The sequence below is a fragment of the Allostigmatella hybrida genome, from assembly GCF_020103775.1.
Classification (GTDB): domain Bacteria; phylum Myxococcota; class Myxococcia; order Myxococcales; family Myxococcaceae; genus Hyalangium; species Hyalangium aurantiaca.
Window position 1 is genome coordinate 687,246 of record NZ_JAHXBH010000001.1, and the last position, 230,686, is coordinate 917,931.

The 230,686-nt window shown below is 69.9% G+C and carries 181 protein-coding genes and 2 pseudogenes (2 of these 183 only partly in view); 101 read left to right on the plus strand and 82 right to left on the minus strand.

Annotated features, from left to right (window positions below; all coding sequences use genetic code 11):
* Positions 1–6, plus strand: the final stretch of a protein-coding gene (locus KY661_RS02690) for a Gfo/Idh/MocA family protein (protein WP_225408684.1). 1,107 nt of this gene lie to the left of the window's left edge; only the last 6 of its 1,113 coding nucleotides appear in the window; its start codon lies beyond the left edge, outside the window; its stop codon occupies positions 4–6.
* 49 nt (positions 7–55) lie between these two features.
* Here KY661_RS02690 and KY661_RS02695 read toward each other — a convergent pair whose 3' ends face one another.
* The 6 genes from KY661_RS02695 to KY661_RS02720 all read right to left on the minus strand — a co-directional run bounded on the left by KY661_RS02695 (position 56) and on the right by KY661_RS02720 (position 8,559).
* Positions 56–1,504 (minus strand): hypothetical protein, encoded by a 1,449-nt coding sequence (locus tag KY661_RS02695; RefSeq protein WP_225408685.1) that lies wholly within the window; start codon positions 1,502–1,504, stop codon positions 56–58.
* 105 nt (positions 1,505–1,609) lie between these two features.
* The gene (locus KY661_RS02700; protein ID WP_225408686.1) at positions 1,610–2,050 is read right to left on the minus strand and encodes a hypothetical protein; all 441 of its coding nucleotides are present in this window, start codon (positions 2,048–2,050) and stop codon (positions 1,610–1,612) included.
* On the minus strand, positions 2,047–3,255 hold the full coding sequence (locus KY661_RS02705) for a metallophosphoesterase (protein WP_225408687.1): 1,209 nt from the start codon (positions 3,253–3,255) through the stop codon (positions 2,047–2,049). Before KY661_RS02705 ends, KY661_RS02700 begins: the two co-directional genes overlap by 4 nt.
* Positions 3,256–3,367: 112 nt before the next feature.
* Positions 3,368–6,991, minus strand: a complete 3,624-nt coding sequence (locus KY661_RS02710) for a two-component regulator propeller domain-containing protein (protein ID WP_225408688.1) — start codon at positions 6,989–6,991, stop codon at positions 3,368–3,370.
* Between the two features lie 114 nt (positions 6,992–7,105).
* Positions 7,106–8,011 (minus strand): TIGR01777 family oxidoreductase, encoded by a 906-nt coding sequence (locus tag KY661_RS02715; protein WP_225408689.1) that lies wholly within the window; start codon positions 8,009–8,011, stop codon positions 7,106–7,108.
* Positions 8,008–8,559: a peroxiredoxin family protein gene (locus KY661_RS02720; RefSeq protein ID WP_075010212.1), complete on the minus strand. Its 552-nt coding sequence runs from the start codon at positions 8,557–8,559 to the stop codon at positions 8,008–8,010. Before KY661_RS02720 ends, KY661_RS02715 begins: the two co-directional genes overlap by 4 nt.
* A 115-nt stretch (positions 8,560–8,674) precedes the next feature.
* Here KY661_RS02720 and KY661_RS02725 point away from each other — a divergent pair, with 115 nt between their 5' ends.
* The 13 genes from KY661_RS02725 to KY661_RS02785 all read left to right on the plus strand — a co-directional run bounded on the left by KY661_RS02725 (position 8,675) and on the right by KY661_RS02785 (position 21,850).
* Positions 8,675–9,775 carry a polyprenyl synthetase family protein gene (locus KY661_RS02725; RefSeq protein WP_225408690.1) on the plus strand — a complete coding sequence of 367 codons (1,101 nt, stop codon included), beginning with the start codon at positions 8,675–8,677 and terminating at the stop codon, positions 9,773–9,775.
* Between the two features lie 10 nt (positions 9,776–9,785).
* Positions 9,786–11,342, plus strand: coding sequence for a phytoene desaturase family protein (locus KY661_RS02730; protein WP_225408691.1), 1,557 nt, complete (start codon positions 9,786–9,788; stop codon positions 11,340–11,342).
* Complete coding sequence (locus tag KY661_RS02735; RefSeq protein ID WP_225408692.1) at positions 11,339–12,355, plus strand: phytoene/squalene synthase family protein; 1,017 nt, start codon at positions 11,339–11,341, stop codon at positions 12,353–12,355. Before KY661_RS02730 ends, KY661_RS02735 begins: the two co-directional genes overlap by 4 nt.
* Positions 12,352–13,677 carry a hydroxymethylglutaryl-CoA reductase, degradative gene (locus KY661_RS02740; RefSeq protein WP_225408693.1) on the plus strand — a complete coding sequence of 442 codons (1,326 nt, stop codon included), beginning with the start codon at positions 12,352–12,354 and terminating at the stop codon, positions 13,675–13,677. Before KY661_RS02735 ends, KY661_RS02740 begins: the two co-directional genes overlap by 4 nt.
* Positions 13,674–15,134 carry a phytoene desaturase family protein gene (locus KY661_RS02745; RefSeq protein WP_225408694.1) on the plus strand — a complete coding sequence of 487 codons (1,461 nt, stop codon included), beginning with the start codon at positions 13,674–13,676 and terminating at the stop codon, positions 15,132–15,134. Before KY661_RS02740 ends, KY661_RS02745 begins: the two co-directional genes overlap by 4 nt.
* On the plus strand, positions 15,131–16,054 hold the full coding sequence (locus KY661_RS02750; protein WP_225408695.1) for a carotenoid 1,2-hydratase: 924 nt from the start codon (positions 15,131–15,133) through the stop codon (positions 16,052–16,054). The genes KY661_RS02745 and KY661_RS02750 overlap by 4 nt, the downstream gene beginning before the upstream one ends.
* Positions 16,051–17,187: a glycosyltransferase gene (locus KY661_RS02755; RefSeq protein ID WP_225408696.1), complete on the plus strand. Its 1,137-nt coding sequence runs from the start codon at positions 16,051–16,053 to the stop codon at positions 17,185–17,187. Before KY661_RS02750 ends, KY661_RS02755 begins: the two co-directional genes overlap by 4 nt.
* Entirely contained in the window at positions 17,184–17,597 is a 414-nt protein-coding gene (locus KY661_RS02760; RefSeq protein ID WP_225408697.1) for a lycopene cyclase domain-containing protein, read from the plus strand. The genes KY661_RS02755 and KY661_RS02760 overlap by 4 nt, the downstream gene beginning before the upstream one ends.
* Positions 17,598–17,602: 5 nt before the next feature.
* Positions 17,603–17,950 carry a lycopene cyclase domain-containing protein gene (locus KY661_RS02765; protein WP_075010278.1) on the plus strand — a complete coding sequence of 116 codons (348 nt, stop codon included), beginning with the start codon at positions 17,603–17,605 and terminating at the stop codon, positions 17,948–17,950.
* Positions 17,947–18,624 (plus strand): lysophospholipid acyltransferase family protein, encoded by a 678-nt coding sequence (locus KY661_RS02770; RefSeq protein ID WP_225408699.1) that lies wholly within the window; start codon positions 17,947–17,949, stop codon positions 18,622–18,624. Before KY661_RS02765 ends, KY661_RS02770 begins: the two co-directional genes overlap by 4 nt.
* Positions 18,621–19,484: a MerR family transcriptional regulator gene (locus KY661_RS02775; RefSeq protein ID WP_225408700.1), complete on the plus strand. Its 864-nt coding sequence runs from the start codon at positions 18,621–18,623 to the stop codon at positions 19,482–19,484. Before KY661_RS02770 ends, KY661_RS02775 begins: the two co-directional genes overlap by 4 nt.
* Before the next feature lie 127 nt (positions 19,485–19,611).
* On the plus strand, positions 19,612–20,505 hold the full coding sequence (locus tag KY661_RS02780) for a MerR family transcriptional regulator (RefSeq protein WP_225408701.1): 894 nt from the start codon (positions 19,612–19,614) through the stop codon (positions 20,503–20,505).
* A 166-nt stretch (positions 20,506–20,671) separates the two neighbouring features.
* Positions 20,672–21,850, plus strand: a complete 1,179-nt coding sequence (locus tag KY661_RS02785; protein ID WP_225408702.1) for a S8 family peptidase — start codon at positions 20,672–20,674, stop codon at positions 21,848–21,850.
* A gap of 111 nt (positions 21,851–21,961) precedes the next feature.
* On the opposite strand, the gene KY661_RS02790 is transcribed toward KY661_RS02785, so the two are convergent.
* Complete coding sequence (locus KY661_RS02790) at positions 21,962–22,762, minus strand: tetratricopeptide repeat protein (RefSeq protein ID WP_225408703.1); 801 nt, start codon at positions 22,760–22,762, stop codon at positions 21,962–21,964.
* Positions 22,763–22,874: 112 nt separating this feature from the next.
* Here KY661_RS02790 and KY661_RS02795 point away from each other — a divergent pair, with 112 nt between their 5' ends.
* Positions 22,875–23,582: a 2OG-Fe(II) oxygenase gene (locus tag KY661_RS02795; protein ID WP_075010199.1), complete on the plus strand. Its 708-nt coding sequence runs from the start codon at positions 22,875–22,877 to the stop codon at positions 23,580–23,582.
* 11 nt (positions 23,583–23,593) lie between these two features.
* Entirely contained in the window at positions 23,594–24,325 is a 732-nt protein-coding gene (locus tag KY661_RS02800) for a YqjF family protein (protein ID WP_225408704.1), read from the plus strand.
* A 16-nt stretch (positions 24,326–24,341) separates the two neighbouring features.
* Here the strand turns inward: KY661_RS02800 and KY661_RS02805 are convergent, their stop codons facing one another.
* From KY661_RS02805 to KY661_RS02825, 5 genes are all read right to left on the minus strand, one after another.
* Positions 24,342–25,574 carry an MFS transporter gene (locus KY661_RS02805; RefSeq protein WP_225408705.1) on the minus strand — a complete coding sequence of 411 codons (1,233 nt, stop codon included), beginning with the start codon at positions 25,572–25,574 and terminating at the stop codon, positions 24,342–24,344.
* A gap of 79 nt (positions 25,575–25,653) precedes the next feature.
* A complete protein-coding gene (locus tag KY661_RS02810) occupies positions 25,654–26,628 on the minus strand; it encodes a hypothetical protein (RefSeq protein ID WP_225408706.1) in 975 nt (324 codons plus the stop codon).
* 211 nt (positions 26,629–26,839) lie between these two features.
* Positions 26,840–27,820 carry a hypothetical protein gene (locus KY661_RS02815; protein ID WP_225408707.1) on the minus strand — a complete coding sequence of 327 codons (981 nt, stop codon included), beginning with the start codon at positions 27,818–27,820 and terminating at the stop codon, positions 26,840–26,842.
* Between the two features lie 199 nt (positions 27,821–28,019).
* Positions 28,020–28,997, minus strand: a complete 978-nt coding sequence (locus KY661_RS02820; RefSeq protein ID WP_398577128.1) for a hypothetical protein — start codon at positions 28,995–28,997, stop codon at positions 28,020–28,022.
* 262 nt (positions 28,998–29,259) lie between these two features.
* Positions 29,260–30,663, minus strand: coding sequence for a serine/threonine-protein kinase (locus KY661_RS02825; protein WP_225408709.1), 1,404 nt, complete (start codon positions 30,661–30,663; stop codon positions 29,260–29,262).
* 204 nt (positions 30,664–30,867) lie between these two features.
* On the opposite strand from KY661_RS02825, the gene KY661_RS02830 reads away from it, so the two are divergent.
* Together KY661_RS02830 and KY661_RS02835 are read left to right on the plus strand one after the other, a co-directional pair.
* Positions 30,868–33,147 carry a PAS domain S-box protein gene (locus KY661_RS02830; protein WP_225408710.1) on the plus strand — a complete coding sequence of 760 codons (2,280 nt, stop codon included), beginning with the start codon at positions 30,868–30,870 and terminating at the stop codon, positions 33,145–33,147.
* Entirely contained in the window at positions 33,144–34,943 is a 1,800-nt protein-coding gene (locus KY661_RS02835) for an OPT/YSL family transporter (protein ID WP_225408711.1), read from the plus strand. The genes KY661_RS02830 and KY661_RS02835 overlap by 4 nt, the downstream gene beginning before the upstream one ends.
* On the opposite strand, the gene KY661_RS02840 is transcribed toward KY661_RS02835, so the two are convergent.
* The 3 genes from KY661_RS02840 to KY661_RS02850 form a co-directional block, all read right to left on the minus strand.
* A complete protein-coding gene (locus KY661_RS02840) occupies positions 34,903–38,862 on the minus strand; it encodes a serine/threonine-protein kinase (protein WP_225408712.1) in 3,960 nt (1,319 codons plus the stop codon). The genes KY661_RS02835 and KY661_RS02840 overlap by 41 nt on opposite strands.
* Before the next feature lie 191 nt (positions 38,863–39,053).
* Positions 39,054–39,587 carry a metal-dependent hydrolase gene (locus tag KY661_RS02845; RefSeq protein ID WP_225408713.1) on the minus strand — a complete coding sequence of 178 codons (534 nt, stop codon included), beginning with the start codon at positions 39,585–39,587 and terminating at the stop codon, positions 39,054–39,056.
* A 64-nt stretch (positions 39,588–39,651) separates the two neighbouring features.
* A complete protein-coding gene (locus KY661_RS02850) occupies positions 39,652–40,680 on the minus strand; it encodes a polysaccharide lyase (RefSeq protein WP_225408714.1) in 1,029 nt (342 codons plus the stop codon).
* A 398-nt stretch (positions 40,681–41,078) separates the two neighbouring features.
* Here KY661_RS02850 and KY661_RS02855 point away from each other — a divergent pair, with 398 nt between their 5' ends.
* Positions 41,079–42,710, plus strand: coding sequence for an acyl-CoA synthetase (locus KY661_RS02855; protein ID WP_225408715.1), 1,632 nt, complete (start codon positions 41,079–41,081; stop codon positions 42,708–42,710).
* A 14-nt stretch (positions 42,711–42,724) separates the two neighbouring features.
* Here the strand turns inward: KY661_RS02855 and KY661_RS02860 are convergent, their stop codons facing one another.
* Positions 42,725–43,270 carry a dihydrofolate reductase family protein gene (locus tag KY661_RS02860; RefSeq protein ID WP_225408716.1) on the minus strand — a complete coding sequence of 182 codons (546 nt, stop codon included), beginning with the start codon at positions 43,268–43,270 and terminating at the stop codon, positions 42,725–42,727.
* 66 nt (positions 43,271–43,336) lie between these two features.
* Here KY661_RS02860 and KY661_RS02865 point away from each other — a divergent pair, with 66 nt between their 5' ends.
* Positions 43,337–44,314, plus strand: a complete 978-nt coding sequence (locus KY661_RS02865; RefSeq protein ID WP_225408717.1) for a helix-turn-helix transcriptional regulator — start codon at positions 43,337–43,339, stop codon at positions 44,312–44,314.
* Positions 44,315–44,675: 361 nt separating this feature from the next.
* On the opposite strand, the gene KY661_RS02870 is transcribed toward KY661_RS02865, so the two are convergent.
* A complete protein-coding gene (locus tag KY661_RS02870) occupies positions 44,676–44,843 on the minus strand; it encodes a helix-turn-helix domain-containing protein (RefSeq protein ID WP_317987212.1) in 168 nt (55 codons plus the stop codon).
* Between the two features lie 122 nt (positions 44,844–44,965).
* Between KY661_RS02870 and KY661_RS02875 the strand changes: the two genes are divergently transcribed.
* The 3 genes from KY661_RS02875 to KY661_RS02885 all read left to right on the plus strand — a co-directional run bounded on the left by KY661_RS02875 (position 44,966) and on the right by KY661_RS02885 (position 47,764).
* Positions 44,966–45,259: a hypothetical protein gene (locus tag KY661_RS02875; RefSeq protein ID WP_225408718.1), complete on the plus strand. Its 294-nt coding sequence runs from the start codon at positions 44,966–44,968 to the stop codon at positions 45,257–45,259.
* 316 nt (positions 45,260–45,575) lie between these two features.
* Complete coding sequence (locus KY661_RS02880) at positions 45,576–47,171, plus strand: M14 family metallopeptidase (protein ID WP_225408719.1); 1,596 nt, start codon at positions 45,576–45,578, stop codon at positions 47,169–47,171.
* 167 nt (positions 47,172–47,338) lie between these two features.
* Positions 47,339–47,764: a hypothetical protein gene (locus tag KY661_RS02885; RefSeq protein ID WP_225408720.1), complete on the plus strand. Its 426-nt coding sequence runs from the start codon at positions 47,339–47,341 to the stop codon at positions 47,762–47,764.
* A 75-nt stretch (positions 47,765–47,839) separates the two neighbouring features.
* Here the strand turns inward: KY661_RS02885 and KY661_RS02890 are convergent, their stop codons facing one another.
* A complete protein-coding gene (locus KY661_RS02890) occupies positions 47,840–48,538 on the minus strand; it encodes a phospholipase D-like domain-containing protein (protein ID WP_225408721.1) in 699 nt (232 codons plus the stop codon).
* Positions 48,539–48,795: 257 nt separating this feature from the next.
* Here KY661_RS02890 and KY661_RS02895 point away from each other — a divergent pair, with 257 nt between their 5' ends.
* A complete protein-coding gene (locus tag KY661_RS02895) occupies positions 48,796–49,605 on the plus strand; it encodes a carboxypeptidase regulatory-like domain-containing protein (protein ID WP_225408722.1) in 810 nt (269 codons plus the stop codon).
* A gap of 78 nt (positions 49,606–49,683) precedes the next feature.
* On the opposite strand, the gene KY661_RS02900 is transcribed toward KY661_RS02895, so the two are convergent.
* Entirely contained in the window at positions 49,684–50,076 is a 393-nt protein-coding gene (locus KY661_RS02900) for an ester cyclase (protein WP_225408723.1), read from the minus strand.
* A gap of 3 nt (positions 50,077–50,079) precedes the next feature.
* Complete coding sequence (locus tag KY661_RS02905) at positions 50,080–51,348, minus strand: serine/threonine-protein kinase (RefSeq protein WP_225408724.1); 1,269 nt, start codon at positions 51,346–51,348, stop codon at positions 50,080–50,082.
* 215 nt (positions 51,349–51,563) lie between these two features.
* Here KY661_RS02905 and KY661_RS02910 point away from each other — a divergent pair, with 215 nt between their 5' ends.
* Positions 51,564–52,304: a hypothetical protein gene (locus KY661_RS02910; RefSeq protein WP_225408725.1), complete on the plus strand. Its 741-nt coding sequence runs from the start codon at positions 51,564–51,566 to the stop codon at positions 52,302–52,304.
* Between the two features lie 165 nt (positions 52,305–52,469).
* Here the strand turns inward: KY661_RS02910 and gndA are convergent, their stop codons facing one another.
* From gndA to zwf, 3 genes are read right to left on the minus strand one after another with little or no spacing between them, the layout of a single operon-like run.
* Positions 52,470–53,891, minus strand: coding sequence for an NADP-dependent phosphogluconate dehydrogenase (gndA, locus tag KY661_RS02915; protein WP_225408726.1), 1,422 nt, complete (start codon positions 53,889–53,891; stop codon positions 52,470–52,472).
* Positions 53,888–54,574, minus strand: a complete 687-nt coding sequence (gene pgl, locus KY661_RS02920; RefSeq protein ID WP_225408727.1) for a 6-phosphogluconolactonase — start codon at positions 54,572–54,574, stop codon at positions 53,888–53,890. Before pgl ends, gndA begins: the two co-directional genes overlap by 4 nt.
* Positions 54,571–56,112 (minus strand): glucose-6-phosphate dehydrogenase, encoded by a 1,542-nt coding sequence (gene zwf / locus KY661_RS02925; protein ID WP_225408728.1) that lies wholly within the window; start codon positions 56,110–56,112, stop codon positions 54,571–54,573. The genes pgl and zwf overlap by 4 nt, the downstream gene beginning before the upstream one ends.
* 182 nt (positions 56,113–56,294) lie before the next feature.
* On the opposite strand from zwf, the gene KY661_RS02930 reads away from it, so the two are divergent.
* The 4 genes from KY661_RS02930 to KY661_RS02945 all read left to right on the plus strand — a co-directional run bounded on the left by KY661_RS02930 (position 56,295) and on the right by KY661_RS02945 (position 63,587).
* Complete coding sequence (locus KY661_RS02930) at positions 56,295–57,086, plus strand: SDR family NAD(P)-dependent oxidoreductase (RefSeq protein WP_075010175.1); 792 nt, start codon at positions 56,295–56,297, stop codon at positions 57,084–57,086.
* A 129-nt stretch (positions 57,087–57,215) separates the two neighbouring features.
* Positions 57,216–57,983, plus strand: a complete 768-nt coding sequence (locus KY661_RS02935; RefSeq protein ID WP_225408729.1) for a lysophospholipid acyltransferase family protein — start codon at positions 57,216–57,218, stop codon at positions 57,981–57,983.
* A 580-nt stretch (positions 57,984–58,563) separates the two neighbouring features.
* Positions 58,564–59,805, plus strand: a complete 1,242-nt coding sequence (locus KY661_RS02940) for an exonuclease SbcCD subunit D C-terminal domain-containing protein (RefSeq protein WP_225408730.1) — start codon at positions 58,564–58,566, stop codon at positions 59,803–59,805.
* Positions 59,802–63,587 (plus strand): AAA family ATPase, encoded by a 3,786-nt coding sequence (locus KY661_RS02945; RefSeq protein ID WP_225408731.1) that lies wholly within the window; start codon positions 59,802–59,804, stop codon positions 63,585–63,587. The genes KY661_RS02940 and KY661_RS02945 overlap by 4 nt, the downstream gene beginning before the upstream one ends.
* Before the next feature lie 13 nt (positions 63,588–63,600).
* Here KY661_RS02945 and KY661_RS02950 read toward each other — a convergent pair whose 3' ends face one another.
* The 3 genes from KY661_RS02950 to KY661_RS02960 form a co-directional block, all read right to left on the minus strand.
* The gene (locus KY661_RS02950) at positions 63,601–64,641 is read right to left on the minus strand and encodes a TIGR02266 family protein (protein WP_225408732.1); all 1,041 of its coding nucleotides are present in this window, start codon (positions 64,639–64,641) and stop codon (positions 63,601–63,603) included.
* 135 nt (positions 64,642–64,776) lie between these two features.
* Complete coding sequence (locus tag KY661_RS02955; RefSeq protein ID WP_225408733.1) at positions 64,777–66,534, minus strand: M14 family zinc carboxypeptidase; 1,758 nt, start codon at positions 66,532–66,534, stop codon at positions 64,777–64,779.
* Between the two features lie 34 nt (positions 66,535–66,568).
* Positions 66,569–67,504, minus strand: a complete 936-nt coding sequence (locus tag KY661_RS02960; protein WP_225408734.1) for an MBL fold metallo-hydrolase — start codon at positions 67,502–67,504, stop codon at positions 66,569–66,571.
* 232 nt (positions 67,505–67,736) lie between these two features.
* Between KY661_RS02960 and KY661_RS02965 the strand changes: the two genes are divergently transcribed.
* Together KY661_RS02965 and KY661_RS02970 are read left to right on the plus strand one after the other, a co-directional pair.
* Complete coding sequence (locus KY661_RS02965; protein WP_225408735.1) at positions 67,737–68,363, plus strand: DUF47 domain-containing protein; 627 nt, start codon at positions 67,737–67,739, stop codon at positions 68,361–68,363.
* A gap of 1 nt (position 68,364) precedes the next feature.
* The gene (locus KY661_RS02970) at positions 68,365–69,390 is read left to right on the plus strand and encodes an inorganic phosphate transporter (protein WP_225408736.1); all 1,026 of its coding nucleotides are present in this window, start codon (positions 68,365–68,367) and stop codon (positions 69,388–69,390) included.
* A 1-nt stretch (position 69,391) separates the two neighbouring features.
* Here the strand turns inward: KY661_RS02970 and KY661_RS02975 are convergent, their stop codons facing one another.
* Positions 69,392–70,036, minus strand: a complete 645-nt coding sequence (locus tag KY661_RS02975) for a hypothetical protein (protein ID WP_225408737.1) — start codon at positions 70,034–70,036, stop codon at positions 69,392–69,394.
* Between the two features lie 207 nt (positions 70,037–70,243).
* Between KY661_RS02975 and KY661_RS02980 the strand changes: the two genes are divergently transcribed.
* Positions 70,244–70,483, plus strand: a complete 240-nt coding sequence (locus tag KY661_RS02980) for a hypothetical protein (RefSeq protein ID WP_225408738.1) — start codon at positions 70,244–70,246, stop codon at positions 70,481–70,483.
* Positions 70,484–70,834: 351 nt separating this feature from the next.
* On the opposite strand, the gene KY661_RS02985 is transcribed toward KY661_RS02980, so the two are convergent.
* Positions 70,835–71,491 carry a hydrolase gene (locus tag KY661_RS02985; protein WP_093524074.1) on the minus strand — a complete coding sequence of 219 codons (657 nt, stop codon included), beginning with the start codon at positions 71,489–71,491 and terminating at the stop codon, positions 70,835–70,837.
* Between the two features lie 135 nt (positions 71,492–71,626).
* On the opposite strand from KY661_RS02985, the gene KY661_RS02990 reads away from it, so the two are divergent.
* The 5 genes from KY661_RS02990 to KY661_RS03010 all read left to right on the plus strand — a co-directional run bounded on the left by KY661_RS02990 (position 71,627) and on the right by KY661_RS03010 (position 74,952).
* Positions 71,627–72,550: a LysR family transcriptional regulator gene (locus KY661_RS02990; RefSeq protein WP_225408739.1), complete on the plus strand. Its 924-nt coding sequence runs from the start codon at positions 71,627–71,629 to the stop codon at positions 72,548–72,550.
* Between the two features lie 199 nt (positions 72,551–72,749).
* Positions 72,750–73,160: a hypothetical protein gene (locus KY661_RS02995; RefSeq protein WP_225408740.1), complete on the plus strand. Its 411-nt coding sequence runs from the start codon at positions 72,750–72,752 to the stop codon at positions 73,158–73,160.
* Positions 73,157–73,534, plus strand: coding sequence for a DUSAM domain-containing protein (locus KY661_RS03000; protein WP_225408741.1), 378 nt, complete (start codon positions 73,157–73,159; stop codon positions 73,532–73,534). Before KY661_RS02995 ends, KY661_RS03000 begins: the two co-directional genes overlap by 4 nt.
* Positions 73,535–73,699: 165 nt before the next feature.
* Positions 73,700–74,215 (plus strand): hypothetical protein, encoded by a 516-nt coding sequence (locus tag KY661_RS03005; RefSeq protein ID WP_225408742.1) that lies wholly within the window; start codon positions 73,700–73,702, stop codon positions 74,213–74,215.
* Positions 74,216–74,394: 179 nt separating this feature from the next.
* The gene (locus KY661_RS03010) at positions 74,395–74,952 is read left to right on the plus strand and encodes a hypothetical protein (RefSeq protein ID WP_317987205.1); all 558 of its coding nucleotides are present in this window, start codon (positions 74,395–74,397) and stop codon (positions 74,950–74,952) included.
* 11 nt (positions 74,953–74,963) lie between these two features.
* Here KY661_RS03010 and KY661_RS03015 read toward each other — a convergent pair whose 3' ends face one another.
* A complete protein-coding gene (locus tag KY661_RS03015; protein ID WP_225408744.1) occupies positions 74,964–75,377 on the minus strand; it encodes a VOC family protein in 414 nt (137 codons plus the stop codon).
* 35 nt (positions 75,378–75,412) lie between these two features.
* Here KY661_RS03015 and KY661_RS03020 point away from each other — a divergent pair, with 35 nt between their 5' ends.
* From KY661_RS03020 to KY661_RS03030, 3 genes are all read left to right on the plus strand, one after another.
* Positions 75,413–77,752: a heavy metal translocating P-type ATPase gene (locus KY661_RS03020; RefSeq protein ID WP_225408745.1), complete on the plus strand. Its 2,340-nt coding sequence runs from the start codon at positions 75,413–75,415 to the stop codon at positions 77,750–77,752.
* A gap of 30 nt (positions 77,753–77,782) precedes the next feature.
* Positions 77,783–79,414, plus strand: coding sequence for a M14 family metallopeptidase (locus KY661_RS03025; RefSeq protein ID WP_225408746.1), 1,632 nt, complete (start codon positions 77,783–77,785; stop codon positions 79,412–79,414).
* Positions 79,415–79,516: 102 nt separating this feature from the next.
* Positions 79,517–82,828: a hybrid sensor histidine kinase/response regulator gene (locus KY661_RS03030; RefSeq protein WP_225408747.1), complete on the plus strand. Its 3,312-nt coding sequence runs from the start codon at positions 79,517–79,519 to the stop codon at positions 82,826–82,828.
* A 13-nt stretch (positions 82,829–82,841) separates the two neighbouring features.
* On the opposite strand, the gene KY661_RS03035 is transcribed toward KY661_RS03030, so the two are convergent.
* The gene (locus KY661_RS03035; RefSeq protein ID WP_225408748.1) at positions 82,842–84,347 is read right to left on the minus strand and encodes an endo-1,4-beta-xylanase; all 1,506 of its coding nucleotides are present in this window, start codon (positions 84,345–84,347) and stop codon (positions 82,842–82,844) included.
* A 136-nt stretch (positions 84,348–84,483) separates the two neighbouring features.
* Here KY661_RS03035 and KY661_RS03040 point away from each other — a divergent pair, with 136 nt between their 5' ends.
* The gene (locus KY661_RS03040; protein ID WP_225408749.1) at positions 84,484–85,572 is read left to right on the plus strand and encodes an aromatic ring-hydroxylating dioxygenase subunit alpha; all 1,089 of its coding nucleotides are present in this window, start codon (positions 84,484–84,486) and stop codon (positions 85,570–85,572) included.
* A 7-nt stretch (positions 85,573–85,579) separates the two neighbouring features.
* On the opposite strand, the gene KY661_RS03045 is transcribed toward KY661_RS03040, so the two are convergent.
* Complete coding sequence (locus KY661_RS03045; protein WP_225408750.1) at positions 85,580–86,536, minus strand: PLP-dependent cysteine synthase family protein; 957 nt, start codon at positions 86,534–86,536, stop codon at positions 85,580–85,582.
* Positions 86,537–86,648: 112 nt separating this feature from the next.
* On the opposite strand from KY661_RS03045, the gene KY661_RS03050 reads away from it, so the two are divergent.
* The 7 genes from KY661_RS03050 (at position 86,649) to KY661_RS03080 (ending at position 98,917) form a co-directional block, all read left to right on the plus strand.
* The gene (locus KY661_RS03050; RefSeq protein WP_225408751.1) at positions 86,649–87,239 is read left to right on the plus strand and encodes a DUF2378 family protein; all 591 of its coding nucleotides are present in this window, start codon (positions 86,649–86,651) and stop codon (positions 87,237–87,239) included.
* 125 nt (positions 87,240–87,364) lie between these two features.
* Positions 87,365–91,705, plus strand: coding sequence for a DEAD/DEAH box helicase (locus tag KY661_RS03055; RefSeq protein WP_225408752.1), 4,341 nt, complete (start codon positions 87,365–87,367; stop codon positions 91,703–91,705).
* Positions 91,706–91,783: 78 nt separating this feature from the next.
* Positions 91,784–94,300, plus strand: coding sequence for a S8 family serine peptidase (locus KY661_RS03060; protein WP_225408753.1), 2,517 nt, complete (start codon positions 91,784–91,786; stop codon positions 94,298–94,300).
* A 100-nt stretch (positions 94,301–94,400) separates the two neighbouring features.
* Entirely contained in the window at positions 94,401–95,069 is a 669-nt protein-coding gene (locus KY661_RS03065; RefSeq protein ID WP_225408754.1) for a biliverdin-producing heme oxygenase, read from the plus strand.
* Positions 95,050–97,293: an ATP-binding protein gene (locus KY661_RS03070; protein ID WP_225408755.1), complete on the plus strand. Its 2,244-nt coding sequence runs from the start codon at positions 95,050–95,052 to the stop codon at positions 97,291–97,293. Before KY661_RS03065 ends, KY661_RS03070 begins: the two co-directional genes overlap by 20 nt.
* Complete coding sequence (locus KY661_RS03075; protein ID WP_225408756.1) at positions 97,293–97,733, plus strand: response regulator; 441 nt, start codon at positions 97,293–97,295, stop codon at positions 97,731–97,733. The genes KY661_RS03070 and KY661_RS03075 overlap by 1 nt, the downstream gene beginning before the upstream one ends.
* On the plus strand, positions 97,730–98,917 hold the full coding sequence (locus KY661_RS03080; RefSeq protein WP_225408757.1) for an ATP-binding response regulator: 1,188 nt from the start codon (positions 97,730–97,732) through the stop codon (positions 98,915–98,917). The genes KY661_RS03075 and KY661_RS03080 overlap by 4 nt, the downstream gene beginning before the upstream one ends.
* A 7-nt stretch (positions 98,918–98,924) precedes the next feature.
* Here KY661_RS03080 and KY661_RS03085 read toward each other — a convergent pair whose 3' ends face one another.
* Positions 98,925–99,488: a DUF420 domain-containing protein gene (locus KY661_RS03085; protein ID WP_225408758.1), complete on the minus strand. Its 564-nt coding sequence runs from the start codon at positions 99,486–99,488 to the stop codon at positions 98,925–98,927.
* 154 nt (positions 99,489–99,642) lie between these two features.
* Here KY661_RS03085 and KY661_RS03090 point away from each other — a divergent pair, with 154 nt between their 5' ends.
* From KY661_RS03090 to KY661_RS03110, 5 genes are read left to right on the plus strand one after another with little or no spacing between them, the layout of a single operon-like run.
* Positions 99,643–101,655, plus strand: a complete 2,013-nt coding sequence (locus KY661_RS03090; protein WP_317987206.1) for a DUF1585 domain-containing protein — start codon at positions 99,643–99,645, stop codon at positions 101,653–101,655.
* Positions 101,655–102,338, plus strand: a complete 684-nt coding sequence (locus KY661_RS03095) for a hypothetical protein (protein ID WP_225408759.1) — start codon at positions 101,655–101,657, stop codon at positions 102,336–102,338. Before KY661_RS03090 ends, KY661_RS03095 begins: the two co-directional genes overlap by 1 nt.
* 18 nt (positions 102,339–102,356) lie before the next feature.
* Positions 102,357–103,739: a DUF1501 domain-containing protein gene (locus tag KY661_RS03100; protein WP_225408760.1), complete on the plus strand. Its 1,383-nt coding sequence runs from the start codon at positions 102,357–102,359 to the stop codon at positions 103,737–103,739.
* Between the two features lie 10 nt (positions 103,740–103,749).
* On the plus strand, positions 103,750–105,303 hold the full coding sequence (locus tag KY661_RS03105) for a hypothetical protein (RefSeq protein WP_398577129.1): 1,554 nt from the start codon (positions 103,750–103,752) through the stop codon (positions 105,301–105,303).
* Between the two features lie 17 nt (positions 105,304–105,320).
* Positions 105,321–109,058 carry an FG-GAP-like repeat-containing protein gene (locus KY661_RS03110; protein ID WP_225408762.1) on the plus strand — a complete coding sequence of 1,246 codons (3,738 nt, stop codon included), beginning with the start codon at positions 105,321–105,323 and terminating at the stop codon, positions 109,056–109,058.
* A 12-nt stretch (positions 109,059–109,070) separates the two neighbouring features.
* On the opposite strand, the gene ligD is transcribed toward KY661_RS03110, so the two are convergent.
* Complete coding sequence (gene ligD, locus KY661_RS03115) at positions 109,071–111,566, minus strand: DNA ligase D (protein WP_225408763.1); 2,496 nt, start codon at positions 111,564–111,566, stop codon at positions 109,071–109,073.
* 81 nt (positions 111,567–111,647) lie between these two features.
* The gene (locus KY661_RS03120) at positions 111,648–111,956 is read right to left on the minus strand and encodes a hypothetical protein (RefSeq protein ID WP_075009687.1); all 309 of its coding nucleotides are present in this window, start codon (positions 111,954–111,956) and stop codon (positions 111,648–111,650) included.
* Between the two features lie 187 nt (positions 111,957–112,143).
* On the opposite strand from KY661_RS03120, the gene KY661_RS03125 reads away from it, so the two are divergent.
* The 3 genes from KY661_RS03125 to argE all read left to right on the plus strand — a co-directional run bounded on the left by KY661_RS03125 (position 112,144) and on the right by argE (position 115,295).
* Entirely contained in the window at positions 112,144–112,629 is a 486-nt protein-coding gene (locus tag KY661_RS03125) for a ferritin-like domain-containing protein (protein WP_225408764.1), read from the plus strand.
* Between the two features lie 141 nt (positions 112,630–112,770).
* Positions 112,771–114,159, plus strand: coding sequence for a formimidoylglutamate deiminase (locus tag KY661_RS03130; protein ID WP_225408765.1), 1,389 nt, complete (start codon positions 112,771–112,773; stop codon positions 114,157–114,159).
* On the plus strand, positions 114,156–115,295 hold the full coding sequence (argE, locus tag KY661_RS03135; RefSeq protein WP_225408766.1) for an acetylornithine deacetylase: 1,140 nt from the start codon (positions 114,156–114,158) through the stop codon (positions 115,293–115,295). Before KY661_RS03130 ends, argE begins: the two co-directional genes overlap by 4 nt.
* A gap of 9 nt (positions 115,296–115,304) precedes the next feature.
* On the opposite strand, the gene KY661_RS03140 is transcribed toward argE, so the two are convergent.
* Positions 115,305–115,976 (minus strand): DUF5011 domain-containing protein, encoded by a 672-nt coding sequence (locus KY661_RS03140; RefSeq protein ID WP_225408767.1) that lies wholly within the window; start codon positions 115,974–115,976, stop codon positions 115,305–115,307.
* Between the two features lie 143 nt (positions 115,977–116,119).
* Here KY661_RS03140 and KY661_RS03145 point away from each other — a divergent pair, with 143 nt between their 5' ends.
* The 3 genes from KY661_RS03145 to KY661_RS03155 all read left to right on the plus strand — a co-directional run bounded on the left by KY661_RS03145 (position 116,120) and on the right by KY661_RS03155 (position 123,221).
* A complete protein-coding gene (locus KY661_RS03145; protein WP_225408768.1) occupies positions 116,120–117,130 on the plus strand; it encodes a peptidyl-prolyl cis-trans isomerase in 1,011 nt (336 codons plus the stop codon).
* Positions 117,131–117,275: 145 nt separating this feature from the next.
* Positions 117,276–122,681 (plus strand): myxosortase-dependent M36 family metallopeptidase, encoded by a 5,406-nt coding sequence (locus KY661_RS03150; RefSeq protein ID WP_225408769.1) that lies wholly within the window; start codon positions 117,276–117,278, stop codon positions 122,679–122,681.
* Positions 122,682–122,768: 87 nt separating this feature from the next.
* Positions 122,769–123,221 (plus strand): DUF6896 domain-containing protein, encoded by a 453-nt coding sequence (locus KY661_RS03155; protein WP_075009694.1) that lies wholly within the window; start codon positions 122,769–122,771, stop codon positions 123,219–123,221.
* Position 123,222: 1 nt separating this feature from the next.
* Here KY661_RS03155 and mfd read toward each other — a convergent pair whose 3' ends face one another.
* Entirely contained in the window at positions 123,223–126,807 is a 3,585-nt protein-coding gene (gene mfd / locus KY661_RS03160; RefSeq protein WP_225408770.1) for a transcription-repair coupling factor, read from the minus strand.
* Between the two features lie 209 nt (positions 126,808–127,016).
* On the opposite strand from mfd, the gene KY661_RS03165 reads away from it, so the two are divergent.
* Positions 127,017–128,345 (plus strand): sensor histidine kinase, encoded by a 1,329-nt coding sequence (locus tag KY661_RS03165; protein WP_225408771.1) that lies wholly within the window; start codon positions 127,017–127,019, stop codon positions 128,343–128,345.
* 31 nt (positions 128,346–128,376) lie between these two features.
* Here KY661_RS03165 and KY661_RS03170 read toward each other — a convergent pair whose 3' ends face one another.
* From KY661_RS03170 to KY661_RS03180, 3 genes are all read right to left on the minus strand, one after another.
* A complete protein-coding gene (locus KY661_RS03170) occupies positions 128,377–129,969 on the minus strand; it encodes an adenylate/guanylate cyclase domain-containing protein (RefSeq protein ID WP_225408772.1) in 1,593 nt (530 codons plus the stop codon).
* A 73-nt stretch (positions 129,970–130,042) separates the two neighbouring features.
* Positions 130,043–130,315, minus strand: coding sequence for a hypothetical protein (locus KY661_RS03175; RefSeq protein ID WP_225408773.1), 273 nt, complete (start codon positions 130,313–130,315; stop codon positions 130,043–130,045).
* Positions 130,316–130,379: 64 nt separating this feature from the next.
* Positions 130,380–130,697: a c-type cytochrome gene (locus tag KY661_RS03180; protein ID WP_225408774.1), complete on the minus strand. Its 318-nt coding sequence runs from the start codon at positions 130,695–130,697 to the stop codon at positions 130,380–130,382.
* 335 nt (positions 130,698–131,032) lie between these two features.
* Here KY661_RS03180 and cglD point away from each other — a divergent pair, with 335 nt between their 5' ends.
* Positions 131,033–133,819 (plus strand): adventurous gliding motility lipoprotein CglD, encoded by a 2,787-nt coding sequence (gene cglD / locus KY661_RS03185; RefSeq protein WP_225408775.1) that lies wholly within the window; start codon positions 131,033–131,035, stop codon positions 133,817–133,819.
* A gap of 119 nt (positions 133,820–133,938) precedes the next feature.
* Here the strand turns inward: cglD and KY661_RS03190 are convergent, their stop codons facing one another.
* On the minus strand, positions 133,939–136,794 hold the full coding sequence (locus tag KY661_RS03190; RefSeq protein WP_225408776.1) for an HYR domain-containing protein: 2,856 nt from the start codon (positions 136,792–136,794) through the stop codon (positions 133,939–133,941).
* Positions 136,795–137,191: 397 nt separating this feature from the next.
* Between KY661_RS03190 and KY661_RS03195 the strand changes: the two genes are divergently transcribed.
* Positions 137,192–137,974, plus strand: a complete 783-nt coding sequence (locus tag KY661_RS03195) for a class I SAM-dependent methyltransferase (protein WP_225408777.1) — start codon at positions 137,192–137,194, stop codon at positions 137,972–137,974.
* Between the two features lie 20 nt (positions 137,975–137,994).
* Here KY661_RS03195 and KY661_RS03200 read toward each other — a convergent pair whose 3' ends face one another.
* On the minus strand, positions 137,995–138,870 hold the full coding sequence (locus KY661_RS03200; protein ID WP_225408778.1) for an alpha-ketoglutarate-dependent dioxygenase AlkB: 876 nt from the start codon (positions 138,868–138,870) through the stop codon (positions 137,995–137,997).
* Positions 138,871–138,875: 5 nt separating this feature from the next.
* Here KY661_RS03200 and KY661_RS03205 point away from each other — a divergent pair, with 5 nt between their 5' ends.
* Positions 138,876–139,712: a lysophospholipid acyltransferase family protein gene (locus KY661_RS03205; protein WP_398577130.1), complete on the plus strand. Its 837-nt coding sequence runs from the start codon at positions 138,876–138,878 to the stop codon at positions 139,710–139,712.
* Here the strand turns inward: KY661_RS03205 and KY661_RS03210 are convergent, their stop codons facing one another.
* A complete protein-coding gene (locus KY661_RS03210) occupies positions 139,713–141,359 on the minus strand; it encodes a hypothetical protein (protein WP_225408779.1) in 1,647 nt (548 codons plus the stop codon).
* 4 nt (positions 141,360–141,363) lie between these two features.
* Entirely contained in the window at positions 141,364–142,710 is a 1,347-nt protein-coding gene (locus tag KY661_RS03215; RefSeq protein WP_225408780.1) for a methyltransferase domain-containing protein, read from the minus strand.
* A 242-nt stretch (positions 142,711–142,952) separates the two neighbouring features.
* Between KY661_RS03215 and KY661_RS03220 the strand changes: the two genes are divergently transcribed.
* From KY661_RS03220 to KY661_RS03240, 5 genes are all read left to right on the plus strand, one after another.
* On the plus strand, positions 142,953–145,109 hold the full coding sequence (locus KY661_RS03220; RefSeq protein WP_225408781.1) for a GumC family protein: 2,157 nt from the start codon (positions 142,953–142,955) through the stop codon (positions 145,107–145,109).
* Between the two features lie 65 nt (positions 145,110–145,174).
* Positions 145,175–146,341, plus strand: coding sequence for a glycosyltransferase (locus KY661_RS03225; protein WP_225409178.1), 1,167 nt, complete (start codon positions 145,175–145,177; stop codon positions 146,339–146,341).
* Positions 146,338–147,501 (plus strand): glycosyltransferase, encoded by a 1,164-nt coding sequence (locus KY661_RS03230; protein ID WP_225408782.1) that lies wholly within the window; start codon positions 146,338–146,340, stop codon positions 147,499–147,501. Before KY661_RS03225 ends, KY661_RS03230 begins: the two co-directional genes overlap by 4 nt.
* The gene (locus KY661_RS03235) at positions 147,498–149,003 is read left to right on the plus strand and encodes an O-antigen ligase family protein (RefSeq protein WP_225408783.1); all 1,506 of its coding nucleotides are present in this window, start codon (positions 147,498–147,500) and stop codon (positions 149,001–149,003) included. Before KY661_RS03230 ends, KY661_RS03235 begins: the two co-directional genes overlap by 4 nt.
* A complete protein-coding gene (locus KY661_RS03240) occupies positions 148,975–150,120 on the plus strand; it encodes a glycosyltransferase family 4 protein (protein ID WP_225408784.1) in 1,146 nt (381 codons plus the stop codon). The genes KY661_RS03235 and KY661_RS03240 overlap by 29 nt, the downstream gene beginning before the upstream one ends.
* A 3-nt stretch (positions 150,121–150,123) precedes the next feature.
* Here the strand turns inward: KY661_RS03240 and KY661_RS03245 are convergent, their stop codons facing one another.
* The 12 genes and pseudogenes from KY661_RS03245 to KY661_RS03295 all read right to left on the minus strand — a co-directional run bounded on the left by KY661_RS03245 (position 150,124) and on the right by KY661_RS03295 (position 163,434).
* Positions 150,124–151,266, minus strand: a complete 1,143-nt coding sequence (locus tag KY661_RS03245) for a glycosyltransferase family 4 protein (RefSeq protein ID WP_225408785.1) — start codon at positions 151,264–151,266, stop codon at positions 150,124–150,126.
* Positions 151,263–152,498, minus strand: a complete 1,236-nt coding sequence (locus KY661_RS03250) for a glycosyltransferase family 4 protein (protein WP_225408786.1) — start codon at positions 152,496–152,498, stop codon at positions 151,263–151,265. The genes KY661_RS03245 and KY661_RS03250 overlap by 4 nt, the downstream gene beginning before the upstream one ends.
* Positions 152,499–152,576: 78 nt before the next feature.
* Positions 152,577–153,119, minus strand: coding sequence for a pilin (locus tag KY661_RS03255; RefSeq protein WP_398577140.1), 543 nt, complete (start codon positions 153,117–153,119; stop codon positions 152,577–152,579).
* A gap of 2 nt (positions 153,120–153,121) precedes the next feature.
* Positions 153,122–153,212, minus strand: a pseudogene (locus tag KY661_RS37670) (type IV pilin protein); the annotation flags it as partial.
* Positions 153,213–153,462: 250 nt separating this feature from the next.
* Positions 153,463–154,647, minus strand: a complete 1,185-nt coding sequence (locus KY661_RS03260) for a glycosyltransferase family 4 protein (protein WP_225408788.1) — start codon at positions 154,645–154,647, stop codon at positions 153,463–153,465.
* Positions 154,644–155,813: a glycosyltransferase family 4 protein gene (locus KY661_RS03265; protein ID WP_225408789.1), complete on the minus strand. Its 1,170-nt coding sequence runs from the start codon at positions 155,811–155,813 to the stop codon at positions 154,644–154,646. Before KY661_RS03265 ends, KY661_RS03260 begins: the two co-directional genes overlap by 4 nt.
* 11 nt (positions 155,814–155,824) lie before the next feature.
* Complete coding sequence (locus KY661_RS03270; RefSeq protein ID WP_225408790.1) at positions 155,825–159,691, minus strand: ATP-binding protein; 3,867 nt, start codon at positions 159,689–159,691, stop codon at positions 155,825–155,827.
* A gap of 11 nt (positions 159,692–159,702) precedes the next feature.
* On the minus strand, positions 159,703–160,398 hold the full coding sequence (locus KY661_RS03275) for a glutamine amidotransferase-related protein (RefSeq protein WP_225408791.1): 696 nt from the start codon (positions 160,396–160,398) through the stop codon (positions 159,703–159,705).
* A 19-nt stretch (positions 160,399–160,417) separates the two neighbouring features.
* Entirely contained in the window at positions 160,418–160,975 is a 558-nt protein-coding gene (locus tag KY661_RS03280) for a peroxiredoxin family protein (RefSeq protein ID WP_225408792.1), read from the minus strand.
* Between the two features lie 13 nt (positions 160,976–160,988).
* The gene (locus KY661_RS03285; RefSeq protein WP_225408793.1) at positions 160,989–161,531 is read right to left on the minus strand and encodes a glutathione peroxidase; all 543 of its coding nucleotides are present in this window, start codon (positions 161,529–161,531) and stop codon (positions 160,989–160,991) included.
* Positions 161,532–161,533: 2 nt separating this feature from the next.
* Positions 161,534–162,538, minus strand: coding sequence for an isocitrate dehydrogenase (NAD(+)) (locus KY661_RS03290; protein ID WP_225408794.1), 1,005 nt, complete (start codon positions 162,536–162,538; stop codon positions 161,534–161,536).
* Between the two features lie 119 nt (positions 162,539–162,657).
* Complete coding sequence (locus KY661_RS03295; RefSeq protein WP_398577131.1) at positions 162,658–163,434, minus strand: DUF2270 domain-containing protein; 777 nt, start codon at positions 163,432–163,434, stop codon at positions 162,658–162,660.
* A 61-nt stretch (positions 163,435–163,495) separates the two neighbouring features.
* Between KY661_RS03295 and KY661_RS03300 the strand changes: the two genes are divergently transcribed.
* Together KY661_RS03300 and KY661_RS03305 are read left to right on the plus strand one after the other, a co-directional pair.
* Entirely contained in the window at positions 163,496–165,601 is a 2,106-nt protein-coding gene (locus KY661_RS03300) for a hybrid sensor histidine kinase/response regulator (protein ID WP_398577132.1), read from the plus strand.
* A 9-nt stretch (positions 165,602–165,610) separates the two neighbouring features.
* Positions 165,611–166,861, plus strand: a complete 1,251-nt coding sequence (locus tag KY661_RS03305; protein ID WP_225408795.1) for a tetratricopeptide repeat protein — start codon at positions 165,611–165,613, stop codon at positions 166,859–166,861.
* On the opposite strand, the gene KY661_RS03310 is transcribed toward KY661_RS03305, so the two are convergent.
* A complete protein-coding gene (locus KY661_RS03310) occupies positions 166,858–167,472 on the minus strand; it encodes a DUF4230 domain-containing protein (RefSeq protein WP_225408796.1) in 615 nt (204 codons plus the stop codon). The two genes, KY661_RS03305 and KY661_RS03310, sit on opposite strands and share 4 nt — an antisense overlap.
* Before the next feature lie 59 nt (positions 167,473–167,531).
* On the opposite strand from KY661_RS03310, the gene KY661_RS03315 reads away from it, so the two are divergent.
* Both KY661_RS03315 and KY661_RS03320 read left to right on the plus strand, forming a co-directional pair.
* Positions 167,532–168,131 carry a 2OG-Fe(II) oxygenase gene (locus KY661_RS03315; protein ID WP_225408797.1) on the plus strand — a complete coding sequence of 200 codons (600 nt, stop codon included), beginning with the start codon at positions 167,532–167,534 and terminating at the stop codon, positions 168,129–168,131.
* Positions 168,132–168,143: 12 nt separating this feature from the next.
* Positions 168,144–168,992 carry an ATP adenylyltransferase family protein gene (locus KY661_RS03320; protein ID WP_225408798.1) on the plus strand — a complete coding sequence of 283 codons (849 nt, stop codon included), beginning with the start codon at positions 168,144–168,146 and terminating at the stop codon, positions 168,990–168,992.
* On the opposite strand, the gene KY661_RS03325 is transcribed toward KY661_RS03320, so the two are convergent.
* Together KY661_RS03325 and KY661_RS03330 are read right to left on the minus strand one after the other, a co-directional pair.
* Complete coding sequence (locus KY661_RS03325; protein WP_225408799.1) at positions 168,985–170,205, minus strand: zinc-dependent alcohol dehydrogenase; 1,221 nt, start codon at positions 170,203–170,205, stop codon at positions 168,985–168,987. The genes KY661_RS03320 and KY661_RS03325 overlap by 8 nt on opposite strands.
* A 118-nt stretch (positions 170,206–170,323) precedes the next feature.
* Entirely contained in the window at positions 170,324–171,829 is a 1,506-nt protein-coding gene (locus KY661_RS03330; RefSeq protein ID WP_225408800.1) for a Ppx/GppA phosphatase family protein, read from the minus strand.
* A gap of 119 nt (positions 171,830–171,948) precedes the next feature.
* On the opposite strand from KY661_RS03330, the gene ppk1 reads away from it, so the two are divergent.
* The 5 genes from ppk1 (at position 171,949) to KY661_RS03355 (ending at position 177,361) form a co-directional block, all read left to right on the plus strand.
* Positions 171,949–174,138, plus strand: coding sequence for a polyphosphate kinase 1 (gene ppk1, locus KY661_RS03335; protein WP_225408801.1), 2,190 nt, complete (start codon positions 171,949–171,951; stop codon positions 174,136–174,138).
* A gap of 450 nt (positions 174,139–174,588) precedes the next feature.
* Positions 174,589–175,167 carry a hypothetical protein gene (locus KY661_RS03340; RefSeq protein WP_225408802.1) on the plus strand — a complete coding sequence of 193 codons (579 nt, stop codon included), beginning with the start codon at positions 174,589–174,591 and terminating at the stop codon, positions 175,165–175,167.
* Positions 175,168–175,410: 243 nt separating this feature from the next.
* Positions 175,411–176,217 carry a hypothetical protein gene (locus KY661_RS03345; RefSeq protein ID WP_225408803.1) on the plus strand — a complete coding sequence of 269 codons (807 nt, stop codon included), beginning with the start codon at positions 175,411–175,413 and terminating at the stop codon, positions 176,215–176,217.
* A gap of 327 nt (positions 176,218–176,544) precedes the next feature.
* Positions 176,545–176,754 carry a hypothetical protein gene (locus tag KY661_RS03350; RefSeq protein WP_225408804.1) on the plus strand — a complete coding sequence of 70 codons (210 nt, stop codon included), beginning with the start codon at positions 176,545–176,547 and terminating at the stop codon, positions 176,752–176,754.
* Between the two features lie 7 nt (positions 176,755–176,761).
* Positions 176,762–177,361 (plus strand): hypothetical protein, encoded by a 600-nt coding sequence (locus KY661_RS03355; RefSeq protein WP_225408805.1) that lies wholly within the window; start codon positions 176,762–176,764, stop codon positions 177,359–177,361.
* 249 nt (positions 177,362–177,610) lie between these two features.
* On the opposite strand, the gene KY661_RS03360 is transcribed toward KY661_RS03355, so the two are convergent.
* Together KY661_RS03360 and KY661_RS03365 are read right to left on the minus strand one after the other, a co-directional pair.
* Positions 177,611–177,997, minus strand: a complete 387-nt coding sequence (locus KY661_RS03360) for a hypothetical protein (protein WP_225408806.1) — start codon at positions 177,995–177,997, stop codon at positions 177,611–177,613.
* 343 nt (positions 177,998–178,340) lie between these two features.
* Entirely contained in the window at positions 178,341–179,057 is a 717-nt protein-coding gene (locus KY661_RS03365) for a hypothetical protein (protein WP_225408807.1), read from the minus strand.
* 191 nt (positions 179,058–179,248) lie between these two features.
* Between KY661_RS03365 and KY661_RS03370 the strand changes: the two genes are divergently transcribed.
* From KY661_RS03370 to KY661_RS03385, 4 genes are all read left to right on the plus strand, one after another.
* Positions 179,249–180,133 carry a bestrophin family protein gene (locus KY661_RS03370; protein ID WP_225408808.1) on the plus strand — a complete coding sequence of 295 codons (885 nt, stop codon included), beginning with the start codon at positions 179,249–179,251 and terminating at the stop codon, positions 180,131–180,133.
* 126 nt (positions 180,134–180,259) lie between these two features.
* A complete protein-coding gene (locus KY661_RS03375; RefSeq protein ID WP_225408809.1) occupies positions 180,260–181,108 on the plus strand; it encodes an FAD binding domain-containing protein in 849 nt (282 codons plus the stop codon).
* Positions 181,101–181,604 (plus strand): (2Fe-2S)-binding protein, encoded by a 504-nt coding sequence (locus KY661_RS03380; protein ID WP_225408810.1) that lies wholly within the window; start codon positions 181,101–181,103, stop codon positions 181,602–181,604. Before KY661_RS03375 ends, KY661_RS03380 begins: the two co-directional genes overlap by 8 nt.
* Positions 181,597–183,972 carry a xanthine dehydrogenase family protein molybdopterin-binding subunit gene (locus tag KY661_RS03385; protein WP_225408811.1) on the plus strand — a complete coding sequence of 792 codons (2,376 nt, stop codon included), beginning with the start codon at positions 181,597–181,599 and terminating at the stop codon, positions 183,970–183,972. Before KY661_RS03380 ends, KY661_RS03385 begins: the two co-directional genes overlap by 8 nt.
* Before the next feature lie 183 nt (positions 183,973–184,155).
* Here KY661_RS03385 and KY661_RS03390 read toward each other — a convergent pair whose 3' ends face one another.
* The 7 genes from KY661_RS03390 to KY661_RS03415 all read right to left on the minus strand — a co-directional run bounded on the left by KY661_RS03390 (position 184,156) and on the right by KY661_RS03415 (position 191,066).
* Positions 184,156–184,311 carry a hypothetical protein gene (locus tag KY661_RS03390; protein WP_225408812.1) on the minus strand — a complete coding sequence of 52 codons (156 nt, stop codon included), beginning with the start codon at positions 184,309–184,311 and terminating at the stop codon, positions 184,156–184,158.
* 68 nt (positions 184,312–184,379) lie between these two features.
* Positions 184,380–185,912 carry a cytochrome c family protein gene (locus tag KY661_RS03395; protein WP_225408813.1) on the minus strand — a complete coding sequence of 511 codons (1,533 nt, stop codon included), beginning with the start codon at positions 185,910–185,912 and terminating at the stop codon, positions 184,380–184,382.
* Positions 185,913–186,033: 121 nt separating this feature from the next.
* On the minus strand, positions 186,034–187,752 hold the full coding sequence (locus tag KY661_RS03400) for a hypothetical protein (protein WP_225408814.1): 1,719 nt from the start codon (positions 187,750–187,752) through the stop codon (positions 186,034–186,036).
* A complete protein-coding gene (locus KY661_RS03405; RefSeq protein ID WP_225408815.1) occupies positions 187,665–188,345 on the minus strand; it encodes an alpha/beta fold hydrolase in 681 nt (226 codons plus the stop codon). Before KY661_RS03405 ends, KY661_RS03400 begins: the two co-directional genes overlap by 88 nt.
* Before the next feature lie 291 nt (positions 188,346–188,636).
* Positions 188,637–188,765, minus strand: coding sequence for a hypothetical protein (locus tag KY661_RS37150; protein ID WP_263436614.1), 129 nt, complete (start codon positions 188,763–188,765; stop codon positions 188,637–188,639).
* A gap of 144 nt (positions 188,766–188,909) precedes the next feature.
* Positions 188,910–190,334, minus strand: a complete 1,425-nt coding sequence (locus tag KY661_RS03410) for a hypothetical protein (protein ID WP_225408816.1) — start codon at positions 190,332–190,334, stop codon at positions 188,910–188,912.
* A 75-nt stretch (positions 190,335–190,409) separates the two neighbouring features.
* Positions 190,410–191,066, minus strand: coding sequence for a 2-hydroxychromene-2-carboxylate isomerase (locus tag KY661_RS03415; protein WP_225408817.1), 657 nt, complete (start codon positions 191,064–191,066; stop codon positions 190,410–190,412).
* Between the two features lie 168 nt (positions 191,067–191,234).
* On the opposite strand from KY661_RS03415, the gene KY661_RS03420 reads away from it, so the two are divergent.
* The 4 genes and pseudogenes from KY661_RS03420 to KY661_RS03435 all read left to right on the plus strand — a co-directional run bounded on the left by KY661_RS03420 (position 191,235) and on the right by KY661_RS03435 (position 197,221).
* Positions 191,235–193,595 carry a hypothetical protein gene (locus tag KY661_RS03420; protein ID WP_225408818.1) on the plus strand — a complete coding sequence of 787 codons (2,361 nt, stop codon included), beginning with the start codon at positions 191,235–191,237 and terminating at the stop codon, positions 193,593–193,595.
* Between the two features lie 8 nt (positions 193,596–193,603).
* Positions 193,604–193,726: pseudogene (locus tag KY661_RS37675) on the plus strand (YHYH domain-containing protein); the annotation flags it as partial.
* Between the two features lie 36 nt (positions 193,727–193,762).
* Complete coding sequence (locus KY661_RS03430; protein WP_225409193.1) at positions 193,763–193,978, plus strand: PEGA domain-containing protein; 216 nt, start codon at positions 193,763–193,765, stop codon at positions 193,976–193,978.
* Positions 193,979–194,299: 321 nt separating this feature from the next.
* The gene (locus tag KY661_RS03435; protein WP_225408819.1) at positions 194,300–197,221 is read left to right on the plus strand and encodes a CHAT domain-containing tetratricopeptide repeat protein; all 2,922 of its coding nucleotides are present in this window, start codon (positions 194,300–194,302) and stop codon (positions 197,219–197,221) included.
* A gap of 40 nt (positions 197,222–197,261) precedes the next feature.
* On the opposite strand, the gene KY661_RS03440 is transcribed toward KY661_RS03435, so the two are convergent.
* From KY661_RS03440 to KY661_RS03465, 6 genes are all read right to left on the minus strand, one after another.
* Positions 197,262–198,071 (minus strand): SDR family oxidoreductase, encoded by an 810-nt coding sequence (locus tag KY661_RS03440; protein WP_225408820.1) that lies wholly within the window; start codon positions 198,069–198,071, stop codon positions 197,262–197,264.
* Between the two features lie 28 nt (positions 198,072–198,099).
* Positions 198,100–199,485 carry a serine/threonine protein kinase gene (locus tag KY661_RS03445; RefSeq protein ID WP_225408821.1) on the minus strand — a complete coding sequence of 462 codons (1,386 nt, stop codon included), beginning with the start codon at positions 199,483–199,485 and terminating at the stop codon, positions 198,100–198,102.
* Positions 199,486–199,573: 88 nt separating this feature from the next.
* Positions 199,574–200,626: a GNAT family N-acetyltransferase gene (locus KY661_RS03450; protein ID WP_225408822.1), complete on the minus strand. Its 1,053-nt coding sequence runs from the start codon at positions 200,624–200,626 to the stop codon at positions 199,574–199,576.
* Entirely contained in the window at positions 200,619–201,341 is a 723-nt protein-coding gene (locus KY661_RS03455; protein ID WP_225408823.1) for a hypothetical protein, read from the minus strand. The genes KY661_RS03450 and KY661_RS03455 overlap by 8 nt, the downstream gene beginning before the upstream one ends.
* 279 nt (positions 201,342–201,620) lie before the next feature.
* Positions 201,621–202,613, minus strand: coding sequence for a cyclase family protein (locus KY661_RS03460; protein WP_225408824.1), 993 nt, complete (start codon positions 202,611–202,613; stop codon positions 201,621–201,623).
* Positions 202,614–202,647: 34 nt separating this feature from the next.
* A complete protein-coding gene (locus KY661_RS03465) occupies positions 202,648–203,271 on the minus strand; it encodes an FMN-binding negative transcriptional regulator (RefSeq protein ID WP_225408825.1) in 624 nt (207 codons plus the stop codon).
* Between the two features lie 47 nt (positions 203,272–203,318).
* Here KY661_RS03465 and KY661_RS03470 point away from each other — a divergent pair, with 47 nt between their 5' ends.
* Positions 203,319–203,792 carry a hypothetical protein gene (locus KY661_RS03470; protein ID WP_225408826.1) on the plus strand — a complete coding sequence of 158 codons (474 nt, stop codon included), beginning with the start codon at positions 203,319–203,321 and terminating at the stop codon, positions 203,790–203,792.
* Positions 203,793–203,803: 11 nt separating this feature from the next.
* Here KY661_RS03470 and KY661_RS03475 read toward each other — a convergent pair whose 3' ends face one another.
* Positions 203,804–205,285 carry an adenylate/guanylate cyclase domain-containing protein gene (locus KY661_RS03475; RefSeq protein ID WP_225408827.1) on the minus strand — a complete coding sequence of 494 codons (1,482 nt, stop codon included), beginning with the start codon at positions 205,283–205,285 and terminating at the stop codon, positions 203,804–203,806.
* A 337-nt stretch (positions 205,286–205,622) separates the two neighbouring features.
* Here KY661_RS03475 and KY661_RS03480 point away from each other — a divergent pair, with 337 nt between their 5' ends.
* Both KY661_RS03480 and truB read left to right on the plus strand, forming a co-directional pair.
* Positions 205,623–206,642: a serine/threonine-protein kinase gene (locus KY661_RS03480; protein WP_398577141.1), complete on the plus strand. Its 1,020-nt coding sequence runs from the start codon at positions 205,623–205,625 to the stop codon at positions 206,640–206,642.
* Positions 206,639–207,553 (plus strand): tRNA pseudouridine(55) synthase TruB, encoded by a 915-nt coding sequence (truB, locus tag KY661_RS03485; protein WP_225408829.1) that lies wholly within the window; start codon positions 206,639–206,641, stop codon positions 207,551–207,553. The genes KY661_RS03480 and truB overlap by 4 nt, the downstream gene beginning before the upstream one ends.
* On the opposite strand, the gene queF is transcribed toward truB, so the two are convergent.
* Positions 207,550–207,912 (minus strand): preQ(1) synthase, encoded by a 363-nt coding sequence (gene queF / locus KY661_RS03490; RefSeq protein ID WP_075009752.1) that lies wholly within the window; start codon positions 207,910–207,912, stop codon positions 207,550–207,552. The two genes, truB and queF, sit on opposite strands and share 4 nt — an antisense overlap.
* 212 nt (positions 207,913–208,124) lie before the next feature.
* Between queF and KY661_RS03495 the strand changes: the two genes are divergently transcribed.
* The gene (locus KY661_RS03495) at positions 208,125–210,023 is read left to right on the plus strand and encodes an ATP-binding protein (RefSeq protein ID WP_225408830.1); all 1,899 of its coding nucleotides are present in this window, start codon (positions 208,125–208,127) and stop codon (positions 210,021–210,023) included.
* A gap of 10 nt (positions 210,024–210,033) precedes the next feature.
* On the opposite strand, the gene KY661_RS03500 is transcribed toward KY661_RS03495, so the two are convergent.
* Complete coding sequence (locus KY661_RS03500) at positions 210,034–212,010, minus strand: serine/threonine-protein kinase (protein ID WP_225409181.1); 1,977 nt, start codon at positions 212,008–212,010, stop codon at positions 210,034–210,036.
* 191 nt (positions 212,011–212,201) lie between these two features.
* On the opposite strand from KY661_RS03500, the gene KY661_RS03505 reads away from it, so the two are divergent.
* Both KY661_RS03505 and KY661_RS03510 read left to right on the plus strand, forming a co-directional pair.
* Complete coding sequence (locus tag KY661_RS03505; RefSeq protein ID WP_225408831.1) at positions 212,202–213,485, plus strand: amidohydrolase family protein; 1,284 nt, start codon at positions 212,202–212,204, stop codon at positions 213,483–213,485.
* Positions 213,486–213,494: 9 nt separating this feature from the next.
* Positions 213,495–214,019 carry a peroxiredoxin gene (locus KY661_RS03510; protein WP_225408832.1) on the plus strand — a complete coding sequence of 175 codons (525 nt, stop codon included), beginning with the start codon at positions 213,495–213,497 and terminating at the stop codon, positions 214,017–214,019.
* 19 nt (positions 214,020–214,038) lie between these two features.
* Here the strand turns inward: KY661_RS03510 and KY661_RS03515 are convergent, their stop codons facing one another.
* Positions 214,039–214,581, minus strand: a complete 543-nt coding sequence (locus KY661_RS03515; RefSeq protein ID WP_225408833.1) for a hypothetical protein — start codon at positions 214,579–214,581, stop codon at positions 214,039–214,041.
* Positions 214,582–214,784: 203 nt separating this feature from the next.
* Between KY661_RS03515 and KY661_RS03520 the strand changes: the two genes are divergently transcribed.
* Both KY661_RS03520 and KY661_RS03525 read left to right on the plus strand, forming a co-directional pair.
* Positions 214,785–215,552: an alpha/beta fold hydrolase gene (locus KY661_RS03520; RefSeq protein WP_225408834.1), complete on the plus strand. Its 768-nt coding sequence runs from the start codon at positions 214,785–214,787 to the stop codon at positions 215,550–215,552.
* A 70-nt stretch (positions 215,553–215,622) separates the two neighbouring features.
* Positions 215,623–216,642: a pirin family protein gene (locus tag KY661_RS03525; RefSeq protein ID WP_225408835.1), complete on the plus strand. Its 1,020-nt coding sequence runs from the start codon at positions 215,623–215,625 to the stop codon at positions 216,640–216,642.
* Between the two features lie 21 nt (positions 216,643–216,663).
* Here KY661_RS03525 and KY661_RS03530 read toward each other — a convergent pair whose 3' ends face one another.
* Together KY661_RS03530 and KY661_RS03535 are read right to left on the minus strand one after the other, a co-directional pair.
* Positions 216,664–217,044 carry a cupredoxin domain-containing protein gene (locus KY661_RS03530; RefSeq protein WP_225408836.1) on the minus strand — a complete coding sequence of 127 codons (381 nt, stop codon included), beginning with the start codon at positions 217,042–217,044 and terminating at the stop codon, positions 216,664–216,666.
* 12 nt (positions 217,045–217,056) lie between these two features.
* Positions 217,057–219,342 (minus strand): heavy metal translocating P-type ATPase, encoded by a 2,286-nt coding sequence (locus KY661_RS03535; protein ID WP_225408837.1) that lies wholly within the window; start codon positions 219,340–219,342, stop codon positions 217,057–217,059.
* Between the two features lie 198 nt (positions 219,343–219,540).
* On the opposite strand from KY661_RS03535, the gene KY661_RS03540 reads away from it, so the two are divergent.
* From KY661_RS03540 to KY661_RS03560, 5 genes are read left to right on the plus strand one after another with little or no spacing between them, the layout of a single operon-like run.
* Positions 219,541–219,816, plus strand: a complete 276-nt coding sequence (locus KY661_RS03540; RefSeq protein WP_225408838.1) for a hypothetical protein — start codon at positions 219,541–219,543, stop codon at positions 219,814–219,816.
* Positions 219,806–221,239: a TolC family protein gene (locus KY661_RS03545; RefSeq protein ID WP_225408839.1), complete on the plus strand. Its 1,434-nt coding sequence runs from the start codon at positions 219,806–219,808 to the stop codon at positions 221,237–221,239. The genes KY661_RS03540 and KY661_RS03545 overlap by 11 nt, the downstream gene beginning before the upstream one ends.
* A gap of 4 nt (positions 221,240–221,243) precedes the next feature.
* Positions 221,244–222,554: a copper oxidase gene (locus tag KY661_RS03550; protein WP_225408840.1), complete on the plus strand. Its 1,311-nt coding sequence runs from the start codon at positions 221,244–221,246 to the stop codon at positions 222,552–222,554.
* Positions 222,535–223,140, plus strand: a complete 606-nt coding sequence (locus KY661_RS03555) for an RNA polymerase sigma factor (protein ID WP_225408841.1) — start codon at positions 222,535–222,537, stop codon at positions 223,138–223,140. The genes KY661_RS03550 and KY661_RS03555 overlap by 20 nt, the downstream gene beginning before the upstream one ends.
* Positions 223,141–223,179: 39 nt before the next feature.
* Complete coding sequence (locus tag KY661_RS03560) at positions 223,180–223,617, plus strand: peroxiredoxin (protein WP_225408842.1); 438 nt, start codon at positions 223,180–223,182, stop codon at positions 223,615–223,617.
* A gap of 59 nt (positions 223,618–223,676) precedes the next feature.
* Here the strand turns inward: KY661_RS03560 and KY661_RS03565 are convergent, their stop codons facing one another.
* The gene (locus tag KY661_RS03565; RefSeq protein WP_225408843.1) at positions 223,677–224,684 is read right to left on the minus strand and encodes an acyl-CoA desaturase; all 1,008 of its coding nucleotides are present in this window, start codon (positions 224,682–224,684) and stop codon (positions 223,677–223,679) included.
* Positions 224,685–224,764: 80 nt separating this feature from the next.
* Positions 224,765–226,189 (minus strand): site-2 protease family protein, encoded by a 1,425-nt coding sequence (locus KY661_RS03570; protein WP_075009765.1) that lies wholly within the window; start codon positions 226,187–226,189, stop codon positions 224,765–224,767.
* A 92-nt stretch (positions 226,190–226,281) separates the two neighbouring features.
* Here KY661_RS03570 and dusB point away from each other — a divergent pair, with 92 nt between their 5' ends.
* On the plus strand, positions 226,282–227,295 hold the full coding sequence (gene dusB, locus KY661_RS03575) for a tRNA dihydrouridine synthase DusB (RefSeq protein WP_225408844.1): 1,014 nt from the start codon (positions 226,282–226,284) through the stop codon (positions 227,293–227,295).
* On the opposite strand, the gene KY661_RS03580 is transcribed toward dusB, so the two are convergent.
* On the minus strand, positions 227,274–228,593 hold the full coding sequence (locus tag KY661_RS03580) for a glycoside hydrolase family 1 protein (RefSeq protein WP_225408845.1): 1,320 nt from the start codon (positions 228,591–228,593) through the stop codon (positions 227,274–227,276). The two genes, dusB and KY661_RS03580, sit on opposite strands and share 22 nt — an antisense overlap.
* Positions 228,594–228,975: 382 nt before the next feature.
* Here KY661_RS03580 and KY661_RS03585 point away from each other — a divergent pair, with 382 nt between their 5' ends.
* Together KY661_RS03585 and KY661_RS03590 are read left to right on the plus strand one after the other, a co-directional pair.
* Complete coding sequence (locus KY661_RS03585) at positions 228,976–229,152, plus strand: hypothetical protein (protein ID WP_225408846.1); 177 nt, start codon at positions 228,976–228,978, stop codon at positions 229,150–229,152.
* A gap of 104 nt (positions 229,153–229,256) precedes the next feature.
* On the plus strand, positions 229,257–230,686 hold the 5' portion of the coding sequence (locus KY661_RS03590) for an NFACT RNA binding domain-containing protein (protein ID WP_225408847.1). The gene runs 31 nt beyond the window's last position; the window shows 1,430 of its 1,461 coding nt (coding positions 1–1,430); it begins with the start codon at positions 229,257–229,259; its stop codon lies off the right edge, out of view.

The following is a 230,686-nucleotide window of genomic DNA, read 5'->3' on the forward strand; positions in this document are numbered from 1 at the left end:
GAATGAGGTCCCCGTGACGGGAGGGGGGCGGGAGACGCCCCTCCGGGGGCAGTGGCTATGACGTGGTGCTCTGCTTCTTGAGCAGCTCCGCGCCGCTGTGGGTCGACTCCAGCCACTTCGTGGCGTTGGGGGCGTCCCAGGCGGAGACCAGCTTCTCTTCCGTCTGGGTGCTGGGGTCCGCGGGGATGTAGAAGGCCGCGGACACGGCCCCTCCAGGCTGGATGTAGACCAGCGGCTCCCCCGACGGGGGCGAGTGCGCGCCCATGATCTTCGCCTTGATGGCCTCGTGGGACTTCTCCTGGGGCTGCCAGTTCCAGATGCCGCCGTGCTGGGCCTGGAACGTGTCCGCCTCCTGGAGCGCCTTCTGGACGTCCCGCAGCTGCGGGGTGTTGTCGAGCGTCAGCTTGCCGAACCCTCCGGTGGTGAAGGCGAAGAGATCGTGATCGCCATACATGTGCTCACCGGGCCGCTCCTTGAGGTGGATGAAGGGGCCCTGGAGGCTCACGTGCTTCGCGTAGGGGCCGCCCTCGCGGTAGTGCGAGTCCTCGTCACGGAATTCGGCGAGGCGGGACTCGAACTGGCCCTTGAGCTGCGCCCACTGCTTCTCGTCGCTGGGAGCAGAGACCTTGCCCTTGCTGGTGAGGCCTTCGAGCTGGGGGATGCGGTTCTGCTCGATGTGCGCGCGCTTGGCGCTCCAGGCGGTGTCCACGAACTGCTGCCACTCCTGCTTGGGCTCGCGGCCGGGGATGGGCGGGAGCGAGGCGTCCTTCGCGGTGCCGGTCGTGCGCGGGTCGTAATGCACCACCGCGCCCACGTCGCCGAAGGTCATCGCGTCACACAGCCAGAGGTCCGTTTCCTTGGAGGTCTTGTTCTTGAACTCCTGGGCCTTGGTGGGGCTGCCGGACTCGATGCCCATGTGGGCCAGGAGCCCGGTGCCGCGCACGGCGATGCCGACTCCGGTCTTGTTGGCGATCTGGGCGGCCTCGTGCAGGGCGCCCTTGGGCATGTTGGCCAGCAGGTACTCCTGCTCGGCGTTGCGCTCGGGCGAGCCCACCGGGTGGCGGTGGTCGCCCAGCTTCTCGAAGAACTCGCGCTGAGACCACCCGATGGAGTCGGCCGGGGTGGCCGACTTGTAGATGACGGTGTGGATGTTCTCGTTCTCGGAGCCGTCCTTGTAGAACTTGTTCTCGCGGTGCTGGCTCGTCTCCTTCGCCGGGGCGTAGATGGGCTTCCGGGGGTTGCTCTGGAGCTGCTCGTGGGCCCGCTGGGTGTCCTTGGGATTCGTGGAAGGGGCGCCCAGGAGCGGCGTGCTCTCGGTGACACCGGTCTTCTTGCCGAAGGCGTCCTTCTGGGACGGGGTGGAGGACGAGGGCGTGGGCACCTGGGTCTGCGAAGAGGGGGCAGACGTTCCGGGCTGGGACGTTCCGGGAGTCCCTTGCGTCCGTGACGTCTGGGACGTGGGCTGAGAAGGGCTGGAGCCATTCGTCTTCTTGAAAATCGTCATCGTTGCTCCCGTGGCAGCGGTCAGACGGATTCTGGAAAGCCCAGGAGCGTAGCGTAGCCTCTGTGCCTTCAACAACGAGCCCAACCCCAGGCTTTTCCTCAAGGTTTACTGCTTGGCGAGAATGCGGCCTTGGCCATCAATGGCATACTCTGCTCCCGCGTCGAAAACGACGAATCCGGGACCACATTGAGAGAGGTCGGGAGCAAAGAGAACGAAGAAAAGATCCTCGCGAGCCTGGAGGACCGTGGTGTTGATGTACTTCCACTGGGCAAGACATTGCCCTTCGGGCGTCTTCTGTTTTTCAGGGATGAGGCCAGGGGGTCTGTAATCGTCCATGGCCACCTTCAATGCAGCCATCATGGAGCCTGTGAGGCGTGTTCCTCTTTCCAGTGAGGGAGGAAACCGGATCTGGGCGCTTTCTTCAGGAGGTGCCCAGACAGGCTTTGGCTGCTTGTAATAGCCAAAGTGGGAGCAACCCGGCAGGAACCCTGTACACCAGAGGAGAGCAAGAAGGTGATGCGCTGGAAAACCTGGAGCGCGGTTCATGACGCCAGGAGCGTCACCTGGACGATCTCGGGCGGCGCGGCCACGCGCACCGGCGGGCCCCAGAACCCCGTGCCCCGGCTCACGTAGAGGTGGCGGCCGTTTTCCTCGTAGTGGCCCGCGTCGTGTTCCCAGATCGCCGCCACCGCCAGCGTGAAGGGGAAGAACTGGCCTCCGTGCGTGTGGCCGGAGAGCTGCAACCCGATGCCCTTCTGGGCCGCCACGCGCCAGTTGGCGGGCTGGTGCGCGAGCAGCACCGAGGCTCGCTCGGGGGCGCGGCCTTCCAGCGCCCGGTCCAGGTCGTACCTCCGTGAAGAGCCCGTGCGCTGCGCGGCCCAGTCATCCACCCCCACTATGTCGAAGGACGCCCCCGGCTCTCCCACGGACACGTGCCGGTTGCGCAGCACGGTGATGCCCATGCGCTCCAGCGCCTCGGCCCACTCCTCGTCCCCGGAGTAGTACTCATGGTTGCCGGTGACGAAGTACTGGCCAAACCGGGTGCGGATGTTGGAGAGCGCGGCCACCGACGGGCCCAGGGCCTGCACGCTGCCGTCCACCAGATCTCCCGTGATGCACACCGCGTCGGGTTTGAGCGCGTTGCACTGCTCCACCATCGCGTCCATGAAGCGGCGCTGAATCAGCGGCCCCACGTGGATGTCGGTGAGCTGCACCAGCCTGAATCCATCCAGCGCCTTGGGCAGGCCCGGCAGCCGTAAGGCGATCTGGTTGACGACGGGGCGATGGAAGGAGCGCCACGTGCCGTAACCCACGAAGCCCCCGGTGACGAGCAGGGCTCCGCCCGCCGCCGAGCGCGCGAGGAACTGGCGCCGCTCCTCGGAGGCCGCGGCCTGGGGAGAAGCTGCTTCCGGAGCCGGCGCCTTGGAACGCCCTCGCGAGGCGAGGCGCGCCAGAAGGAGCCCCCCGCCCAGCAGCAACAGGGTCAGCAGCAGGTAGGCCGCGGCGGCCATCCACGCCCAACCCAGGAAAAAGAGCGGACGCAGGCCGCTGGGCGGCAGCAGCCGCGCCGTCACCGCCGAGCCCAGCATCAGCGCGCCCAGTCCCCACACGATTCCGCCCGCCACGCGCCGCCACCGCTTGCTGGCAGAGGTGTCCCGGACGAGCCGCCGGTAGAGGTAGAGGTGGCCCAGCACCGTCAGCAGGCTCAGGACGGAGAGGAAGACGAGGGGAAGCAGCCGGGAGGCGGACATGGTGGCCCGTATCCTGACGGGCTCCCGCCCCCGTGTCGCGGGTTAGCGGCGGAGCGCCACGGCGACGGCGTCCGCCTGGAGGCCCGCGAGCGCCAGAAGGCCCGGTGAGCCGTCAGGCGGCGGCGGAGGGCGAGGAGGGGGGCTGCGAGAGCAGCGCCCGGAGGCGGGTGCGCAGCAGCTCCGGCTCGAAGGGCTTTTCCAGGCACGGCCTTCGAGTGGAGTCCAGGAACGCGCGCGCCGCGTCGGTGAAGGCGCCGCCGGTGATGAACACCATGCGCTCGGCCACGTCCGGCGCCTCGCGCCCCAGCGTCTCGTACAGCTCCATGCCCGTCATGTCCGGCATCATCAGATCACAGAGGATGAGGTGGTAGTGCTCGCCCTGGCGCAGCCGGTCGAGCGCGTCGCGGGCGGAGCTGAAGGGCACGATGTCATGCTCGGAGGACAGGGTGCGGGCCAGGGCCGAGGCGAGCAGTGGCTCGTCATCGACGACCATCAGCCGGCTGCGCCAGGCCGGAAAGCGGCCCGAGGGGGCGCTGGGCGGCGGAGGCTCCTGGCTCGGCGCTGGCGCCGGGGGCAGCGTCACCTCGAACGTGGTGCCCTTGCCCGGCGTGCTGCGCACCCGGATGTCGCCGCCCAGCGCCTGGACGTAGCCATGGCAGATGGACAGCCCCAGGCCGGTGCCCACCCCCACCGGTTTGGTGGTGAAGAAGGGGTCGAAGATGCGCGGCAGCACCTCGGGCGCGATGCCCGTGCCGGTGTCGCTCACCTCCACCACCGCCCGGCCCCGCGCATCCTGGCGCGTGGTGATGCGAATCTCGTGCTGGTCCGCGTGGCCCTCGGGGATGGCCTGGGCGGCGTTGATGATGAGGTTGAGGAGCACCTGCCCCAGCCGCGTCTCGTCCCCGAACACCGCGGGCACCGGGCCGAGGTGCTTCACCACGCGGGCCCGGTGGCGCACCTCCGCATCCGCGAAGGACAGGGCCAGGTCCAGCACCGCGTGCAGGTCCACCCGCTGGGGGTGCTCGGGCTGCACGCGTGAGAAGGTCTTCAGGTCCTGGACGATGCGCCGCACGCGGTCGGCGCCCAGCAGCGCCTCGGCGAGCGCCTGCTCCACCTCCGCCCAGCGCTCCGGCTCGCCGTCCTGCTGGGCCGCGCTCTTCAGCTCCGTGCTCGCGTAGTGGAGGTTGGAGATGATGAAGGCCAGGGGGTTGTTGATTTCATGGCCCACGCCCGCGGCGAGCGTTCCCACGGCCGCCATCTTCTCGGCGTGGACGAGCCGCTCGCGCGTGGACTGGAGCTCCTGGAGCCGGTTGCTCAGGTCGGCGTTGAGCGTGGCCAGCTCCGCGGTGCGCTGATCTACGTGGGCCTGCAGCTCCCGCTCGCGCTGCCGGGACTGGCACAGGCGCAGCCACATGCCGCCCGCCACCAGCAGCAGGGCGGCCAGGGCACATGCCCCTCGGAACAGCAGCGTCTGGTGGAAGCGCGGCTTGAGGTGCAGCGTCAGCTCCGCCAGGGGCGCCACCCGGCCCTCGTCCAGCTCCCGGGCCTCCACGAGGAAGCGGTAACGGCCCGGCGGGAGGTTCGTGTAGTAGGCCACGCTGCGCGAGCCGGCCTCCACCCAGTCCGGATCGAACCCTTCGAGCTGGTAGCGGAAGCGCAGCTGCTGGGACGCGTAGAGGCTGGGGGTGGTGTACTGAATCTCCACGTTCCCCTCGCCCACGGGGATGGCCTCCGCGCCGGGGGGCACCGGCTGCCGGTCCACCCGGAGCTCCTCGATGCGCATCGGCGCCAGCGGGGCGGGCGTCCGCTCGTGCACGGGCGTGTACACGACGGCGCCGCGCACGGTGGGGAACCACAGCCGCCCATCCCGGGCGCGGATGCCCGGCGGGCCGCCCACGCCGTTGCACTCCGCGGCGCGCATGCCGTCCTCCTCGCCGTAGGCGCGGGAGGTGACGCGCGTGCGGCGGCCCTCGGCCACGGCCTCCAGCTCCGCCTGGCGGACGCGGAACAGGCCCTTGTTGCAGCTCATCCACAGGTAGCCGTGCCCATCCGGGAGGATCTGGAAGATGCGGTCGTTGAAGAGCCCCTCGGCCTGGGAGAAGCGGGTGAAGTGCCCGCCCTTCGCGTGGAAGAGCCCCTCGTCGGTGCCGAGCCACAGGGTGCCATCGGCCTCCTCGTACAGCGAGGACAGCTCGCTGAACATCGGGTAGCCCTCGCTGGCCACGGAGGTGAAGTGCCCGCCGGAATAGAAGGCGAGCCCGCCGCCGCTGGTGCCCACCCAGAAGCCCCCCGCGCCGCGGGGCTTCAGCAGGGTAATCTTGTCCCCCGGCAGCCCGTCCTTCCGGGTGTGCAGCTCGAAGCGCTCGCCATTCCACCGGGCCAGCCCCCCCTGAGTGCCCGCCCACAGGATGTTGTCCGCGTCCACGTGCACGGTGCGCACCGGGCCCGGGGGCAGGCCGTGGGCGTGGCCCAGCGTGGTGGTGAACGCGCCGTCCTGCCAGCGGCTGAGCCCCAGCTGGGTGCTGAACCAGAGGCCGCCGTGTTGATCCTCGGCGATGGAGCGGACGCGGTCATGGATGAGCCCGTGGTGCGTGTTCCACGTCGTCATCTTGCCGGCGAACCAGCGGGTGACGCCCCCGCCCAGGCTGGCGAACCACAGGCTCCCGTCGCGCGCCTCGTGGATGGAGGCAATCACGTCGTGCGGCAGGCCCTCGGGGCGGCCGTAGGGCGTCAGCGGCGCATCCTTGAGCCGGTGCAGCCCCGCCTCCTCGGTGCCGATCCAGATGCTGCCCTCGGCGTCCTCGAGCAGCGCGGCGATGGCCTCGTCCTCCAGCCCCTGCGCGCCATCCATCACCGAGCGGTGGCCGTGGGCCAGCCGCAGCAGCCCCCCGCCGGTGCTCCCCACCCACAGGCTGCCGGCCCGGTCCACCAGCAGCGCCGAGATGGGGTGGCCGGGGATGCTCGCCAGCGGCTCGCGCCGCAGGTGCCCCTCCTGCTGCCGGTACACCATTCCGCTCTCGGTGCCCACCCAGAGGTGGCCCTCCGCGTCCACCGCGAGCGCGCGCACCGAGGGCTCCGCGTCCTGAGGTACGAAGGCGGGGCCGGGCTGGAGCGCCTGGCCATCCCACCGTTGCAGGCCCCGGGAGGTGCCCACCCACACAGAGCCGTCCGGCGCCTCGGCGAGCGCCGCCACATAATCGTCCAGCAGGCCCGTGCGGGTGGTCCATGCCTGGAAGGTTCCGTCCTTGTAGCGCAGCAGCCCGTAGCCGAGCGTGGCGATCCACAGGCCGCCGTCCCGGGTGGGCAGCAGGGTGCGCAGGTCCTTCAACGTCACGTCCGGGGGGGCGTGCACCGGGAAGAAGGTGCCGCCGCGCATGCCCGTGAGGCCCGCCTCGGTGCTCAGCCACAGCGTGCCGTCCTGGGTGGTGGCCAGGCCCCGGATGGAGCGGGCCTGGAGCGCGGGCGTGGTGTGGCTCTCGAAGATCGTGAAGCGCGCCCCGTCGAAGCGCGCCACCCCCTCCCAGGTGCCCGCCCACAGGTAGCCATCCGGCGTCTGCGCCAGGGTCAGGATGGCGCTCTGCGGCAGCCCCGACGAGCGCTGCCAGGTGTTGTGGGGGAATTGCGCCAGCGACTTGCCCGGCTCCAGCGCCCACGCCGTCCCTCCCGTGCTGACGAGCAACGCCAGCACCGCGATTCGCAGGGAGAGGAGCATTGGGGTGCCAGGGGGGATGCGCATGCGGAGGCCTCGACGGCGTCCACCGTAGCGAGGCCGCACGCCCCGGGCAAAGCCACCCCCCGGTGGACGATGGCTCATCAACACAAGGGGGGCGCAAGAGGGGGGCCTCCCGGCTCAGGCGAGTAGATCTTTCAGGGCCCCCTCCAGGCGGGGGTGGCGGAAGGAGAAGCCCGCCTCGGTGAGGCGCTGGGGCAGCACCCGCTGGCCGTGGAGCATGAGCACGGCGCCCTCGCCCACTGCCGCCTTCAGGACGAAGGCAGGGACGGTCATCACCGAGGGGCGCCCCAGCACGTGGGCCAGTGTGTGGGCGAACTCGGCGTTGGTGACGGGCTCCGGCGCGGCGATGTTGTAGGGCCCCTCCAGCTCTGGGTGCTCCAGCAGGAACCGGAGCGCGGCCACTTGATCCGCGCGGTGCACCCAGCTCACGTACTGCTTGCCCGAGCCCACCCGGCCCCCCGCGCCCAGGCGGAAGGGGGGCAGGAGGGCGTGCAGGGCGCCCCCTTCCGGGTGCAGCACCATGCCGATCCGTGCCAGCGCCGTGGAGATGCCCGCCTCGCGCGCCCGCAGCGCCTGGGCCTCCCACTCCACGCACACCTGGGCCAGGAAGTCGTCGCCCGGGGGGCTGTCCTCCGTGAGCGTCGCGGAGGACAGGCCGGTGCCGTAGTGGCCCACCGCCGAGCCGCACACGAAGCGCTTCACCGTGCCCGCCGCGCGCAGGGCCTCCACCAGGTGGCGGGTGCCCTGCGTGCGGCTGTTCCGGATGCGCTGCTTGCTCTCCTCGTTCCAGCGCTGGAGCAGCGAGGCACCCGCCAGGTAGACCACCGCCTCCGCGCCCGCGAGGGCCTCGGGGGGCAGCGGGGTCTCGGCGTGGAACGGGGCCCCCGTCACCCCCGGCGGCAGCCGGGCGAGGCTCTGTTCAACGTTTCGCACCAGAACGTGGACGGTGTGCCCATGTTCCAACAAACCTTGAACAAGCGCGGTGCCCAGAAACCCGTTGGCGCCGGTGATGGCCACCTTCATGGGTGGGCCTCCTCCGTTCCCAGGTTCACACCGACCAGCCGCGCCAGCAGCGCGAGGAACAGCTCCATGTCCTTGTCCGCCATGCGGCCCGAGTACCGGTAGAGGACGGTGCCCTCCGCATCCAAGAGCAGGACGTTGGAGGTTTTCATGGGCAGCTTCCAGGGGTCCGCGCCCAGGGTGCCCTCGAGATCCACCAGGATGGGCACCCCGGTCTTCTTCTCCTCATCCTTCACGTAGGACAGGGCGATCTGCCGGGCGGGAAAGAAGTTGAACTTCTCCAGGTTCGCCACCGCCACCACCCAGGCCGCCTCCCGGAGCCCCCGCTCGCTTGCCAGCGCGAAGAGCCGCTCCTTGAGCGGGGCATTGAGGCGCACCGAGTCCTTGTCCTCGTAGAACAGGATGACGGGCTTTCCCCGCCAGTGCGACAGCCGTACGGGCTCCCCGTCCGAGCGTCTCAACGTCGCATCCACTGCACCGGAAGGCTGCTGGGCACGCGCGCCTCCCGTGACCAGGGTCACCGCCAACGCTGTCGTGAGCCACGTCTTCATGGGAGCTCCTTTGAACAAAGGTGCCACAAACCTTGAACATAGTCTTGACAAGACGTGTGTGCAAACATTACCTCTGAGGCGAAACGCTCCCACACAGGGGGTGGAGGATGGCGCCATGGCTCACCCTTTCCCGTCGGTGGCTGCTCCCGTGGTGGCGCCCGCTCAGGGGCTGGCGCGGCCAGACCTGACCTGGCTCCAGCTCGTCCAAGGGAAGATCGAAGCGTCGCTGGCCGAGCTGTTCGAGCTGCCGGATGAGGCGGGGTTGGACCCGCGGTGGACGCAGGCCATGGCGCGCACGCGCGACTACGCCTTGCGGCCGGCCAAGCGCTTGCGCCCTGTGTTGGTGGTGGCGGGCTACAGCCTGGCGCGGGGCACCACGGGCGTGCCCGCGGGGCTGTGGCAGTTCGCGGCCGGGTTGGAGCTGCTGCATACCTTCCTCCTCGTTCATGACGATGTGGCCGACCGGGCCGACTTGCGCCGGGGGGGCGCGGCGCTGCACCACCTGCTGGCCCCCGGCCGGGCGGGCGAGGACCTGGCGGTGGTGGTGGGCGACCACCTCTTCGCCCGCTCCATGGAGGCCATGCTGGGCTCGGGCCTCAAGGGGGCCGCGAAGGCCTGCCAGTACTACCTGGCGGTCTGCCGGCACACCGCGGCCGGGCAGTACCTGGATCTGGACCTGTCGCGGGCGGCGCTGGCGGACGTGGGGCTCTTCCAGGCGCTGCGCGTGGCCCACCTGAAGACGGCGCGCTACGGCTTCTGCGCCCCGCTGGTGTGCGGGGCGATGCTGGCGGAGGCCGGGGAGGAGCTGTGCCAGGGGCTGGAGCGGGTGGGGCGCTACGGGGGCCTGGCCTACCAGCTCCGGGACGATGTGCTCGGCCTGTTCGGGGACGCGCGCATGTCGGGCAAGGCCGGCGACAGTGACTTCTGCCAGGGCAAGCGCACCTTCCCGGTGCTGGCCGCGTACGCGCGCGCCAACGCCGAGGCGCGCGCGGAGCTGGAGCGGTTGTGGGCGCTGCCGGCCGGGGAGAAGGACGAGGCGGCGCTGGCGCGGGCCCGGGAGCTGGTGGAGCGGTGGGGTGGCCGTGCCGCGTGCGAGCGGATGGTGGATCGCTCCTCGCGCGCGGCGCGCGGGGCCCTGCGGACGCTGCCCGAAGGCGGCGGGATGCGCGAGCTGCTGGACAACCTCATCACCCGGCTGGCGCACCGTGCCGCTTAAGGAACACACCATGGGCATCGGGCAAGGGGGCAGGCCTACGGCGGTGGTGGTGGGCGCCGGCGTGGGAGGGCTCGCCGCCGCGGCCCGGCTCGCGCGCCAGGGGTTCGACGTTCAGCTCTTCGAGAAGACGGATGGGCCCGGGGGCCGCTGCGCCCAGCTCAAGGTGGACGGCTTCACGTGGGACATGGGCCCCACCATCGTGCTGATGCCGGAAGTGTTCGAGGAGACGTTCCGGGCGCTGGGCCGGCGCATCGAGGACTACCTGACGCTGATGCGGTGCAAGACGAACTACCGCATCCACTTCCGGGACGGCTCGGACGTCACCTTCACCTCCGAGCTGTGCGCCATGGGCCAGGAGCTGGAGCGGCTCGAGCCGGGCAGCTTCCAGCGCTACCTGGCCTTCATGGCCCAGGGGCGCGTGCAGTACCGGACCAGCCTGGACCACCTGGTGGGGCGCAACTACGCGGGCATCGCCGACTACTTCTCGCCCGGGGTGCTGGCGAAGATTTTCAAGGTCCGCGCCCACCGCCGCATGTACGCGGACGTCAGCCGCTACTTCCAGGACGACCGGCTGCGCGCGGCGATGACGTTCCAGACGATGTACCTGGGCGTCTCGCCGTTCGCCTCGCCGGCGGTGTACGGGCTGCTGCCCTTCACGGAGCTGGGCGTGGGCATCTGGTTCCCCAAGGGGGGCCTGTACGCCATTCCCCTGGCGCTGGAGCGCGTGGCGCGCGAGGAGGGCGTGCGGCTGCACTATGGCGCCCCCGTGCGGCGCATCCTCACCGAGGGCGCGCGCGCCACGGGCGTGGAGCTGGAGGGGGGCCGCGGGGTGCGGGCCGACGTGGTGCTGTGCAACGCGGACCTGCCCTACGTGTACGAGAAGCTCCTGGAGGGGGCGCCCACCTCGCTCCGGCGCAAGGACTCGCTGCGCTACACCTCCAGCGGCTACATGCTCTACCTGGGGCTGAAGAAGCGCTACGAGGGGTTGGATCAGCACACGGTGGTGTTCGGCCGGGACTACCGCGGCTCCTTCGATGACATCTTCGAGCGCTTCCGCGTGCCGGCCGACCCGAGCTTCTACCTCAACATCCCCTCGCGCCTGGACCCCAGCCTGGCACCGCCGGGCAAGGACGGGGTGTACGTGCTGGTGCCGGTGCCGCGCCAGCACCCCAGCGTGGACTGGAAGGTGGAGGGGCCGCGGGTGCGGGCGCAGGTGTTCCAGCGCCTCGCGGAGCTGGGCTACCCGGAGCTCGAGCGGGACGTGGAGGTGGAGCGCGTCTTCACGCCGGATGACTGGGCCTCCTCCTTCAACCTGATGCACGGCAGTGCGTTCGGGCTGGCGCAGAACTTTTTCCAGATCGGCCCCTTCCGGCCCTCGAACCAGGACGCGCGCGTGAAGAACCTCTTCTTCGTCGGGGCCTCCACGCAGCCGGGCACGGGCCTGCCCACGGTGCTCATCTCCGCGCGGCTGGTGGTGGAGCGCATGCTGGCGTGGGCCCAGCAGAGCCGGCTGTCCCTCGCCCCGCGGCCGCCCGCCTCCCCGGCGGCGGTGGAGCTGGCGTCATGAACTCGCACGAGAATGCGCGCCTCGTCTCCCAGGGCTACCGTCTGGCGCGCTCGGTGACGCGCCACCACGCCAAGAGCTTCTACTTCGCCTCGTACCTGCTGTTCGGCGAGCGGCGCAGGGCGGCGTTCGCCCTGTACGCCTTCTGCCGGCGGCTGGACGACATGGTGGACGAGGGCGGCGAGGGCGTGGCGCCGGTGGACCTGAAGGCCCGGCTGGAGCGGGCGCGGCAGCGCGTGGCGGAGGTGTACCTGCCCATGCCGGAGCTGGCGGCGCCCGGGCTGGAGTCCCCCGCGCAGCGGCTGATGAGCGCCCAGGAGCAGTGCCCCTGGGACGAGGGCGAGTTCGCCGCCCTCAAGCACTGCATCCACCGCTTCCGCATTCCCGAGCAGCCCTTTCAGGATCTCATCTCCGGCATGGAGATGGACCTGACGAAGAGCCGCTACGCCACCTTCGAGGAGCTGGACCTGTACTGTTACCGCGTCGCCGGCGTGGTGGGGCTGATGCTCACCCCGGTGCTGGGGTGCATCGACGAGCGCGCCGCGGCCCACGCGGCGGACCTGGGCCGGGGCATGCAGCTCACCAACATCCTGCGCGACGTGCGCGAGGACCTGGAGCGCGGCCGGGTCTACCTGCCCAGCGCGGAGCTGGCCTCCTTCGGGCTGTCCGAGGCGGACCTGTGGGCGGGCAAGAGCGATGCGCGGTGGCGCGACTTCATGCGCTTCCAGATTCACCGGGCGCGCGGCTACTACGCGAGCGCGGCCGCCGGGGTGCCCTACCTGACGGGCCTGGGCAGCCGCCGCATGGTGCGGCTGATGGGCGGCATCTACGGGGACATCCTGCGCGTCATCGAGGCGCGGGACTACGACGTGTTCAGCGGGCGCGCGTATGTGCCGGGCCGCCGCAAGCTGGCGCTGGCGCTGGCGGCCTTCTCCCGGCCGGAGACGGTCCTGCCCACCCCGTTACCGGTGGAGAAGGTGCCCGCGCCGCTGCTTCCCACGAGGAGCCAGGGATGAGCGACGACAGCGTGAAGCCGCTGGAGATTCCGCGCACCTCGCGCCTGTCGGGCTTCTACCGCGAGCCGATGGAGCGGCGCCGGTCCCGGCTGGTGGAGGCCCGCTGGCTGACGGCCCTGGAGGCCCGGGAGCTGGAGGGGCTGGGGGGCTTCGACGAGGCGTGCGCGGACGCGATGGTGGAGAACGTCATCGGCCTGCATGGCCTGCCGCTGGGCGTGGCGCTCAACTTCGTGGTGGATGGCCAGGCGCGGCTGGTGCCCATGGTGGTGGAGGAGCCCTCCATCATCGCCGCGGCCAGCTACGCGGCCCGGCTGTGCGCCGAAGGGGGCGGCTTCACGGTGTCCGCGGATGCGCCCATCACCACCGCGCAGGTGCAGCTCCTGGACGTGCCCCGCCTGGAGGCGGCCATGGCCACGCTGCGCAAGGAGGCCCCCGCGCTGCTGGATCGTGCCGATGCGCTGATGCCCGCCATGTGCCAGCGCGGCGGCGGGGCGCGGGAGCTGGAGGTGCGCGTGCTGGATGCCACCACGCTGGTGGTGCACCTGCACGTGGACACGCGCGATGCGATGGGCGCCAACCTCGTCAACGGCCTGGCGGAGGCGCTGGCGCCCTGGCTGGGCGCGCTCACCGGGGCCCGGGTGGGGCTGAAGATCCTCACCAACCTGGCGGACCGGCGCAAGGTGCGCGTGTGCGCGCGCGTGCCGCTGGCGGCGCTGGCCTCGGAGGGCTTCACGGACGGGGAGCAGGTGCTGGAGGGCATCCTCGCGGCGCAGCGCTTCGCGGAGCTGGACGTGTACCGCGCTGTCACCCACAACAAGGGGGTGATGAACGGCGTGGACGCGGTGCTGGTGGCGTGCGGCAATGACTGGCGCGCGGTGGAAGCGGGCGCCCACGCCTATGCGGCGCGCTCGGGCCGCTACCAGCCGCTCACGTCCTGGTGGCGCGAGCCGGACGGGGCGCTGGGCGGCGCGCTGGAGATGCCGCTGGCCACCTCCACCGTGGGGGGCGCGGCCCGCACGCACGCGGGGGTGCGCCGGGCGCTGAAGCTGGCGGGGACCTCGCGCGCGGTGGAGCTGGCGGGGCTGGCGGCCGCGGCGGGGCTGGCCACGAACCTGGCGGCGCTCAAGGCGCTGTCCACCGAGGGCATCCAGCGGGGCCACATGTCGCTGCACGCGCGGCGCGTGGCGGTGGAGGCCGGCGCGCGCGGCGAGCTGGTGGACATCGTCTCCGAGCGGCTGTCGCGCGAGCACGTGTACCGGCCGGAGCGGGCGCGGGAGCTGCTCGATGGGGAGCTGGCACCGCGCATGGGAGAGCAAGGATGAGGCGCCGCGCCGCCGTGATGGGCGGGGGCATCGGGGGCCTGACGGCCGCCGGACTGCTGGCCCAGGAGGGCCACGCGGTGACGCTCTTCGAGCGCGGACCCCGGCTGGGGGGGAAGGCCCAGGGCGTCACCCTGGAGGGCATCGCCCTGGACACGGGCCCCACGCTGCTGACGCTGCCGGCGCTGGTGCGCGGCACCTTCGAGGCGCTGGGGGCGTTGGACTTGCTGCCCCCCTTCCTGGAGCTGGATCCGCAGTGCGTGTACCGCTTCGGGGACGGGTGCGTCTTCACGGCTTACAAGGACCTGGAGCGCATGGCGGACAGCGCCGGGGAGCTGCGGCCCAGCGAGCGGCACGGGGTGCTCTCCTTCTATAAGGATGCGGAGGCCATCTACCAGGCCGCGGGCGAGCCCTACCTGGAGGCGCCCTACGAGGGGATGACGGGCTTCATGGCGCGGGTGGCGCGGCGGGGCCTGGGCGCGGTGCGGGCCGGGATGCGGCTGTCCACCCTGCACGAGCTGGCGGAGAAGCACTTCAAGACGGACCACCTGCAGCAGTTCGTGGGCCGCTTCGCCACGTACACGGGCGCCTCTCCTTATGAGGCGAGCGCGGCCTTCGCGCTCATTCCCCACATCGAGCGGGCCTACGGCACGCACCACGTGCGCGGCGGCATTGGCGCGTTGGTGGAGGCGCTGGGGGAGGCGGTGCGGCGGCTGGGGGTGGACATCCGGCTCAACGCCCCGGCGCGCTACGAGCGCGAGGCGAATGGCACCTGGCGGGTGGGGCCCGTGGGCGAGGCCGAGGTGTACGACACCGTGGTGGTGAACGCGGATCCGCTCGCGCCCCTGCACCGGGAGGACGAGCCCCTGGCGCTCTCGGGGGTGGTGATGTTGCTGGAGGTGGCGGGCCACCCGGCGGTGCCCCACCACACGGTGCTCTTCGGCAGGGACTACCGGCGCGAGTTCAGCGAGCTGTTCTCCGGGCACCTGGCCACGGACCCCACGGTGTACGTGTGCAACCCGGGCGCCACGGATGACTCCATGGCGCCCGCCGGGCGCACGGGGCTGTTCGTCATGGTGAACGCCCCCGCGCTGCCCACGGGGCGGGTGCAGGCCGAGGCGGCGGCGGAGGCGTGGACGGGGCATGCCGAGCGGGTGCGCCAGCAGATGTTCGAGAAGCTGTACGCGCACTTCCCGGAGCTGAAGGGGCGCGTGCGGGTGCTGGGGCAGCGCACGCCGGTGGACTGGGCGGCGCAAGGGGCGCCCGGCGGCTCCATCTACGGCTTTCTGCCGCACGGCCGGTTTGGCCCGTTCCGCCGGCCGCGCATCCGCGGCGCGGCGCCCGGCCTGTTCTTCGCGGGAGGCGGAACGCACCCGGGCGGCGGGGTGCCGCTCGTCATGCTGTCGGGACGCTTCGCCGCGGAGCTGGCCTCGAAACACCTGAAAGGAGGGGACGCATGAGTTCCTCGCCCGCATTGCCTTCACTTCCCTCCGGCCCGGGAACCTACCGCTGGTACTACGCGGACGTGACCGCGGGGGAGTACAGCGCCGTGTTCATCTTCATGGTGGGCTCGCTCTTCTCCCCGCGCTACTCGGTGGCGGCGCGCCAGGGCGGACTGCCCTGGGAGCATGCCGCGGTGAACTTCGCCCTGTACCGCCAGGGCGTGCGCCTGTGCTGGGTGCTCAGCGAGTACCCGGCGCTGGCGCTGGAGTCCCCGTGGCACCTGCGCATTGGCCGCTCCACGCTCGCCTACGAGGGCAACCGGGTGCGCATGGAGGTGGACGAGCGCACGGCGCCCTGGGGGCGCCCGGTGCGCGCGAACCTGACGCTGGAGCCGCTCACGCCGCTGGGCACGGAAGTCCAGTTGGTGCCGGACCTGCCGCACTGGTGGCAGCCCATGGCGCCGCGGGCGCATGCCCGGCTGGAGCTGGTGACCGAGGGGCTCGCGCTGGAGGGGATGGGCTACCACGACACCAACCACGGCGGGGAGCAGCTCGGCGCGCGGCTTCCCGGCTGGCGCTGGGCGCGCACGCACGGAGGCCAGGAGACGGTGGTGGACTACGTGCTGCCCGGCGGCGTGACGCCCGTGCGCGTGAAGGCCGGCGAGCAGGGCGTCCAGTGCGAGCGCGAGTCCCAGGGGCTGGCGGTGCCGCGCATGGGGCGCACCGGCTGGGGGCTCCAGGTGCCACGGCAATTGCACGCGGGCGCCCTCGAGGTGGGGGAGGCCCGGCTGCTGGAGTCCTCTCCCTTCTACGCGCGCGTGGAGGCCCGGAAGCAGGGGCTGGACACGCTGGGCGAGGTGGCGGACTTCCGGCGCTTCCACTCGCCCTACATCCGCTGGATGGCGCACTTCCGCACGCGCCTGGAGCGTGCTTCATGAGCGCGGCGGTGCTCGTGGGCCTGGCCTGGGCGGTGCTCGCCACGGGCTTCAGCGCGGTGGCGCTCTCGCGGCTGTTGCGCATGAAGCGGGGCACGGGCGTGGCCACGCGGGTGCCGGTGCTGCTGCTGCGTCCGGTGGACGAGCCCACGCCGCGGGAGCTGGAGAACCTCGCCCGGCCGGTGGACTACGCGGGGCCGCTGGAGCAGGTGGTGGTGTCCCCGTACCGGCCGCGGCTGGCGCCGGGCGTGCGCTGGCTGCCGAGCGACCCCACGGCTCCCAACCGCAAGGTGGGCCACCTGCTGTACGCCCTGGCGGTGCTGGAGGTGGGCGAGCGGGTGGTGGTGGCGGTGGACGCGGACGTGGCGGTGACGGGCGCGCTGGTGGAGGGGCTCGCGGGGCCGGTGGCGGCGGGCGCGGCGCTGAGCACGGCGGCCCCCACGCCCGTGGGGGTGAGCGGCGCGGTAGGCTGGGCCGTGGCGGGGCTCCTGCGCCACACCCACCACAGCTTCCGCGTCCTGCATGCGATGAGCGCCGGGGCCAAGGCGGTGTGTGGCAAGGCGCTGGGGCTGTCGCCCGTGGCGGTTCAGGAGCTGCGCGGCCTGGCGGACCACATTGGCGAGGACCTGGAGCTGTCGCGGCGGCTGTACGCGCGGGGACTGGATGTGGCGCTGGCGGAGGCGCCCGCGCTGGTGCCGATGGCGCCCCTCGCCTCCTGGCGCCCGGCGGTGGAGCGCTTCACCCGGTGGATGCAGGTGCTGGCCAGCCACCGGCCGGGGCTGTACCCGACGGTGCCGCTGCTGTTCACGCCGACCCTGCCGCTCGCGGTGCTGAGCGCCGTACTGGGCTCGGGCGTGCTGGCGGCGGCCACGGGCGTGCTGGTGGGGGTGCGCACGTTGCTGTCCTGGCGCCTGGCGGTGCTGACGGCGCCCCCGGCGGGGACGGAGGCAGAGACCGCGCCGGCCGGGGCGGGGGTGGTGCTCGGCGCCTGGGTGCTGGGCGAGGCGCTGTTGCTGGTGGCGTTCATGCGCTCGCTGGGCCAGGCCCGGGTGACGTGGCGCGGCCGGACCTATGCGTTGCGGCGGGGGGGGCGGATGGCGCCGGTGTGGCCCGAGTTCAGCGGAGGACAGGGATGACGTACGCACGGTTCCTGGGAGTGTTCGTGGTGCTGCCCATCCTCTTCCTGGTGGTGCGCTACCGGAAGACGTTCACGGCGCGGAGCCTGGCGCCGATGGGGCTCTTGCTCATCGTCGTGTACGCGGCGACGTCGCCCTGGGACAACCTGGCGGTGAAGTGGGGCCTGTGGGGGTTCGATCCCGAGCGCATCTGGGGCATCAAGCTGGGGTACCTGCCGCTGGAGGAGTACCTCTTCTTCGGCCTGCAGACGCTGCTGGTGGGGCTCTGGGCCCGGGCGCGGCTCATGCGCGTGCTGGCCCGCGAGCCGCAGCCGCGCACGGCCCCGCCCTCCCGGGCGGAGCGGGCGGACGTGCCGGTGGCCTCCACCCAGGCGGGCACGGCCCTGAAGCCGCGCGAGGTGTCCCCATGAGCGGGCTGATGGAGGGCCGCTGGGCGTACCTCATCCACCTGCTGGGCTGGGGCCTGCCCGTCATCCTGATGCAGCTCGGGGTGCTGTTCTTCCACTACCGGGAGCGCTCCTGGGCGGTGCTGCGGGCGGTGCTGCCCCCGGCCTTCATCATCGGCGTGTACCTGTCGGTGGCGGACCACCTGGCCATCGCCGCGGGCATCTGGAACTTCGGCGAGGGCAAGCACCTCGGCGTGTACGTGGGCATGGTGCCCCTGGAAGAGGTGCTCTTCTTCCTGATGACCAGCGTGCTGGTCTCCCTGGGGCTGTCCCTGTTCACGGCGCTGGTGAACCGGCGGGAGGCCCGGGTGCCTTGATCCACGCGCGGAAGGGAGGGCCACTCGGCTGGGCGCTGGACCGGTACGTGGGCTGGAAGTTCCGGTCCATGTTCCGGGGCCTGTGGGTGCGGGGCACGCTGCCCGCGGGCCCCGAGGCCCGCCTCGTCTACATGAACCACTCGAACTGGTGGGATGGCTTCGTGCTCCACCAGCTCGGGCAGGTGGCCGGGTGGGACGCGTACTGCCTGATGGAGGAGAAGAACCTGCGGCGCTACCGCTTCCTGGCGCGCATCGGGGCCTTCAGCATCCGTCCGGGCGAGGCCGCCTCCGCGATGGAGTCCCTGCGCTACGCGCGCGAGCTGATGCGCAAGCCCCGGGCCGCCATCGGCGTCTTCCCCGAGGGGGAGCACCGGCCCTTCGGCGTGCTGCCGCTGCGGCTCGAGCGGGGGGTGGAGCTGCTGGCGCGGGCAGGCCGGGTGGAGTGCCTGCCGGTGGCGTTCCGCTACGCCTTCTTCGAGCACGAGCGGCCCGAGGTGCTGGTGGAGGTGGGCCCCCCGCACGGCCCCGGGCCCCTGCCGCTGTTCCAGTCCTCGCTGGAGGCGGTGGTGCGGCGGGTGGCCTCGGCGGTGAGCCCGGAGGGCTTCACCCTGAAGGTGTCGGGGGGCAGCGGGGTGGCGGAGCGGTGGGACACGGTGCGGGGAATGCGGGCATGAGCCTGCTGCGCATCCGCACCATTGCCCGGCTGACCGGCATCCGCGAGGCCACGCTGCGCGCGTGGGAGCGGCGCTACGGCTTTCCGCGCCCGCACCGCAGCGAGAACAACTACCGCGCCTACACGCGCGAGGAGGTGGAGAACATCCGCCGGGTGGCGAGGTTCATCGAGGAGGGGCTCTCGGTGAGCGAGGCCATCTCCCAGGTGAAGGCCTTGCCCGCGCGCGAGCTGCCTCTGGAGGGGACGCTCCCGGAGCGCTTCTGGGCCGCGGCCAAGCGCATGGACACGGACGAGGCGCTGCGCGTGCTGGACGAGGGCCAGGCCGCCATGGACGTGGACACGTACTGCGAGGGCCTGCTGCTGCCCCTGCTCCGGGAGATGGGGGAGCGGGTGGACATCGCCCGGGAGCACCTGGCCTCGGCGTTGATCCGCCAGCGGCTGAGCGCGCTCCTCGCCGCGGAGGGCGCGCGCCAGGAGGGCCCCCGGGCGGTGCTCGCGTGCCCGGCGCGGGACCACCACGAGGGGGGGCTCCTGGCGCTGGGGCTGTTCCTCAAGCGCCGGGGCTGGCGGGTGACGGTGCTGGGCGCGGACACGCCCGCCGAGGCGCTGCACAGCGCGTGCGCGCAGGTGGCCCCGGACCTGGTGGCGCTCTCCTTCGTGCGCCGCCGGGAGCCGGAGGAGATGGTGCAGGTGCTGCGCGAGGCGGTGCAGGCCTGTGCCCCCGTGCTGGTGGTGGCGGGGGGGCCGGGGGCGCGCGAGCACCTCAAGGCCATCTTCTCGTGTGGGGCGCAGTATGCCGAGACGGCCAGCGAGCTGATGGCGCTGTGGCAGCAGGCCCGGGGCGCGCCCAACGGCACCTGAGCGGGAGGCCTGCGCCGGAGCCCCCGGGCCTGCCCGGTTGCGTTACGCGAGGGCCGCCGGTATGCGGAGGGCCTCCCGTCCGTGGATCCGCGGCGCGAGGGACTCGAACCGGAAACCCCCTGCCCGCATGGCCGAGCGCACCTATCGCATCCACACCGCCGCGGAGCTGTCGGGGGTCAGCGCGGAGCTGATCCGCGCCTGGGAGCGCCGCTACGGCGTGCCCCGCCCCCAGCGCACGCCCGCGGGCTACCGCGTCTACACCGGGCAGGACGTCGCGCTGCTGCGGCGGATGAAGCAGCTCACCGGGGAGGGCATGTCCATCCGGGAGGCCGCCGCGTGGGCCTCGCGCGAGGCGGCCCGGGGCCCCGAGCCTCTGCCCGGGCGGGACGGAGGCGATGGCCCGCGCCCGGAGGCCTGGCGCGAGGCGGTGCTGGCGGCGGCGGAGCGCTATGACCAGGTGGCCGTCTCCCAGGTGCTGGACGAGGTGCTGGCGGCGCTGCCGCCGCTCAAGGCCTTCGACGAGGTGCTGGCGCCGCTGCAGCGCGCGGTGGGGGACCGCTGGCACGCGGGCACGTTGACGGTGGCCCAGGAGCACCTGGTGTCCCAGGTGGTGCGGGCGCGGCTGGTGGGCCTGCTGCACGCGGCGCCGCAGAACGCGGGGCACCGGCACGCGGTGCTCGGGTGTTTTCCGGACGAGGAGCACGAGGTGGGGCTCCTGGGGACCGCCCTGCGGCTGCGGCACGCGGGCCTCCAGGTGAGCCTGCTGGGCCCGCGCGTGCCCGTGAAGGAGCTGGGGCTCATGGTGGCGCAGCTCCGCCCCCACCTCGTGGGGCTGTCCGCGGTGGCGGACCCGGGCGCGGCCGCCTTCGAGCAGACCCTCGGCCCGCTCATGGCCGCGCTGCCCCCGGGCGTGCCCGTGTGGGTGGGCGGCCCCGCGGCCCTGCGCCATGCCTCGCTGTGCGAGCGGCACGGGGCCCGGGTGTTCCGGCCCGGGGACGACTGGACCGCCCTGTGGGCCTGAGCCCGGAAAGAGGCGTGTCCAGGCCAGGCCGGCAATTCACGGTATCAGCGTAAAAAATTGCTAAGAGCGAAGACTCGTTTTCTCGTAGTTCGGACTTGAGTAAGAAATTCTTCTTCTGTACTTTGCGCGCGCTTCACCCAATCCCCCGATGTTTCAGGAGTTCCCTATGAAGACCGTGCGCAATACGCTTTTCCTTGGTACTGCTCTGGCCCTGGCCGCTTGCGGTGGTGAGCTGAACGACGCCGAGATGATGGACGGCTCGGACATCAGCCAGACCGAGGCCCCCCTGATGCTGGCCCCCGCCGGCACGGCCATTCCGGGCTCCTACATCGTCGTGACGAAGCAGGAGGGCGGCCTGCGCCGCGCCGCGCTCGCCTCGCGCATCAACACGCGCCACAACTACAGCGTCATCAACGGCTTTGCCGCCGACCTGACCGCGGAGCAGCTGGCCGAGGTCCGCAAGGACGCCAACGTCCTGTTCGTCGAGGAGGACGCGGTGGTGAAGCTCGAGGTCACCCAGTCCCCCGCCACGTGGGGCATTGACCGCATCGACCAGGTGAGCCTGCCCCTGAGCAACAGCTACACCTACACCACCACCGCCTCCAACGTGACGGCCTACGTCATCGACACGGGCATCCAGATCAACCACTCGCAGTTCGGTGGCCGCGCGGCGGTGGGCTACGACGCGATCGGCGACGGCCAGAACGGCAATGACTGCCAGGGCCACGGCACGCACGTGGCGGGCACCATCGGCAGCGCCACCTACGGCGTGGCCAAGGGCGTCAAGCTGCGCGCGGTGCGCGTGCTGAACTGCTCGGGCTCCGGCTCCAACTCGGGCGTCATCGCCGGCATCAACTGGGTGACGACCAACCACGTGAAGCCCGCGGTGGCCAACATGAGCCTCGGCGGCAGCGCCTCCTCGGCGGTGAACACGGCGGTCACCAACCTGTCCAACGCGGGCGTGTTCGTCGCGGTGGCCGCGGGCAACAGCAACGCCAACGCCAGCGGCTTCTCGCCGGCGAGCGCCCCGGCCGTCACCACGGTGGGCGCCTCCACGAAGACCGACGCGCGCGCCTCGTACTCCAACTACGGCAGCCTGATCGACATCTTCGCGCCGGGCACCGACATCACCTCCACCTGGATCAACAGCGGCACCAACACCATCAGCGGCACCTCGATGGCCTCGCCGCACGTGGCGGGCGTGGGCGCGCTCTACAAGGGCACCTACGGCGACGCGTCCTCGGCCACCGTCGACAGCTGGATCAAGACCAACGCCAGCATCGGCAAGATCACCGGCGCCCCGTCGGGCACCACGACCAACCTGCTGAACAAGAAGGCGCTGTAATCACTCAGCGGCTTTCTCTGTGAAGGCTCCCGGGGATCGTGGCTTCGTGCCGCGGTCCCCGGTGTCTTTGCGGGGTGCTCCCGCCCCGGGGCCAGTGCCTGGCGCGGGACTTCAGGGCGCCGGGGCGGCGGGCGGGCGCTCGGGCAGGGTGTGCTGGAGATCCTTCGCCAGCCCGGTGACGCTCGGCGGGAGCTGAGGGTCCTCCGCGAGCGCGCGCAGCCGCTTCTGGCCCTCCTCCTCCTGGCCCTCGCGGCGCAGGAGCGTGGCCTGGTGCACGAGCAGCAGGCCCCGCGTCTCCTCATCCGGCTTCAGGGCCAGCGTCTTCTCCACGAGCGTGCGGGCCTTGGCGATGTTCTCCTCGGCCATGGCCAGCTCCTGCCAGGCGGGGACGAACTGGGGCGCGCGCTGGGTGAGGGCCACCAGCTTCTGGTGGGCCTGCTTCGGGTCCCTCAGCTGCCGCAGGGCCAGGAAGTCCCGGAGGGTGCCGGGCGGGACGGTGCCCGCCTTCTCGCGGCGCAGGCTGTCGAGGAACTTCTTGCTCTCGGAGAAGCCCCGTGGGGCGCGCGCGTCCAGTTGCTCGAAGGTGGCCAAGGCCTGGGCGGTGTCGCCCAGGAGCACGTACGTGTAGCCCGTGTCGTAGAGGGGGATGAGCCAGTCCGGGGCCGCCGCCTGGGCCTGCTGGAAGAGCTGGAGCGCCTCGGGGAACTGGCCCTCCTGGCCCCGGGCGCGGCCCTGCATGTGCAGCGCCATGGCCTCGGGCGGAATGGGCGGCGCGGTAGGAAGGGCGGGGGCGGAGAGGGCGGGCGCTGGGGCGGTGGCCACCGGGGGCGCGGGGGGCGGGCGGGGCTTGTCCTGGCACGAGCAACCCCCGGTGCAGGCAAGGGTGGCGAGCAGGGCGAGGAAGCGGCGCATGGTGGGAGATCCTCCGGAGGCGCGCGACTATAGCAGCCGCGTTCCCCGCCTCGGTGGCCCCCTGGGGGGGCGCCGTTTATAATCGAGGCACAGGCGCGCGGCCTCCCTCCCCATGACCGACTTCATCGAGATTCACGACGGTGTGCTGGACCCCAAGCTGTGCCAGGACATCATCGACCGGTTCAACCGGAGCTCCCACGTGCAGCGGGGCCGCATCGGCCACGGCGTGGATACCACCAAGAAGGACAGCTACGACCTGTGCATGAACCTCACGCCGGAGTGGGAGGACCTGGTCCGCGTGCTGATGGACCGCACCTTCCCGCCGCTGCGAAGCTACCTGCGCAAGTACCTGTACACCCTGATTGGCGCCGTCTCCCCGGCGGTGATGGACCCCAAGACGGGCAAGCGCGTGGCGCTGACGGAGGAGAACTTCGCCGCCCTGGGAGACCCGCTGCTGGATCAGCTCGTGGGCTACTTCTACCGCTACGGCTACCTCAACGTGCAGAAGTACATCCGGGGCTCGGGCGGCTACCCGCACTGGCACTCGGAAGTCTATCCGAAGGATGCGAGCTGTGATCCGCTGCACCGCGTGCTGGCGTTCCAGTACTACCTGAACGACGTGAGCCAGGGCGGCGAGACGGAGTTCTACTACCAGCAGCGCAAGGTCGAGTCGAAGGCGGGGCGGCTGCTCATCTTCCCCGCGGGCTTCACCCACACCCACCGGGGCAACGTGCCGGAGTCCGGCGACAAGTACATCATCACCTCGTGGGTGCTCTTCCAGCGCGCCGAGACGATGTACGGCAACAACCCGCCCACGTGAGCGCCCCCGCCATGGACCGCCTCGCCCCCACCCGCAGGCCTGACGCGCGCGTGGTGATGTACCAGCGCTGGCGCAAGCTGCTCTTCCTGCACTGGGAGCTGCCCGCGGAGGTGCTCGCGCGCGCCCTGCCCCCGGGGCTCTCGCTGGACACGTACGAGGGGCGGGCGTTCATCGGGCTGGTGCCCTTCACCATGCAGGGCGTGCGCCCGGCGCTGCTGCCCCCCTTCCCCCCGCTGTCGAACTTCCACGAGACGAACGTGCGCACGTACGTGCACCGCGAGGGGAAGGACCCGGGGGTGTTCTTCTTCAGCCTGGATGCGGCCAACGGCATCGCCGTGCGGCTGGCGCGGGCCTGGTACAAGCTGCCGTACTTCTACTCGCGGATGACGCTGGCGGACGGCACGGCGGGCGGCTGGCGAACGTACCGCTCCGAGCGCCACTGGCCCGCCCCCGTGCCCGCCACGCTCTCCGTGCGCGGCCTGGCCGAGGGCCCCGCCGCGGCCTCCACCCCCGGGACGCTTCAGCACTTCCTGATGGAGCGCTACTTCCTCTACACCGCGCACGGCGGGGCGCTCCTGCGCGGCCAGGTGCACCACACGCCCTACCCGGTGCGCGGCGCGAGGGTGGAGGGGCTGGAGGAGAGCCTGCTGGAGGCGGCGGGCTTCCACCGTCCCCCGGCCGCCCCGCTGGTGCACGCCTCGGACGGGGTGGACGTGGAGGTGTTCGCGCTCCAGCGCGTCTGAGGCCCGCGCCGGGGGCTCACCGCTCCTGCGGGCCCTCCTCGTAGTCGAGATCCCGGTGGAACGTCTCCTCGATGCGCGTGAGCGCCAGCAGCGCGAGGCCGAAGCAGATGCTCCCCACGAGCAGCGCGGCGCTCGCCACCGGCATCTGCCCCTTGAGCACCGCGAAGCCGCTGGCCGCCAGCGTCGCCGAGCCGCGCACGAAGTTGGGCACCGTGGTGGCCACCGTGGCGCGGATGTTGGTGCCGAACTGCTCGGCCGCCATGGTGACGAGCACCGCCCAGTAGCCCACGGTGATGCCGATGAGGAAGCTCAGCACGTAGACGGCGGTGCTGGTGAGCCCCGAGGCGAGGCCGTACACGAGCATCAGCCCGAAGCCCGCCACCAGGTTGAGCGCCACCGCGCGCTTGCGGCTCTTGAGCCACTGGCTGAACAGGCCCGAGAGCAGGTCCCCCAGCGTCAGCCCGATGGAGCCGTACAGGATGGCGTTGCCGGCCGTCACCGGGCCCTGGACGTTCAGCCCCGCGGTGAGCTCCGGGGCGAAGGTGAACAGGATGCCGGTGGTGAAGTAGATGGGCACCCCGATGAGGATGCAGCAGATGTACTTGAGGAACCGCCCGCCGCGCAGCAGCAAGAGCGGGTTGGCGCGCGACGGGTCCGTCTTCTTGGTGAACAGCTCGGACTCGGACACCTTGAAGCGCGCGAACAGCAGCGCCAGCCCCATCACCCCGCCCGTGAGGTAGGCCGTCTTCCAGTACAGGTGCTGGCCGATGAGCGCCGCGGCGACGATGCCCAGCATGCCCAGGGTGGCCACCACCGTGGTGCCCAGGCCGCGCTTGTCCTTGGGCAGGGACTCGGCCACCAGGGTGATGGCGGCGCCCAGCTCGCCCGCCAGGCCCAGGCCGCCCAGGAAGCGGCAGACCGCGTAGCTCGTCGCGTCCCAGGCGAACGCGTTGGCGATGTTGGCGAACGAGTAGAGCAGGATGGAGCCGAACATCACCGAGAGCCGGCCCCGCTTGTCGGCGAGGATGCCCCAGACGAGGCCTCCCACCATCATGCCGATCATCTGGCTGTTGTAGATGAGCAGGCCCTTCTCGAGGATCTGCGCCGGATCCGTGATGCCGATGTCCTTGAGCGAGGCCACACGCACCACCCCGAACAGGGTGATGTCGAACAGGTCCACGAAGTAGCCCAGGCCGGCGACGAGGACCGTCAGATTCAGTACGGAGCGAAGTTCACGCAGGAATTTCATGTTGAGCGGGCAGGGAAGCGGGGCGGACGCATCCTGAAGCATCCCCCCGCTTTCACAAAGCCCGTCCGCTGCGGGGATTTCAAGCGCACGGCCCGCAGTCGGCCGCGCAGCTGTTGAAGGTCTTCCCGGTTCCGCAGCTCTCGGAGGCCTGGCACACCCCGTCCCCGCATTGGTGGATGTCCGGGCGCTGCATCCGCGTGGTGAGCGCCGGGTAGCTCACGCCGTTGCGGCTGCACTCGGTATAGGCGCCCAGCGCCTTGTCCCAGGTGCAGGCGTTCTTGCAGGAGCCCACGTGGCGGATGGGCGCGCACGAGGGGGTGAAGTCCCGGGGCGCCAGGCCGCAGGTGCGCAGGCTGCTCTCCACGTTCTTCAGCTGGGTGCTGCCGTGGGCCGCGAAGGTGCCCTCGTCCGTGAAGAGGTTGCCGAAGAAGCACGCCTCCTCCTCGGTGTACGTGGCCAGCTCCTCGGGCGTGGAGGCGATGGCCTCCCCCTGGGCGGTCCGCCCCTGCACGGAGAGGGGGACGTGCTTGCCATACGCGTTCACGTGCGCCGCGAGGCACGCGGAGATGATCTGCTGCTCGGCCACCGTGGGCAGGCCGCCCGAGGCCCAGCCCGGGGCGAGCCCGAGCACGCCGTGCCAGGTGTGGGTGATGCCCGTCACGGGGTTGGTGAAGGTGCGCGTCTGGCCGCCCGGCACCGCGCACTGGATGAGGTAGTGCATGGTGACGTCCCGGACGGACGGCTCCCCGTTGAACCAGTCCTGGAACGCGGCGGTCTCCAACCCATCGACGTTCAGCCCGTTGACGGTGAGGCCGTTGACGTTCAGCCCATTGACGGTGAGGCCGTTGACGGACAGGCCCAGCGAGGTGTGGAGCCCTGCCGCCTGGGTGCCTTGCGGGGGCTCGGCGCCCCACCCGGCCTCCCCGGGAGACACAGGGCCGCAGCCCACCGTGTGCAGCACCACCAGGCCCAAGAACAGTCCCCCGCTGAACGCGGAGCGGACTTCACGCATGACGCGGCGGCTCGGCCGAGTCCCGGCTTGCATCGTCTTCATGTTTTTAACCCCCCCCAAGGCCGCCGTGGAGACCACGGTGGCCAGTGCGCCTTCTCAGGGTTCCCCGGAGAGAACCGCCAAAGACGGCGCTGTAAAGGAATACGGGGCTCGGCGCGAGGTGGTCAACGGTGCGGCCACTTGTCCGATGGGTCTTGGGGTACCTAGAACAGTCCGCAATCCGGGTTAGGTAGGAATGAACGGAGAGTGGCCCTCAAGCACAGGGGCCGCAGTCGGCGGCGCAACTGTCATAGGTGGTGCCCGTGCCGCAGCGCTCGGTGAACTGGCACGTGCCATCGCCACACCGGTAGATGTCCGAGGGCAGGATGCGCGTGGTGAGCGGTTGGTAGGGCACCCCGTTGTAGGTGCACTGCGTGTAGAAGAGCCCAGAGGCATCCCGGGTGCAGTGGTCCGCGCAGAAGCCCACGTGGGCCATGGGCGCGCACTCGGTGGTGCCGTGCTGCGAGGACAGGCCGCAGGCCCGGGTGGTGCTCTCCGCGGCGTTCAGCGTGGGGCGGTCGGTCGCCGCGAAGATGCCGCCGGAGGAGGCGAAGAGGTTGCCGAAGAAGCAGGCCTCCTGGGCGGAGTGCGAGGCCAGCTCCTCCGGGGTGGTGGGGATGGGCACGCCCAGGGCTGTCTTTCCCAGCACGGAGATGGAGACGGCCAGGCCGTACTTGTTCGTATGGGCCGCCAGGCACGCGGAGACCACCTGCTGCTCGGCCACCGTGGCCGGCGTGCCCCCCGCCCAGCCCGGGGCGAGCCCCAGCTGCCCCGGCCAGCGGTAGGTGACGCCCGTGGTGGGGTGGGTGAAGGCGCGCTCCTGGCCCGCGGGCACCGCGCACCGGACCACGTAGCGCATGACGGTGTCCCGCACGGTGGGGTCCGCGAGGAACCAATCGCGGAACGCCGTGCTGGACAGGCCGTTGACGGACAGGCCGTTGACGGACAGGCCGTTGACGGACAGGCCGTTGACGGACAGGCCGTTGACGGACAGCCCGTTGGTGGAGCGGATCTGCGGGCCGCCCAGCGCTTCTTCCTGAAGGCCCCAGGCGTCCCCTTCCTCCCCGGGAACGACGGGGCCGCAGCCCTGCGCGGACAAGACAAGCGTTTGCAACAAGAGCCCTGCGGCGAAAGAACGAAGGACTGCCCGCACGGCGCGACGGTTCTGCCGGATCCCAGCCAGCTTGCTGATCATGTTTTTCCCCCCCCAAGGCCGCCGTGGAAGCCACGGCCGCCAAGGCGCCAGTTCCAGCGTTCCTGGAGAGAACCGCTAAAACCGGCGCCACAGAGGAGTACGGACGACACAGTCGGCTGGTTAATCCTGCGGCCAGTTGTCCGAGGGTCGCTGCTTACCCGGAAAAAATAGCAAGCTTTGCTAGAACGGTAATTCGACCTTAGTCCAAGTCCTTCGGGCAGGCGCCGCAGTCGGTGGCGCAGCTGTCGAAGGTGTTGCCCGTGCCGCAGCTCTCGGTGTGCTGGCACACGCCGTCACCGCACCGGTAGATGTCCGTGGGGAGAATGCGCGTGGTGAGCGGCCGGTACGTCACGCCGTTGAGGGTGCAGTGGGTGTAGTACGTCCGCGTCGAATCCAGGGTGCAGAAGTCGGCGCACGCGCCCTCGTGGGCGATGGGCGCGCAGCCGGAGCCCTCGCTGCGCGAGGACAGGCCGCAGGCGCGCGAGGTGCTCTCGCTGTCGTGCAGCTCGGGCCGGTCGTTCGCCGCGTGGATGCCCTCGTCCGTGAAGAGGTTGCCGAAGAAGCACGCCTCGCGCTCGGAGTACGTGGCGAGCTCCCGGCCGGTGTAGGGGATGGGCAGCCCCAGCGCGTCGCGGCCCAGCACGGAGATGGGGATGTGCAGGCCGAACTTGTTCGCGTGCGCCGCCAGGCACGCGGTGATGGCCTGCTGCTCACTGAGGCTCGGCGGCAGCCCCGCGCTCCAGCCCGGCGCCAGCGCCAGCTGCCCCTGCCAGGTGTGGTGCCCGCCCGTGTGCGGGTTGCTCCACGAGAGGCTCTCCGACTCGGCCATCGCGCAGCGCACCACGTAGCGCATGGTGACTTCGTTGAGCGATGGATTCAGGTTGAACCAATTGCGGAAGGCCTGCGTGGACAGGCCGTTGACGGACAGGCCGTTGACGGACAAGCCGTTGACGGACAAGCCGTTGACGGACAAGCCGTTGACGGACAGGCCGTTGGGAGACTGCAGGCTCTCGGCGCTCTGGCGCGTGGCGCGGACCGGCGCGGCGCGCTCGTCCTCGGGCTCACACCCTGCCGCGGCCCCCAGCAGGCAGGCCAGGGTCAACCCCCGTCTTGCCCACGGCATTGGACGCCGGTTTGAGACATTGCTGCCTTGCTTCGTGTTCGGCACTTGCTGCATGGCGGTCCCCCCCAGGGTTGAAACCGGCCGTGACACACACGGCCGCCAGGAACGCCGCTGCAGTAGGCTCGAAGAAAAACGCTGTCAGCGGCGCCCTGTCTGGGATTACGGGCCTGCGCGCAGCTCAGCACGCACGGGGGCCACCGGCCCGGTGCGAGGGGTCGGAATCTGGACGGGTGCCATCAGGCGCCACGGGATTACAAGCACCTACACCGTCGAGGGACGGACAACCCCGTGAAATGCCAGGAAATGTCTCGAAAAATCAGGCCCCGAATTCGAGAATTTGAGCGGCGCCCGGGGTGAGGTGGAGTCCGTCCGGGGCTTGAATGACCCAGGTGGACAGCTCGGTGACGGGGCCTCCCAGGACTTCCAGGTCGTCCCCCTCGCCGCGCACCTCCACCATGCCCACATGGGCGCACAGGTGGAAGGCCAGGCCCAGGCGGCGGGTCTGCTCGCGCATGTCGCGGCCCACGCGCTCCAGGGCCTCGCGCAGGGCGAGGGCCTCGGTGGGGGGCAGGGGGCGGGTGGGCTCCAGCAGCCGGATGCCGAGCTGCGCGGTGCCCACCTGGAGGGCGAGGAGGAAGCCCAGCTGGCGCACCTCGCGCTCGAGCCGGTCGAGCACGTCGGCGAGCGCCGCGTGGAAGACTTCATCGTCGTGGGTGCCCTCGGCGAGCTCCACCTCCGCGTGTATGGCCAGGGCCCGGCAGGCGCGCCCGTCCGAGGCGGCCAGGCCCTGCGTGTCCACCGCCTGCCGGAGCGCGGTGAGGAAGGCGGCGGTATGGGGAAAGCGCCGCTCGGCCTCCTTCTCCAGGCAGCGCAGCACCACCGCGTCCACCGCCAGGGACACCGGCGCGCAGGCGCTGGGGCGCGGGGGCGGGGCCTCCAGGTGCAGCCGCTCCAGCTCCATCCGGTCCTTGGACTGGAAGGGGTAGCGCCCGGTGAGCAGCTGGAAGAGCAGCACCCCCAGCGCGTACACGTCCGTGTTGGGGTTGATGGGGCCGCCTCTCAGCTGCTCGGGGGCCATGGCGTAGGCGGTGCCCAGCCGCTGCCCGGCGAGCGTGAGCCCCTCCTGGCCGCCGGCGGGCTGGAGCAGCTTGGCAATACCAAAGTCCAAGAGCTTCACCTGGGGGGCGGGCCCATCTTCCACCACCAGCACGTTGCTGGCCTTCAAGTCCCGGTGGACGATGCCCGCCTGGTGCGCGGCGCCCAGCGCCATGCACACCGGCTCCAGGTACGCGAGCGCGCGCTCGGCGGACATGCGGCCGCGCTCCTGCACGAGCTGGCTGAGCGTGCGGCCCTCGAGCAGCTCCATCACATAATAGGGGCTGCCATCCGGCATCATCCCGAAGTCGTGGATGTCCACCACGTTGGGGTGGCGGATCTGATTGACGATGCGCGCCTCGCGCACGAAGCGCTGGAGCATCTCGCCCTGGTCCGCCAGGTGCGGGTGGAGCACCTTCACTGCCACGCGCCGGCCGAGGATGCGGTGCTCCGCCTCGTACACGCTGCCGTGGCCGCCCGAGGCCAGCAGCCGCTTGAGGAGGTATTCGCCCGCGAGCGAGTACGGGAGGTCTCCGTTCCCTTCACTGGCGGGCTCGGTCCTCCACGGCACGGGCGTGGTGACCTTGCGGCCTTGAATACGGAACGTGCTCTCGGAATCCCCCATGGGCCCGCACCTTAGCCCAGTGCCAGGGGTGCACTGGGCCTGGGGCCCGGAACAGGGGTAGACTGTCGGACACCGTGCACCCAGGCCTCCGGGCCGGCGCGCGGCGTGTCCAGTGGCGGATGCTCCCTGGGAACGCGGCGGTGGCCGGGTTGGAGGTGGGGGGGGGACACTGTTGGGATTTGCGGCGTTCCAAGGGGGGAACCGATGCCCATGACGACGACACTGGATGATTTGACGACCTGTGCGGGCCTGCCGCTGGCGCCACAGGCCGCCGGAGCGTGCCTCATCCTCATCAGCTCCACGGCGCCCGCGGGCATCGGCAAGGCGTTCCGCGTGCAGCCAGGCGAGCATGTGCTTGGCCGTGGCTCGGAGGTGGAGTTCCGCATCGACGACCATGGCGTCTCCCGCCGGCACGCGCGGATTGTCCGCACGCCGGAGGGCACCTGTCATGTCACGGACCTGGGCTCCACCAACGGCACCTATGTCAACGGCGTGGCCATCACCTCGGCGGAGCTGCGCGAGGGGGACCGGCTGCAGATTGGCACCGTCACCGTCTTCCGCTTCTCCAACCGCGAGCAGCTGGAGCCGCGCGAGGAGCAGCTGCGCCAGGCGCTGTCCGCCGCGCGCGTGGGCATCTGGGACTGGAACGCCGCGGCGGGCACGGTGACGTGGTCCGAGCACGTGGACCGGCTGCTGGGGCTGCCGGTGGGCACGCTGTCGGGCCGCGCCATGGATCCGCGCGAGGTGGTCCACCCGGCGGACCTGCCCCGGGTGCGCGAGGTGCTGGCGCAGGCGCTGGAGCGGCGCTCCCACGTGGAGATGGAGTACCGCATCGAGCCGTCGGGCGGCGGGTGCCGGTGGCTGTCCTGCAAGGGGGATGTGCTGTGCGACGGGGCGGGGGTGCCCAACCGCATCACCGGCACGGTGATGGACATCACCGCGCGCAAGACGGCCGAGCAGGAGCTGCGCCGCCAGGCGCTCATCTTCGAGAGCCTCTATGACGGTGTCGTCATCACCGACCTGCGCGGGCACATCATCGACTGGAACCCGAGCGCGGAGCGCATGTTCGGGCGCGGCAAGGCGCAGGCGGTGGGGCAGACGCTCTTCTCGGTGCTGCACCCGGGCGAGCCGGATCCGCTCACCCTGCCCATGCTCCACGCGCTGGAGGGGGAGGGGCGCTGGACGGGGGAGGTGGAGTTCCGCCGCAAGGACGGCATGGGGTGCTGCTGCGAGTCCGTGGCGGTGCCGCTGCGGGACGCCGAGGGGCGCGCCATCGCCTACATCCTGGTCCACCGGGACGTGACGGAGCGCAAGCACCTGCAGGCGCGCCTGGTGATGTCGGACCGGCTGGCGTCGCTGGGCACGCTGGGCGCGGGGGTGGCGCACGAAATCAACAACCCGCTGGCCTACATGCTCGTCAACCTGCACCTCATCCACGGAGGGCTGGAGCGGCTGCGGCCCGCCGTGTCGTCGGGCACCGTGGAGCAGCTCCAGCAGATCGCCCGGGAGACCACCGAGGGCGCCGAGCGCATCGCCAGCATCGTCCAGGACTTGAAGGTCTTCGCGCGCGGGGAGCAGGAGACGCGGCTGGGGCCGGTGGACGTGAGCCGCTCGGTGGAGCTGGCGTGCAAGATGGCGGACAACCTGGTGCGCCACCGCGCGCGGCTGGTGACGGAGTTCGAGCCGGTGGCCATGGTGGAGGCCAGCGAGTCGCGGCTGTGCCAGGTGTTCCTCAACCTCCTGCTCAACGCGGCGCAGGCCATCCCGGAGGGGGAGCCTGCGGACAAGCACCTCATCACCGTGCGCATCCGCGCCCAGGCGCCGGATCAGGTGGTGGTGCGGGTGGAGGACACCGGGGTGGGCATGACGCCGGAGGTGCTGGCGCGCGTGTTTGATCCGTTCTTCACCACCAAGTCGGTGGGCGAGGGCACGGGGCTGGGGCTGTCCATCTGCCACGGCATCGTCGAGTCCATGGGGGGCACCATCTCGGCGGAGAGCGAGCCCGGCCGGGGCTCCAGCTTTCGCGTGGTGCTGCGCACCGTGACCGGGCGGGCCGAGGACGTCACGCGCCCCCTCGCGCTGCTGCCCGCGCGGGTGCCCGCCGCGCCGCGCGCGCGCGTGCTGGTGGTGGACGACGAGCCGAACGTGACGCTGGCGCTGCAGCGCAGCCTGGGCAGCGAGCACGAAGTCTCCGCGGCGAACAGTGCCGCGGACGCGCTGCGGCTGCTGGGCCAGGATGCCTGCTTTGATGTCATCCTCTGTGATGTGATGATGCCCGGCATGACAGGGATGGACTTGTATGCGGAGGTGGGCCGCGTGGTGCCGCAGATGGCCGAGCGGATCATCTTCATGACCGGAGGGGCCTTCACGCCCCGGGCGCAGGCGTTTCTGCGCCATGTGTCCAACCCGAAGCTCGACAAGCCACTGAACCTGGAGGAGCTGCGAGTGCTCGTCAACCGGCGTGCTGGGGAGGCCTATCGATGAATGCTCCGCCGGAGTCCCTGGACTCCCCGGCCGCCGTGACGCCCGTGCTCGGCACGGGGCCCCGGCTCGTGACGAGCCCCACCCCGGTGGTGCTGCCGGGCGAGTTCACGGCGCGCTCCCTGGTGGGGGGCTGCATCATCGGCGCGCTGCTGGCCATCACCAACGTCTATATGGGGTTGAAGACGGGCTGGTGGGAGAGCGGCTCCATCATCGCCGCGGTGCTGGGCTTCAGCGGGCTGTCGGCGCTGGGGCGCCGCCGGGGCGGCGGCCCGACGATGCTGGAGACGAACCTCACGCAGACGACGGCCTCCGCGGTGGGGGCGATGCCGGCGGTGGCGGGCCTGCTGGGCTCCATTCCGGCGCTGACGCTCATGGGGCTGTCCGTGCCCTCCTGGGGCATCGTCGTGTGGAGCATCACCCTGGGGGTGCTGGGGGTGCTGGCCGCGTACCTGCTGCGCAGCCGCCTGCTGGACCAGGAGGGGCTGGCGTTCCCCACGGGCGTGGCCACCGCGGAGCTCATCACCGCGCTGCACCGCACCGGGCGGGTGGAGCGCCCCGGGCGCGCCCAGGTGCTGCTGGGCTCCGGGCTGTTCACCATGGCGGTGACGTGGATGCGGGATGTGCAGGCATGGGTGCCCTGGGTGACGGCGGCGCCCGGCAAGCTCGCGGGGCTGCCGGCCTCCACCTTCACGCTGGGCATCGGCTGGAGCCCCATGCTGATGGCGGTGGGGATGATGGCGGGGCTGCAGATGTCGCTGAGCATGGTGCTGGGGGCGCTGGTGTCCTGGGTGGGCCTTGCGCCGGGGCTCGCGCGCTCCGGGAGCGTGGATGCGCAGCTCGGCTATGACGGCTTTTCTGTGTGGCTCACCTGGCCCGGGGTGGGGCTGATGGTGGGCGCGGCCCTCGTCTCCCTGGGCATGCAGGCGCGCTCCCTGCTGGGGGCGGCCGCCAAGGACTTGCGTTCCCTGGGGCGCTCCGAGGCGCCCTCCGTGGGGCGCTGGGCGGTGTGGGTGGGGCTGGCGGCGTGCGTGCTGACGCTGGTGCTGGGCCGGGTGGTGTTCGGGCTGCCCATGCTGCACACGCTCCTGGCGCTCGTGCTGGTGCTGCCGCTGTGCGCGGTGTGCGCGCGCAGCGCGGGGCAGATGGACATCTCGCCGGTGAGCCAGATGGGGCAGCTCACCCAGCTGGCCTCGGGCACGGCCTTCCCGGGGCCCACCGGGCTCAACGTCGCGGCGGGCTCGGTGGTGGCGGGCGCGGTGGCGCAGACGGGCGTGAGCCTCTGGTCCTACAAGGCGGGGCACCTGCTCAAGTCCTCGCCGGCGCGCCAGCTCCTGTCGCAGCTCTTGGGCGTGCTCGTCGGCTCGCTGGTGAGCGTGCCCGTGTACCTGCTGCTGGTGGACACCTATGGCCTGGGCGAGGCGCTGCCCGTGCCGTCCGCGCACCAGTTCCGCATCGTGGCGAGCGTGTCCGTGCAGGGGCTCGCGGGGCTGCCGCCCGAGGCGGCCCGGGCTGCGGCCCTGGGCTTCTTCGTGGGCGCGGCGCTGACGCTGGCGGCGCGGGGGCGCCTGGCGCGGGTGCTGCCCTCGGCGGTGGCCATGGGGCTGGGCATGCTGCTGCCGGCCCACTACGCGATGACGATTGGCCTGGGCGCGGTGCTGGTGGCCCTGGCGCGGCGCGTGCGCCCGGACATGGTGGATGCGCACATGCCCGCGCTGGGCGCGGGCGCCATCGCGGGCGAGTCCATCATGGGGCTGCTCATCGCCGGCCTGGTAGCGCTGGAACTGATTCAACGCTGAGGTTGAGCGCCCGCTCCAGCGTCCGGCGCAGCCGCCCCTCCATGACGTTGGGGATGCTGCCGGCGCGCAGGAGCGCCTCCTGGAGGACGCGCACCGCGAGGGGCTGCTCGCCCCGCCGGAGCGCCGAGAGCGCCATCAGCTCCATCACCTCCAGGGGCTCCTGCTCCACGGAGACCTCGGCGGAGCGGGCCTGGAGCGCCGCCCACTCCTCGGCGCTGGCCTGCCGCGTGGCCAGCTCCACCATGGCGAAGAGCACCGCCTCCGAGGGGCTCATCTCCTGCGGGGGCTGCCGCGTGGCGAGCGCCTCGCTCACCTGTTCGAGCACCTCGCGCGCAGGCTCCGCCTGGCCCTCCCAGGCGAGCGCCCGGGCCTGGAGCAGCAGGGCCCACGGCTGGGAGGCCACCTCCGGGTGGCCCCGCTCCAGCTCGATGGCGCGGGCGATGTGGGGCGCGGCCGCGGAGGTGTTCCCCGCCTGGTAGAGCAGCTCCCCCAGGTTGTACTCGGCGAAGTACTCCCAGCCCACCACGCCCAGCTCGCGGCCCAGGTGCATGAAGCGCTCCTGGTCCTTCAGCGCGTGCTCCAGGTCCTTGCGCGCCACCCACAGGTTGCGGCGGTTGTTGATGGCGCCGCCCAGGTGGAACCGGTCCCCGCGCCGGGCGCAGGCGGAAATCACCTCTTCCAGCACCGCCTCGGCCTCGTCGATGCGGCCCAGGTTGGGGAGGATGACGGCCAGCAGCAGCTGCGCCGCGACGCGCGTCTCGTAGCCCGCGTCCCCTTGCGTGCGCGAGCGGTCCACCGCGGCCTCCAGCGGCGGGCAGGCGCGCTCCCACCGCCCTTGGCGGAACCAGGAGCGGCCGATGCCCAGCAGCAGGTGCGCCTGGATGTGGGAGGCGGGCACGGCATCGGCCAGCGCCCGCGCCTTCTGTACGCACTCGTCCGAGCGCGTGTAGTCGTTCACCCAGTCGAGCGCCACCGCCTCTTCCAGCAGCACCTCCACCTCCACGCGCGCATCCCCCTGGCGGTGGGCCATCTCCCGGGCGCGGGCGAAGTCGGCGAGCGAGTCGTCATACCGGCCGATGCGGTAGCGCATGAGGCCCCGCCCCCGCAGGGCGGTGAGGCCGCGCAGCTCGTCGGCGGGGTCCACCAGCTCCAGGGCGCGCGTGTACATGCTCTCGGCGTCCAGGTACGCGTGCCGGCCGCGGGCCGACTCGGCCAGGTCCAGGTAGAGCGCGACGGCCTCGTCCCGGAGCCCCGCGGCGGCGGCGTGGAAGGCCAGGCGCGGCAGCCGCTGGCGCTCGGGGGCGGCGGCGGGGCTCTGGTAGAAGGCCACCGCGGCGCGGTGGATGCGGATGCGCTCGGCGTCCGGCAGCGTGCGCGCGGCGGCCTCGCGCACCAGCTCGTTGCGGAAGCTCAGGTCATCCTGCCGGTGCCCCACGAGCAGCCCCAGGTCCAGCAGCCGGCGCGTGGCGTGGCGCGGATCCAACGGGAAGTCCGCCGCGCCGCCCTCGCGCTCCAGCTCCCGCACCACGCCCTCGGCGGTGGCCAGGGTGAAGTCCGAGCCCAGGAGCGCGCACAGCCGCGCGTGCGCCGCGAGCGCCGGGGGCAGCACGCCCAGCTCCCGGTCCGCCAGCCACTCCACGAGCCGCAGCTCCGGCACCCGGTCCAGCTCGTCGGTGACGAGGTACCAGCTGCCGCCGGGGCCGCGCTGGCGCATCAGCCCCTGGCGCTTGAGGCCGCGCACCAGCTCCACCAGGAACAGGGGCACGCGCCGGGTGCGCTCGACGATGCGCTCCACCGCCATGGCGGGCACGTTCTGCACCGGGCGCAGCAGCACGCGGCACAGCGCCTGGGCGTGCACGGGCGACAGCGGGCCCAGGGTGAGGCTGTACTTGCGCGCGGCGCGCGAGCCCCAGCTCGGGCGGCTGCGCTCGAACTCGGGCCGCGCGAGGACGCACACCCACAGCGGGGCGCGCCCCTCGGCGAGGCACGCGTACTCCAGCGCATCCAGCGCCGTCTCCTCCGCGAAGTGCGCGTCATCCAGCAGCAGGCACAGCGGGTGGATGCGGGCGGTGGCGGCCAGCAGCTCGCCCGTGGCGCGCATGGCCAGCGTGCGCAGCGCGCCGGGGGCCGCGGCGCGGCTCTGCACCTCGGGGCTGTCGGGGGTGGACCAGCCCAGGGTGGTGGACACGCCGGGCCACAGCTCGGTCGCCAGCGTGGGCCCCAGCCGCTTGAAGAAGGCGGTGCGGCTGGCGCCCTCCGAGCCCGTGTCGTCGCGCTCGAAGTCGTGGAGCGCGCACCGCAGGAGCATGCGCAGGGTGCCGTCCGGGTCGCCGCGCACCGGCTCGCGGGCGCGCAGCTCGTACACGTGGGCCTGGGGCAGCGTCTGCTGGAGCTTCCGGGTGAGCGCGGCGCTGAAGTGGCTCTTGCCGTAGCCGCGCTCGCCCAGCATGGTGGCCAGGGTGGGGGCGCCGTCGTTCACCGCCTCCTGGGCGCTCTGCCAGAAGCCCTCCAGCTCCTCGCCCCGGCCAATGAGCAGCTCGCTGCCCAGCTTGAGCACCGTCATGTCCGCGCGCGGTGCCACCTCGGGCTCGGCGGGGCGCAGGAGCCCCTCGCGGTCCGGAATGGAGACACAGCGCACGTCCGGCACGGCCTCCGCCGCCGCGGTGGTGACCATCAGCGGCGGGTTGCCGGCGCCGGTGGGGTAGCGCTCCTTCTGTGAGAAGGGGCCGCCGAAGTAGCGCGGGGCGGCGCCCGGGCGGCGCTGCACGGTGACGGTGGCCACGTCCACCAGGACGCTGGCGGCCAGGCGGTGCTCCTCCAGGGCCTCCGCCGCGCGCAGGGCCCGCCGCACCGGGTTCTCCCCAGCGTCCGGATCGAACACCCCGGCGAAGCGCGAGCCCTCGCGGAAGGCCACCTGCCCGCCACAGGTGGCCAGCGCCTTCTGCACCGCGAGCGGGTTGGCGCTGGAGTGGAAGAGCAGCACCGCCACCGAGCGGCGCGTCTGCGCGGCGCGCGAGGGCTCCTCGGCGGGGGGCGGCGGGGCGCGGGGCAGGGCGCTGACGCGGGGCGTGTCCTGGGAGAGCGCCTCGCGCAGCGCGTCGCTGGCGGCCATCATGCTGGGGAAGCGCCGGGCGCGCTCCTTGGCCAGGCACTGGAGCACCAGCTCCTCCACGTCGGGCGCCACCGGGGCGAACTCCGAGGGGCGCGGGGGCCGCAGGGACAGGTGGGCCTGGAACACCTCCGCCGGGGTGCCGAAGAAGGGGGGGCGGCCCGTGAGCATCTCGTAGAGGATGACGCCCAGCGCGTACACGTCCGTGCGCGCATCCACCGCCTGGCTGCCCGCGCACTGCTCGGGGGCCATGTACTCGGCGGTGCCCGCATAGACCCCATGGCCGCTCAAGGTGAGCTCGGTGGAGGCGCCCGGGGGGCCCAGCGGGTGGGCCAGGCCGAAGTCGAACAGGCGCACGCGCGAGGCCGCGTCATCCAGGAAGATGTTCTCCGGCTTGAGGTCGCAGTGGACGAAGCCCTGGGCGTGCACGAGGCACAGCCCGTGGAGCAGGGTGCGTGCGCGGGAGGCGAACTCGGCGGGGGCCAGGGGCCCGGACAGCCGCGCCAGGTACTCGGCCAGCGTCGGCACCGCGACGTACTCCATGGCGAGGAAGGGCCGGCCTTCCTCCAGGGTGCCCACCTCGTACAGCGCCGGCACCAGGGGAGCGCCCAGCGTGTAGAGCGCCTCGGCCTCGCGCGCGAGCTGGAACTCCGCCAGCGGGTTGCTCGCGTGGGCCACCTTGATGGCCACGCTCAGGCCGTCCTCCTGGCGGAGGGCCTTCACCAGGGTGCCGAAGCCCCCCTGGGCGATGAGGCGCTCGATGCGGTAGCCCGGAAAGGTGAGCACGAAGGATGAGTCCACCTCCGGCATCCGGGCGGGTTCTGCGGAAGACGATGCTCCCCGTGGACACTGCGCATGGGATTGTTCCCAGCGGCGTCCGCATGTCTGACAGCGCGGCACGCCCCTACTCTACGCGGCCCCGCCAAAGACTTGCAGGGGGGCCCGGCGCTTCGGCGTCCGGAAGGGCCCTGCCGGGTTTCAGGCTGCCACGTTTGTTCTAGTTATACGGCAGGATCGTCATTCCCGAGGAAGCGGCGCCGCACGGTGCGCGTCACCTCGGCATCCCAGCGCGGCGACAGCAGCTCCACCACGGTGCGGCGCCAGCGCAGGGCACAGGCCAGACAGGCCAGGCTCGCCCCCAGTCCCACGAGCGTGTTCTGCCAGGAGGCCAGGTCCCACTGGCCCCGCCAGAAGAACTCCCGGGGGGAGGTGGGCCAAAAATAGACAATGCCCCAGCCGGGCCCGCTGCCCAGCAAGTCACACAGCAGGTGCAGGTGAAAGGTGGCCAGGGACAGCAGGGCCACCGCCAGGCGTTGCCGTGCGAAGGCCGCGCAGACGGCCGCCGTGAGCAGCGCGCCCGCGTAGCCGTGAAAGAGCACGTGGTGGTAGCGGGCGTAGGCGGCCTCTCCCCCGAGGAGGGACAGCCCATCGAGATCCGGGGCCAGGCCCGCGCACGTGACGAGGAGCCGGTCCCGGCGCTCGCGGAGCCCTTGGGCTCCCAGCCAGGACAGCTCCGCATGGACGAGAGGATTCATGGGTCCATGCTAGCCGGACGGGCCGGGGGAGTGCGGCCCCCGGGGGACGGGGGCCGCGGGACAGCTACCGCCGGCGGGGGCGGGCGCGGACGCGGACCGGGACGGGGCGGCGGCGCAGGAGCAGGGCCGCGGCGATCAGCCCCACCGCGGCCATGGCGGGCAGGCCGCCGGTGGCGGAGGCACCGCAGCCCTGCGGGGCACCGAACTCCAGGTCCTCGCGGTCATCCCCCGGATCGCCCGGCAGGGTGGTGTAGCCCGGCGCGGAGGGCGCGGACGGCGTGCCCACGCCGGGGTCCGGCAGCGGGGAGGGGTTGGGCAGCTCGGCCTCCGTCTCGGACGGCGTCTCCGGCACGGGCGCGGGGGCCTCCTCGGGCACGGGCGCGGGGGGCGGGGGCATCACGTCCGCCAGGGTCGTGCCCATGACGAACCCATCATGGTAGAGCGTGGCGGTGGGGGAGATGCTCTCGTCCCGGTACAGGCCGAGCTTCAGGTAGTTCTTCTCCTTGCCGAACTGGGTGGCCGCCATCGTCTTGGGCAGCACGAGCTTGCCGTCCTTGTAGAGCTCGACGAAGCCCACCTTGGCGTCGGAGGACCACTTCACGTGCATGACGAAGTCGTTCCACACCTCGCGCTTGAGGGGCGCCTTCCACACGATGCGGCCGGAGCTGCCACCCACGCGCAGGCGCATCTCCTCGCCCACCACATAGAACTCCAGGGGGGGCGAGCCGCAGCAGCCATCCTGGTGCCACTGCGCGAACACCTGCCACTTGTCCGCCGAGGGGTAGTTCTTCGGGAACAGGGTGCTCCACTTGTAGAAATAGTCGGTGTTGGTCGTCTCGCGGCTCAGGTACAGCAGCTCGTTGCGGTTACCGCTGGCGTTGATGGGGTCATCCCCCTTCTTCACCGTCACCTTGAGCGCATAGCGCCCTTCCCGCACAACGTCCGTGACGACCTGGAGCCTGTCCGAGGCAACGCTCTGGAGGCGGGACCATTGGGAGTGATTACCGGTCTCGAAATCCCCTTTCCAGAGGGTGGCTGCTGAGGCAAGGGCAGGCATCAGCAGGGCAGGGACAAGCAGAAGGAAACGCTTCAATTCGGGTCCTTTCGTTCCAGGTGCGGCGGTCGGACAAATGGGGGAAAAAATCCCTTCCCGAGGCTCTCGTCTGCCAAGCCCCTGCCCGCCGCGCGCTGCCTGTCTTGCCCGCTCTGCACACAGCACGGCGAGCCCCGCCTCGCCTCACACCTCCCGCTGAAAGCGTCAAATACCTTTGGTTTCAAAGGAATGGCGCGCTGAAGCGCTGTGTACGCGATAGCCTACAGGGCGCTGAAGGGCGCTCCGGAGCAGGGTTGCCCGTGGGGCGGGCGGGCTCGAAAAACCTGGGGCTTGGACAGGCCAGGAACGCCCTGGACGGTTGCTTGCTCCGGCCCTGGAAACACCGGTTTCTGGGGTGGGCGCGTGTCGTGGTTTCCCCCTCACCGGAAGGAGCATTCATGTCCTCTGTCTCCCCTCGCAACATGACGGATTACGAGGCGGTCTACCGGTCCTTCCGGTGGGAGCGGCCCGAGCATTTCAACTTCGCCACGGACGTCATCGACGCGCACGCGGCGCAGCGCCCCGAGGCCCTGGCGATGCTCTGGTCGGACGAGGCCGGGAACCAGCGGCGCGTCACCTTCGCGGAGCTGCGGCGGCACTCGCTCCAGGCGGCGCGGTTCCTCACGGACCTGGGCTTGCGGCGCGGCGAGCGGGTGTTCCTCGTGCTGCCGCGCATCCCGGAGTGGTGGTTCCTGGTGCTGGGCTGCATGCGCGCGGGCCTCGTCTTCATGCCGGGCACGCCCATGCTCACGCCCAAGGACATCCGCTACCGGCTGGCGGCCGGCCAGGCGCAAGCGGTCATCACCGACGCCAGCTGCCTGGACCGCTTCGAGGGGCTGGTGGGCACGGGGCCGGTGAAGCACTGGATTGCCCTGGGCGAGGCGCCCACGCCGTGGCTCCGCTACGCGGGGGAGCCGGGGGCGGGGACGGAGGGGGTGTCCTTTCCACCCACGCGCGCGGACGAGCCCATGCTCCTCTATTTCACCTCGGGCACCACGGGCATGCCGAAGCAGGTGCTCCACACCCATGCCAGCTATGGCCTGGGGCACGGGGTGACGGGGCGCTACTGGCTGGATTTGACGCCCGAGGACCGGCACCTGACGCTGTCGGACACGGGCTGGGCCAAGTGCGCCTGGGGCAAGCTGTTCGGGCCCTGGAGCCAGGGCGCGTGCAACGTCGTCTATGACTACCGGGGGCGGTTCGACGCGCCGCGCATCCTGAAGATGCTGGAGACGCAGCGGGTGACGACGTTCTGCGCGCCGCCCACGGCGTGGCGGGCGCTCGTGCTGCAGGACCTGTCGAAGTATGACTTGAGCGCCATCTGCCACGCGGTGAGCGCGGGGGAGCCGCTGAACCCGGAGGTCATCGACACGTGGAAGGCGGCGACGGGGCTGCACATCCGCGAAGGCTACGGGCAGACGGAGACGGTGGTGGTGGTGGGGATGTTCCCGGCGCTGGAGCCGCGGGTGGGCTCCATGGGCAAGCCCTCGCCGGGCTTCACGGTGTCTATCATTGATGACCAGGGCCAGGAGGTGGGCACGGGGCAGGAGGGGGACATCGCGGTGCGCGTGGCCCCTGAGCGGCCGGTGGGGCTGTTCCAGGGCTATCTGGACGACGACGCGGCCAACGCGGCCTGCCGGCGCGGGGACTGGTACGTCACGGGAGACCGGGCGGTGAAGGACGCGGAGGGCTACTTCTGGTTCGTGGGGCGGGCGGATGACGTCATCAAGACGTCGGGCTACCGGGTGGGGCCCTTCGAGGTGGAGTCCGCGCTGCTCGAGCACGCGGCGGTGGCCGAGTCCGCGGTCATCGGCGTGCCGGACGAGCGCATCGGCCAGCGCATCAAGGCCTACGTCATCCTGGCGCCGGGGTACACGGGCTCCCCGGAGCTGGCGGTGGAGCTCCAGGAGCACGTGAAGCGCACGACGGCCGCGTACAAGTACCCCCGGGAGATTGAATTCGTGACGGAGCTGCCCAAGACGGTGAGCGGGAAGATCCGCCGCGCCGAGCTGCGAGGCTCCGCGCGGTAGGGGCCCGCCAGGCGTCACCGGGTGGGGCGGGGAATCGCGTAGCGCAGCTCGACCATGCCCCGGCCGAAGCGGGTGAGCCCCGTGAGCTCCAGGGGGCTCGTGAGGGCCGCCGGGAGCAGGGGGATGCCGCCGCCGAGGACGACGGGGATGAGGCCCAGGTGAATCTCATCCAGCAAGCCGCGCTGGACGAACTGGGCGACGAGGTGGCCGCCGCCGATGAGCCAGATGTTCTTGCCCGCGGCGGCCTCCACCATCTGGGCGTGAACGGCGCCCACGTCCTCGGTGGTGAAGCGGAGGTTCGCGCCCGGGATGGCGGGGAGCTTCCGGTGGGTGAAGACCCAGGTGGGCCGGTCCGCATAGGGCCAGGGGTGGTTCTCGTTGAGGAGGAACTCGTAGGTGGCGGCGCCCATGGCGAGCGGCCCCACCTCCTTCATGAAAGCCTCGTAGTGCGCGGTCACGCCTTCGGTGTCATTGAACTGGAAGAGCCAGTCGAGCTTGCCCGCGCTGTCCGCGATGAACCCGTCGATGCTGGCCGCCACATAATATTGGGTGCGTGTCATGGACGGGAGGATGCACCCGCATCCCTGACAGTTCCTGTCAGGGATTTTCTGGCATGGTGCGGAAAGATGAAATCCAGCCGCCTGCTTGCCCTGCTTCTCGTGCTTCAGCGGCGAGGGACCGCCAAGGCGGCGGAGCTCGCCGAGGAGCTGGAGGTCTCCGTGCGCACGCTCTACCGGGACGTGGCCGCGCTGATGGCGGCGGGGGTGCCCGTGTGGACGGAGCCGGGGCCCCAAGGGGGCATTCACCTGGTGGAGGGCTGGCGCACCCGGCTGGATGGGCTGACCGCCGACGAGGCGAACGCCCTGTTCCTCTTCGGCGCGCCGCAGGCCGTGGCGGACCTGGGCCTGGCCACGGTGGCCGTCAGTGCCCGGGCCAAGGTGAATGCGACGCTGCCCCCGGAGCTCCGGGGCAGGGCGAGCCGGATCCGGGAGCGGTTCCTGCTCGATGCGCCCGGGTGGTTCTCGCGGTCCGAGTCCCTGGAGGCCTTGCCTGCCGTCGCCGGGGCGGTCTGGGAGGGCCGCCGGTTGGACCTTCAGTATGGCGCGCCACCGAAGCGGCGGCGCGTGGACCCGCTGGGGCTCGTGCTCAAGGCGGGCGTCTGGTACCTGGTGGCGCGGCACGAGCAGGCGCTGCGCACCTACCGGATCAGCCGGATCCACTGGGCGGAAGGGCGGCCCGAAACCTTCACCCGGCCCGAAGGGTTCGAGCTGGCCGCATGGTGGGCCGAGTCCTCGGAGGCCTTCGACCGCTCCTTGCTGACGTACCGGTGCCGTGTACGGGTGTCCCCGTATGCGCAAGTCCGCCTGCCCCAGGTGGTTCCGCACGATGCGGTCCGCCGCATGCTCGAAGAGGCGGGAGCGCCGGATGGGGAGGGGTGGCGAACCGTGGACCTGCTGATGGAGGCAGAGGACGTGGCGGCGGAGCAACTCACGGCCCTGGGAAGCGGGGTCGAGGTGCTGGAACCGCTGTCCCTGCGCCAACGGCTGTATGAGGTGGCCATCCGGATGGCGGCCCTGAACGGCCCGGGCTCCGCTCCTCGTTAAATGGATGAGAAGGCTTTCGGCGTCAATAAGCCATGAGCGAGCATTACCCCCACATCCGATACCATGCGGCCCATGGGGCGCGAATGATCCGCGAGGGACTGCGGATCTGTTTCTACATGCAGCGCTCAGATGAGCAAGTGGCGCAGGCAGTGAAGGGAGCGCTGGATGTTTACTTGCACGCCGTGGGAGCTCAGCGCCTCGGATGGTATCTCGACCTGGAAGGGGATGGGTGCCCTCTGGATGAACAGGCATGGGAAACCCAACGGGCCCATGTGCTCGGCGCACTCTTGGGTACGCGAGTAACCACTGCGGTTGCAGCGGCGTCGGCATCTGCTACGACCCCCTGCGGCGCCTCCAGCTATCAGAGCGGAGCCGCGAACAGGCTTCGGAGCCGGACCAGACGTCCGGAAAGCGCTGGCTGGCTGAGCTTCAGCCGTGCCGCCGCGCGCGTCACGGTGCGCTCTTCCAGCAGCGCCTCCAGCGCGAGCAGGAGGTTGAGATCCCAGGTGGGAGCGATTCGTGGTGTGATTGTCCTGGAATGAACTTATTGCTGCTGTTGCCTGGAAAGCGGTTTGTTCCTGAATGACTCTGACTGATAGAGATTGGGCGTGCTGCGTATGATGCCAGCACATCTGCAAAGGACCGACTCCCATGAAGAACATCGTTGGTGGCATCGCGCTGGGCTTTCTCCTCGCGGGATGTGGTGGGCCCGAGGTGGATGAGGGGATGAACAGCGCCGAGCCCGCGCTGGCAGAGACCGAGCAGAACCTCTGCGAAGGCTGGCAGGACCCGTATGCGAATCGTTGTACCGCGAAGTGTGGCACCACCTGGGTCACCGCCGGCTACTACCCCGGCACGGATTACGGCCAGTGCGGCGCTGTGGCGGATGCCCACTGCCGGTATCACTACGGCGTCGGCGCGAGCGGCGCTTGCTGGAGCCGCTAAGCCAGGCCGTGAACTCTTGCCGTTGAGCAAGGGGGCCGGCCGGCTGGGGCCCTCTGAAGGACTGGAGTCCCTCCTTGAAGAGCTGTGCGCGAGAGGAGGGACGCAGCGCGGAACTCGTTTGAGTTCCCATTAATACCTGCGAAGAGGTGGCGCTGCCGCGTGACACACGGCTAACTCGATAAACATTTTATTCCGGCTATGGTGTGGGGGCTTCACAGGCAGAAAAACCGGCCGTCTCAAAGGATCCCCCATGCCGCTCCATGCCGCAGGTGTACTCACTGTCGCAGCGCTGACCCTTTCACCCGCCGTTCCCCCCATGGTTTCCCCCCAGGAGGCCGCCCCCAGCGCCTCGCGTCCTTCCGTCATCCTGGCGCGGGTGTCCTTCAAGGACCGGGCGGATCTCAACCGGCTCGCCGAGACGTTGGATCTCAGCGCGGCGGTGGACCACGGGAAGAAGACCGTGGAGGCGGTGCTCTCGCCCGGGGAGTTCGACGCGCTGGTGAAGGAGGGGCGGCGGGTGGAGCTCCTCGAGGAGCCGACCCGGCTCCTGAACGCGCCGCGCGATGACATGAGCATCCTGGCCGGCATCCCCGGCTACTCCTGCTACCGCACGGTGGACGAGACCTACGCCGCCATGGCGAAGCTGGCCACCACCTACCCGAACCTCGCCTCCTGGAACGACATTGGCGACAGCTGGGACAAGCTGACGGCCGGGGGCAAGCCCGGGGATGACATGCGGGTGCTGGTGCTGACGAACAAGTCCCGCTCGGGCACCAAGCCGCGCTTCTTCCTCATGGGCGGCATCCACGCCCGCGAGTACACGACGGCCGAGATGGCCACGCGCTTCGCCGAGCAGCTGGCGAGCCGCTACGGCACGGACCCGGACAGCACCTGGCTGCTCGACCATTACGAGCTCCACGTGGTGGTGCAGTCCAACCCGGACGGCCGCCGCATCGCGGAGACGGGGCTCTCCAAGCGCAAGAACACCAACAGCAGCCTGGGCTCCTGCACCACGACGACGTACGGGGTGGACCTCAACCGCAACAGCAGCTTCGATTGGGGCGGGCCGGGCGCGAGCACCAGCGCGTGCAGCGAGACCTACCGCGGGCGCGCGGCCGGCTCGGAGCCGGAGACCCAGGCCCTGGAGAGCTACATCCGCTCCATCTTCCCGGACCAGCGGGGGACGTCCCTCACCGACCCCGCCCCCGCGGATGCAACGGGCGTGATGGTCTCCCTGCACAGCTACGGCGGCTACGTGCTCTACCCGTGGGGCATCGGCACGGCGTCCTCGCCGAACGCCACGCAGCTGCGCACGCTGGGCCGCAAGTTCAACTACTTCAACGGCTACGAGGCCTGCCAGTCGAGCTTGTGCCTCTACGACGCGGCCGGCGCCACGGATGACTTCGCCTACGGCACCCTCGGTGTGGCGGCATACACCTTCGAGATGGGCGGCTCCTTCTTCGAGAGCTGCACCACGTTCGAGAACACCATCTACCCGAAGAACCTCTCGGCCCTCTACTACGCCTTCAAGGCGGCGCGGCGGCCGTACCAGACGCCGTCGGGCCCGGACTCCGTCAGCCTGACGCTGTCGGCCAGCACCGTCACGGCGGGCACCTCGGTGACGCTCACCGCCCAGGCCAATGACACCCGCTACGGCACCAACGGCGGCACAGAGGCCTCGCAGGCGATCTCCGCGGCGCGCTTCTCCATCGACAACCCGTCGTGGGTGTCGGGGACGCCGGTGTACGCGATGAGCCCGGTGGATGGCAGCTTCAGCACGTCCATCGAGTCCGTCCGGGGCACGGTGTTCACCTCCGGGCTGACGCAGGGACGGCACACGCTCTTCGTCGAGAGCCAGGACCGCAACGGCAACTGGGGCGCGCCCACCGCCATCTTCTTGAACGTGCAGTAGGCCGTACCGGGCGCAGGGGCCCATGCGTCAGCCCATCGGCAAAGCGCATGGGCCCCGCCCGAGTAGGAAGACATACTCTCAGTGATTGTCCAATTCTGGACAAGTGCGTGCGGGGCGTCTAAATCCTCGCGCAGCAAAACCGAGTCCCCTCACTTGGGAGTTGATTGATGAAGACCTCTTCTCTGCTGGCTTCGCTGTCCGTGGCGCTTCTGGGCGTGGGTTCCGCGCAGGCGGCCACCGTGTCCTTCACCATCGAAAACAAGACCACGGCCACCATCACGAGCACCTTCCCCAATGCGTGCTCGTCGGTCATTCCGGCCCTCACTTCGGTGCTGGCCAATAGCATCTCGTCGGTGCACCAGACCGACTGTGGCAACAACACCGCCGTGGCGTTCGATTACACCAACGGCACCAAGACCTGTGGCTTCAACCTGAGCAGCCTCTATACCCCGCCCAATCCGCTCCTGGGGACCTCTGGGTACTGGACCCCGCGTGGCACGGGGACCAGCAAGAAGGGAAATGCCGTCTGCAAGGCGACCCTCATCTCTCTCGGGTCGAACGGCAGCTACGGCTGGGCGCTGTCGATCCAGTGATGCCCCGGTGACCGGACCGCGCCGTGCGGATCCGGTCACCCTTGGATGGGAGCGGTGCGGCGCGAGATTCCCTGACTAACGGTAGCAATCGCGGCAGAGAGGCTTCCGCATCGTGGCCGGATACTCGTCTCCGCAGCCGTGGCAGTAATTGTCCTCGTAGTCCTCGTCGCCGTATCGGGCCCATTTTCGGTAGTCATCGAGGCAGTAGGGCTTGCCGGGATCGAAGTCGATGTCCTCCCCGCACCGGATACAGACCCCGTCGTCCTCGTCGTCCTCCTCATCGTCGTCGTCGCCCATCGCCTCTTCCACGCGCTCGATGACTTCGTCGAGTTCGAAGATGTTCGGCCGGATTTCCACTTCGAAGAATCTTCGGGCGTTCGCGATGTCTTTCGGGTCGTCGGACCACAAGCCGACGTCGATAATCTTGTCGAAAGTGGTCTCCACCATGTTGAGCGAGGTCACGACCACGGCGAAGTCCGACCAGTAAAGCTTGGCATGCAGATATGCAACGGTGAGTACACGAAGCCCTAATTCTTCGAGTTCGGCGACCTGCTCGTCCCGGAAGGTCCGGCTCAGTTGCCCTCTATCATCAAGGCGGAACACGAGATTGACGGTAACACCTCGTCTAAGCGCCGCGCGGATGGCTTGGTTAATCTGATCATCCTTCAGGGTCGTGACGTAGGGGCTGACAAGCCACGCTTCGCGGCGTGCGTTCCGGATGAGCGCCACGATGCGGCGGATGGTCTCGTCAGTGTTGAGGAAGTGCAGGGCCAAGGGATTCCTCCGGGCGAGTGCGGATCTACCACTTCTGGTGGGCATGCAGGAGTTGCCCAGGCGAAGCGGGACGCGGACAAGAGAGCGGATCCTTTCGTGCGCGTGTGAATTTCTGGGTGAGCCCCCCGTCCAGGCGGGCGGCCGACACGCTGTGGGGCTCCGTTCTCCCGCGTGGAAGGGCCATGCGCCGGTCCGGGGCGCATCCACCAGGGAAGGAACACATGCGAACGAATCGATGGGGAGCGCTTGTGGCGCTCATGATGACCGTGGTTGCCGTGCAGGGCTGCGGCTCCGATGACGACGGCGATGCCGCAGGCGGCACCGGCACGGTGACCGGCACGGTGACGCTGGACGACGGCGCATCGCCCGAAGGAACGGAGGTCGAGTCACTCGACACGGTGTCCACCGCCCTCGCGGACGCGCAGGGACGCTTCACCCTCAAGAACCTGAAGGCGGGGACCCAGACAATCGTGGCCTTCCAGTCGGGCTACGAACTCCATCAGATGCAGGTGGAGGTGAAGCGGGGGGAGACGACGGACGTCTCCATGACCCTCAAGCGCGCCAAGCACAAGGTGTCCGGTACCGTCCTGCTGGAGGGGCAGTCCTCCCACGAGGGCATCACCGTGACGCTCGAGGACACGGCCTTCAGCACCACCACGGACGCGCAGGGCCGCTTCGTTTTCGAGGGGGTGGTGCCGGGCGCCTACTTCCTGGTGGCCTCGAAGGATGGCTACGAGGAGCAGCGCGAAGTGTTGGCGGTGATCGAGGACACGGCCGTGGAGACGTTGACCCTGCCGGTCATGGTGGAGGCCAGCCTGGATGGCATCGTCTTCCTGTCGGACGACGGCTCGCCCGTGGGCGTTGTCCTAACGATCGAGGGCACGGCGTACAGCACCACGATTGACAGCGGCTCTGGCTACTTCCGGTTCACGGACGTCCCGCCCGGCGTGTATACGCTGGTCGTCTCGAAGCCGGGCTACATCACCCAGACCCGCGCGGTGACGGTGGGAGGAGAGGTGTCGACTTACTTCTTCTCGCTGGAGCGCAGCCCGGGGCTCGTGGAATAGGCAATCGCTTCACCTTGCAGAACGGCGAAGGGGCCCAGGCCGCAAAACCTTGGGCCCTTTCTGTGTCAAACGCGACCGTCAGGCTCGAAGCTGCGCTTCAATGGCGGCCTTGTCGATCACTGACCACACATTCCAGATCTTTTGGTCCCGGAACTCATAGAACACATGTTCGGTAAAAGAGACCCGTCTTCCGTTGACAGGGATGCCGAACAAAACTCCTGCCGGGGTGCAATCGAAGTGCAGCCGGCTGGCGATATGAGGCGGATCGGCAATCAGTTGGCGAATGTCGAAATGCAGGTCTGGGATCGCACGGTGATCGCCCTCCAGCATCTCGCGGTAACGCGATAAGCCAAAGCGCTGTCCGTTGTACTGAACCTCCTCGTGAACGAACTGCCCTAGCTTCGGCCAATCCTGCTTGTTCAGGCAGGCGATGTAGCCGCGGTAGATGTCAGAAAGGTCGAGTTTGTTCATTGTCTACGGCGTGTCCGAGGTGGCGGGGCGTGGGATTTTCAAGATGGGCCAGTAACACTCACCCTTCCATTCGGCCAACTCGTCACCGCATGGCGGAGTAGCAGTATCGGAACGGCTCCAGCACCCACCGTTGATTTCGAACGCATGCTTCCCACAGGGGGGACGGCGCTGGCCCGGGAGCGGTTTCTTGGGCATGTCCCGGCCAATCACCGGCTCTACATGTGCAAGGGGCTCGGAGGCTTCCAGCCCGGCATCCGCGAGTCCCGCCGTCCCTCCGTTCTGTCCTTCGCTCCTCGTGGAGATGGATCGGTCTTTCCAGTGCGCGTGTCCCGCCCACATCACCAGGCTCAAGCACACGGCCAGCGCCAGTCCCCAGGCGGGCCTTCTCGCCCGATGGCTGGGGCGAGGAAGGGAGACGCGAGGGCCGTGGATGGGCTGATCCGCCGGGGCGCGTGCGGTCTTCGCCGCCCGTTCGAGCGCTCGCGCGATGTCCCGTGCGCTGCCCCGGTCCGAGGGCTCATACGCGAGCATTCGCTGGATGAGCGCGGCCAGCTCTGGGCACGGGTTCACCGCGTCCGATTCGAGAGGTACCCACTGGGGAGGAACGGGCCGGAAGCTTTCCCCCTCCGGCTCCATCTCAAGCGCCTCGGGGTATCTCCCGGTGACGAGGCGGTAGGCCGTGACTCCCAGCGCGTACACGTCATCCGCAGGCTGGGCTTCATAACGCGCCACGGCGTGGTGCCGGTGCTCCCATTGGAAGCGCAGGGACTCGGGGCTGTAGTAGGCGGGCGTGCCAGGCGGCGGGAGCTGGCGCGTGAGCTCGGGCGCGCCCCGGTAGTTCCCCGAGCCGAAGTCCATCAGCATGACGTGGCCCTGGGCTTGGACCAGGAGGTTGCCGCCTTTCACGTCCCGGTGCACACCTCCCACGGCATGGGTGGCTTCCAGGGCTCTGGCCACCTGCGTCAAGAGCCGTAGCACTTGGCGAGAGGTGAGAGACCGTTGGCTGGCCCAGTCATAGAGGGACACGCCCTCCACCCACTCCATGACGAGGTACGGGAACAGTCCCCCTTCGCGCGGTGCCCAGTGGCCCTGGGCCTGGAGCCTTGGAATGTTCGGATGGCGCAGGCGCGAGAGCAGCGCTGCCTCCCGCTCGAAGCGGGGGTCCCCCGCGTAGAGCGCCAGCTTCAGGGCAAAGCGGGTGTCCGTGCCGCCTCCCACGGGGTCGACCTGGTAGACGGCGCCATAGGAGCCCTGGCCGCGCAGGCCTCTCACCCGCCAGGGACCCACTTCCACACCCGGAATGACAGCGTCAGGGCTCACCCCTGAGACGGTAGCGCCAACCGCGGTGACGCGCTGGGGTGAGAAAAGACTCTGGGTGAATGGGGACCGGAAAATCAGTTTATTCGGGCCCATCTGGACATCCGATAAATCAGTTTTCTAGCGTCGGGTCTGCAGTCCCCCCTGAAACACGAGAGTTGGAAACCCCCATGAAAAAACTGTTTCTGTGCTGTCTCGCCCTGACGACGATGGTTCTGGGCTGTTCGAACGAGAAGGCGGCTCAAGTCGATGAAGCCGAAGGCTTCACCCTGCTCCAGCGCGATGCGTCCACCCTCGAGGCCTCCTACCGCTCGGGCGGCTCCTCCGTCCGCGCGATGGTGACCGAGAGCGCCCCCAACATCATCGAGGTGACGTATGACTTCGGGCAGCCGATCATCGGCTTCCGCATCGATTACAACCAGGGCGTGGGCCGCTTCATGCCGAACGGCCCGCTCGATGCGGCGCAGGCCCGGCTGATCAACGGTCTGGCCGAGGGCCTCGCGACGGTGGTCCCCGAGCAGGACACGGAGCGCACGCGCATCGAGGACACGGCGATGCGCCAGACGAGCTTCATGCAGATTGTCCCGGTGGGCGAGGCCCTCACGCCGTACGAGTACGTGGCGGAGCGCGGCTGGGTTCACCTCTCCTGCACCTGCGGCCAGCAGAACATCGGCGGCTATACCCGCCAGGCGGGCCGGGGCTGCGCCTGCAACGGTGGCGACAACGGGTGCAAGGGCCGCTGCGGCCAGGGCTGCGGCATCACCAGCACCCCCAAGTGCGTGGGCTCCACGGCGTACACCCAGGACTGCGCCAAGCACGACTACGGCCTCGGCAGCTTCGCGGCCGCCTCGGACGACTACTCCTTCGCGAGCAACAACTGCAGCTGCAGCGGCGTCGGCACCTGCTACTGACCGCCTGAGGCAGACCCTGTAGGGCAGGGGGCTCCGGCATCCGGCTTCGTTCCAGCGGGAGCGCCGTGGCCTCGTTCGCGGCCAGCCCGGGCACCCGGTCGAGCTCCTCGCCCCGGGCGGATGACGAACGATTTCGCCATCCGCCTGCCTGCCCTGTGCCGTGCGTCAGCTCCAGTCGGAGTGGACGAAGCCCGCCTCGGGCCGGTCCCGGCGCTGGTAGGTGTGGGCACCGAAGGCGTCGCGCTGGGCCTGGGTGAGGTTCTGCGGCAGCTCGGCGCTGCGGTAGCTGTCGAAGTAGGCCAGGCTGGAGGAGAACACCGGCACGGGGATGCCCAGCCGGGCCGCCGTGCCCACCACGCGCCGCCAGGCCGGGGCCATCCGCGTCAGCACCGGGGCGAACGCGTCCGAGGAGACGAGGTTGGGCAGGTCCGGCTGCTGCGTGAAGGCCTCGCGCAGCGGGGTGAGCAGCTTCGCGCGGATGATGCAGCCGCCCCGCCAGATGCGCGCCAGCTCCGCCGGGGACACGTTCCACTGGTACTCGCGGGACGCGGCCTGGATGAGGCGCATGCCCTGGGCGTAGGTGATGACCCGCGCCGCGTAGAGCGCGTCATGGACCCAGGCCGCCAGGTGCTGCTTCTCCTCGTCCGTGAGCGAGGCCTGGGGGGCGGGCAGCCGGGAGCTTGCCGCCACGCGCTCGTCCTTCAGGGCCGAGAGGTTGCGCGCATCGAGCGCCGAGGCGATGGAGGGCACGGCGATGCCCAGGTCCAGCGCCACCTGCACCGTCCACTTGCCGGTGCCCTTCTGGCCGGCCTTGTCCAGCACCAGGTCCACCAGCGGCTTGCCCGTCTCCGGGTCCTTCTTGCGCAGCACCTGGAGCGTGGTCTCCAGCAGGAAGGAGTTGGCGATGCCCTGGTTCCACTCCGCCAGCGTGTCCACCACGGCCTCCAGGGACAGGCCCAGCCCGCGGCGCAGCACGTCGTACGTCTCCGCCAGGAGCTGCATGTCCGCGTATTCGATTCCGTTGTGCACCATCTTCACGAAGTGCCCGGCGCCGCCCGGGCCCACGTGGGTGACGCACGCGCCCTGGTCCGTCTTCGCGGCGATGGCCTCCAGCACGGGGCGGATGTGCCCGTACGCCTCGGCGGGGCCGCCCGGCATCAGCGAGGGCCCGTGGCGGGCGCCCTCCTCACCGCCGGAGACGCCCATGCCGATGAAGTTCAGCCCCTTCTCCCGGTAGGCCTTCTCCCGGCGCTGCGTGTCCTGGAACCAGGAGTTGCCGCCGTCGATGAGCACGTCCCCCGGCGACAGCAGCGGGGCGAGCTTGTCCATCATCTGGTCCACCGGGTCCCCGGCGGTCACCATCAGCAGGATGCGGCGCGGGCGCTCGAGCAGGCCCACGAACTCCTCCAGCGAGCCCGTGGTCTTCAGCCGCTCGAACTGTTTGTCCGCCTGGACGGCCTGGAGCCGCTTGGCCCCGAACTCCCAGCCCGCCACCGTGAACCCATGGTCCGCGATGTTGAGTGCGAGGTTGACGCCCATCACGCCCAGACCGGCGACACCGAACTGCAAAGGCTTGGTTGTGCTCATCCGTTGTCCTCAGAGAAGTTGCCTGCCGCGGCCCGGTCCAGCAGCCACTCGGCGTTCGTCACCTGTGCCGCGGGCAGCGCCTCGCCCGCGAACACCCGCCGCACGGCGTCCTGCTTGCCCGCGCCCGCCACCACGAACAGGACCCGGCGCGCGGCGGTGAGCACCGGCAGCGTGAGCGTCAGCCGCCAGGGGGGCGGCTTGGGCCCCACCACCGCGAGCACCTTGCGCTCGCGCTCCTCCAGGGCCGAGTTGCCGGGGAACAGGGAGGCGGTGTGCCCATCCTCGCCCATGCCCAGCAGCACCACGTCCAGCACGGGGGGCAGCACGGCCGCGTAGTCGCGCGCGGCGGCGTCCCGGTCCTCCCGCTCGCCCTCCATGCGGCGCACCTGGCCGGAGGGGATGCTCAGGGGGCGCAGGAGGTTCTCCTCCACCAGGAGGAAGTTGCTCTCGGCGTGCTCGGGCGGCACGCACCGCTCGTCCACGAAGTAGAAGTCCACCCGCTCCCACGGCAGTGCCTGCTGCGCGAGGAGGTGGCAGATGGCCCCCGTCGTCCGCCCGCCGGACAGCGCGAGGCTGCACCGGCCGCCGCCCGCGAGCGCCTGATGCAGGGCCTGCGTCAGCCACTCGGAGGCCGCTTCCGTCAGCGCCTCCGGCGCGACGACGCGGGGAGGGGGACGGCTCACGGGAACACCGTCCAGTGGCGGCCGTCCCGGGCGAGCAGCTCCCGGGCCGCGCTGGGGCCGGTGCTGCCCGGCTTGTACGGCTGCACCTCGCCGCCCTTGCCCGAGTCCAGCGCCTGGAGGATGGGGGTGATGTACGCCCAGGCCTGCTCCACGCTGTCCTTGCGCGCGAAGAGCGTGGCGTTGCCGCGCATGCAGTCCAGGAGCAGCCGCTCGTAGGCCTCCGGCACCGGCTTGTCGAAGGTCTCCGCGTAGCTGAAGTCCATGTTGACGCCGGCCAGGTTCACGTCCTCGCCGGGCACCTTGGTCTCGATGGACAGGCCGATGCCCTCCTGGGGCTGGATGCGCAGCCGCAGCACGTTGGGCTGCAGGCGCTGGCACGTGTCGCTGGTGCCGAACAGGCAGAAGGGCACCGTCTTGAAGTGGATGGACACCTCCGTCACCCGCTTGGACAGGCTCTTGCCCGCGCGCAGGTAGAAGGGCACGCCCTGCCAGCGCCAGTTGTCCACGTTGAGCTTCATGGCCACGAAGGTGGGCGTGCGCGAGTCCTTCGCCACGCCCTTCGTGTCCCGGAAGCCCTCGTACTGGCCCACCACCACGTGGCTGGCCACGTCGGGGCCCTCCAGCGAGCGCAGCGCGCGGAACACCTTGCTCTTCTCGTCGCGGATGTCCTCCGCACCGAAGGAGGTGGGCGCCTCCATGGCGCACAGCGCGAGCACCTGCAAGAGGTGGTTCTGGACGATGTCCCGGATGACGCCCGTCTCGTCGTAGAACTGGCCGCGGTCCTCCACGTCGATTTTTTCCAGCGCGGAGATCTCCACATGGTCGATGTGGTCGCGGTTCCACAGCGGCTCGAAGATGGAGTTGGCGAAGCGGAAGACGAGGATGTTCTGCACCGTCTCCTTGCCCAGGTAGTGGTCGATGCGGAAGATCTGCTTCTCGTCCAGCACCGTGGCCAGCTCCCGGTTGAGCTCGCGCGCCGTCTCCAGGTCGTGCCCGAAGGGCTTCTCGATGACGAGCCGGCGCCACTGCTTCGCCCCGGCCTGCTCCTGGCGGGGCAGCAGGCCCGCGCCGGCCAGCCCGTGGATGAGCTTGGGGAAGGTCGAGGCGGGGGTGGCCAGGTAATAGAGCTGGTTGCCCTGGGTGCCGTGGCGCTTGCTGACGTCCTCCAGGTGGGCGCTCAGCCGCTCGTAGGAGGCCGGGTCGTCATAGGCGCCCGCGATGCACTCCAGGCGCGAGGAGAAGCGCTTCCAGGTGGCCTCGTCCAGGGGCTGGGTGCGGGCGAACTCCTCGAGGCCCTTCTTCACCTGGGCGCGGAAGGCGTCGTTGTCGTGCGAGGAGCGGCTGAAGGCCACGACCGCAAAGGACTCGGGCAGGAGCTTCTCTCGCGCCAGCTCGAACAGGGCGGGGAAGAGCTTGCGCTGGGCCAGGTCTCCCGTGGCCCCGAAGAGGACGATGGTGCAAGGGTCCGGCTGGCCCGCGCGGACGATGGGGTCTCCCTCGCGCGGCGTGGTTTCGATGTGGAGTCCTTGTGTTTCCATACGTCCTTTCCCGGCCATGAGTCTGAACGGCCATACCTTAAGAGGCACGGTCCCGCGGGGCGCGAGAATCCACCGCGAAAGGGCACCGCTCAAGGCTGGCGAGGCCTTTGGGGGTCCTTCCGTTCACAGACCGGCAGATGCACGCGTCCCCGGGGGCGCGGAAGATGGTATGCCTTGCTTCCATGACTTCTCCCGTAGCGCTCATCACGGGGGGCTCGCGCGGCGTGGGCCGGTGCGTCTCCTTGCGGCTCGCCAAGGCGGGCTATGACATCGTCTCCACGTACCGGCGGGATGTGGATGCCGCCGCCGCGCTCACCCGCGAGGTAGAGGCCCTGGGCCGGCGGTGCCGGGCCGTCGTGGCGGATCAGCTCGAACCGGCGAGCCTCCATGGCGTGTTCGACACCATCCAGCAGGAGTTCGGCGGGCTGGATGTCTTCGTCGCCAACGCGGCCTCCACGGCCTTCCTGCCGCTGATGCAGATGAAGCTCCACCAGATGGACAAGACGTTCAACGTCACGGTGAAGAGCTTCATGCTCGGCGTGCAGCGCGCCGTGCCGCTCATGGAGGGCCGCAAGGGGCGCATCGTCGCGGTGTCCGGCATGGACTCGCGCATGCCGCTGCCCTTCCACGGCTTCCTGGGGGCGATGAAGGGCTCCATGGAAATCCTGGTGAAGTACTTCGCCGCGGAGCTGGCCGGCTCCGGCGTGCGCGTCAACGCCGTGAACCCGGGCTACATCGACACCGAGTCCAGCCGCTTCTACCTGGGCGAGGCCTGGCAGGAACTGGAGGCCCGCGTGAAGGAGAGCGTGCCCTCGGGCCACGTGGCCAGCGCCGATGAGATTGCCGCCCCCATCGAGTGGCTGTGCTCCGAGGCCTCCGCGTACGTCAACGGGCAGACGCTCATCGTCGATGGCGGCCTGGAGGTGAACTACGCCATGCAGTTCGCCAGCAGCCTCATGCGCTCCACGCGCTGAAGCGCCCGGCCGCTGGCCGCCCGGGCGGGGGACAGGCGGCGGAGCACTCCGGGCCCGGGTGGGCTGTCTTCCCGGCCCGGGGACATGGTGTGGTGAGGCGCAGCCGTGCGGCTCCATGCGAGGCACCCGATGACGTACCTGGTCACGCTCTGGTTCTGGCTCGTCTTCCTGGTGACGGCGCCCGTGTGCACGGTGCTGGGCGGCACGCTGTGGCTCGTCACCTGGCCATTCGACCGGAACCGGGCCCTGCTGCACGCCTTCATCTGCCGCTGGTGCCACGGGCTGTACCTGCACCTCTGGCCGGGCTGGCGCGTGCGCGTGGAGGGGCGCGAGCACCTGCCCCCGGGCCCCGCCGTGCTCGTGGCCAACCACCAGTCCGCCGCGGACATCCTCGGCGCCATGGGGCTGTTCCACCCGTTCAAGTTCGTGGCCAAGGCGTCGCTGTTCCGCACGCCCATGGTGGGCTGGATGATGCGGCTGATGGAGTACGTGGCGGTGGTGCGCAACCACCCCCGTGCCCTGGAGCGGATGCTGGAGGCCTGCCGCCACTGGCTGCGCCGGGGCGTGCCCGTGCTCATCTACCCGGAGGGCACCTACGCGCCCACCCGCCAGCCGCTGCCGTTCAAGCGCGGGGCCTTCCAGCTCGCCATCGAGGAGCGCGTGCCCGTGGTGCCGGTGGTGATTGAAGGCACCACGCAGCTCCTGAAGGGGGATGGGCCGTGGATGGGCCCCCGCGCCTCGGTGCGCGTACGCGTGCTGCCGCCCGTTCCCGTGGAGGCCCTGGGGGACGACCCCGTGCTGCTCGCCGAGCAGGTGCGGGCCCGCTATTTCGAGGCGCTGGGCCTGCCGCTGCTGGCCGCCGAGGTGACCGAGCCGGGCCACTGGCAGGTGGCTTGAGTCACCAGGTGGTGACCGGTGTCACCACCCCTTCCGGGCCTCTGGAGCCCTGGGTTCTGCCGCTTGGACCTGGGGGCTGCGTGTAACTCCCTGGATTCACGAGGGTGGGCAGGGGTGGTTGGGGTTGGCATCCGGGGTGCAATAGCCCTGTCCCGTCACGGCAGCCGCTTCACTCCTTCGGGCTGCCAGGCACAGATGCAGAGGTTTGGAGTGCCAGGGAACGGGGAGAGGAGAGGCCCACTCCGTTTCCAGGCTCCGCCTCGAAAAAGCTGAGATGAGAGGAGTGCCCGGGAACGGAGGGAGGAGAGGCCCACTCCGTTTCCGGGCTCCGTCTCACAGTTGGAGTTCACCGCGTGTGATGAGAGCGCGAGGCGCGTCTTGCGTGCCCGCTCCCGCCGCGACCCCCCACGTGCTCCCCACCCCGTTGATTCGACCCTACCTGCCCTTCGGCAAGTGTCCGGAATGACAGGGTTCCGTGGGCATGTCAGACCAAGGGAGTAAGCGGGCGCCCTCCTGGTTCTTGGACCGGGTCCACGGAGTGGTGGAGGCTGCGCGAGCGGCCAAGGAGGGGTGGTACCGGATGCGTCTGCTGCACACGTCGGACTGGCACCTGGGGCATACGCTGTACGACGTCTCCCGGGAGGCGGAGCATGCCGCCTTCCTGGAGTGGCTCCTGGACACCCTGGAGGCCCAGTCCGTCGATGCGCTGCTGGTGGCCGGGGATGTCTTCGACACCGCCAACCCCAGCGCCGAGGCCCAGGCGGCCTGGTACCAGTTCATCGCCCGCGCCCGGAAGCGGCTGCCCCAGCTGAACATCACCGTCATTGGGGGCAACCACGACTCGGCGGCGCGCCTGGATGCGCCGGATCCTCTCTTCTCCGCGATGGGCGTGCGCGTGGTGGGCGGCCTGCCCCGGCGCCCGGACTCGCTGGACTTCGAGCGGCTGCTGGTGCCGCTGCACGACTCGCGCGGACAGATCCGGGCCTGGGTGGCGGCGGTGCCGTACCTGCGGCCCGCGGACCTGCCCCTGGTCGACACCGAGGGGGACCGGCTCATCGAGGGCGTGCGCGAGGTGTACGGCCTGACGCTGGAGGCGGCCCGGCGGCGCAGGGAGCCGGGACAGGCGCTGGTGGCCATGGGCCATTGCTACATGGTGGGCACCGAGCTGTCCCAGCTCAGCGAGCGGCGGATCCTCGGGGGCAACCAGCATGCCCTGCCCGTGGACCTGTTCCCCGAGGACGTGGCCTATGCCGCCCTGGGGCACCTGCACAAGGCGCAGCGCGTGGGGGGCCGCGAGTCGGTGCGCTACAGCGGCTCGCCGCTGCCGCTGTCGCTGAGCGAGGCGGGCTACCTGCATCAGGTGCTCTTGGTGGAATTGGACGGGGAGACGCTCGGCTCGGTGAAGCCGCTCACCGTGCCGCGCACGGTGGACATCCGGCGCGTGCCGGAGCGCAGCGAGGTGACCCTGGAGGAGGTGCTGGCCCAGCTCGCGGCGCTGCCCGAGGCGGAGGCCGGGGACTCCACGCGCGCGTGGCCGTACCTGGAGGTATGCGTGTCCCTTCCCCGGCCCGAGCCCGCGCTGCGGCGCAAGGTCGAGGAGGCGCTGGCGGGCAAGGCGGCGCGGCTGGTCAAGCTGACGCCCGCGTATACCGGCACGGGCGGGGCGCTGGCGGATGTCCAGCCGGGCATCTCGCTGCGCGAGCGCAAGCCCGAGGATGTCTTCAAGGCCCGCTATGCCCGCGACTACCAGGACCCCCTGGCCCCCGGCCTCCTGGAGGCCTTCCACACGCTGCTCACCGAGGTCGAGGAGAACGCGTCATGAAGATCCTCGCCATCCGGGGACGCAACCTGACGAGCCTTGCGGGGGACTTCGCGCTGGCGCTGGATGAGCCGCCCCTGGACAAGCTGGGGCTGTTCGCCATCACCGGGGCCACCGGCTCGGGCAAGAGCACGCTGCTGGATGCGCTGTGCCTGGCGCTCTTCGATCGCACCCCGAGGCTGGGGGGACGCGGGGGCGTGCCGGTGGGGCGCTCCGGGGAAGAGGAGGAGGACCGGCTGCTCTCCCACGACGTGCGCGGCGTGCTGCGGCGGGGGGCGGCCGAGGGCTTCGCCGAGGTGGATTTCTGCGGAAAGGATGGCAAGCGCTACCGGGCCCGGTGGGCAGTGTGGAAAGCCAGGAACAAAGCTGACGGACGTCTCCAACACCAAGAGATGAGCCTCGTAGAGGTGACCTCTGGACAGCGCTTTGGGGGCAAGAAGACCGAGGTGCTACCGGTCATCGAGGAGAAACTCGGGCTGTCGTTTGATCAGTTCCGCCGCTCCGCGCTGCTGGCCCAGGGCGAGTTCGCCGCCTTCCTTCGCGCGGATGCCAAAGAGCGCGCGGAGCTGCTGGAGCGGATGACGGGCACGGAAGTCTACAGCCGGTTGTCCATCGCCGCGCATGAGCGCAATAAGGCTGAGCAAGCCGAGCTGGATCAAATGTCTCAGAGGCTTGAGGCCATCTCCCGGATGCCGGAGGAGGAGCGCACGGCGGCCGAGAGCGCGCTCGCGGTGGAAGAGGCGGCGCGTGCCCAGCAAGAGGCGGTGCTGAAGGAGACCTCGGCCGCGATGGAGTGGTACCGGGAGCGGGCCCGGCTGCGGGCGTCCGAGCGCGAGGCCTCGGAGGCTTGGGGCCGGGGTGAGCAGGAGGTGGCGGCGGCGGCGCCCCGGGAGGCCCAGCTCGCGCGGGTGCGCGCGGCGGAAGTCTTCCGGATGCCCATGGCCTCGGTGGAGGCCGCTGAGCGCGTGGGGGCAGAAGCCGCCGCGCTCAAGGCGTCGCGGGCGGCAGAGGCCGCAAGGTTCCTCGCGGACGTGGACTCACGGAAGGACGCGCTGCGGCAGGCGGAAGCGGCCCGCGCGGCGGCGCAGGCGGACGAGGCTGCTCAGGCTCCGGCGTTGACCGAAGCAGCGCGGCTGGATGCGCAGGTGGTCATGGAGCGCCGGGAGGCCCAGGAGGCCTCTCAGCGCGCGGAGTCCTCCCGGGCGGACGAAGCGCGCCAGCGGCAGGTACTGGCGGACCTCTCCCAGAAGGAGGAGGCGGCGCGCCGCGCGGCGGAAGAGGCCCGGACGTGGCTGGCCAGCCAGACGCGCCTGGAGGCCATCGCCAAGGAGTGGCCCCGCTGGGAGGCGGAGCTGGTCCGGTACGAGCGCGCCACGGGGACCGAGAAGGAATCCCGCCTGGTGGCCACGCGCAAGGGCGCCGAGGTGGCGGCGCTGCGCGAGACCACGGATCAGCGACGTCAGGAGTGGGAGTCCCATCAGGCGTCCCTGGAGAAGGCGCAGGCCACGGCCACCCAGGCCGAGGCGGCGGTGGGTGAGGACGCTGGGGCGGCCCGGCGCGCCTTGAGAGCGTCCCTGGACGCGCGGCGGGAGGCACTGCGGAGCCTGAGCGTCGCCCAGGCGGGTGCGGCCCTCGATGCCGTGGCGGAGCGGGAGGCCCTGGCGGAGGGAGAGGAGGCCCGGCGGGAGGTGGAAGCCGCGAAGACCGAGGCCCGCGAGGCGGCGGCCCGGCGGGTGGTGCTGGACGCCTCGTGGAATGAAGCGCGGCGGGCCCTGATCGAGGCGCAGTCTATCCAGAGCTACTCCTCCCAGCGGGCCACGTTGAAGGACGGAGAGGCCTGTCCACTGTGTGGGTCGAAGGACCATCCCCACGTCCGGGCAGAAGATGCCTTGGATGAGTTCGTGGTGAGCGCCACCGTGCGTGTCGAGACGCTGGAGGCGGAGCGGGCCCAGACGGGGCGCGAGGAAGCATCGGCGCTCGTGCGAGAGCAAGGCGCCCGGGCCCGGGAGGCGCAGGCGGAGCACCGGCGGAGCACCACGGGGCTCCGGCTCGCGGGACACCGCGAGGCGTGGGCCGCGGCGCGGGCGCGGATGGAGGCACCCCTTCCCCCCGAGGCCCCGGAGGACGTGGCCTCCGCGGGGTGGTTGGACGAGGCCTTGAAAGCGGTTCTCGCGCAACTGGAGGCGGTGCGGGCCGGCGAGGAGGCCGCCGAGCAGCGGGCCCGCGCGGCGAAGGAGGCCCGGGCCGCGTTGGAGTCCTGGCGTTCCAGGGTGGAGGTGGCGGGAGAGGCGCTGCGGCGCGCGGAGGCGGAGTACGCCCGGGCCGAGCAGGCCCTTCAGCAAGCGGAGCGCGAGGCCGGGCAGGCCGCGGAGGTCCGGCGGCAGGCCGTGGCGGACCTGGCGCCCGCGTTCAAGGAGGGGTGGGGCGAGTGGGAGAACCGGCTCGCGGCGGACCCCTCGGGCTTCCGCAAGCGCGGCTCGGAGCAGGTGGCCACATGGCATGCGCGCCAGGAGGCCTTCAAGGTGGCCCAGGAGCGCGAAGCCGAGGGGCGCCAGGCCCGGGCCGCCGCCGAGGCCAAGGCGGAGGTGCTGCGGGGCGTCGCCGAGGGGCATGCCCTCGCCTCCCAACGCGCGGCGGAGGCGCTCCAGCGGACGCAGGCCGAGCGCGCGAAGCTGCTGAACGGCCGTCCCACGGAGGAGGTGCGCGCGGGGCTGCGGGCAGCGGTGGACGCGGCCACGAAGGCGTTCGAGCAGGCCCGGGAACGGGCGGAGGCCGCGAGCCGCGAGGCGGCGGTGGCCACGGCGCGCGCGGAGGAGGCCGCCAAGGCCCACCAGGCCGCCGCCGATGCACAGGCGCAGGCCCAGGCTTCGCTCGGTGTGCTGCTCCAAGGCCAGGGGCTGGCCCTGGCGGACGTGAGGGCGCTGCTGGCGAAGGGCGCGGCCTGGTGCGAGGCCGAGGCCCGCGCCCTGGCGGAGCTCCACGCGGCGCACGAGCGGACCCGCGCGGTGCTCGATGAGCGCCGCGGGTGGCTCGCACGGCACGAGGCCTCCACGCCCCCCGCGCTGCCCGAGCCCGAGGTGGAGGCTGCCCTGGAGCGGACCCGTGTGCAGGTGGAGACCCACCGCGCCAGTGCGGCGAAGTGGAAGGCCCGGCTGGATCAGGACCACGAGGCCCGCGAGCGGCACGGCGCGCAGATGCTCGTGCTGGAGGAGCGGCGCCGCGCCGCCGGGGTGTGGAAGACGCTGCACGAGCTGATCGGCTCGTCGGACGGCAAGAAGTTCAAGGTGTTCGCCCAGAGCCTCACGCTGGACGCGCTGCTGCTTCACGCCAACGCCCACCTCCAGGACCTGGCCCGGCGCTACAAGCTGATGCGCGTGCCCGGGCACGATCTGGATCTTCAGGTGGTGGATCAGGACATGGGCGACGAGGTGCGGGCCCTGGCGAGCCTCTCCGGCGGAGAGTCCTTCCTCGTCTCGCTGGCGCTGGCGCTGGGGCTGGCGTCGCTCTCGTCGGAGACGGCCCAGGTGGAGACGCTCTTCATCGACGAGGGCTTCGGCACGTTGGATCCGGAGACGCTGGAGGTGGCGCTGGCCACACTCGACGCGCTCCAGGCCACGGGCCGCCAGGTGGGCATCATCTCCCACGTGTCCGGGCTGGCCGAGCGCATCGGCGTGCAGGTGCGCGTGGTGAAGCAGGGCGGAGGGCGCAGCCGCCTCGTGGTGGAGGCGGAGCTGGGCATGGTGCCCGCTCTGCCCCAGGTGAAGCCGGGGCAGCGGGTGGCGTGAGCCGGCGGGGCTGCTAGACCGGCCCCGCGAGGCTCGCCAGGTAGTCATCCAGCGTCGTCGCGAAGGTGGGATCGTCGTTGAGGAACGCCAGGCCCACCCCGCCCTTGTAGGGGTCATCCACCAGGTGGACCACGATGGCCTCTCCCTGAAGGGTCGAGCCGTTGGGCAGCTTCACGTCCACCTTGACGATGCTGTCGATGGGCGGCCGGTGGGCGGTGCGCACGAAGAGCCCGCCGTTGGAGATGTTCGTGGCGTGCTCCCGGACGAAGTCCAGCTCTGAGCGGAACTCCATCTCCAGCATGACGGGGAAGCGGTGGGCGCGGCGCAGCTCCGGGCCCGCGGGCGGCTCGGTGACCGGTGCGGGCTCGGCGTCCACCGGCTGCGCGGCGGCGATGGGCTCGTCCAGCGGCGCTTCGATGGGCTCATCGAGGGGTTCTTCGATGGCCTCGATGGGCTCGTCGGCGGCCTCCTCGATGGCCTCGATGGGCTCGTCAGCGGCCTCTTCGATGGGCTCAAGGGGCTCTTCTTCGAGCTCCTCGATGGGCTCGAGGGGCTCCTCCTCCACGTCCTCGCTGGGAACGAGCGGCTCGTCCACCGCCTCCGCGAGCGGCTCATCGGCCACCTGGGCCTGCGCCGGGGCGCGCTGGGCGGACGGCGGGATGACCACCTGCACGGGGCGCCGGCCGCGGGCGATGATGGCCTCCAGGTGCTCCTGGAGGGTGCGCGCCGCGGTGAAGTAGTCGGGGGCGGTGATGACGTTGCCGGAGAAGGCGGCGGCCCGGAACGCGTCGCGCTCGGCCTTGGGCAGGCGCCACAGCTCCACGAGGGTTCCCTTGCTCGCCTTGATTTCCCACGAGAACCGGTCCATCTCGAGCCGGGGGAAGGTGGTCATCTCCAGCTTGAGCTCGAGGTGGGCTTCGTTCTCACGCAACGCCACGGTGATGGCGACGGGCTGCGTCGAGGGCAACAGCTCCTCGATGGCTTCCACGATCCCGGCCACATGGCCGGGGATGGCGGAAGCGTTCCACAACGCTGCGAGACTGAAGGTTGGCACGCCGTGGGAACATACCCGAGGCGGTTGCGTCCTCCACATCTCAGGCAAGAAAGTTGTTTCTCACCCGTCAGGGAGTGAGCGTCCGGCCCCCGCTCTGGCGGCTGTAGCACGTTGTGCCAGTGCCCTCCGGCCGCCCTACTTCACGGGGCGCAATCCCGGCGGGGGCGTGGCGGTGCGGAACACGGGGTAGAGGTTGAAGCGGACGTCGTGGGAGGGGTGGCGCCCGGCGAAGAACTGGATCCGGGCCTGGGGATCCGCCGCGAAGGTGGGATCCTTCAAGCGCTGCTCCCAGGCGGCCTTCACGGTGGCGTCCTTCGCGAGCAGCTCCCGCGCATAGGGCTCCAACACGTACTCCTCGATGTATTCCTTTTGCTCGAAGTGGGCGTTGAAGAAACCCCAGGTGAGCAGCGAGTCCGGGGCGAGCGGCTCCAGCAGGTGGGCCAGCACCTCCACGCCGCGCTGGGCCACCGGCACATAGAGCGTGCCTGCGGGCAGGGGCTGGGTGCCCGGCTTCCACTCGCCCTGGACGGAGAGGACCGCGCGGCCCTCGAAGGTCTGCGGCCGGCGCTGAACCTCGGTGGCGCGGAACACCTCCACCTCGGCGGAGGGCACCGCGCGCTCCAGGCGCTGGAAGCGCAGGCCGTGGGCCCGGAGCTTCACGGCCACCCACGCCGCGTGCGCCGCGGGGATCAGATACCCGCCCGCGGGCAGGGCGGCGGTGAGGCCCGGGCGCACCTCGTCGAAGTAGGGAATCGTCCAGACCTGGGGCTTCGTGGCGTCGTACTGCACCACCGGCATCTGGAACAGCGGCGAGGTCTCCCGGGTGTAGGCATAGCCGGGGAACTCGATGGGGTGGTTCTTCTCGGTGGTCTTCCAGGTGAGCACCACCTCCTTCACCTGCCCGGCCTCGGCCTCGGCGGCGGCGGCCTTCGCGGCGGCGCGCAGCGCGGCCCCATCCCGGGCGACGAGCCGCAACATGGCCTCCAGCACGTCGCGCGTCGTCTTCACGCGGTGCGCGTAGGGCTTCCACGAGTGGGTCTCCACCAGCACGCCGAAGCGGCGCTGGGCGGCCCAGTAGTTGTGGCTGAAGCGCGGCGAGGAGATGCCGTAGCTGAAGCCGGACATCGGATCATCGGACGCGTTGAAGGAGGGGTAGAAGGGCAGCGGCAGGTGGCCCTGGTCCTTCAGCACCGAGAGGAACTCGGAGATCATCTTCTGGCCGGCCGGGCGCATCGCGGCGGCGTGGCCCTTCTGGGGCTCCAGGCCCAAGGAGACGTCGGGCTGGAACTGGGCGCCGTCGGTGACGTGGAGGTCCGCGTAGAGCACCGGATCCCACGTCTGGAGGAAGGTGAGCAGGGCGGTCATCTCCGGCGCGTCCGCCTTCACGTAGTCCCGGTTGAGGTTGAGGTTCTGCGCGGTGACGCGCCAGCCCATCTCCTCGGGGCCCACCTGGTTGGGGCGCTGGTTGGGGCCGAAGCGCTCGTGGCCATCCACGTTGAAGACGGGGACGAAGACGGCCGTCACCTGCTGGAGCACCCCCGGCAGGGCCTTGCCCGCGAGCACGTCGCGCAGCAGCCAGAAGCCCGCGTCCTTGCCGTCGATTTCGCCGGCGTGGATGCCGCCCTGGAAGAAGAAGACGGGCCGGTTCTTCTTCGCGGCGGCCGAGGGGGTGAGGGTGCCGTCCGCGCTGGCCACGAGCGCCAGCAGGGGCCTGCCCTCCGGGGTGGTGCCGAAGGTCTCGCAGCGCACCTTGCCGGGGAAGGCCTTGGGGAAGGCGCGGCAGAGGCTCTCCACTTCGTCATAGCGGCCGGTGCGGGTCCACTGGCTGCGCTCGGCGGCGGTGGTGAGCGGGGCCTGGGAGAGCGCGGTGGCAAGGAGCAGGGGAAGGAGCATGGGAGTGCTCCCAAACCACAGCCTCCGGCCGGGCTCAACCGTGACGAACGGTGAGACTCTCGCCCACGGCGAGCACGTGCAGCTTCTCGCGCGGCCACTGGCGGCGCGTCCACTCCGTGTCCAGGCGCTGGGGGGGCTCGTCGAGCGGCTCGTCCGTCAGCTTGAAGGTGCCCCAGTGCATGGCGAGGAAGCGCGCGGCGCCCAGGTCCTCGAAGGCCTGCACCGCCTCCTCGGGGTTCATGTGCTGCTTGCTCATGAACCACGCCGGATCATACGCGCCGATGGGCAGCATGGCCGCGTCGATGCCCGGGTAGCGGCGGCCAATCTCCCGGAAGCCCTCGAAGTAGGCGGTGTCCCCCGAGTGGTAGAGCCGGGCGCTGGAGCCCTCGATGACGAAGCCGCCCCAGAGCATGCTGTTGGCGTCCGCCAGCGACCGGCGGCTCCAGTGCTGCGAGGGGACATAGTGGACGGTGACGGGGCCCACCCGCGTCGAGCCCCACCAGTCCAGCTCCGTGCACGGCAGCCGCGCGCCCTGGAAGATGGGCGCATGGCCCAGCCCGGTGACGATGGGGGCGCCCACCTGCCGCAGCGAGGGCAGGTCCAGGTGATCGTAGTGGTTGTGGGAGACGAGGCTGGCGGTGATGGGCGGCAGCTTCCCAACGGGGACCCCCGGGGGCACGTTGCGGTGGATGACGAGGCTGAGCGTCTCGCTGAACACCGGATCCACGAGCAGGGAGACCCCGTCGAGCTGCACCAGCCAGCTCGCGTGGCCGAGCCACGTCAGCCGGGCGCCCTCACCCGGGGCCGGGGGGGTGGCCAGCGTGGCGAGGTCCGGCTCGACGCGCGGCACGGCGGCCCGGTCCGGAGACTTGCGCCGCCGGCCCGCGAGCTTGTCCGCCACGGCCCACTTGAAGATGGTGCCAAAGCCGTGCGGCTCACTGCCATCGAGGTTCTTGAAGCGCGTCGCCATGGGGCCCTCCGGTTCCCCCCTTATATCGATAGACGGGCGCTGGGCCTGGGATGAAGGGGTGGGTTGATGACCTACAAGGGCGGTGTTCTTCTGAAAAATCAGCCTTTTGCACTGAGGGCTGGCGATTCTCGACAGGTGGAGTAGTGACGGCCCCGCAACGCGAGGGTCACGTGCGTGTCACGACCTCGCGCCGCACTTCCGTGCCCGCGCAGGCGGGTGCCCAGGAGACACGATGCTCAAGAGGCTGATGCCCAAGTCCGATGAGTTCTTCGACGCCTTCGACGCGCAGTGTGCCGTGACGGTGGAAGGGGCGAAGATGCTGCACGCCCTGCTGGTGGACTACCGGGACGTGGCCGCCCGGGTCCAGGCCCTCCGCGAGGTGGAGCACCGGGGCGACGACGTGACGCACGCGGCCTTCAACCGCCTGCACAAGGAGTTCATCACTCCGTTCGACCGGGCGCAGATCCACACGTTGCTCTCGCGCATCGACGATGTGTTGGATCTCACCAACGCGGCGGCGGCCCGGCTGCACTACTACGAAATCGAGACGAGCCAGCCGGATGCCGCCGAGCTGGCGCGGCTGCTGGTGCTGAGCGCCGAGAAGGTCCAGGAGGTGGTGGCGGCGCTGCGGCTCATCAAGAAGCCGGAGCAGATCCTCGCCGGGTGCAAGGCCATCAAGCGGCTGGAGACCCAGACGGACGAGGCGCTGCGCGCGGGCATGAGCCGGCTCTTCAAGAGCGGCCTGGACACGCTGACGATCATCAAGTGGAAGGAAGTCTACGACTTGATCGAGACCGCCACGGACAAGTGTAACGGCGTCGCGAACGTCATCGAAGGCGTGGTCCTGGAGCACTCCTGAAATGCTGCTCTTCGCTGTCATCGCAATCGTCGCGGTCGCGCTCATCTTCGATTTCATCAACGGCTTTCACGACGCGGCGAACTCCATCGCGACGGTGGTGTCCACGCGCGTGCTGTCGCCGAACCTGGCGGTGGCCTGGGCCGCGTTCTTCAACTTCATCGCGGCGTTCGGTGGGGGCGTGCAGGTGGCCAACACCGTGGGCAAGGGCATCATCGACTTCGAGATGCTGAAGGCCGCCGGGCCCCACGCGGTGCTGATGGTCATCTTCTCGGCGCTGATGGGCGCCATCGTGTGGAACCTGCTGACGTGGTGGTGGGGCCTGCCGTCCTCGTCCTCGCATGCGCTGGCCGGCGGGATGATCGGCGCCACGGTGCCAGTGCTGGGGTTCAAGGGGCTGGTGGGCTCGGGCATCGCGAAGATCGCCGCGTTCATCGTGCTCTCGCCGCTCTTGGGCCTGGTGCTGGGCACGGCGATGATGCTGGGGAGCATCTGGACGGTGCGCAGGCAGATGCCAATGAAGGTGGACTCGTGGTTCCGGCGGCTGCAGCTCGTCTCGTCGGCCATCTTCTCGTACAGCCACGGCACGAACGATGCGCAGAAGGTGATGGGCATCATCGCGGTGGTGCTCTTTGGCACCATCTGGAAGGACCGGCCGTTCCACATCGACTGGTGGATGATCATCTCGTGCCACACGGCCATCGCGCTGGGGACCTTCTTCGGCGGCTGGCGCATCGTCCGGACGATGGGCCACAGCCTGACGAAGCTGGCGCCGATTGGCGGCTTCTGCGCGGAGACGGGCGGCGGCGTCACCATCATCGCGCTGGCGAAGCTGGGCATTCCGGTGTCCACGACGCACACCATCACCGGAGCCATCGTGGGCGTGGGGACGACCAAGGGCTGGCAGGCGGTGCGCTGGGGCACGGCCGGGCGCATCATCTGGGCCTGGGTGTTCACCATCCCCGCGGCGGCGCTGGTGGCGGTGCTCGTCTATGCCATCACCCGTGGGATTGTGGGGCTCGTGGGGTAGCTCAGGGCTGGAGGTATTCCTCGGTAGGAATCAGCCGCATGTTCGTCAGCGCATGCCGCTGGACCCACGAGGCGAAGCGCGCGGAGACGAGGATGCGGCCCTGGAGGCCCCGGGGCCGGAACACGTCCTCGCCCTGCCAGGTGCCGGGTTCCAAGGCAAAGCCGTGAATGGCGTCCACGCCAGGATCGCGGCACTCGGGGCAGGTGAGGGGCCTGTTCCGGCTCAAGCGGCTGCGCCCTTCATCCACGGCACCACGTCCGAAACACGCGGTGACCGCGAGGTAGCGGGGGACGGGGCCCGTTCCGAGCCCTTTGCGCTTCCTGCGCGCTCGGACGACTTCCACGGGATGAAAGCCGAGCAGTCCGGTCAGTCCTTCCGCTTGGAAAGCCTCGGCCATGCGCTCGGAGATGAGCCGGTCGTACCCGGGGCCTTCGGCGAAGTCGCCAAGGTTCTCGCCATGCACTTCCAGTTCGACACGATAAGGGGGCTGCCACGTCCGCATGCCGATGGGCGCGCCGCACCTCGGGCAATGAGGGGCTTCTCCCCGGTGAACAGGCTCCGCCTTGTCGAACTGGGTGTCATGGCGTCCCCCCTTGTCGTCACAGAGGACGAAGAAGCGCGAGGACAGCGGCGCCTCAGAAGCCATGGGGAAACCTCTTGAGCATCTCCGGGCAGATGAGCCTTCAGCGCCTTGTTTAGCGGAAGGAACAGGAGACAGCCTGTCACACCGGCCTATGGGGACGCGCCATTCCGGCACAGGGAAGCCAGAGCGGGGCTGGCCCCCAGTCTTGGAGAGGGTGGCACAGGGCTTGATAGATGCCCTTGGGATGCCTTGCACCGGGGCCACTTCACCATGAACCTCATCGAGCCTGTCGTGCTGGTCTGCACCCTGACGGGAGCCGTCACTGGAGCCGTGTTGTGCTGGCCCATTCACCCGATGTTGGGAGCGGGAGGGGCCGTGGTGGGCGTCCTGGCCGGGGTGCTGGTGGCTCCCCTCTTGCTCTTGGCGATCCTGATCCCCTTCATCGCCGTGACCCAGGGGCCTCGCGAGGCGCTGAAGCAGTGCCGGGAGTTCTTCTCCCGGCCTCGCTAGGTCATCTCAGTGCAACACCCGCTCAGGGCAGGAAGTAACAGACACAGCTACCGCTGGAGCACGAGCCGTAGTCATAGCCACGGTCCGTGCAGATCTGGGAGCACTTGAACTCAGTGCACGCCGCGGCGGATGGCTCGGGCAGACGGGCCGCCTCCGCAGACGGGATTCCTGCCGTAAAGCCAACTCCGAGGCCCAGTGCCAGTGCAGCGCCGACGATGATTTGACGCATTATGTCCTCCCATGCGCGGCTCATGCGCGCTGCGTTGGCATAGTGGATGGAATCATGAAATACAAGGATTCCGTGTGCGTTTGAGCGTGCCGGAGCGCTACCCTTCCAGGAGTTCGCCCGTTTCAGCGCTGGGGGGGCGTGTCGAGCAGCTGTTGCTCCCACGTGTAGCTGGTGCCGACGACGCCCATGTGCTCGACGAGCAATTGGGAGATGCCCGGCACGGTGGCCGTCCGGGCCCAGTCGCGCTGGAGCTCCGAGGCCAGCACCGTCCAGGTGATCGGCACCGCGCCGGCCTGAACCATCCGCTGGATCGCCATCTCATGCGCTTCGAGGCTGACGCCGCCCGAGGCGTCGGTGACGATGTAGACCTCATAGCCTTCGCCGAGCGCCTGGATCGCTGGCATCGCGAGGCAGATCTCGGTCCACAGCGCCGCCATGACGATCTTCTTCTTGCCGGACTTCTTGACCCAGTCGACGGCGCGGGAGTCCTGCCAGGTGTTGATGAAGGTGCGGTTGAGCGGCTTCTGCTCGGGGAAGACGTCCTGCAAGGGCTTGAGCAGGTAGCCGCCCCGCTCCTCGAGCACCGTGGTCAGCAGCGTCGGCACGCCGAACAGCTTCGCGGCCTTGGCCAGCCCCACCACGTTGTTGATGATCGTCTGGGTGTCATGGCTGCGCAGGCCCGCGAACTGGAAGGGCTGATGGTCAATCAAGAGCAGCACGCAGTTGTCAGGCGTGAGCAGGGCATCCAGACCGGTCTTGGGGGAAGCAGAGGGGCTCATGGAGATCTCCAAACACGAAGGGTGTGAGGGGAGAATGCGTTCCGGGCTCCTCTTGCAACAGAGGGAAGTCTGTGGAATCTCTTTAAACAAGATGTTTAAAGCGTTTCCGCTTGGTGCCCTGGAGCCGTGTGAATCATGGAGACCCTCATCACCCTGGAGTCGTTCGTGCGCAGCGCGCAGGTGGCGAGCTTCTCGGGCGCCGCGCGGCAGCTGGGCCTGACGCCCGCGGCCGTCAGTCAAAACGTGGCACGGCTCGAGGCCAAGCTGGGCGTGCGCCTGTTCCAGCGCAGCACGCGCGGGCTGACCTTGACCGAATCGGGCGAGCGCTTTCTGCGCGAGGCCAGCCCGGGCCTGGAGTCGCTCCAAGCCGCCATCGCCAATGCCTCGTCGGCCGCGGGACAGCCCTCGGGGGTGTTGAAGGTCAGCGTGTCTCCCGGGTTCGGGCTCGACTACCTCGTGCCCCTGTTGCACGACTTCCTCGCGCGCTATCCCGCCATCGTGCCGGATTGGCACTTCGAGAACCGGCCGGTGGATCTGATCGCGGAGGGCTTCGATGCGGCGATCGGAGGGGGCTTCGAGCTTCCTTCAGGGGTGGCCGCGCGTGAGCTGGCCAGGGCTCATGTGATTGGGGTGGCTTCGCCTGCGTACCTGGAGCGGCACGCACCGCTCAAGGAGCCCGCGGACCTCCAGCACCACGAGGGCCTCCTGTTGCGCTCACCGCTGAGCGGGCGCATCCGCTCCTGGCTGTTGCGCACGCGTTCGGGCGAGCAGTTCTCGGTCGAGATGAAGCCGCGTCTGATCATCAATGATCCCGATGCGCTCTGCCGATGCGCGGCGATGGGCCTGGGCATTACCTTCGTCGTGACGGCGAATGTCTTGCCGTACTTGCAGAGCGGAGCGCTGGTGCGGGTGTTGCCCAAGTGGCACGCTGACATTGGACCGATCGCGCTCTATTACGCGGGGCACCGGCAGCTGCCCGCGAAGACCCGCGTGTTCGTGAACCATGTCGTCGAGGAGTTCCGGCGCCAGAACTTCGCCAAGCTGTTCTCCGCGCTCTGAGCACGGCCCGCGCTCATCTGGCCGCAGGCCTCAACCCGGGGTCATTTCCTCCTTTTTGGAGGACTGCCCTTCAACATGTGGGCTGTCCCGCCTCCTGCCTTGAGTTTCCCTGGAACATGTCAGCGCGAAGCTCACCGCAGAGGTGGAGCGCAGTCTGGTGGTAGCCGAGTGGCTCGCTCCCTGCGATATTGTGCTTCACATGAAGAGTGCGAATTCTCCTCTGGCGGTTGGCCTGGCCTTCCTTCTGGGGTTGTTGGCGGCAGGTGCTGCGGCTGCGCTGTGCCAACCCGGAGAAACGTCGGTGGCCTGCTGCATCAGGAAGTTCCCCTTGAGTCCTGTGGAGAGCTGCGCCGCAACTGAGGCCGAGGCTTTGGCGGCTCTCAGCAGGTTGAAGACGGCCTATGAGGCCGCGAAGGCTGCTGGGGACGGGGAGGGCGACTTCGCCAACAACCTCGAACTGCCGGAGTGGAAGCAGCGCTGCATCCGCAACTACGTGGATTGCAAGAACGAAGGGTGGATGGGCTCCTGCTATCAGTGTCTGCGTTACTGCGAGGGACAACAGGAGTGGCCCTTCAACCAGTGCCGCAAGCGTAGGAAAACGACCCCATGATGGAAGAGACCGATTGGGACGAACTGCGGGCGCTGGCACAGCAGGTCTTCGAAAGAGGCGCGACGCTAGAGCTGACGGATGCCACGCGTGCGCTCCTGTTTCGCACAGCCCAACAGGTGGCCATCAGCCAGGATGACGCGGAGGCCGCTCTACACAGCCTTCCCGCCGCGACGGCACTGCTCGGGGAGATCCGGCGGCGCATCCGCGAGGGCTCCCACAGGCTGTCGGATGCGCTTCACCAAGCATACCGCCTGCGGGATCGGGGAGATTTGCAGGGGGCATGCCGGTTGATGGAAGACCTGCTTCAGATCGAAGTCGTGCCGCTCTACCGCGAGCAGGCGGAAATTCTACTTGAGGAGCTGGCCCAGCTTTGAGATTTGGGTCCTCACGGCCGTCACCTGAAGAGTGGGGCTCGCCCGAGCATGCAGTCTCCCGGTTTTGACGCGACTCGGCACGTCCTTGGGGCTCTGCGCGCTTGGGTACTAGCGTCCGCAGATATGCTCCGGCCGCACATTTTGGGGTGGTTCCTGGTGCTATGCGTGGTGGGCCCGCAGTCGGCCCATGGATCGCCGCCAGGCATCATTGCGTCGCAGGTACAAGGCATCACGGACTCCGCGCGAGCGCAGGTGCTCGCGCACCTGACGCGGGGAGAACTGGCGAAGGCTGTCCAGGCCTACGAGGTCGCCACAGGGCTCAAAGCGCCGCTGTGGCTCACCGGCTTCAAGGCCGCGTTCGACGCGAGTAAACAGGTGCCAGGCGCGTGTCAGGGGGTGGCGCGGAGCATCCACGCCGTTTTCACCCGGCTGGGTGGCGGGCCCGAGTACGTCGAACTCACGACCCGGGTCTCAAACGAGCGGGTCCCTGCCGAGATTGTTTTTCGCTTGGCGACTGGCAAAGACGCACATGTCTCGAACGCGGGTCTCCACGTACTGGTTCGCATGAAAGATCGTGCGTACGATGCCTATACTGGTGTCTCAGGGCTTCCCTGGACCGAGTACATGAGCCGGCTCGGCGCGCGCGCGCCCATCATCGAGAAGGCCGTGGAGTCGCCATGAACCAGGAACCGCGCACTCCCGCAGCAAAAGCTCCACCGACACTGGTTGAAATGCTCCTCCAGATCCGCCACGACATGCGGACACGCCAGTCCCCGCCCTATCTGTACTTGGGTACCCCGAACGCAGGCCGCGTCAGGTGTTTCACTCAGGGCTACAGTTGGTGTGCGCGTCACCTCGGCATGGATGAAGGCCAGGATCAGCTCTTCTTCTTGTGGATGCATGACGTCAAGAAGGCGTGGCCCGGGGAGGGTTGGGCGGAGGCCTACCTGCGGGAGTTCGATGGCGACCACACCCGCGCGATCCGCAAGTACCTCGATTACGTGGCCGAGTTCCGCAGCCTGTCCCCCGAGGAACTCGCAGCCATGCCCTTGAACACCGAGGAGAGAAGCCGCCTGGGCAGACCGCCGGCATTGCGGCCTACTCAACCTCCCGTGCCGACCCTGGACGAGTTGCTGGAAATCCGCCGCGTGGGCCGCATCCTCATGTACATCGGTGAAGCATCCGTGGAGCACATGGCCGGGTACATCGACGGGTACCGGCTGTGTCTCTCTCTGGCGGGGCTGAAGGACGAGGAGTACCTGCGCTTCGAGCGCTGGCTCCAGGACACCGGCCGCGTGCCCCTGGGACATACTTGGGAGGACGCCTTCCTCCAGGCCGCTCACGGCGATCATGAGGCTGCCATCCACCGGCTCCTGGACTGCGTCGCCGAGTTTCGCGCCCTCTCCTCCGCTTCTTGACCCAGGCGATTTCACGCCCCGCAGAGGAGTTCGTCATAACCCCGCCCGCGGAATTCAAGCAGGCAGAGGCCGTGGCCGAAGGGGTCCGCCAGGAGGGCGATGCGCCCCCACTTCGTCACCTCGATGTCCTTTTCGATGACGGCCCCCGCGCTCCGGGCGCGCTGCACCGCCGCATCGAGATCGCTGACCACGAAGTCCAGATGGACCGGCGTCCAGTGCCGGCGGTAGGTGCGGGGCAGGGACGCCGTGGGGCTGGCGGAGCTTCCCTCGGGCTTGGCGAGCAGGTCGATGGGCGAAGGCGCTCCGAGGAGTTCTGCCCAGCCGTCTCCGAGCCGGCGCCCGAGCGTGAGCCCCAGCGCCTGTGTGTAGAAGGCAATGCCCTGGTCCAGATCGTTGACATCGATACACGCGCGAAGTTCAAGCATGGGCCGGAATCCTTCCACAGCCGAGGATGCCCTTCATGCAGGAAGCACCGTCAGGCGACTCCCGGCCCGTGGACCCGGTCTGTGGCATGCGGGTGGACCCCGAGCACCCCAAGGGGGGCACCTTCGAGCATGAAGGCCAGCGCTATTTCTTCTGCAACCCGAAGTGCCAGGAGAAGTTCCGCGCGGATCCCCAGAAGTATCTGAACCCCACGCCGGCCCCCGCGCCCGAGGCGCCGCCCGGGACGATGTTCATCTGCCCGATGGACCCGGAGGTCCGGCAGGACCATCCGGGGGCCTGCCCCAAGTGTGGCATGGCGCTGGAGCCCGAAGCCCTCACGTTGGGGGACGAGACGCCGGACCCCGAGCTGCTCCTCATGACGCGCCGGTTCTGGGTATGTCTGGCCTTCTGTGTGCCCACGCTCGTCCTGGGCATGTCGGAGATGATTCCAGGCCAGCCGGTCCAGCAGCGGCTCTCGCCCAGCGCCCTCGCTTGGATCCAGCTCGTGCTCAGCTCCCCCGTGGTGCTGTGGGGCGGAGCGCCCTTCTTCCAGCGGGGCTGGGCCTCGGTGCGCAACCGGCACCTCAACATGTTCACCCTCATCGCGCTGGGGACCGGCGCGGCCTACCTCTTCAGCGTCTTCGCCACGCTCTTTCCCGGTGCGCTGCCGCATGCCTTCACCGGCCATGGGGGCGCCATCCCCGTCTACTTCGAGGCCGCGGCCACCATCATCACGCTGGTGCTCCTGGGCCAGGTGCTGGAGCTGCGCGCCCGCCGGGCCACCTCGGGTGCACTGCGGGCCCTCTTGAGCCTGGCACCCACCACGGCCCGGCGGCTCCGGGAGGATGGGGGCGAGGAGGACGTGTCCCTGGAGGAGGTGCGGCCCGGAGACCGGCTGCGCGTGCGGCCCGGCGAGAAGGTCCCCGTGGATGGCGTGGTGGTGGAAGGGCAGGGCGCCGTGGACGAGTCCATGGTGACGGGCGAGTCGTTGCCGGTGGAGAAGGCGCCCGGCGCGAAGGTGACGGGAGGCACCGTCAACGGCACCGGGAGCCTCATCCTGAAGGCCGAGCGCGTGGGCAAGGACACGCTCCTGTCGCGCATCGTCCAGCGGGTGGGCGAGGCCCAGCGCACCCGGGCCCCCATCCAGCGGCTGGCGGACACGGTGGCCTCCGTCTTCGTTCCCGCCGTCATCGCCGTGGCGGTGCTCACCGCCCTGGTGTGGAGCGTGTGGGGGCCCGAGCCCCGGTTCGCCCATGCCCTGGTGAACGCCGTGGCGGTGCTCATCATCGCCTGTCCGTGCGCGCTGGGGCTCGCCACGCCCATCTCCATCGTGGTGGCCACCGGGCGCGGGGCGCAGGTGGGGGTGCTCGTCCGGGAGGCCTCGGCGCTCGAACGGCTGGAGCGCGTGGACACGCTGGTGGTGGACAAGACGGGCACGCTCACCGAGGGCAAGCCCACGCTCGTCTCGGTGGAGCCCGTGGCGGGCATGACGGAGGCGCGGCTCCTGCTCCTGGCCGCGAGCCTGGAGCGGGGCAGTGAGCACCCCCTGGCCGCCGCCATCGTCTCCGGGGCCGAGGCGCGCGGGGCCTCGCCCACGCGGGCCCAGGACTTCCGTTCGCTCACCGGCAAGGGCGTGGTGGGGCAGGTGGAGGGCACCTCCGTGGCGCTGGGCAACGCGGCGCTGTTCTCCGCGCTGGGGGTGGACGTGAGCGCCTTGTCCGCGAGGGCCGAGGCGCTGCGGCGCGAGGGACAGACGGTGGTCTTCGTGGCGGTGGAGGGAGCGGCCGCGGGGCTGCTGGGGGTGGAGGATCCGCTCAAGGCCACCACGCCCGAGGCGCTGGCGCTCCTGCGGCGCGAGGGCCTGCGCGTGGTGATGCTCACCGGCGACAGCCGCACCACGGCGGAGGCGGTGGCCCGGAAGCTGGGGCTGGACGAGGTGATGGCCGAGGTGCTGCCCGAGGCGAAGGGGGACGTGGTGAAGCGGCTCCAGGCCGAGGGGCGGGTGGTGGCCATGGCGGGAGATGGCGTCAACGATGCGCCCGCCCTGGCCCAGGCGGACGTGGGCATCGCCATGGGGACCGGAACGGACGTCGCCATGGAGAGCGCGGGGGTGACGCTGGTGAAGGGGGACCTGGTGGGCATCGCCCGCGCGCGTGCCCTCAGCGAGGCCACGCTGCGCAACATCCGGCAGAACCTCTTCTTCGCCTTCGTCTACAACCTGCTCGGGGTGCCCCTGGCCGCCGGCGTCCTCTACCCCGCATTTGGCTGGCTGCTGAGCCCCATGCTCGCCAGCGCCGCCATGAGCCTCTCCTCCGTGTCTGTCATTGGCAACGCGTTGCGGCTGCGAAATCTAGCCAAACGGGAATCCTTGGAATAGCTTGCAAAGCCTCACCAAGGAGCATCCCCCATGCCGTCACACTCCGCAGCGTTCGTCGCCCTGGCCGCGCTTTCTCTCTCCCCGCTTGCCCACGCCCACTCTCAGGACGCCACCCTCGTGGCCAAGGTGTCCTTCGCCTCCCGGGAGGACCTCAACGGTCTGGCCGAGAAGTTGGACCTCACCGCCGCCGTGGACAATGAGCGCCGCACCGTGGAGGCGCTCCTGTCGCAAGCGGAGTTCGACGCCCTGGTGGCCTCCGGGCGCAAGGTGGAGCTGCTCGAGGAGCAGACGCGGATCCTCAACGCGCCCCGGGAGCAGGACATGCGCCTCCAGGGCATCTCCGGCTATTCGTGCTACCGCACCGTGCCCGAGACCTATGCCGCCATGGCCCGGCTGGAGACCACCTACCCGAACCTCGCCCAGTGGAAGGACATTGGGGACACCTGGGACAAGGTGACCGCCGGGGGCCCCGCGGGGGATGACCTGCGCGTCATGATTCTCACCAACACGTCGCGCCCCGGCCCCAAGCCGCGCTTCTTCCTCATGGGCGGCATCCACGCCCGCGAGTACACGACGGCGGAGATGGCCACGCGCTTCGCCGAGCAGCTCGCCTCGCGCTACGGCACGGACGCCGACGCCACGTGGCTGCTCGACCACCACGAGCTGCACGTGGTGGTGCAGGCCAACCCCGATGGCCGCCGCATCGCCGAGACGGGCGCCTCCAAGCGCAAGAACACCAACACCACCCAGGGCTCGTGCAACGCCACCACGTGGGGCGTGGACCTCAACCGCAACAGCAGCTTCGACTGGGGCGGCGGCGGCGCCAGCACCAGCTTCTGCAACGAGACGTACCGGGGCCGCTCCGCCGCCTCCGAGCCCGAGGTCCAGGCGCTGCAGAGCTACATCCGCTCCATCTTCCCCGACCAGCGCGGCACGGGCTCCACGGACGCCGCGCCCGCGGATGCCACCGGCCTGTTGATCAGCCTCCACAGCTACGGCGGCTACGTGCTCTACCCCTGGGGCGCCAGCACCACGCCGGCCCCCAATGCCACCCAGCTGCGGACCCTGGGGCGCAAGTTCAACTACTTCAATGGTTACCAGGCCTGCCAGGTGGCCTCGTGCCTCTACGCGGCCACGGGCTCCACGGATGCGTTCTCCTACGGCGAGCTGGGCGTCGCCTCCTACACCTTCGAGATGGGCAGCGCGTTCTTCGAGAGCTGCACCAGCTTCGAGAACACCATTGTCCCCAAGAACATGGGGGCGCTCTATTACGCCTTCAAGGCCGCGCGCCGGCCCTACCAGGTGAGCGCGGGCCCCGATGCCACCACGCTCGCGCTGTCGGCGAGCACCGTCGCCCAGGGCGCGAGCGTGACGCTCTCCGCCCGCGCCGATGACACCCGCTACGGCACCAACGGCGGCACCGAGGCCGCGCAGGCCATCCGCGCCGCGCGCTACTCCATCGACGCGCCCTCGTGGGTGTCCGGCACGCCCACCTACGCCATGAACCCGGTGGATGGGACCTTCAACGCCACCGCCGAGTCCGTGCAGGCCACCGTTGTGACCACGGGGCTGGCCCCCGGCCGGCACACGCTCTTCGTCGAGGCCCAGGACAGCCAGGGCAACTGGGGCGTGCCCTCGGCCATCTTCCTGACCGTGCAGTGAGCCATCCGTTGTAATACCGATGATGCAGGACCGGGCCCCTTGTTTCCCGTTGCGTCACAGGGGGCTCCCCGCAGCATCATGGGACACGCGGCCTCGTGTCCCATGATGACTCCAGCCTCCTCCCCCCCGCAGCAGGACAGCGCCGCCCAGCGTCAGGCCGAGGCGCACCTCCAGGAGCGGGATGAGCAGCTTCGCCTCGCCCAGCAGGCGGGGGGCATTGGCGCCTTCGCGGTGGACATCCGGACCGACGTGATGTCCACGACCCCGGAGTTCTGCCGCATCTTCGGGGTGGACGTGGTGGAGACGATGCCCCCGCGGCAGATCGAAGCCCTCGTCGTTCCCGAGGATGCGGCGATTGCCTCCAGCACGCGCACGCGGGCCGAGGGCACGGTGCCTTCCCAGGCCGAGTACCGGATCCGCCATGCCCAGACGGGCGAGCTGCGGTGGATCTCCCGGCGGGCGGAGCTCGTCCGGGACGCCGAGGGCCGGCCCGTGCGGCTCGTGGGCATCGTCCAGGACGTGACCGAGCGCCGGCAGGCCGAGGATGCCCTGCGCGCGGCCAACGAGCGGGTTCAGCTCGCGCTCAACGCGGGCGCCGTGCTCGGCACCTGGGTCTGGGACATTCCCGCCGTGCGCATCACCGTCGATGCCCTCTTCGCGAAGTCCTTCGGGCTCACGCCCGTGCTGGCCTCCCAGGAGGTGACGGTCCAGGCCCTGTCGGCCTCCATCCATCCCGAGGATTTTCCCCGCGTGGAGGCGCTCGTCTCCCAGACGGTGGAGAAAGGCCGGCCGCTGCGCGTCGAGTTCCGGGCCCGGCAATCCCATGGGGCCTACCTCTGGCTGGAGGCCAACGGCCACTGCGAGCATGACGCGCAGGGCAAGCCGCTGCGCTTCCCGGGGATTCTGCTCAACATCGACGAGCGGAAGCGGGCGGAGCTTCGCCAGTTGGCCCTCGCCGAGCTGGGCGAGCGGCTCCGGGCACTGGACAGCACCGCGGACATCGCCGCGGTGGCCATGGAGGTGGCCGGGCGCCACTTCGGCCTCCTGCGCGCGGGGTACGGCCGGATCATCCCGTCCCAGGGGCAGCTGGTGATCGAACGGGACTGGGTGTCCGGGCCCGAGGCCTCGGGGCTGGCGGGCACCTACCGGTTCGCGGACCTCGGGCCGTCCCTGGAGAACCTCCAGCGGGGCGAGCCCGTCATCATCCCGGACGTGGAGGCGGATCCGAGGACCGCCGGGCAGGCGGCCGCCTTGCGCGAGTATGGCGTCCGGGCGCTGCTCACCGTGCCGCTGCTCGAACAGGGGCAGCTGGCCGCCGTGCTGTACCTGCACAGCCGGGAGGTGCGCTCCTGGCAGCAGGAGGACATCCAGTTCGTGCACAACGTCGCGGACCGCATCTGGGCGGCCAGCGAGCGCGTGAAGGTGATGGCGGACCTGCGGCGCGCCAACGAGACGCTCGAGCAGCGCGTGGCCCAGCGCACGCGCGAGCGGGACCGCATCTGGAACGTCTCCCAGGACTTGCAGATGGTGACGGACTTCGAGGGCCGGATCCTCAGCGCGAACCCCGCCTGGAGCACGGTGCTCGGGTGGGCCCCGGAGGAGCTGATGGGGAAGACCACCACGTGGCTCGAACACCCCAGGGACCAGGCGAGGACGCGCGCCGAGGTGGCGCGCCTGGCCGGGAACCACCGGTCCATGGCCTTCGAGAACTCCTTCCGCCACAAGGACGGCTCCTACCGGCTGCTGTCCTGGATGGCGGTGCCCGTGCCCGAGGACGCTTCCATCTATGCCGTCGCGCGCGACATCACCGCGCAGCGGCACATCGAGGAGCAGCTGCGGCAGGCCCAGAAGATGGAGGCGGTCGGCAACCTCACGGGGGGCGTGGCGCACGACTTCAACAACCTGCTGCAAGTCATCGGCGGCAACCTCCAGCTCCTGGAGCGCGAGATGACCGCCCACGAGCGGGGCCTGCGCCGGGTTCAGACGGCCCTGGGCGCCGTCGAGCGGGGCGCCAAGCTTGCCTCCCAGCTCCTCGCCTTCTCCCGGCGGCAGCCGCTGCAGCCCCTGGTGCTGAACCTGGGCCGGCTGGTGCGCGGCATGGATGACCTGCTGCGCCGCGCGCTGGGCGAGGATGTCGAGGTGGAGACCGTCGTGACGGGCGGCCTGTGGAACACGTTCGCGGACCCCAACCAGCTCGAGAACGTCATCCTCAACCTGGCCATCAACGCCCGGGATGCCATGACGGGCCATGGGCGGTTGACGATCGAGGTCCACAACGCCGTGCTCGATGAGCCGTATGCCCAGCGCCACCCGGAGGCCGTCCCGGGCCCGTATGTGATGCTGGCCGTGTCCGACACGGGCAGTGGCATGCCGCCCGAGGTGCTGGCGCGCGCCTTCGAGCCCTTCTTCACCACCAAGTCCGAGGGCCGTGGCACGGGCCTGGGCCTGAGCATGGTGTACGGCTTCGTCAAGCAGAGCGGCGGCCACGTGAAGATCTACAGCGAGCTGGGGCATGGCACGACCGTGAAGGTCTACCTGCCCCGCGCGCTCCAGGCCGAGGCGCCGCTCGCCGAGCCCGAGAAGGGCCCCGTCGAGGGGGGCACCGAGACAGTGCTGGTGGTGGAGGACGACGCCGAGGTGCGGGCCACGGTGGTGGAGATGTTGAGCGAGCTGGGCTACCGCATCCTCAAGGCCGTGGATGCCCAGAGCGCGCTGGCCATCGTCCAGAGCGGCCTCCCGGTAGACCTGCTGCTCACCGACGTGGTGATGCCCGGGCCCTTGCGCAGCCCGGACATGGCGCGGGAGGCCAAGGCCCTGCTGCCGGACCTGGAGGTGCTCTTCACCTCGGGCTACTCGGAGAACGCCATCGTTCACGGGGGCCGGTTGGATCCGGGCGTCCACCTGCTGAGCAAGCCCTACCGGCGGGAGGACCTGGCGCGCAAGGTGCGCGGCCTGCTCAACGCCCGGTCGCGGCGGCGCGAGAGCCTGGCCTCGCGCGAGGCCCGGGCGCCGTCCCGGCCCGGGCAGGCGCACCCGCAGGAGACGCCCCAGCGGCTGCGCGTGCTCCTGGTGGAGGACGATGCGGACATCCGCGCCTCGGCGAGCGAGCTGCTGTGCTTCCTGGGCCACGAGGTGCTGGCGGTGGAGAGCGCCGAGGAGGCCCGGGGCGCGCTGGTGGCGGACGCCTTCGACGTGCTGTTCACGGACGCGACGCTGCCGGGCATGTCCGGCGTGGACCTGGCGCGCGAGGCGGTGCGGCGGCGGGCCGGGCTGCGGATCATCATCGCCTCCGGGCACGGGCACGCGGCGCTCGAGGACGGAGGGCCCCGGCTCGACGGGGTGGTGGTGCTGCCCAAGCCCTACGCGCTGGCGCAGATCCATCAGGCGCTGGCGCAGGTGCTGAGCGCCCGCTGAAGGGCCTCGCGGCTCACGGCACGCGGCGCAGGGTCCACAGCTGGCTGTCGGTGAACTCCGCCGTGGGCACGTAGGGGCTGTACTGCTGCACGGGGGTGTTGTTCTCCCCGGGGAAGGCCACCAGCAGGCGCTGGCTGCGCTTGTTGCGCAGGGCGTGGTAGCCGTTGCCCGCGTAGATGAGCTCCCACTGCTCGCTGTCCAGGGAGAGGTCCGGGGTGTACTGCTCCAGGACGGCCCCTTCCAGGGTGGAGCCATCCTTCACCTTCATCGCCAGCCCGCTGTGCTGGTTGAGCACCTGGTAGGAGCGGCCCCCCACGTAGTTGAAGCTCCACTGCTGGGCGGCCCAGGTCTCGTTCACGTCGTACTGCACCAGGGCCGCCGCGTTGGTCTGCGCGCTGCCCGCCACGTGCAGCGCCTTGCCGGTGCGCTTGTTCACCAGGGTGTAGCGACCGGAGAAGCCGCCCGTCTGCAGCCGGTGCTCCAGCGCCGCGTAGGCGGGCTTCTCGTTGTAGGACGCATCGAAGATGAGCGGATCATTGTTGGGCAGCCACGTGTACTTGTCGGTGACGCCCCAGAGCTGGAAGGCCTTCACGGCGGGCTGCTGGAGCACCCGGTCGAGGATGTTCCAGTACACGTCCGCCTGCGCCGTCAGGTCCGCGGCGGTGGCCGGGTGGCTGTCGGTGGCGACGTCCATCTCGCTCACGTAGAGCTGGATGCCCAGCGCCGCGAAGCGCCGCATGTTGTCCGCGAAGCTCTGGTAGTTGATGCCCTTCTGCTTGATGTGCATCTGGAAGGCGAGGCCATCGAAGGGCACGCCCTTGGCCAGCAGGCCTTTGATCATCGCGTACACGGCGTCGGACTTGGCGTTGATCGTCTCGATGCCGTAGTCGTTGTAGACGAGCTTGGCGCCCGGGTCCGCGGTGCGCGCCGTCCAGAAGGCCTTGTCCACGAAGCCCGTGCCCATGGCCTGGTACCAGACGGAGTTGCGGTACGAGCCATCGTCGTTGAAGGCCTCGTTGACCACGTCCCACGCCCAGACCTTGCCCTTGTAGCGGGTGGCCACGGTGGTGATGAAGGTCTTCATCACCGCCTCGCGCTCGCTCAGGGCGGTGCTGTCCACCCAGGTGGGGACCTTGTACCAGACGAGCGTGTGGCCATGCAGGGCCAGGCCGTTGTTCTGCGCGTAGTTCACCAGCGTGTCGGCATCCCCCCAGAGGAACTCGTCCCTCCGGTTGGGCTGGATGAACTTCATCTTCAGCTCGTTCTCGGGGGTGACCAGGTTGAACTCGCGCGTCAACGTGCCGCGGAAGGGCGCGTCGGTGTCGATCGCCGAGCGCTTGGCCACCCCGCCAAAGGTGATGCCGTGGGTGGCCGCCAGCGTCTTGAGCCCTCCGCCCACCGCCACGGCCTCCGCCGTGTGCGTGCCCAGGGCGTCCTGCGCCTCCGGCTCCAGCAGCCCTTCCTGTCCTCCGCAGGCGGCGAGGCAGAGCGTGATGAGCAAGGGCAGGGGGCGCGCCATGGGGTCCTCCAGGGGCTTATTTCCAGCGAGGGAAGATATTTCCTTCCTATTTGAAACAAAGAAGGCCTGAAATCAAGGTTTAATCGGAATTATTTCGAAGGCTGCACCCGGCGCGCGCATCGATAGATTGCAGGGCATGAGTCCTCGTGACGAGGCACGGGCGCCAGGCGCGCCGGCCGGCAACATCTCCGTGGTCCGGCTGCCGGACTGCTGGTTCATTCTCTGCGCCTCGGGGGAGCTGGGCGGCAAGCCGCTCATGCGCACCCTGCAGGGCACGCCGCTCGTGCTCTTTCGAGGGGAGGGAGGGCGGCCCGCCGCGCTTCTGGACCGGTGCCCCCACCGCAACATCCCGCTGTCGCTGGGGCGGGTCGTCGAGGGCCAGCTCCAGTGCGGCTACCACGGGTGGCGCTTCGACGCGGCCGGGGAGTGCCGCGCCATTCCCGGGCTGAGCGGGGAGACGCGCGCCAAGGCCCGCTGCGCGGCCTCCTATGCCACGCGCGAGCAGGACGGGTTCGTCTGGGTGTACTCGACGCCCGGCGTGGAGCCCACCTCGGAGCCCTACCGCTTCCCGCTGCTGGAGGCGCCCGGCTACAGCACCGTGCGCCGCGTGGTGCGCGCCCCGGGCTCGCTGCACGCCTCGCTGGAGAACACGCTGGATGTGCCGCACACCGCGTTCCTGCACGGGGGACTGTTCCGCACCGCGAAGAAGCGCAACGAAATCGAGGTGGTGGTGCGCCGGGGCGCGGACCGGGTGGAGGCCGAGTACATCGGCGAGCCGCGCCCCCAGGGGCTCGTGGGCCGGGTGCTGGCCCCGGGCGGCGGGGTGGTGCAGCACTTCGACCGGTTCCTGATGCCGTCCATCGCCCAGGTGGAGTACCGCATCGGGGCGGAGAGCCACCTGATGGTCAGCTCCGCGATGACGCCGGTGTCCGACTGGGACACGCTCATCTACGCGGTGGTGACGTTCCGGCTGCCCATTCCCCACTGGCTGGTGAAGCCGTTCCTCACCCCCGTGGCGATGCACATCTTCTCGCAGGACTCGCGCATCCTGAAGCAGCAGACGGACACCATCCACCGCTTCGGCACCGAGCTGTACGTCTCCACCGAGCTGGACGTGCTGGGCCCCGCCATCCTGCGCCTGCTGCGCTCCGCGGGCCGGCAGAAGGCGGCGTCTCCCGCGGAGCCCGAGCCCGAGCAGGAGACGCGGCTGAAGATGCTCGTGTGAGCGCGCGCTACGCGGGGCCGCGGCTCTGGAGCAGCTCCGTGGAGAAGTAGCGCTCCATGCGGTCCGGGAACACCGTCACCACCTGGGCGCCGGTGCCCAGCCGCCGGGCCGCCTCCACCGCCGCCACGTAGTTGAGCCCCGAGGAGGGCCCCACCGGAAAGCCCCGCCGGATGAGGGCCCGGGCCGTGTTCATGGCCGCCTCGTCCGAGACGTTCAGCTCCACCAGCCCTGGCAGGTCCGCGTCGCGGTAGAGCCGCGACAGCCCGTCCACCACGCCGGGCACCCGCGAGCTGAAGCTGCAACACTCGATGTCGGTGCCCAGGCCGGAGATGGGCCGGGCCACGAAGGGCACCACGGGACAGCCGGCCTCCGCGAACGCCTGGTACAGGCCCACCACCGTGCCGCCCGTGCCCACGCCGCTCACCACGCCGTGCACCAGCCCGCCCGGAATCTGGGTGAGAATTTCCTGGCCCGTCCACACGCGGTGGGCCTCGGCGTTGTCCGGGTTCTCGAACTGGCGCGGCGCGAAGGCGCCCCGCTCGCGCGCCAGCTCCTCCGCCCGCGCGATGGCGCCCCGGATGCCCTCACCGCGGGGGACGAGCACCACGTCCCCGCCATAGGCGCGGATGGTGAGCACGCGCTCGCCGGTGACGCCCTCGGGCATCACCGCGGTGAACTTCACCCCCATCTGTGCCGCGGCCAGCGCCAGCGCGATGCTCGTCGAGCCGCTGGAGGCCTCCACCACCTCGCCGCCGGGGCACAGCTCGCCCAGCCGCCACGCCTTCTCCAGCATGTACCGGGCGATGCGGTCCTTCGTGGAGCCGCTGGGGTTGAGGAACTCCAGCTTGCACCACACCACGGGGTCCTCCTCGCGCAGCCGGACCGGCACCAGCGGGGTGGGGCCGATGGACTGGAGGAAGCGGCCATCGGCGGGCAGCGGGCGGCAGGGCGGGCGGGTGCTCATGGAGGACAGTGTTTCTTCCACGATGCCTTGGGGGCTGCAATCTTCCACCAGCCAACGAATGGGGAGGGGGGCGACTCGCGCCGGATTGCCTGGGCCTGCCAAGGTGGCGGGCATGCCGAACGAGAAGCTTGTCTTCGCTCAGTCCGTGGAAGCCCTTTTTGTCCGGTCTCTGGGGCCCCGCATCATGCGAGAGGAGCGGCTGCGGCTGCGGGAGGCGGGGTTGGACTTGTCCGAGCCCTTGCGGCCGGCCTACCTGCTGGAGCAGTGGAAGACGTTCCTGCGGGCGGCGGCCTCGGCGGTGTTCCCCACCAACTCCTGCGAGGCGGCGCACTTCGCGCTGGGCGAGCACCTCGTGCAGGGCTACCGGCAGACGGCGGTGGGCCGCGCGAGCATGTCGCTCATCTCCCACATGGGCCCTCGGGGCACCCTGGAGCGGATCTCTCACAACTTTCGCGCCGGCAACAACTTCAACGAGGCGCGCGTGGAGGAGCTGAAGGACCGCTCCGCCACGCTGTGGCTGAAGGACGTGGCCGCCGACAACCCCTTCTTCAGCGCGGGCTTCCTGACGGAGACGCTCCGGGGCGCCGGCGCCTTGGACATCCGCGTGGAGCCCATCGCCTTCGAGGATTCCTCGGCCACCTTCCGGCTCGCCTGGGCGCTGGGCGCCCGCCGGCCCGCCTCCGGACCTCACGCCGCTATATAAGGATGCGGGGCGCCGGGCGGCCGGTAGGACGAGGTAGGCCAAGCGCTCCAGGCTGACCCTTCCGGGGACACAGGCCGTGCGTTGACGGGCGCCTGCACCTGTGTTCAGGCTCATGCGTGAGCGCCATGGCCCCGCAAATCTCCATCGACTTCCTGGCTGCCCCGGCGGCCCACCCCGCGTTGGAGCCGTTCCACCCCGTCGTGCAGCGCTGGTTCACCGAGCGGCTGGGAGAGCCCTCGCGGCCCCAGGTGGAGGGCTGGCCCCTCATCCAGGGCGGCTCGGACGTCCTCATCGCCGCGCCCACTGGCAGCGGCAAGACGCTCACCGCCTTCCTGGCCGCGCTGGACATGCTCTTCCGCCAGGCGCTGGAGGGCACGCTCCTGGACGCCACCCAGGTGCTGTACGTGTCGCCGCTCAAGGCGCTGGGCAACGACGTGCAGAAGAACCTCCTCCAGCCACTGGAGGAACTGCTGGCGCGGGCGCGCGCGGAGGGCTACCGGCCCCAGGAGCTGCGCGTGCAGGTGCGCACGGGCGACACCTCCGCCTCCGAGCGGGCGCGGATGCTGCGCCGCCCCCCGCACATCCTCATCACCACGCCGGAGTCCATCTACCTCTACCTCACCGCGGACCGGGCCCGGAGCACGCTGCGCTCGGTGCACACCGTCATCGTGGATGAAATCCACGCGCTGGCGCGGGACAAGCGCGGCAGCCACTTCGCGCTCTCCATGGAGCGGCTCAAGGCGCTCACCCTGGTGCGCCCGCAGCTCATCGGCCTGTCGGCCACGCAGAAGCCGCTGGACCAGATCGCCCGCTTCCTCACCGGCGCCACGCTGGAGGAGTGCCGGCGCGTGGAGGTGGGGCACCAGCGGCCGTGGGAGCTGACGGTCGAGATTCCGGACGAGGAGCTGGGCTCGATCGCCACCCACGAGATGTGGGGCCAGATTTATGACCGGCTGGTGCAGCTCACCACCACGCACCGCACCACGCTCATCTTCGTGAACACGCGGCGGCTGGCCGAGCGCGTGGCGCATGACCTGGGGGAGCGGCTGGGCCACGACAAGGTGGCCGCGCACCACGGTAGCATGTCCCGGGAGATCCGCCTCGCGGCGGAGGAGCGGCTGAAGTCGGGCCAGCTCTCGGCGATGGTGGCCACCGCGTCGCTGGAGCTGGGCATCGACGTGGGCAACGTGGACATGGTGGTGCAACTGGGCAGCACGCGCGCCATCTCCGTGCTGCTCCAGCGCGTGGGCCGCGCGGGCCACTACAAGGGCGGCATCTCCAAGGGCATCCTCTTCGCGATGACGCGCGACGAGCTGATGGAGTGCGCCGCGTTGCTCAACGCCGTGCGCGAGGGCGACCTGGACGCGGTGCGCATGCCGGAGAAGCCGCTGGACGTGCTGGCGCAGCAGATCGTCGCCGCGTGCGCGTGCGAGGAGTGGGACGAGCGCGCCCTGTTCTCCATCTTCCAGCGGGCCCATCCGTACCGGGAGCTGACCTGGGAGGAGTACCAGGCGGTGCTGGAGATGCTCTCCGAGGGCGTGGCGCTGCGCCGGGGCCGCAGCGGGGTGCACCTGCACCGGGACCGGGTGAACCACCGGCTGAAGGCCCGGCGCGGGGTGCGCATCACCGCGCTGACCAACGGCGGCGCCATCCCGGACACCTTCACCTTCTCCGTCACCGCCGAGCCCGAGGGCAAGGTGGTGGGCCAGCTCGACGAGGACTTCGCGGTGGAGTCCTCCCCCGGGGACATCTTCCTGCTGGGCTCCACGGCGTGGCGCATCCAGCGCGTCATCGGCAGCACGGTGCAGGTGGAGGACGCGAAGGGCGCCCCGCCCAACGTGCCCTTCTGGCGCGGCGAGGCCCCGGGACGCACCGACGAGCTGTCGCTCCAAGTGGGCCGGCTGCGCGAGGAGCTGCTGCGGCACGAGAACCCGGCCTCCTTCCTCCAGAAGGAGCTGCGCATGTCCGCCCCAGCGGTGGACGCGCTCCTGGGCTACCTGCGGCTGGGGCAGAAGATGCTGGGCGTGGTGCCCAGCCACACCACCGTGGTGGCCGAGCGCTTCTTCGATGAGGCGGGCGGCATGCAGCTCATCATCCACGCGCCCTTCGGCAGCCGCATCAACCGGGCCTGGGGCATGGCGCTGCGCAAGAGCTTCTGCCGCTCGTTCGACTTCGAGCTGCAGGCGGCGGCCACCGAGGACGGCATCCTCCTGTCCCTGGGAGACCAGCACTCGTTCCCCCTGGCGGACATCTTCGACTTCGTCCACCCGGACCGCGCCGAGGAGGTGCTGACCCAGGCCATCCTCCAGGCGCCCATCTTCGGCACCCGCTTCCGGTGGAACGCCACGCGCTCGCTGGCGCTCAACCGCTTCATGGGCGGCAAGCGCGTGGCGCCCAACCTCCAGCGCGCCCGGAGCGAGGACCTGCTGGCCTCCGTCTTCCCCGCGCAGGTGGGCTGCCAGGACAACCATGGCGGCGGGGACATCGAGCTGCCGGACCATCCGCTGGTGAACCAGACGATGGGCGACTGCCTGCACGAGGCCATGGACATCAACGGCCTGCGCGAGGTGCTGCGCCGCATGAAGGACGGGCGCATCCGCCTGGAGGCGCGGGACGTGCCGGAGCCCAGCGTCTTCGCGCACCAGATGATCCACAGCATGCCCTACACCTTCCTGGACGACGCGCCGGCGGAGGAGCGGCGGGTGCGCAACGTGGCGCTGCGCCGGTCGATGCCGGCCGAGGACGCCGCGTCCTTCGGCTCGCTGGACGCGGACGCCATCGCCCAGGTGGTGGAGGACGCGGCGCCGCCCATGCGGGACGCGGACGAGCTGCACGATGCGCTGCTCCAGCTCGTGCTGCTGCGCGCCGCCGAGGTGCCCCGGGGGCTGGAGGTGCCGCTCTTCCAGCAGGGCCGCGTGGCGTGGCTGGAGCGCCCGGGTGGGCGCTTCCTGGTAGCCGCCGAGCGGGGCAGTGCCATCCGGGCCCTCTTCCCGGACGCGGCGCCGCAGCCGCCGCTGCCCGTGCTGGAGCATGACCGGCCCATGGAGCGCGAGGCCGCCACGCTCCAGGTGGTGCGCGGCTACATGGAGATGCTGGGGCCCACCACGGCGGGGGAGCTGGCCCAGCTCGTGCTCCTGAGCGAGTCCGACGTGAACATGGCCCTGCACCAGCTGGAGAGCTCGGGCAACGTGCTGCGCGGGCAGTACCGGCCGCTGCTCACCCCGCGCTCGCCGGACGCGCCGCCGCCGCTCGAGTGGTGCGACCGGCGCCTGCTCCAGCGCATCCACCGCCTCACGGTGGGGCGGCTGCGCAAGGAAATCGAGCCGCTGAGCGCGCAGGACTTCATGCGCTTCCTCTTCCGGTGGCACCACCTGGAGGAACTGGACGCGCTGCGCGGCTCTACCGGCCTGCTCAAGGCCATTGGTTTGCTTCAGGGCTACGAGGCCCCGGCCTCCTCCTGGGAGCGTTTCCTGCTGCCCGCGCGCATGAAGGGCTATACGCCGGACCTGCTGGAGCGCGTCTGCTACGAGGGCGGGGTGGCGTGGGGTCGGCTCACGGTGAAGGACGCCAAGCCCCCGCCCGGGCCTCGCCGGGGCGCCCCGGTGCCCCCGCCGGAGCCCGAGGCCCCCCGGACGCGCGCCCCGCAGCCCACGCGCAACGCGAGCCTCACCTTCGCCCGCCGGGAGAACCTGGACTGGATGCTGGCCGCCGCGCGTCCCCATGCGGTGCTGTCGGACGGCGGGGTGTGGCTGCCCGCGGACCTGTCCGCCGCGGCGCGTGACGTGGTGGCGGTGCTGGAGCAGCGCGGGGCGTGCTTCTTCAACGACCTGGTGTCCCGCGCGCGCCGCCTGCCGGCCGAAGTCGAAGACGCATTGTGGGAGCTCGTGGCGCGCGGGCTCGTCACGGCCGACGCGGTGCAGAACCTGCGCGTGTTGCAGAGCCCGGCCCAGCGCCGGCGCCAGAAGCTGCTGCAGCGCGGGGGCCCGGGGCGCTGGAGCCTGCTGGTGCCCTCCGAGCCCAAGCCCGCGGAGGAGGTGACCGACTCGCTGGCCCGCCTGTTCCTCCAGCGCTACGGCATCGTCTGGAGAGACCTGGTGATACGCGAGGCGCTCTCGCCGAGCTGGCGTGAGCTGCTGTTCGTGTACCGGCGCATGGAGGCGCGCGGGGAGGTGCGCGGGGGCCGCTTCGTGTCGGGCTTCGTGGGCGAGCAGTTCGCGCTGCCGGAGGCGGTGGACGTGGCGCGGGCGGTGCGCCGGCACGCGCCCTCGGGCGTGCGGGTGCAACTGTCTGCGGTGGATCCGCTCAACCTCACGGGCGTGGTGACGCCAGGCCCCCGGGTGCCCGCCACGGTGGGCAACGTGGTGACGTGGGTGGACGGGATTCCCCAGGGAGTCGATGCCCTGGCGGAGGAAGGGGGCGAGGACTCGGAGGGCGAAGAGGACGAGGGCCAGGCAGCCGCGGGTTGAGGAGCGCCAAGGAAGCGGCACATGGCACCTTCAAGGCTGCTAGGGTCCATGCCCTTCCAACCGGAGGGGAACCTGCGCATGCGCCGTCTGCTCATCTTGGGGTTGTTGCTGCTCACCGCTTGTGAGAGTTCAGGGGATCCGGAGGATCCCAACAAGGGGCGGATTCAGGGCCAGCTCAGCCCATTCCAGGGCTCCACGGCCTCCGCGGGGAGTTCCTCCGCGTGTCCCGCGGTGCTCCAGGGCGAGGAGGGGCGCAAGCTCGCCCAGGCCTTCTCCCGCGCCTTCGCCCAGAAGCGGCAGCAGCTCAAGGCCGCCGCCCAGGGGCTGACGAGCCCGGAGCTGCCCATCCTCATGCCCCGCGCGGGCAAGGAGGCCCTGGCGCGGCTGCCCCAGGAGGAGCCCTCGCTGGAGGGTGAGGTGCTCGTCCGCCTGGAAGAGGCGGGCCTGGATGAGAAGGCGGCGCTGGAGCGGGTGCAGCGGCCCGGCTACCGCGCGGTGCACAAGGGGTTCGCCAGTGAATTCATCCACGTGATTGCCTACGAGCCGCTGGATGGCCACATGACGACGCTGGCCGAGACGGGCCGGCTCGTGGCGCAGGTGGGGAAGCTGCCCGGGGTGCGCTTCGCGGAGAAGAACCTTCGCATGCACGCCTTCAAGGCGCCGAATGACAAGGCCTACGGCTTCCAGTGGCACTACCCCTCGCTCAACCTGCCGTCCGCGTGGGACGTGCAGACGAACGAGAGCAGCCCGGTGGTGGTGGCCGTCATCGATACCGGCATCCGCGCCCACCCGGATCTCCAGGGGCAGGTGCTTCCCGGCTACGACATGATCTCCGATACCTCCAACGCGGGGGACGGCAACGGGCGCGACAACAATCCCAACGACGAGGGCGAGGACGAGCCCGGCGGCGGCTCCTCGTGGCATGGCACGCACGTGGCCGGCACCATCGGGGCGTCCACCAACAACCAGAACGGCGTGGCCGGCGTGTCCTGGGGCGCGAAAATCCTCCCGGTGCGCGCGCTCGGACGGCTCGGAGGCTCCAGCGCGGACATCGTCGCGGCGATGACCTGGGCGGCGGGAGGCACCGTGACGGGCGTGCCGGCAAACCCCAACCCCGCAAAGGTCGTCAACTTGAGCCTGGGCGGGGCCTCGCCGCCGCAGAAGGCGTACCAGGACGTCATCGACGCCTTCCCCAACACCATCTTCGTCATCGCCGCGGGCAACGAGAACGTGAATGCCAGCAACACCACGCCGTGCAACCAGCAGAACGTCATCTGCGTGGGCTCGACGAACTTCGCCGGCAAGCGCAGCAGCTTCTCCAACTTCGGCCCCGCCGTGGACGTGATGGCCAGTGGCGGGGAGATGCGCGAGGACCTCAACGGCGACGGCTACGCGGACGGCGTGCTGTCCACGTCCTTCGACGAGAAGGGCGAGCCGGCGTACGTCTTCAACCAGGGCACCAGCATGGCCTCGCCGCACGTGGCGGGCGTGGTGGCGCTGATGGCCCGCCTGTCCCCCAACCTGTCCCGCGCCCAGGCCGAGAGCCTGCTGAAGAGCACGGCCAGCACGAGCAGCCAGTGCAACGAGGGCTGTGGCGCGGGGCTGGTGAACGCCCTCTCGGCGCTCAAGCGGCTCCAGGGTGGCAGCCAGAATGATCCGCCGGTGCTGGGCATCACCGCCTCGCAGCTGTCCTTCCAGGGCAGTGGCTCGCAGCAGCTCGTCATCTCCAACCTGGGGGGCGGCACGCTCCAGGCGTCGGTGGCGGTCTCGGGGCCGCAGGCCTCCGCGGTGTCGCTCTCCCCCAGTGCGGTGTCCGTGCCGGCCTACGGCTCGGACGCGGTGACGGTGACGGTGAACGCCGCGGGGCTCGCCAATGGCGAGTACTCGGCCACGCTCACCGTGACGAGCGCCACCGGGGCGGGCAACGCCACGGTGACGGTGCGGATCCGCGTGGGCGCGCGCGAGGACAAGGACGCGTTCATCGGCTTCGCGTGGCAGGACCGCACGGGCGAGTGGCAGGTGGACGATGCGGCCGTGGCGGAGGTCCGGGTCGCCCGGAACTACCAGTACGCCATCGACCTGGTGCCGCATGAGTACTACGCCCTGGCGACCATCGACGATGACGAGGACGGCACGTTCTTCGAGGACACCGACCGCTCGGGCTTCTGGCGGAACGTGGACGCCTTCGAGGGCATTCCGTTGGAGGCCGGGCAGACGGTGACGGGGATCGACTTCGACCTGGTGCCGCTGGCGCCCATCGGCGATGACGCGCCGGAGCCGAATCCGGAGACGGACGTGGGGCTCCCGTGTGACTCCAGCGCGGACTGTCCGGGCGCAGGCCGGTGCAACACGAACTACCTGGGGGGCTACTGCACGTACGACTGTTCCACCAGCCAGTCGTGCCCCGCGGGCTCCGAGTGCTTCAACGGCTCCTGCCACGCCAAGTGCACGGGCCCCGATGAGGGGCAGAGCTCCTGCCGGAGCGACTACGTGTGCTACGACGACAACACGGGCATGGGCCTGTGCCTGCCGGACTGCCGCGAGATGCCGAACCTCTGCCGCCTCGGCTGCGACGCCCGGGGCTACTGCCTGTAAGGAAGCGGCCCGGCCCAGGGGACGTCCCTCGTGAGGACGTCTTCTGGCGCTTGGCCAGGACCTTTGTCCTCCCACGGTAGCTGGTGGACACTTCCAGGAGATGACGGTTTCCTTGGGGGGGGGGCGGGAGCATCCTCCGAAACGCTTGCCTTCGAATCCTGCGAATCTTCTTCAGCGGTTGAAGTTGGAAACACGGCCTCACCACGAGCGGGCCGAGCGAACGGTGCGCTTCCTGGATCCGGCCCTCACGCCAGCGGAGTACCGCCGTCACCTCGAGGCGCTCTGGGGGCTGCATGCGCCCCTGGAGGAACGGCTCGCCGAGGTGCTCGCGGGGCCCGTCCCCGCCCTGCGCATCGGGGAGCGCCGCAGGGTGCCCTGGCTGGCGGAGGATCTCCGGGCGCTGGGCCATGACACGGAGTCCCTGGCGAAGCTCGCCCGGGCCACGTGGTTGCCGCCGCTGCCCGGGGTGCCCGAGGCGCTCGGCTGCTGCTACGTGCTGGAGGGCTCCACGCTGGGAGGCCAGGTCATCCTGCGCCACCTCCAGCGCCACTTCGAGGGCGTGCCGGTGGGCCCCTTCGCGTTCCTGCGCGCTTACGGCGACCAGACCGGCCCCATGTGGCGGGCCCTGGGAGAGGCCCTCACCCAGGCCTCGGACGAGGCCGCCTCGGAATCGTTCGACGCGCGCGTGGTGAAGGGCGCGCAGGACACCTTCGACGCGTTCGTGGCGTGGCTCGCGCAGGAGGCGGCGAATGCGCCCGTCCGTCTCTGAGCTCGAGCTGAGCCAGTGTGACCGCGAGCCCATCCACCTGCTGGGTGGGATTCAGGCCTACGGGGTGCTGCTCGCGTTCCGGGGGCCAGACCGGCGCCTGGAGGTGGTGAGCGCCAACACCCAGGCGCTGCTGGGGCGCCCGCCCGAGGCGCTGCTGGGCAAGCCCGCCGCCCAGGTGCTGCCCGCGGAGCTGTGGGCCCAGTGGGAGCTGCTGGCCGCCCGGGGCGCGCTGCGGGTGGCGTTGCCCTCGGGGCCCTACCGGGCGCTGCTGCACGAGAGCGATGGGCTGACGGTCCTGGAGCTGGAGCCCGCGGAGCCGCAGCCGGACATGGAGGAGACGGCGCTGGAGCTGGTCCGGCGGCTGGTCTCTCCGCTGGCCGGCGCGAAGGGCACGCGGGAGCTGCTCCAGACGGCGGCCAACACGGTGCGGGCCCTCACGGGCTTCGACCGGGTGATGGTGTACCGCTTCGACGCGGACTGGCACGGCGAGGTGCTGGCCGAGAGCAAACGGGAGGGCATGGACGGCTTTCTCGGCATGCACTTTCCGGCCACGGACATCCCCGTGCAGGCGCGGGCGCTCTACACCCGCAACCCGCTGCGGCTGATCGCCGACGCGCGCGCCCGTCCCGTGCCGCTGGTGCCCTCGGTGGTGCCGGAGCTGGGCCGCCCGTTGGATCTCTCCGGCTCGGCGCTGCGCAGCGTCTCCCCGATTCACCTGGAGTACCTGCGCAACATGGGCGTGGAGGCCTCCTTCTCGCTGTCGCTGCTCAAGGACGGGGCGCTCTGGGGGCTCATCGCCTGCCACCACCTGGCGCCCCTGCACCTCTCCTACGAGCGGCGCCGGGCCTGCGAGGTGCTCACCCAGTTGCTCGCGCTGCAGCTCTCCTCCGAGGAGCGGGCGGCGGAGGCCGCCGAGAACTCCCACCGCGCCGCGCTCCTGGGCCCGCTCGCCACCGCCCTGGGGGCGGGCGGGACGCTGGAGGAGGTGCTGGAGAAGGAGGGCGCCCGGGTGCTGGAGCTCACCGGGGCCACCGGCGCCGCGCTGCTGCTGGGCGGCGAGCCGCTGCTCGTGGGGCGCACGCCCAGCCTGGACGAGGTGGAGGCGCTGGCGGCCTGGTTGGCCTCGCAGCCCTTCCAGACGTCCTTCCACACCGAGCGGCTGGGGGCCCTCTATCCGCCCCTGGCCGCGCGCGCGGACGTGGCGGCCGGCCTGCTCGCGGTGCGGCTGGCGCCGGCGTCCTCGCGGCTGGCGCTCTGGTTCCGTCCGGAGGCGGTGCGCACCATTTCCTGGGCGGGCAACCCGCGCAAGCCCGCCGAGCCCGAGCCGGGCCACGCGCGGCTGCACCCCCGGGGCTCGTTCCAGGCCTGGGAGGAGACCGTCCGCGAGACGAGCCCGGCCTGGAAGCGCGCGGACCTGGCCGCGGCGGAGGGCTTTCGCAGCGCGCTCATCGGCGTGGTGTTGCGCCAGGCGGTGGAGCTGGAGCGCCTCTCCGAGGCCCTGAGCCGCTCCAACGCGGAGCTGGATGCGTTCGGCCACACCGTGGCGCATGACCTCAAGGAGCCCCTGCGGGGCATCCAGCAGTACGCGGGCTTCGTGATGGAGGACTACCACGGCGCGCTCGGCCCGGAGGGCCGGGGGCACATGGAGTCGCTGATATGGCTCGCGCAGCGCTCCGGGGACATGCTGGATGGGCTCTTCGAGTACAGCCGCGCGGGCCGCGTGGACCTGGCCTGGGGCGAGGTGGACATGCAGTCCGTGGTGGACGAGGTGCTCGCCACCTTGTCCTCCCGGTTCCAGGCAGAGAAGCTCACCGTGCGCATGCCACGCCGCTTGCCCACCGTGCGGTGTGACGGTGTCCGCATCGCCCAGGTGTGGGCCAACCTCCTGGTGAACGCGGCCAAATATCAGGAGGGCTCGGAGCGTTGGGTGGAAGCCGGTTTTCATGGCCCCGGCGAACCGCGGCCCGGTGCCGCGGGGCGTTATCCCTCTGCCTATGTGTTCTACGTGAAAGACCCGGGTATCGGCATCGCCCCCCCATTCCACGAAGCCATCTTCGAGATGTTCCGCCGGTTGCACGCCGCCAAGGCGTACGGCGGGGGGACAGGGGTGGGGCTGACCATCGCGCGCCGGTTGGTTCAACTGCACGGCGGAGCCCTGTGGGTGGACTCCGCACCGAAGCAGGGCGCGACCTTCTATTTCACGCTTGGCCGAGGACCTGGTTGATGGCGCGTCCGCTCTTGTTGGTGGAGGACAGTGATTCGGATGCGGAGGCCCTGTTCCGGCTGTCCCGGCAACTGCCGCTGAGCCCGCCCATCATCCGCGTCCACAGCGGCGAGAGCGCGCTGGACTTCCTCCACCGGCGGGGCGAACACGTGAACGCGCTGCGTCCCTCGCTCGTGCTGTTGGATCTGCACCTGCCGGGCATCGGGGGCCGGGAAGTGCTCGCCGACCTCAAGGCGGACCCCGAACTGCGCTCCATCCCCGTCATCATCTTCTCCTCCTCGGAGGAACCGGCGGATGTGGAGGGGGCGTACGCGAGCGGGGCCAACAGCTACCTGCACAAGCCGCCCGGGGGCCTCCGGCTCCAGACCGCGGCGCAGGCCCTCCAGGCCTTCTGGTTCACGGCCGCCATCTTACCTGGCGACAGGGAGCCGCCGCAGTGAGCGTCCGCGTCCTCCAGGTGGATGACAGCGCCGCTGATCAGATGGTGGTCCGCCGCGCGTTGGAGCGGGATCCCGACACGCGCTGGGCGGTGGAGCAGTTCTCCAACGCGGAGGAGGCGCTGGAGCGCGCCACCGCGTCCGTGCCCGACGTGGTGCTGATGGACTTCCACCTGCCCGGCATGAATGGCGTGGAGCTGCTGCGCGCCCTGCGGGAGCGGTGTACGGGGCAGGTCCCGGCCTGCGTGCTGCTCACCGGCACGGGCAACGAGCGCCTGGCGGTGGAGGCCATGAAGTCCGGGGCGCAGGACTACCTCGTCAAGGGGTCCTTCACGCCGGAGCGCCTGCGCCACTGCCTGCGCGCGGCGCTGGAGACGGTGCGGCTGGAGCGGGCGCTGGAGGAGCGGCGCCTTCAGGCCGAGCGCGCCGAGCGGGCCGCGCGCGAGGCCCTGGCCGTCCGGGACGAGCTGTTCGCCCTGGCCACGCATGACCTCAAGGGCCCGCTGCAGATCATCACCCTCAACGCCCAGTTCCTGCGCCTCAAGATGCCGGCCGCGAGCCTGACGCCCTCGCTGGACGCGCGGCTCACCAGCATCAGCCACGCGGCGATGCGCATGGGGGAGCTCATCGACCACTTCCTCATCGCCACCCGGGGCCAGGAGCAGATGCTGCGCCGCGAGCCCGTGGACCTGCTGACCCTGGTGAACACCAAGGTGCGCGAGCTGGAGAGCACCTCCACCCGCCATGTCTTCCACCTGAGCGTGGAGGGCAGGGACTTCACCGGCAACTGGGACTCCACGAGCCTGGAGCGGGTGCTGGACAACCTGCTGAGCAACGCCGTGAAGTACAGCCCCGCCGGGGGCAGCATCCTCGTGACGCTGGCCGAGGGGGCCGCTCAGCCGGAGCGCCAGGTGCTGCTGCGCGTGGAGGACTCCGGGCTGGGCATCCCCGAGAAGGACCTGCCCCACGTGTTCGAGCGCTTCCACCGGGCCAGCAACGTGCCGGATACCATCGCGGGCTCCGGGGTGGGGCTGGCGAGCGTGCGCCGGCTGGTGGAGCTGCACGGCGGCACCATCGAGGTGAAGAGCCAGCAGGGCCAGGGCGCGGCCTTCACCGTGCTGCTGCCTCAGGACGTGAGCACGGGCTCCCCTGAGTCCGGCGAGGGCCCGGCGCACGACGCGCGCTGAAGCCCCCTCAGGGCACGGCGGGCAGGCTGCCGCGCAGCATGAAGTAGACCACCACGCCCGTCACCGACACATACAGCCAGATGGGGGCCAGCCACCGCGTCACCTTGCGGTGCCGCAGGAACGCCTTGCGCCAGGCGAAGTAGAAGGACATCAGCGCCATGGGCAGCACGGGGATGGACAGCAGCACGTGGCTGGCGAGGATCGCCAGGTACACCGTGCGCAGCGGCCCCGTGCCCGCGTAGCGCGTGTCCCCGTGCACGTAGTGGTACGCCAGATACCCCACCAGGAAGAGCGCCGAGGAGGCGAACGCGGACACCATGAGGTACTGGTGCACCCGCTGCGCCTGGCGCCGGATGGCCACCCACCCGGCCAGCAGCAGGCTCGCCGAGAGCGTGTTGAGGCTCGCGTTCACCGCCGGCATGAAGCGCAGATCCACGCTCGTGTCCCCGCCCCGGCGGATGAGCAGCAGGTACCCCAGCAGCGACAGCGCCGCCACGGAGACCACCCCCGTGAAGACGTAGAAGGTTCGGTCCGTGAGACGCGACGTGGGGGCGGGAGCAACGTTCGACATGCCCCCTGAATGTCTTGAAACATGCAGGCTTGCAACCTCTCCCCCCGGTGTGGGCTGCTCTCCCACAGTCGTAAAAGTGCAGGGCAATAGTAAAAACTCGTAATTCCGGGTACCGTTCACTGCGAGTCATTACGCACCCCCTTGGAGGTTCCCCTTGCCCCGCGCGCGTCGCTGCTTCACCGCCCTCGCGGCCCTGGCCTTGCTGATGGCGGTGGCGCCTGCGGCCTCGGCCGAGGAGGCGGTTTGTGGTCCGGTGGAGCAGGTTCCCCTGCAGCGGCACCTGCGCCAGCTGTCCCTGGACCTGCTGGGCCGACCGCCCACCATCGACGAGTACCAGGCCATCGAGGCCCAGGGCGCCATCGGTGCCGAGGACATCCAGCAGATGATGAACTCGGAAGAGTTCTACCTGCGGATGCGTGGCTTTCACCGCGCGCTGCTGCGCTCGAACATCCGCTCGAGCGTCAACGACAACGGGGACTACCGGGTGCAGGGCACCGGGGCGGTGAACAACCCCTTCGGCATGCGCGGCAACACCGCCACCGGGCTCCGGGGCGTCAACGGCCAGGCGTGTGACGGCTACATCGAGCAGTCCGAGTGCAACAGCACCCAGCAGGATCCGCACGCGGAGCCGGCCTCCAAGAAGTGCGCGGACGAGCGGGGCGTGCCGCTGCCGGTGAGCTACGACTACGACACGAACTACTTCGCCTGCACGCGGCTGGACGCCACGGATGCGTCCGTCACCTCGTGCGAGGTGGCGGTGACCAAGGGCCTGGTGCCCGCCAAGCGGCTGTATTTCTGCGACATGCGGCGGCTGAGCGACGGCAAGCTCCACCCGCATTACTGCGTGCCGGACCCGGCCAAGAACACCACGGGCGCGCTGACGCAGGAGGAGCTGGACGGCTCGGGCAAGGTGGTGGCCTTCCTTCACCCCAATCCGCCCGACAGCCGGGCGCTGGCGCGGCTGGACCGCTGCACGCTGGAGCCCACGCTGCGCAACGGCGTGAAGGGCAGCTACGCGGCCCCGCGCGGCTGCATCCAGCGCGAGGGCTACCTGATGAAGCCCCTGCCGTTCTTCCCGGTGAGCCCCGCGGCGGAGCAGGCCGGCAAGGTGGCCGTGTGCGCCTATGACGCGCAGGAGCGGGACGTGAACCCGTGGACGCTGGAGTCCTGCGAGACGTCCCGCTTCGCCGCGGACCGCAGCTGCGGCTGCGGCGCGAAGATGCGCCGCTGCGGCGTGGCGGACGCGTACGCCAACACCTACAACGCCCGCACCGACGCCTTCAACGCGGAGCCGGAGCTCATCGCCGACTCGGTGATTCGCAACAACGAGCCCTACTACAACCTCCTCACCACGCGCCGCTCGTTCGTGAACGGCACCCTGTCCGAGTTCTACCGGCAGCGCCAGGGCGTGGGCGTCTTCAACGTCACGGCCCCCGCGCCCCTGGAGGCGGTGCCGGCCATCGCCTACAACCAGCAGGACACCTGGCAGGAGTACACGCGCAGCGCGTTCCACTCCGGCGTGCTCACCACCCCGGCGTTCCTCTACCGCTTCCCCACACAGCGCGCGCGCGTGAGCGAGTTCTACGAGGCCTTCCTCTGCAAGACGTTCGTGCCGTCGAAGGACCCGCTGCCCCCGCCGGAGGACCCCAGCCACCGCGACAACAACCTCGCCCGGCGCGCCGGGTGCAACTACTGCCACGCCACCATCGAGCCCACGGGCGCGCACTGGGGCCGCTTCGACGAGCGCAACTCGCTGTTCCTCTCCCCGGAGCGCTACCCGCGCTCGGATCCGAAGTGCAAGGAGTGCGCCCTCAGGGGGGACACCTCGTGCGGCGGCGAGTGCGGCGCCTACGTGATGCAGGCCTTCGACGAGGAGGGGGCCAACTCGCTCGGCATGCTCAAGACGTACCTGTACCGCACCGAGTCCGAGGAGCCGAACATCGAGGGCGGCCCGTCGCTGCTGGTGCAGCGCATGATGCAGACAGGCGACATGGAGCGCTGCACCGTGAAGCGCATGTGGCACGAGTTCCTGGGCCGGCCCATGACGGCGCAGGAGCAGGCGCTGTACCTCGAGTCCCTGGCCCAGAACTTCGCCAGCAACCACCACAGCCTGAAGTCTCTCATCGAGACGCTGCTGATGACCGATGCCTACCGGAGGATCGACTGATGCGCCGCTACGTCGCCCTCGCGCTGCTCGCGCTGGCCCCCGCCTGTTCCAACACCGAAGAGAAGGTGCCCCTTCCGCCGCCTGAAGAGGGGCAGCTGGAGCCCATTCCCCCCGGCCATGGGGAAGGGGGCGGAGGCGGAGGCGGTGGGGTGATGCCCCTGCCGGATCCCGAGGCGCAAGAAGGCTCGGTGGGCCGGGCGCCCCGGCGCCTCACCGTGGCCCAGCTCAAGACGTCCATCCAGACGGCGGTGGGCCGTTCCTGGGACGAGCTCGAGGCGCTGGCGCCGTCGCTGGGCCGCGCGGACTACGCCAACATCGTCACGGAGAACATCGAGCCCAACCTCGTCTTCGCCAAGTTCATGGAGGATGGCGCGCGCAAGGTGTGCCTGGACCAGGCCTCCGCGGAGCTGGCCCAGCCGGACCCCAGTGCCCGCGTGCTCAGCCGCACCGTGCCGGGCTCCATGAAGGACATGAAGGCGCTCAACGACGCGCAGGTGGAGCAGCTGCTCGGCTACCTGTCCACGCGGTTCTGGGGCGCGCCGCTGCCGGGCGAGGAGCTGCCCAAGTGGAAGCGGCTCTTCACCCAGGCCTCCGCCCGGGCCCTGACCCTCAAGAAGCCGGACCAGGCGTTCGCCGTGGTCTGTATCGCGATGATGACGGACTCGCGCTTCATCACCTACTGACCCCCGGGGACCTCGACCATGAAGAAGAACCCAACGCCCCCCAGTCCTGGCCGCCGCAACCTGCTCAAGGCCGCCGCCGGCTTCATGGGCGCCAGCCTCTTCGGCGGCCTGCCCTTCCGCGCGTTCGCCCAGGCGTCGGACCTGGCCGCCCCGGACCGCTGCTTCATCTTCGTGTACTTCAACGGCGGCTGGGATCAGCTGCTGGCGTTCGATCCCAAGGACCCGGACATCTTCACCCCGGAGCGGGTCACCAGCACGCAGATCCTCCCCGGCTACAACCTCATCAATGACTCGCGCTTCGAGTCCCGGCCGCTGGTGCCGGAGAAGAACGGCGTCCAGTCGAACATCCACTTCGGCCCCGCGGTGGGCCGGCTGTCGAACCACTTCGACCTGATGACGGTGGTGCGCGGCATCAACATGAACACGCTGGGCCACGAGGTGGGCTACCGCTACTTCCTCACCGGCAAGCAGCCCATCGGCAGCGCGGCGCGCGGCTCGTCCACCGCCACGGAGATCGTCGGGCAGTTCAAGCCCGCGGTGCCCATCCCCTCGGTGGCCTACAACATCGAGACGTACAACGACCGCTACCCCGGCCAGGCCAACGCCCTCCGGGTGAGCCGCTCGGCGGACCTGCTGCTGACGCTCTCGCCCAGCTCCCGCACGCTGGACAGCGAAATCGAGAAGGAGCTGGTGGACCTGCGCGGCCAGCCCATCTCCTGCGAGGCGGCGGCCTACGGGGCGCGCGGCGTGGGAACAGCGTACGCCACGAGCCAGGACCAGATGCGCTCGGTGCTCTCCAACCGGCTGGACAACGCCTTCCGCTTCGAGCGGCCCGAGCACGCGGAGCTGCGGCAGAAGTACGGCCTGGCGGGCTCGGGGCCCTACGACAACGAGGCGGGCCGCGCGGCGCTGGTGGCCACCGCGCTCAAGAAGGGCATCAGCCAGTGCGTCACCATCAACATGACCGGTGGCCTGGACACGCACTTCGGCACTCAGCTCACGCACGCCAACAACCAGCGCCGCGGCTTCGACGCGCTGGCCACGCTTGTGGACGACCTCCGGGCAAGCAACCATCCGGCGGGCGGCAACTTCATGGACCACACCACCATCATGGTGTTCTCCGAGTTCTCCCGCACGCCGACCATCAACACCTCCGGTGGGCGTGACCACCACCTGACCAACAGCTGCCTGCTCATGGGGGCAGGGGTGAAGCACAACTTCGTGCTGGGCCGCAGCGGGGACATCGGCATGTCGCCGGGCACGTTTGACCTTCGGACCGGAGCATCGGATCCTAACGGGGAAAACATCCTGCCGGAGCACGTCATCGCCACGGTGCTGGCTTCGGCGAACCTCGACTACAGCATCACCCGGGTGGAGCCGCTGAGGACCATCCTGGCCTGACCGGAAGCAGATGAAGATGACAGCCTTCTCGCGGGAGAAGGAGGGAGTGAAGGCCGCCCTTCCCCTCCTTCTCGTTCTGGCAGCTGCCGCAGGTGTGGGCGGCTGTTCATCCTCCTCCTCCCTGCCGCTGGAGCGGCCCCGGCCCATGGCCTTCCAGGCGGTCCAGGCGCACGCGGCGCAGGCGCTGGCGCCGGGCTCGGGCTTCGCGGATCAATCCGGCGGTGGCGTCTTCGTCACCGTGGCGGGCGAGGCGGTGCGGCTGCGGCTGGACGGCACCCGCGCCCAACTGGTGAGCCACCCGGGCAACCCTGTGGCGCCCGGCCGCGTGCGCGCGGTGTTCCGCACCGGGCCCCGCACAGCGCTGGTGGAGGCGGAGCAGGGGCTGTTCATCGCCGACTCGGGCTGGATGATCGCCCCGCCCTGGCGGCAGAGGCTGGGGCCCGGGCTGCTGGCCTCGGCGCAGACGGCCGACGGGGCGGTGTGGCTGGCGCATACCTCGGGGCTGTACCGCATGTCGGGCGGGCAGCTCACCGCGCTCAAGGTGGGGGACGCGGCCCTGACGGGCATCACCTCGATGGCGGCGGCGCCCGCGGTGGAGGATGCGGCGCCGGGCCTGTGGCTGCTGCGCGATGGCCAGCCCTATGTGGCGGTGGCGCTCTCGGCCAGCGTGCACCAGGTGCGCCCGGCGGAGATTCCCCTGGAGGAGAACGAGTCGCTGCTGTCCCTGGCCTCGCTGGAGGCCTCGAAGGAGCAGGGCGCCGAGCTGTGGGCGCTCACTACCGAGCGGCTGCTGCGCTTCAAGAACCGGCGCTGGTCGCGGGTGGAGTTCCCCCAGAAGCCCGCGCAGCTCCTGGCCGCGGGCCGCTTCCTGTGGGTGAAGTCCAGCGACCAGCTGCTCGCCTATGACGCGGACGCGGACCGCTGGGGCGAGGCCATGGGCCTGGACATGCGCGAGTTCCGCTTCCTGGCGGCCGACGAGAGCGGCTGCGCCTGGGTGCTGCTCGGGGGCCAGGCCGCCTCGCTGAGCTGGGGCGCGGTGGCGCGCGTGAACGGGCTGTACCAGGGGCAGAAGGTGGTGGCCGACGGGCTGGTGGTGCGCGCCATTCCGCCGGTGGGCCCCGAGCCCTCGGCCCTGCTCTTCCAGCTGGGTGGCACGGACATCCTCTCGGAGGGGCCCACCTACAGCCTGGGCGGCTCCGAGTCGGATGGCACCCCGCGGGCCTTCTCCTTCGCGTCGCTGGAGCCCGGCATGCACTCGCTGAGCGTGGTGGCGCGCTTCCTGGATGGGACGGAGACGCGCCGGGTGGTGCACTTCGATTACCAGCCGGTGGGCACCGCGGTGCTCGGCTGGGCGCAGGACATCCGCTCCATCCACGAGTCGCGGTGCGCCCAGTGCCACGTCTCGGGCCCGGGCCGGCCGCTCGCCACGTATGAGCAGTGGAAGGAGAACGCCGAGCGCATCGTCAAGGCGGTGCGCGACCAGCGCATGCCGGCCGATGGCCCGCTGGATCCACAGCTCATCAACACCATTCAGCGCTGGGCGTCGTCTGGCGCCAATCCCTGAGGCTTCGAGGTCAACGCATGCCGTCCCGACTGCTCTTCCGCGCGGTGCCCCTCGCCGCGCTCCTGACCCTGGCCTGCGCCGCTGAAGAGGACGAGCTGCCGCCCCTGCAGGATCCGCCCGTGTTGGACCCCTGCGAGGGCCTGAGCCCGCTGTCGCTCACGGTGTCGCCCGTCCAGGTGCGCGTCTCCCAGCCGGTGTCCCTCACGGCCCGGGGAGGCAGCGGCGCGTACCGCTTCCGGGCCGAGCCCGGTGGCTCGGGAGGCCAGGTCGTCGGCGGCACCTTCGTCGCGGGGCCGACGCCCGCCACGGACACGCTCGTGGTGGAGGATGCGCGGTGCTCGGGAAGGGCCGAGGGCGCGCAGGTGGGCGATGCGCGGGCCACGGTCGAGGTGCTGGCGGCGTTCGACGTGTCCCCGGGGCGCGCCATGGTGCGCCCGGGCACCTCCTTCCAGGTCCGCACCGAGGGGATGATTGGCACCGCCGAGTTCACGCTGGTGAGCAGCCAGGCGGGCAGCACGCTGTCGGCCACGGGCCTCTACAAGGCGGGCACGGGGCAGGGCATCGACCAGCTCCGCGTGCGCGACAGCCAGATGGGCAACGTGGCCCTGCTCGAGTTCGAGGTGAACAAGGACGCGAAGCTGCGCTCCAGCCCGCAGGTGCTGGCGCTGCCCGCGGGCTCCTCCGCGAAGCTGAACGCCACCGGGGGCAGTGACCGGGTGGTATGGACGAAGCTGTCCGGCCCGGGCACGGTGTCCGGCAGCCGCATCCAGATCGATCCCGGCGCCCGGGAGCCGGTGCTGCTGGAGGCCTCGGATCCCTTCACCGGGGACAAGGCCCAGGTCTCCATCCGGGTGATGGAGGAGCTGACGCGCCCGTCGCAGGCCCACGGGCGCCTCACGGACGTGGCGGCCATCGTCTCCGCGGACTTCGACGGGGACGGCCACGAGGACGTGGCGGTGGGCCGGCGCGAGAGCGACCTGAGCCGGCCCTCGGGCGGCGCGGTGTTCATCTACCGGGGCAGTGCCTCGGGGCTGCCCCGCGAGCCCACCTGGGTGCTCACGGGCCTGACGGACACGGCGAGCTTCGGCGAGACGCTGGCGGCGGGAGACCTGGACGGGGACCAGCGCGCGGACCTGGTGGTGGGCTCGCCGGGCGCGGACATCACCGGCGCGGACTCGGGCGCGGTGTACCTGTACCGCTGGGGCGCCACGGGCCCGGAGCAGATGCGCGCACCGCTGACGAGCGTCACGCGCGGCGGGGTGTTCAGCGCGGGCCTGGCCCTGGCGGACGCCGACGGGGATGGGGACCTGGACATCTTCGCCAGCGCCCCCGCGGGGGACCTGGCCGCCTCCTCGGCGGTGAGCCGCCGCGGCGTGGTGGACATCTTCACGCTGACGCCAGGCAAGCCGGTGCCAGACCTGCCGTCGATGCGGCTGGGCGGGAATGACTTGGCGAAGGACGGCGCGACGATGTCGCGCAGCAACACGGACTTCGGCCGGTCGCTGGTGGTGGCGGACCTCAACGGGGATGGGCGCGTGGACGTGGCGGCCCAGAGCAAGGTGTCCCGGTACAACTCGGATGGCTCCGTGTCCGCCACGGTGCTCACGGCCGTCTCGGTGCACTTCGGGCGGGCGGACGGGCTGCGCTTCCAGGCCATCCCGGATGTGTACGTGATGCCCTCCAACACGGCGGACACCAACGAGGGCACCTGGCGCCTGGACGCGGTGGCCGCGGAAGGCGGCCGTCCGCCGCTGCTGATGGTGGTGATGGACCGGGCGAACTCGCCGGACCTGAGCGCCAGCGGCGGGCTGAAGTCGGGCGCGGACTCCGGCGGGGTGCTGTTCTTCGATCTCTCCGCCTTCCAGCCCACGGGGGAGCCCCCGGTGAAGCCCGTGCAGATGGCCCGGGGCGAGGCCTACGCGCAGATTTATGGTGAGGCGGCCAGCATCGTCGCGGGCCGGAGCTGGGCGGTGGTGGACGTGGACGGCCAGCCGGGGCCCGAGCTGGTGCTCGGCGCGCCTTACGCCACGGCGCCCGGGAACCCCACCCTGGCCAACGCGGGCCGACTGCTGGCGTACCCGCTGGCCACGCTCACGAAGGGCAGCATCCTCAACAGGCCCCTGTCGGTACTCCACGGGCAGAACGCCCTGGATGTGCTGGGCGTGGGGCTGGCGCCGTGGAAGGGCCCAGCGGGACAGGCGCTGGTGGCCTTCTCGGGCCGCTCCACCTCCGAGGCGGGTGCTTTCGTGGGCCGCGTGGAGTCCTTCTCCCGCGTGGGGGCTTCGCTGTCTGAGTGGACGCGCCAGGCCCACCTGGTGCCGGCCAAGCCCGCCGTGGAGCGCTTCGGCGAGGTGGTGGCGGCGGCGGTGGGGGCGAACAACCGGACGATGGCGCTGGTGGGCATGCCGGGCTACGCCGGGGCCGCCAACAGCGGCAACGACTTTGGCTCGGGCCGCGCGTACGTGTACGACGTGACGCGGAAGACGGCGGCCACGCTCGTGGCCGAAGGGGCCACCGCGCCCCTGACGAACGGGCGCAACGTGGGCACGGACGTCGCGTTCACGGACTTCAACGGGGATGGCCGGGCGGACCTGGTGGTGGGCTCGCCCGCCCTGTCCGTGCCGGGCAGCACGCAGACGGCGGAGCTGGCCGTGTACGCCACGGCCCCCAAGGCCGGCTGCGTCACCTCGGGCAACCAGCCCGTGGGCGGGCTCCTCGTGTCGCTGGGCCAGACGGACGGCTCCTTCAAGGATGCCTACCGGCTGTGGGCGCCGCGGGTGCTGAGCGGCTGCACGCCGGAGACGGACGGGCGGTGCCAGCGCAGCCAGATTGGCCGCGGCCTGGTGGGCGGCTTCGACTTCAACGGGGACGGCAAGAAGGACATCGGCGCCATGCGCAACAACGGCTTCGAGGTCTTCCTGGGCCGGGCCCCGGACGACGCCTCGCTCGCGAAGCTGTCCATGGGGTGCGATCCGGTCTACTCCACGCCGCCCTCCTCGGTGCGGCAGACCTCGGCGCCGGCGGCGCTGGGAGACCTGAACGGGGACGGCTGTGACGAGATTGCCTGGCGCTACACGGAGTCGGGCCGCTCGGGCGTCATCATCCTGCTGGGCTACGAGCCCGCGGGAGGCCGGTGCGGGGGCCGTGCGGCGGCCTCCTGGGTGCGCGTGGCCGCGGACGCGGAGGTGGGCACCAACAACCTGGGGCTCGGCGTGGCGACGGCGCGCGCGGGCAACTTCCTGAACGACAAGGTGGACCGGGTGGCCATCAGCGCCACGAGCGTCCCCTTCGACGGGGTGACGCAGCCCGTGGTGTTCCTGTTCGAGACGCCGGATCTGCTGGCGGGCATACCCACCTCGGGCGAGAAGCTGATGAATGCCCTGGGGAACGCCGAGCCCCCGGTGACGCTGGTGCACCAGTCGCGCGCGGTGAACTTCGGGGCCGCGATGGTGGGCGGCAAGGACTGGACGGGCGATGGCATCCCGGACCTCATCGTCAGCGCGCCCGGGGCCTCGGTGGCCTCGGACGGTGGCGGGGCGGTGTTCCTCTACGCCGGCGGCGCCCAGTCCAAGGGGGCGCTCACGCCCTGGATGGTCGCCGTGGGGGACGTGAGCGAGCGCTCCAACCTCGGGCAGGATCTCGCGCTGTCGCCTGGCGCGAGCGGGGTGCCGCCGGTGCTCGTCATCGGAGCACCGAACAGCTACCGCACGGGAACCCAGAACGGCACGGCGTTCAGCCTGACCCTGACGCCCTGAGCGGCCCCGGCCTCACTCGAGCGTCTGGGTGCCCTGGAGTGCCTGCGCGAACAGGTCCCCCACGGCATCCAGCCGCTTCGCCAGCGTCTTCAGGTTGAAGCGCAGGGGGTCCAGCTTCCGCGTCACCTCGCTCCACTTGAGCGGGGCGGAGAAGGGGGCCCCGTCGATGGCGCGAAGCGAGTAGGGCGCCACCACGGTCTTTCCCCGGCCGTTCTGGCCCACGTCCAGGTAGAGCCGCCCGCGGCGCTTCTGGATGCTGCGCTCGGTGGTGGCGATGCTGCCCAGCTCCGCCTCCAGCTCGGCGGCGATCCGCTCCGAGAACCGTTGGGTCTGGGCGTAGGTGTGCCCGGGCGCCAGGGGAACCAGGACGTGCAGCCCGCGCTTGCCCGAGGTCTTCGGCAGGCTCTCCAGCCCGAGCGCCTCCAGCTTCTCGCGCAGGAGGCGGGCCACGGTGAGCAGGTCCTCCCAGCCGCCCTTGCCGGGATCCAGATCGAACACCACCCAGTCGGGCTGCGCGAGCTTCGGCGCATGGCTGGACCAGACGTGCAGGGTGAGCGCGGACTGGTTGGCGAGCCACAGCAGCGCATCCACGTTCTGCACGTGCACGTGCCGCAGCGTCTTCTCCTCGTGCTTCACGCGCAATGTGGGCAGCCACTCGGGCATGCCGGACAGCTCGTGCCGGAAGAAGCCCGGGGCCTGGATGCCCACGGGCCACTGCTGCACGGCGAGGGGCCGGTTCGCCAGCACCGGCAGGAGCAGGGGCGCCGCCTCGCGGTAGTAATCGAACACGTCCTGCTTGGTGAGCCCGTCCTCGGGGAAGAGCACCCGGTCCCCGTGGGTCAGCCGCGCCATCCCGGTGTCCTCCGCGGGGGGCGCCTTCGGAGCGGCCGCGCGCGTGGAGCGGGCCGCGAGCGCCTGGGGGGCGCGGCGTGCGCCCGAGGTGCGTGGGGCCTTGGCGGTGGCCTGGGGCTTCTCGCGCACCACCTCCTCTGGCTTCTTGTCCGTGCGCAGGCCCTGGAAGACCGGGTGCCGCAGCCGGCCATCGGCGGTCCACTCGGTGAACTGGAGCTGGGCCACGTACTTGGGCTTGACCCAGACGGCGCCCGCGCGGGCCTTCGCGTCCACCGCGGCGGGGGTCTTGACGCGCTGCCGGTCGAGCAGGGCGCGCAGCTCCCGCCGCGTCTTCGAGGTGAAGCCGGTGCCCACCTTGCCCACGTCGTGGTAGCCGTCCGGCCCGTGCACGCCCACCAGCAGCGCGCCGATCTCTTCCTTCGCCCGCTCGTTCTTGATGGGCAGGTAGCCGAGGATGACGGCCTCCTGGCCTGCCTGGACCTTGAGCTTCAGCCAGTCGCCGGAGCGTGAGCCCACGTAGGCCGAGCCCTTGCGCTTGGCGATGAGCCCCTCCCAGCCCCGGCGCCGGGCCTCCGCGAGCGCCTTGTCTCCGGGCAGCTCCAGGCGCTCGGAGAGCTGGACCGGCGGCTTCACGCCCGCGAGCAACTGCTCCAGCAGCTCGCGCCGGGCCTCCAGGGGCCGTTGCCGCAGGTCCTCTCCGTCCAGCCACAGCAGATCGAAGACGACGAAGCGTTGCTCCGCGCCGCTGCCCTGTTGCAGGAGCTGGAAGCGGGAGCGGCCCTCGGCATCCAGGGCGACAATCTCGCCATCCAGGACGGCCTCGGTAACGCGCAGCCCGCGCAGGGCCTCGGCAATCCGCGGGAACCGGGCGGCCAGGTCATTGCCGTTGCGGCTGTCGAGCGTCAGCGTGCCGGAGGACAGGGCGGCCAGGGCACGGAAGCCGTCGTACTTCACCTCATAGAGGTGGGTGGCATCATCGGCCTGCTCGGGAACGGAGAGCTGGGCGAGCATGGGAGGCCACACCCGCTGGAGGAGCTGCTCCACGGGCAGGGGGCCCTGCTTCCGCGCGGCCTTGCGCACGGGCCCTCGCGTGGCGCTTCGGCCGGACTTCACGGACTCGGGGTGCTCGGCGGTGACGTCGTAGTCCGGGTTCGCCTCGCCATCCACCGCCTTGAAGCACAGCCACTGGGCCTTCTTGCCGCGGGGCTTCGTGCGGATGAGGTGCCAGCGGCCCTTGAGCTTCTCGCCGTGGAGCTGCACCGTGAGGTGGCCCTTCTGGCGCTGGGCGTGGGCCTCCCCGGGCGGCACGGTCTCGTAGGTGCCGCGGTCCCACAGCAGGGAGTCTCCGCCGCCGTACTCCCCCTCGGGGATGCGCCCCTCGAACCCGGCGTAGGCCAGCGGGTGGTCTTCCGTCTCCACCGCGAGCCGCTTCGTCTTCGGGTCGAAGCTGGGCCCCTTGGGCAGCGCCCAACTGGCCAGCGCGCCGTCGATCTCCAGGCGCAAGTCGTAGTGGAGCCGGGTGGCATCGTGCTTGTGCACGACGAAGATGGGCGGCTCGCCCGGTGAGCGAGGGGCTTCGGCCTCGGGCTCGGGCTCGGAGGTCTTCTGGAAGTCGCGCTTGGCGCGGTAGGTCTGGAGAGAGCGTGGGCTTTTCACCTACCCACAATTCGCACCGTCCGGCTCCGGTGCAATCACCCCGTCCCCGGCGAGGAGACGGGAGTGATGCGGGCCCCCGGCTCAGCTCAGGGGCAGCGGCGACGGGTGTTTCAGCTCGTCCACGGACTTGAGGGCGGTCACCAGCTGGGTGGGGCCGGTGCGCTCCACCTGCTGGGAGTCATCCAGCGTCTTCACGATCTTGTTGTAGGTGCCCAGGATGAGCAGGGTGGGCGCCCACTGGCCCACGAAGTTGGCCCAGGACTTCCGGTTGAGCACCATCAGGGTGGCGCTCACGGCCATCGCGCCGATGGCCAGCCCCAGGAAGCTGACGGAGGGAACCTTCTTCGTCACCTGCTCGATGCTCGTCGTGGCCACGTCTTCATTCTTCATGGCTTGACCCCTTTGGGTTGCGGTGTGCCGGTGAAGGTGCGCACTGCGTCAGGGCCTGCATCCGGCGGCCTCTTGCTTGCTCTCCTGCCGGGAAAGGGCGCGATGGCGCTTCGCGTCATGACGGGCTTGGCTGAAGCCCGGCTGCTCCCCACTTTGAGGGGACGTCACTCTTCGAGGAGGTTCGGCGATGGAAGTGAAGTCCGAAGTGGTGAAGTTGCGGAGCCTGGCCCAGCTCGACGCGGACGCGGTGGGTACCTACGACGCGGCGATCTCCCGCATTTCGCAGCCGCTGGTGCGTGAGCGGCTCAATGATTTCCGGGTGGACCACCTGCGCCACATCCAGGATCTCAACCTGCTCATCGAGCGCTTCGGCGGCGAGCCGGTGGCGCTGAGCCCCGACCTGAAGGGCGCGGCGATGAAGGGCCTGACGGCGGTGACGAGCATGATGGGCACCGAGGCGGCCCTGGTGGCCATGCTCGGCAACGAGGAGTTCACCAACCGCGCCTATGACTTGGCGCTCCAGTTCGACTGGAGCCCGGAGGTGGCCCAGCTCATCCAGAAGAACCGGGAGGATGAACGGCGCCACCTGACGTGGATCCGCGATGCGATCCGCGCCCGCCCCTGGCTGCGCGAGCAGGCCTCGGCCGCCGAGGGCTCGGAAATCACCACCTGACGGGCGGAGCGTCTCGCAGGGGTCCAATTTTCCGCCCGGTGAACAGCGGTGCTACCCCAGGGGGCGTGCCTGCGTTGACCTGTGCACCTGCGCGTCGGCGCCTAGCTGCGAGGCGGGAGGCGGTGGCGTAGGCTGCCGGGGGTGAACGAGACCACGGTTTACCAGCCGGACCTCCTCTATGTGCGGGGACGGCTCCAAGAGGGAGGCGCCCTGCGGGTGGGCGCCGATGGCCGCATCCTGGAGCCGGGAGGGCCCCTGCCGGAGGGGGCACGCCTCGTCCGGCTACCCGGGCGTGCATTGCTTCCAGGGCTCGTCAACGGGCACTCCCACGCCTTCCAGCGGCTCATCCGCGGGCGCACGGAGTACGTGGCCGAGGGCCATGGCTCGGATGACTTCTGGAGCTGGCGCGAGGCCATGTACCGTGCCGCCGAGGCCCTGACGCCCGAGGAGGTGTACACCGCCTCGCGGCAGGCCTTCCTGGAAATGGTGCTCTCGGGCATCACCGCGGTGGGCGAGTTCCACTACCTGCACCACCAGCCGGATGGCACCCCGTACGAGGATCGCAACGAGCTGGCGCGCGCGGTGATTCGCGCCGCCCGGGACGTGGGCCTGCGCATCGTCCTGCTGCGGGTGGGCTATGCGCGCGCGGGCTTCCGCGTGCCGGAGAACCCCCGGCAGCGCCGCTTCATCGAGCCGGACGTGGACATGTTCCTCGCGGCGGTGGCGGAGCTGGCGCGGGCCACGCGGGGAGACCCCGCGGTGACGGTGGGGCTGGCGCCGCACAGCGTGCGCGCGGTGCCCAAGGAGTGGCTCACCGTGCTCGCCGGGGTGCGCACGGACATGCCGGTGCACATGCACGTGGCGGAGCAGCCCCGCGAGGTGGAGGTGTGCCTCGCCGAGCACGGCCGGCGCCCGGTGGAGCTCCTGGAGGAGCTGGGCGTACTGGAGACCCGCTTCACCGCGGTGCACGCGGTGCACGTGACGGAGGACGAGGCGCGGATGCTGGGCGAGGTGTCCGCGGGCGTGTGCGCCTGCCCCTCCACGGAGCGCAACCTGGGCGATGGCATCATCCCCGCGGACATGCTGGCGGCGCAGGGCGTGCGCCTGAGCCTGGGCTCGGACAGCCAGGCCCTGGTGGACCTGCTGGACGAGGCCCGGCAGCTCGAGGGGCACCTGCGGCTGCGGCGGCTGCGGCGCGCGGTGATGGACCCGGGCGGCGGCGCGGTGGACGGGCTGGGGGTGCGGCTTCTGGAGCTGGCCACGGTGAACGGGGCGAAGAGCCTGGGGCTGCCCACGGGCACGCTGGATCCGGGCACGCCCGCGGACTTCTTCACGGTGGACCTGAACCACCCCTCGCTCGTGGGGGCCAGCCCCGCCTCGTTGCTCTCGGGCATCGTGCTCGGCACGGACAAGGCGGCGGTGCGGGACGTGGCGGTGGACGGAAAGCTCGTGGTGCGAGATGGACTCCACCCGCGCGCGGAGGAAACTGGCCGCGCCTTCCACACCCTGGCCCGGAGACTCTACCCGTGAACGACACCCTGCCCGCGCTGCGAGCCACCCTGACGGAGCTGGTGGCGCTGGACACCACCTCGTCCCGTCCCAACGCGCCGCTCATCGACTATGCGCAGCAGCACCTGGAGCGGGCGGGCTTCTCCGCGCAGCGCCAGCGCTACACGGATGACGCGGGCGTGGAGAAGGTGAACCTGGTGGCGGTGAAGGGCGGGGACGAGGGGCGCGCGGCGCTGGCGCTGGTGGGGCACTCGGACTGCGTCCCCTATGACGCGGCGTGGACGGACGCGCTGCGGCTGACGGAGAAGGACGGGCGGCTGTACGCGCGCGGCGCGTGTGACACCAAGGGCTTCATCGCCTGCGCGCTCCACGCGGCCACCCGCGCCACGAACCTGCGCGCGCCGCTGATGGTGGTGCTCACCGCGGACGAGGAGGTGGGGCTTGTGGGCGCGAAAAGGCTGGTGGAGGCGGGGCTGGGGCGGGCACGGCACGCCATCGTGGGAGAGCCCACGCGGCTGACGCCCATCCGGGCCAACAAGGGCTACTGCCTCGCCGAGGTGGAGGTGCAGGGCAAGGAGGGGCACAGCGCGTACCCGGAGTCGGGCGCCTCGGCCATCTTCCGCGCCGGGCGCTTCCTGCACCGGCTGGAGGCGCTGGCGTACACCACGCTGCGTGAGGAGCGGGACACGGGCTTCGAGCCGCCCTACACCACGGTGAACGTGGGGCTCATCCAGGGGGGCAAGGCGAAGAACGTCATCCCCGGGGCGTGCCGCTTCACGGTGGAGTGGCGGCCCATTCCGGGCCAGTCCCCGGACCGGGTGGCGGAGATGCTGGAGCGCATCCGCCAAGAGCTGGTGAAGCAGGAGCCGGGCTACGAGGCGCGCATCCGCGTGCTGCGGATGGACCGGGGCGTGAGCACGCCGCCGGAGGCGGAGGTGGTGCGCTTCCTGGCGGAGGTGTCCGGCAACGCGCCGGGCACCGTCTCCTTCGGCACCGAGGCCCCGCAGCTCACGGAACTGGGGGCCGAGGCGGTGGTGTTCGGCCCGGGAGACATCCGGGTGGCGCACCAGACCGGGGAGTACGTGCCGGCGGAGGACCTGGTGCGCTGCGAGTCCGCGCTCGCCCAGGCCATCACGCGCTTCTGCGGCACGCCCTGAGGCGGGGGACTACCAGGGGCAGTCGACGACTTCCACGGTGCGCGTCACCGGGGTGGCCACGTTGCCGCCCGGATCCGTGAGCGTGTAGGTAATCGTGTAGGTGCCCTCGGCCCAGCCATTCACCTCGCCGGTGCGCCAGATGACGTGCGAGAGGGCGCCGTAGCACGCGTCGGTAGCCTCGGCGCCGGGATCCACGAACGGGCGGTTGCAGGTGTGGACGATGTGGGCCGCGCCCTTGAGCGTCAGCGTGGGGGCCGTGCGGTCATCGACCTTGACCCAGCGGGTGGCGGCCACCGCGTGCCCGCCCGGAGGCTGCGCCCAGTAGGACACCGCGTAGTCGCCCTCGACCTTGGGGTTCGGGCCGGGCTCCTTGGGCGTGGGGTTCTGCCCGGAGTTGTACGTGTTGACCGTCAGGGCGTTGCCACACCCGTCGGCGGCCTGCGCGCCCGGATCCGTGTAGGTGGCGGACGACGCGCACTCGATGGTCCAGTTCGCCTCGCCGTTGAGGGTCAGCGTGGCGGGCAGGGAGGCACAGGCAGGCCCGCTCGCCAGTGCGCCCTCCGCCTGCGCGGGGGCGGCCGAACCGGTGTCTGGCGCGTCCGCGGGCCCGCACGCGGCGAGGGTGAAGGCAGAGAGCAGAAGCCCACGGTGAGACTTTGAACCGCTGATTAGTTTGAGCATGGAGATATTCTAACCAATCCTGAAAACACGGCCAGGTCTGAAAGTGCCGGTGAGTGTTCTGGACCCGCCGAGGGGGCTCCGGAGGAATCGCGGGGGGTGCCTTGCTGGCCCCGGGGCAGGGTGCTAGCGAGAAGCCCCGTCCCATGCGCTTCCGCCCTCTGCTCTCGGTTCCCGCCCTCTCGGTTCTCCTGTTCTCTGGCTGTGGCAAGGAAGGCCCGGCGGCCGGGAGCACCTCGCCCCCGCCGGCCGCGCAGGTGAAGGGCACGCCGGTGGTCTCGTTTCAGGGCGGCGCCATCACCCTGGAGCAACTCCAGACTTACATCTCGCAGATGAACCCCGCCGCACGCACCCGGGTGCAGTCAGTGGAGCAGCGGCGGGAGTACGCCGAGGGGCTGGCGCGCTTCGAGCTCTTCGTTCAGGAGGCGCGGCGCCGGGGGCTGGACCAGGACCCGGAGGTGCTCGAGGCGGCCAAGCGCGCCATGGTGCAGCGGCTGCTGCACAAGGAGTTCGAGGAGCAGGCGGCCCCGGTCACCCCCGAGGACATCGCCGCCTATTACGAAACGAACAAGGCCGAGTTCGTCTCCCCGGCGCGCGGGCGCTACTCGCACCTGCTGGTGCCCGCCCCCGCGGGGAGCGCTGATCGCGCCGCGAAGAAAAAGCAGGCCCAGGCGCTGCTGGACAAGGCGCGCAAGCTCCAGCCCCTGGACTTCGATGGCTTCGATGCGCTGGTGAAGGAGGCCTCGGGCGATCCGGAGGCCAAACCCGCAAGCGCCGACACCCACCTGGTGACCACTGGGGAATTGAAGGAAAAGCTGGGGCCCGAGGTGGCCGCCGCGGCGGGCAAGCTTCAGCGCGTGGGGGAGACCTCGGCCGTGGTGGAGTCCCCCAAAGGCTTTCATCTGCTGAAACTGACCGACGTGCGCCCCGAGCGAAACCAGCCCCTGGAGGCTGTGTCATCGATGTTACGCACGCGAATCGCCCGCGAGCGGCGGGAGGCGCGTGTCAGCGCATACACCGAGAAACTCCAGGAACAAGCTCAATTCAAGACAGACACAGCAGTGCTTGAAAAGCTTCAGGTCGACGTTCAGGCCCCGCAGGCCGAGGCCACGGGGCCAGTGCCGGGTTATCTTCCGGCACCCCAGCCCACGCGTTAGCCATTATTTCCCGGGGTGACTTTTACCGGGACGTCACATTGCGTACACTTGCCCGTCCCTGGTGTCTGCGCACTCCGGGCGGATGGTGCCTGGGGTTTGTGCCAGGGGACGGTGACGTACCGTTTTTTCTCCACAGGGGTAGACCGTGAAGCAATGGGTTTCGGCCTTGTCAGGCCTGGTGCTGGCCGTCTCGGGGACGGCAGCAAATGGGAAGGATCTTCCCAATATTGATGCGTCTCAAAAGGGCGCATCGTCTCTGCGCAAGGACAGCCATGTCCAGGCGCAGTCTTCGGGCCTGCGCGTTTCCCGGTTCGGAGCGCGTGCAGGGGAATCGGCGTTCCTGTGGGGAAACCGGACGGCGGTCGACGAGCGGCTCCAGTCGGCCCTGCGGCGCATGTCGCCGGAGCAGGCCGCGCGCGTGCACCTGGGCCGGGTGGCCCCGCTCTACAACCTGTCCGCCGAGGTGGCGCAGTCGGCGCCCGCGAGCGTGCATCCGCTGCTCCCGGGGCGTGACGCCTCGCTGGTGACCTTCCAGCAGAAGGTGGACGGCATCGAGGTGTTCCGCAGCGCGCTCACGCTGGCGCTGAACGACCGGCACGAGCTGATCTCGCTCTCGGGCGCCTTCTCCCCGCATGCGCCTGCCAGCACGAAGGGCCGCAAGCTGCGCTTCACCCTGGATGCCCCGCGCGCCATCTCCTCGGCCTACGAGGACCTCAACGGCCAGGCCATCGACGCCATCAGCCTCGAGGCGGTGGGCAAGGCGCAGGGCCCCTATACCTCGTACCGCTTCACCGCCGCCTCCAACGCCCGCTACTCGGCGAAGATGATGGCGCCGGCGCGCGTGAAGCAGGTCTTCTTCCCGCTGGCCGAGCGGCTCGTGCCCGCGTGGTACGTGGAGCTGAACACCGGCGCGGCGGGCTCGTCCGAGGGCGACTACTACGCCTACGTCATCGCCGCGGACAACGGCCGGGTGCTCTTCCGCAACAACCTGACCGTCTCCGATGCCTTCTCCTACCGCGTGTGGGCGCAGAGCACGGCCCCCTTCCTGCCGGACGATGGTCCGCAGGGCACCGTGGGCACCCCGCACCCCACGGGCATGCCGGACGGCTACCAGCCGCCCTTCGCCGCCCCCAACCTCGTCACGCTGCAGAACGCGCCCTTCAGCCGGAATGATCCCTGGCTGCCGGCCAACGCGACCGAGACGGTGGGCAACAACGTGGACGCGTACGCCGACATCTCGGGCGACGACGGCCTGGATGACGTGGACTTCCGCGCCTCCGTCACCGCGCCCAAGGTGTTCGACCGCGTCTACGACGTGACCCAGGAGCCGGACGCCACCACGGGCCAGCAGATGGCGGCGATCACCCAGCTCTTCTTCGCCAACAACTTCTTCCACGACTGGTACTACGACTCGGGCTTCACCGAGGCGGCGGGTAACGCGCAGGAGGACAACTTCGGCCGGGGCGGCTTTGGCAACGACAGCCTCCGGGCCGAGGCGCAGGACTCCAGCGGGCTGAACAACGCCAACATGTCCACGCCGGCGGACGGTGCCTCGCCGCGCATGCAGATGTACCTGTTCACCCCGAACACGGAGACCACCTTCACGGTGACCGCTCCGGGGCCCATCGCGGGCGAGTACACGCCGGGCGTGGCCGACTTCGGGCCCACGGCCTTCAGCGTCTCGGGCAACGTCGTGCTCGTGCAGGACGCGGGCGGGGCCTCCCCCACGGACGGCTGCGAGACGCCGTTCGCCAACGCCGCCGCGGTGGCGGGCAACATCGCCCTGCTGGACCGTGGCACCTGCGCCTTCGCCGTGAAGGCGCTGAACGCCCAGGCCGCCGGGGCCATCGGTGTCCTCATCGCCAACAACGCCCCTGGCGCCGCGCCGGGCCTGGGCGGCACCGACCCGGCCATCACCACGCCCACCCTGTCGCTGAGCCAGGCCGATGGCGCCACCCTCAAGGGCGCGCTGAGCGGCGGCCCGGTGTCGGTGGTGATGTTCCGCGAGGCGGCGCCCTACCGCGACGGCTCGATCGACAACAGCATCGTGGCGCACGAGTGGGGCCACTACATCAGCAACCGCCTCATCGCCGACGGCAACGGTCTGTCGAACAACCAGGGCCGCTCCATGGGCGAGGGTTGGGCCGACATGCACGCGCTGTTGATGATGGCGCGTGAGTCGGACGAGGCCCTGCCGGGCAACGAGGGCTTCAAGGGCGCCTACGCCGTCGCGGGCTACGTCTCTGGTGGTGGAGGCAACGATGGGTACTACTTCGGCCTGCGCCGCTACCCGTACTCCACGGACTTCAGCCGCAACCCGCTGACCTTCAAGCACATCCAGGCGGGCGTGGCCCTGCCGGCCACCGCTCCCATCAACCCGGACCTGGTGGGCACCAACAACGCCGAGTACCACAACGCCGGCGAGGTGTGGACCTCGATGCTCTGGGAGGCCTACACCTCCTTGCTCAAGGACAAGCCGCGCCTGACGTTCGCGCAGGCCCAGCAGCGGATGAAGGCCTACATCGTGGCGGGCTACAAGCTGACCCCGCCCTCGCCGACCTTCATCGAGGCGCGTGACGCCATCCTGGCGGCCGCGTACCTGGGTGACCCGGCGGACTTCAAGCTCATCTACTCCGCCTTCGCCCGCCGTGGCGCGGGTCTCCGGGCCGTGGCGCCCTCCCGCTCCTCGACGACGCACGCGGGCGTGGTGGAGAGCTTCCTCACCGGCAAGGACGTGGAGCTGGGCGGGGCCGAGCTCATCGAGAACGAGGGCAGCTGCGACGATGACGGCGTGCTCGACAACGGCGAGAGCGGCGTCATCCGCCTGACCATCTACAACACCGGTGACGCGACGGTGAACGCGACCACCGCCACCGTGACGAGCTCGGATCCGGGCGTCACCCTGGCCAACGGCGGCCTGCTCACCTTCCCGGCCATCCAGCCGTTCGCCTCGGCCACGGTGGACGTGGGCGTGTCGCTCAATGGCCCGCAGGAGGTGCGCATCCTCACCTTCCAGGTCGCCTACCGCGACGCGGAGCAGTCCATCCCGGGCGACCGGACGGCGGCTTTCCAGGTGCGTGCCAACACGGACGACGCCCTGAACGCCTCCGCCTCGGATGACTTCGAGGCCAACGTGAGCCCCTGGACGGTGGGCCGGGACCCGAACCTGGGCGACTACTACCCCTGGTTCCGCTACGAGGAGACGGCCAACGAGCACTACTTCTACGGCGTGGACGCGCCCGAGACGGCGGACATCTACCTCATCTCGCCGCCGCTGCAGGTCTCGGCGTCGGGCAGCTTCAGCTTCACGTTCGATCACCGCTACGCCTTCGAGTACGGCGCCGATGACTTTGGCGACCTGTACTTCTTCGACGGCGGCGTCATCGAGATCAGCACGGACGGCGGCCTGACGTGGGCGGACATCGGCGCGCAGGCGTCGCCGGGCTACGACGCGGTTCTCGAGTCGGGCGGCGACAACCCCCTGGAGCAGCGTGAGGCCTTCGCGGGCGTGAGCGCGGACTACCCGGCGTGGATTCCCGCTACCGTCAACCTGGGCTCGTCGTTCGCGGGCCAGACCGTCCGGATCCGCTTCCGCATCGGTACGGACCTGGCCGTGGGCTCGGTGGGCTGGGATGTGGAAAACGTCAGCTTCTCGGGCATCACCAACACGCCCTTCAACAAGCTGGTCGCGGAGACCGAGCAGTGCGTGCCCAACACCCCGCCGGTGGCCAACGCGGGCCCGGACCAGACGGTGGACGAGCGCACCCCGGTGACGCTGAACGGCAGCGGTTCCTCGGATCCCGAGGGCGAGCCGCTGACGTACGCGTGGACCCAGACGGCGGGCCCCACGGCGGCGCTCACCGGCGCCAACACCGCCAACCCCACCTTCACCGCCCCGGAAGTGACGGCCAGCACCGCGCTCACCTTCCGCCTCACGGTGAGCGATGGGGACCTCACGAACTCCGACACGGTGACCATCACCGTGAACAACGTGAACCGTGCGCCGGTGGCCAACGCGGGCCCGGACGCGTCGGTGGATGAGCGCACCACGGTGACGCTGAACGGCAGCGGCACGGATCCGGACGGCGGCACGCTGACGTACGCGTGGGCCCAGACGGACGGCCCCACGGTGACGCTCAGCAGCGCCACGGCCGCCAAGCCCACCTTCACGGCGCCGGAAGTGACGGCCAACACCGCGCTCACCTTCCAGCTCACCGTGAGCGACGGCACGCTGACCAGCTCCGACACGGTGACCATCACCGTGCGCAACGTGAACCGCACGCCGGTGGCCAACGCGGGCCCGGACCAGACGGTGGACGAGGGCGCCACGGTGACGCTGGCGGGCAGCGGCACGGACGCGGATGGTGACACGGTGACGTACGCGTGGACCCAGACGGCGGGCCCCACGGCGGCGCTCAGCAGCGCCACGGTGGCCAACCCCACCTTCACCGCGCCGGACGTGACGGCCAACACCACGATCACCTTCAGCCTCCGGGTGAGCGACGGCACGGCTACCAGCGCCGCCGACACGGTGAACATCACCGTGCGCAACGTGAACCGCGCGCCGGTGGCCAACGCGGGCCCGGACCAGACGGTGAACGAGCTCGCTGCGGTGACGTTGGATGGCAGCGGCTCCACGGATCCGGATGGCAGCACGCTGACGTACGCGTGGACGCAGACGGCGGGCCCGGCGGTGACGCTCACCGGCGCCACGGCCGCCCAGCCCACCTTCACGGCGCCGGAAGTGGAGGCCGACACGGCCCTCACCTTCCAGCTCACGGTGAGCGACGGCACGCTGACCAGCTCCGACACGGTGACCATCACCGTGGCCAACGAGAACCGGGCGCCGGTGGCCAACGCGGGCCCTGCGCAGACGGTGGACGAGCGCACCGAGGTCACGCTGGCGGGCAGCGGGACGGACGCGGATGGTGACACGCTGACGTACGCGTGGACCCAGACGGCCGGCCCCACGGTGGCGCTGAGCGATGCCACGGTGGCCAACCCCACCTTCACGGCGCCGGAGGTGGCGGCGGACACGGAGCTGACCTTCAGCCTGGTGGTCAGCGACGGAAGCGCCTCCTCCGAGCCCAGCACGGTGACCCTCACGGTTCGCGATGTGAACCGTGCGCCGGTGGCCGATGCGGGCGCCGACCAGAGTGTGCAGGAGGGCACGGAGGTGCGCCTGGCCGGGACCGCCACGGATCCGGACGGTGATGCGCTGACGTACGCCTGGACGCAGACGGCGGGTCCGTCGGTAACGCTCACGGGGGCGGATGCCGCTGGGGCCACCTTCACCGCGCCGGATGTGGACGCCGACACGGTGCTCACCTTCACCTTCAAGGTGACGGACGCGAAGGGCCTGAGCAGCGAGGACACGGTCTCCATCACGGTGACGGCGAAGACCGGCGGCGGCGATGGCGACGGCGACGGTGACGGTGACGACGGGGACGAGGGCTGCGGTTGTGCCACCGACTCGGGCGCCGGTCCGCTCATGCCGCTGCTGATGCTCGGCATGGTGGTGCTGAGCCGCCGCCGGCTGTTCTCGCGGTAATCTGAGCAGTACGGGGGAGGGCCCGGGTGTATGCCCGGGCCCTCTTTCTTTTTGGGGCGCAGAACCCGGCCCGGGGAGGCGCACGTCATGGATGAGGGACGGTCAGCGGCGGAAGGGTGGACGTTGCTTCGCCGGTTCGTCTCACTCCAGGCCGAGCTGCTCCGGGCTTTGATGCAGGGCTCCTCCGGCGCCGAGGCCTTCCGGGCGGCCCAGCGGCTTCCCCGTCACGGCGAGCTGCAGGTCCGGGGCGAGCGTTGGCGGTTCCACCGGCATGGCGGCGGCGTGGGCTTCGAGGGCACGGACTCGCGGCGGGTGGTGGATGCCCACCGGGCCCTGGGGACGCCCGAGTCCTTCGATGCCTGGCGGTTGATGCTGTACCTGGAGTCCATCGGTGTGAATGCCGTCCACCTGGGGGCCCGGGAGTTCTTGACGGACGACGAGCGCGAGCTCGAGCAGTGGCTGGCGGAGCTGGAGGGCCTGGGGCTCGTCCGGCGCGAGCCGCGCGAGGTCCGCATGTGGCGGCTCGCCCCCCAGCACTGAATCAAGCCTGGGGAAGCGCGCAGGCGCTCAAATCTCTCAGCACCTTCTTGGCCTCGGCGATGAGGGCAGGGCCCTGGGTGCCCTCCTGCACCCGGACGATGAGCTTCATGTCCGGGGTGAGCCGGTAGACGCCCTTGGAGCGCTGCACCAGCGCCGCCACCTTGGGGCCATCCAGCAGGGCATCGGCCCCCAGCGTCACCACCAGCCGGCTGGTGCCACCCTCCAGGGCACGGAGCCGCAGGTCGCGCATGTCGATCTTCAGCAGCGTCACCTCCGAGAGGGTGTCCACCTCGTCGGGCGCCTCGCCGAAGCGGTCCACCAGCTCGGCGCGCAGGTCCGTGACTTCGTCCGGGTGGCTGGCCTGGCTGAAGCGCTTGTAGAAGACGAGCCGCTGGTGCACGTCCGGCACGTAGTCGTCCGGGATGAGGGCCGGCATGGACAGGGTGATGTCGGGCTCCACCTGGACGCGGGGCGGCTGGCCCTGCATCTCCGCCACGGCCTCTTCCAGGAGCTGGGCGTACATGTCGAAGCCGATCTCCGCGATGGCGCCGGACTGCTTGTCGCCCAGCAGGTTGCCCGCGCCGCGGATCTCCAGGTCATGGCTGGCGATGGAGAAGCCCGCGCCCAGCTCGGTGAAGTTCTGGAGGACCTCCAGGCGGCGCTGCGCATCGCGCGTCACGGCGCGCCGGGCGGGCACGAGCAGGTACGCATACGCGCGCTCCTTGGAGCGGCCCACGCGCCCGCGCAGCTGGTAGAGCTGGGCGAGGCCGAACGCATCCGCGCGGTTGATGATCATCGTGTTGGCGCTGGAGATGTCGATGCCGCTCTCGATGATGGAGGTGCAGAGGAGCACCTGGTGCTGCTTCTCGGTGAACGCCAGCATGACCTTCTCGAGCTGGCCCTCGCCCATCTGGCCATGGGCCACGCCGATGCGGATGTTCGGCACCAGCTCCTTCAGGAGCTTCTCCATGGAGGCGATGGACTGCACGCGGTTGTGGACGAAGAACACCTGGCCGCCGCGGGCCACCTCGCGCTCGATGGCCTCCTTGATGACCTGGGGATCGAACTTCATCACGAAGGTGCGGATGGCGCGCCGGTCCTGCGGCGGGGTGGCGATGATGCTCATGTCGCGCACGCCGGACATGGACATGTGAAGCGTGCGGGGAATGGGGGTGGCCGTCAGCGTGAGCACATCCACCTGGGTGCGCAGCCGCTTGAGCTGTTCCTTCTGCTTCACGCCGAAGCGCTGCTCCTCGTCGACGATGAGCAGGCCCAAGTCTTTGAAGGCCACATCGCCGCCGAGCAGCTTGTGCGTGCCGAGCAGGACGTCGACCTTCCCCTCCTTGGCGCGCTTGAGCAGCTCCCGTACCTCGGGCGGCTTCTTGAGGCCGGAAATCACCTCCACGGTGATGGGGTAGTCCTTGAAGCGCTTCTTGAAGGACAGGAAGTGCTGCTGGGCCAGCACGGTGGTGGGCACCAGCACCGCCACCTGCTTGCGGTCGAGCGCGGCCTTGAATGCGGCGCGCATGGCCACCTCGGTCTTGCCGTAGCCCACGTCGCCGCAGACGAGCCGGTCCATGGGGACGGGTTTCTGCATGTCCGCGAGCACATCCTCGATGGCCTTGGCCTGGTCGGGAGTCTCCTCGAACTCGAAGTCCGCCTCGAACTGGGCGAAGTAGCGGTCCGGCGCGGAGAAGGCATGGCCGGGGTGGGCCTTGCGCGCGGCGGCGAGCTGGAGCAGCTCCGCGGCCATCTTGAGGAGCTGTTCCTTGACGCGCTTCTTGGTCTTCTCCCAGCCGGGGGTGCCCAGCTTGTCGAGCTGGACCTGGCTGGGGTCTCCGCCGGTGAACTTCTGGATGAGCCGCATGCGGCCCACCGGCAGGTAGATCTTGTCCCGGCCCGCGTACTCCAGGACGAGGAAGTCCCCGGGCACGCCGTTCACCTCCATCTTCGTCAGGCCCGCGTAGCGGCCGATGCCGAAGTCGGTGTGGACGATGAGGTCCCCTTCCTTGAGGTCCTTGAAGCCCGCGCCGAAGGCCTCCGTCTTCTTGGATCGGCGGACGCGGCGCCGGGCGCGCACGCCGAAAATCTCCTCGTCGGCGAGCACCGCGAGCCCCCCGGCGCCGTCCACGAAGCCGTGGCTCACCTCGCCCGTGAAGAGGTGCGCGTAGACGGAGGGCTCGTAGAGCTTGGCCGCGTCCGTGAGGGGCTCCTCGTGGATGCGGACCATGAGGTTGCGGTCCAGCAGCAGGCGCTTGAGGCGGTCCGCCTGGCTCAAGGTGCCACAGGCGATGGCGCACGCCACGTGCATGTCCCGCCACCGCTGGAGGCGCTCCACCAGCGGGGTGAGGGCGCCCTCTTCGCCGTGGTGGGCGAGGATGGCCTCGCGCAGGTCCTGCGTCCCGCCAAAGGCGAAGAGCACCGGAGGCTGCTCGCTGGGCGTCAACGCCAGGCCGCCGCCCTCGAACACGCGCCAGCCGGCCAACTGCGCATCGGCCTGTTCTCGGGTGAGGAAGTGCTGGGCGGGGGGGAGCGTCAGGTCCTGGCGGGCGTCGGCCTCCTGGTGGGTGCGCTCCAGCTCCTCCCACAGGTCGCTGGCGGCCCGGTCCAACCCCACCGGATCATCGAGGTAGACGAGGGGCTCCTGCCCCCACAGGCGCAGGTAGTCGAAGACGGTGGACAACCCTCCCTCGAAGAAGCCGGGGAGCAGCCCCTCCAGGCCAAAGCCGGGCAGCCCCTCGCGCAAGGCCTCCAGGCGCTCGCGCAGCTTGATGGTGGGCAGGTTGATGCGGTCGGCCACGGCGCGGGCGGTGGCCTCGGCCCGGGCGCGCGTCTCCTCGGTGAGGAGCAGCTCGCGCGCGGGCACCAGGTACACCTCCTTGAGCGAGTCCACGGTGCGCTGGTTGTCCGGGTCGAAGACGCGGATGGACTCGATGGTGTCCCCGAAGAACTCGAGCCGCACGGGCCGGTCATAGAGGGGGCTGAACACATCCAGGATGCCGCCGCGCACGGAGAAGGTCCCCGGGTCCTCCACAAGCGGGCTGGACTGGTAGCCCATGAGGACGAGCTTGCGGGCAAGCGAGTCCCGGTCGAAGTCCTGGCCCGTGGTGATGAGCTCCGCCAGGGAGGCCATCGTGGACACGGGCAGGACGCGGCGCAGGAGGGCGCGCACGGAGAGCACCAGTGCGGGGAAACGGGTGCCCTGGCTCAGGTGAAAGAGGTTCCCCAGGCGCTCGCTGACGACGCGGGGCTCGGGCGAGAGCTCGTCGTAGGGAAGCACCTCGTCGCCCGGCAGACGGAGCACGCGGGGGGCGAGCAGGGAGCCATTGCCCCCCAGGAAGAAGGCCAGGTCACTGGCCAGCGCATCGGCTGCTTCCTCGTCCGCCGCGACGCAGACGAGCGGGGCCTTGAGGGCCCGGGAGAGGCGGGCGAGGACGTGACCGCGCGCGGCGCCATGCAGGCCTTGGGTCCGGACACGCTGCCCGGGCCGGAGCCGTTCCAGCAATCGGGGGAAAGGATCTCCCGAGGGAGGGGTGCCCCCGCGCAATGCCTCTGAACCGGCTGCCTGGCTGAAAGGTGTATCCATTTCGGGATTCCTGAGGCCCCGCGTCATAGGAGCCGCCTGGGGCCCGGTCAACGGTGGATCTGCTGCCGGGCACACCGTGGAAAGGTCCGACTGTCCGGTTGTCACTGCCACCGGCGGATGCCTGACACCTGGAGGGGCAGGGAAGTTCACCCCCTTGGCATGGGCGGTAGGCTGGAGGCCCCAGGTTCGGAGACGCCACGAGGCAAGCCATGCGATTCCGGAGAGAGACGACGCCGCTGCTGGAGGGGAGAGGCCCGGCCGCGCGGGAGGAGTGGGTGATGCTTCGGGGGATTCGCTCCGCCGAAGGAGCCCTGACCGACTTCGAGTGCGTGAAGGCCTCTGCCGGTCTGGAGCGGCAGGAGGGAGACGCCGTCTTGCCCCTTCCGGGTCGGCGGTTGCTGGAGGCCTCGCCCTGGGCGGACGGATGCGGTCTCTTCGCGTTGTGCGTGCGGGCCGTGGAGCATCAGGTGCCGGAGGTGGCGCGGTTCACGGGCGGGAAGCCCCCGGCGGCCGTCCAGGTGCGGGTGCGAGCGGCTCCCGGACAGGGCGGGCTCACGCTCTTCTGGGAGGAAAGCGCCGAACCGCTGGAGGCACCGTCGCAGGACCTCGCGGTGCTGCGGGCCCTTCTTGAGGGCAGCCCGGAGGCCGTGTTCGCGAAGAACCTGGAGGGGCAGTACGTCCTGCTCAATCCCACGGCGGCGAGGGCCTTGGGACGGCCCGCCGGGCAGGTGCTGGGCCGTGACCGGGAGGCCTCGGTGCCGCGGCGCCAGGAGCCGGAGCAGGACGTGGAGGGCCGGTGCCGCGAGCGCTTCATCGGGATGCTGGGCCATGATCTGGGCAATCCGCTGTTGGCGATCCGGCTCACCTCGGCGGCGCTGCTGGCCCGGGACGCGTTACCGCCGGACGTGCGGCGAGGGCTGGAGCGCATCGAGGGCAGCGCTGGGCGGATGGCGAGGATGGTGCGGCAGTTGCTGGACTTCACCCGGGCGCGCGTGGGCGGAGGAATGCCGCTGCGTCCGGGAGAGGTCGCCCTGGACGAGGTGTGCCGGCAAGTCATCGGCGAGCTGGAGCTGGCCTCGCCTGGACGGGAGATCCGGCTGGAGACGCGTGGAAATTGCCGGGGCTTCTGGGACCTTGAGCGGATCGCCCAGGTGCTGTCCAACCTGGTGGCCAATGCGCTCCAGCACAGCCCGGCGGGAACGCCCATCTGCGTGTGCTTGGAGGGGGTGGATTCCCTGCAGCGCATCGAGGTGCACAACACCGGGCAGCCCATTCCGGAAGCGCTCCGCCCGCGGCTCTTCGAGCCTTTCCTTCGCGCTGAGCGGGGACCGGCCGCTTCTCCCGGGGGGGGGCTTGGACTGGGGCTCTACATCGTCGCGCAGATCGTCCAGTCTCATGGAGGATGTGTCGAGGTCAGCTCCACGGCCGAGGACGGAACCCGGTTCATCGTGCTGCTTCCGCGCGCGGTGCCGGCTGCGGGGGGCACGGTGGAGGAAGGCACCTTGCCGCAGCAGGCGTACCGGGGGGTGGCCAGCTGAAGCGTCCCGCTGGAAGCGGCCCCGGGGGCCTTCAGCGCAAGGGCGCGTCCCGCCACTCCAGCCGGTAGAGGGTCAAGGGCTCCTGCTTGCCCTTGACCTGGATGGGCGGCAGCTTCGTCAAGGGCCACGTACACGCCTGGCAGCGCTGGAGCGTGGCTTCGGAGAAGCAGATCTCCGCCGGACTCGTGGCATCGCAGATGCGGCTGGCGACGTTGGTCGCATCGCCAATGGTGGCGTACTGCAGGTAGTGCTCGGAGCCGATGTTGCCCGCGGCGACGCGGCCCGTGTTGAGCCCGACATGGATCTGAATCTCGGGCCGGCCCTGCTCGCGCCAGTGGGCGTTCAGGTCCGCCAGCGCGCGTTGCATCTCCACCGCCGCTCGCAGGGCTCGGTCCGCGTCATCGGGCTGGGAGAACGGCGCGCCCCACACTGCCATCAACGCATCGCCGATGTACTTCTCGAGCGTCCCCTCGTGGCGGAAGACGATGTCGGCCATGACGGGGAAGTACTCGTTGAGCAGGTCCACCACCTGGCGGGGGTGCAGGGTGGAGGACAGCGAGGTGAAGCCGGTGATGTCCGAGAAGAGGACGGTCACCTCTGTCTCGACGATGTCCAGGGGGGCGCCCCGCGCGCTGCGCAGCTTCTTGATGACGGGAGGAGGGAAGAACCGCAGGTAGGCGGTGCGCAGCGCGGCCTCTTCGGCCAGGCGCTCGGACAACAGCGAGTTCTCCAGCGCGATGGCGGCCTGGTTGCCGAAGGCGGTGAGGAACTCCAGGTCCTCCTCGGTGAAGCCGTTGACCCGGGCCAGATTGTCCACATAGAGCACGCCGAGGACCGTGTCCTGGGGCTTGAGCGGCACGCACATGGCCGAGCGGATGGACTGCAACATGACGGAATCGGCCCCCGTGAGCCGGGGATCATCCAGGGCATCCGCGAAGAGCGCCGCCACGGAGTGGGTGCGCACGTAGTCGACGACATGCTGGCTGTAGAAGGCCCCGGAAGGCACCTCGCCCGTGAGGAAGCGGGCCACCCGGGGGCGCAGCTCGCCGCTGAGGGCGTCCACCAGCAGGATGACCACCCGGTCCACGTCGAGGATCTGGAAGACGAGCTGGGCGATGCGCTCCAGCAACCCGTCGATAGGGCCCGCGGAGGACAGGAGCTGGCTGACCTTGAGCAGCACCTCCAGCTTCTCGGCGGAACGCAGGGCGGCCTGCCGGGCCTGCCGGACCTTCAGGGCCGACTGGCTGCCGACGGTCCGCTCCCGCTCCAGCAACTCCTCCATGGAGGGCAGGGAGAAGCGCGTCTTCAAGTCCTGGATGTGCGTGGGCTCCACCACCTCCAGAACGGACGTGAGCTTGAAGAGCACGTCGCCACACTGGAAGGAGTCACCGTCCCGGAGCTCGTAACGTTCGACGCGCGCGCCTTGCACGAGCGTCCCGTTCTTGCTTCCCAGGTCCACCAGCACCACGCGTGTGCCCTCCCGCTCCAGGCGTGCGTGGCGGCGGGACAGGCTCAGGTGGAGCACCCGGAAGGTGTTCTCGCCGGTGCGGCCGATGGTGGAGTGTCCCTCGGGCAGCTGGAGCGGCTGCTCATTGGACAGCCCTGGGTTCACGATGAGCCACATGTTGCCCTATGGTAGCGTGTGGGGCAGCCGAAGCACGTGCCCTGAGGGCTTCATTTCGTGAGAAGGGGGCTGCTCAGGGGCAGTGGCGCGCGGCGGCGCGAAGCCGGAGCAGGTAGCCCTGGGCTCCGGGGTCGACCAGCTCCAGGGCTGCGTGGGGGCTGAGCCTCCGGTAATCCTCTTCATCCCCCTCGTCGTCCTTGTCGTCCTTGTCGTCCTTGCCCATCAGGGGCTGGGGGCGGGCCAGGCGGGGTTCGATCGAGGCCAGCCCCGAGGCGCTCGCGCGAGCCGAGGAGAAGAGGGTGACGAGGGACAGGACGAAGAGCAGGGCGACGGTGACGGTCTTCATGGGAGGGCTCCAGCAGGGCTCACCCAGGGCGGACGAACCGTCCCCCACGATATTCACGCGGCCTTTATTTCGCCTGGAGGCCCCGGACGTACTTCACCAGCGCGTCGATCTCCTCCGTGCTGAGCTTGTCCTTGTAGCCCTTCATCTTGCTCCCGGAGACGCCCTCGGAGATGGCCTGGCGGATCTTCTCGTCCGAGTGGTTCTTCTGCCACTCGGGCAGGGACATATCGTCGATTTTCTCCCGCTCGCCCACCTTGGTCTTCGCCTTGCCATCGTCGCCGTGGCACGACTTGCACTTAGCCTTCCATACATCAGCCACATCATCCGCCTGTGCGCTCGCGGCGACGGAGAGGGCCAGTACCAGGGCAAACCGCGTCTTCATTCTGCCTCCTCTTTCTGCGGGTGAAACCTTCGGCCGGGTGGGGGATGGATCCCGGCCCCGAAGCACCCTCTATGAACGGGCCGCCGAGTATAGACGGAGGACTGTTCGGGTGACATCGCCGTCAACGGCACAGGGGGCGGAGGCCGGTGCGCGCCAGAGAACGGTTGCTGGGACCGAAAACTCGGCTGAGAACGTAAAATCGTGATGTCAACGAAACTCACAAGGGATCACGTTGCAGCATCCTGTGAGGGTCGTATGTTCGCGGGTTCCATGCCTCGCGCGGGAGGGCAGGCTCCCGCTGTGAGGCCATCCTTCTGAGGAGGGCCTCGATGAAAATGAGAAGAATGCTTTATGTCTCGCTGCTGATTCCGGTCTTGATGACCGCGGCCGCGTGCAGTTCGGACATTGTGGATCCCAAGCCGGACGGAGGAGGGGGGGGCGTGACGCCGCCACCACCGCCGCCGCCGCTGCCGACGGATCCGAATGATCCGAAGAACGACACGAAGGACACCGACTGTGACGGCCTGAGCGACAAGGTCGAGTTCGAGACGGTGCGCGACGGAGGGAAGACGGAGCCGGGCCAGCGGGACACGGACAATGACGGTCTGCCCGACGGACTCGAAGTGGGTGTCACCCAGCCGGTCGCGGGCACCTCGTGCCCCAATCTGCTGCTGGACTCGGACCCTCGCCGGCAGACGGACCCGCTCAACTTCGACACGGACGGAGACGGGCTGTGGGACGGGGTGGAGGACGCCAACAAGAACGGCAAGGCGGACAATGAGGAGACCAATCCGCTGATGAAGGACACGGACTGTGACGGACTCATCGACGGTCCGACCCAGGGTGCCGTGAAGGGCGAGGACCAGAACGCGGACGGGAAGAAAGACGACAACGAGACCGATCCCCGCCGTTTCGACACGGATGGGGACGGAATCTCGGACGGAGTGGAGTCGGGCGTCACCGTGAGCCCGGATCCGGTCACCTGCGCCAACATCTTCATTCCGGATGCGAGCCCCGGGACGACGACGAACCCGGTGAACCCGGACTCGGACGGTGATGGCATCCCCGATGGCGCGGAGGACACCAACCAGAATGGTGGGGTGGATCCTGGAGAGCTGGATCCCAATGCAGGCGACGCGACAGGGCCCGTGGGCCAGGTGTGCACGGTCAACAACCTGCGTCCGGTGACCTTCCGGTCCGAGGATGGTGCGGACCTGAAGTTGGCCTTGCCTGAGACCTTCACTGAGGTGACGCAGATCAAGGTGGGAAACGAGGTGAAGGGGTTGGTGGGCTATGACAGCAGCACGAAGGTGGCGTTCCTGGCCTTCCGCCGCGCGGCACCGGTGGGTGCCACGGATCCACTCGGGGATGAGGAAGAGCTGCGTCCTTCCATCAACGGCAAGGGCGCACTGACCAACCGCACCGCGCAGGTGTTCAAGACGTGGGACGGCTTCAACGCGGTGCAGGCTTTCTACGACCAGTCGGGAGCCAGCACGGACCTCAAGCGCCGGACGGATCAACTGGTGGATGCGTTGGTGCCTGGCAGCACGGGCCGGCTCAGCCAGGAGGCCGCAGGGGTGAACGGTGACTTCCGCCTCCAGGCGCTCTTCGTGCATCGCTCGAACGACAGCGTGGTGGTGTTGGTTGCCGTGGTGCCCCTGGCCAGCGTGACGGGAGCCAACCGCAGTTCGACCGCAGCCTTCTCGTCCAAGGACCTGTCCGATGGTTCCGCGCTCGCGCAATTCGGCGAGCCCACGGCGGTGCAGTGTGAGCGCTTCCAGTTGGAAGCGGCGAAGGTGGACTTCATCTTTGTCGTAGACGACAGCGGCTCGATGGCAAGCTCGCAGGATGCGCTTGCTGCTACGGCCAGTGCCGCGGTGGACTCGCTCAATGCCTCGTCATTGGACTGGCGAATGACGCTTGTCTCGTCCTCGTATCACTACGGGACCTCATGGTCCAACGCAGGCACGATTCGGCGCTTTACCCGCAACGTGAACAAAGTGAAATCATGGCTCACGAGCGGTAGCAATTGCGTGAACAATGTCTGCAGCGGGGTTCCTACAACCCCCGAGACCGCAGCTTGCCCCGGGGCTCTTAAACCACCCAGCGAGGATGATACCGGCAAGTCCATCGAAGGTGCGAATGGTGGTTGCTCGGTGGGAATTAAGGGAGCCGGCAACGAAGGGGTGCTTGGGGCGGCAAGGAAGGTCATCAATGATATCACCCCGGGAACGGAGCCAGCCGAGCCGGAGTCGAATCTCCGTGCCCGTAAAGACGCCACGCTGGTGGTCGTGTTGCTCGGGGACGCGGATGACCAGACGTTGAAGGATGTGAATAACGGTATCGAGAATTGCGGCTCGGGTGGAACCAAGGAGCGGGAGGGGTCTTCTTGTGAGCCTGTTCAGACCTTCATCAACTTCTTCGGCAGCGTGACGTCTCCGGTCACTCCCACCAACAAGACAGGCAGTCTCATCACCGTTCATGGCATCATCTGCCCGGGTGGCAGTTACTGTGGGTGCGGTGCAGGGCAAACGTGCACGGGCACGAGCTCCAGCCGTGAATTCAACCCCCAGGCTGGAGGCGTATCGAAGGCCCGCAACGCGGCGGTCGTCAATGCCACGGGTGGAGTGATTGGCTCCATCATCGACAACAACTCCATCCGGGTATCGATGGACGCCATCATCGCGGATGCCATCGGGAACGCGGGTTACAAGACCCTCAAGCCGCCCATTGGTGCGTCCCTCAAGGTGGCGCTGAGCGAGGTGCGCGACGCAAACGTCTGCAACGCCAACAACGTGCCCCGAAGCACCGTCAATGGCTTCGACTTCGACGGCAGCGCGCGGACCCTCTCGCTCTTTGGTGCGTGCCGTCCTGCCAACGAGAACTCCCAGGCCGCGGTGTCGTACCAGTACTGGATTGATCAGGAGAAGGATCCCAACGGCGGCGTGCCCTGCCAGGACGATCCGGACTACGACGAGACCGAGCAGGATCACTGCGACGATCTCCTGGCCTGCAACGAGCCCACCGACACGTGCGTTTGCCCGTCCAACTGCAGTGACACGTGCGGCGCAGGGACTCGGTGTGACGAGGCGCTGTGCGCCTGCGTGCCCGTCATTGGCTGATGAAGGACTGGAGGGCTTCGGGCTGTTGAGCCGGAGCGCCTCCCAGGCCTGAAGGCCGTAAAAAAGAGGGCCCGGAACCCCACAGCAGGGTTCCGGGCCCTTTCTTCATCCTGGGAAGGCTACGGCAGGCTGAGGTCCAGGCGCACCCGCACCCCGAAGTTGCACGAGGCCTGGTTTCCGGACGCATCCGTCGCAGTGCAGGTGACGGGCGTCAGCCCCAGCAGGAAGAGAAGCCCCGGGGCATGTGAGCAGGTAACGGGGGCCGGGCCGCAGGTATCGGTGGCCGAGGTGGCGAAGTTGACCGCCACGCCGATCTGCCCGAGCCCCACCTTGGCCTCCACCGACAGCGGGCAGCTGATGACTGGAGGCGTCGTGTCGCCGGTCACTTTCACGTCGAAGCCGCAGCTTGCCGTGTTGCCCGAGCCATCCTTCGCGGAGCAGGACACGGGCGTGGTGCCCACCGGGAACTTGGAGCCCGAGGCGTGCGAGCAGGACACCGGCGCCGCACCGCAGTTATCGGTGGACGAAGGAGACTCGAACGTGACGGCTGCTCCCGCGGGAGCGCAGGTCTCCACCGTCTTGGAGGCAGGGCAGCTCACGGACGGCTTCGCCGTATCCCCGGTCACCGTGACGTTGAAGCCGCAGCTTGCCGTATTGCCCGAGCCATCCTGCGCGGAGCAGGACACGGGCGTAGTACCCACCGGGAAGGTGGCACCTGAGGCGTGCGAGCAGGTGACAGGGGCCTCGCCGCAGTTGTCCTGGGCCGTGGCGGCCGCGAACGTGACGGCGGTGCCCTGGGGAGAGCAGCTCTCGAGCGTGGTTGCGGCCGGGCAGCTCACCTCGGGCTTCGTGGTGTCCACCACGGTGACGGTGCCCACGCACTGGGCGCTGGCCTCTCCATCGGTGGCCGTCAGGGTGACGGAGTGGGAGCCCAGGCCAAAGGGACCCTTCGGCGCCTCGGAGACCGAAAAGGGCGCCGGCTGGTGGTCCGGATCATGGCTGCCGTTGTCGATGCTGGCGGTGCCCTGGCACGTGGCGTTCGCGGAGACGGTGACATCCTGGCAGAGGGCCACGGGCGGCAGGTTGGCCGGGGTCTCCTGGCAGCTCAGGTCGATCGTCGCCGAGGCGCTGTTGTTGGTCTCATCGCACTCGGTGTCGCGGCCCGCGCCCGTGCCGTCGTCATCCGCGACGGCGAAGATCTCGAAGGTTCCTCCCGGAGACGGATTCAGCGGCAGGGTGGCCTCGCGGCTGGCCCCCGAGGGAATCGCCTCGCTGAGCACGGCCACCCCCAACCGGGTTCCACCCGAGGCGGGATTGCCCCGGTAGAACGCCACCTTCAGCCCCGTGGGCACCGTGCCAGCCCCCATGTTCGCGACGGTGGTGCTCAGGAGCAGCGCCCCGTTCTCGGCGCACTGAGCCGTCACCGCGAAGGTGCTCAGCTCCGGAAGCAACAGGGGACTGTCGCCCAGGTATCCGGCGACGTTGGAGCGGAAGGCATTGAGGAAGGACTGCAGCCAGTGCCGCGTGGGTTGGGAGGGGATCCGGCCATCGTCGGTGATGTTGGTGATGGAGTAGGCGTGCTGGTTCCAGATGCGCCGCGTGTGGGCCCAGCCCTCCTTCTTGTCGTGGTACACGCGGATGCCGTGGTAGCCCGGATAGGCCGTATCGTTCGTGGCCACCACCAGCTCCGCCGCGAAGTCGTTGTCCACGTCCGCGATGACCGGGTTCTCGTGCGTGGTGCTGGAGCTGTGGTTCGTCTCGAAGCGCACCTGGCCGGTGGCCCCGTCATAGATGCGCAGCCGCACCTCGTCCGCGTAGATGATCTCCAGCTTCCCATCATCCTCGAAGTCGAACGCGGTGGAGCCCGTCTTGCCGGAGCTCAGCTCCTGCGTGGGGCTCCTCCACAGCAACTTCCCATCCGAGTCCAGCACGCTGTACGCGTTCGTGCCGGGCAGGCCGATCTCCGGCACGCCGTCGTTGTCGAAGTCTCCGATGTTGGGGCTGCCCCCGTGTCCACCCCCGGGCACAGGCGACGTCCAGAGCACCTGGCAGGTGTCATCGAGCAGGCTCACCTGGCCATGGCCCGACACGACAATCTCCGCCTTCGCGTCCTCATCGAAGTTCCCCACCGCCGCGAAGCCATGGGGAATCGGCGCGGAGGGGCAGTAGGCCGAGCCATTGTGCCGGTAGATGGAGCGGCCGTTGATGACCTCCTGCTTGCCGTCCCCGTCGATATCGGCCGCGAAGGACACCGGGCCGGTGTTCTCGGCGCCGCCCATGCCGTCCGCCCCCACCCACTTCAGCGTGCCCGTGTGGCTGTAGACCCGGTTGCCGTCGAGGATCTCCACCTTGCCATCGCCGTCGAGGTCCGCCAGCGAGGGGCCACCCCACTCGTTGTAATCGAAGGCGTCCGGCGCCGTGCGGAACTTGAAGGTGCCGTCGTTCTCGTAGCAGATGATGCCGCGGCCGTCGGAGGGAATGCCGCAGATCTCCACCAGGCCATCGTTGTCGATGTCTCCAGCGGTGATGCTGGAGGCCGCCTTGATGCGGTGGGCCGGGTCGGTGTTGGCCCAGAGGTCCCGCCCATCGTCTCCGCTGATGGCCCGAAGCACTCCCTCCTTCCAGATGGCATCCCCCGGGCCATTCTTGAAGGTGCTGAAGACGATGTCCGGGACGCCATCGCCGTTCACGTCGATGACCACCGGCGTCATCATCACCTGGTTGAACTCGGGGGCCTGCTGGCTGCCCGTCCAGGCCCACTGCAGCTCGGGCTCGAAGTTCGGCTCGAAGGGCGGCTGTGCGTCGCAAGCCTCCGAGAGGGGGCTCGCCTCCTTGCCGCTCACCTGCTGCCCGGGGGCCGTGGTCTCGCTACACCCTCCGGTCCCCAGGGCCATGAGCGCGGCGAAGAGCCGCTTGCGCCAGGGGTGTCCGGTTCTCCCTCGTACACGGTCATGGGTGTCTCGTGCCTGTTCCATGTCGCGCCTCCTCTGCTGCCGGGCGTAGGCCGACGACATGTCGGCCGCATTTGAGGTGTGGTTGATCCATCCCGTTTTCTTGGGATCTCGGTAGAATAAGAAAAATATAGATTCTGCGGAAAACAGGTTCAGATCCAATCCGTCCGGAGGTCGTAGGGAGGTGTGGGCCAGGAACAGTGTCCGCTATCCACCCCTGAGGCCGCAGGGCTCTGTCCGGCCAGCAACAGCGGATCACCCTCCCGGCACTGCTGGAAGTTTCGTCCAAAAACCCCAGTCCCTACGTTCCCCCCGCTGAGACAATTGGATGGGCGGGTGAGACATGAGGTCGAAGCGGTGGGCGTCTGAGGCAGAGTTCTTCGATCGGTTGGCGGAGTCCCAGCTTGGGAAGATTCCTTGGATGGACCCTGCCATCCTCCGGCGGTACAGCGGCCGGTTGCGTCCGTGGTTCAACAAGGAGTTCCGGTTCGAGCGCCTCGGCGACCTGAACGGGCTTCATGTGCTGGATGTCGGGTGTGGCGACGGCTCCAACAGCATCCTGCTGGCCAGCCGGGGCGCCCGGGTGACGGGCATCGACATCTCGTCCCGCTCCATCGAGCTGGCGACCGAGCGGGCCCGCCTGGCCGGCGTCCAGGACCGGGTCACGTTCCACTGCTCCCCGCTGGAGCTGGCCGACTTCCCCGAGAACACCTTCGATGTCATCTGGGGCGATGGCATCCTCCACCACCTGATTCCCGAGCTGGAGGGCGTGCTGGCGCAGCTGGAGCGCTGGGCCAAGCCCGGCGCCCGGGTCATCTTCTCCGAGCCGCTCAGCCTCAGCCCCTCGCTCCGGCGGCTGCGGTCGCACATTCCCATTCACGAGGGGGCGACCCCGGACGAGCGTCCGCTGGAGTCCGCCGAGCTGAACCTCATCCTCCAGCGCCTGCCTGGCACGCAGATGCGGCACTTCTCGCTGCTCAGCTGGTTCAACCGCTTCGTGATGAAGGGCACCACCTACGAGCGGGCGTCGACCGCCCGGCGGCTCGCCACGGAGCTGCTCCACGCGGCGGACTATGCGCTGCTGTCGCTCCCCGGCTTCAAGAACCTGGGCGGCATGGTGGTGCTCTCCTCCACCCTCTCGAAGCAGGCCAAGCCTGCCGGGGCGTTCGTGCAGGAGCCGGTGCGCCGCGCGGAGGCCGGCTGAGCCGTGCCCCGCGAAGCGTCTCAGGTCCCGGACGCTTCGCGCTCGAGTTCCTTCCGGAAGAAGGCGCTGCCCTCGGCCAGCGTGCGGACGTAGGGCGTCACGTCCTCGCGCGCCTCGGGTGACAGCCGCGCGAAGGGAATCACGTGCTCATCGGGCACGTAGCGGAAGGTGAAGTTCACCCGGCGCGTCTGGAAGCCGGGAATCTCCGGGGGCAGCAGGTGCCCCATGCGGGTGTCCACCCGCTGCACCCGGTGGAAGGTCTTCTCCTTCCACTGCGCGCCGCCGAAGAGCTGCAGCGCGCCGTCGTCGAGCCACTGCTCCAGCACCACCTCGTCGCGCTCTCCCGGACGCGTGGAGGTGACGAACTGGATGAGGGCCCGCTCTCCCAGGGAGAGCGAGGCCACCGGCCCCGGCTCGAAGTCCTTGTGCTCGCCCACGCGTGCGGTGTCCACCCAGCGCCCGTCCTCCAGCCGGTTGCCGTAGAAGTTCACCAGGCAGGTGTTGAGGTGCCAGCCCTGCGGCATGTCCGGTCCCCGGAACATGCGGCGCGCCAGCTCCTCCACCTTCTTCACCTGGCGCTGGAGCACCGCGGGGAACGGCTCCGCCTGCACGCACCGGTTCATCACCCCCTTGGGGGGCCGGTAGTAGTCGAGGCACGCGAACTGCCAGTTGCCCAGCCAGTACACGGGGCGCAGGAGCCGCCGCTGGCTCTGGCCGGGCGGCGGTGGAAAGTGCTTCGAGTAGCGCTCCTCCCACAGTGGCTTCAGGCTCCCCAGCCAGGTGAGGATTTCCGCGCGGTCCGCCGCGGACAGGAAGCTCGCGTTGTAGTGGTGGCCTGGCGTGCGGTGGCGGGACCGGGCGGCCAGCGAGGGGCCCCGGCGGGGGGGAGGTGCCATGTCACGTGCCAGTACCACACCCGGCCCCGAGGTGGGCAGCGCCCGCGTTTTCACTGCCAGGCAAGCAGGCGTGTGGCACACTGGCCCGCACCATTCGACTCCTCTTCTCCATCGTCTTCTGGTCGTTCTTCGTGCTCTCCAGCCTGGGGTTCTACCTGGGCGCGCTGGTGCTCTGGGCGATCACGCTCCCGTTCGACCGGAACGGGCGGATCCTCCACCTGTACTCGTGCTTCTGGGCCCAGCTCTACATCTACGCGAACCCGCTCTGGAGCTGCCGGGTGGAGGGCCGGGAGCACCTGCCGTGGCGAGGGGCCGCGGTGCTGGTGGCCAACCACGAGTCGCTGGGCGACATCCTCGTGCTGTTCGGCCTCTACCGGCCCTTCAAGTGGGTGTCCAAGGCCGCCAACTTCCGGCTGCCGTTCATCGGCTGGAACATGACGCTCAACCGCTACGTGCCCCTGGTGCGCGGCGACCGGGAGAGCGTCGGGCGGATGATGGTGGAGTGTGAGAAGTGGCTCCTCCGGGGCGTGCCCATCCTCATGTTCCCCGAGGGAACGCGCTCTGCGGATGGCCACATCAAGGCCTTCAAGGAGGGGGCCTTCCACCTCGCGGTGAAGTTGCAGTGCCCCGTCATCCCCGTGGTCCTCACGGGCACCGCGCGGACCCTGCCCAAGCATGGCCTGAAGCTTCAGACCCGGGCCCGGTGCCACGTGCGGGTGCTGCCTCCCGTGAAGCCCGCGGACCATGGCAACAGCGTGCCGGAGCTGCTGGAGCACGTGCGCACCCTCATGATCGAGGAGAAGGCCCGCATGGATGCGGCGCAGCTGGGGACTCCCCGCTGATCAGAGGGAGGCGGAGGGCCAGAAGGGCACTGCCTTGCCCGGGGGCGTGAGCCACACGGACTCCAGGAGCCGCAGCGCCTCCTGGTCCCCCGCGTGGTGGGCCGTGCCCGGGAGCTGCGCGGCCAGCAGCAGGCCCGCGAGGAGCGCGCCCCCCGCCAGCACCGCCCCCGTGGGCCGGGTGTGCTCCCGCGAGCCCAGCCGAAGGAAGGCCCAGGCCGCCATCGCCAGCAAGGCCAGGAGCAGGGGGGCCGCCGCCAGCGGTTGGGGGACGCCCCAGAAGCTCAGCACGGTGGGCGTCAGGTAGCCCGCCTTCAGCAGGGGGACGGTCAGGGCGAGGAGCGCGCTGGAGACCTGGTCCGGCACGTAGTTGATGAGCGTCACCGCGCCGGTGATGAGGATGGACACCGCGCATGCCGCCGCCGCGGCGCCCAGCAGCCCGGGGTGGTGGCTCGCGCGCAAGCGCTCCAGGAGCCAGGCAATGGGCAGCAGCAGGAAGGGCACCAGGCCGGTCAGGTGCCGGGGGCCTGTCGTCCACCCCCACGAGTCATAGGAGAACGACGAGGTGAAGTAGGTGTACCCGGCCAGGAGCACCGCCGTGAGCCAGAAGAGCGCTCGCCACTCTCCGGAGGCCCGGGCCTCCCGCCGCATGAGGACGAGGCCTGGCAGGGCCAGCAGCAGGAAGGGCGACAGGGTGAACAGCCCGCGCAGCGGTGAGAAGAACGAGAGCAGGAAGGCGCGGGGATCCGGATAGCGGATGCCCAGGAAGCCCCCCAGGTGCCACGGTTGGTAGGCCGCGTCGTTGAGGTACTTGTAGCCGCTCGCCAGCGGGTGTCCGAAGGTTGCCTGGTGGTAGAGCATCAGCGCGGCCACGAAGGGCAGGGCGCCCAGCGTGGCCAGGCCCAGGGCCCGTCCCATGCGCACGAGCCGTGTCCGCCACGGCTCTGGGCGCCCCAGCAGGCCGAGCGCCGCGTACAGCACCAGTCCCGCCACCCCCAGCGCGCCCGTGTACTCGGCCGCCACCGTGGCCCCCGCGAAGGCTCCGGCCACGAGGTAGCCGCGCTCCCGCCACTCGTCCCGCGCGCACCGCCACAGGGCATAGAAGCCCCCGAAGAGCAGCACCGCCGTGGGCTGATGGCTCATGAAGAGCAAGGAGTAGCTGTAGGCCAGGGAGCCCAGCCCGTACGTCACCGTCACCCCGTCCGCGACGGCGGGGCTCACGTAGGCGAGCAGGAAGCGGCGCACGGTCCACAGCATCGCCAGGGTGGGCAGGACCGTGAGCAAGAGCCGGCTGAAGAAGACCAGCGGGATTTCGGGCACCGCGTACCGGAACCCTCCGCCTGCGGCCCTCAGCGCCGCATAGAGCGGCACCGCCGCGAAGGACATCAGCGGCGCCTTGGAGGGGTAGTACTTCCCGTCCTTCACCGACAGGTCCCCCACATAGCCGTAGTCCCGCAGCGCCTGGTTGATGTCCAGCGTGCCGTACTCGACCAGCGCCCGGGTCTGCCACAGCCGGCACAGCTCGTTGGGCGAGCGCAGGCCGGGGTGGTAGGGGAACGCCAGCACGTACAGCGCGGCCAGCACGGCCCAGACCCAGCGGGAGGTCCGGACCGGGGCCGGAGCGGAGGGCGGGGCGGGGGACAGCGTCACGGCGTCAGCCGGCCGTTTCCGTGACGCGGGCCACGGCGAACAGACTCATCCCCACCGGCAGCTTCACGTGCCGCTCCGTCTGCGCGAGCAGCGGCGCCAGCCGGTCGTACAGCTTGAGCTGGAACTTGGGCATCGCGCGCCGGCGCAGCAGCCGGCTGTTCACGAACCAGCCCGGGATGCCCACCAGGTTCATCCACTCCAGCGTGTCCACCGTGAAGCCGCCTGCCTCCAGCACCTCGCGCAGCGCCTTCGGCGTGTAGCGCCGGTAGTGGCCCACCGCCTCGTCCATCGAGCCGAAGAGCTGCGGCAGCGCGGGCACCAGGATGACCACCTTGCCGCCCACCGGGAGAATCTGCCGGAAGCGGCGCACCGCCGCCGCGTCATCCGGGATGTGCTCCAGCACGTTGGACAGGACGATGGTGTCCAGCCGCTCCGCCTGGAGCGACTCCCAGTCGGCCAGGGCCACGTCCGACAGGTACGGCCGCACGTGCGGCTTGCCCCGGAACAGGTTCTTCAGCCGGTCCACGTAGAAGCGGTCCACCTCCAGCGCGATGAGCAGCTCGAGCCCTGCTTCCAGCTCCCGGGTGATGGTGCCGATGCCCGCGCCAATCTCCAGCACGCGCCGGCCCAGGTGCTCGCGAAAGCGCTTGCCCAGCCAGGCGTTGTAGTTGTGCGCCCCGTCCATCCGCTCCAGCGAGGTGTAGCCCTCGTGCTGGTTGTCCGCGTCGTCGCGCACGGTGGCGTAGCGCATGAGCGTGCGCAGCTGGGACAGGTGCGAGGCCAGCGGCCGGGTGGGCACCGCGGTGAGCGGCAGCGGTACCTCGGCGAGCCGGTAGAGCTGCGCGGCGAGCTTCACCACCAGCTCCGCGTCCACCGCGTCATCGTCGCAGGTCAGCGTCACCGAGCGCAGCGCCTCCGTCCGGAAGGCCCGGGCCCCCGTGAGCGGGTCCGCCAGCGCCGTGTCCGTGACGAACCGGGCGAAGCCTCCCAGGGCCCGGCCGGCCAGCAGCTCGGGCTTCAGGCCCGGCACCGTCCGGCGGCCGAAGACTCCGTCCGCCGTGTCCTCGTGGATGGGCCGGCACAGGGCTTCGTAGGCCGCCAGGTCGTAGGCCTCGTCCGGATCCTGGAGCACCGTCACCGCGCCTGTCACCTTCGAGAGCGCCGCCCGGATGGCTGCTCCCTTGCCCACCTGGCCAGACAGGACGTGCAGGCGCGGGCCTGGCGTCACTTCCAGGGGGCCCTCTCCGGCGAGCACCACTTCATGCGAGCCCGCCAGGGCATGGGCGAAGCGGGCCGCAGCGGCTGCCGTGGAGGGCGTGTAAGGAAGGATGACGGAAAGAGGCGGATTCACGGACGCGTCACTAGCACACATGCTAGGAGGCAGGGGGGCGGAGCCGGAGGAATGCCCGGCGGACGTCCAGGCGTTTGGGGTACGCGTTTTGGAAGATTGACCCTCTGGCCCCGCCGAGGCACGCTCGGAACAGACTGTGGGTGTAAGTCGGGCCAGGAATCCATGCCAGGCCAACGCCTCGCGCGGGAAGAGTCCAGGAGAGCCCTTTGGATGTTTCAGTGAACGGCCCGGCGGGTGCGGGCATGACGCCTTTGAACGTGATGCGCTTCGTGCGCGCGTTGTGGCGCCGCAAGTGGCTGGTCCTGGGTGTGGCCATCCTCATCACCGGCGGCGTGTCATTGCAGTCCCTGCGCCAGCCCAAGGTGTACGCCGCCAGCACCTCGCTCATCATCGACGTGACCGCCCCGCGCATCCTCGATGGCGAGGTGAAGGAGGTCATGGGCGAGGAGCGCAGCAACTACTGGTTCAACAAGGAGTACTACACCACCCAGAACGAGATCATCACCTCGCGCGCGGTGTCCATGCGGGTGGTGGACAAGCTGGGGCTGCAGCACGACCCGGGCTTCCTCGGCCTGTCCCACCTCAAGGACGAGAAGGAGCGCAGCCAGGCCATGCAGGGCGCGGATGCGGCCGGGCTGCTCCAGTCGCGCATCCGCGTGCAGCCCGTCCGGGACTCGCGCGTGGTGACCGTCTCCGTGGAGGACCTGGATCCCCAGCGCGCCGCGCTGCTCGCCAATGAGGTGGCGCAGGCCTACATGGCCGAGAACCTGGCCCTCAAGCTGCGCACCACCGAGAGCGCCACCGTGTGGCTGGAGGAGCGCCGGGGGGAGCTGGAGCGCAGCTCCAAGGTGAGCGAGCTGGCCCTGTATGATTTCAAGAAGGAGTCCGACGTGCTGTCCACCTCGCTGGAGGACCGGATGAGCATCGTCAGCGACCGCATCAACAGCTACAACCTGGCGCTCACCGAGGTGCGCACGCGCATCGCGGGGCTCCTGGGCCGCGTGGAGTCCATCCGCCACCTGCGCAAGTCCGCCGATTCGGGGGACATGACGTGGGCCGAGGCGGTGCCCGGTGCGGATGACACCGCCCTGCAGGAGTTCAAGCGCCGGTTCATCGAGCAGCGCGTGGCGTGCGTGGAGCTGACCGAGCGGTACCTGCCCGAGCACCCGAAGATGCTCGAGTGCGAGCGCAAGCTGGCCGTGGTGAAGCTGGACTTCGAGCGCAGCCTCAACAACGTGGTGCGCAAGGCGGAGGCGGAGCTGGCCGAGGCGCAGGCCAAGGAGAAGAACCTCGTGCGCCTGCTGTCCACCACCAAGGACGAGGCGTTCGAGGTGGGCAAGAAGGAGATCGAATTCGATCGCCTGCGCCGCGAGGCCGACAACAACCGCCGCCTGTACGAGCTGGTCCTCAAGCGGCTCAAGGACATCGAGCTGTCGGGCCTGTTGCGCACCAGCAACGTGCGCGTGTTGGATCCGGCCCGGCCGCAGTTCATGCCCATCAAGCCCAACGTCCGGCGCAGCGTGATGATGGCGCTGGCCCTGGGGCTCCTCGCGGGCGTGGGCGTGGTGGTGCTCCTGGAGTTCCTGGAGCGCAGCATCGCATCCCAGATGGATGTGGAGCAGAAGCTGGGGCTCGCGTTCCTGGGCTTCGTGCCGCACGTGGAGGGCAAGGAGGACAACCTCCCCGAGAAGGACTTGTACGTCCACCGCCAGCCCAAGTCCTCCGTGGCCGAGTGCTGCCGGGCCATCCGGACGAACCTCCTGTTCATGTCTCCGGACAAGCCCTTCAAGACGCTGGTCGTCACCTCCAGCGGCCCTCAGGAGGGCAAGTCCACGAGCTGCATCTTCCTGGGCGTGGCCATGGCCCAGAGCGGCAACCGCGTGCTCCTCATGGACACAGACATGCGAAGGCCCCGGCTGCACAAGGCCTTCGGCGTCCCCAACGACGTGGGCATCAGCTCGCTGGTGGTGGGCGAGGGCTCGCTGGACCGGGCCATCAAGAGCACCGAGGTGCCCAACCTTTTCGTGCTGCCCTGTGGCCCCATTCCGCCCAACCCGGCGGAGCTCCTGCACACCCAGGCCTTCGCCGAGCTGCTGAAGACGGTCGGCGGGAAGTTCGACCGCATCCTGCTCGACAGCCCGCCGCTCAATGCCGTCTCGGACTCGGCGGTGCTGGCCACGCAGGTGGATGGCGTGATGCTGGTGCTGCGCGCGGGGAAGACGAACCAGGATGCCGCCCGGCGTGCCCTGCGCTCGCTGGCCGATGTGCAGGCGCAGATGTATGGCGCCATCCTCAACGATTTGGACGCGACGGACGGCCGGTACAAGGAATCGTACCTCTACTATCGCGATGAGTACGGGCCGCGCGAGGAAGTGAAGGACAGGGTGGCCTCTTCGTGAGCCGTTCCAGTTCGGGTCTGCGGGTGCTGCACCTGGGCAAGTTCTATCCCCCCGCCTCCGGCGGCATGGAGGCGCACGTCCAGACGCTCGCGCAGGCCCAGGCGGCGCTGGGGGCGCGCGTCGAGGTGCTGTGCATCAACCACTCGGCCGAGGGCGAGGGCTTCAGCCACGAGTTCCGTGGGCGCAGCGCCACCCGCGAGGAGTGGGATGGGCCCGTGCGCGTGACGCGCCTGGGGCGCTGGGCCTCGCTGCTGCGCATGGATGTGTTGCCGGAGCTGGTGCCCGAGCTGGTGCGGGCGCTCTCCCGCGGCGTGGACATCCTCCACGTGCACACGCCCAACCCCACCATGGTGCTGGCGCTGGATGCGTTGCCCTGGCTGCCCACGGTGGTCGTCACCCACCACAGTGACGTCATCCGTCAGCGGGTGGCCGGCGCGCTCTTCCGGCCCTTCGAGATGCTGCTGTACACGCGCGCCCGCCGGGTGCTGGCCACCAGCGAGGCGTATGTGGGGGGCTCGTCCCTGCTCAAGCGCTTTCGCCGGAAGGTGCGCGCGTTGCCGCTGGGCGTGGACCTGGCCCCCTGGCTCTCGCCGTCCCCCGCGGCCCTGGAGGCCGAGGCCCGCTGGCGTGGCCAGGACGATGCGCCGCTCTGGGTGATGGTGGGCCGGCTCGTCTATTACAAGGGGCTCTTCACCGCCCTGGAGGCCCTGGCCAAGGTGCCGGGCCGGTTGCTGGTGGTGGGCGTGGGGCCGCTGGAGCAGGAGGGCCGGAGCCGGGCCCGGGAGCTGGGCATCGAGGACCGGGTGACGTGGGCCGGGTACCTGTCGCCGGAGGAGCTCGCCGGCGCGTACCGGGCTTCGACCGCCCTCTGGTTTCCGAGCAACGCCCGCAGCGAGGCCTACGGGCTGTCGCAGATCGAAGCCATGGCGAGCGGCAAGCCCGTCATCAACACCGCCATTCCCCACTCGGGGGTGGCGTGGGTGAGCCTGCATGAGCAGACAGGGCTCACCGTGCCGGTGGGCGATGCGTGGGCGCTGGCGAAGGCCGCCCGGCGCCTGCTGGAGGAGCCGGGGCTGGCCGAGCGGTTGGGGCGTGCGGCGCGCGAGCGGGCCCAGTCCGAGTTCCAGCACACGGTGATGGCCGAGCACAGCCTCTCGCTCTATGCCGAGGCCCTGCGGTCCTCCTCCGCCGCCGTCCGTCAGGACAAGGCCGTGCGGGAGGAGAGGCCGTGAGCGGACCGGACGCCGGGTCCTCGCCGCCGCGCTCCAAGGACACCGTTCTCCACGTCCACAGCGGCAACCTGTATGGCGGGGTGGAGTCGTTTCTGCGGACGCTGGCCCGGGAGCAGCGCGGCGCGCCCGGCCCCACCCATGCCTTCGCGCTCTGCTTCGAAGGCCGGATGAGCCAGGAGCTGCGGGAGGCAGGGGCCTCCGTGTCCGTGCTGGGCGGGGCGCGGGTGAGCCGTCCCTGGTCGGTGTGGCGGGCCCGGGGAGCGCTCGCGGAGCTGCTGCGGCGCGAGCGGTATGCGGCGGTGGTGTGCCATTCGCCCTGGTCCCAGGCCATTTTCGGTCCGGTGGTGCGCTCCGCGGGGCTGCCCCTCGTCTTCTTCCAGCATGACGCGCTGGAGGGAAAGCACTGGCTGGAGCGGTGGGCCCGGGTGACGCCGCCGGACCTGAGCATCTCCAACAGCCGGTTCACGGCGGGAACGCTGCGCAACGTCTACCCGCACATTCCGGGCAAGGTGCGCTACCTGCCCGTGGTGCCCCCCGCGTCCGTGAGCAGCGGCGAGGAGCGGGCCCGGGTGCGCGCCGAGCTGGGCACGGGCGCGAACGACGTCGTCATCATCCAGGCGTGCCGCATGGAGGCCTGGAAGGGCCACCGGTTGCTCCTGGAGGCGCTCGGGCGCCTGCGGCAGGTGCCGGGCTGGGTACTCTGGGTGGCCGGCGGGGCGCAGCGCCCCTACGAGGCGCGGTACCTGGAGGGGCTGGAGGCCCTGGCGTCCGAGCTGGGCATCCGGGAGCGGGTGCGGTTCCTGGGACAGCGCTCGGATGTACCGCGGCTGCTGCGCGCGGCGGACATCCACTGTCAGCCCAACCTGGGGCCCGAGCCTTTCGGCATCGCCTTCATCGAGGCCCTGCAGGCCCGGCTGCCCGTGGTCACCACCGCCATGGGCGGGCCGCTGGAGATTGTCGACAGCTCCTGTGGCGTGCTCGTCGCGCCAGCGCCCGAGCCCCTGGCCGAGGCCCTGCGGCGGCTGATGGAGGCGCCCGAGGAGCGGCAGCGGCTGGGGGCCGCGGGGCCCGCGCGCGCCACGGCGCTCTGTGAGCCCACCGTGTTCTTCCAGGGCCTGGCCGAGGACTTTCAGTCCCTGGCCGCGCGAGGACACCGATGAAAGGGCTGGGCGGGTCCTTCCAGGGTCCCCGGCCGCTTCAGGGACCGGGGGTGCTGAATCAGCGGTATGTCCGCCGCGTTCCTCCGTCCGGGGCCGCCGCGCCCGAGGCCGTGAGCGAGGCGCCCGCAGCGCCGGCGCCGCAGGTCCGCAAGGGGCTGCTCTCTTCGAGCGCGCTGGTGCCGCTCTTCATCGCCGTGCAGATCCTCACCCAGCTCGCCTTGCTGTGGGAAGTGCTTGCCCCGCTGCGGATGATCTTCCGCATCTTCTCGTTCGGGGCGAGCCTGGTGCTGCTGGCCATCGTGCCCGGCGAGAAGCTGCGGCACCCCGCCTTGCCCTTCGCGCTCGCGGCCATGGCCGTCACCGCGCTGAACATCCTCCACCCCCAGACGAGCAGCCTGCTGGCGGGCGCGGCCCAACTGGGCATCCAGTTCTCCGTCCTCGCGCCGCTCATCTGGGTCACCCGGCTGCGCATCGATGCGCAGGCCCTGCGGCGCACGCTGGGGCTGCTCTTCCTGTTCAACGCGGCGAGCGCGGCCCTGGGCGTGTTGCAGGTTTACTACCCGGGCCAGTTCCAGCCCGCCATGTCGGCCGTCATCGAGAGCATGGGCGAGGCCTACACCCAGAGCCTCCAGTTCGTGGGCCCCAGCGGTGAGCGTATCTTCCGGCCCTTCGGGCTCACCGACACGCCCGGCGGCGCCACCACGGGGGCCTTCTACGCCGTGCTGCTGGGCAGCGGCTTTCTGCTCAGCTCGAAGAAGGGGCTCATCCGCTGGGTCAGCCTGGGCGGCATCTTCCTGGGCATCGTCAGCCTCTACCTGTGCCAGGTCCGCGCCAGCGCGGTGATGCTGCTGGTGTGCATGCTGGCCATCGTGGGGGTGTTGGCCCTCAACGGCCGGCTCTTGCGGATGACCAAGCTCATCGCCGTGGTGGGTGGCTTCGCCATCGCGGGCTTCGGGTGGGCCGCCACCATGGGGGGCGATGCCGTCACCAGCCGCTGGAACTCGCTCTTCGAGGAGGAGGCGGGCGACGTCTATTACAGCAACCGCGGGCGCTTCCTCGACAGCGCCTTCACGCACTACCTGCCGGAGTATCCCCTGGGCGCGGGGCTCGGCCGCTACGGGATGGCCAACGCCTACTTCGGCGACAACAGCGATCCGGAACGGCCGCCCCTGTGGGTGGAGATTCAGTGGGCCGGCTGGATTCTGGATGGCGGCATCTTCGTGCTGGTGCTCTATCCGCTGGCGCTGCTCGCCACGCTGTTCTGGTCCTTGCGGCTCGCCTCCAGCAAGGACGATGAACACGAGTTCTGGCTCTGGGGCAGCATCCTCTTTGGCTTCAACCTGGGCGCCATCGCCATCACCTTCAGCTACCCGTTCTTCATGAGCCAGACGGGCATGGTGTTCTGGCTGCTCAACGCCGCCCTCTTCGGCGCCTACCACCACGCGCGCCAGCAGGCCCGTGCCTCCCTTCCGAATGAGACCCTACACGCTCATCGCCGGTGACTTCGTCGCCACCGGCGGCATGGACCGGGCCAACCTGGCCCTGGCCAGCCACCTCGCGCGGCGCGGCCACCCTGTCCGGCTCGTGGCCCACCGTGTCTCGGACGAGCTGCGGGCCCTGCCCAACGTGCGCTTCATTGAGGTGCCCAAGCCCGCCGGGGCGTACCTGCTCGGCGAGCCGCTGCTGGATGCCGCCGGGCGCCTCTGGGCCCTGCGCACCCTGGCGGAAGGCGGCGAGGTGGTGGCCAACGGCGGCAACTGCACGGTGCCCGCCGTCAACTGGATCCACTATGTCCACGGGGCCTATGCCTCCGAGGCCAGCGGCACGCCCCTGCGCCAGCTCAAGGCCCGGGTGAGCCAGCACTACTATCGTTATACCGAGCGCCGCGCCGTGCGCCGGGCCCGCCTCGTCATCGCCAACTCCCAGCGCACGCGGGACGACATCCTCCAGGCCACGGGCATCCCCGCCGGGCGCGTTCACGTCGTCTACCTGGGAAGCGATCCGGAGCGCTTTCAGCCTGCCTCCCCGGAGGCACGGCAGGCCGCGCGGGCGGCGCTGGGCTGGGCCGGCACGCGCCGGATCGCCCTGTTCGTGGGCGCGCTCGGAGACCGGCGCAAGGGCTTCGATTCGCTCATGGCCGCCTGGGAGCGGCTGTGCGCGCACGAGCTGTGGGACGTGGACCTCAAGGTGGTGGGCGAGGGGCCGCAGCGGGCGCACTGGGAGCGCGAAGTCCAGGCCCGTGGCCTGGGCGGGCGCATCCAGTTCCTCGGTTTTCGCAAGGACGTGCCCATGCTCCTGTCCGCCGCGGATCTGCTCGTGGCCCCCACGCGCTATGAGCCGTATGGGCTGGGCGTCCAGGAGGCCCTGTGCGCGGGGCTCCCCGTGCTGGTGAGCCGGCGGGCGGGGGTGGCGGAGCGGTACCCGGAGGCCCTCCAGGAGTTGCTCCTGGAGGACCCGGATGATGTGGCGGAGCTGGTCCGGCGTCTGGAGTCCTGGCGGGCGCGGGAGGCCCTTCTGGCCCCGCACGTCGCGGCGCTGTCCGGGACGCTGCGCGCCTGGACCTGGGAGCGCATGGCGGTGGAGCTCGTGGACCTGCTGGAGCGCGGCCGGGCGCCGTAGCGCTCAGCCGAGGACGGACTCGAAGAAGTCGAGGTGCTCGCGGGCCACCGCGCTCCAGGCGAAGCGGGTGGTGGCGCGCTCCCGCCCCCGGGCGGAGAGCTCCCGGCGCTTCTCCGGGCTCTCCAACAGCTCGGCCAGGGCCGCTGTCCAGGCCGCCACGTCCGCCTCGGGCAGCACCCGCCCCGCATCCCCCATGGTGTGGGGAATCTCGCCGGAGTCACTGCCCAGCACGGGCACGCCGCACGCGAAGCCCTCCGCCAGCATCCGGCCGAATTGCTCCTTCCACCGGGGAATCGTCTGGCTGGGCGCGCACAGCACATCCATCGCGTTGAGCGCCTGCGGCACCCGGGCATGCGGCACGCCGGTGACGACGCGCACCCGGCCGCCCTGGCGCTCGCCCCAGGCCCGCAGGCTCGCCTCCATCGGTCCGCCTCCGACGAAGAGCGCCCGCCACGGCGTCTGCAGGCGCTCCAGCGCATTCCGCAGCAGCTCGACGCCCTTCTCCGTCACGAAGCGCCCCAGGTAGCCCACCACCGGGGGGCCTTCCTGTTCCCAGCCCAGCTCCCGAAGGAAGGCGGCGCCCATCGCCCGGTCGGGCTGGAACAGCTCCACGTCCACGCCCATGGGGATGGCGCGGGCGGGACGGCCCGCGTAGCCCGGGCGGGCGAGCAGGTTCTGCTTCACCGTTTCGCCGAAGGCCACCCAGCCCGCCGAGCGGGACACCACCCACGGCTCCAACTGCGCGAACGGAGGCGGGTAGCGCTTGGGCAGGTTCTGCGCGGTGGAGAAGACGAGCGGCACGCGCCGGGGCGTGAGCAGCGCCACCTCCGCCCCCGCCAGCACGTAGGGTTCCTCCCAGGAGTGCACCAGGCTCACCTTGGTCGTGAGCAACGTGCGCAGCTCGGGCCCGTAGAGGAAGGCGTGCGCCGAGCGGCCGAACAGCGCCCGCACCGCTTCCACCTGACTGGGCTCGCCTGGCTCCCGCTGAAGCTTCAGGGGGCTCAGGTCTCCTTGAAAGGAGCGGGGGGCCACGGCCTTCACGTCCCAGCGGCCCGCGCCCACGCGCGCCATCTCGTTGGCCAGGCGCCGGTTCAGCGTGACGACATAGGAATGGGAGATGGTGACAAGCTGACGAGGCGTCTTCACGGGGTGCCCTGGACTGCGGGGAGAGAGCGGTAGAGCGACAAGATTTGCTGCGCGTAGCGCTCCCGGGAGAAGCGGGCCACCGCCACCTGCCGGGCCGAGCGGCCCAGGTGCTCCCGGAGGCTCGCGTCCTCCACCAGGCCGCGCAGCGCGGTGGTGAGCGTGGCGGGTTCGCCCGGGGGCACGCTCAGGGCATCCACGCCCTCGGTGATTTGCTCCGCGGCCCCGCTGGCCCGGGAGAGCACGGTGGGCCGCCCACACCCCATCGCCTCGGCGATGGTGAGCCCGAACGGCTCGCGCCGGGTGCTCGCGTGCACGAAGATGTCCAGCGCCCGGTAGACGGCCACGGGGTCCTGCTGAAACGGCACCAGCCCCACCTGTCCCTCCAGGCCCAGCGCCTTCACGAAGCCCCGCAGCTCCGCCTCGGAGAACTGCGAGTCCTGGGTGCGGTAGAGCGGCGCGCCCACCAGGTAGAAGCGCAGGGGCACCGTGGGGCACGCGCGCACCAGCCCGGCCGCGGCCTGGAGGAAGACGTCGTGTCCCTTCCAGCGCGCGTAGGTGGCCACCAGGCCGATGCGCAGGGTGCCCTCGGCCGCGGGTGGCAGCCCCGCGAGCCCATCCAGCCGCGCCCCATCCCCCGGGCCCGGCGTGAAGCGCTCCACGTCCACGCCGTTGTAGACGACCTGCACGGGCACCCCTCCGAGCACTTCCCGCGCGTCCTCGCCCACCGCCTGGGAGTTGGCGATGGCCGCCGTCGCCAGGGGCCTCAAGCCCCGCAGGGCCCGGCGCACCAGGGGGCGCTCGCCCACGAAGTCATGAATGTGCCACACGCGCGCCACCGGCAGCCCCACGGTGGCCGGGCTCAGCAGGTGCGTCTTGATGCCATTCGAGTGGATGAGGTGGGGCCGCAGCGCCTGGACTTCGCGGCGCAGCGCGCGCAGGTACGTGGAGAGCAAGGCCGGGGCCGGCGCCAACCTGCGGGCAAAGCCCCACAGCGCCTGGGGGCCCTGGTTCCGCAGGCCACTGTCTCCCAGCGTGGAGAGCTGCTCGGGCAGGGGCAGCAGCCGTGCCTCCACGCCGAGTGCCCGGGCTTCGTCCAGCAGGGGGCCAGGGGTCCCCACCAGCAAGAACAGGGACAGGCCGGGGTCGAGCCTTCGCAGGCAGGCCAGCAGGTCGAGCAGGGCGCGCTCGGCGCCGCCGAGAATGCCTACGGGATTGAGGAAGAGGATGCGCAAAGCCCGGCGACCGAATCAAACCCCTTCCCAAGGGTCAAGCCAGGAAGCCAGGGGGCCGGCCGAAGCGGTGGGCCCGGGCTACGGGCAGTTGACGTCGTTGCTGACGTTGAAGGGCTCGCCGGCGGAGACACTCTCCGGCACGCCCAAGGACTCCGGGCAGACCGTCTCGAGGAGTCCGTCCGCCGAGGAGATGAGCCAGGTGTCGGCGGCATCCTCGACCTGGTCGTCCACATCTCCCACGCCGTACGCGATGAAGTCCCAGCTGCCCTTCTCTCCGTAGACCCCCGCCTCGGCGCCCATGTTGTGGGCGGTGCCCTGCTCGTCCCAGTTGGGGTTCGCCACGGGCACCACCTCGAAGAAGGCCGGGAAGCCTTTGAACCGGGAGGCGTCCGCGCCAATGCACGTGTCCTTGGCATGGCGGACGGTGTCGACCGTGGAGCGCTCCTCGTAGGTGGAGCACCCGTTCTCCAGGTGGTAGCTGTAGCGGTTGCCGCGATCCGGCGAGAAGCCCGTGCCGTGGATGTTGTCATCCGGCTTGCGCTGCTGGGTGCGCATGGCGGTGAACAGGCTCTTGAGCTGGGTGCTCACCTCGGACTGCCGCGCCCGCGCCTGGAAGCGCATGAAGCTCGGAATCGCGATGCTGGCGAGAATTCCGATGATGGCCACGACGATCATGAGCTCGATGAGAGTGAAGCCTCGTGAACGCTGAACCATGGGAGCTCCTGGAGAGTTGCAGGCAAGAGAGCAAGGGCCGAGCCACACCCCACGTATGAATCGCTGCTCGAAGGGTGGGGAGCAATGGACCGGCTGTGTACAGGATGGGTGTGATGATCCGCCCTGCGTGGATGATCAAATCCGCCTGTCCCGGGTATCCCTTTTTGGGATGAGGGCGTGGCACACACCCTGTCTCCACGGCTCCGCGCTTCGCCTGCATCGGCCCCAAAGGCCTACGTGACCAAAATTGTCAGCGGGTGCCGTCTTTTGTCTCACGCTTCAAGAATCCCGGGCGGAGCAGGTGAAGGTAGGCCTCCAGCACCGTGCGGGCGTGCGCCTCCCAGGTGAAGCGGCTCGCGCGGGCCAGGCGGGCCTCGCGGGAGGGGGACTGCTGCCGCTCCGAGAGCAGCGCGTCCAGCGTCTCCACCCAGGCGTCCACCTGGGCCACGGGGCAGTAGGTGCAGGCCTCGCCGCCCACTTCCTTCAGCACGTCCAGGCCGCTGGCGATGACCCGCGCGCCGCAGGCGAGCGCCTCGATGACGGGCAGGCCGAAGCCCTCCGCCTCGCTGGGGACGAGCACCGCCGAGGCCCGGCGGTACATGCCGGCCAGCGTCGCCCGGTCCACCTTGGGCGGCTGAAGGAGCGCATCGCCGATGCCCAGCCGGGCCACCTGCTCGCGCTGGGCCGGGGTGAGGGCCCCGCCCTGCTGGACGAGCCGCAGCTCGGGGTGGCGGGCCCGCAGCGCGGCGAACACGTCGAAGAGCACGTCCAGGCGCTTGCGGGGGATGGCGCTGCTCACGTGCAGCAGGAAGGGCCTGCCGCCCAGCGGCGCGAGGATCGCTTCGCTGGCATCCCCAGGAGAAGGCTCCGGGCGGTACTCGGGGGAGACACCATACGGCGCCCAGACGAGCCGCTCCGGGTCTATCACCCCGTGCGCCATGAGCTGGGTGCGCACCGCCTGGGTGCTGTGGAACACGATGGCCGCGCGCTCCAGGCCCCGCAGCGTGACGCGGGCCATCCCGCGGAACCAGGCGGGGCGGGGCTCGCGGGCGGGCTCCAGCACGGAGCGGAAGGCGTCGATGTCGTGGCAGTAGACGCCCGTCCGCCCCGCCGGCAGGGCGTGGACGAGCTGCGCATAGGTGTGGTCCACCACGTGGAAGGCCTCGTACCGGCTCCGGGCCAGGAGCGCGCGCAGCGGGTAGGCCCCGAAGCGCGTGAGGAGCCGGTCCGCGTTGAAGGCCGCGTTGCGGCTTCCCACCTTCGGCAGGTGGCGCACCACCCGGTGCAGGGAGGGGCGCACGCCCGTCACGGCCACTTCCTGGGGCCGCGCGGACAGCCCCTCCAGCAGGGCCTCCCCCACGAGGTCCATGCTCGGCCAGCCCTCCTCGCGCGGGTCCATCAGCAGCGCGAGCTTCAGCGGGGACGCCATGCTCATGGCGTGGCGGGTCCTTCCGTGGGAGCGGGGCTCAGCAGCGCATCCACCGTGCGCTCCAGCGAGAAGCGCTCCCGGTAGACTTCCGCCGCGCGCGCGCCCAGGGCGTCCCGCTCCTTGGGGTGCGACAGCAGCCGCTCGGTGAGCGCGATCAAGGGGGCCGGGTGGGTGCCTTCCGCCAGCGCGAGGGCCCCCAGGCCGCGCCACACCGGCTCGGTGAGGTGGCCGGTGTTCGTCACCAGCGGCACACCCAGCGCCAGCCCCGCCATGGCCGTCGTCCGCCGGGCGCTCACCCCGTCCGGGTAGGGCTGCACGAGCACGTCGCTGGCCTTCAAGGCGACGGCCACCTCCTCCGGGGAGAGCGAGTCACGGAAGACCACCCGGCCCGCCAGCTCCGGGTGGCGCTGCTCCAGCCCGGCGGCGTAGGCCCGGCTGCCCCGGCCGAGCAACAGGGCCCGCCGCTCCGGGCCCGCGTGCAAGAGCGGCACGAGCACCTGCTCCAGCGGCTCCGCCGTGGCCTTCCCATACGTTCCGAAGTGGCCCAGCCAGGGGCCGGGCCCCAGCTCCGCGCGCAGCCGGGAGACGGCCTCCGGGGAGGCCTCGGTGGCCAGGGTGCTGGGCACGGGGCGCCACTCGGCGCGTGCACGGACCTCCTCCGGCAGGTGCTCCTTCCAGGCGGGGATGGAGACGAACGTCCGCGTCGCGCTTCCGGCCACCATCAGCGCCATCACCCGGGTGGTGCCCGCCAGGAGCCGGTGCCGCAGCGGGGCCTGGGGGCTCCACGGGTACACCACCTCATGAAAGAAGACCCAGCGCTCGTCGTGCCGCCGCGCGGCGAACCAGGCGCAGAACGGCACGTTCATCGCCTTCATCCCGAAGGCATGCGGCACGTACTGAAGCAGCAACCGCCGGGGGCGGGGCAGCCGCTCAAGCGCCCACGTCAGCCTCGCCAGGCCCATGGGGGTGAAGAGGCCGGGCTCGCGGTGGACCTGGACGCCGTCCTCCGTCCGCTCCTCCCGCGCCCCTGGGGCCCAGACGTGGACGCGCTCGCCGGCCCGCGCCAGGGCGTGGGCGACGAGCCGGGTGTAGTCACTGACGCCGCCGGGCTGGGGGGGATACTCCCCCGTGAGCAGGTGCCAGGAAACAGGGGGGGAAGAGGAGTGCGCCATGGCCATGCCCTTCAGGACAGCTCCGGGGTTTTCTTGTGGGTGGACTCCATGATGCGGGGCAGATCCTGGAAGTTGATGGGCTTGACGAGGTGCAGGTTGAAGCCGGCCTGCTGGGCCTTTGCCTTGGCCTCCGGGCCACCATAGCCGGTGAGCGCCACCAGGAAGAGCGAAGCGCCTTCCGGCGTGGCCCGCACCCGCCGGGCCACCTCGAAGCCGTCGATGCCCGGCAGGCCCACATCCACGAAGGCCACGTCCGGGAGCACCGCCAGCAGCGTCTCCACCGCCGCCAGACCATGGGTGGCCACCTCCACCTCGTGGCCCTGGTCCTCCAGCAGCTCCTTCATGATGTCCCGGACGTCCTCGTTGTCCTCCACCACCACCACCCGGCGCTTCGAGGGGCTCTCCGGGACCGGCCGCGCGGCCGGCGGCGGGGCCCGGGCGGCAGCGGCCTGCCGGGGCGGCAGCGGGAGCCGGACCCTGAACTCGCTGCCCTTGCCCAGCCCCTCGCTGTGCACGGAGACGGTGCCGCCGTGCATGGCCACCAGCCGGTCCACCAGCGTCAGCCCGATGCCGAGGCCCCCGCCCGAGCGGTCGATGGACGGATCCACCTGGACGAACAAATCGAACACCCGGCTGAGCATCTCCGGGGCAATGCCCCGGCCGGTGTCTCGCACGCGGAGCACGGCCCAGGCCTGGGTGGGCGTCTCCTCGCGCTCCAGCCGCACCTGGAGGGTGCCCCCAGGCTCGGTGTACTTGGCCGCGTTGTTGAGGAGGTTGGAGATCACCTGCTCCAGGCGCGTGGCATCCGCCTGGAGGTGGAAGTTGCCGGGGGCGAACGTCACCGACAGCTCGTGCCCCCGCGCGTCGATGAGGGTCCGGCTCGTGCCCAGCGCGTTCTGGACGATGGTGGTGAAGTCCACCTCCGCCAGGCGCAACTCCACCTTGCCCCGGGTGATGCGGGACACATCCAGCAAGTCGTCGACCAGGCGCACGAGGTTGTGGACCTGGCGGTTGCAGGTGTCGCGCAGGCGCGCGGCGCGGACCTCGTCCCCCGGGCTCCGGCCCATCATCTCCAGGGCGGTGCTCAGGGCGGCCAGGGGGTTGCGCAGCTCGTGGGCCAGCATGGCGAGGAACTCGTCCTTGCGCTGGTCCGCGTCCTCCGCCCGGCCGCGCGCCTCGCGCTCCTGTGCGGCGAGGTGCTGGAGCTGGGCGCGGGCCTCCACCTGGAACGTCACGTCCACGGCCACCGTCATGACGCCCTCGATGGTGCCCGAGGCGTCCCGGATGGGCTGACAGGTGAACTGGAAGTACACGTCCTTGCCGCCAGTGCCGTCCGGGTCCAGGTGGACGGGATACTCATCCGCGGTGAAGGGCTGGCCCGTCCGGAAGACGTTCCAGACCATCTGGAAGACGGGGGCGTCCCCGGGCAGCTCGGGGAAGACCTCCTGGAACGGCTTGCCCAGCACGTCCTGGCGGCCCAGCAGGGAGAGGTAGCGCGTGTTGGCCAGCTCGAAGCGCAGCTCCGGCCCCGAGACGATGGACACCGCCACGGGCGCCTGCATGAGCTGGGTGTGCAGCCGGACCTGCGCCAGCCGGAGCGCCTTGTGGGCCTGGGAGATCTCCAGGCGGGCCGCGACGCGCGACACCAGCTCCCGCGCCGAGAAGGGCTTCACCAGGTAGTCATCGGCGCCCGCTTGCAGCCCCTCAATGGAGGCCTCCTCGCCCGCGCGGGCGGACAGGAGGATGACGGGCACGGAGGCGGTGCGAGGGCCGGCGCGCAGCTCCTTCAGGAGCCCGAAGCCGCCCAGCCCCGGCATCATCACATCGCTCAGGATGAGGTCCGGCGTCTGCTCCCGGGCGGCCCGCAGCGCATCCATGCCGTCGGCCACCGCCTCCACCGTCCACCGGGCGCCGAGCAGCTTCTGGATGTAGGCGCGCATGTCCGCGTTGTCCTCGACGAGGAGGATGCGCGCGGAGGACCGGGGGGTCTCCTCCGGGGCGCCGGGCTCCGGCGTGGGCAGGGGCTCGGGGGCGCCTTCCCCCTGGAGCCACTGCGAGGCCTCCTCCAGGAAGAAGCGGGCCCGCTGGCGCACGTCCGGCGGCGGGGCGGCGGCCTGGAGGTACTCGGAGGGCAGGTGGGCCGAGCCCAGGGGCAGTGAGAGGGTGAAGGTGGTGCCCTGGTCCACGGCGCTCTGGACCTCCACCGTGCCGCCGTGCTGCTGGATGAGCTCCTTCACCAGGGCGAGCCCGATGCCGCTGCCCTCGTAGCTCCGGCCCTTGGCGTCCTGGACGCGGTGGAAGCGCTCGAACAGGTGGGGCAGCGCCTGGGCGGGGATGCCCGCGCCCGTGTCCGCCACCTGCACCTGGACATGCTTCCCCTGCAGCCGGAGGGAGACGCGAATCTCCCCGTCGAGGGTGAACTTGAAGGCGTTGGACAGCAGGTTCAACACCACCTTCTCCCACGCCTCGGCGTCCACGTAGACGGGCTTGGGCAGGGGCGGGCAGTCCACCACCAGCCGCATCCCGGCGCTCTCGATGAGCGAGCGGAAGGCGCTGGCGAGCTCCGCCGTCAGCGCGGACAGGTCCACCGGGCGGAAGATGGCCCGGGCGCGCCCCGCCTCCACGCGGGCGAAGTCCAGCAGCGTGTTGACGAGCTTCAGCAGGCGCAGGCTGCTGCGGTGAATGGTCTCCTGGCGCTCGCGCTGGCGCGGGGGCAGCGGCTGCCCGGTGTCCGCGAGGCTGTCCTCCAGCGGGCCCAGCATCAGGGTCAGCGGGGTGCGGAACTCGTGGCTGACGTTGGCGAAGAAGTCCGTCTTGGCGCGGTTCAGCCCGGCCAGCGCCGCCAGGCGCCGCTTCTCCTCCTCCTGCGCCCGGGCGTTGGCCACGGCGTTGGAGACGTGCCGCGCCAGCAGCTCCAGGAAGCCCTGGTATTGGGCATCCAGCGCCCGGCGGGGGCTGATGCCCACCACGAGCACGCCCGTGGGCGCGTCATGGCCCGGCCTCACCAGCGGCAGCGCCATCGCGGCGGTGGCGGGCTCGGGCCAGGGGCCTCCGGGGAAGGGCGGGAGCGCCGCGGGCAGGGTCTTCAGGAAGACGGGCGTGCCCGTCCGCACCACGCTGGCCCAGGGGTACAGCTCGGCGGGGGCGTCCAGGTCCAGCGTGGGAGGGGCGGCCGCGCTGCCCGGCTCGAGCCCCACCGTGCCGGTGAGGCGCAGGGTGGAGTGCTCCGGGTCCGCCAGGTAGATCAACGCGAAGGGCACGTCGTGGCGGTTGGCGTCCAGCACGCGCGCGGCTTGCTGGCAGGCCTCCTCCGCGCTGTGGGGCATCTGCTGGCCCTCGCTCAGCGCGTGCAGCGTCTTGAAGCGCCGCGCGCTCAGCACCCGCTCGGTGCTCTCCGAGCACGCGTTGAACAGGCCGTTGATGCCACCGGACTCGTCCTTGATGGGCGAGTACGCGTAGGTGAAGTACGCCTCCTCCAGATAGCCGTTGCGGTCCATGCAGACCAGGCCATCCTCGATGAAGGTGGACTCGCCCCGCTTCGTGACGGCCGAGAAGGAGGGCTCCAGCACCTCCCACGCTTCGGCCCAGCACTCCTGGGCGGACTGGCCCATGGCCTTGGGGTGTTTGACGGCGCCGAGCATGGGCCGGTAGCTGTCGTTGTAGAACTGGACGAGCTCCGGGCCCCAGAAGGCGATCATCGCGTGGCGGCTCGCCAGGACGATGGAGATGACCGTGCGCAGGCTCTGGGGCCAGGTCTCCACCGGGCCCACGGGCGTCTGGGACCAGTCAAGGGTGCGCATGAGCGCGCCCATCTCCCCGCCTCCCTCCAACACGGTGTTGGGGGCGGAAGGCGAGGAGGCGGGGGGAAGAATGGGCATGGGACGCGCTTTCAGCGGACGGTCTTGGCGAAGTGGTGGGCCAGCCGGTGCATCAGCTCATCGAGCTCCGGCTGGGCCGCCTGGAGCTTGGGGAGCTGGGCGCGGACGGCCGCCACGTCCGTGCCGTGGCGTTGCAACTCCTCGGGCCACTGGTTCAGCCAGCCGTCGAGCACGGAGGCCTCCAACTCCAGGTGGAACTGGAAGCCATAGGAGGTGCCCAGCCGGAAGGCCTGCTGGGTGTAGCGGTCCGTGGAGGCCAAGAGCGTGGCCCCGGGCACGGCCTTGAAGGTGTCCTGGTGCCAGTGGGCCACCACCGTGCGGGGGCGGACCCCGGCGATGACCGGATCCTTCAGCCCCTCCTGCGTCCACCGGACGGGGGCGGCGCCCACCTCGAAGCCGTTCTTGCCGAGGAACACCTCCACCCCGGCGGCCGAGGCCAGCATCTGCGCGCCCAGGCAGATGCCCAGGCAGGGGCGCTCGTTGGCCAGCCGCTCGGCCAGCAGGGCCACTTCCTCGTGGAGGAAGGGGTGCTGGTCCCCCTCGTAGGCGCCCATGTGGCCGCCCATCACCACCACCAGCTCCGCGTCCACGTCCTCGCGGCGCACCGCGCGGAAGCGCCGGACGAGGGAGAAGCCGGCCTGCTGGAGCGCGGGGCCGAGCCGCCCCACGCCCGTGTTCTCGTCGTGCTCGAAAACCACTGCGCGCATCACGCGTTCCTTCCTGGCGCTAGCCTGCGCGCCACACCCGCCACAGCAACCCGGGCTGGGTGGTGTAGCCGATGGCCGCCTGGGCAATGTCCCCTTCCGGGGAGATGACGAAGAGGGTGGGGTACTGGTTCACCCGGAACGCGGCCCGCACGGCCTCGTCTCCGAGCAGCACCGGGTAGTCCGCCCCCTGCTCCTGGACAAAACGCTGGACGGCGGCCTCATCTGGGTAGTCCAGCGCCACGCTGAGCACGTGCGCCCGGTCTCCGAGCGAGCGCCGCACCGCCGAGAGCGTGGAGGACTCCTGCTTGCACACCCCGCACCAGGGGGCCCAGAAGGCCAGCACCACGGGCTTGCCCCGCAGGTCCGACAGGCGCACCGGCGCCCCGGAGAGGCTGCGCAGCTGGAAGTCCGGCGCGGGGGTGCCCGCAGGGGGAAGGTGGCGCGTCTGCCAGGCCATGACCGCCAGGACCACTCCGGCCATCACCACCAGGTCCACGCCCCAGCGCACCCACCGCCGCTGGCGGGCCCGTTGCCAGGCGGCACGAAGCCCCTTTCCCCCTTGCTTGGCGTCACTCATGGTGCGGCGGAGGCTACTCCTTCAGGGCGCTGTCGAGCGCCTTCTTCAGCTCGGGGCTGTCCGGCTCCACGGAGCTGGGGAAGGCGGCCTTCACCTGGCCATCCTTGCCAACCACGTACTTGTGGAAGTTCCACTTGGGCTCGCCGTGCTTCTGAGCGAGGAAGGCGTACACGGGCGACTGGCCCTCGCCCTTCGTCTTCACCTTGTCGAACAGGGGGAAGGTGACCTTGAAGCGCAGCTCGCAGAAGCGGGCGATCTCCTTCGCGGTGCCCGGCTCCTGCCCGCCGAAGTCGTTGGAGGGGAAGCCCAGCACCGTCACGCCCTTGCCCTTGTAGTCCTGGGAGAGCTTCTCCAGTCCCCTGTACTGGGGCGTGTAGCCGCACTCGGAGGCGGTGTTCACCACGAGGAGCACCTGGCCCTTGTAGGCGGACAGGTTCTCGGACTTGCCGTCGAGGCGGGGGGCACTCAGATCGAAGAAGGACATGGTGGGACCTGCGAGCGCGGCGGCGCCCAGGGACAGCGCCGCGAGGGTGGACAAGAGGGTGGGGGTTTTCATGGTCAGAGGGCCGCGATGATGGCGTCGGTGAACTCGCGCGTGGTGGAGCTGCCGCCCAGGTCGCCGGTGCGGATCTTCCCCTCGCCGTAGACTTTCTGGAGCGCGGCCTGCACGCGCTTGCACTCGCCGGTGAGCCCCATCCAGTCCAGCATCATCGACGCGGACATGAGCAGCGCGGTGGGGTTGGCGATGCCCTTGCCGGCGATGTCGGGCGCCGTGCCGTGGACGGCCTCGAACACCGCGGTGCGCTCGCCGATGTTGGCGCCCGGCACCACGCCCAGGCCGCCCACCAGGCCCGCGCACAGGTCGCTGATGATGTCGCCGTAGAGGTTCTCCAGCACCATCACGTCGAAGCGCGACGGGTCCTTCACGAGCTGCATGCAGAGGTTGTCGATGATGACCTCCTCGTACTGAATCTCCGGGAACTCGCGGCCCACCTTGCGGCAGCAGTCCAGGAAGAGGCCGTCCGACAGCTTCATGATGTTGGCCTTGTGCACGGCCGTCACCTTCTTGCGGCCGAGCTTGCGCGCGTGCTCGAAGGCGAAGCGGGCGATGCGGGTGGAGGCCTTCTCGGTGATGATTTTGATCGACTCCACCACGCCCGGCACGACGATGTGCTCGATGCCGACGTAGAGCCCCTCGGTGTTCTCGCGCACCACGATGAGGTCCACGTCTTCATAGCGCGTCTTCACGCTGGGCACGCTCTTGACGGGGCGCAGCGACGCGTACAGGTCCAGGCGCTTGCGCAGGCCCACGTTGGCTGACGGCATGCCCCCGCCCACCACGGTGCCCGTGGGGCCCTTGAGCGCCACGCCGCTGCGCAGCACCGCCTCCACCGTCTCGTGCGGCAGGTTGGTTCCGTACTTGGCGATGACCTCGGTGCCCGCGTCCTTATGGTCGAACTCCAGCGGAAGCTTGAGCGCCTCGAGAACCCGGATCGTCGCCCCCATCACCTCGGGGCCAATACCGTCGCCATTGATGACCGTCACCGTACGCGTATTCGCCATGATGGCGGATACAAGACACAAAAGGTCAGGCCTCGAAAGGATGAAAACCCCCGGCGTGTCCCCTGGCGAATGGGGGCCATGAGCAGTCCCCTGTGAGTGTCCAAAACCTGTCGAGAGGCTCAGGGCTCCGGGGGCAAGGGCGGCGAGGCGGGCGGGGGCCGGGAGGCCCGGCGCCGGGACCGGTTCAGGGCATAGGGCCGGTAGAAGGTCTCCCACAGCGCGGCGCGGCGGCCCCGGGGCCGCGAGCGCAACTCGCCCAGCGGCGCGCGGACGAAGAACGAGGAGACGAACATGTAGATGGCCAGCAGGCTCATGCCGGCGATCAGGCTCATGATGAGCTCCCCAGGGACGGGGCCCACGTGGGCCCGCTCCACGAACTCCTGGAAGGTGCCGGGGGCCTGCGGGTGGCTGTAGACCTTCACGAACCAGCTCAGCAGCAGGACGATGAGGATGGGGCCATAGGCGCGGTTGAGCCGCGTGGAGATGGCGGAAATCAGCGAAAGCTGTATCTGGGGGCGGGCCAGCTCCTGGGCCAGCTCGCGCAGGGAGTCCGGGTCCACCGGCTCGTGGCGGAGCATGGGGGCCCAGTAGCCGTCCTCCAGCAGGCGGACCCGGCGGTTCCACAAGTCGTAGTACCGGTAGCGCCGCGCCTCGATGAGCAGGAAGGAAATCACCATCCAGATGCCCACCAGGAACGTCACGTGGGGGCTGGAGGTGTTGGCGAAGCCGAAGGAGATGACGGCCGCCGTGGTGGTGAGCGCCCAGTTGGTCGTCGTGTCGAGGCGTGTCCGCCAGTTGTCAGAACGGCCCAGCTCGCCCCGGTAGAGGTGCACCATCGCCGTGTCGGAGATGGGAAGCGGCTTCAGCGCCTCGTTGTCTCGTGCCGTGGGTCGCATTCCGGTGCCTCTCAAGGGTGGGGATGACCCGGCCGCCGCAGAACCCGGGGCGGAAAATGGCATGCTTGCCTGCCTGCCCCCGCTGGGCAGGGGGGGCGGCCGTGCACACCTTGAGGCGCTGACGGTGAACACCAAGACTGCCATCGAGCTGCTGGCCCAGGTCCTCGGCAAGGAACGCGAGCGTGTCGCGCGCCTGTGGGCCAAGCGCCTGCGCGAGGAGCTGTACGAGGTGGAGGTGCCGGGCAAGGACCTCCGGGCCCCCTTGCGCCAGCTCCTGGATGAGCTGGTGCGCCTGCTCCAGGACCGCGGGGAGGATGCGCTGCGGCTGTGGCCCGAGGTGGTCCGCTCCCACGGGGCCTTCCGGTATGACCAGCGCTTCGAGCCCGATGACCTGGCGCGGGAGTTCAAGGCGCTCGCCTCGGTGCTCATGCGCGTGTACGTGCGGTGCGAGGGGGAGCTGCCCTACGAAGTCGCCGACCTCATCAACGAGCTGGTGGGCGAGGCGAGCGCCTCCGCGCAGGCCTCCTACGCGCGGGTGCTGAGGACCGAGTCGGTGCGCTTCCGCGAGGCGGCCGTGATGGAGTCCGTGCTCTACCACGTGGAGGTGGGCATCCTCCTGGCGGAGCTGGACGGGAGCGTCTCCTTCGCCACGCAGCCCGTCAGCCGCCTGCTGGGCGTGCCCATCCGCTCGGTGGTGGGGGGCCGGGCCGTCACCTCGCTGGCCCCGGTGCTCTCCCAGGTGAACGCGCACCACCCCTCGGGGGCGCCGTTCCGGGTGGCGGACATGCCCTTCATGCGCGCGCTCAAGGAGGGCAAGCCGGTGCGCGGGGTGATGATGGAGGTGGAGCGCCTGGGCGGCGGCGGGGTGGCCAGCCTGGAGATGAGCGCGACCCCCATCTGGGAAGAGGGTGGGGAGCTGGCCGGCGTCATCCAGACGTTCTCGGACCGCACGGAGGCCACCCGCAAGAGCCGGGAGCTGAGCTCCGCCCAGGACGAGCTGCGCCGGTTGCAGGGCCAGCTCCTTCAGCGGACGCGGGCCCAGTCCCTGGGGCAGCTCGCCAGCGGCGCCGCGCACGCGCTCAACAACTTCCTCAACGTGGTGCGCCTGCGCGTCACGCTGCTGCGCCGCGAGTTCAAGCCCGAGCACCTGGACGCGCTGGACCGGACGGTGGGGCAGATTGGCGGCCTGGTGAGCCGGCTCCAGGAATTCAACGTGCAGCGCACCGAGGAGCACCTCACCGACGTGGAGCTGGACACGGCGGTGCGCGAGGCCCTGGAGCTGATGCGCGGCGAGCTGGAGCGGGGCGAGCACCCGCTCGAGGTGACGCTCCAGCTGGGCGCTCCCGGCAACGTGCGGGCGGATGCCGGCTTTCTGCGGGAGCTGGTGGTGACGCTGCTGCTGGCGGCCCGGGACCGGATGGTGCAGGCGGGGCGGCTGTCGCTCACCACCCAGAGGGAAGGACCCGGGATGCTGAGCCTGCGCATCCAGGACGAGGGGCCTCCCTTCCCCGTGGAGTCCCTGGCCCAGCTGTTCGATCCGCTCACCCGGGAGGCCGGGGCGCCCCAGTCCGCGCTGCAACTGGCGGTGGTGAAGGACCAGGTGCGCCGGTGGGGCGGCGAGCTGACGGTGGAGAACGTCGACGGGGGCAAGGGGGGCACGTTCGTGGTGCGGCTGCCGCAGGCGCGCGAGGCGCACGAGGAGGCGCTGCCCGCGGGCCGGCGCATGGAGGGGCCGCGCCGCTTCCAGCAGACGCGCCGGGTGCTGGTGGTGGACGACGACCTGGACAACGCGCGGATGATGGCGGAGGTGCTCGGCGAGGAGGGCTACGACGTGCAGCTCGCCCAGAGCGCGGAGGTGGCGCTCCAGCTCTGGGAGCGGCGCCGGTATGACGCGGCGCTGCTGGACGCGGTGATGCCGGACGTGTCGGGCTGGGAGCTGGCGCGCGAGCTGCGCCAGCGCACGCCGCACGCGCTGCTGGCCATCGTCACGGGCATGGACGTGCGGGGACAGAACCGCTCCACCCTGGCGCTGGTGGACGCCGTGTTCCGCAAGCCCATCGACATGGGCGCGCTCGACGAGTTCCTCTCGCAGTCCGATGCGCCCGAGCCCTCGCCGCCGGAGGACGGGCCGGGGGAATCCGTTGGGCCCGGCGCACCGAACCCGTAGACTCCTGGGGTGAGTCCGGACCTGGAGCGCCTCCGCCGCAAGGTGGAGGCCGGTGAGCGCCTGAGTGCCGCGGAGCTGGACGCCCTGCGCGGGGCCGCCCAGGGCAGCGCGGGCCCCACGCTGTGGCTGACGGTGGCCCATGCCCTCATCAACGCCGAGGCGAACCGCGAGGCGCTGCCCCTGCTGGAGCGGCTGCGGAAGGACTTCCCGAAGGACTTGCAGGTGCGCCTGGGCCGGGCCCGCGCCCTGCTGGGCCTGGAGCGGTACGGCGACGCGGAGGAGGCGCTGGGCGAGGCGCTGGCGCTGAGCCCCGGAGACCCGGAGGCGCTCAAGGTCCTGGCGGTGCTGGCGATGCGCCGGGGCGAGAACGCCCGGGCCCAGGCTCACGTGGCGCAGGTGCTGGAGCGGGACCCGTTCGACACGGAGGCCCGCTTATTAAAGGAGGAGCTGGAGACGGGAGCGCTCCCCGCGCCGCCGCCGGGTGAGGAGCAGGTGCTGCGCCCGGAGTTCAACGCCGCGCTGGCGGCGGCGCTGCGGCGGGCAGGGGTGGCGTTCCGGCTCCAGGGGCGGGACGTGCTCGTGAAGCAGGCGGGAGGAGAGGTGGCCCGGGTCGACGTGGCCTCGCTGTTCGCGGCCTACGGCGGGAACCGGCAGGAACTGGCCGCCTACGTGGACGGGCTGGCCGCGCGGCTGGGCGGGCTGGGCACCGGAGGGCCGGAGGCGCCGGAGGCCTGGCTGGCCCGGCTGCGGCCCGTGCTGCGGCCGGTGGGCTTCGAGGCGCAGGCGGCGGGGGCGCTCTTCCGGCCGGGGCCCGCGGGCCTGGAGGTGTTCTACGTCCTGGAGGATGCCGAGTACGTGCGCTACCTGCCCGCCGCCAAGCTGGGCGCGGTGGGGCTGACGGCGGAGGCGGTGGACCGGGCGGCCTGGCGCAACCTGGAGGCACACCCGGCGGCGGTGCGCCCGGCGGTGCTGGACCGGGGCGAGGTGCGCCTGGCGGAGACGTTCAGCGGGCTGTGGCTCCTGGCCGAGGGGGACGGCTACGACGGCGCCCGGCTGCTCACGGCGGAGCAGCGGCGGCGGTTGCGGCTCCACGCGGGGGACGGGCCGCTGCGGGTGAGCCTGGGGCGGCGGGAGTACGCGCTGGTGTGCCGCGAGTCGGACGCGGCCGAGTGCGAGGCCCTGGCGCGGCTGGGCCACGCCCCGGATGGCATTGCCGGTCTCTTCCGCCTCACGGAGGAGGGCCTGCAGCCCGCCCTCTAGCCCGCGGTAGGGCGGCTCAGCTTCTCCACGAAGTTCACCTGGGTGAAGCCCAGCGACAGAAACAGGGCGCGCAGGGAGCGCTCGGCGGACTGGCGCGCGCGCTCCTTCAGCCGGGCATCCCCGCGCGCCTCCCGCTCGAAGGCGGTCCGGGCCAGCTCCAGCAACTGCGCGGTCTCGGTGCTGTTGAGGTTGGAGTCGATGATTTCGGTCTCCCCGGGGCGCAGCGCCACCTGGACGCTCAGGGGCGGGAGCACCACCTCCACCTGGGTGCCGTTCACCTGGAGCGAGGACGCGTCGATGCGCTGGAACTCGTAGCCCAGGTGCACATCCGCGAAGACGATGGCGCGGCCTCGCGGGGCCCGCAGGGAGTAGGCGGCCCAGTGCACGACGTCCTTCCAGAGCGCATCCGAGGCCTTGGGCTCGGGGCTGAACGTCACCTTCTTATAGAGGGAGACATCGAGCGTCTCGAGCCGGGCCACCTCGCGCATCTGCAGGACGAGGGAGGGCGAGTCCGGCAGGCCCCGGGACTGGGATTGCAGGAGGAAGTATGTGCCCAGCGCGCCGAGGGCCCCTGCAATGACGACGGAGAGAATCCGCGAGACGTTCGCCATGGTCCGCAGTCTATCCTGGCGGACGGAATGTGGCGTCTGGCGCCCCGCGGACAGGACCGATGGACCTTCGGGATGAAGAAATCGAAGCGCTGGGCACCCAGGGCTTCTTCGTGCGCACCGCCTTCCTGGGCGAGGAGCAAGCAAGGGCCATTCATGCCCAGGCCCAGGCGCGCGCCGCCTCTGGAGGGCTCCGGCCCGCGGCCATCCGCCGGGGCGCGGACCGCTCCGAGGACACGGCCGTGCGCGGCGACTTCATCACCTGGCTCTCTCCCGAGCCCGGTTCGGCGCTCGGCGGGCTCTGGGAGGCCTTCGCGGCCCTGGGTGAGGCGCTCTCGCGGGCGGCCTACCTGGGGCTGGGCCGCTTCGATGTCCAGCTCGCCCACTACCCGGGCGGGGGAGCCCACTATGTCCGTCACCGGGACGCCTTTCCCGGCCAGTCCAACCGGCGGCTGACGGCCATCTACTACGCGAACCCGGACTGGCGGCCAGCGCACGGCGGGCAGCTCCGGCTGTACCGGGAGGAGGCCCCCTTGGACGTGCCGCCCACGCTGGACACGCTGGTGGTGTTCCTCAGCGAGCGGCTGGAGCACGAGGTGCTGCCCACGCATGCCCCCAGGCTGGCGCTGACGGCGTGGTATTACGGACGGGACGTGGCCTGAATGGAGCCCCTCATGCTGGAGCGCCCTGCCCCCTTCAAAAAAGGAACCCTGTGGAACGCCATCGTCGCGCGCGGCGAGCGGGCGCTCGCCAGCGGTGCGCTGATGCCCATCCGCACGGAGATGGAAGTCATCGAGGACGAGGGGGTGCCGTTCCTCGTCCGGGCCGTCTCCAACCTGGAGCGGAAGGCCCGCGCCACGCAGCCACCCTCGGGAGGGGCCCCGCCGAAGAACCCCTTCCTGGCTCCCTATGAAGAAGACCTCTTCGTGGGCTACGTGGCCCCCGCGCACGCGTGCCTGCTGAACAAGTTCAACGTCTACGAGCACCACGCCCTGCTCGTCACCCAGGCCTACGAGGACCAGGACGCGCTGCTCACCCTCGCGGACTTCGAGGCGCTGCTGCTGTGCATGGACGAGTTCGACGCGCTGGCCTTCTACAACGGCGGGCGCATGGCCGGGGCAAGCCAGCCGCACAAGCACCTCCAGCTCGTCCCCGCGCCGCTGGCGCACGGGGGCAGCCGCACGCCCATGGACGAGGCGGTGGCCCGGGGCCGGTTGCCGTTCCGGCATGCCCTGGGGCCCGCGCCCCAGAGCCCCGCCCAGGCACTGGCTGTGTACCGGGAGCTGCTGCGGGCCACCGGGTGTGATGTGCCCGGGACGCCCTACAACTACCTGGCGACGCGGGACTGGAGCCTGGTGGTGCCCCGCGCGCAGGAGTCCTTCGAGTCCATCTCCCTGAACAGCCTGGCCTTCGCCGGCTCCCTGCTGGTGAAGAACCGGGAGCTGCTCGAACGGGTGCGCACCGTGCGCCCGATGACCCTGCTGCGGGCCGTCACCGGCACGGAGCGGCCCGGCCTCAAGTGAGCAGCGTGGGCTCCAGCTCCACCTTGAGCCAGCCCGGCTTGCGCAGGTCGAACTTCCGGTAGGCGTCGATGGCGCTCGTCATCGGCTCCACATGGGAGAGGATGGCCGTGGGGTCCACCGTCCCGGTGCGCACCAGCTCCAGCAGCTTGGGGATGTACTTGCGGTGGTGGCAGTTGCCCATGCGCAGCGTGAGGTTCTTGTTCATCGCCTCGCCGATGGGGAACGTGCGCGCCGTCTGGGGATAGACGCCGATGATGGACAGGGTGCCCGCCTTGGCGAGCGCCTTCACCGCCCAGAGGGCCACCTGCGCGGGCGCATCGCCTGGCACCCAGTTGTCCCCGTCCGGGTTCGTCTTGGGCGCCACCTCCTTCACCTCGCGCTTGAACTCCGCCTTCTCGGCCTTGGCGGCCTTGGCGGCGGGCCCATGGTGCGCGTGCATGGCGTCCACGCCCACCGCGTCGATGGCCCGGTCCACGCCGATGCCCCCGGTGAGCCGCAGCAGCGTCTCCACCGGGCTCTCCTCGTCGAAGTTGATGATCTCCGCGCCCTGCGCCCGCGCCATCTCCAGCCGGTCCTCATGGCAGTCGATGGCGAACACGCGGCCGGCGCCCAGGAGCTTGGCGCTCACGATGGCGAACTGGCCCACCGGGCCACACCCGAACACCGCCACGGTGTCCCCGGGTTTGATCTCCGCCATCTCCGCGCCCATGTAGCCCGTGGGGAAGATGTCCGAGATGAGGATGGCCTGCTCGTCCGAGACGCCGTCCGGCACGCGCACCATGCCCACGTGGGCGAACGGCACGCGCACCTTCTCGGCCTGCATGCCGTGGAAGGGCCCTGTCATCATCGGCCCGCCGAAGAAGGCCGTGCCCGCCTGCGAGCCGTTGGGGTTGGCCGTGTCGCACTGGGCATAGTAGCCGGAGCGGCAATACGAACAGTTCCCACAGGCGATGGTGGAGCCGATGACGACGCGGTCCCCCACGCTGAAGTTGCGCACGTCCTCGCCCAGCTCCTCCACGTAGCCCACGGCCTCGTGGCCCAGGATGGTGCCCGGCTTCATGCCCGGCATGGTGCCGCGAATCATGTGCAGGTCCGTGCCACAGATGGCGCTGGCGCTCACGCGGACGATGGCATCGGTGGGCTTCTCGAGCCGCGGCTCCTCCACGTCATCGAGGCGGATGTCTCCAATCCCATGGAAAACGACGGCTTTCATCGCGGCAGCTCCTTCCGCCTTCGAGCGGACCCTGTTCGCCATGCAGGGTGGCCATCGCCGCCAGGGGGAGCCAAACCGGGGCACTTTCCTCCCTGAAGGGCAGGGGAGGGAGCAGGGCCTACTTGCCCACGTGAAAGAGCAGCCGCTTGCCGAACACCGAGCGGAAGTAGGCGGCCTCCCGGTCCACCGTCCACAGCTCCAGGTCCATGGGCTGGCGGGCGTTGAGGTGCAGGGTGACGCCATCCCGGCTGGCCGAGGCCCGGATCGACTTGATGGGCTGCTGGTGGCTGCAGTCCAGCGCGTTCGCCACGCGCAGCAGGGTGGCGAGCTTGCGCACCGTGCGGGCCTCGGAAGCGGGCAGCCCCGCCATGCCCGGGTGGGACACCTTGGGCACGCTGCGCCGGTGGTAGCGGGCCACCAGGGCCACCAGGGCGCGCTCGCGCTCGGACAGCCCGGGGATGTCCGCATTGCGGATGAGGTAATAGGTGTGCTTGTGGTGGCGCTCGTAGCTCACCGTGGTGCCGATGTCGTGCAGCAGCGCGGCCACCTCCAGGTAGGGCCGGGCGGACAGGGGCAGGTGGTGCAGGTTCGCCAGCGCGTCGAAGAGCGCCACGGCGAGCCGGGCCACCTGCCGGCAGTGCTTCTCGTCGAAGAAGAAGCGCCGGCCGAGCTCCAGCGCCGTCGCCGTGAGGCTGTGGTCCTTGCGCGTGACGTCCTGCCGGTAGAGCAGGTCCACCAGCAGCCCATCGCGCAGGCCGCGGTTCACCGCGGACACCGTCTCCACGCCCAGGTGCTTCATCGCCCCTTCGAGGATGAGGGCGCCCGAGACGATGATGTCCGCGCGCCGGGGATCGAAGCGCTTGCGCCGCCGCTCCGGGGGCATGGCCGCCAGCGCGTTCACCGCCTGGCTGATCTGCCGCACGGTGGCGATGTTGCCATCCTCCCCGGAGGCGAAGGCGACCACCGCGTTGATGGTGCCCGAGGAGCCCAGGGCCCCCTTGGGCGCGCCGGACAGCTTCTTCTCCGGCAGCGTCTTCCGCACGGTCTCCGCCACGAAGCTGCGCATGAGCCGCAGGTGCTTGGAGGACACCTCCTGGGAGGCCTCGAACACCTCCGTGAGCCGCACCGCCCCCAGGGCCAGGCTCCAGAGGTGGTCTGGCTGCTCGCCGGTGGTGAGGGCCACCTCCGTGGAGCCCCCGCCAATGTCGATGAGCAGCGAGCGGGCGCCGGGGGGCTTGCGGTGCAGCACGCCCAGGCAGATGAGGCGCGCCTCTTCCTTGCCGCTCACCACCTCCAGGTCCAGCCCCGTCTCGTCGCGCACGCGCTGGACGATGGCGTCGCGGTTGCGCGACTCGCGCAGCGCGCTGGTGGCCACGGCCCGCACGAGCGCCTTGTGGCGCTTACACAGCGCGGCATAGCGGCGCAGCGTGGCCAGCAGCCGGTCCGCCGTCTCCTCGGGCATGGCGCCCGTGGCGAAGACGCCCTCGCCGGGGCGGATGGGGTCCCGCTCCTGGTGGAGGGTCTCCAGGGCCCCATCCGCGTCCGGGCGGGCGAGCTCCAGGCGCACGGCGTTGGTGCCTACATCGATGGCGGCGAGGACGGGCGGAAGCGTGGAAGAGGCCATAATGAGCGCGGCGGAAAGTGTATCGTCACAACGCCCCCATGTAAGGAATCATGCCAGAGGACTGCCCGGTGCCGTCCGGCGGCGTGACATGCCCGTGACGTGACGCGGGGGAACGTTCCATGCAAGAGGCTGTGCCCGTGGACCTCAACGACCCCCAGCTCTTCATCAACCGCGAACTGTCCTGGCTGGCCTTCAACGAGCGCGTGCTCGGGGATGCGAGCGACGCGGCCCTTCCCGCCTACGAGCGGCTGAAGTTCTTCGCCATCACCGCCTCGAACCTGGACGAGTTCTTCATGGTGCGGGTGGCGGGGCTCAAGCAGCAGCTGGCCAGCGGGGTGGCGGAGACGGCGGCCGACGGCATGCTGCCCGCCGACCAGCTGGCGGCCATCAGCGAGCGGGTGCACGCGGCGGTGGAGGCGATGTCCCGGCTCTGGAAGGAGGAGCTGCTGCCGAAGCTGGCCTCGCACGGGGTGGCGGTGCTCACGCGGGACAAGCTGACGGCGGAGCAGAAGGCGGCGGCGAAGACGTTCTTCACCTCCTCGGTGTTCCCCGCGCTCACGCCCCTGGCGGTGGACCCGGGGCACCCGTTTCCGCACCTGCGCAACAAGTCGCTCAACGTGGCGATCCTCCTGCGGCGCGAGGGCCCCCGGCGCCGGCGCAACATGCTCGAGAAGTCGCTGGCGGTGGTGCAGGTGCCCAGCGTGCTCAGCCGGCTCGCGCCGGTGCCTACTCCCGCGGGCACGGTGCTGTCGGTGCTGCCGCTGGAGGAGCTCATCGCGCTGTGCGCGGCAGAGCTGTTTCCGGGCTACGCGGTGGAGCAGTCGGCGGCGTTCCGGGTGACGCGCAACTGGGATCTCAACGTGGACGAGGAGGAGAGCGCGGACCTGCTCTCCACGTTGCAGGAAGAGCTGCGGCGCCGGGACCGGGGCGCGGCGGTGCGGCTGGAGCTGGAGGCGGCGGCCAGCATGGAGCTGGAGACGGCGCTGACGGGGGCGCTGAAGCTGGGCTCGCCGGACGTGTACCGCATGCAGGGGCCGTTGCAGCCCTCGGACCTGATGGCGCTGACGGAGCTGGACCCGCGGCCGGAGCTGCGGGTGGAGCCCTTCGTGCCGGCCACGCCGCCCGTGCTGCGGGACGAGGAGCCGGTGATGAGCCACATCGCCAAGCGGGACATCCTCCTGCACCACCCCTACGAGTCGTTCGACCCGGTGGTGCGCTTCCTGTTGGAGGCGGCGGAAGACCCGAACGTGCTGGCCATCAAGCAGACGCTGTACCGCACCAGCGGGGACAGCCCCATTGCCCGGGCACTGACGCGGGCGGTGGAGAACGGCAAGCAGGTGGCGGTGCTGGTGGAGATCAAGGCGCGGCTGGACGAGGCGAACAACATCGCCTGGGCGCGGCGGATGGAGGAGAGCGGGGTGCACGTCGTCTACGGGCTGATTGGCCTGAAGACGCACTGCAAGGTGGCGCTGGTGGTGCGGCGCGAGGGCAATGGCATCCGCCGGTACGTGCACCTGGGCACGGGCAACTACAATCCGACGACGGCGCGGGCGTACACGGACCTGTCGCTGTTCACGGCGCGGCAGGAGATCGCCGAGGACGTGACGGCGCTCTTCAACATGCTCACCGGATACTCCACGGCGCCGCAGTGGAAGCGGCTGGCGGTGGCGCCCATGGGCTTGCACGAGAAGGTGCTGGGGCTCATCCAGCGGGAGACGGACAAGGCGAAAAAGGGCGAGCCCGCCCGCATCGTGGCGAAGATGAACTCGCTGGTGGATCCGGGGGTCATCCGGGCGCTGTACACGGCGAGCCAGGCGGGGGTGCGGATCGACTTGCTGGTGCGAGGCATCTGCTGCCTGAGGCCCGGGGTGCCGGGGGTGAGCGAGAACATCCGGGTGACGAGCGTGGTGGACCGGTTCCTGGAGCACAGCCGGGTGTTCGCATTCGGGGAGGGGGCGCAGGCGGAGGTGTGGGCGTCGAGCGCGGACTGGATGCCCCGGAACTTCGTGCGCCGCATCGAGACGATGTTCCCGGTGGAGGACCCGCTGCTGCGGCAGCGGCTGCTGGACGAGGTGCTCGGCGTGGCGTTGAGGGACAACGCAAAGGCGCGGCGGCTCCAGCGGGACGGGACGTATGTGCCGGTGCCGCAGGAGGGCTCACCCGTGCGCAGCCAGATGGTGCTGCTGGAACTGGCGCGGCGGATCGCGGAGTCCAAGTCCATCGAGACGCTGATGCGGCACGTGGCGGCGCCAGAGATTCCCGCCGAGCCGCTGCGCCCACCTGCTACCCCTGTGCCTTCCGCGAGCTGAGCCCATGAGGCTTGGGCTCAGGGATACATTTACATTGGCGCTGGGCACCCTGGTCTGGGAAGGATGCGCTCACGTCGGCACTCCCATGCGGTCAGAGTGCCGTGAGCTGCCGACCATCGAGGAGTGCCAGGCTGCAGCCCAGCCCATCACGGACACGTGTCTTCGAACCTGTGTCGAGATGCAATGCGCGGGCATCAAGGTCAATTGTGGCCAGCTCGTCAAGGACGAGTGCAAGAAGCGAAATTCAACAGGAATCACTTCACTGGGTTACGTCTACAGACCTGATGATGCAGGCTGCAACAAGCCGGTGAGCGAAGTGAATTGGTGCGAGGAGCCTCTGTCTCGCGATTGCCGTGCGAAAGCAATGGTTCATGAGCTGGCACACGCTTGTGGCTGGAAGCACAGGCAAGGTTTGGGTGTGCCAGCGGATGATGGGGATTTGAAATGCGAATGAAGAGGTTGTTCTTCGCTCCACTTGCACTCTGGGGACTCGGGGCTTGTGGCGGTTCCTTCCTGTTCTGGCGAAAGCCTGAGCGGCTGGACATTGAGAGGATCTGCGCGGCGAAGGGGGCTGCCGCCAGCGAACCGGGCGCCATTCGCGCGGAGATGGAGCTGCTGAACGTCCGCTACGATGGGAAAAGCCTGTTTGGGCGTCTCCTGGTGAGCCCTGTCGAAAAAGCGGTTTGCTTGGACAAGCGGCTCATTGAAAGCCTCGCGCTCAACCTGGAGTCCGTCTCTGAGTGCGGCACAGGCCGTAAGCTGGGCTTTATGGTGGTGGATGTTCTGGCCAAACCTCTGAGCGAGGAGAATGTCTTGGCCGTGTCGCCGGGGTATTGGTATGGCAAAGAAATCATCCTTCCCCTGTTTCCGGAGCGGGGGACGGAGCAGCTCGCGCCGGATTGTATTGATGTCGAGTTTTCGCTTCATGCGCTGATCGGTGGACAGGTAGCTCGTTTGCGCGTCCAAGCTTCACGTGATCCACAGCATCTAGGTGTTGAGGATTACCCCGTGGACTTACAAAGGCTGTAGGTGGATGATGTGGCTTGCCGCGTGGAATGCCTTTCAAGGCGCCCAGGTGCCGTTCCTTTTCAAGGAACGCCAACTGAAACAACGATTGTGGTCCTTATTGAGGAAATTGTAAGGCTTGGGTGGTGGTGATGATTTTTGCTCATGCGAATGTGGAGTTGAGTCGTAGTTCGCGGATGTGTCCGCACGCTAATGTGCAGGCCCTTGGCCTTGTAGTGTACTGGTTCGCTGTAAGGGTTTGATTTTATGCGTAAGAAAATGACGTCCCAATCAGCCGGCATCCATCGCGAAGTAAAAAAAAGCATTGATGGCTCGTTCAAGTCATCTCCTCAAGAGATGTCGGCAGTACCGCGAGTTCCTTCCGGCCTTAATCAGGATGTACTTGGCTCTCCGGACTCGGCTCGAGATGTAGTTCTTGGGCTAATTAGGGAACGGGCCAATAAGCAGCACAAAGCTGCGGCGATAGATATCGGATTGATAGTGGCGGCTCTTGTTGTGTTGGCTCTTGTGTTTGTGGTTGCTGATAGGTTGTCGCAAATGGAAATGGAAACAATGGTGGCTCTTAATGGAGTTACGGATACGGTTGGACGAGAGTTTAAGGTCAAAGATGCTGCAGAGCGCCTTAAGGTAGCAGTTGACCGGGCTGGAAAGAAGTTATCGACTCCAGTGGAGGCGTTTCGTGATGTTGGTGAGGCGCTTGATGTGTTTGTCAGGGATATCCATGATACTGAGTCTATCGGCCGAAAAAAAGATGTGTCGACTCCGCAGCTTGCTGTTCACGCGGTGACGTCGTGGATGACTCGGATTGGAGTTCTGATCTGCGGGTTTTTTCTGATTCAGTTGCTTGTGTCTAAATATAGATTTGATATCCGTCTTGCCGGGCAGTATGATGCCATGGCAGACGCCCTTCAACTGATGCCTGAGGAACAAGAGCTTGAGTTTGATGCTCTTATTTCTGCGCTGACGCCCAAGTTAGAGTTTGGACCCATTCCCAAGGTGATGGTTAATCAAATTGCGGAGACAGTGAGACGCCTGTCTGATACAGTGAAATAAGGTATGCTTGATGGGTAATCAGTGATCCATCGTGGACAGGCTGTCATGCGAGGCTTTCGGCAACTGCTGCTGCGAGGGCTGGCGAAGGCCTGCGGGGGGGGGGCTTCATTTGCCTGACCCACAATCTGCTGAAGCTTTACCGAGCCACGATCGCCGTGTAGCGGCGGGCTCGCTCCCCCTGGAGCAAGCAGGCGCCGAGCCGTCCGCCCGACGCCCCTGGCTCGTTAGCTCAACACACTCCTAGGCAGGCTCTCGCCCCTGTATCCCGAGACCACCCTCTGCGAAATCGAAGTGGGAGTGCCGGAATTCAACAAAGATGGAGTCGTCTTGGACAATGTGGCGCAAGTGAAGGCGGCCCAGGCTGCGGATGCCGCAGCGGCGCGTGTTCTCAAGGAGCGGCTTCCCACGGCGATGGCATGTAGCGAATTCCGCAAGATCATGCATAGCATCATGGGAGATCCGGCCGTCGGTACTCTTCCCGGCACCCGGGTTCGTTCGTTCATCACTCCAGGCATCCCAAGGACCACCTTTCCGTGAAAGGCCCATGACCGTCCTCACTGGCATGAAACCTGATCTCTCCGCTGCGGCGCTCGTCCAGCTCCTCCACCAGTACTATCCCACGGGTCTCTGGGCTGACGAGCCAGGGTACAGGGAGTCCGAGCAGTTCCAGCGGCTTCAGCGGCGCTTGGAGGAGGCCCGGGAGGATACCGACTCCTGGAAGGGCTTCGTTCAGCGCGCCCGCGAAGAGTTCCCGAACTCGACTTTCTGGGACTCGACGATGCTGTTCTACGATCCGTGCTACCGCCTCCGGATTTCCCTGCCGTTACCGAAGGAAGCGGAGGGAGCGCTCGATGAGCTGGTCTGCCTGGTGAGCCTGCTGGCCCCGGCCTATGTCATCTACGCCTCGCACGCGCTGAAGACGGGTTCCTCCGAGGAGGCATGGACCCGCTACCCTCCGCTGCCTCCAGGCTTCCAACCGGATGAGGCCCGGCTCGCCGCACTCATTGAGTCCACCTTCCATGCCACGCGGCTACCCAACGAGGTGCTTTTCACTCCTGTTCCCCAGATGGATCATTGGGGAGGAAATGTCGGGCTGGGAAAGGCGCTCCTGATCGATCTGCTCTTCACCGAGGATCGCGGGTGAGCCTCTTCCCTCTGTTGGGTCTGCCCATCGTGGGGGAGTGACCAAGCCGCTTCCCGGCTAATGCATTGCTCTCCCACCTGAGCGTTCCCCGCTCCTCCCGTCTCGCCCCGTTCAAGTTCCCGCTGGAGGGCACACTGGGGGCACATGCGGCCCAACTCGATTCAGCACGCTTGAGACAGGTGATGATGACGAGCCCTCAACCCATGTTTCCTCCGGCCCACGCGAGTCTCCATTCAACTGCTCTCGGCATCACTCGGGGTCAGGCGAATCTACTTCCTGCGGCGTGAAGGATGGCACGAGTGTTAGATTCATCTCCGCCCGCTTCCCGATAGCGAACGTTTTCCCAGCCACCTTCACGAGAGTTCCCCAGGAAGACAGCGGTTGTTTCCGCAGCCACTCCTCAGCACGCCCCATGTCTGGGAAAACATGGGCAGGATCGACTAAAGAGGGGGCGGCCCTGTCAGTGTCGCGGCGGTACTCACGAAAAGCCGTGAACTGGCCGGTCACATAAAGATAGTGGAGCGCGTTCGCTGCGGTACTGATCGCATCGTGCGCAGCGTCTGGAACATACTCTACCGCGCCCTCGAGGGCATGGCACAGGGATTCAAATTCGAAGTCTTCGGGCCGTGTTGTCAAGAAGCTGCACCTCAGAGTGCCGCGAGAGGATCCAGCACCAGCACGCCCGCCCCTGCCGTGCCAATGACAAAGGCAGCCCCAGCCACCAGGACGATGCGTAACCGTTCACCGCCTCAGACGGTGTGGGCGGATTCGGCCTACGAGAGGCCGCGAGTCGAGCGCATCGCCCAGCAAACCGGAGTCGAGGTGGCGTCAGACGATTCGTAAGGGGCGAGATGTCGGAGCAAGTCCTTTGACACTGTTCCCAGACAACGGACCCGGGGGTTGCTGGGCTCCCGAGGAGACTCCCTCGAGAGCCCGCGCAACGCCGGCTGTGGCGTCTGTCTGCGGGTTGCCGTTGCCGCTAGCAGGGGTTCTGGCAGGTCAGCGATGCGCCGATATTCAGGTCCCAACCCACCAGATTGTAGGCACAGTCAATCGGGAAGGAGTAGCCTCCCACGTTGAAGCGCGTGCCGCCCACCCACCCGCACCAGCTGGGGCAACTGATGAGCGTGTTCTCCCGAGGAGCAAAGTTACGCGAGTTGCCGGGGCACCCGACGTGGGCCACAAGCGGAGAACTGCAAGACACCGAATAAGTAAATGAAGTGGTGTTATTCACCCGGAAGTCCTGGCTGCCTGGGCAGGCCATCAGGGATACGTCGGCCGTGCCGATCGCGTCGATACGGTAGGCCCCCTCCTCGAGCACCAGGGTGATGTTCTTCTCGATGTCGGCCCCCGCGAAGGTGACCTCGACCGCCAGGATGGAGCCATCCGTGTTCGCCGCGACGTTCGTCACGCGGTAGAGCTCGGACACGCCAGCGGCCGTCTGCGCGGACTGAAGCGCATTGCGCTCCTGCTCCAGGCGCGACTGGATGCCCTTCTCCACCGTCCCATAGCGGCTGGCAATGCCCTCGTGGACCCGCTTCGAGAACGCCGCCTGAATCCCTGCCACATCCCCGGAGAGAAGGGCCGAGGCATAGCTGTTCAGCGCATGCTCCGCACTCTGCGCGTGCAGGGGATTGGCCAGGGACACCTGCGCGAACAACACCAAACCCACGAAGCTCATCGGATGCAGTTTCATTGAAGGTCTTCCTTGAGAGACCCTACTGCCATTGCGAGTGCGTCACTCTCATGTTGAATACTGAACTACAATAGAATAATTTCTCATCTGACCATCCATGTGTCCTAATGCGCATAGGGCCTGGGTCATCTCCTCCAGAAGCGTATGGTCCGTTGCACAGAGGCCCGGTCTGAGCCAGAAGGCCTGCGGCGATGATTGACTACGATCCGCATCAGTGGGGGCATCACTTCTTCGACCTGAAGGGGTCGATGGTCCGCGAAATCGTCGGACGGCTGCTGGCCGTTGCCCTGTGGGCGGCAGCGGTCGTGGCCTTCCACCACTACGTCCGGCCTGTCGGCATCCCCAACACCATGCATGCCCTGGTGGGCGTGGCGCTCGGCCTGCTGCTGGTGTTCCGGACCAACTCCTCCTATGACCGCTTCTGGGAGGGCCGGAAGCTCTGGGGCGGCATCGTCAACGAGACGCGCAACCTGGCGCGCGCCTCAAGCGTCTTCCTCCGCGAGCGCGACCCGGCGCTCTACCGGACGCTCGTGCTGTGGACCGCAGTGTTCCCTTATGCCGCAGCCTCGGTTCTGCGAGGTGACAAGGATCTTGGCTTCATCCCCGCCCAGCTCCCACCGGAAGAGATGCGGCAGGTGGGCACGGCCCAGCACGTCGCGCTCGCGGTGTCCCAACGGATGAGCGAGGCCCTGGCCGAGGGCCGCCGCCGGGGCCACTACACCGAGTACACGCAGATGGCGCTGGATCAGAACGTGCAGCAGCTCATCGACTACCTGGGCGGGTGCGAGCGCATCCACAAGACGCCCATGCCCTTCGCGTACATGGTGCACCTGCGCCGCGCGCTCGTCATCTACTGCGTCTCGCTGCCGTTCGCGCTGGTGGAGACCTTCGGCTGGGGCGCGGTGGTAGCCACCTTCCTCCTCTCCTACGTCTTCTTCGGCATCGAGGAGATCGGCGTGGAAATCGAGGATCCCTTCGGCACCGACGAGAACGATCTGCCGCTCGAGCGCATCTGCGGCGTCATCCAGAACAACCTCCTGGCGCTGCTGCCTTCCGAGACCGCCAAGCCCGATTGACAAATACAGACGTCCGGAGGCCAGGACGCGAGCGGTGAACGGGCTTCAACTCGCGTACACTAGAACTCCTCCGCAAGGCCGTGCCCACCTGGCACTCCGCCAGCGCGCGGAGGGGCAGGGGGTTCTATGCACTACGCAGAGCCGGCAACCGTGGAGGAAGGGGTCGAACTCCTGGCCTCCACGGAGAACGCCCGGTGTCTCGCAGGGGGCGCCACCCTGGTGGCGATGATGAACGCACGCCACCTCGCGCCGGCGCTGTTGATCAGCCTGCACCGGATGGAGGAACTGTCCACCGTCACGGAGATGCCAGAAGGGCTCTGGCTGGGGGCCATGCTCACCCACCGGGCCCTGGCGGCCGAGTCCCGCTTGAGCGGGGCCATGGAGGTCATCCGCAGCGCCGCGCGCCAGCTCGCGCACCCGGCCATTCGCAACATGGGCACCCTGGGAGGCTCGCTGTGTCTGGCGGATCCCAACACGGAGCTGCCCGTGGCGCTAACCGCCGCCTCCGCCCAGGCCGAGATCGCAGGTCCCGAAGGACGGCGCGTCATTCCCGTCGAGTCTCTGCTCGTGGATCGCTTCCAGACCTCCCTACGCCGGGGCGAGCTCGTTACCCGGATCTGGATTCCCCGCGGCACCCCGGGGGCTGTCGGCCACCACCTCCGCTTCAGCCGGGTGGCCAGCGATTACCCCACGGTGTCCATCTCGCTGGTGCTCGCGCTGGAGGGGGGAACGTGCCGCCAGGCCCGCGTGGCCGTGGGGTCCTGCGGCCCCATGCCACTCCATGTGGACGCTGCCGACCAGCGCCTCGTGGGCACGGCCCTCGACGCCCAGGCGCTGGCCGAGGCGGGCCACCTCCTCGCACGTGCCGCCACGCCCCGTGACGATGTCCGTGGCACGGCGGAGTACCGCCGCATGCTGATCCCCCGCCTGTTGGGCCGTGCCGTTGCCCAAGCCCAGGAGCGCACCCATGTCTGACAGGATTTCCTTCTCACTTCAGGTCAATGGCGAGACACACGGCCTCACGGTGGCTCCTGCGCGAACCCTGCTGGAGGTGCTGCGCGAGGATCTCCGCGCAACCGGGACCCGGCGCGGCTGCGATCAGGGCAGCTGCGGGGCCTGCATGGTGCTCGTGGACGGCGAGCCCCGGCTCTCGTGTCTGTCCCTGGCCGTGACCCTGCGCGGACGGGCCATCACCACCATCGAAGGGGTGGAGACAGGGGGGACGCTTCACCCGGTCCAGCGCGCCCTTGTCCAGCATGGCGCGGTGCAATGTGGATTCTGCATGTCCGGCATCGTCGTGACCGCCAAGGCCCTGCTCGACCACAACCCGGCCCCCACGACCGAGGAGATCCGCCACGCGCTCGGCAGCAACGTCTGCCGCTGTTCGGGGTACGCCAAGGTCATCGAGGCCATTGCTTCGCTGAGCGCTGCCCCCGGCGCGGCCAGTTCCCAGGAGCGTCCTCATGAGTGAGCCGAAGCCCCAGGGGCCCTTCTCTGCCCCCGTGGGAGACCTCCTGGGCAAACCCGTTCCCAGGCTGGAGGCCCAAGAGAAGGTCACCGGACGCGCCGTCTATACCGACGACATGACCCTGCCCGGCATGCTTCACGGGGCCCTGCTGGGCAGCCCTCATCCCCATGCGCGGATCCTGTCGTATGACACCTCCCGCGCCCGGGCGATGCCGGGGGTCAGGGCCGTGCTGACCGCGGAGGATCTGCCTGACCACAACGTCGGCTCCGTCATCAAGGACCAGCCGCTGCTCGCCCGGGGGAAGGTCCGTTACGCGGGCGAGCCCGTGGCCGCCGTGGCCGCGGTGGACCTTCCGACGGCCCGCCGGGCCCTCGAGGCCATCGACATCCGGTACGAGCCACTCGCCCCCGTGCTGGACCCCGAGGAAGCGCTGAAGGAAGGTGCCCCCGTCATCCATGAGCAGCGCGATGCCTACGTCAGCCTTCAAGCGGACTCCCCGGCGAGGGCTGCCACCCCCAATGCCGCCTCGTACATCCGGCTGACGGAAGGCTCACCGGAGGAGGTGTGGAAGCGCTGTGACGTGGTAGTCGAAGACGTCTACGAAACGCCCGCCCAGCAGCATGTCTACCTGGAGCCGTGCTCGACCCTGGCGGCCGTGGATCGCGACAGTGGGAAGATCACCCTCTACACCTCGACCCAGTCCGTGTTCCGGGCACAGGCGATCACCGCCGAGGCCCTGGGCCTGCCGATGTCGAAGATCCGGGTCATCGCGCCCCGGATTGGCGGCGGGTTCGGCGGCAAGACCGAGATGACCAACCAGCCCATCACCGCCGCGCTGGCGATGGCTGCGGGGGCACCGGTCAAGATGACGCTGTCGCGCACGGACGACATGCTCATGATGAAGTCCCGCCACGCGAGCCGCATCCACATGCGCACGGGGGCCACCCGGGACGGGGTGCTCCTCGCCCGCCAGGTCCGGCTGGTCTTCGACACCGGCGCCTACGCCGACGATGGACCGTTCGTCGCGTCCCTGGGGTCCTACTTCGCGCGCGGGCCGTACCGCATTCCGCACGTCGATGTCGAATGCTGGGCGGTGTACACCAACCGCCTCCGGGCGGGGGCCTTCCGCGGGTTCGGCAATCCGCAGATCCACTTCGCCAGCGAGGTGCAGATCGATCAGCTCGCGGAGAAGCTGGGGTTGGATCCCTTCGAGTTCCGGCTTCGCAATGCGTTGGAGACGGGGGAGCGGTGGTTGGGCGGCGCGCCGGTCGAGAGCGGCACGCTCCGGGCGTGTCTGGAGCGGGCCCGGGAAGCCTCGGACTGGGTTCAGCGCCGCGAACAGCCCGCCACGGCTCCTGGCAAGCGGCGGGGCCTTGGGGTCGCGGCGGTGGCGCATACGAGCGGGCTGCTGGGCTCGAGCGCCACGGTCCGGCTCAACGAGGATGGGACCCTCACGGTGAACACGGGGGCGGTGGACATTGGCCAGGGCTCGGACACGGCCCTCACCCAGTGCGCAGCCGCGGTCCTGGGCCTCCCCCTGGAGCACATCAACTACAGCGGCCCCGATACGGATGTCTCCCCGTACGACTGGTGCACCGGAGGCACACGCACCACCTTCACCGTGGGCCGGGTGGTGGTGCAGGCCTGCGAGCAACTCCGGCAACAGCTCTTCGAGCACGCCAGCGAGATGCTCGGGCATCCCGCGCAGGACCTGGAGCTGCGGCCTGGCGGCATCGTGGGCGTCCGAGGCCAGCCCGGCACCGGGGTTTCCTTCGGGGCCATCGCCGGGCGAGCCCTCTACTTCAAAGGGGGGCCCCTGGTGGCCACCTCCCGGTGGTTGTTTCCCCCCATTCCCATCGGCACGGGGGGGACCTCCGCCCAGGGCATGCCCTCCATGGGCAATGGCTTCTTCGTGTTCGCGGCCCAGGTCGCCGAGGTCGAGGTGGACGAGCTGACGGGACAGGTCGAGCTGCTCCAGGCCTGGAGCGTCCATGACGTGGGACGCGCGATCAACCCCGCAGCGGTGGAAGGACAGATCCAAGGAGGGTTCGTCCAGGGGCTGGGCCTCGCCCTGACCGAGGAGCTGCTCTGGAAGGATGGGCACCTGCTCAACCCGTCCATGAGCAGCTACAAGGTCCCAGGCTCACGGGATGTCCCGGTGGCGATCCACCCCCTCCTGCTCGAGCATCCTGCCGGGGCAGGGCCGTTTGGCGCCAAGGGGGTGGCGGAGGTGAGCCTCGTGGGCGTGGCACCGGCGATCTGCAACGCCATCCGGCATGCCACGGGTGCGCACGTCACCCGCCTCCCCGCCACGGGCGAGCGCGTATTGCGCGCGATGCTCGCCCGGGAAGAGGCGGCTTCGAAGGTGTAATGGGGAGCCGTGACGCCAAGGTCTCACGGCCCGCGCAGGTTGCTCTGCTTGGAGGCGGCGGGTTTCGAAGCCGCAGCAAGGCGGAAGCAAAACCCCAAGCAGGTCGCGGTGTTACCGGCTAACGCCTTGATCTCTCATCGGTTCGTTCTCGCAAGCGGCCTGAGTTCCCCGGTCTCCCAAAGCTCACGAGAACCTGACGCCGAAGCGCGAAATGATCATATCGAAGCTTGCAGGCTTGAAGATCGGCTCCGAGATGTCGATGCCGATGCAGCGGCCCTTCGCACCGGGCCGCCGCGTCTGGAGCACTTGGAACGCGATAGTTCCAGGCGCATCCATCACGCTCAGGTCACCCGCGAATGGCGGAGATGCCGGAAGACGTGCTTCCTTCCGGCGCCTCGCTCAGCACCTCAGCGCAGAATGCGCCGCATCGTCGGCGGGTGGGCCACGGCCGCCTTCTGCTTTGCCGTCAGCTTCCTCGACTTCGGTACCGGAGAGGGAGGCAAGCCGCTCGCCAATGTGAAGACGAAGCTGAAATCCGAGGCAATGCGCGAATTGCCCGCGATGGCCGCGTTCTTGTGACAGACGATGCAGTTGCTGGCCTGCTGCCCCTGGCCGAAGTCCGCCGTCTGCTGGATGTAGGTCTCCATCGTCGTGTTCGCGATGGGAATCGTGGAGGAGGGCATCGGCGCGGCGAAGGGCAGCGGGACCTGCACGGGCTTCGCTGGACTCGGGCTCGACTTGGAGGACCAGAGCACGTTCACCAGGATGTAGTTCTGCCAAACGGATCCCGGATAGCTCGTGCCGATGTTCTGATGCACCAACTGATTCACCGTCTGTGCATTCTGGTCGATGGGGTTCATCCGGGTCACCTGAACAGGCACCGGCGCCGGACAACCTTCGCCAATGTAATACGGCGGCGCCGTGTTCGGCGTGCACCCCACCGTCACGTGAGTGGCCTTGCCGTCCGCCGCGCACGTCGGCGGCAACTGCAGCGTCCGCGGCTGACATTGGGGATTGTAGAAGTTCCACTCCGTTGTTCCCGCATCCGCTCCGTCGAGCGGCGCATTCGCCACATGCTCGAAGGTCGACCAGATGAGGGTTGGCTGGCTCTGGGTCGCATGGATGATGTGCAACCCGACCAGGGCCACCGTGGCCTGACGGCACTTCTGGGTCGAGGGATCCACGACCACCGCGGCCGCCAGCTTGTAGGCATTCCAGCGGGCGTCGGCCGGACTGGTGACCTCCATCCAGGCCGCCTTCAGTTCGATGGCCCCCACCGTGCCCGGTGAGGGTTGGAAGGCGCCCTGGGGCAACACCAGCGGCACGCCCGCATCCGCCATGGCCACCTGGTTGGCGGCGTTGTAGAGGCCGGCGTCCACGATGTATTGGTACTCGGGCAGGTTGACCTTCACGTCGTACCAGACGTTCGTGCCGTTCTGCGCCCCCAGCCACGCCGGGGCGCCCCGGGGATAAGCCTGGGCGCTGCTCTTGCCCGGGTCGAACTGCTCCGCGAACTTCGACGCCACCATGAGCGGCAACCGCCCTTTGGCCTGCGCCTGCGTCAGGCCCGCCTCCGCAAGGCAGTCGTCCGTCACCTCCGGCTGCGTCCCCCAGGGCGGAGGCGGCCCGGCATCCGGCGGAAAGAGTTGCCCTGTGCTCATGTACGTCTGCCACTGGACCGCGGCCAGGTCCCCGGGAGTACCAAAGCCCTCCGCAGTCCCACCGTCCATTCCGGCGGCGGGCCAGTTCAGCGCGATGAATTGCTGCCACGCGAAGCAATCCGCATCGATCTGGACCGAGACCTGACTGAAGTCCGGCGGGATGTCCGGACCGAAGCGGATGACCTGCCAGTTGCCGCAGTCGAACTGCGGGGGAGCCCGCGCGGCAGCCGGCAGTGCCGCCTCGGCCTTGGGTTGAATCGCCTCCATCGCCGGAGCCATACCTCCGGATGGCGCTTCTCTCGAGGCCGCATCCCTGGCGCAACCTGGGCCCAGTGCCCAAAGCACCGCCAACGCCGCAAAACGAAAGTTCTGGAATGAAATCATGCGGGTGCTCCCAGGGCTACGCTGCGACCACATGCAGCGCGGAGGGGAATGCCGTCAGCGGCGAGCTCTGGCCCGGGAAGGAGATGGTGACACCTCGCGCCCCCAGCGGAGCATCGGCGGCCACGGAGACCTCGATGCTCAGGGCGAGGACCGGCCCCGGATACGTGTTGCCCGGCACCGCGTAAGTCACCACCTCGGCTCCGGTGAATTGGACCGTGACCCCCGTCCCATCGAAAGCCACGGTGGGCTGTCCCGTGCCGGTCTGCGAGGCCGTCAGCACCATGCGGACCTTGCTCTGCCCTTGCTGGACCTTCGGCGCAATCAGCGTGCTGTTGCTGCCCAAGTTCATGGGGACGCCCATCAGGTTGGGAACCTGCGTCGCGAACATCGCCTTGAACACACCGGCGTGGAAGAGCTGAAGCGGCTGCGGCTGCTCCACCCGGGCATCCGTGACGCAACTCTGCTGCGGCGCGGAATCCGGTTGCGCCAGTCCCATTCCGGTGATCTGCATGAAGAACGTCTGCGCCACCTGACCGGCCCACCGGATCGGCGCGCCGTTGATGGTGATGTCCGAGACGGTGTAATTCTTCGCCTTGGGGACCTGAAAGGTGGCGTGCAGGATGTAGTTGCCGGGCATGGGCCTGCCGCTGGCGTCATTCAGCGCGGCCTTGCCCCGAACGATGGTCCAGAACTCCGAGGCGGGCGTCTTGTCCTTCGTCTGGTAGTTGTAGCCCTCGAAGTCCGGCGTCTGGATGTAGAGGCCGGGAGGATTGGCGAGGGTGACCTTGTGGGCGGTGCTGCTGGGGTTGGGCGGCGCCACAAGCTGGTTGACGCTCTGACCGATGTGCGGATCGCTGTTGCGCGCGGGCTGACCGTACTGGGCACAGCACAGCAGCGCCTGCGCATTGGCGTTGCCCCCCGCGCGAGGCACCGTCGCCGACGAGGCCAAGCCTGTCTCCGTCTGGAGTGTGTTGGGCGTGCTCGTCAGGTGCATCGCGCCACCTTGGGTGGCAGTGGACACCGGGCCGCTGTTCCACTTGTTGAGCGGGTTGTAGGCGGGCTTCCCCGTCGAGGCATCCACCACGGGCTTTCCGGCAACGGGGTCCATCAGGACCAGGTCCTCCAGCACGATCTGGGGCTTGCCCAGGGTGCTCCGGTAGAGGGCCAGCACCTTGTCCGGGTCCACCCCCCAGAGGGTGCTCCAGTACTCCGGGTTCTCACACGTGAAGTCGATGCGAACGATGTTGTCTTGGCTGTCGCGCTCGACGCTCCACTCGCAGTACTCGTCCTGCCATCCCCGGGGACCAAAGGGGCCGTAGGGGCTCACTTCCTGGGTACAGGGATTGGTGATTTGTGGCAGCTCCGAGAAGGGCATCCCGGTGGTGGTCTTGCCCGTGTCCGCCAGGGACAGCAGATCGGCTTCCGGAAGCACAAGGCCGGTGCTGTTCGTGCCGCCCTCACCGCCGTAGTAATACGTCAAGCGCCCGGGGAAGGCATTCCACTGGATGGGCGCATATTTTCCCTCCGACGTATTGGTGGTCAGAGGATTGAAGTACCAGGTGTTGTTCGCGGAATTGGTCAGGTTCCACGGATTGCCAGTGATTCCCTGGTTGGTGAAGCCCGTCAGGTTGAACGTCCATGCCGCATTCATCGCCTGCTGCGCAGTGGGGTTTTCGGGAAAGTCGATCTGATTCGCTGGCGTGAAGAAACGTGGATCCGAAGGGAGCTTTTCCATGCCGTGTATTCCTTGAAAGCTGGTTTGAGAGAATCCCCCTCTCGGCGCCAAATGACTTCCATTGCCAGGGATTTGGCTTCACTTACCGTATGACTCCGTCCGTGAACAGATCGGACACGAAAGACCCGCTCAAGCCCGCTTTTGAATACAGGGTACGAAGGGAATCCCGAGTTCAAATGTGCGATTTCGGTAAATTGGCAGCATGGCAGGAATAGCACCAAGGCACCCTGCAAGCAGGCAATCGATATCCATCTTGTGAATCTTTCCATGGCCACAGGACAGGGAGCCAATGGCAGGCACGATAATTTCTGTGAATGACCGACGAACACCACCCGCTCGAGACACAGCTCACGGCAGATCTCCAGCACGTCCTCGGCGTAACCCGCCAGGGTCCCATACTTCGTGCGGTCGTAGGCGGAGATGTCCGATCCGCCAGCCCCCACGTGATCGAACAGGACGGTGCGGTAGTCGCTCTCGAAGGCGGGGGCGACGAACCGCCACATGTTTTGATCGCACCCGAAGCCATGCGCGAAGAGCATCGGCTGCGCGCTCGTGCCCGTCACCTTGACATTGTTCTTGGCGAGAACGCTCATGAGCCTCTCCACTGTCGCGGGGAGGGACGAAGACTCATAGGGCCGATGGGATCGCGCAGTCAACCGCCGTTCCAGCAAGAGCCTACACGCCAGCGGGCTCCCGGTTGATTTGGGCGAGCCCCGCTCTCCGGAAGGAGCGTGGAACCACGAGTGCGTCTACGCGTAGAACGCCGGCAGTGCAGTGAGCCTGGCGCAGCCGGACGGCGCGGCCGTGAACTTCAATTACCCAGGCTGCCGCATCGAGAACACGGCCGGCGAGGACCGGGCAGTTCGTCGGCCGGAGTTCGCGGCTCACTTCTTCACGAAGACCTCCACGTCCGGCTCCTCCTGGAGCTGCGTCGGCAGGAACCCCATCGCATCCGAGCGGCTGCGCAGCGTGGCCTCGAAGTGCGCCAGCGTCGCCGCCCGGACGAGCCGCAATTGCCGGGTTGCCCCCAGGGTCTGTGGGAAACGCTGGTGGCACAGGGGCGTGCAGCAATGTTGAGCACCCCGGAAGCGGCCTGGAACCCCGGCCGGATGTTGCTCTGGTCGAACGCGGTGCGGTACGGACTCCTGCCGCCGGTCTCATCGAGCGCGGGGGGCGAGCTCGAACAGGAAGAGGTCGAAGCGGGAGGGAGTGCCCGCGTCCGGGGTGTGCGCTCCTCCCATCTGCCCGGCCGGGCATGCCGCCCAGCGCCCATTGGGTGACACCCGCGGGTGTGCCGCGCAGCGCACCTCGCCGTGGGGGCCTGGAACGACGAATGTCCAGGCTTGCCCTTCGACTTTCAGGGACCGGAGTTCATCGGGTTTCGAGAAGTAGTACCGGTTTCCTCCCGCGAGGAGGGAGCCCGGTCCGGAGGAGAGGTCGAGGCCCTGCAGCTCGCTGTGCTGGCGCGGGTTCTGGGCGGACACCACCACCAACTGATCGCCTTTGCCTCGCGCCACCACGACCGGCTCGGCCCAGCTGTCGTGGTCGTTCTTCGTTCCTTCAGGGCCGATGCTCCAGACCTTGGTCTGGTAGTACCCAATCGCTCCCTGGTACTCGAGCTCGACACGCCAGCCCTTGCCAAAGGGCGATCTGTAGGGCTCCTCCTTCTCCCAGCGTCCGGTGCGCGCATCGATGCAGCGCATGCGCGGCGGAGCTGACGCCTCCTGCCGCACGCAGAGCTGGGTGCGGCGCCAGAAGAGGATGGGGGTGTCGTCCTCGTGCAGCAGTCCGGGCAGGCTCATGAGGGTGCCCACCCTCCGGACTCCGGTGGGCATGAGTGGAGGCTTCGACCGCAGGGTCTCCAGGCGGAGGTTCAGTGCCGAAGCCCAGCTGCTCAGCTCGGGAAGCCCGGGACCCGGTGGCAGGCTTTGAAGCGCGTGGCGGGCCTGGTCGAGATTGCCCGAGGCGAGCATTCGCTCGACGTTCAGCAGCCGGGCCCGGATGAGCGCCTCTCTCAGCCCCGACACCTGCCAGTCGCCCTCGCGAAAGGGTCCGTTCTCGGTGTCCAGCCCCATCCCGGAGGCCAACGCAGCGAAGACCTCGTCGAGCGACTGGACGGCCGGGCCACCCAGCTCGCGGCTCCCTGGGTGCAGGATCCGCGAGAAGCGCGGGTCGAGCTTGAACTCCGAGGCCCCGGCTTGCAGCGACACCTGGACGGCCGGGGTCACGATGTCGATCCGGCCCTGCTCACAGCGCACCCGCCAGCGTTCGCTCTCGTCGATGCGTGCCCCTCCGCCGGATTCAGGCGCTCCTTCTTGCCCGAAGTGCAACACCGTCTGGTCATTGCGCCGGAGGGCGAAGCGCTCCACACCGGTGGATATCGATGCGCCCTCGGTCGATCCGGAGACGCGCCAGAGTTCGCCTCCCGGGGCGAACGCACACGCCTCCTTCCAGGTCTCATCGCCGCTCCCCACGTCCCACCGGAGTTCCTGGAAGACGTCCTCCTGCGCCATGGGCTCGGCGGCACCACCGTCCTCCCCGTTCGATCCCCACGCAGGCGCGGAGACACACACGAGGCTCAACAGCCACCTTCGAAGGGACATCCGGGGCGGCGAGCGTCGAAAGATCATCGTGCCCGGGAACGTTAGCAAGGTCTCTCAGAGACGGGACGCGGCCATGGGAAGGGTCCGCAGGCGCTCGCGCTCTTCGCGGGAGAGCGGATCCTCCCCGCGCAGGAAGCGCTCCAGGTGACCCAGGGAGTCAACGCCGAAGAAGAGCTCCTCGTCCGCGAGCACGGTGGGAACGCCGAAGCCCCCCAGCGCGAGCAGCTCCTCGGTGTTGCGGCGCACCTGGTCCTTCACGTCCGGCGTCCCCGCGGCGGCGAGCAAGGCCTGGGCTTCCAGCCCCACCGCGCCCACGCAGGCCCCCACGCGCTCGGGTTCCACGAGCCCGCCTCCGCCCGCCCACGCCGCCGAGAACAGCGCGGAGACGAGCCGCCTCCGGGCCTCCTCCTCCCGCACCGCGGCCGTCACCCGGAGCGCGAGCAGCGGATTGAAGGGGTGCGCCGAGGGGAAGACGAAGGGGACGCCGAGGTCGTGGGCGAGCCGGTGGGTGTGCTTGTAGAGGTAGAACCGCTTGGCGGGTACCTCCGCGGGCCCCAGGGTTCCGAGGGCGTTGAGCACGCCGGCGAAGAGCACCGGCACGGCTTCCAGCGTGCGGCCGTGACGCTTGGCCAGGGCGGGAAGCTGCGTCCAGGCGAGGTAGGCGTAGGGCGAGACGTAATCGAAGAAGAAGCGCAGGGGAGCACGGCTCATGAACCCCCTATTCTATCCTGTGGGAGCTTGGGTTGGGTGCTCTTACCCCCCTTTGGGGGGATTGCCGCCGGTAGCGTCCCCGTCATGTGATGGCAGGCGTACGCCTCCGGGATTCTGCTTCAGGTGAGAGATGCCGCGGCCGGATGTGACGTGCAAGGAGGCCGCACGATGCACGCCGAAGCGATGAAGCAGGAGGCCAGGGCCGCGGCGGTCCGGTGGGCCCGTTGGCGCATAGGCCCTACGGGCTTTCGCGAGCTCATCACCCAGGTGGATGTCGAGACGCTTCGCTATGGACGCCTCCTCACGCGCTATGCGGTCCGTACGGGAAGCTGGGTGGAGGAGCCCTTCCGTGGCAGCACGATTCCCCCCGGTGTCCCTCTGGAACTGGAGTCCCTCGACCTTTGGAGCGGGGCGCCCGAGGAGTTGGCCGCCCGGACGTCGCACCCGGTGGGCTGCCGCAGGTGTTCGGGCGACGGCTTGGTGACGTGCCCCTCCTGCCACGGCACCTTGCGTGCGAGCTGCGCTGGCTGTGGCGGCACCGGGAAACGGATGAGCCGGGCGCGTAAGAACTACCGGATGGTCAACTGTCAGCAGTGCCGGGGCAACGGACAGAAAAAGTGTGTCCGCTGCTCGAAGGGCCAGGTGGGATGCTCGCCCTGCCAGGGGTCGGGCCGCATGCGCCGGTGGCTCAAGGTCGCGACGGTGCAGCACACCCATGTGGGCATCTGGCCGGATGACCCACGGCTGAGCGCGCATCCTGGCCTCAAGCAGGGCTCGCCCGGTGCTGCCCAATGGCAAGGCGCGCGGACCGTGGCCTCATGGGCGCACGATGGGCGGATTCCTCCCTCCCAACTGGGACCGGAAGCCGAGGCGGCGGGGTTCTTCCCCGTGCGCGCTTCTCTGGAGCCGGGGCTGGAGCCCTTCCGGACACGGGTGCTCTCTCAGCGCCTGGAGGTGTTCGAGGCCCCAGCGGCCACCGTCCACTACGCATTCGCTGGCAAGAAGGGCTTTCTCAAGCTGCTGGGCAGTGGTTTTCGTCCTACCCCCGTCCGGGATACCCGTCCCTTCCGTCACCGCTTCGCATGTCTGCTGGGCGTGTTCTTCGTGAGCCTCTTCGGCGCCGTCTTTCTCACGGGCGCGTTCACGGAACGCCAGCTCTTTTACGGGCGCCATCCTGCCGCGGGGCTCGTCGCGTTGGCCTCGCTGGGCTTCGTGCCAGGTCTCGGGTTGATGACCGCGAGCTGGCTGAGACGGCGCAGGCCGGATGGCTCGACGCTGGCGAAGCGGTGGCATGACAGGCTCGGCTTCGGGTTTGCCGGGTCCTGCGCCCTGACCGTCCTGGCGTGTTTCCTGTTCGTGCGGCCATCGGTCCAGGAGCTCTCCCGGTTGACGGCTGCTGGCCAGCTCGATCAGGCCGAACTGCACGCCAGCGCCTTGCAGGGGGAGGGAAACACGTCCTCAGAGTTCATCGACGCCCGGAATGCCTTCGTGCGGGCACGCATCCTGAAGATGGACAACCGTGATGCCGTGCGCTTCATCGAACCCTACGTGCGCACGAAGAGGGGAGCGGAGCCCCTGGAGGCCGAGCGCCGGCGCCTGCGCGAGGCGTGGGTTGCCAAGGCCCTCTCCCAGAACGAAGAGGCCGAGGCCGAGAAGGAACTGAACGCCCTCACGGAGGAGGGGGCGCCGGCCGCCTGGGTGGACGGACTTCGTGCAAGGCTCGAAGACCAGAGGCTCGAACAGGGCAAGGCCTTGCTGGCGAAGGGCGAGGTGGAGGATGCGATCCGCACGTTGCTGCGCATCCAGACCCCGGGACTCGCCTCGGAGCCCCCTGGGCTCTTGTTGTCACAGGCCTATCTTCTTCGGGCCCAGGCGTGTTCCGCTCAGGACCTCCACTGCCGGGCTCAGGCGCTCAAGCTCGCCACGGAGGCCAGTCCCATGGAGGCGGCCCGGAGCGCACTGGCGGCCTTTCGCTCAGCGGAAATCAACCGGCTGGCCAAGGCGGCCCGGGCCTCGGGGGGAGTCAGCCACACGCTGCGTGCCCTTCATGAGGGCGAACGGGATGCGGGGATTCTGCTCTCCGTGTTCGAGGGAGATGCGGAACTGACGGGAGTGCGCGAGGGGCTCCTCCGGCGGCGTGAGGAGCTGCTGCGCAAACACTGGCCACTCGGGGAGCCGGTGGAAGTCGTACAAGCGTTGCTGGGACCATCTGGATGGGAGGAGCGGCGGCCCGGGGTATTCGCCGTGCGGCAAGTGCCGCCTGGCACGCTGGTCCACCTCTTCGTGAGCCAGGGCCTGACGCGCGGGGTCCATGTCACCGCCCGGGAGCACGGGCGCGAGGCCCTCGCCACGGAGGTCCTCCAGCAGGTGGCTCAGCGCCTGGCCGGGAAGACGTTCGCCGCGAAGGACCTGGCACGCGCGGGGAAGGGGGTGGCACATGTCCCGGCGCGTCTGGGCGTTCATGCTGCTTTGCTGGGCTGGCAGGACGGAATGCTGGTCGAGGCCCTCATCGGAAAGGTGGACCCATGAGACGGGGGATGCGAGCGCTGGGGGTGGGGGCCGCCGTGCTGAGCCTCTGTGCCCCACACGCGGTGTGGGCTCATCCAGGGCGGACCAACAGCTCGGGCTGCCATAACAACCGGCGTACAGGCGGCTACCACTGCCATGGGGGAGGAGGCTATGCGGGAGGAGGCCATGTGCCCGCGGATGTGCCCACGCGGTTCCAGGTGGTTGCCATTCCCCGCGCCCGGGTGTGGATCAACGGTACCTACGCGGGCGTGTCTCCGACCCGGGCGATCAAGGTGCAGAGCGGGAGTGTGAAAGTGAGGCTCGAGCACGCCGCGCTGGGCATGTACGAGACAACGTCGAGCGCCACGGCGGGAGAAACGACGGAGCTGACGGTCCGGTGGTGAGGGATGGGCGGCCTGCAAACCCCAAGAGGGCTCCTGTCCTTCCTATGCTCCAAACAGACCACCTCTCAGCCAGTTCACCAACCTTGGTTTCCGGCTTTTCTGGTATGAAATAGATTAAATTCCCAAGGGGCAGGTAACTCAGCCGGCAGTTGCTCCACCAGCCCCTTCAGCCGCCTCTCAGCAGCCTGCTAGACGAGCGCTGAAACCCTCGTCCCGAGAAGCCCCTATCAGCAGCAACTTTTATTGGGCACCCCTGGATGATGACTGTGTTCACCGTGCTGATTCAGCACAGTCATCACAAAATCCATCTTGGGAATAAAGATGCTTCAGGCCGTCAGCTTGACGATTGCGCTATTTCTTTGCTTCACATCAGAAGGCCTGGCCAGCGAAGAGAAGCCGGATGCACGGCTGCTAGAGGCTCAGGCTGGCTTCGAAGAGGCGACAAAGCTCAAAGACTCGGGCAAATATTCAGAAGCTCTTGCCCAGGCCGAGCACGCACGCGCTCTCAAGGAGACCGTGCTTGGCGGTATGCATCCAGAAGTTGCCAGTTGCCTAACTCTGGTGGGGAACCTTTATCGACTGAAAGGGGATTTATCCCATGCCGAACCCCTCCACCAACGGGCTTTGGCCATCCGCGAGGCTTCCCTCGGCAACAGCCATCCCCTCGTCGCCTCTTCCCTCAACAACCTCGCCAACATCTACTATAGCCAGGGGTTGTATGGCCGGGCCGACCTCCTCCATCGGCGGGCTTTGGCCATCCGCGAAGCCTCCCTCGGCAACAGCCATCCCGACGTCGCTAACTCCCTCAACAACCTCGCCATCCTCTACTATGACCAGGGATTGTATGGCCGGGCCGAACCCCTCCACCAGCGGGCTCTGGCCATCCGCGAGGCTTCCCTCGGCAACAGCCATCCCGACGTCGCTGACTCCCTCAACAACCTCGCCAGCCTTTACTACAATCAGGGGTTGTATGGCCGGGTCGAACTCCTCCATCGGCGGGCTCTGGCCATCCGCGAGGCCTCCCTCGGCAACAGCCATCCCGACGTCGCTGACTCCCTCAACAACCTCGCCAACCTCTACTCTGACCAAGGGTTGTATGGCCGGGCCGAACCCCTCCACCGGCGGGCCCTGGACATCTACGAGGCTTCCCTCGGCAACAGCCATCCCCTCGTCGCTTCCTCCCTCAACAACCTTGCCAACCTTTACTACAATCAGGGGTTGTATGGCCGGGCCGAGCCCCTCTACCAACACGCGCTCGCTTTTCGGGAGGCAACTCTCGGCACCCATCACCCGCTCGTTGCTGAATCACTCAGCGGTCTCGGCAAACTTCGTCTGGCCCAGCATCGTCTCTCTGACGCGTTGCCTCTCTTCTCTCGCGCCTTCTCCATCTCCGAGAGGCGCCTGCGTCATGAGGCCCTCGACTTCTCCGAGTCCCGCCTTTCCACATTTCTTTCCTATCTGCGTTCTGATGAGCAGCGGCTCTATGCCCTGCTGCGCGCCCACCCTCAGGATGCCCGCGTTCAGCGATTGGCCCTCGGCGCCTCTCTCCTTCTCAAGGGCCGCTCCATCTCGGAGACTGCCACCATTTCTCGTACCCTCTACCGCAGCCTGAGCGCCGAAGACCGAGATACCCTTGAGCGCCTCCAAGGCTTGCGGACCCAACTGGCCTCCCTCTCCCTCGCGGGCCCGGGCACTCTTTCTTCAGACGACTATCAACAGCGCCTCCAGTCCCTCGCGCAAGCGGGTGACTCGCTCGAAGCGGACCTGGCCAAACGCTCCGCACCCCTTCGCGCTGTCTCCTCCCTTCCTTCTCTCGATGACATTGTCTCCCGCGTCGCCTCCTCTCTTCCCAAGGATGCCGCGCTCGTCGAATTCATCGCCTACTCGGACAGCCCTCTCGTCCCTAAACCCGGGACGCCTCTCGCGAAGACACCCCGTCAAGAACGGTACCTGGCCTTGGTTCTTTTCCCTGATGCCTCCACCCGTGCTGTGGACCTGGGCCCTGCTGCTCCTATTGACCAAGCCGCCTCTCGCTTTCGCGATGCCTTGGCCGAGCGTGAGGTCTCCTTTCAATCCACCTCACAACAGCTCTACCAACTTGCCTTCCGGCCTCTGCTGGCCCAGCTGGGCGCTACCCGCCGCCTCTTCCTCTCTCCCGATGGCCAGCTCAACCTCGTCCCCTTCTCGGCGTTGCACGACGGCGAGGGCTTCCTCCTGGATTCCTTCGACTTCACCTACCTCACCTCTGGCCGTGAACTGCTGCCTCGTCCATTGGACAGCGCTCCCTCTTCCTCCGTCGTTGTGCTCGCTGACCCAGACTTCACCGCTCCCTCGCTTTATGCGCCTTCCGGCGCTCCTCCATCCTCCACCGCTTCACCGTTGCCCGATGCACTGGAGCGCTTCTTCGCCGCTCCGCGTTCAGACCTGACCCGAAGTGCTTGGGTCCCCCTTCCTGGGACCCGGTTGGAAGCCCAAGGCATTCAACGCCTTCTGCCTCATGCCCAGGTCTTCCTTGGCTCCGATGCCTCCAAGGAACGGCTTTTGAACCTGCCCACTCCGGGCATTCTCCACCTGGCCACCCATGGCTTCTTCCTCGGCAATTCTTCCTCTGTCCCCAGTTCCCGTGGATTGGCCGTCGTCGATTCCTTGGGCAGCGCACCTCCTCCCCAGGCGGAGCCTCTGCTCAACTCCGGCCTCGCCTTGGCGGGCGCTCGCCTGGCGGCCCCGGGCGCCCCCCTTTCTCCCCAAGCTACCCTGGTCACGGCGCTGGAACTGGCTGGGCTGAATCTCTGGGGTACCCAGCTCGTTGTCCTGTCCGCTTGCGACACAGGCCGCGGCGAGATTCACCTCGGCCAAGGCGTCTATGGCCTTCGCCGCGCGTTCATGGCCGCCGGCGCTGAAACCGTGCTCGCGAGTCTTTGGAAGGTCAATGACAACTCCACTCACCTTCTCATGGAGTTCTACTACCGCAACCTCTTGGCGGGACAAGGCCGCGCCTCCGCCCTGCGCGAGGCCATGCTCTCCCTGCGGGCGACCCATCCCCATCCCCATGCTTGGGCTCCCTTTATCGCCTTGGGCAGCGATGCCCCCCTGCACGCCATCACACCTGCGCTTCCTTGGACACCGAAACCGGAGCTTTGGATTACCCAGTCATATTGGGACATCGCTCCAAGTGAACAGCCCCTTGGAATGCGCCACCCTCTGAACGGCGCTTACCATCCCCCAGAGCGTCGATTCTTCTGATGTTTTGTGAGGGAGTTGGCTTGATGCCGTGGTCAGAGTCTTACAAGCCGTAATAAGACTTGAGCAGGCGCTCGAAGAGCCAGGAGGGGAGGAAGGCCTTGGCGGCGGTGATGATCCGCTGTGACAGGTGGCCCACCGTGGAGCGGACGCCGGCGTGCTTGCGCTCCATCAACTTCAGGACCTGCGTGGCCACGAGGTGGGCTGGTGCTCCAGCCCGTTCCTCTTTCTCGATGATGCTCAGCACTGTTTCGAACGCACTTCGGTAGGGAGACCCTGGGCCCCCTCCCTGGGTCCGCACACGGTTCTGGGTGATGGGTGTGTGGACGTCTCCCGGCTGGAGCGAGGTGACCTGGACGGCAAAGGAGGCCACTTCCAGGCGGAGACTCTCCGTCAGCCCCTCCAGGGCGAACTTGCTGGCGCTGTAGAGCCCCTGGAAGGGCAGGCCCGCCACTCCGCCCAGAGAGCTCACGTTGATGATGAGCCCCGAGCGCCGCGCCCGCATGGAGGGCAGGACCGCCTGGCACACACGCAGCACGCCGAAGAAGTTGGTGTCGAACTGGCCCTGGGCCTCTTTCAGCGACGTCTCCTCGATGGGGCCCGCCAGGGCGTAGCCTGCGTTGTTCACCACCACGTCGAGGTGTCCCTGTTCCGCGAGCACGGTGGACACCGCCGCCTGGACCGATGCGTCCTGGGTGACGTCCAACTCCAGCATCCGGAAGCCCAGCGAGGCCGGTGAGGACTTGCGGCTCGTTCCATAGACCGTATGGCCGCGCTCACTCAGCAGCTTCGCGCACGCCAGACCGATACCGGACGAAGCTCCTGTGACCAGGACAACCTTGTTTGTGCCCATCCTCACAAAGTACCAGAACGGCTCGCGCTCACGGAGGGGTGGCAGGCTGGGAGGTGGGCTGGCGTTCTCGATGCGGGACGGGCACGTAGCATGTGCCATTGAGCACGACGCCGTTCAGCATCTCGCATTCGTCTCGATTCAGCACCATTTTGACCCAGCACCCGCCCTCACGGGCAATCTGCTTCGGGTGAGGGCAACGGCCCTTTGCATTGGGCCGCACCTGACCTGGCGTGGGCTCGGGAAGTGTGTCTTCCGGGCTCCCTCCTGGAACGGATGGCGCGAAGGAAGTCTCCATGGAGGTGGCCACCGCTTCGTCGCCGAGTCCTGCCGTGCCGCCGTCCTCCAGCCGGGCTCCTCCAGCTTCAGGCGTCACGGCAGAGGCATGGTCTGGATGAGCCTGTGGCGTTACCGCACAGAGCCAGATGCCCAGAGCCAAGAGCGCCGCCGCCGCCAGCCCGAGGTGCAAGGGCCGGGAAGGGGATTCCCACTGGGTGGGGCGCGCCTCGCTGGAGGGCACTGAAGCGCCAGAGGCTTGCTCCAGCGCCTCGGCCAGCTCCACCGCGGTGCCGCGCTGCTCGGGGCGCCTGGCGAGCATGCGAAGAATCAAGGCATTGAGCCGCGCGTCCACCTGGGGATTGAGGACACTTGGCGCGGCCGAGGCAATGCCATCCAGATGCCACGTGCCTTGCTCATCCCGGGTGGGCGCTCCGAGCTCGGGGTACTCACCCGTGACGAGCCGGTAGGCGGTGACTCCCAGGGCGTAGAGGTCGTCCGCCGGTTGCGCGGAGTAACGGGCTTGAGGATCCCGGAAGAACTGAAGCTCGAACAGACAGGCCTCCGGGGAGCGGTAGGCCGGGGTGCCCGGGGGCAGGGTGCTCGGCGTGAGGGTCTCGGCATCCGGGTAGCGGCCAGAGCCCAGGTCGGTGAGCAGGGCACTGCCACCGGAGGGGCGCACCAGGATATTGCCGCCTTTGACGTCACGGTGGAGGCACCCCTGCGCGTGCAGGGCTTGAAGCGCGCGTGCCACCTGGGCCAGCAGCAGGAGCACTTGCCGCGAAGAGGGGCGGTGTTGCCCGGCCCAGTCATACAGCGGCGTTCCGTCCACCCAGTCCATGACCAGAAACGGGTGGAGCGTGCCGCCTGGGTGTTGCCAGGTGCCCGAGTCTTTCAGTCGCGGGATGTGAGGATGCTTCACACGCGACAGCAGGGCCACCTCGCGCGCGAAGCGCGGGTCTCGGGGCAACAGGGCGAGCTTGAGCGCCGCGGGAGCTGCGCGCTCATCGTGGTCCGGCACCGCCTGGTAGACGGCACCCTGGACTCCGCCGCCCGCCCAGGCCACCACGCGCCAGGCGCCAATGACGGTGCCCAGCGGAAGGAAGGCGGGGTTCAACTCGGGCGTTCGAGGGGACTGCATGGGCGCCTCACGTAGGAGAAAGGCACCTTACCCCAAGGGTCGCGTGGCGTTGCGTTCTTGAGACGCAGGCCACGCGCCCCGGTGCGGCTCAGCGCAGGTGCGTGAACACGCGAGGGGAGAAGGGCAGCTCGACGCCCTCCATGGGCAGCAGGCACGTCACCTTCGCGCCCCCGGGCCAGGGAATCCATCCCGAGCGCCACATCAGGGGCGCTGGGACGCAGGGGCCTCGCAGCAGCGCGGCGCAGCTCACGCCCTGCCGCACCATGTCCTGCATGGCCACCTGCAACAGCCGTTGCCTCTCGGCGGTGGGCAGGTCTTCCTCGAACGCCAGCAGGTCCACCACCCCGGCCGTCACCTCGCCCCGGGCCCTCATCCGCAGGGTGTAGTAGTTGACGAGCCCCCGGACCTCACCGCCGTCCTCCAGCACGAAGGTGCGCGGCACGTGCCGGTACTGGAGTTGCGCCGCCAGGCGCTCGGGCGTGTATGCGTAGCCCAGGTTCACCGGCGCCATCATCCGCTGCACCAGCGCCATGCAGCGGGGCAGGTCCGCCGGGCGGTAGGGCCGGATGCCCTCCGCGCTCGCGCGGCGGAAGCCCTGCCGGTGCCAGGGCCTGGCCAGGGTGAAGAGGGCCCGCTCGGAGGCGTGGAGCGACCAGCGGGCCAGCGCCGCCGGATCGAACACATGCATCCACAGCCCCATGCTGTCGAGGAAGCGCATGCGCTGCGTCTTTCCCCAGAACCGCTGGGCCAGGGCGGTCTCGGAGGATACGCAGCTCAGCATGAGGTGCGCTCCCCGCTCGCGGTGGCGCCGCGTCAGCTCCTCGGCCAGCCGCTGGCCAATGCCTTGCCCCCGGTACTCCGGATCCACGCCGTTCCAGCTGCCGTAGCTTCCATCCACCTCGCGGCGGCCGAGCCGGATGCGCGTGGGCTCGGCGAAGAGCGTGCCCACCAGCTTCCGGCCCGAATAGGCCGCGATGAGGTAGCGCCGGTCCGCCTGTCCCCCGCGGAACAGCAGCCAGTCCAGGAAGCGCGCGTCCCACACGGGCAGGGGCATCTGCCGGCCGTAGGCGGCCTGCCAGACGTGGGTGACGAACCGGGCGGCCTCGCTGGCGTCCCCGTCGAAGGTGCGGATCTCAACCATGGCGCAGCGTCCTCTCGGAGAGGGCGGTGAGATCGGCCGGGTGTTGCCCGAACAGGTGCGTGAAGAGGGCCCGGGTGGAGGGGATGAGGGCGTTCCAGTCGGGCAGGTGAATCCGCTCCGGACTGGTGAGGACCTTCGCATACAGCGCCTCGTAGACGCGCTTCACCGTGCCCGGCGCGATGGCGTCCATGTCGAAGGCGGGCACGATGCCCACGAGTTGGAAGCCCCGGCGCTCGGCGTTGAGCTGGCCCCGGGCCGCCTTCAGCGTGGAGTAATAGAGGGCCACCTCGGCGCCGATGCTCCGGCCAATGGTCTCCAGCAGCGTGAGGCCGTACTGGCCGAGGCCCAGCCCCCGGTGCGAGGGCTCCACCGCGCCCATGGAGGCCGAGATCTGCAGCCCCCGGACGTTCTTCTCGAGCGTCAGCAGGCCGATGATGTCCCGGCTGTCCCGGGCGCGCGACAGCACCGCGAACAAGGGGCGGTCGGGTGCCTCGCCCCGGAGGAAGACCTCGCGCTCGTAGAAGGAGGGCTCCAGGTGCCGGCTCTCCGTGCCCACACAGATGTCCGGGTACCACGTGCGCAACAACTGGGTGAGTTGAGGAATGTCCTCCCGCGCCAACTGCTCGAAGCCGTAGTCCGGCGGGCCCTCCAGTCCGGCCAACATCTCCTTCAAATCCCGCCACTGCATCACGTCCCCGCAGTGCTGCTTTCGCATATGCAAGCGCTCCCCCCCGTCGTACCTGCCATTGATTCCTGGCGGTGGACTTGGATCTTTTCACCGAAGCGCGTGCTGGACACCACGCCGCGCTCCGGCATGGCCCCCGCATCGGTTCAATGGTGATCCATGGGATTGTCCTGCGGGCCGAGGTTTGCGCGCCCTCGTTGTTCTCGTTGTCTCCCTGCGTGACAGTTCAGTCACCCTGACGGGACCCGGCATCAAGGGCAGCAAGACGCTCGACACCGCGTTTCCCTGCGCCGAGGAGCCCCTCAGCCCTCAGAAGGTCGCGATGGGGTTGACGGGCGAGCCGGTGCCCTGCTCCACGCGCAGGGGGTTGATGCTGAGGAGGAAGTCGTAGCGCTTCCGCTGGGCGGCGGCCTGGCTCAGGGCCTCGGGGTCGGCGTTGTCGATGATGGAGATGCCCAGGGCGTTGATCAGCATGATGTGCGTGGGGAACGCATCTCCCTCCACGCCCGAGGGGAGCACGTCCAGGCCCACGTCCGTGGCGACGAGGGCCACGCCGCGCTTCTTGAACCAATCGGCGGTGGAGGCGTGCAGTCCCGCCGATTGCTTCGTCAAATCCCAGGGCCCCACGGCGGCGCGGCGGGCCCAGCGGCCCGTGCGGACGATGACGGCGTCACCGCTCGACACGCGGACCTTCGTCTTCTTCTCCCAGGCCTCCAGGTCCGCCGCGTGGATGGCGGTTCCCGGCTCCAGGTAGGGCACGCCCCGGAAGGAGGGGATGTCGATGAGCACGCCGCGCGTGAGGATGCCGTCCTTGAAGGCGCTCACGGCGAGCTTCGCGCACCCGCTCGCGGTGACGAGCTTCTGGTCGTAGCCGTTGTACATCTTGCCCTGGTCGAAGATGTGGCAGAGCGCATCCAGGTGAGTGTGCGCGAAGCCATGGAACTCGATGGACAGGGCGTCGGCGCTGTACTGCGCGTCCGCGGCCTCGCCGGTGAAGAGCATGCGGTGGCCCAGGGGAGAAGGGTTGTCCTCGGCCTTCTGGGTCACCAGCGGGTGCGCGAGGGACACGGAGACGCCGTCGCGGACGAGCTTCACGGCCTCCTTGCGCTTGGCGGCGGTGATGAGGTTCACGGCGCCGAGCTGGTCCTCCGGACCCCAGCGGTTCCAGTTCCGGTTCTTCTCCTTCCAGGCCTCGATGTCCTTCGCGGTCTTGAAGGAGGAACTGGCCGCGCTGTCCTGCGCGGCCGCCGGGGAGGTGCCCAGCAGGGCTCCCGTGAGAAGAAAGGTCTTGAGCAAGGTCATCGGCGCTCCTCGTGGTGGCGAAAGCGGCAATCTCTCATGGAGAGAGCGCCTGTTCCATGAGCGCGGCCACTGCGAGGTCGTCCGGACCGCCCCGCGCCTTCAATTCTTGAATGACGCGCTGCTGGTCCTCGGGCGAGCGGTTCTGGCTCAGCTTCCGTGTGCCTTGCAGCCGGGTCAGCTCGATTTCGATGCCCACGATTCCCTTCGTCATCGCCTGGAGGGAGGCCTCGGGCACCTCGTCGAGGGACCAGGGCGCGGCGCTGGCCGCCTCGTACTTCCCGGACAGCTCCGCGAGCATGGGGCGGACCCTTCCGGGCTCCACCCGCCGGGCCCGCCCGTAGGCATGCACCGCCACGTAATTCCACGTGGGCACGTCCGTGCGCTCCGTGTACCAGGAGGCCGAGATGTAGGCGTGCGGCCCGGAGAAGACGGCCAGCACCTCGCCCGCCGCCTCCAGGTGCTGCCATTGCCGGTTGGCCCGGGACACGTGCGCGAGGAGCCGCCCTGTGCCCCCGCCGTCCGTGTCCAGCAGGAAGGGCACGTGGGTGGCCTCCATGCCTTGAGGCCCCGGGCTGATCAGCAGGCCGAAGCCGTGCTGGCGGATGAACGCGTGGAGCGCCTCCGGGCGCTCCTCTTTGAAGTGAGGAGGCGTGTACATTCCTCCGTGGTAACACAGGTGCTTTCCCTCAGTGCTGGAGAGGTTCCGTGACGCTCGCATCCCCCCTTCGTCTCTGTGTGCTTCTCGCCGTGGCCCTCGCGGGCTGCACGCAGCCTCAGCGGCCCTACACGTTCCAGGCCTCTCCGGGGCCCGAGTCCGTCCTCGACACGCTCGTGCGGGCGTTGGTCTCCGCGGGGCAGCCGCCCGAGAGCGTCGAGCCTGACCTGGGCATCCTCCGCACGCGCTGGGAGCAGACGCAGCCGTGTTACCAGACGCCCAGCCAGCAGCAAGGCGCCCTGATGCGCCGCTTCATCACCACCGTGGCGCCCACGGCCTCCGGCAGCAACATCGTCACCGTGACGATGGAGGCCCAGTGCTGCGAGGCCCAGGGCGAGCGCCGCCACGGCGGCCTGCGGCCCGGGTCCTGTCTGGCGGTGAATGAGATTCTCGAGTCGCACCAGAACGAGGTGAACGCCCTGGGGTCCACGCTTCAGCAGGCCATGGACAACGCCGCGAAGTGAGGTGAGGCCGCTCAGGCCGCCTGCACCGTGCCGGCCTCGCCCGTCACCGTGAGCAGGCGGACCTCCCCGGCCACGCCTTTGAGCGGCACGCGGGCCACTTCCCTCACCGGGAAGGCATCCCCCAGCCGGCGCGCCACCTCCTCGCTGAAGAGCAGGGGCGGAAGGGGCTCGCGCGCCTGGCCTTCAATCCGCGAGGCCATGTTGACGGTGTGGCCGATGACCGTGAACTCCATCCGGTCCGGGCTCCCGAGGTAGCCCGCGATGGCCTCGCCCGCGTGGATGCCCACCCCCGCGCGCAGTTGAATCCCCCGCCCGGCCAGCCGCGCGTTGTAGGCCTCCAGGCGCCGCTGCATCTCCAGGCCCGCCGCCACGGCTGCCCGCGCCGGGTTGCCTTCCCCTCCGGTCAGCCCGAACACCGCCAGCACCGCGTCCCCGATGAACTTGTCCACCACGCCCCCGTGCTGCTGGAGGGCCCCCACCATCTCCTGGAAGTAGCCGTTGAGCACCTCGATGAGCACCTCGGGCGCCAGCGACTCGGACAGGCTCGTGAAGCCGCGCAGGTCGCTGAAGAGCACCACCACGTCCCGCCGCTCGCCCCCCATCACCGCCGCCTTCCCGTGGCGCGCGTACTTCTCGATGAACTCGGTGGCCACCTGGGGCGAGACGAAGCGGCCAAAGGCCTCGCGAATGCGCTCGCGGAGCTGGAGCCCCCCCGCCATCTCGTTGATGCCCTCGGCCACCAGGAACAGCTCGTCCGCGCGGCTCGTGGCGGCGCCCGGCTGGAAGTCCCCGCTCCCCACGCGCCGCACCGCCTCCAGCAGCCGCTCGGTGTCCCGGCGCAGGCTCTGCCCGTAGGCGAACGCCCCGCCCAGCGCGATGCCCGTGAAGCCCAGCGCCAGCGCCGCCGCTTCCACCAGGTAGTGCCGCTCCCCGTGGAACTCGACGACGAAGCGCAGCAGCGTGAGCATCAGCACCAGCACGGGCACGGTGGTGAAGATGATGTAGCCTTCGAGCAGCCTCCGGCCGATCCGCTCCCGGTGCGCGGCCGTCCGCGAGGCGGAGGGGGCCGGGGGAAACGCCCGCTCGAAGAGGAGGTACTCCACCTGCCCCAGCAGTGCGCCGCCCAGCAGCCAGTAGCCCACCGCGAACTTCACGTGGCTGAAGAGGGGAAAGGCCGGGTACTGCGCCTTGTGGAGGACGCTGGCCACCAGCCCCGTCACCCCCCAGGCGAGCACCGACAGCTGCCACGCCCGGCGGGCTGGCAGGGCACTCCGCGCGGGCGAGGGCAGCAGGTGCAGCAGCAGCTCCCGGAGCGCGATGTGGAACACCGCCAACCCCGCCACCGTGCGGGCCAGCTCGGCCGTGGGCAGGCCGCAGATGTGCGTGCAGACCAGCCGGGCGTAGCCGAAGGTGAAGAGCCCCACGAGCAGCGAGCTGCCATGGAGCAGCAGGCGAAGGCCCATGGGCAGGCGGACATCGGGCGAAGAGGACATGGGCGGAATCCAGGAGACGCGAGGGGGTCCGCGGTGCGTCCCGGCGCTGGAGAGTCTACGTCCCCGTCACCGGGCCCTGTCCACCCGGGGAAACCCCGGGAGTCCCCGGGAAACCGGGCAGGCATGCCCGGCGCGACGGAAGAAAGGTAGGCGGGCAGGGCACCCCTGGCGCCTTCGGGAAAGGGGCCGGGGCCTTCCGGGCCTGTCGACGCTCCCGGCACAAGCCGCTAGCGTACGCGCCGTGGCTGATCCCCAGAAGGACAAGTCGGACAAGACCCCCATTCGTCACCGGAAGATCGGTCCCTATCGCGTGCTCGGAGAGCTGGGGCGCGGGGGGATGGCGCTGGTGTACCGGGGGTTGCACGAGGCCATCCAGCGCGAGGCCGCCATCAAGGAACTGCTGCCCGAGGGTCAGCGCGACAAGGAGTCGCTCTCGCGATTCCACCGCGAGGCGCTCGCCCTGGCCGCCTTCCGCCACCAGAACATCGTCACGCTGTATGACATGGTGGAGAAGAACGACAGCCTCTTCATGGTGCTGGAGTTCGTGGATGGGCCCACCCTGCAGGAGCTCATCAAGGAAGGGCCGCTGCCGGCCGATGTGGCCGCCGTCATCTGCGCGCGCATCGCCAGCGCGCTGGACCATGCGCACTTCCGCCACATCATCCACCGCGACCTGAAGCCCGCCAACGTCATGCTCACCAAGGCCGGTGAGGTGAAGCTGATGGACTTCGGCATCGCCAAGGACGTGGACCTGGTGGCGCTCACCCAGCAGGGCGTGGCGGTGGGCACCCCGGCCTACATGTCCCCGGAGCAAGTCACCGGCGCGCCGTTGGATGCGCGCACGGACATCTTCTCGCTCGGCGTGCTGCTCTACGAGGCCCTCACGGGCACCCGGCCGTTCCAGGGGCGCACCGCGGGCGAGGTGTTCGCCAAGATTCGCGATGGCCTCTACAAGCCCCTGAACAAGGTGGCCCCGGAGGTGCCCACGCCCCTGGTGAACATCGTCAAGCGGGCCCTGGAGGTGCGCACGGAGAACCGCTACCCGGACGCGGCGGCGATGCGGCGCGAGCTGGATGTGTTCCTCGCGCGCGAGGTGGAGGTGTCCCACCCGGCGCTGCTCGTGGCCTTTCTGCGTCACCGGGAGAAGCTCACCGAGTCCGAGGCGCTCGCGCACCTGACGCAGGCGGAGCTGGGCGTATTGGACTCCTACGCCGCGGGCCGCCGCAAGCGCTCCACGGGCGGAAAGCGCAAGTGGGTGGTGGCCGCGCTGCTCGCCCTGGCCACCGCCACGGGCACCGGCATCTACCTCACGCAGGACCACTGGGCGCCCCCGGTCGAGAAGAAGATGAAGCGGTGAGCCCCCTCCCGCCGCTCGAGCCCGGCATTCACCTCGTCCACAAGCCGCTGGGCGAGACGAGCTTCACCTCGGTGCGCGCCGCCATGGCCGAGCTGGAGGCCACGCGCCCCGGCAAGCGCGTGCCCGTGTGCCATGGCGGGACGTTGGACCCCTTCGCCGAGGGGCTCCTGCTGCTCCTGGTGGGCCAGGCCACGCGGCTGATGGACCTCTTGCACGCGGTGCCCAAGCACTACGTGGCCGAAGTCGTGTGGGGCGCGGAGACGGACAACGGGGACTTGCTGGGCCGGGTGGTGCGAGAGGGGGATGCGTCCGCGCTGACGCCCGGGGCGCTGGAGGTGGCGCTCGCGGGCTTCCAGGGCTGGCACGAGCAGGTACCCCCGGCCACCAGCGCGAAGAAGGTGGGCGGAGAGCCCGCGTACCGCAAGGCGCACCGGGGCGAGGAGGTGGTGTTGCCGCCCTCGCGCGTGTACCTGCACGCGGCGCGCTGGCGCTCGCACGCGCTGCCGCGCTCCAGCCGGCTGGAGCTGGTGTGCCGGGGGGGCTTCTACGTGCGCGCCCTGGCGCGGGAGCTGGGCCGGGCGCTGGGCTGTGGGGCTCACCTGGCCCGGCTGCACCGCACGGCCATTGGCCCATGGGAAGACCCGGGGCCGGGGGCGCGCGTGGCCCTGCGCGGGCGCCAGGTGCTGCCCTGGTGCGCCGTGCGGGAGCTGTCGGACGCGGAGATGGGCGAGCTGCGGCGCGAGCGGCCCATTGCCCTGGGCCGGCGGCTGCCCCCGGACTGGCGGCTGCCCGCGGGGTTTCCGGATCCGCAGGCCCCCGTGCGCGGCTTTCACCGCGAGCGGCTGGTGGCGCTCCTGCGCGAGCAGGAGGGGGCGCTGCGCCTGGAGCAGGAGCTGCGCGGAGGGCTCTAGGCCTTCTTCTTCTCGTGCGTCACGGTGACGATGGTGCCGATGCCGCCGCGCACGAAGAAGTCACCCACCACGGTGAGCTTGCGGGGCTTGATGGCCCGGATGATGTCGTCCGCGATGGTGTTGGTCACCTTCTCGTGGAAGGCGCCCTCGTTGCGGTAGGACCACATGTAGAGCTTGAGGCTCTTGAGCTCCACGCACAGCTCGTCCGGCACGTACCGGATCTTGAACGTCGCGAAGTCGGGCTGCCCCGTCATCGGGCACAGGCAGGTGAACTCCGGCACGTCGAAGGCGATCTCATAGTCGCGGTCGGCGGCGGGGTTGGGGAAGGTCTGCAGTTCTTTGGTGGGCTCGGAAGGCATCGCCCGTGTCCTCTACCACACGAAAGCACCGGGGGAACTGCCGCCCGTGGGGGGCCTCTCCATCCGGAGGGCAGGGGAGCTGCCGGCTGGTGGAGAGATCGCCCGCCGCCAGTGTTGGCCCACCAACGCCACCGACGTCCGATTAGCAGGAAAAGCCCGGCGGGCGGTTGTCGCCAGGGGGGCCCGGCCCCTATCTCGAAAGCACCCCACCCATGGTGCCCTCAGACTTCGAGAATGCGCTTCATTTGCTGCCTCAGGCCATGCTCCGCGTGGGCCCTGAGCTGCAGGTGCAATGGTTCGAAGCGGACTTCGCCCGGAAGGTCGGGCTGCCCCTGACGGTGGGCCGCGGCCTGCTGGAGGGACTGGAGTACAGCCGGAGCCGGGATGCCCTGGCCCGCGCCGTGCGGGAGGGCCGGCCCTACGCCGGGCACCTCGTCACCTGCGCGATGCGTCAGGTGCGCGTCCAGGTGCAGCCCGCGCGCGAGGACGAGCCGCCCGGCGCCTGGCTCGTGTTCGACCCTTCCGGCCTGGATGACGAGGAGGCCTTCTCCCAGGTGGTGCAGCAGGTGGCGCGCGCCGTGGGCGAGACGCTGGATGTGGACAGCGTGTGCTCGGCGGCGGTGCTGGCCCTGGTGCGCTGTGCCCAGGTGCGGCGCGCGGAGGTATTCCTCTGTGAGGAAGGCACCCAGAACACCCTGCGCCGTGCGGCGGTGTCGGACCTGGCGGACCGGGACTCGCCCGAGGACACGTTTGATCCGGCGGCGGACCCCTTCCAGCACGCCCTGTCCACGCGGCGGGCGCAGATCGGCGTCCAGCGCGGGTACGGCGACAGCATGGGCTCCATCTTCGCCGCCGTGCCGCTGTGCGCGCCCAAGCGCACGGTGGGGCTGCTCCTCCTTTATAAGGAGCAGGGCGCGTCCTTCTCCGTGAGGGAGCTGGATTTGTGGATGGCGGCGGCCAGCCAGCTCGCGGTGGCGGTGGAGAACGCGCGGCTCCTGCGCGAGGCCCAGTCGGCCCTGCGGGTGCGCGAGGAGTTCATGTCCATCGCCTCGCACGAGCTGAGGACGCCGCTCACCCCGCTCAAGCTCAGCCTCTTCACCATGGAGCGGCGCATCGCCACCGGGCAGCCGGTGGAGCTCTCCAGCGTGCTCAAGTCCAAGCGGCAGGTGGACCGGCTCGTGGGGCTGGTGGATGACCTGCTGGATGCCTCGCGGCTGGAGCTGGGCAAGCTGGCCATGCACGCGGCGCCGCTGGAGCTGGGCCAGCTCGTGGCGGAGGTGGTGGACCACTTCCGCCACGCCCTGGAGCGCCCCTTCTCCGTGGATGTGCCCCGCACGCGCGTGTGGGTACAGGGGGACCGGGACCGGCTGGAGCAGGTCATCGTCAACCTGCTGGAGAACGCGCACAAGTACAGCCCCGCGGGCGCCCCCATCACCGTGGAGGTGGAGGAGCTGGCCGACGAGGCCCGCATCCACGTGAAGGACCACGGCATCGGCATTCCCGGGGCGGACCAGGCGCAGGTGTTCCAGCGCTTCTACCGGGCGCGCAACGTGTCCCACCGCAACTTCGGCGGCCTGGGGCTGGGGCTCTTCATCAGCCACTCCATCTGCAAGCTGCACGGGGGCAACCTCACCCTGTCGAGCGCCGAGGGGCAGGGCTCCACCTTCTCCGTGGGCCTGCCCAAGATGACCGCGCGCGAGGTGGGGCGGCTGCCCCGGCGCGTGCTCCTGCTGGACGAGGACCGGGTCCAGGAGGACGAGGCCGCGCGGGTGCTGCGCGCCGAGGGCTTCGAGGTGCTCACCGTGCGCGATGGGAACGAGGCCCTGCGCCAGGAGGCCCACCTGCCCGTGGACCTCATCCTCCTGTCCGCCAGCGCCTCCCAGAAGGAGATTGGCGTCTTCCTGGAGACCTTCGCCACGCTGCCCCGGGCCCGGCCCGTGCCCATTCTGCTGGCGGGCGCGCGGCTGCCCACGTGGGCCCAGGAGGGCACGGTGCTGTGCTCCCGGCCCTACCGCCACGATGAGCTGATGGCTCGGGTGCGCAACACCCTGGCGCTGACGCCGGCGGACCCTGGCTGGCCCGTGGCCGAGGAGAGCCCCTTGCGGATGTGAGCCGCGCCCCTCAGGGCCGGGCCGAGCACTCCGCGGCCAACGCCGCCGCGCGGGCCGGGAACCTGTGGGCGAGGAGCGCCTTCGCCTCGGTGACGGCGGCGGTGTCCCCCGTGCGGGCGTGGAGCTGGCACCGGGCCGAGAGCGCGCGAGGGTCCTCGGGGTCGAGCTGCTCCGCCTGGCGGTAGGCGCGCTCGGCGCCCGCCGTGTCCCCCTTCTGGAGGAGCACCGCGCCCAGGTAGTAGTGCGCCACGGCGAGCTGGGGGGCCTTGCGCAGCGCGCGCTTGAGCAGCGCGGCGGCATCGTCCATGCGCTCCTGGCGGTAGCGCACGAAGGCCAGCTCCGCCAGCGGGCCCGCGTCGTTGTGCTCGCGGACCCACGCGCCGAGCACCTCGGAGGCCTCGTCCAGCCGTCCGCTCTGGGAGAGGAGCTGGCCATAGCGGGGCGCCACCTGGGCCTCGCGCGGCCGCTGCTCGTAGGCCTTGGCGAGCGCGCCGAGCGCCCCGGCGATGTCTCCCTGCCGCTCCCGCAGGTCCGCCAGGGCCAGCAGGGGGCGCACGTCCTTGGGCGCCAGCGCGGTGGCCTCCTCGATGGCCCGCTCGGCGCGCTTGCCCAGCTGCAGCGCCGTGGCGGCGCGCGCGTCCAGCAGGTGCGCCTCCAGGTTCTGGGGGAAGCGCTGGATGAACGTCTCCGAGAGCGAGAGGACCGCCTGGTGGGCGCCCAGCTCCATCAGCAGCTCCCCGGCCCGGGCCAGCTCCTGGGCGGTGGCGCGCGGGTCCTCCTCGATGCCTTCGAGGAAGGCCCGCCGCTCTGGCGGGGTGGGGGTGTGCTCCGCCTGGGCGAGCCGCTCGGACGGGGGCACGCGCGGGCGCATCACCCAGTAGGCGCCGCCCGCGCCCAGGCCCACCAGCGCCAGTCCGGCGAGGGCGAGCAGGGGCCAGGCGCGCCGCGTCCGGGGCGCCACCGGGGCCGGAGGCGGCGGGGCCACGGGGGCGGGGGCTGGCGGGGGCGCGGGGGCGGCCACCCCCGCGTCCGAAGGGTCCACGGAGCGGGCCCGCTGGAGCGCCAGGCGCTTGGGGTCGCTGTCCCGGGGGAAGAGCGACTCGACGTAGGCCGCGACGTCTCCGGTCGAGGCCACCTCGGCAGAGCCCCCCACGCCCTCGATGGCGTCGATGAAGACCTGCAGCGTCTCGAAGCGGGCCTCCGGGTCGCGGTGGAGCGCGGTGAGGCAGATGTGCTCCAGGGCATCGGGGACGGAAGGGTCGAACGTGGTGGGGGGCCGGGGGCGCCCCTCGGTGATGCGGGCCAGCACCTCATCGGGCTTGAGGCCGGTGAAGGGGCGCCGGCCGCACAGCTGCTCGTAGAGCATCACCCCCGCGGCGAAGATGTCCGCGCGGTGGTCCACCCGCTGCCCGGTGATCATCTCCGGCGACATGTAGAAGAACTTGCCCTTGAGCATGCCCGGCTCGGTGCCCGAGCCGAGCGCGTCCGCCTTGGCGATGCCGAAGTCGATGACCTTGACGTGCCCGTTGGCGCCCACGTGGATGTTGTCCGGGGTGAAGTCCCGGTGGACGATGCGCAGGGGCCGGCCGGCCTCGTCCACGGCGCGGTGGGCCGCATCCAGCCCCCGGCACGCCTCCACCAGGGTGCGCAGCGTGACGCCCAGGGGCACGCGCCGGCCCCGCTCCGCGGCCTCCTGCCGCAGCTCGGCGAAGGAGCGCCCCTCCAGGAGCTCCAGCGCGATGAAGGGCTCGCCCTCGTCCATGCCCGTCTCCAGGATGGAGACGACGTTGGGGTGGTGGATCTGCGCGGTGATGCGCGCCTCGTTGAGGAACATCTGCACGATGCGCCGGTCCGAGGCGAGGTGGGGCAGGAGCCGCTTCACCGCCACGGCTGGGCCGCGCCGCCCGTCCTCCTCGATGCGGCGGCCCAGGTACACCTCCGCCATGCCGCCCGTCGCGATGCGCGCGCTCAGGCGGTAGCGGCCCATCCAGGAGACGTGCTGCTCGGGAGACCCCACGGCCCGGGCAGTCTACGTTTCGAGACGCCGGGGGCCTACTCTCTTGGAGAGGGCTGCCGCTTGGCTGGACGCCCGGGTGACTTCCCCTCTACCCGGGACGCCCGGCAGTGCTAGCCTGCGCGGCATCAGGCCTCACTCAGTGGCTTCACGGTGGAGGGACGTTGGGCACCGTCCTCAAGGGTGGACATGTCGTCGAACTGGAGCCCGCCCTCGTCGAGCGGGTGGACCTGCGCATCGAAGGCGACCGCATCGTCGCGCGCGCGCCGGACATCGCGCCACGGCCCGATGACGAGGTGGTGGCCCTGTCGGGCAAGCTCGTCTTCCCGGGGCTGGTGAGCGCCCACCACCGGCTGCACACCGCGCTGGCGCGGGGCCTGCCCGAGCCGGTCGTGGGCAGCTACCAGGAGACGCTGGAGCACCACCGCTGGCGCTACGAGGGCGCCCTGGACGGGGACGCGGTGCAGGTGGCCGCGTGCGCCGGGGGCCTGGAGGCCCTGCAGTGTGGCACCACCACGCTCTTCGACTCGCACTCCTCGCCCCGTGCCATCGCCGGCTCGCTGGTGCGCGTGGCGCGCGGGCTCCACGAGGTGGGCGTGCGCGGGGTGCTCTCCTACGCGGTGACGGACCGCAAGGGGGCGGTGGGCCGCGAGGAGGCGCTGGAAGAGACGGTGGGCTTCAGCCGCAAGGCCAAGGGCCGCTTCCGGGGCCAGGTGGGCGCGGCGCCCCTGTTCACGGTGGGGCCCGAGGCGCTGGAGGGCCTCAAGGAGGCCCTGGCCTCCACGGGCGCGGGGCTGCACGTGCCGGTGGCCGAGGATCCGCTGGACGAGAAGCTCTCGGTGGAGCGCCATGGGGGCTCGCCCGTGACGCGGCTCATGGAGGCGGGGCTCCTGTCCCCCAAGAGCCAGCTCGCGCACGTGGGGCACCTGGCGTGGGCGGAGCTCGCGCAGCTCATCTCCACCGGGACGTGGGTGGTGCACACCCCGCGCTCCAACCAGCGGCTGGAGGTGGGCTATGCGCCGGCGCTGAAGTTCGGCGCGCGCGCCACGCTGGGCACCGACGGCCTGGCGGCGGATGTGTTCGCCGAGGCCCAGGCGGCCTACCTGCGCTCGCGCGAGGCGGGGCAGCCCATCGACGTGCTGCGTTACCTGGCCAACGGCCACCGCCTGGCCTCGCAGGCCTTCGACTTCCCGGTGGGGGCGCTGCGCGAGGGCACCGCGGCGGACCTGCTCATCCTGGACTACCTGCCGCCCACGCCGCTCAACGCGGGCAACCTGGCCTGGCATGTGGTGTACGGCCTGGGCTCGCGGCACGTGGAGGCGGTGATGGTGGAGGGCACCTGGCGCATCTGGGCGCGGCGGCCGCTGTCGGTCAGCCCCTCGGTGGTGGCCGACCAGGCCCGCGAGGCCGCTACGGCGGTCTGGGCGCGGATGTCCCAAGGGGGTTAAAAGGAGGGCATGCTCCTTCCCCTCCTGACGGCAGGTTTCCTCGCGGCAGCGGTTCCCCAGGCCGGTGACACGGCACCGGACTTCACGGTCACCGACACCGACGGCAAGTCGTACACGCTGTCGGAGAAGGTGAAGGAGGGCCCGGTCATCGTGGCCTTCTTCCCCAAGGCGTTCACCCCCGGGTGCACCAACGAGCTGACCGCCTACCGGGACCGGTACGCGGACATCGAGAAGCTCAAGGGCCAGGTGCTGGCCGTCTCCATGGACGACACGGAGACGCTCAAGAAGTTCAAGGACTCGCTCAAGGCGCCCTTCGCCTTCATCCCCGACCCGGACGGCAAGCTGGTGAAGCAGTTCGACGTGAAGACGCCGGTGATGTCCTTCGCCCAGCGCTACACGTTCGTCGTGGGCGAGGGCCGCAAGGTGCTCCGGGTGGACTCCGGCAAGGACGCCGTGGACCCGTCCTCGGCCATCGCGGCCTGCCCGCTGCGCAAGCAGGACGCGAAGAAGGACCCGAAGGCCCCGGCGCACTGAGGCCCGGGCCCGGCCCGCGCTAGTTCAGCTGGCAGACCTTCTGGACCTGAAGGGTGGCCCCGTTGCCCGAGGCCTCCTGCCCCGGGGCGGGGTACGCCAGCGTGCCCACGAAGCGGTAGCGGCCCTGCTCGGTGAGGCTGAAGGGCCGGCACCAGGGGCTGCAGTCCGTGCCGCCGCAGGCGAAGTCCTTGTGGCTCAGGCACAGGTTGCCCTGCTCCGTGGCGAGCGTGAAGGGGCAGCCCTCGACGGAGCCGCACGTGTTGTTGCAGCACTTCGCGTCGCACCCCATCTGCGTGCAGACGAGCCCCGCGAGCGGCGTGCCGTCGATGGCGACCACCTGGCCCGCCGCGGGCCGCATGCCCCCGGCGCCCTCCGGCGAGGCGAACACCGAGGCCGCCTCCACCACGGCAACCCCCTCACACTCTTTGCTCGCCAGCGGGGGCGCCACCGCTTCCGCGGCATTCGCGGGGGGTTGTCCCTTGTTGTGTCCGGCGTGGCAGGAGGTGAGCAGCACCGCCGCGACGGCGGCGAGGAGGAGGGGGCGGGAAGGGGAAGCCATCATGGGCCGCTGCGTACCACTTCCCGTATTCAAAGGAAGGACTGTGTGTGCACCCTTTCTTCACGGGTAAACAATTGAAATGGATTCGTAAAATTATGCCTCAATTCTCTGTTTGAGGCGTTACACTGGTTCAGCCCCCTGGACGGGGGCGGTTTCGAAGGGCCCGGCTGGTCCAGGCACTCAGGTGGTTCGAGAAGGAGCGGGACATGCGCTTCAACGTGGCAGTCACCCTGGTCTTGGCAGTTCTGCTCTCCTCGACGGGGGCGCTGGCGGGCTCGAAGGGCTCCACCTACATCCTGGTCCACGGGGCCTTCCACGGCGGCTGGGCCTGGCAGCCGTTCGCCGAGGAGCTGCGCGATGACAAGGCCACGGTCTACACGCCCACGCTGACGGGCCTGGGCGAGCGGGCGCACCTGGCCCAGCCGGAGGTGAGCCTGGAGACGCACGTGCAGGACATCGTCTCGCTCATCCTGTTCGAGGACCTGCACGACGTGGTGCTGGTGGGCCACAGCTACGCGGGCATGGTCATCACCGCGGTGGCCGCGGCGGTGCCGGGGCGCATTCGCCAGCTGGTGTACTTCGATGCGGCCATCCCCGAGCCGGGCCAGTCCTTCTTCGCCACGGTGGGCTTCCCGGATGCGTTCCCCGCCGGCATGTGGATGCTGCCCCCCTTCGCCGCGCAGGACTTTGGGGTGACGGAGGCGGAGGACGTGGCCTTCGTGGCCCCGCGCCTGCGGCCCCAGCCGCTGGCCTCCTTCCAGGAGCCCGTCTCCTTCAGCTGGAGCGCGCTCTCGAAGATTCCCAAGGCGTACATCCACTGCAAGGGCGCGTGGTTCCAGCGCGACATCTTCCTGGCCTTCCGCGCGAAGGCGCAGGCCCGGGGCTGGAAGATCGAGGACCTCGAGGCCAGCCACGACGCCATGCTGACGGACACCAAGAAGGCCTACAAGGCCTTCCGCAAGGTGGCGGACTGAGCTTGTCCCCCGCGGGGCCCCGGTGTGTGGGAAGAGGCGCGGGGCGCCCGTCCGCGTTACGCTTGCCGCCATGGCAAGCCCCCTTCTCGAGACCGCGCCGCTTGGCTTTCCCTGGGTGACGGTCGATCCCTTCCTGTTTTGCGTGCACCATGACGACGCCTACCCGCGGGCCAACGCGCAGATGGGCCCCGCGGCGTCCCTGGCCGGCCGGCAGATAGGCCAGGACTTCGAGGGCAAGGACGGCTGGCGCATGTACCACGGGGAGACCGTTCCCGGTTTCCCCCAGCACCCCCACCGCGGCTTCGAGACGGTCACCCTCGCGCGGCGAGGGGTGATTGACCACTCCGACTCGCTGGGCGCCACGGCGCGCTTTGGCGAGGGGGATGCCCAGTGGCTCACCGCGGGCTCGGGCGTCGTGCACTCGGAGATGTTCCCCCTGCTGCACCAGGACAAGCCCAACCCGGTGGAGCTGTTCCAGATCTGGCTCAACCTGCCGGCCGCCGACAAGCTCGCCCCGCCGCACTTCTCCATGCTGTGGAACCGGGACATCCCGCGCTGCGCCTTCCAGGACGAGGCGGGGCGGGGCACCGAGGTGACGGTGGTGGCGGGGCAGCTGGACGGGCGGCGCGCGCCCCCGCCCCCGCCGCGCTCGTGGGCCTCCCGTCCGGATTCGGATGTGGCCATCTGGACGATTCGCATGGAGCCGGGCGCCGTGTGGACGCTGCCGCCCGCCTCGGGCCCGCGCGTGAACCGCACGCTCTACTTCTTCAAGGGCGAGGCGCTGAAGGTCGCCGGCCAGGGGGTGAAGTCCCACCTGGCCCTGGCGATGCGGCCCGAGGTGCCGGTGCGGCTCGAGGCCACCGGCGCGTGCGAGGTGCTGATGCTGCAGGGCCGGCCCATCGGCGAGCCGGTGGTGCAGCACGGCCCCTTCGTGATGAACCACCGGGCGGAGATTCAGCAGGCCTTCCAGGACTACCAGCGCACGGGCTTCGGCGGCTGGCCCTGGCGCAGGGATGATCCGGTGCACGGCCGCGAGGAGGGCCGCTTCGCCCGCCACGCGGATGGCCGGGCCGAGCGCTCCGAGGGCTGAGCGCCCGGAAGGGGGCGCCCCTCAGCCCGCGCGGGGCGTCACCACCAGCGTGCCGCGGAACATCTTCATGCCGCACATGAACTCCACGTCCCCGGCCTTGAGGGGCGGCAGGTCCACGGTGACGGGCTTGTTGGGGGGCAGCTCCTGGCGGATGTTCAGCGAGGGCAGGATGACCTCGCGGGTGCACGGCGTGTACTCGCGCCGGACGAACTTGAGCCGGACGCGCTCGCCCTCCACGGCCTCGATGCGCACCGGCTTGTAGCCCCGGTCGACGATGATCTCGATTTCGCGCACGGCGGGGGCGGCCTCCCCGGCGGGGGCGGGGGCCTCCTCGGCCGAGGCCCCCAGCGGCAGCAGCAGGGCGAGGGTGGAGGCCAGGAAGAAGGATCGGAGCGGTTTCATGCGGAGGTCTCCTCAGGGGTGAACGGGCAGAGCGGCCGGAGGCTGGAAGCGCTTCAGGCGCAGGGAGTTGGTCAGGACGGACACGCTCGACAGCGACATGGCCACGCTCGCGACGATGGGGGACAGCAGCCACCCCGTCCAAGGATAGAGAAGCCCGGCGGCCAGCGGAATCCCCATCACATTGTAGAGGAAGGCCCAGAAGAGGTTCTGGCGCACGGTCCTCAGGGTGGCCCTCGCGAGCTGCAGCGCGGTGGGCAGGGCGGCGAGGCCCCCTCGCAGCAGGGTGAAGTCCGCCGCGGCCACCGCGATGTCCGTGCCCGTGCCCAGGGCGATGCCCACCTGGGCCTCCGCGAGCGCGGGTGCGTCGTTGATGCCATCTCCCACCATGGCCACCGTCCGGCCGCGGGCGCGCTGCTCCCGGACGATGCGGGCCTTGTCCTCGGGTTTTACCTCGGAGAACACCGTGCGGATGCCCAGTTCATGCGCCACCGCCTGGGCCGTGCTTGCCCGGTCGCCGGTGACCATGAGGGTGTCGAGGCCCATGGCGCCCAGGGCGCTCACCACCGGGCGGGCGGCCCCGGTGGGCCGGTCCGCGACGGCCACGAGCCCCGCGAGCGCCCCGTCCACGGCGACGAAGAAGGGTGTCTGCCCCTGGGCGGCGAGGCGCTCGGCGTCCGCCTCCAGCGGCTGGGCGTCCAGGCCCGCCTGGCCCAGCCAGGCCCGGGTGCCCACGCGCACGGTGTGGCCCTCCACCTGGGCCTCGATGCCGTGGCCGGCCTCCGAGCGGAAGCCCTCCACGGGGTGGAGCGGCACGCCGCGCTCGCGGGCCCCCGCGACGAGGGCACGGGCGATGGGGTGCTCGCTCTCGCGCTCGGTGCTGGCGGCCCAGGAGAGCAGGGCGGCGGAGGCCCGCGGGGGGAGGGCGATGACCTCCGTGAGCGAGGGCTTGCCCTCGGTGAGCGTCCCGGTCTTGTCCAGGAGGACCGTGTCGATGCGGCTGGCCGCCTCGAGCGCGGCGCCTCCCTTGATGAGGACGCCCAGCTCCGCGCCGCGTCCGGTGCCCACGGCCACGGCCGCGGGGGTGGCGAGCCCCAGCGCGCACGGGCAGGCGATGACGAGCACCGCCACGAACCGCTCGACCGCCGTGGCGAGGCCCGCGCTGCTCGGGTCCAGCGCCAGCCAGACCCCGAAGGTGAGCGCCGCGATGCCGAGCACCACGGGGACGAAGATGCCGCTGACCACATCCGCGAGCCGGGCGATGGGGGCGCGTGAGCCCTGGGCCTGCTCGATGGCCTCGATGATGCGCGCCAGCGCCGTGCCCTTTCCCGTCTGGAGGACGCGGACGGTCAACGCGCCGCTCTGGTTCTGCGTGCCCCCGAAGACCGGGGCGCCCACCGCCTTGTCCACGGGCAGGCTCTCGCCCGTAAGCATCGACTCGTCCACGGCCGAGGCGCCGCGCACCACCTCCCCGTCCGTGGGGATGCGCTCTCCGGGCCGCACGCGCACGGTGTCGCCTGGCACGAGCTCGCTCAGGGGGACGTCCTCCTCGTGCTCGCCCTGGAGGCGCCGGGCCCGCTGGGGCTGGAGGGCCATCAGGCCGCGCACCGCGTCCAGGAGCCGGTGCCGGGCGCGGGTTTCGAGGAGCTTGCCCAGGAGCACGAAGGTGAATATGGCGGCGGCCGCCTCGAAATAGAGGTGGGGCACCCGGCCATGCCCGGCGTGGGCGAAGAGCCCGGGCGCCACGAGCGCGGCCGTCGAGTAGCTCCAGGCGGCCCCCACCCCCATGGCCACGAGCGTGTTCATGTCGGCGGTCCGGTGCCGGAGCGCGGCCCACGCCAGGGTGAAGAAGCGGCGCCCGGGGCCCAGGACGACCGGCGTGGCCAGGGCGAACTGGAGCCACCGGCCCCACGGCCCTTCCGTCCCGGGAAGGGCGCCATGGGACATGGCGATGACCAGGAGCGGCACCGTGAGCGCCACGGCCAGACGCAGCTCCCGCTGGAGCGTCCGTTGCTCTCCTTGTGTCTGCTCGCCCGGGTCCCGGGCAAGGACGTGATAGCCCGCGCGGACCACGGCCTCGGCCAGGGCGTCCGGGCGGGCCTGCTGTGGCTGGTAGCGCCCGGAGGCCCGCTGGGTGGCGAAGTTGACCGTCGCCTCTTGCACCCCTGGAACCTCGGCGAGGGCTCGCTCGACACGCCGGGCACACGAGGCGCACGTCATGCCTTGGATCAAAAGTTCGAATGGCTGGGCATCCAGGGCCCGGGCCATACTGTTCTGCCTCCACGCGTTCGTGGTTTGCATCGCGTCTCCTTGGGGGCCATGCCGCGGATGAGCCGGGGCCCATTGGTGGAGACGCACTGCCTTCCCGGGGATTACACCGCTTCGCCTGCCCCGGAGCCCTTCCATCCCTGGGTGTAATGCCCGCTGGAGAAGGGCGTCTACAGTGAGGTGATGGGCCGAAGCTTTCACCCGATGATGGTCTGGACCCCTTTTGTGCCGATGCGAGCCGTGTTGATTGCCCTGGTAGCCACCGCGCCCTTGAGTGCCTGCGCGCCGCGCGCCTTTCCCGCCTCCTTCCCCCCGGCGTCCGCGGCCTCTCCCGAGGCGGAAGCCGCGCCGGAGGCCCGCATCGGGGAGATGCTCCAGCAGGAGCCGCCCTTGCCCGGGGAGTCCACGGAGCACTGGCAGGGGCTCGAGGAGCAGCCCCCCCTCACGAAGGGCGGGGCGGGCGGACAGGCGGGCGCTCAGGAAGGAGGGCAGGGGCATGGGCACTAAGCGGTCCACGGCCGGGCTCGTGGTGCTCCTGGGGTGGACCGGGTGCGTCTCCCCGTCCATGCAGTCGGATCTCACCCGGGTCCGGGAGCTCACGCGGGTGCCACTGCCCTCGCAGCTGGCCCTGCCCCGGGACGAGGCCCAGGGGCTGCCCGAGGACGTGCGGGCGTTGCTCCAGCAGCCGCTGACCGCGGAGACCGCGGTGCGCATCGCGTTGCTCAACAACCGGGAGCTTCGCGCCTCGCTGCGGGAGCTGGGGGTGGCGCGCGGCCAGCTCGTCCAGGCGGGGGTGCTCCCCAATCCCTCGGTCGAGGTGGAGCTGCATCAGCAGGAGGACCCCGAGCAGCCGTTCTCGCCCCAGACGGAGATCCGCGTCGAGTACGGCATCTCGCGGGCCCTGCTCTCGGTGGTCCGCTCCAAGGTGGCCCGCAGCGAGCTGGAGGCAGCCCGGTACCGCACCGCGGGCACCGTCGTGGAGCTGGGGTACACCGTGCGCGCGGCCCACTACGCGCTCCAGGCGGCGCAGCAGCGCATGGCGATTGCCACCCAGGCCTTGGATGCCTTCGCCGCCGCCCGGGATGCCAGCCGGGCTCTCTTCGAGGCGGGCAACATCCCCGAGCTCGATGCCGCCACCCAGGAGGCCGCCTACGAGTCGGCCCGGGCCAACGTGGCGCAGCTCGAGCTGGAGACGCTTGAGCGCCGCGAGCAGCTCCAGCGCCTCCTGGGCCTGCACGGGGATGCCACCGCCTGGACGGTGACGGACACCCTGCCGCGCCTGGCCGAGCAGGCCCCCACCTTCGAGGACCTGGAGCGCAAGGCCCTCACGGCCAGCCTGGAGCTAGCGGAGACCCAGCGCCGCCTGGAGGGGACGGCCCAGCGCTCCGGGCTGACGCGCGCGGAAGGCTGGATTCCGGACGTCACCGTGGGGGTGATTGCCGAGCGGGAGGGCCATGGCACTCCCTCGCATGGCGAGTGGGCGTGGGGAGGGGCCATTCACTTCACGGTGCCGCTGTTCGACCGCCAGCAGGGAACGCGCGCCGCCTCCGAGGCGGAGTTCGACGCGCTGATGGAGCGTTACCAGGGAATGGCCATCGACATCCGCTCCGCCGCGCGCGAGGCGCGCAACCGCGTGGAGTCCACGTACCTGCGCGCCCGGCAGTACCAGCAGGTGCTCCTGCCGGCCCGGCAGCGGGTCATGCGGCAGACCCTGCTCCAGTACAACGCCATGCAGATCGGCATCTTCCAGGTGCTCCAGGCCCGCCGCGAGCAGCTCGACGCGGAGCTGGCCTACGTGGGGCTGCTCCAGGAGCACTGGACGGCCCAGGCCGCGCTGGACGCCCTGCTCGCGGGGCGGCGCGCGGGGGCACCCCAGGGCGCGGGGACTGCGCCATCACTGGCCGGTGGGGCCGAGGCCGGAGGGCATTGAGACAATGGATCGCCGTTCATTTCTGAAGTGGAGCGGCCTCGCCACGAGCGCGGCCATGGTGAGCAGGGCCCAGGCCGCGCCAGGCGCGCTCACCGGGAGCAGGCCGCCGCCCGCGCGGGTGGTGGCCCCGGGAGGCCAGGTCGCCGTCGTCACGCCCAACGGGGCCACGCTGCCCATGAAGACGGTGGGCAAGGTGAAGGTCGGCCACCTCATCGCCGAGGAGTTCGAGCACGAGTTCGCCCCGGGCATGAAGGCGCTCGCCTGGGGCTACAACGGCCGGACGCCGGGGCCCACCCTCGAGGTGACGGAAGGGGACCGGGTCCGCATCTACGTCACCAACCGGCTGCCGGAGCCCACCACGGCCCACTGGCACGGCATCATCCTGCCCAACGGCATGGATGGCGTGGCGGGGCTGAACCAGCGCCCGATTCCTCCCGGGGAGACGTACGTCTACGAGTTCACCCTGCGCCACCCGGGCACCTTCATGTACCACCCACACTTCGACGAGATGACCCAGATGGCGCTCGGGATGATGGGGATGTTCATCGTGCACCCGAAGGTGCCGGTGGGCCCGCGCGTGGACCGGGACTTCGTGCTGATGACGCACGAGTGGCGGCTGGACGTGGGGGCCAAGCGGCCGGACCCGAACGAGATGACGGACTTCAACGTCCTCACCTTCAACAGCAAGTCCTTCCCGGCCACCGAGCCCCTGCTGGTGGGCAAGGGCGAGCGGGTGCGCATCCGCCTGGGCAACCTGAGCGCCATGGACCACCACCCCATCCACCTGCACGGGCTGTCCTTCAAGCTCACGGCCACGGATGGGGGCTACGTGCCGCCGTCCGCGCAGATTCCGGAGACCACGGTGCTCGTGCCGGTGGGCAGCACCCGGGTCATCGAGTTCGTGCCGGACGAGCCGGGAGACTGGGCCATGCACTGCCACATGACACACCATGTCATGACGCAGATGGGGCACGACATGCCGAACATGGTGGGCGCGGACACGCGGAAGCTGGACCACCGGATGAGCCGCGTCATGCCGGACTTCATGACCATGGGGACGATGGGCATGGGGGGCATGGGCGAGATGGAGATGCCCATGCCGCCCAACAGCCTGCCCATGCGCGGCGGCCCGGGCCCGTTCTCGTACATCGACATGGGCGGCATGTTCACCATCCTCAAGGTGCGCGACGACCCGGACCGCGCCGACCCGAACGGCTGGTACGTGCACCCGCCGGGCACCGTGGCGGGCCCGGCCAGCGCGCAACAACTGGCCGCCGACGGCATCGAGCTTCCCGATGGACCCAAGCAAGGCTAGCGAACCCAGGCCCCTGTCCGCGCCGGCGCGGCAGTTGCTCGTGTCGAACTACCCCCGCTTCCGCGCCTTCCTCCTGCGCCGGACGGGGAGCGAGCCCGTGGCGGAGGAGGTGCTCCAGGGCGTCCTCGTCCGGGTGCTGGAGCGCGGGGCCCCGGCGCTGGAGGGCGCGCGGCTGATGGCGTGGTTCTACCGGGTGCTGCGCAACGCCCTGGCGGACCACGTGCGCCACCAGCGGGCCGGGGAGCGCGCCCTGGCCCGGGAAGCCCGGGACGCGGAAGGGGCGGTGCTCCAGCCCGGGCTGAAGCGCTCGGCCTGCCAGTGCCTCCACCGCGAGCTGGAGGCGCTCAAGCCCGAGTACGCGGAGGCGGTGCGCCAGGTGGACCTGGAGGAGCGCCCGCTGGCGGAGGCCGCCGAGGCCTCGGGCATCACCCCCAACAACGCGGCTGTGCGGCTGCACCGGGCCCGGCAGGCCCTCAAGAAGCGGCTGGAGAAGACGTGCGGCGCGTGCGCGGCCCAGGGGTGCCTGGATTGTGACTGTGCCCGGTCCGCCGCGGCGCTTGTTTACGAGCGGAAGGACGGGGACTGAACGGCCTGTGAGGCCGGGCGCCCGTGCTAGAAGACGCCCATGCTCAAACCAGGAGATACGGCGCCGGACTTCACGGTCCGCGACCACACGGGCCGGACGCATTCGCTGTCCGACTACCGGGGCAAGACGGTGGTGCTCTGGTTCTACCCGAAGGCGGACACCCCCGGCTGCACGGCCGAGGGCTGCGGCTTCCGCGACCACAAGGCGGGTTACCAGCAGAAGAACGCGGAGATCCTCGGCATCAGCTTCGACACGCCCGAGGAGAACCAGGCGTTCTCGGAGAAGTTCGGCTTCAACTTCCCCCTGCTGTGCGACACCGACCGCAAGGTGGGGCTGGCCTACGGGGCATGTGACGATGCCCAGGCGCCCAACGCGCGCCGGGTGGGCGTCATCATCGGGCCGGACGGCAAGGTGAAGGAGTACTCGCCCAAGGTGGACGCGCGGAGCTTCCCGCAGCAGGCGCTCGCGGGGCTCTAAACGCAACCGTGCTCCCGGAAGTCCTCCTCCGGGAGCACGGGAACAACGGCCCGAGGGGCCTACTGCCGCTTGAGCAGGGCCTGGGGGGCGGGCCCCGAGGCCGAAGGCAGGTGGTCCGCCGCGGCCGTCAGGGCCTCACGCATCTTGTCCTCGGCGGCCTTCTTCCGGTTGGCGACGGCGCCCCAGAAGTTGGTGGAGGCCTTCAGCTCGGCCTGCATCTCCGGGGTGTACTTCTTGTAGGCGTACTTCACCTGGTCCGAGGGCGTGCGCAGGTCGCTCACCACGCGCATCCACGAGAGCACCTTCAGCGAGTAGTAGCTGAGGTCCACCTCCCACCAGAACCAGCCCTGGTTGGCGGTGTTCTGGTAGTAGTGGTGGTTGTTGTGCCAGCCCTCGCCCAGGGTGATGATCGCCAGGAACAGGTTGTTCTTGCTGGTGTCCGTGGTGCGGTAGCGGCGGTTGCCGAAGATGTGGCTGAGCGAGTTGATGGTGAAGGTGCCGTGGTAGAGCAGCGTGGTGCTCACGAAGAAGCCCCAGACGAGCATCGAGAAGCCGCCGATGAAGAACAGCGTCACGGCCAGCAGGATGGGCGGCAGCAGGTGGAAGCGGTTGAGGAAGCGCAGCTCCGGAAAGCGCGCGAAGTCCTTGATGCTCTCGAAGCGCGTCTGCTCGTACTTCGGGCACATGATCCAGCCCATGTGGCTCCACCAGAAGCCCTTGTGCAGCGGCGAGTGGATGTCCTGCTCGGTGTCCGACTCGCGGTGGTGGTGCCGGTGGTTGGCCGCCCACCAGAGCACGCCCTTCTGCGCGGACGAGGTGGCCACGAACGCCAGGATGAACTGGAAGACGCGGTTCGTCTTGTAAGCCCGGTGGCTGAAGTAGCGGTGGTACCCGGCGGTGACGCCCCACATGCGAATCACGTAGAGCGCCAGGCACACCAGCACGTCCACGGGCTTCGCCCCCACAGAGAGGACGAACAGGCACATCGCATGGATGCCCAGGAAGGGGATGGACGCCCACCAGTTGATCTTCTCGGGGGTGGCCAGGGCAGGAGTGTCGGTTTGCAAAAGAGCCTCGGCAGGTGTGGATCGGGACAGAAGCTGTTCAGTCTCTGGCCCGATCAACACCCCCCCATGTCATGGCTCTGTCAGGAGGCCGCAGATTGCCGAAGCTCTGTGAGCCAAGCTTCGAAACCCGGGTGCCCATGCAGGGGGGCCAGGTCCTCATCCGAGGCGGCATAGGCCGCGTCCCGGTAGCCCAGCGCCTTGGCGCGGTGCAGCAGACGCACCGCGTCTGAAACATTCTGCGCCTTGGCGAAGGCACACGCCGCGTCATAAGCGATTTGAGGGTTGGGCACGTAGTCGAGCGCCGCCTCGCCCATGGCCGCCGCCTCGGAATACGCGCCCCGGATGAACAGCACCCGCTCCGCGCAGGAGAAGGCGGCCGCCAGGTCCACGCCCGGCAGCTTGAGCGCCGCATCCCGCTTGCCCGCGCGCAGGAGGCTCCCGCCGTACTCGTGCATCACCGTGCGGTCCCCGGTGTCGCGCCACGCCATCTCCCAGAGGGGCAGGGCCCGCGTCTCATCTCCCACCAGGGAGAAGGCCGCCGCCAGGGCGTGGCTCTCCACCGGCTGGCCCTGCACCTGGGCGAAGTGGTCCAGCGCGAGCCGGCCTTGGCCTCCCTTGACCGCCACCCACCCCAGCAGATGGTGGGCGTGGCTGGCCAACTGGGGGGTGAGGGCCTCGCCCGCCTCCAGCACGGGGGTGGCCAGGGTGCGCGCCTCGTCGAGCGCTCCCCGGGAGAGCGCCTGCTGCGCCTGGCGCAGGGCCTCGGCCAGGGGACGTTGGTCCTCGCCCATGCGGCCGGCCTGGAAGGCATCCCGGATGGCCCGGACGCACTGGAAGCCCCACATGGCGAAGAAGACCGGCAAGAGCAGGGAGCCGGTGCTCAGCCCCCAGGCCACCATGGCCAGGGAGATGAGGAGCGCGAGCCCCTGGGCGGCGATGAAGCCCGCGCGGCCGAAGAAGCGCGAGGCCAGCGTGGTGGTGACATGGCCCCCGTCCAGGGGCGGCACGGGCAGCAGGTTGAGCGCGGCCCAGAAGAGGTTGGCCCGGAGGAACCAGAAGAGGAAGAAGTCGAGCGCCAGCGAGTGGCCCCCCACCACGGTGGCCCCCACCCAGCACACGGCCCCCAGGAGCAGGCCGAACAGGGGGCCCGCGAGCGTGCTCAGCACGCTCTTGTGCCAGGGGATGGGGCTGGGGGCGTTGGGGTACGTCTCCCCGCCGAGCCACACCAGGACGATGTTCGGTTGGTAACCGAACGCCCGGAAGAAGATGGCATGGCCCAGCTCGTGGACGACCACGGAGACGAAGACGATGAACATCCAGGCCAGCACGTACGCCGCGATGGCGGCCCCGTACCGGGGGTGCCCCTCCTCCAGCACGTACTCGGCCAGCCACGGGGGGCCGACCTGGGAGGCGTAGGAGGCGAAGCTCCACCCGAACACGGCCGAGGCGAGCAGGTGGAAGGAGTGGACCTCGACGGGAATGCTCCCGAGGCGGAAACGGAACATTGGGGCGTACCTTAACCGTTCAGGTCCAGCCGCGCAGACTGTTACGCCACCCCTGCGGCGCTTCTGGCAATCCGCTAGGTTCCCGGCCCTCCATGTTGCAGATCGGTCCTTATTCCCTTTCCAATCCGTACATCCTGGCCCCCATGGCGGGGGTGAGCGAGCGGCCCTTCCGCGTCATCGCCTTCAAGTGGGGCGCGGCGCTGTGCCCCACCGAGCTGGTGAGTGCCCAGGGACTCATGCGCGCCAACCAGCGCACGCTCAAGTACCTGCGCTTCTCGCCCGAGGTGGAGCGGCCCTACGCGCTCCAGATTTTCGGCGGCGAGCCGGAGGCCATGGCCCGCGCGGCGGTGGTGGGCAAGGAATACGGCGCGCAGATCATCGACATCAACATGGGCTGCCCGGTGAAGAAGGTGACGAAGAACGGGGCGGGCAGCGCCCTCCTGTGCGAGCCCGTGCGCGCCGCCCGCATCGTCGAGGAGATCGGCAAGGCCACGGGGCTGCCCGTCACCTGTAAAATCCGCTCGGGGTGGGATGCGGGCCACCGCAACTACCTCCAGATGGCCGGGGAGCTGTTCGCGGCGGGCTGCGCGGCGCTCGCCATCCACCCGCGCACCCGGGACCAGGGCTACTCGGGCAGCGCCGACTGGAGCGTCATCGCGGACCTCAAGCGCCACTTCCCGGACCGGGCCATCATCGGCAACGGGGACGTGAAGACGCCCGCGGACGCGCGCCGCATGTTGGAGACCACCGGCTGTGACTTCGTGATGATTGGCCGGGGGGCGCTGGGCAACCCGTGGATCTTCCGGGAGCTGGCCGGAGGCCCTCCGCCTACCCCCGAGGAGCGCTGCGCGGGGGTGCTGGAGCACTTCCGGGCCCACGTGGAGTTCGTGGGCGAGCCGCTGGGCGCGGTGCGCTCCTTCCGCCGGCACATGGCCTGGTACGCGTACGGGCTGCACGGCGCCGCCGCCTTCCGCGCGGAAGTGAACACGCTGGAGACGCCTTCCAGCGTGGAGGACGCCGTGGCGCGCTTCTTCATGTCGGCCCCGGTGGATGCCCAGGCCCCCACGGAGGAGCAGGAAGTCGACTACCGGGCGGCGCTGGGCTGAGCCTGGAGCACGGCCTCCGGAGGCACCAGCCGCCGCCCCTGGGCCACGGCGCGGAAGTAGGCGCAGGCCGGGGTGGGGCGGCGCTCCAGGGTGTCGAAGTCCACGTGGTACAGGCCGAAGCGGGGCCCCCAGCCCTCCAGCCACTCGAAATTGTCGAGCAGGCTCCAATAGAGGTAGCCGCGCACGTCCACGCCCTGGGCCCGCGCGGCGAGCACCTGCTCCAGGTGCCGGTGAATGTAGTGGGGGCGCCGCTGGCCCCCCCGGTCATCGATGCCGTTCTCCGTCACCCACACGGGCAGCCCGTAGCGCTTCGTCTCGCGCAGGATGTCCCCGAAGCCCTCGGGGTAGTCCTCCCAGCCGATGTCCGTGAGCCCCCGGTGCAGCCGGTCCCGGAACTGGAACGCGAGGAAGGGGTGGCGCGGCAGGAAGCGCAGGTGGGCGCGGGAGTAGTAGTTGACGCCGATGAACTCGCACGAGCCCCGGGCCTCGGGGATGTGGGCGCGGGTGGAGGCCAGCCCCGGCATCGTCACCCGCAGCTTCCCGGTGACGAGCGCCTCGTGGAAGGCGTGGTTGTAGGCGTGCGCCCCCAGCCGGACGAGGGCGCGGTCCACCGGGTGCCACCACCGGTCCGGGGCGAAGCGGAGCATGTTCTGGGAGATGCCCAGCTCCACCTTCCCGAGCACCGCCTGGAGCTCCTCGCGCGCCGCCACGTGCGCGCGCACCATGTTCTCCAGGGCCGCCATCGTCTTCGGCCCATCGGCGAGGCCCGGGGGCAGCAGGCCCTGGAGGTAGCCGCCCAGCAGCACCACCATGGGCTCGTTCAGGCTGATGACGAGTGCCTCCAACCCCTTCAAAAGAGGGGCGCACGCGCGCGCGTAGGCCCGGAAGGCGTCCACGCTCGAGGGCAGGTGCCAGGGCGTCTCGCGGTGGAACCACGTGGGGTGGGTGAAGTGGTGGAGCGTCACCACGGGCCGCAGCCCCCGGGCCTTCATCCGCAGCAGCCGCTCCCGGTAGGCCTCCAGGGCCGCGCCCTCGAAGCGCCCCCGCGCAGGCTCGATGCGCGCCCACTCCAGCGAGACGCGGAAGGCGGTGGCGCCGGCGTCCAGGGCCAGCCCGTAGTCCTCCTCGTAACGGTTCCAGTGGTCCACCGCGCGGCCGCAGCGCATGTGCGGCTCCTTCAGCTTCCCGGCGCGCTCCCACTCGGCCCAGTCGTTCTCGATGCCGCCCTCCACCTGATAGGCGGAGGTGGCCACCCCGAAGGTGAAGTCCTGCGGAAACGTCGTCTCGTCGGCACTCATCGCGGGCGCGCACGCTAGGCCGCGGACTCGGGCCAGCGGAAGCGCGGCGTGTCCCCGGGGCCCAGTGCGAGGCAGCGGACAGTTGCCGGGAATGAATCCGCGTCGCGTCCGGAGCCGGATTCTCGGCCTCCGCGCCGCGTCGCGTCCCGAGGCTGAAAATCGGCCTCCGCGCGTGCTCACCGGCCCGCGCGGAGCTGCGCGAAGAGGCCCGCGAACGCGCGCGAGCCGGAAAATCGGCCTGCGATGAACCATGCAATACGTCACCATGCGTTGACACACACGCGTGGTGCCTCTACCATTCAAGTCAAGCACTCAGTCAGTCAGTCCGAGTGCAGGGCCCCGTCCCCCTGGACGAGGGCAACCAACCGAACGGAGGGTTTGCATGGCCGCTAAGAAGAAGACCGCCTCGAAGACCACGAAGAAGTCCGCCGCCCCGAAGAAGAAGACGGCGGCCAAGAAGGCTCCGGCGAAGAAGGCCGCCCGTAAGGCGCCTGCGCGCAAGAAGACGGCCAAGACCAAGACGGCCAAGACGGCCGCCCCGTCTGCGCCCAACGCCTAAACAAGTGGTCGGTCTCTTCGGGAATCCTTGAGGATTTCCGTGAACGGCCCGGCGGATTCCGCCGGGCCGTTTTCATTTTCCGCACGCGGGGGTAGGGAAGCCGCATGGCCCTGCGCCCCGTGGAAATGGAACAAGTGGTGGTGGAGGCCGGCACGCGCCTTGCGGGCGCGGTGGTGCAGAAGGCCTGGTGTCCGCTGTCCCGGCTCGCGTACCTGGAACTCCGGGTCCCCGGCCGCTCTTTTCTCCTGTGCCTGTGCGCCGAGGGGGAGCTGGCGCGGCTGTCCGTCGCCGCCGACCGCTTTCCGACCCCCGGCGAGCCCGCCCCCTTCCAGCGCTGGCTTCGCCAGGAGCTGACCGGCTTCAAGCTGCGATCGGCCGAGTGGCGGGAGGCCGAGCGGGCCGCCGTGCTGGAGTTCCACCGGGAAGAAGAGGGCATCCGGCGGCTGGTGCTGGAGCTGGCCTCGCCCGGAGGGCTCGTGCTGCTGAGCGCGAGCGGGCGCGTGCTGATGCTCTCGGGCGAAGGGTTCGCGCAGCGCCGGGGGCTGCACCCTGGGGCGGAGTGGACGCCGCCGGAGCCCCTGCCGCCCGAGGCGCTGGCGAAGGCCCGGAGCGCCCCGTCCCGCCTGCAACCAAATCCGGAGGACTTCGCCCCGTTGGCGGAGGCCGCGGAGCGGCTGCTGGGCCAGAAGGATCGCCGGAGCCGCGCGGACTCCATCCGCCGGCGCCTCGCGCAGCCGTACCGGGCGCGCCTCAAGCGCTCGGGCCGGACGCTGGAGAAGGTGCGCGCGGAGGCGGCCCGGGGGCCGGACGCGGAGGAGCACCGGAAACTGGGCGAGCTGCTCTCGCAGAACCTCCACCGCCTGCGCCGGGGCGCCACCGAGGTGACGCTCACCGCGTACACCGAGGCGGGCATGGAGGAGGTGCAGGTGAAGCTGGACCCGAAGCGCGGGCCGAAGGAGCAGGTGGACTGGCACTTCCACCAGTACCGGCGGCTGACGCGGGGCGTGGAGCAGGCCCGCAGGCGCGAGGCGGAGCTGGCGCGCGAGGTGGCCCACGCGCGCGAGGCGCTGGAGCAGCTCGAGCGCATGGACGAGGCGGCGCTGCTGGCCCAGGCGGAGGTGCTCCTGCTGCCCACGGGGGAAGACGGCCCGCCGGAGGGCCGTCCTTATAAGGAGTACGTGGGCCATGGCGGCCAGCGCATCTGGGTGGGGCGGGGTTCGGAGGACAACGACACCCTGAGCTTCAAGGTGGCGCGGCCCTACCACCTCTGGCTGCACGCGCGGGGGCAGCCGGGCAGCCACGTGGTGGTGCCGCTGGAGAAGGGCAGGGAGGTGCCGCAGGAGGTGTTGCTGGATGCGGCGCACCTGGCCCTCCACCACTCGGGGGCCAAGGGCGAGCCGCGAGGCGAGGTGAGCTACGTGCCGGTGAAGTTCCTCCGCAAGGTGAAGGGCGCCGCGCCGGGGCAGGTTCAATACTCCCGGGAGAAGACGTTCCAGGTGCGCATGGAGCCCGAGCGGCTCGAGCGGCTGCTCAA

Bases quoted from the DNA above. Each gene is read 5' to 3' on its own strand.
- KY661_RS03220 (WP_225408781.1), top strand. From the start codon at position 142,953: ATGACGCCTTTGAACGTGATGCGCTTCGTGCGCGCGTTGTGGCGCCGC.
- KY661_RS03435 (WP_225408819.1), top strand. From the start codon at position 194,300: ATGCTTCAGGCCGTCAGCTTGACGATTGCGCTATTTCTTTGCTTCACA.
- KY661_RS02720 (WP_075010212.1), bottom strand. From the start codon at position 8,559: ATGAAGACGTGGCTCACGACAGCGTTGGCGGTGACCCTGGTCACGGGA.
- KY661_RS02835 (WP_225408711.1), top strand. From the start codon at position 33,144: ATGAATGCTCCGCCGGAGTCCCTGGACTCCCCGGCCGCCGTGACGCCC.
- KY661_RS03580 (WP_225408845.1), bottom strand. From the start codon at position 228,593: ATGAGTGCCGACGAGACGACGTTTCCGCAGGACTTCACCTTCGGGGTG.
- KY661_RS03165 (WP_225408771.1), top strand. From the start codon at position 127,017: ATGCGATTCCGGAGAGAGACGACGCCGCTGCTGGAGGGGAGAGGCCCG.
- KY661_RS03035 (WP_225408748.1), bottom strand. From the start codon at position 84,347: ATGGCGCGCCCCCTGCCCTTGCTCATCACGCTCTGCCTCGCCGCCTGC.
- KY661_RS03330 (WP_225408800.1), bottom strand. From the start codon at position 171,829: ATGGCCTCTTCCACGCTTCCGCCCGTCCTCGCCGCCATCGATGTAGGC.
- KY661_RS02955 (WP_225408733.1), bottom strand. From the start codon at position 66,534: ATGCTCCTTCCCCTGCTCCTTGCCACCGCGCTCTCCCAGGCCCCGCTC.
- zwf (WP_225408728.1), bottom strand. From the start codon at position 56,112: ATGGAAACACAAGGACTCCACATCGAAACCACGCCGCGCGAGGGAGAC.
- KY661_RS03420 (WP_225408818.1), top strand. From the start codon at position 191,235: ATGCACGCCGAAGCGATGAAGCAGGAGGCCAGGGCCGCGGCGGTCCGG.
- KY661_RS03560 (WP_225408842.1), top strand. From the start codon at position 223,180: ATGCTCAAACCAGGAGATACGGCGCCGGACTTCACGGTCCGCGACCAC.
- KY661_RS02865 (WP_225408717.1), top strand. From the start codon at position 43,337: ATGAAATCCAGCCGCCTGCTTGCCCTGCTTCTCGTGCTTCAGCGGCGA.
- KY661_RS03260 (WP_225408788.1), bottom strand. From the start codon at position 154,647: ATGAGCATGGCGTCCCCGCTGAAGCTCGCGCTGCTGATGGACCCGCGC.
- KY661_RS02795 (WP_075010199.1), top strand. From the start codon at position 22,875: ATGACCGACTTCATCGAGATTCACGACGGTGTGCTGGACCCCAAGCTG.
- KY661_RS02985 (WP_093524074.1), bottom strand. From the start codon at position 71,491: ATGAGCCCCTCTGCTTCCCCCAAGACCGGTCTGGATGCCCTGCTCACG.
- KY661_RS03240 (WP_225408784.1), top strand. From the start codon at position 148,975: ATGAGACCCTACACGCTCATCGCCGGTGACTTCGTCGCCACCGGCGGC.
- KY661_RS02760 (WP_225408697.1), top strand. From the start codon at position 17,184: ATGACGTACGCACGGTTCCTGGGAGTGTTCGTGGTGCTGCCCATCCTC.
- KY661_RS03170 (WP_225408772.1), bottom strand. From the start codon at position 129,969: ATGTGGCTCATCGTGAACCCAGGGCTGTCCAATGAGCAGCCGCTCCAG.
- KY661_RS02825 (WP_225408709.1), bottom strand. From the start codon at position 30,663: ATGGGGGATTCCGAGAGCACGTTCCGTATTCAAGGCCGCAAGGTCACC.
- KY661_RS03075 (WP_225408756.1), top strand. From the start codon at position 97,293: ATGGCGCGTCCGCTCTTGTTGGTGGAGGACAGTGATTCGGATGCGGAG.
- KY661_RS02885 (WP_225408720.1), top strand. From the start codon at position 47,339: ATGAAGACCTCTTCTCTGCTGGCTTCGCTGTCCGTGGCGCTTCTGGGC.
- KY661_RS02740 (WP_225408693.1), top strand. From the start codon at position 12,352: ATGAGCGACGACAGCGTGAAGCCGCTGGAGATTCCGCGCACCTCGCGC.
- KY661_RS03550 (WP_225408840.1), top strand. From the start codon at position 221,244: ATGGATCGCCGTTCATTTCTGAAGTGGAGCGGCCTCGCCACGAGCGCG.
- KY661_RS03120 (WP_075009687.1), bottom strand. From the start codon at position 111,956: ATGAAGAATGAAGACGTGGCCACGACGAGCATCGAGCAGGTGACGAAG.
- KY661_RS03385 (WP_225408811.1), top strand. From the start codon at position 181,597: ATGAGTGAGCCGAAGCCCCAGGGGCCCTTCTCTGCCCCCGTGGGAGAC.
- KY661_RS03540 (WP_225408838.1), top strand. From the start codon at position 219,541: ATGCGAGCCGTGTTGATTGCCCTGGTAGCCACCGCGCCCTTGAGTGCC.
- KY661_RS03195 (WP_225408777.1), top strand. From the start codon at position 137,192: ATGGACCCTGCCATCCTCCGGCGGTACAGCGGCCGGTTGCGTCCGTGG.
- KY661_RS03340 (WP_225408802.1), top strand. From the start codon at position 174,589: ATGAAGAGGTTGTTCTTCGCTCCACTTGCACTCTGGGGACTCGGGGCT.
- KY661_RS03280 (WP_225408792.1), bottom strand. From the start codon at position 160,975: ATGAGTGACGCCAAGCAAGGGGGAAAGGGGCTTCGTGCCGCCTGGCAA.
- KY661_RS03125 (WP_225408764.1), top strand. From the start codon at position 112,144: ATGGAAGTGAAGTCCGAAGTGGTGAAGTTGCGGAGCCTGGCCCAGCTC.
- KY661_RS03510 (WP_225408832.1), top strand. From the start codon at position 213,495: ATGCTCCTTCCCCTCCTGACGGCAGGTTTCCTCGCGGCAGCGGTTCCC.
- KY661_RS03040 (WP_225408749.1), top strand. From the start codon at position 84,484: ATGAGTCCTCGTGACGAGGCACGGGCGCCAGGCGCGCCGGCCGGCAAC.
- KY661_RS03535 (WP_225408837.1), bottom strand. From the start codon at position 219,342: ATGCAAACCACGAACGCGTGGAGGCAGAACAGTATGGCCCGGGCCCTG.
- KY661_RS02790 (WP_225408703.1), bottom strand. From the start codon at position 22,762: ATGCGCCGCTTCCTCGCCCTGCTCGCCACCCTTGCCTGCACCGGGGGT.
- KY661_RS03255 (WP_398577140.1), bottom strand. From the start codon at position 153,119: ATGCGCTTCCAGGCGCGGGCGCGGCAGTCCGAGGTGAGCACCCAGCTC.
- KY661_RS02930 (WP_075010175.1), top strand. From the start codon at position 56,295: ATGACTTCTCCCGTAGCGCTCATCACGGGGGGCTCGCGCGGCGTGGGC.
- KY661_RS03010 (WP_317987205.1), top strand. From the start codon at position 74,395: ATGGATGAAGGCCAGGATCAGCTCTTCTTCTTGTGGATGCATGACGTC.
- KY661_RS03480 (WP_398577141.1), top strand. From the start codon at position 205,623: ATGGCGCTGGTGTACCGGGGGTTGCACGAGGCCATCCAGCGCGAGGCC.
- KY661_RS03415 (WP_225408817.1), bottom strand. From the start codon at position 191,066: ATGAGCCGTGCTCCCCTGCGCTTCTTCTTCGATTACGTCTCGCCCTAC.
- KY661_RS02735 (WP_225408692.1), top strand. From the start codon at position 11,339: ATGAACTCGCACGAGAATGCGCGCCTCGTCTCCCAGGGCTACCGTCTG.
- KY661_RS02960 (WP_225408734.1), bottom strand. From the start codon at position 67,504: ATGGCGACGCGCTTCAAGAACCTCGATGGCAGTGAGCCGCACGGCTTT.
- KY661_RS03400 (WP_225408814.1), bottom strand. From the start codon at position 187,752: ATGGAAAAGCTCCCTTCGGATCCACGTTTCTTCACGCCAGCGAATCAG.
- KY661_RS03405 (WP_225408815.1), bottom strand. From the start codon at position 188,345: ATGAGCGTTCTCGCCAAGAACAATGTCAAGGTGACGGGCACGAGCGCG.
- KY661_RS03105 (WP_398577129.1), top strand. From the start codon at position 103,750: ATGAAGATGACAGCCTTCTCGCGGGAGAAGGAGGGAGTGAAGGCCGCC.
- KY661_RS02785 (WP_225408702.1), top strand. From the start codon at position 20,672: ATGAAGACCGTGCGCAATACGCTTTTCCTTGGTACTGCTCTGGCCCTG.
- KY661_RS03495 (WP_225408830.1), top strand. From the start codon at position 208,125: ATGGTGCCCTCAGACTTCGAGAATGCGCTTCATTTGCTGCCTCAGGCC.
- KY661_RS03315 (WP_225408797.1), top strand. From the start codon at position 167,532: ATGGACCTTCGGGATGAAGAAATCGAAGCGCTGGGCACCCAGGGCTTC.
- KY661_RS02715 (WP_225408689.1), bottom strand. From the start codon at position 8,011: ATGAAGGTGGCCATCACCGGCGCCAACGGGTTTCTGGGCACCGCGCTT.
- KY661_RS03085 (WP_225408758.1), bottom strand. From the start codon at position 99,488: ATGTCGAACGTTGCTCCCGCCCCCACGTCGCGTCTCACGGACCGAACC.
- KY661_RS02965 (WP_225408735.1), top strand. From the start codon at position 67,737: ATGCTCAAGAGGCTGATGCCCAAGTCCGATGAGTTCTTCGACGCCTTC.
- KY661_RS03055 (WP_225408752.1), top strand. From the start codon at position 87,365: ATGGCCCCGCAAATCTCCATCGACTTCCTGGCTGCCCCGGCGGCCCAC.
- KY661_RS03395 (WP_225408813.1), bottom strand. From the start codon at position 185,912: ATGGCTCCGGCGATGGAGGCGATTCAACCCAAGGCCGAGGCGGCACTG.
- KY661_RS03190 (WP_225408776.1), bottom strand. From the start codon at position 136,794: ATGGAACAGGCACGAGACACCCATGACCGTGTACGAGGGAGAACCGGA.
- KY661_RS03060 (WP_225408753.1), top strand. From the start codon at position 91,784: ATGCGCCGTCTGCTCATCTTGGGGTTGTTGCTGCTCACCGCTTGTGAG.
- KY661_RS03380 (WP_225408810.1), top strand. From the start codon at position 181,101: ATGTCTGACAGGATTTCCTTCTCACTTCAGGTCAATGGCGAGACACAC.
- KY661_RS02935 (WP_225408729.1), top strand. From the start codon at position 57,216: ATGACGTACCTGGTCACGCTCTGGTTCTGGCTCGTCTTCCTGGTGACG.
- KY661_RS03175 (WP_225408773.1), bottom strand. From the start codon at position 130,315: ATGAAGACCGTCACCGTCGCCCTGCTCTTCGTCCTGTCCCTCGTCACC.
- KY661_RS03460 (WP_225408824.1), bottom strand. From the start codon at position 202,613: ATGACCTTGCTCAAGACCTTTCTTCTCACGGGAGCCCTGCTGGGCACC.
- KY661_RS02815 (WP_225408707.1), bottom strand. From the start codon at position 27,820: ATGATCAGCAAGCTGGCTGGGATCCGGCAGAACCGTCGCGCCGTGCGG.
- KY661_RS02780 (WP_225408701.1), top strand. From the start codon at position 19,612: ATGGCCGAGCGCACCTATCGCATCCACACCGCCGCGGAGCTGTCGGGG.
- KY661_RS03345 (WP_225408803.1), top strand. From the start codon at position 175,411: ATGCGTAAGAAAATGACGTCCCAATCAGCCGGCATCCATCGCGAAGTA.
- KY661_RS02880 (WP_225408719.1), top strand. From the start codon at position 45,576: ATGGTTTCCCCCCAGGAGGCCGCCCCCAGCGCCTCGCGTCCTTCCGTC.
- mfd (WP_225408770.1), bottom strand. From the start codon at position 126,807: ATGGATACACCTTTCAGCCAGGCAGCCGGTTCAGAGGCATTGCGCGGG.
- cglD (WP_225408775.1), top strand. From the start codon at position 131,033: ATGAGAAGAATGCTTTATGTCTCGCTGCTGATTCCGGTCTTGATGACC.
- KY661_RS02800 (WP_225408704.1), top strand. From the start codon at position 23,594: ATGGACCGCCTCGCCCCCACCCGCAGGCCTGACGCGCGCGTGGTGATG.
- KY661_RS03465 (WP_225408825.1), bottom strand. From the start codon at position 203,271: ATGTACACGCCTCCTCACTTCAAAGAGGAGCGCCCGGAGGCGCTCCAC.
- KY661_RS03455 (WP_225408823.1), bottom strand. From the start codon at position 201,341: ATGCGAAAGCAGCACTGCGGGGACGTGATGCAGTGGCGGGATTTGAAG.
- KY661_RS03140 (WP_225408767.1), bottom strand. From the start codon at position 115,976: ATGCTCAAACTAATCAGCGGTTCAAAGTCTCACCGTGGGCTTCTGCTC.
- KY661_RS02710 (WP_225408688.1), bottom strand. From the start codon at position 6,991: ATGCGCATCCCCCCTGGCACCCCAATGCTCCTCTCCCTGCGAATCGCG.
- ppk1 (WP_225408801.1), top strand. From the start codon at position 171,949: ATGCAAGAGGCTGTGCCCGTGGACCTCAACGACCCCCAGCTCTTCATC.
- KY661_RS02990 (WP_225408739.1), top strand. From the start codon at position 71,627: ATGGAGACCCTCATCACCCTGGAGTCGTTCGTGCGCAGCGCGCAGGTG.
- KY661_RS03450 (WP_225408822.1), bottom strand. From the start codon at position 200,626: ATGGTTGAGATCCGCACCTTCGACGGGGACGCCAGCGAGGCCGCCCGG.
- KY661_RS02730 (WP_225408691.1), top strand. From the start codon at position 9,786: ATGGGCATCGGGCAAGGGGGCAGGCCTACGGCGGTGGTGGTGGGCGCC.
- KY661_RS03225 (WP_225409178.1), top strand. From the start codon at position 145,175: ATGGAGGCGCACGTCCAGACGCTCGCGCAGGCCCAGGCGGCGCTGGGG.
- KY661_RS02995 (WP_225408740.1), top strand. From the start codon at position 72,750: ATGAAGAGTGCGAATTCTCCTCTGGCGGTTGGCCTGGCCTTCCTTCTG.
- KY661_RS02840 (WP_225408712.1), bottom strand. From the start codon at position 38,862: ATGCCGGAGGTGGACTCATCCTTCGTGCTCACCTTTCCGGGCTACCGC.
- KY661_RS02745 (WP_225408694.1), top strand. From the start codon at position 13,674: ATGAGGCGCCGCGCCGCCGTGATGGGCGGGGGCATCGGGGGCCTGACG.
- KY661_RS02910 (WP_225408725.1), top strand. From the start codon at position 51,564: ATGAAAAAACTGTTTCTGTGCTGTCTCGCCCTGACGACGATGGTTCTG.
- KY661_RS03375 (WP_225408809.1), top strand. From the start codon at position 180,260: ATGCACTACGCAGAGCCGGCAACCGTGGAGGAAGGGGTCGAACTCCTG.
- queF (WP_075009752.1), bottom strand. From the start codon at position 207,912: ATGCCTTCCGAGCCCACCAAAGAACTGCAGACCTTCCCCAACCCCGCC.
- KY661_RS03545 (WP_225408839.1), top strand. From the start codon at position 219,806: ATGGGCACTAAGCGGTCCACGGCCGGGCTCGTGGTGCTCCTGGGGTGG.
- KY661_RS02945 (WP_225408731.1), top strand. From the start codon at position 59,802: ATGAAGATCCTCGCCATCCGGGGACGCAACCTGACGAGCCTTGCGGGG.
- KY661_RS03000 (WP_225408741.1), top strand. From the start codon at position 73,157: ATGATGGAAGAGACCGATTGGGACGAACTGCGGGCGCTGGCACAGCAG.
- KY661_RS02855 (WP_225408715.1), top strand. From the start codon at position 41,079: ATGTCCTCTGTCTCCCCTCGCAACATGACGGATTACGAGGCGGTCTAC.
- KY661_RS03585 (WP_225408846.1), top strand. From the start codon at position 228,976: ATGGCCGCTAAGAAGAAGACCGCCTCGAAGACCACGAAGAAGTCCGCC.
- KY661_RS03070 (WP_225408755.1), top strand. From the start codon at position 95,050: ATGCGCCCGTCCGTCTCTGAGCTCGAGCTGAGCCAGTGTGACCGCGAG.
- KY661_RS03325 (WP_225408799.1), bottom strand. From the start codon at position 170,205: ATGAAAGCCGTCGTTTTCCATGGGATTGGAGACATCCGCCTCGATGAC.
- KY661_RS03145 (WP_225408768.1), top strand. From the start codon at position 116,120: ATGCGCTTCCGCCCTCTGCTCTCGGTTCCCGCCCTCTCGGTTCTCCTG.
- KY661_RS03300 (WP_398577132.1), top strand. From the start codon at position 163,496: ATGCTTGCCTGCCTGCCCCCGCTGGGCAGGGGGGGCGGCCGTGCACAC.
- KY661_RS03370 (WP_225408808.1), top strand. From the start codon at position 179,249: ATGATTGACTACGATCCGCATCAGTGGGGGCATCACTTCTTCGACCTG.
- KY661_RS03020 (WP_225408745.1), top strand. From the start codon at position 75,413: ATGCAGGAAGCACCGTCAGGCGACTCCCGGCCCGTGGACCCGGTCTGT.
- KY661_RS03025 (WP_225408746.1), top strand. From the start codon at position 77,783: ATGCCGTCACACTCCGCAGCGTTCGTCGCCCTGGCCGCGCTTTCTCTC.
- KY661_RS03275 (WP_225408791.1), bottom strand. From the start codon at position 160,398: ATGCGCGCAGTGGTTTTCGAGCACGACGAGAACACGGGCGTGGGGCGG.
- KY661_RS02810 (WP_225408706.1), bottom strand. From the start codon at position 26,628: ATGAAGACGATGCAAGCCGGGACTCGGCCGAGCCGCCGCGTCATGCGT.
- KY661_RS03180 (WP_225408774.1), bottom strand. From the start codon at position 130,697: ATGAAGACGCGGTTTGCCCTGGTACTGGCCCTCTCCGTCGCCGCGAGC.
- KY661_RS03445 (WP_225408821.1), bottom strand. From the start codon at position 199,485: ATGCAGTCCCCTCGAACGCCCGAGTTGAACCCCGCCTTCCTTCCGCTG.
- KY661_RS03310 (WP_225408796.1), bottom strand. From the start codon at position 167,472: ATGGCGAACGTCTCGCGGATTCTCTCCGTCGTCATTGCAGGGGCCCTC.
- KY661_RS03235 (WP_225408783.1), top strand. From the start codon at position 147,498: ATGAAAGGGCTGGGCGGGTCCTTCCAGGGTCCCCGGCCGCTTCAGGGA.
- KY661_RS03095 (WP_225408759.1), top strand. From the start codon at position 101,655: ATGCGCCGCTACGTCGCCCTCGCGCTGCTCGCGCTGGCCCCCGCCTGT.
- KY661_RS03365 (WP_225408807.1), bottom strand. From the start codon at position 179,057: ATGAAACTGCATCCGATGAGCTTCGTGGGTTTGGTGTTGTTCGCGCAG.
- KY661_RS03320 (WP_225408798.1), top strand. From the start codon at position 168,144: ATGCTGGAGCGCCCTGCCCCCTTCAAAAAAGGAACCCTGTGGAACGCC.
- dusB (WP_225408844.1), top strand. From the start codon at position 226,282: ATGTTGCAGATCGGTCCTTATTCCCTTTCCAATCCGTACATCCTGGCC.
- KY661_RS02700 (WP_225408686.1), bottom strand. From the start codon at position 2,050: ATGAACCGCGCTCCAGGTTTTCCAGCGCATCACCTTCTTGCTCTCCTC.
- KY661_RS03475 (WP_225408827.1), bottom strand. From the start codon at position 205,285: ATGTCCTCTTCGCCCGATGTCCGCCTGCCCATGGGCCTTCGCCTGCTG.
- KY661_RS02970 (WP_225408736.1), top strand. From the start codon at position 68,365: ATGCTGCTCTTCGCTGTCATCGCAATCGTCGCGGTCGCGCTCATCTTC.
- KY661_RS03570 (WP_075009765.1), bottom strand. From the start codon at position 226,189: ATGTTCCGTTTCCGCCTCGGGAGCATTCCCGTCGAGGTCCACTCCTTC.
- KY661_RS03100 (WP_225408760.1), top strand. From the start codon at position 102,357: ATGAAGAAGAACCCAACGCCCCCCAGTCCTGGCCGCCGCAACCTGCTC.
- KY661_RS03295 (WP_398577131.1), bottom strand. From the start codon at position 163,434: ATGCGACCCACGGCACGAGACAACGAGGCGCTGAAGCCGCTTCCCATC.
- KY661_RS02705 (WP_225408687.1), bottom strand. From the start codon at position 3,255: ATGTCCGCCTCCCGGCTGCTTCCCCTCGTCTTCCTCTCCGTCCTGAGC.
- KY661_RS02900 (WP_225408723.1), bottom strand. From the start codon at position 50,076: ATGAACAAACTCGACCTTTCTGACATCTACCGCGGCTACATCGCCTGC.
- KY661_RS02940 (WP_225408730.1), top strand. From the start codon at position 58,564: ATGCGTCTGCTGCACACGTCGGACTGGCACCTGGGGCATACGCTGTAC.
- KY661_RS02830 (WP_225408710.1), top strand. From the start codon at position 30,868: ATGCCCATGACGACGACACTGGATGATTTGACGACCTGTGCGGGCCTG.
- KY661_RS03440 (WP_225408820.1), bottom strand. From the start codon at position 198,071: ATGGGCACAAACAAGGTTGTCCTGGTCACAGGAGCTTCGTCCGGTATC.
- KY661_RS02750 (WP_225408695.1), top strand. From the start codon at position 15,131: ATGAGTTCCTCGCCCGCATTGCCTTCACTTCCCTCCGGCCCGGGAACC.
- KY661_RS03530 (WP_225408836.1), bottom strand. From the start codon at position 217,044: ATGAAACCGCTCCGATCCTTCTTCCTGGCCTCCACCCTCGCCCTGCTG.
- KY661_RS03065 (WP_225408754.1), top strand. From the start codon at position 94,401: ATGACGGTTTCCTTGGGGGGGGGGCGGGAGCATCCTCCGAAACGCTTG.
- KY661_RS03525 (WP_225408835.1), top strand. From the start codon at position 215,623: ATGGCAAGCCCCCTTCTCGAGACCGCGCCGCTTGGCTTTCCCTGGGTG.
- KY661_RS02755 (WP_225408696.1), top strand. From the start codon at position 16,051: ATGAGCGCGGCGGTGCTCGTGGGCCTGGCCTGGGCGGTGCTCGCCACG.
- KY661_RS03110 (WP_225408762.1), top strand. From the start codon at position 105,321: ATGCCGTCCCGACTGCTCTTCCGCGCGGTGCCCCTCGCCGCGCTCCTG.
- KY661_RS03285 (WP_225408793.1), bottom strand. From the start codon at position 161,531: ATGAAAACCCCCACCCTCTTGTCCACCCTCGCGGCGCTGTCCCTGGGC.
- KY661_RS03520 (WP_225408834.1), top strand. From the start codon at position 214,785: ATGCGCTTCAACGTGGCAGTCACCCTGGTCTTGGCAGTTCTGCTCTCC.
- KY661_RS02805 (WP_225408705.1), bottom strand. From the start codon at position 25,574: ATGAAATTCCTGCGTGAACTTCGCTCCGTACTGAATCTGACGGTCCTC.
- KY661_RS02845 (WP_225408713.1), bottom strand. From the start codon at position 39,587: ATGAATCCTCTCGTCCATGCGGAGCTGTCCTGGCTGGGAGCCCAAGGG.
- KY661_RS03030 (WP_225408747.1), top strand. From the start codon at position 79,517: ATGATGACTCCAGCCTCCTCCCCCCCGCAGCAGGACAGCGCCGCCCAG.
- KY661_RS03290 (WP_225408794.1), bottom strand. From the start codon at position 162,538: ATGGCGAATACGCGTACGGTGACGGTCATCAATGGCGACGGTATTGGC.
- KY661_RS02875 (WP_225408718.1), top strand. From the start codon at position 44,966: ATGAAGAACATCGTTGGTGGCATCGCGCTGGGCTTTCTCCTCGCGGGA.
- KY661_RS03500 (WP_225409181.1), bottom strand. From the start codon at position 212,010: ATGGGCCGCTACCGCCTGAGCGCGCGCATCGCGACGGGCGGCATGGCG.
- KY661_RS03355 (WP_225408805.1), top strand. From the start codon at position 176,762: ATGACCGTCCTCACTGGCATGAAACCTGATCTCTCCGCTGCGGCGCTC.
- KY661_RS03270 (WP_225408790.1), bottom strand. From the start codon at position 159,691: ATGCCCATTCTTCCCCCCGCCTCCTCGCCTTCCGCCCCCAACACCGTG.
- KY661_RS03555 (WP_225408841.1), top strand. From the start codon at position 222,535: ATGGACCCAAGCAAGGCTAGCGAACCCAGGCCCCTGTCCGCGCCGGCG.
- KY661_RS02775 (WP_225408700.1), top strand. From the start codon at position 18,621: ATGAGCCTGCTGCGCATCCGCACCATTGCCCGGCTGACCGGCATCCGC.
- KY661_RS03155 (WP_075009694.1), top strand. From the start codon at position 122,769: ATGGATGAGGGACGGTCAGCGGCGGAAGGGTGGACGTTGCTTCGCCGG.
- KY661_RS02695 (WP_225408685.1), bottom strand. From the start codon at position 1,504: ATGACGATTTTCAAGAAGACGAATGGCTCCAGCCCTTCTCAGCCCACG.
- KY661_RS03515 (WP_225408833.1), bottom strand. From the start codon at position 214,581: ATGATGGCTTCCCCTTCCCGCCCCCTCCTCCTCGCCGCCGTCGCGGCG.
- KY661_RS03050 (WP_225408751.1), top strand. From the start codon at position 86,649: ATGCCGAACGAGAAGCTTGTCTTCGCTCAGTCCGTGGAAGCCCTTTTT.
- gndA (WP_225408726.1), bottom strand. From the start codon at position 53,891: ATGAGCACAACCAAGCCTTTGCAGTTCGGTGTCGCCGGTCTGGGCGTG.
- KY661_RS02860 (WP_225408716.1), bottom strand. From the start codon at position 43,270: ATGACACGCACCCAATATTATGTGGCGGCCAGCATCGACGGGTTCATC.
- KY661_RS02980 (WP_225408738.1), top strand. From the start codon at position 70,244: ATGAACCTCATCGAGCCTGTCGTGCTGGTCTGCACCCTGACGGGAGCC.
- KY661_RS03265 (WP_225408789.1), bottom strand. From the start codon at position 155,813: ATGGCGCACTCCTCTTCCCCCCCTGTTTCCTGGCACCTGCTCACGGGG.
- KY661_RS03045 (WP_225408750.1), bottom strand. From the start codon at position 86,536: ATGAGCACCCGCCCGCCCTGCCGCCCGCTGCCCGCCGATGGCCGCTTC.
- KY661_RS02895 (WP_225408722.1), top strand. From the start codon at position 48,796: ATGATGACCGTGGTTGCCGTGCAGGGCTGCGGCTCCGATGACGACGGC.
- KY661_RS02820 (WP_398577128.1), bottom strand. From the start codon at position 28,997: ATGCAGCAAGTGCCGAACACGAAGCAAGGCAGCAATGTCTCAAACCGG.
- KY661_RS02975 (WP_225408737.1), bottom strand. From the start codon at position 70,036: ATGGCTTCTGAGGCGCCGCTGTCCTCGCGCTTCTTCGTCCTCTGTGAC.
- KY661_RS03200 (WP_225408778.1), bottom strand. From the start codon at position 138,870: ATGGCACCTCCCCCCCGCCGGGGCCCCTCGCTGGCCGCCCGGTCCCGC.
- KY661_RS03015 (WP_225408744.1), bottom strand. From the start codon at position 75,377: ATGCTTGAACTTCGCGCGTGTATCGATGTCAACGATCTGGACCAGGGC.
- KY661_RS02725 (WP_225408690.1), top strand. From the start codon at position 8,675: ATGGCTCACCCTTTCCCGTCGGTGGCTGCTCCCGTGGTGGCGCCCGCT.